A 228,604-nucleotide genomic window follows, 5' to 3' on the forward strand; every position below is an offset into this window, starting at 1 on the left:
CGCCGCGCCGCGCCGGCGGGGGGGGGGCGGGCCGGGGGGGGGGGGGGGGGGGGGGGGCCCGGGGGGGGGGGGGGGGGGGGGGGGGGGGGGGGCGGCGCCCCCCGGGCGCGCCCCCCCCCCCCCCCCCCCCCCCCCCCCCCCCCCCCGCCTCTTGAGCCGGACCTCGTGCGGCCGCCTACGAAACCACCGCAGGGTCGGCCGAGTTGGACACCCGCTCGGCACCGTCCTCGTCGCCCACGGCGATCCCGCGCCGCTTGGAGACGTAGACCGCCCCGACGATGACGAGCAGGGCGAGGATCGCGATGGCGATCCGTACCCCGAGGTTCTTGTCGTCGCCGTAACTGAACTTGATCACCGCGGGCGCGATGAGCAGCGACACCAGGTTCATCACCTTCAGCAGCGGGTTGATCGCGGGACCCGCGGTGTCCTTGAAGGGGTCGCCGACCGTGTCGCCGATCACCGTGGCGGCATGGGCCTCGCTGCCCTTGCCTCCGTGGTGGCCGTCCTCGACGAGCTTCTTGGCGTTGTCCCAGGCGCCACCGGAGTTGGCGAGGAACACCGCCATCAGCGTGCCCGTGCCGATCGCGCCGGCCAGGTACGCGCCGAGCGCGCCGACACCGAGCGTGAACCCGATGGCGATGGGTGCCATGACCGCCAGCAGACCCGGCGTCGTCAGCTCCCGCAGGGCGTCCTTGGTGCAGATGTCGACGACCTTGCCGTACTCCGGCTTCTCCGTGAAGTCCATGATCCCGGGCTTCTCACGGAACTGCCGGCGCACCTCGTAGACCACCGAGCCCGCCGACCGGGAGACCGCGTTGATCGCCAGCCCCGAGAAGAGGAAGACGACCGCCGCGCCCGCGATCAGGCCGACGAGGTTGTTGGGCTGCGAGATGTCCATCATCAGGCTCATCGGGGCGCCCGCTCCGGAGAGCTTCTCGCCGACGTCCTGCGCGCCGGTCGTGATCGCGTCACGGTACGACCCGAAGAGCGCCGAGGCCGCGAGGACCGCGGTGGCGATGGCGATGCCCTTGGTGATGGCCTTGGTGGTGTTGCCGACCGCGTCCAGGTTGGTGAGCACCTGTGCGCCCGCGCCCTCGACGTCGCCGGACATCTCGGCGATGCCCTGCGCGTTGTCGGAGACGGGCCCGAAGGTGTCCATCGCGACGATCACGCCGACGGTGGTGAGCAGGCCGGTGCCGGCCAGCGCCACCGCGAACAGCGCGAGCATGATCGACGTACCGCCGAGCAGGAACGCCCCGTACACGCCGAGGCCGATCAGCAGGGCGGTGTAGACGGCCGACTCGAGACCGACCGAGATACCGGCGAGGACGACGGTGGCCGGGCCGGTGAGCGAGGTCTTGCCGATGTCCATGACAGGACGGCGGTTGGTCTCGGTGAAGTAGCCGGTCAGCTGCTGGATGACAGCGGCCAGCAGAATGCCGATCGCCACCGCCACCACCGCGAGGATCCGCGGGTCGCCGTCCTTGGCCTTGATGGCGGCATCGGTGACGCCGTCGAGGTCCGCATAGGTGGACGGGAGGTAGATGAAGACGGCCGCCGCGACCAGCGCGAGCGAGATCACCGCGGAGATGAAGAAACCGCGGTTGATCGCGGACATGCCGCTGCGGTCCGCACGGCGCGGGGCCACGGCGAAGATGCCGATCATCGCCGTGATCACGCCGATCGCGGGCACGAGCAGGGGGAAGGCGAGTCCGGCGTCGCCGAAGGCCGCCTTGCCGAGGATCAGCGCGGCGACCAGGGTCACGGCGTACGACTCGAACAGGTCGGCCGCCATGCCCGCACAGTCGCCGACGTTGTCGCCCACGTTGTCGGCGATGGTCGCGGCATTGCGCGGGTCGTCCTCCGGAATGCCCTGCTCGACCTTGCCGACCAGGTCGGCGCCGACGTCGGCGGCCTTGGTGAAGATGCCGCCGCCGACACGCATGAACATGGCGATCAGGGCGGCCCCGAGGCCGAAGCCTTCGAGCACTTTCGGCGCGTCGGCCGCGTACACCAGCACCACGCAGGAGGCGCCCAGCAGACCGAGCCCCACCGTGAACATGCCGACGACGCCGCCCGTACGGAAAGCGATCTTCATGGCTTTGTGCGAGACGGCGGTGAGATCCTTTTCCGGCTCGCCTTCCGCCGGGGTCGCTTCCCGGGCCGCCGCGGCGACACGGACATTGCTGCGCACGGCGAGCCACATACCGATATAGCCGGTGGCTGCCGAGAACGCCGCGCCGATCAGAAAGAAGATCGATCGTCCGGCGCGCTGATTCCAGTCGTCCGCGGGCAGCAGCATGAGCAGGAAGAACACGACGACGGCGAATACGCCGAGCGTGCGCAGCTGCCGGGCCAGGTAGGCGTTCGCACCTTCCTGGACCGCTCCTGCGATCTGCTTCATGCTGTCGGTGCCCTCGCCCGCCGCGAGCACCTGGCGTACCAGGATGCCTGCGACCACGAGCGCGGCCAGCGCGACGGCCCCGATGACCGTCACGATGATCCGGTTGTCGTCCGTCAGTACTGCGGCTGCGAGGGTCGTGGGGTGGTCAAACTGATGAGGGGTAGAAAGCCCCGCCATTCGTCCTCCTTGACGCTTGGGCTGAGCTCAAGATGTGGACGGATTGTAGGTACCGGGACCTGATCAAAACAGTCCGCGGTAAACGGAATTGGCCTTCACATGCTCTTCAGCAAATGATCGACGTCAAGCCACAGAACCCGAAAGAGGTAATGCCTCAAAGGCATTGACGCCTGCATTGACGCTTGATCAAATTATCGGGTGATTGATCGTGAATTCCTTCACGAATTCCCGGGAACGGCCGGAAAAACACCAAGGGCCCTGCTCAGCAGGGCCCTTGGACGTCTTACGGGGGTGAGTCAGGCGAGCACCGCTGTGGGCGGCGGTGTGGTCGGCCAGGTCATGCGGATCAGCCCGCCGTGCGCGCCGGCGGACACCTCCACGTCGTCGACGAGTCCACTGATGACCGCGAGGCCCATTTCGTCCTCCTCGGTCTCCACGTCCTCACCCGCCGAGCCCGGCGCCCCGTCTCCGGGGGACGAGCGTGGTGCCTCGTCGCCCACCTCGATGGAGAACTGTTTCTCCTCCTCGACCAGCTGCACCTTCACCGGCGACGTGATCCCGGCGCTCTGGTGCAGCCCGACGGCACGGCTGCAGGCCTCGCCGACGGCGAGTCTGACCTCGTCGAGGACGGCCTCGTCCACTCCGGCCCTGCGCGCCACCGCTGCCGCCACCAGTCGGGCGGTCCTGACGTGCTCGGGCAGCGCGCTGAAGCGGAGTTCAACGGTGGCCATGCATCCCCCTCAGAACTACGGGCGTGCTGTCGGGGGGCCGGGCTGCCGAAAGCCCGGACCCCCTCATTGAACTTCTTCCGCCTTGGAACGGTCCTTTCCCGCTCCGTGGGGCGGTGGTCAGTCGGTGGCCGCCACCGCTTCCTCGACCGAGGTGTGGATCGGGAACACCTTGGTGAGGCCGGTGATGCGGAAGATCTTCAGAATGCGCTCCTGGTTGCAGACCAGGCGCAGCGAGCCCTCATGGGCACGCACCCGCTTCAGGCCGCCGACCAGCACGCCGAGCCCGGTGGAGTCGAGGAAGTCCACGCCCTCCATGTCTACGACGAGGTGGAAACTCCCGTCGTTCACCAGCTCGACCAGCTGCTCGCGCAGCTTGGGCGCGGTATATACGTCGATTTCTCCACCGACCTCGACGACCGTACGATCGCCGACGGTACGGGTCGACAGGGACAGGTCCACGGATCCTCCAGCACCTTGCTATCGAGCGGTCGCCCCTCGGGACACCTCGGCAGGAGCCCCCGGGACGGTTCGCCAGCCGCGATGGCATTCAATCACTTACCGGCAGGCGTGCACGACGCCTTGGTCCCATTGTCCGTCACGCCGGTGACACACTCGGTGCCGATGGCCAAGAATCACCGATCCGATCGATCCCCGACGGAACCCGTCTCCCGGCTCGCCCCGGGCACGGTCCTGGGCCGGCTCGCCTCCGGGCCGAGCCGGGCTTCGCGCATCACTCATACGGAGCACTTGCCCCCGCGCGAGGGTCGGCATGCCGTCTGGCCTGACCGGATTCGTCCGGAGGTCATCGCCGCGGTGCAGGCCTGCGGCATCGAGCACCCCTGGGCCCACCAGGCACGCGCCGCCGAGCACGCGCTGGACGGCGACTCGGTGGTCGTCGCCACGGGCACGGCGTCCGGCAAGTCCCTGGCGTACCTCGCCCCGGTGCTCTCGACGCTCCTGGACGGCTCCGAGGCCCCGAACGGCCGCGGGAGCACCGCCCTCTACCTGGCCCCCACCAAGGCTCTTGCGGCGGACCAGTGCCGATCCGTGAAGGAACTTTCACAACCGCTGGGAAATGCCGTACGTCCTGCGGTGTACGACGGGGACACGCCGTTCGAGGAACGCGAATGGGTCCGCCAGTACGCCAACTACGTCCTGACCAACCCGGACATGCTGCACCGCGGCATCCTGCCGTCCCACCCCCGCTGGTCCTCCTTCCTGAAGTCGCTGAAGTACGTGGTCATCGACGAGGTCCACACCTACCGGGGTGTCTTCGGCTCGCACGTGGCCCAGGTGCTGCGCCGTCTGCGCCGCCTGTGCGCCCGCTACGGCGCCTCCCCGGTCTTCCTGCTGGCCTCCGCGACCGCCGCGGAGCCCTCGGTCGCCGCCCGCCGCCTCACGGGCCTCCCGGTGGTCGAGGTGGCCGACGACGCCTCACCGCGCGGTGAACTGGTGTTCGCACTCTGGGAGCCCCCGCTCACCGAGATGCAGGGCGAGAAGGGGGCACCCGTCCGCCGTACCGCCACCGCCGAGACGGCCGACCTGCTGACCGACCTCACCGTGCAGGGGGTCCGCTCGGTCGCCTTCGTGCGGTCCCGGCGCGGCGCCGAGCTGATCTCGGTGATCGCCCAGGAACGTCTCGCCGAGGTCGACCGCTCCCTCGCCCGGCGTGTCGCGGCGTACCGCGGCGGCTATCTCCCCGAGGAGCGCCGCGCCCTGGAACAGGCCCTGCACTCCGGCGAGCTCCTCGGCCTGGCCGCGACCACCGCCCTGGAACTCGGCATCGACGTCTCCGGGCTGGACGCCGTGGTGATCGCCGGATATCCCGGCACCCGTGCGTCCCTGTGGCAGCAGGCGGGCCGCGCCGGACGCTCCGGGCAGGGCGCGCTGGCCGTCCTGGTCGCCCGCGACGACCCGCTGGACACCTTCCTCGTCCACCACCCCGAGGCCCTGTTCGACCAGCCCGTGGAGTCCACGGTCCTCGACCCCGACAACCCGTACGTCCTGGCCCCGCACCTGTGCGCGGCCGCCGCGGAACTGCCCTTGACCGACGAGGACTTCGAGCTCTTCGGCCCCGCCTGCGAAGGGCTGCTGCCGCAACTGGAGGCCGCGCAGCTGCTCCGTCGCCGTACGAAGGCCTGGCACTGGACGCGCCGGGAACGGGCCGCCGACCTCACCGACATCCGCGGCGAGGGCGGCCGGCCGGTCCGGATCGTCGAGTCCGGCACGGGCCGCCTGCTCGGCACGGTCGACGCGGGCGCCGCCCACACGACCGTCCACGAGGGCGCGGTCCACCTCCACCAGGGCCGTACGTATCTCGTGCGCTCCCTGGATCTGGAGGACTCGGTGGCCCTGGTCACGGAGGCGAGCCCGTCGTACTCGACGGTCGCCCGCGACACGACGTCCATCAGCGTCCTGGAGACGGACACCGAGATCCCCTGGGGCGACGGGCGCCTGTGCTACGGCTCCGTCGAGGTCACCAACCAAGTGGTCTCCTTCCTGCGCCGTCGGCTGATCACCGGTGAGGTCCTCGGCGAGACGAAACTCGACCTCCCTCCTCGTACGCTGCGCACACGCGCGGTGTGGTGGACGGTCACCGAGGACCAGCTGGACGAGGCCCGGATCCACCCGGAGATCCTCGGCGGCGCCCTGCACGCCGCCGAGCACGCGTCGATCGGCATGCTGCCCCTCTTCGCGACCTGCGACCGCTGGGACATCGGCGGGGTCTCCGTCCCGCTGCACCCCGACACCCTCCTCCCCACGGTCTTCGTCTACGACGGCCATCCGGGCGGCGCGGGATTCGCCGAGCGCGCCTTCCACACCGCCCGCGCCTGGCTCACCGCCACCCGCCAGGCCATCGCGTCCTGCGAGTGCGAGGCCGGCTGCCCGTCCTGCATCCAGTCCCCCAAGTGCGGCAACGGCAACGACCCGCTGCACAAGAGGGGGGCGGTGCGGCTGCTCACGGTGCTGTTGCGGGGGGCACCGCAGGAGAAGGCCGGGGCAGAGCCCGGTCCGGGGGCACCGTCGGCGTCGGCGGCCCCGCAGGTCCCGCCCGTGCCCTGACCTCCGCCGCGAACGGCCCCCGTCCCGAGGCCGCCGTCACGTCCGAGACCTCGCCGACGATCACGCACCGCACCAGCCGGATGCCCTGCGCCCGCGCCACACGGTCGGCCCGGGCGCAGGCCGCCGCGGTGCCGTCCGCCCAGTGGTCCGCCGCCGCGAGCGCCGCAAGGTCCGCACCGCCGGCTGCACGGTGCCGGACCACGACGGCCTGCCCCAGGGCGAGCACGACCCCGAACACCACGCACAGCACGGTGATCGCACCGAGGCTCCAGACGGTGGCGGAACCGCGGTCCCCGCCCCGGCCGACGGCCCACCGGCGGGTGAAGAAGCCGCCGTTCACGGCTCCACCGCCACGGTCTCCTCCGCCGCGGCCACGGCCTCCTCCCGTACCTCGAAGGGCAGACCGCGCAGCAGCGGCGGCCTGGCCACCACGACCACGCGGACCTGGTCCCCCTCCCGGTCGACCGTGACCCTCGCACCGCGCGGGGCCGCCTCACGGGCCATCCGGACGACCTTGTCGCCCGGGTCCTGGCGGGCCGCCGCACGCGCTCCGGTCCGGGCTGCGTCCACGCACTGGATCTGTGCGGCCACGACCAGCAGCGCCCCCACCAAGGCCATCGCGAACATCACCAGCACGGGCAGCACCATGGCCGACTCCGCCGTCACGAACCCCCTGTCCCCGCCCCGCTCACATCTGCGCATCGAGCGCCCGCTTCACGATGTCCTGCAGTTCCGTGCTGACCTGTCCGCTGGTCACCACCTTGTAGAGGACCACCGCGAACGCCACCGCCGCCACGATCCCCATCGCGTACTCCGAGGTGACCATCCCCGCGTCCCTGCGCGCCGCACGCGCCCCGCACACCAGGGCACGCAGCCGCGCCCGTACCGCCTTGCACATCTCAACCCCCGTGAGGCTCAGTTCCGTTGACCATTCCGTGCTCGATGCCGGCGTCGTGCGCCGTCAGCCCCGTTCCGTCATCCACCACCCCCTCCCAGCACGCCGCCCGCCAGCCCGATCACCACGGGCAGTACGCCGACCGTGATGAAGGCGGGCAGGAAGCACAGGCCCACCGGTGCGGTGACCATGACGGCCGCCCGCCGGGCGCGTGCCGTCGCGGTGCGGGACCGGTCGGCCCGGACGTCCGCCGCGAGCCGTGCGACCGGTGCGGCGGCGGGCAGTCCGGACACGTCGGCCCGTTCCAGCAGCCGGGCGAGGGCTCCGGCGCCCGGCAGAGCGGCCAGCCGCCGCCAGGCCTCGGCCGGTTCGCCGCCGAGCCGCACCTCGGCCGCACCCCGCGCCAACGCATCCCCGACAGGACCGCCCAGGGCCTCGCCCACGGCCTGCGCCGCCACCACGGGCCCGGCACCGGCGGCGATGCAGGCCGCCACCAGATCGGCCGAGAGCGGGAGTTGACGGGCCGCCTCCGCCGGGTCGTACGCCTCCGGGGCACTCCCGGCCGCCTGCCGGCCACGCCACCACCACAGCCCGCCCGCGACGACCAGCCCCACCGCGACGCCGGCGAGGCCGCCGACCAGGACCCATCCGGCGCCCACCACGCCCACCCCGGCCGGCCAACGCCGAGCCACATCCCGTGCCTCGAAGCGCGGCCGGTCCTGCACCGCCTCGGCGTCGGCCACCAGCCCGGCCAGCCGTCTGCGCACTCTCCGCTCGCGCCGTACGGTCTCCAGCCGGCGCAGCAGCCACCCGAGGACGAGCAACACCCCCGCGGCCGCCCCCAGCCTGTGGACAACTTCCGCGCTCACGCCGCCTCCGCCCGTCGCACGATCCGCATCGCCCAGCACATCCCGAGGCCTTCCAGCAGACCGCCGACCAACAGGCAGCCCAGCCCGGCCCCGGTGTGCAGCAGCACATGCAGGGGGTCGGCGCCGAGGGCGGTCCCCAGGGCGAGGCCCAGAGCGGGCAGCCCAGCGAGCATCACCGCCGTGGACTTCGCCCCTGCCAACTGGGCGCGCAGATCCGCGCGTTGGTCCCGCTCGGCGCGCAGCGCCCCTTCGAGCCGGTCGAGCCCGGCGGCGAGACCCGCGCCCTGGTCCACGGCCACCCGCCAGCACGCGGCGAGGCCCAGCAGTCCCTCGGCGCCCGGTTGCCGGGCCGCCGACGCGAGCGCGTCCGGGACGTCGCCGCCGAACCGCGCCGCCGCCAGCACCGCCGCCTGTGCGTCCCCGAGCCCGCCGGAGTCCCGCGCGGCCCGGGGCAGCGCATCCCCCGGCTGCCGCCCGGCGCGCACCTCCCCGGCGAGCGCCCCGCACAGCGCGATCACCGCGTCCCCGCGGCACTCCCGGGCCCGCCGGGCCTCCGCCGTCAGCCGCATGCGCCGCAGCAACGGCACCCCGGCCGCCCCCGCGACGACCGGCAGCACCGACGCACCCAGCACCGCGAGCACCACCCCCACGGCCGCCGCCCACCACTCGGGCCGCAGCCTCCCGCGGATCCGCCGCAGCTCTCCGGCGACCTCCCGCCAGGACGGCGGCCCGGTGCTCACCACCCCGCCGCCCGCGAGCAACAGCTGCGCCCGCCGCGCCCCGGAGTGCCACCCGCCCATCAGCAGGGCCGCCGCGCCGACGCACAGCACGGCCGCCCCCATCGCCGTCTCACCCATGACGTCCCCCTTCGAAGGTCTTGCCGGACCCGCTGTGCAGCAGCTCCCGCAGCCGCTCCCAGCCCCGCTCGTGCACGAACGCCTCCCCGCCCCACCGCAGCGCCGGCACCGTCCGCACCAGCCCCGACGGATCCCGCTCCAGTACGTGCACCTCGGCGATCCGCCGCCGTCCGGTCCGGTCCCGCGCCAGATGCAGGACCACCGACAGCGCCGCCGCCAACTGGCTGTGCAGCGCGGCCCGGTCGAGCCCGGCCGCCGTGCCGAGCGCCTCGAGCCGGGCCGGTACGCCGGCGGCGGCATTCGCGTGGACGGTGCCGCAGCCGCCCTCGTGGCCGGTGTTCAACGCGGCCAGCAGATGCACCACTTCGGGCCCGCGCACCTCGCCCACGACCAGCCGGTCCGGCCGCATCCGCAGTGCCTGCCGCACCAGGTCCTGGAGCGTGACGAGGCCCGCGCCCTCCTGGTTGGCGGGTCTGGTCTCCAGCCGTACGACGTGCGGATGGTCCGGCCGCAGCTCCGCGGAGTCCTCGGCGAGCACGATGCGCTCGCCGCGTCCGACCAGTCCCAGCAGCGCGCTCAGCAGAGTCGTCTTGCCGCTGCCCGTCCCGCCGCTGACGAGGAAGGACAGCCGTGCCTCGAGCAGTGCCCGCAGCACGCGGTCACCGCCCGGCGGTACCGTGCCCGCAGCGACCAGTTCGTCGAGCGTGAACGCCCGGGGCCGTACGACGCGCAGCGACAGACAGGTGCAGCCGACGGCCACCGGTGGCAGCACCGCATGCAGCCGCGTCCCGTCGGGCAGCCGGGCATCGGCCCATGGCCGTGCGTCGTCGAGCCGCCGCCCGGCCACCGCGGCCAGGCGCTGCGCAAGACGTCGTACGGCGGCCGCGTCCGGGAAGGAGACCGACGTCAGCTCCAGTCCGCCGCCCCGGTCGACCCAGACCCGGTCCGGTGCGGAGACCAGCACGTCGGTGACCGACGGATCGGCGAGCAGCGGTTCGAGCGGCCCGCTGCCGACGAGTTCGGAGCGCAACTGCTCGGCCGCGCCGAGTACTTCGGCGTCCCCCAGGACCCGCCCCTGCTCCCGCAGGGCCTGCGCCACGCGGGCGGGTGTCGGCTCGGCCCCGCTCTCGACGAGCCACTGCCGTACGCCGTCCAGGAGACCGGAGGGCATCTCCGGAGCCACGGCCGCGGACACCGAATCGCCGCCCGGCCGCCATTGCCCCGCCGAACCGGGCCCCGACACATCACCCAGCCGCCCAGCCGCCCCCTGCGACACGCGCGGCCCGGCCCACGACGGCACCCGCGCCCTGCCGTCCGGCCGCCACTGCTCGGTCACACCCGGCCCCGACACATCACCCAGCCGCCCAGCCGCCCCCTGCGACACGCGCGGCCCAGCCCACGACGGCACCCGCGCCCTGCCGCCCGGCCGCCACTGCTCGGTCACACCCGGCCCCGACACATCACCCAGCCGCCCAGCCGCCTCCGAAGACACCCGCGGCCCGGCCCACGACGGCACCCGCGCCCTGCCGCCCGGCTGCGGCACCACTCCCGCAGTCCCTCGCACCGGAGCAGCTCCGGATCCGCCCGTCCTTCCGCCTCCCGCGTAGGTGCTCATGCGCTCCCCGCCTCCGTCAGTGCCCGCTCCCAGAACTGCTTGCAGAAGCGCGCCAGGGGTCCGCGGCCGTCCGCGGCGGGCGGTGTCCTGCCCTCCCCCGGGCGCAGCAGCCCCGACTCCACGGGCAGTTCGCCGGCCAGGGGTAGTCCGAGCAGCCGGGCCACCTCGCGGTCGTCCAGTCCGGGCGCGTACGGCCCTCGTACCGCGACCCGCAGATCGCGCAGGACCATGCCGACGGCGGACGCCACCCGTCCGGCCGCAGCGACGGCGCGCAGTTCGCCGGGGGCGACCAGGAGGCCGAGATCGAGCTGGGCGAGCGCCTCGGCGACCCCGTCGTCGATGCGGCGCGGCAGATCGACGACGACGGTGCCGCCCCGCCGCCTGGCCGCGGCCAGCACCGCCCGTACGGCCTGGGCAGGGACGGCGATGCGGTCGCCGCGGTCCCAGCTGAGCACCCGAAGCGAGTGGAGCTGCGGCAGTGACTCCTCCAGGGCGCCGCCGCCGACCCGGCCGCGGGAGGCGGCGAAGGCGGGCCAGCGCAGTCCCTCGGCGCTCTCGCCGCCGAGCAGTACGTCGAGTCCGCCGCCCAGCGGATCGGCGTCCACGAGCAGGGTGCGCAGCCCCTCACGTGCGGAGGTGACGGCGAGGGCGCACGCGAGCGTGGACGCCCCGGCCCCGCCGCGGCCGCCGATGACGCCGACCGTGAGGGCGGGCCGGCCCACGCCCTCGGCCACATCGGCGATGCGGTCGACCAGCCACTGTTCACCGTCCGGCAGCACGAGCACGTGGTCGGCGCCGATCTCGACGGCCCGGCGCCAGACCCCGGAGTCGTCCTGGTCGCGGCCGACCAGCACCACTCCTCCTCTGCGGGCGGCTCCCCGCACCCGCCGGGCGGCGTCGTCGCCGACCAGGACGAGCGGTGCTGCCTCCCAGCCGCCCGCGCGCTCCGGCACCGAGTGGTGGACCTCCGGTGTCGCGCCTGCCGCTGCGCACAGGCGCAGCAGGTCGTCGAGGAGTTCCACGTCCTCCGTGACGATCAGTGGTCCTGCCTGCCGCCCCGAGGCGGCGGGCGGCGGTTCATGTGTGACGGCTCCGGCCACGGCTGAGTCCCCCTTCGCTGCATCTCTCGCGCAGCCCCTGCGGCCCCGCGATTCCCAAACGTGTGAAGAACCGGCAACCGGTCTCCATATGAGCGGCCGATACGAACCGGCCAAACCCGCCCGACAAACCGGAACCGGTCTTGAACCCGGCTCCAGCGGGACGCGTTTGAATCACGGTGCAGCGATCCCGGAAATCCTGCGGATCATGGTCGAAAACTGTGGACAAGTCGGGGGCTGTGAATAACGCCATCACCCATACCGGTGACCCCTGTGCCCACGCGTGCGCGACTTCCACAGCGCAGCCCCACGGACACACAGAGTGACGGATCATGGGCATGCGGAAGAGGCGGCCGCGGCCGCGTCATGACGGCCGTACAGCCGCGCCGGGAAGTGAGAGAGAGCGGAAAAACCCGCCCGGACATGCGACGACCCCCACCGGGGGGGAGAGTGGGGGTCGTCTCCACGGCCGACTCGGGGGGGAGGAGCCGGACCGGGTTAGCACGGTCGCGAACGATCCGTGACTTCCATGGTGTACCCGAGACCCTTCTCAGGCAAACCCACGCGCCCCACCTTACGCCGAATGGGCTGCGCCTATGCTCGGGGCGTGGAAAACCACTCCTTGCCCCGCACAGCGGCCTTCTTTGACCTGGACAAGACGGTCATTGCGAAGTCGAGCACGCTCACCTTCAGCAAGTCCTTCTACCAAGGCGGGCTGATCAACCGCAGGGCCGCCTTGCGTACCGCATATGCCCAGTTCGTCTTCCTCATCGGCGGCATGGACCACGACCAGATGGAGCGGACGCGCGAGTACCTGTCCTCGCTCGTCCGCGGCTGGAACGTCCAGCAGGTCAAGGAGATCGTTGCCGAGACCCTGCACGACCTGATCGACCCGATCATCTACGACGAGGCCGCCTCCCTCATCGAGGAGCACCACACCGCCGGCCGCGACGTCGTCATCGTGTCGACCTCGGGTGCGGAGGTGGTGGAGCCGATCGGCGAGCTGCTCGGCGCGGACCGCGTGGTGGCGACACGCATGGTCGTGGGCGAGGACGGCTGCTACACCGGCGAGGTGGAGTACTACGCGTACGGCCCGACGAAGGCCGAGGCGATCAAGGAACTGGCCCGGTCCGAGGGGTACGACCTCGATCGCTGCTACGCCTACAGCGACTCGGCGACCGACCTGCCGATGCTGCAGGAGGTCGGCCTTCCGCATGCCGTGAACCCGGATCGCGCGCTGCGCCGCGAGGCACTCGCGCGCGGGTGGCCGATTCTCGATTTCCACCGGCCGGTGCGGCTCAAGCAGCGGATCCCCGCATTCTCCGTACCGCCCCGTCCTGCCCTCGTCGCGGCCGCGGCAATAGGCGCCGCGGCCGCCACCGCGGGTCTTGTCTGGTACGCCAGTCGGCGGCGGGCGGCGATCGCCTGACCTGCCGATTCACCGGCACCAAACCCCCGTTCGACATCCCGGCGCCCGTTTACGCCCCATTTGAGACCAAAAGTAAAGAAGTACAGCCGGGGGTTCCACTTGCTTCGGACCTGGAGTACAAAGGGGTTAACGGCCCGCGAGACCAAGGACATCCGAAAGGATCACCTTAATAACGCATTTGGCCCCACGGACCGAGCATGAACACCGGGCACCCACGCGACGTCGACCCGTCGATTACGGGCCAGCCACACCAGGTGACGGGCAAAGTTCCCGACCTGATGGGCGACATATCGAGGACGCTTGGTAACCCGGTGAGCATGCCAGCGGCGGTACGAATCCTCGTACCGCCGCAACCCTTTTCCGGCCCCTGCCGGACTTCCTACGCCGCTCCGCGCTGCAGCGCCTCGCACACGGCCGTCGACTCGCGCGCACCCAGCTCGACCGCCCTGCCGCAGTGGGCGATCCAGGCGGCCATGCCGTCCGGCGTGCCGGAGAGATACCCCTCGAGCGCCGCCAGGTACGCCGCGCGGCCGAGTTCCGCGTGGCCGACCTCGGCCGGGCAGACCGACTTCGGGTCGAGGCCGCTGCCCACCAGGACGATGCGCTCGGCGGTGCGTGCGACCAGGCCGTTGTGGGACGCGAAGGGGCGCAGTGCGAGGAGTTCGCCGTGGACGACGGCGGCCGTCACCAGGGCGGGCGCGGAGCTGCCAGTGATGATCAGCTCCGCGAGGCCCTCCAGCCGGCCGTGCACCTCGTCGGCGCCCGGCAGCGGCAGCTCGATGAGCGGTTCGTCGACCGGCTCGCCCGCCAGCCGCGGCCGTCCGACCTCGTCCCCGTTGGTGGCCGCGGCCACCAGGTGCAGCCGGGCGAGCACCCGCAGGGGCGACTGCCGCCAGACGGACAGCAGTTGGCCCGCCTCCGCGGTGAGCCTGAGGGCTGCGCCCATCACGCGCGCGTCGTCGTCACCGCTGAAGTCGGTGCGTCGGCGCACCTCCTCCAGCGCCCAGTCGGCGCCGGACAGCGCGGCGGAACCGCGGGCACCGCGGAGCGCCGCCTCGGAGGTGATCTCGTTGCTGCGGCGCCGCATGACCCGGTGCCCGTAGACCCGGTCCACGGCCTTGCGCACGGATTCCACGGACTCGGCCACCCCGGGCAGCGAGCCCAGGGCGGCGAGCGGATCGGCGTTCGCGCCTGTCGTACTCATGAGTACGACACTAGCCACCCAGGCGGCGCGCCCCACGATTGAGTGGTCTTCCTCACGCCCGTCTGCCACATACAGCTATCAACCCACTACCCTTCGTGAACATGAAAATTGCTTTCGTCGGGAAGGGCGGCAGCGGCAAGACGACCCTGTCCTCCCTGTTCATCCGCCATCTCGCGGCCACCGGAGCACCCGTCCTCGCCGTGGACGCGGACATCAACCAGCACCTGGGGGCCGCGCTGGGCCTCGACGAGGCGGAGGCCGCCGCGCTGCCGGCGATGGGTGAGAGGCTGCCGCTGATCAAGGACCATCTGCGCGGCTGCAACCCTCGGATCACCTCTGCCGAGACGATGATCAAGACCACCCCGCCCGGCGAGGGCTCGCGGCTGCTGCGGGTGTGCGAGGACAACCCGGTCTACGAGGCCTGTGCCCGGCGGGTGGAACTCGACGGCGGCGCCGTCCGTTTGATGGTCACGGGCCCCTTCACCGACGCCGACCTGGGGGTCGCCTGCTACCACTCCAAGACGGGAGCGGTGGAGCTGTGCCTGAACCACCTGGTGGACGGGCAGGGCGAGTACGTCGTGGTGGACATGACGGCGGGCTCGGACTCCTTCGCCTCCGGCATGTTCACCCGCTTCGACATCACGTTCCTCGTGGCCGAGCCGACCCGGAAGGGGGTCTCCGTCTACCGCCAGTACAAGGAGTACGCCCGTGACTACGGCGTCGTCCTGAAGGTCGTCGGCAACAAGGTGCAGGGGCCGGACGACCTCGACTTCCTCCGCGCCGAGGTCGGGGACGACCTGCTGATGACGGTCGGGCACTCGGACTGGGTGCGCGCCATGGAGAAGGGCCGGCCGCTCCCGTTCGAGTTCCTGGAGGACGCCAACCGCCGTGCCCTGCGTGCCCTCCAGGTCGCCACGGACGCGACGTACGGGTTGCGCGACTGGGAGCGCTACACGCGGCAGATGGTGCACTTCCACCTGAAGAACGCGGCCTCGTGGGGCGATGCCCGCACCGGGGCCGACCTGACCGCGCAGATCGACCCCGGGTTCGTGCTCGGTGAGGGTGTCGCCGCCTCCGCCTGACGGCTACTGCTCGGCGGCCGGTGCCCCGGGGGCCCCCTTCGGGGCCGGGGCCGGGCGGCCCGACAGGAAGGCCGCCCAGCCCTGCTTGGGCGCCTGGCCGACCTTCAGGGTGCGCAGTTTGGCCAGGGTCTGCGGGTCCTGGGCGTCCAGCCAGTCGACCAGCTGATGGAAGGACACACAGCGCACGTCGGGCTTGTTGCAGACCGTCTCGACGACCTCGTCGACGGCCCGCATGTAGGTGCCGCCGTTCCAGGACTCGAAGTGGTTGCCGATGACCAGGGGCGCGCGATTGCCCTTGTAGGCGCGGCGGAAGCCCTTGAGCAGGCCGTCGCGCATCTGGTCGCCCCAGTAGTCGAACTTGTCGGGGTCGCCCTGGGTCTGCGTGCCGGACTGGTTGACCATGAAGTTGTAGTCCATGGTGAGCTGCTCGTAGGAGTGCCCCGGGAAGGGCACGAGCTGCATCGACAGGTCCCACAGCCCTTCCCTCTTCTTCGGCCAGACCTGTTCGTTGACCCCGCTGGTGTCGTAGCGGAAACCCAGCTTGCTCGCGGCCTTCATGAAGTTCTTCTGGCCCTCCAGACAGGGCGTGCGTGCGCCGATGAGCTCCTTGTCGTAGTCGAAGGGCAGTGGGGCCGCCTTCTCCATGCCGGAGTTGGTCTTCCAGGTCTTCACGAACTTCTTGGCCTGGGCGATCTCGCTCATCCACTGCGCGACCGACCACTCACCGACCCCGCCGTTCCTCCCGCAGAAGTGGCCGTTGAAGTGGGTGCCGATCTCGTTGCCCTCCAGCCACGCCAGACGCAGCTGCTTCACGGTGTCGGCGATGCCCTGCTCGTCGTTGAAGCCGATGTCCGAACTGCCCACCGAGTGCTCCGGGGGCTTGTAGAGGTCGCGTTTCTCCTCAGGCAGCATGTACACGCCGCTGAGGAAGTACGTCATGGTCGCGTGGTTGGCCTTGGAGAGCTTGCGGAAGTGGGAGAAGAGCTTCTGGCTGTCCTCGCCAGCGCCGTCCCAGGAGAAGACGACGAACTGCGGGGGCTTCTGGCCCGGCCGCAGACGCTCGGGTCTGGGCAGATGCGGCTGCGCCCCGGTGTACGCGGTGGAGCCGTCGCCGATCAGACGGACCGCGCTCCCGTGCACATGGACCGGACGGACCTTCTGCGGACCGAGAGCACCTGCCTTGGAACCGTTGGAGCCGATCGCACAGCCGGCGACCCACGCGGCACAGGACGCGGTGATCACGACGCCCACGGCGATCCTCTGGGTGGCGGTCATGTTCCGCTCACCTTCTTCCTTCTCTCAGGCCAACGCCGATGAGGGCGTTTTCTGGTGGTGTGCCGGGGCAACCCGACAGCGCCGCCAAGGTCGCACGGGACCGAGAAGGAATTAGTACGACAAGCCGATGAAATGACCGCTTCACTCATTGGAGTGAGTCATTACCCCATTTGCCAGGAAAGTCTATGCCTGGCCTTTACTCTGAATTACGATCCATTTACCGAGCGTTGATGCATCCCGCCGCTGCACGCCGTGACCCACGGCCGCGTCCCGACCCCCGCCCATCGGCGGGGACGACCTGATCCGCGACCGCGCCGCCCGGAGGAGACGGGAAACATGTCAGCCTGCGCCCCCATCCGCGCCACCGACCCGAGCCGGCCCCAGTCCGGCCACCAAGCCCACAGCCCACCGCCGGGCCCGCGCCGCAGCTTCCGCATCGCGGGCGCCGACGTGTCGGCCGCGGTAGCGGTCTTCCTGATCGCCCTCCCGCTGTCGCTGGGCATCGCCCTCGCCACCGGCGCCCCGCTCCAGGCCGGCCTGGTGGCCGCCGGGGTCGGCGGACTCGTCGCCGGCCGGATCGGCGGCTGTCCGCTGCAGGTCAGCGGCCCCGCCGCGGGACTCACCGTGGTCACTGCCGACCTCATCCACCGCTACGGCTGGCGTACCACCTGCGCCGTCACCGTCCTCGCCGGCCTCGCCCAACTGTTCCTCGGCTGCCTGGGCGTGGCCCGCACCGCGCTCGCCGTCAGCCCCGCCATCGTGCACGGCATGCTCGCCGGAATCGGCGTCACCATCGCCGTCGCCCAGCTGCACATCGTCCTCGGCGGCACCCCGCAGAGCTCCGTCCTCGCCAACCTCCGGGCCCTGCCCGCCCAGTTGGCGAACCTGCACCCCGCCGCCGTGACGGTCAGCGTGCTGACCCTGACCCTGCTGCTGCTCTGGCCGCGGATCCCCGGCCGGGCGGGGCGCCTGCTGCGCAGGATCCCGGCCGCGCTCGTCGCCGTGGCCGGCGCCACCGCGGCCGCCTCGCTCTCGGGGATCGGCGTGCCCAAGGTCGACCTGCCGTCCTGGAGCAGCCACGCCCTGGCCGGTCTGCCCGAGGGTCCTGCGCTCGGCCTGACCGCGGCCGTGCTGACCACCACCCTGGTGTGCAGCGTGCAGTCCCTGCTCGGCGCGGTCGCCGTGGACAAACTGGTGGCCGCAAGACCAGGACTGACCGCCCGCGTCAAACGCGCGGACCTCGACCGCGAACTGCTCGGGCAGGGCGCCGCCAACATCGTCTCCGGCACGCTCGGCGGACTGCCGGTCGCCGGTGTCGCCGTGCGAAGTTCGGCGAATGTGAACGCGGGCGCGGTGAGCCGGAACTCCACGATGCTGCACGGCGTTCTCGTAGTGATCGCCGCGCTGCTGATGGTCCCGCTCCTGGAGCTCATCCCGCTCGCCTCGCTCGCCGCCCTGGTGATGGCCGTCGGCATCCAGATGGTGTCCCTGCACCACATCCGCACGGTGACCCGCCACCGAGAAGTGCTGGTGTACGCCGTCACCACACTCGCCGTGGTGTTCCTCGGCGTCCTGGCGGGCGTGATGCTCGGGATCGCCGTGGCCGTCGCCGTCGCCATGCACCGCCTCGCCCGCACCCGCATCACGCACGAGGAGAAGGAAGGAGTCCATCACGTACAAGTCCGAGGACAGTTGACATTCCTCGCGGTGCCACGGCTCAGCCGGGCCCTGCATCTCGTACCCCAAGGCGCCCACGCCGTGGTGGAGTTGGACGGGTCGTTCATGGACCACGCGGCGTACGAGTCACTGCAGGACTGGCAGAACACGCACACCGCACAGGGCGGCTCGGCCGAGCTGACCGGCCGCCGGACCGGAACCCGGACCCTCACCGAACCCGCCCCGCTCCACGAGGAGCACGGCGAGTCCTCCGTCGGCTGCCGCTGCCGTCCCTGGACGCCGTGGCGCAACCACCAGTGCGAGCGCCCGCAGTCCGCGCCGGACACCGATCACCCCGGCGCGCCCGGGGCGACCGGACCGGGTGGGCCCCTTGGCCCCGGCGACCGGAGCGGACACCAACTGGCGCGTGGCATCAGCGCGTTCCAGCGCAACACCGCACCGCTCGTGCGCGGTGAGCTGGCCCGGCTTGCCCGGGAGGGGCAGCGGCCGTCCCAGCTCTTCCTCACCTGCGCCGACTCGCGGCTCGTCACCTCGATGATCACCTCCAGTGGTCCGGGCGATCTGTTCGTGGTGCGCAACGTGGGCAACCTCGTTCCCCTCCCCGGTGAGGAGAGCGGTGACGACTCGGTGGCGGCCGCGATCGAGTACGCGGTGGACGTGCTGCAGGTGCGGTCCATCACGGTGTGCGGGCACTCCGGGTGCGGGGCCATGCAGGCGCTGCTCGACGCAGAGCCCGGCGGCGCCCGGACGCCGCTGAAGCGGTGGCTGCGGCACGGGCTGCCGAGTCTGGAGCGCATGGCCGACAAGAGCCGGCCCTGGGCCCGGCTCGCGGGCCGGACACCGGCCGACGCGGTCGAGCAGCTCTGTCTCACCAATGTGGTCCAGCAGTTGGAGCATCTGCGCGCCCACGAGTCGGTGTCCCGTGCCCTGCGGGACGGCGCCTTGGAGCTGCACGGGATGTACTTCCACGTGGGCGAGGCACAGGCGTATCTGCTCACGGAGGCCGACGGGGGCAAGGTGTTCGATCATGTGGAGGCGGCAGACCGAGCCGTCTGACCGGCTCCGGTCCGCCACGGGTGTGCGGCCCCTCCTCGTTGCGGGTCGCGCACCCGTGGCACGTCCGGCACCGGGCCGTCCCGACACGCCCGGGCCAGGAAAGACGTGCCCGTCCCCGTGCGGCACGGGTGCTCTGGGACGTGAGAGTCGTGACAGGTGCTGAACTCCGCCCCCTCGGCCTCCGTGGGTACGGATGACTGCGGACGCCCCAGCACACCCACCCACAGGTCTAAACCAATTGCACGTCGGCCCTTGTCATCGACACCCCGGGTCTGATGAGCTGTGGCCTGGGACACAACGGACACCCTGGGAAAGGGAGATGTCGTGAGCAACGAAAGCCTGGCCAACCTCTTGAAGGAGGAGCGACGCTTCGCGCCGCCGGCTGACCTGGCCGCCAACGCCAACGTCACGGCAGAGGCGTACGAACAGGCCAAGGCTGACAGGCTCGGCTTCTGGGCCGAGCAGGCCCGGCGGCTGACCTGGGCCAAGGAACCGACCGAGACGCTGGACTGGTCGAACCCGCCGTTCGCCAAGTGGTTCAAGGACGGCGAGCTCAACGTCGCGTACAACTGCGTGGACCGGCATGTCGAGGCGGGACACGGCGACCGCGTCGCCATCCACTTCGAGGGCGAGCCCGGCGACAGCCGTGCCCTCACCTATGCCGAGCTCAAGGACGAGGTGAGCAAGGCCGCCAACGCGCTGCTGGAGCTGGGCGTTCAGGCGGGCGACCGGGTCGCCGTCTACATGCCGATGATCCCGGAGACGGCGATCGCGATGCTGGCCTGCGCGCGGATCGGTGCCGCGCACTCCGTCGTCTTCGGCGGCTTCTCGGCGGACGCGCTGGCCACCCGTATCCAGGACGCCGACGCCAAGGTCGTCATCACCTCCGACGGCGGCTACCGGCGCGGCAAGCCGTCCGCGCTCAAGCCGGCCGTCGACGAGGCGATCGGCAAGGTCGACAACGTGCAGCACGTGCTCGTCGTACGCCGTACCGGCCAGGAGGTGGCCTGGACCGAGGGCCGCGACGTGTGGTGGCACGAGATCGTCGAGCGGCAGTCGGCCGAGCACACGCCGGAGGCGTTCGGCGCCGAGCATCCGCTGTTCATCCTGTACACGTCCGGTACGACGGGTAAGCCGAAGGGCATCCTGCACACCTCCGGCGGCTACCTCACCCAGACCGCGTACACCCACCACGCCGTCTTCGACCTCAAGCCGGAGACGGACGTGTACTGGTGCACGGCCGACGTCGGCTGGGTCACCGGGCACTCGTACATCGTCTACGGCCCGCTCGCGAACGGCGCGACGCAGGTCATGTACGAGGGCACACCGGACACCCCGCACCAGGGCCGCTTCTGGGAGATCGTCCAGAAGTACGGGGTGACGATCCTGTACACGGCGCCGACGGCGATCCGTACGTTCATGAAGTGGGGCGACGACATCCCCGCGAAGTTCGACCTGTCCAGCCTGCGGGTACTCGGGTCGGTGGGTGAGCCGATCAACCCCGAGGCCTGGATCTGGTACCGGAAGAACATCGGCGCGGACCGGACGCCGATCGTGGACACCTGGTGGCAGACCGAGACCGGCGCGATGATGATCTCGCCGCTGCCGGGTGTCACCGCCACCAAGCCGGGCTCCGCGCAGACACCGCTGCCCGGTATCTCCGCGACCGTCGTGGACGACGAGGCGAACGAGGTCCCGAACGGCGGCGGTGGCTACCTGGTCCTCACCGAGCCATGGCCGTCGATGCTGCGCACCATCTGGGGCGACGACCAGCGCTTCCTCGACACCTACTGGTCCCGCTTCGAGGGCAAGTACTTCGCCGGTGACGGGGCGAAGAAGGACGACGACGGCGACATCTGGCTGCTGGGCCGCGTGGACGACGTCATGCTCGTCTCCGGGCACAACATCTCCACCACCGAGGTCGAGTCCGCCCTCGTCTCCCACCCGTCGGTCGCCGAGGCGGCCGTCGTCGGCGCGGCGGACGAGACCACGGGCCAGGCGATCGTCGCCTTCGTGATCCTGCGCGGCACGGCGAACGCCGAGGACGAGAGCCTCGTCGCCGAGCTGCGCAACCACGTCGGCGCCACCCTCGGCCCGATCGCCAAGCCGAAGCGGATCCTGCCGGTGGCGGAACTCCCGAAGACCCGCTCCGGCAAGATCATGCGCCGTCTGCTGCGGGACGTCGCGGAGAACCGCCAGCTCGGCGATGTGACGACGCTGACGGACTCGACGGTCATGGACCTCATCCAGGCCAAGCTCCCGGCGGCGCCCAGCGAGGACTGACGTTCCCCAGCTCCCCAGGGGCGCCCGGCGCGAGAGCGCGCCGGGCGCCCCTTTTAGGTAAACTAAGCAAAACTGCGTGACCCTCAAGGTGTGCCGGGAAGTCTGGTCGGCAAGCAGCACTCCCCTGCCCACCGACCGGAGGTCTGTCCGTGACCGCGCCCCGCACCACCGCCCCCCGCAAGGTCCTCGGGCGTCTGTCCCTGCCCGAGCGGACCTTCGTCGCGGACGCGCTGCGCACCGAGACCGTCGGCGGTGTGCTGCTGCTCATGGCCGCGATCACGGCTCTGATCTGGGCGAACATACCCGCACTGCACCACAGCTACGAGAGCGTCAGCCACTTCCACTTCGGCCCCGGGGCCCTCGGCCTGCATCTGTCGGTCGCGCACTGGGCCGCCGACGGGCTCCTCGCGGTGTTCTTCTTCGTCGCCGGCATCGAGCTCAAGCGCGAGCTGGTCGCCGGTGATCTCCGCGACCCCAGGGCGGCCGCGCTCCCGGTCGTCGCCGCCCTGTGCGGGATGGCCGTGCCGGCGCTCGTCTACACCCTCACCAATCTGAGCGGCGGCGGCTCGCTCCAGGGCTGGGCGGTGCCCACCGCCACCGACATCGCGTTCGCGCTGGCGGTGCTCGCCGTCATCGGTACGTCGCTGCCGAGCGCCCTGCGCGCCTTCCTGCTCACCCTGGCGGTCGTGGACGACCTCTTCGCGATCCTGATCATCGCGGTCTTCTTCACGAACACCATCGACTTCGCCGCGCTGGGCGGCGCCGTCGGGGGCCTCGTCGTCTTCTGGCTGCTGCTGAGGAAGGGCGTGCGCGGGTGGTACGTGTACGTCCCGCTCGCGCTCGTCATCTGGGCGCTGATGTACAACAGCGGCGTCCACGCGACGATCGCGGGCGTGGCGATGGGCCTGATGCTGCGCTGCCACCGACACGAGGGCGAGGAGCACTCCCCGGGCGAGCACATCGAGCATCTCGTACGGCCGCTGTCGGCGAGCCTCGCCGTGCCCCTCTTCGCGCTGTTCAGTGCCGGTGTCGCCCTCTCGGGCGGCGCGCTCGGCGACGTGTTCACCAAGCCGGAGACGCTGGGCGTCGTCCTCGGGCTCGTCGTCGGCAAGGCGCTCGGGATCTTCGGCGGTACCTGGCTGACGGCCCGATTCACCCGGGCCTCGCTCAGCGAGGACCTCGCCTGGGCCGATGTGTTCGCGGTGGCGACGCTGGCCGGTATCGGCTTCACCGTGTCGCTGCTGATCGGCGAACTCGCCTTCGACGGGGACGCCGTACTGACGGACGAGGTCAAGGCAGCCGTACTGACGGGCTCCCTCATCGCGGCAGGCCTGGCGACGGTGCTGCTGAAGATACGGAACGCGAAGTACCGCAGGCTGTGCGAGGCCGAGGAGCGCGACGAGGACCTCGACGGCATCCCGGACATCTACGAGGAGGACGACCCGGCGTACCACCTGCGGATGGCTGCGATCTACGAGAACAAGGCCGCAGAGCACCGCCGCACCGCCGAACGGAAGGCCGCCGAGCGACGCGCGCTTGCCGAAGTGCAGGGCAGGGCAGGCGACGATGACGGCCGTCCGGCATGATCTGACGAGACGGTACAAAAAGAGAGTGAGGGAGAACGCGATGAGCGCACCCGACGGCAGCCCGGTCGGCGCCGAACGCAGCATCGGCCAGCTGTTCGCCTCCGCGACGACCGAAATGTCGGCGCTGGTGCATGACGAGATCGCGCTGGCCAAGGCGCAGCTCAAGCAGGACGTCAAGCGAGGCGCGACAAGCGGCGGCGCATTCTCGGTGGCCGCCCTGGTGCTCGTGTTCTCCCTGCCGATGCTCAACTTCGCGCTGGCGTACGGCATCCGGACCTGGAGCGGCTGGAACCTCGCCGTCTGCTTCCTGCTGTCGTTCGCGGCGAACGTCCTGGTCGCCGGCCTCCTCGCGCTGATCGGCGTGGTCTTCGCGAAGAAGGCGAAGAAGAGCAAGGGCCCGCAGAAGGTCGCGGCGTCGATGAAGGAGACGGCGGGGGTCCTGCAGAAGGCCAAGCCGCACCCGCGGCCGGAGCAGCCGGAGACCCCGGCGCTCGAGGACCGGGCCCCCGCGGCCATCGAGGCTGTGGCACGCTCGTCCTCATGACGGGCTCCTCCCCCTCTGCGGGGCGATCACCTTCGGCGCAACCCACCTCGGTCGTACGGCCGGACGCCCTGCCCGACGGGACAAAGGTGACCCATCGGGACGTGGCCGCCAACGGCGCCCGCTTCCACATCGCCGAGGCCGGCGACGGGCCGCTGGTGCTGCTGCTGCACGGCTTCCCGCAGTTCTGGTGGACCTGGCGGCACCAGCTGACCGCGCTGGCCGACGCGGGCTTCCGGGCCGTCGCCATGGATCTGCGCGGTGTCGGCGGCAGCGACCGCACCCCGCGCGGCTACGACCCCGCCAACCTCGCCCTCGACATCACCGGCGTGATCCGCTCCCTGGGCGAGCCGGACGCCGCGCTGGTCGGCCACGACCTGGGCGGATATCTGGCGTGGACGGCGGCCGTGATGCGCCCCAAGCTGGTCCGGCGGCTCGCGGTCGCCTCGATGCCGCATCCCCGGCGCTGGCGCTCCGCGATGCTCTCGGACGTCAAGCAGACCCGCGCGGGCTCCTACATCTGGGGGTTCCAGCGCCCCTGGATCCCCGAGCGGCAGCTCACCGCGGACGACGGCGCGCTCGTCGCCGAGCTGATCCGGGAGTGGTCCGGGCCGAACCTTCCGGACGAGGAGGCGCTGGAGACGTACCGCCGCGCGATGTGCATCCCGTCGACTGCGCACTGCTCGGTCGAGCCGTACCGCTGGATGGTCCGCTCCATCGCCCGCCCGGACGGCATCCAGTTCAACCGCCGTATGAAGCGCCCCCTGCGGGTGCCGACCCTCCATCTGCACGGCTCACTCGACCCGGTGATGCGCACCCGCAGCGCGGCCGGATCCGGCGAGTACGTCGAAGCCCCGTACCGCTGGCGGCTGTTCGACGGCCTCGGGCACTTCCCTCACGAGGAGGACCCGGCCGCCTTCTCCACCGAGTTGGTCAACTGGCTCAAGGATCCCGAACCCGACCGGTGAAACACGGCTGCACCGAGGGCTGCTGGGGGTCCGGGGGTCGCCCACCGGGAAAGCACAGCCCGCACGAGGAGGACCCGGCCGCCTTCTCCACCGAGTTGGTCAACTGGCTCAGAGACCACGAACCCGACCGGTGAGACGCGCAGTTTCAGCACAGAACCGGTCAATTGACCGAAAGGGCCCGAGCCCGGTCGGTGACCGAGCCGATGCGCCCGGTATCCGGACCTGAACATGTGTCCTACGAACAGCCAATTGCCCGGCGCATAGGCCAATTGGGGGCTCAGGGGGCGGTTATCGACCTTGGGGCGGGGGCAGACGTCGGGGTATGGGCTGGACGCACGACTACAGTGACGCAGCACGCAACCGCCGCTCGGCCAGTGGCCTGAGCTCCCACCAGCGAGGCGGTGCACCGCAGATGGCGGGCACGGACCTCAGGGTGGGCATTCCGCGCATTCTGCGCCGCCGGGCCCGCTGGGTCTCGGTACGCCTGCGCCATCCCCGGGGCTGACCCGCCACACCTTCCCGCAACCGCGGCTCACAAGGCGCAGCTGTCGCTGTCCACCTGCTGGTTCGCGGTACGCCCCTTGGTGATGTCCTCCTGGATCTCGTCCGCGGTGAGGGCGTATCCCGTTTTGGCGTCGTCGAGGGACTTCGCGAACACCACGCCGTACACATGGCCTTTGGGCGTGAGCAGCGGCCCGCCGGAGTTGCCCTGGCGGACGGTGGTGTACAGCGAGTAGACGTCCCGGCGGACGGTGCCGCGGTGGTAGATGTCCGGACCGTTGGCCGGCAGGCGGCCACGCACGCGCGCGGCCCGGACGTCGTACGACCCGTTCTCCGGGAACCCAGCGATGATCGCGTCGTCGCCGCTGCGGGCGTCCGTGGTCGTGAACTTCAGGGCGGGCGCCTTGAGATCGGGTACGTCCAGTACGGCGATGTCGCGGTGCCAGTCGTAGAGGACGACCTTCGCGTCGTACTTCCTGCCCTCGCCGCCTATCTGGACGGTGGGCTCGTCGACGCCTCCGACCACGTGCGCGTTGGTCATGACGCGGCGGTCGCCGAAGACGAAGCCGCTGCCCTCCAGGACCTTGCCGCAGCTCTGCGCGGTGCCCATGACCTTGACGATGGAGCGCTTCGCGCGCGTGACCACGGGGCTGTTCGCGAGGGCCGGGTCGGGGGGACGGACATCGTTGATCGGCTCGTTCGAGAACGGGCTGAAGACCTGCGGGAAGCCGTTCTGCGCGAGGACCGAGGAGAAGTCCGCGAACCAGGTGTCGGCCTGGTCGGGCAGGGCCCGGGCGACACCGAGGAGCACCTTGGAGCCGCGGACCTCCTTGCCGAGGGTCGGCAGCGTCGTACCGGCCAGGGCCGAGCCGATCAGCCAGGCCACCAGGAGCATCGCCACGACGTTGACCAGGGCGCCGCCGGTCGCGTCCAGGGCGCGGGCCGGGGACCAGGTGATGTAGCGGCGCAGCTTGTTGCCGAGATGGGTGGTCAGGGCCTGGCCGACGGAGGCGCAGACGATGACGACGACCACCGCGACGACGGCGGCCGTCGTGCTCACCTCGGCGTTGTCGGTCAGTGCGTCCCAGATGACGGGCAGGACGTAGACGGCGACGAGACCACCGCCCAGGAAGCCGATCACCGACAGGATTCCGACGACGAACCCCTGGCGGTAACCCACGATCGCGAACCACACGGCGGCGACCAGCAACAGGATGTCCAGCACGTTCACCGGTTCGAGCCTCGCCTCATCACTCTGCGGTCACCTCAGGTCGGCCGGGGGCCGGCCAGCGGCGACCGATCACAGTGTCCCCCGGGAAGACACAGCACGGCAGACACCCTGTCATGACCGCCAGTCGAGCGGGACCTGCTTCTCCCGGTCCCAGGGCCGCTCCCAGCCCGCGTAGTGGAACAGACGGTCGATGATTCCGGCCGTGAAGCCCCATACCAGGGCCGATTCGACCAGAAATGCCGGACCTCGGTGGCCGCTGGGGTGGACGGTGGTGGCCCGGTTGGCCGGGTCCGTGAGATCCGCCACGGGGACGGTGAACACCCGGGCCGTCTCGTTCGGATCGACGACCCCGACCGGGCTCGGCTCGCGCCACCAGCCCATCACGGGAGTCACCACGAAGCCGCTGACCGGGATGTACAGCCTGGGCAGCACACCGAAGAGCTGCACGCCGGAGGGGTCGAGACCGGTCTCCTCCTCGGCCTCGCGGAGAGCGGCCCGCAGCGGCCCGTCGGCCTTCGGGTCGCCGTCCTCGGGGTCGAGGGCGCCGCCGGGGAAGGACGGCTGCCCGGCGTGCGACCTGAGCGAACTCGCCCGCTCCATCAGCAGCAGCTCGGGGCCGCGCTCGCCCTCGCCGAACAGGATCAGTACGGCGGACTGCCGCCCCGCCCCGTTCTCCGGCGGCAGGAAGCGGCTCAGCTGCAGCGGCTGCACCGTCTCCACGGCACGCACCACCGGGTCCAGCCACTCGGGCAGCCCCTCCTTGCTGAGGACCACCGGACCACCCTGCGTGTTACTCAGATCTGCCTCGCAAAGTCCGCGCCGGTCACGCTCGCCGGCCTGCCTTTCTGCAGGGGATCCGGGGGTCGCCCCCCGGGAAAATGCAGCGCTCGCATTGCTCGCGCGTGTCATCGCCACCCCCGTCCTGCCGAGTCCAACGCCCGGAAGGCCCGAGATCGTTCCTGGCTCCGGGGCTTTGCCGCGCCGGCCGTCATCCGGCCCCCAGCGGCGGCGCCGGCTTGCCGCCCGCGTCCAGGTACGACTGCGGGGGCTTGAGGCGCTGGCCGGGGAAGCCGCCCTTCTCGTACTTGAGCAGTTTCTTCGCCTTCTCCGGGTCCGTCTCGCCCTCGCCGTACGCCGGGCAGAGCGGGGCGATGGGGCAGGCGCCGCAGGCGGGCTTGCGGGCGTGGCAGATGCGCCGGCCGTGGAAGATCACGTGGTGCGAGAGCATCGTCCAGTCGCTCTTGGGGAAGAGCCCGCCGACGGCGGCCTCGATCTTGTCCGGGTCGGTCTCGTCCGTCCACTGCCAGCGCCGCACCAGCCGCTGGAAGTGCGTGTCCACGGTGATGCCGGGCCGCCCGAAGGCGTTCCCGAGCACGACGAAGGCGGTCTTGCGGCCCACCCCAGGCAGCTTGACCAGGTCTTCCAGACGGCCCGGGACCTCCCCGCCGAACTGCTCCACCAGCGCCTTCGACAGCCCCATGACCGACTTGGTCTTGGCCCGGAAGAAGCCGGTCGGGCGGAGGATCTCCTCGACCTCCTCGGGGTTCGCGGCGGCCAGGTCCTCCGGCGTCGGGTACTTGGCGAACAGCGCGGGTGTCGTCTGGTTGACCCGGAGGTCGGTGGTCTGGGCGGACAGGACCGTGGCGACCACCAGCTGGAAGGGGTTCTCGAAGTCCAGCTCCGGGTGGGCGTACGGATACACCTCGGCGAGTTCGCGGTCGATACGGCGAGCACGGCGGACGAGGGCGGTGCGCGACTCGTTCTTCGGCGGCCTGGCGACCGCCTTCGCGGGAGCAGCGCCCTCGACCGCGGCAGACGCCTTCTTGGGCGCCACGACAGCTTTCTTGACGGCCGCCGTCTTTTTCACGGCGGCCTTTTTCGCCAGGGCCTTCTTCACCGGAGCACTTTTCGTCACCTTTGCCGGTTTCTTTCCGCCACCGGAGTTCTGTTCGCCCACAGCGGAATCACGACGTACAACCACCCGCCCAGCCCCCTTGGCCTGTGCTCTCACCGGCGATTTGGACACCCGGCCAGCCTAAAGCCCGGCACTGACATCCGCCCCGGACCCGGGAGATCGGCCCCCAATTGGACCCCTGCCGCTTACCTCGGGACAGGTGTGCGGCATCCTTGTGACAGATCACACTGTTTGGACCGTCCGGCAAAATGGGGAACACGGTCCCCTGGTACCAAGGGGGAGCAAGATCCCCTGAGCAGGTCGACAAGGAGAGAACTCGTGGACGACGTTCTGCGGCGGAACCCGCTCTTCGCGGCGCTCGACGACGAGCAGGCCGCGGAGCTCCGCGCCTCCATGAGTGAGGTCACCCTCGCGCGCGGTGACTCGCTCTTCCACGAGGGCGACCCCGGTGACCGGCTTTACGTCGTCACCGAGGGCAAGGTGAAGCTCCACCGCACCTCCCCCGACGGCCGCGAGAACATGCTCGCCGTCGTCGGCCCCAGCGAGCTGATCGGCGAGCTGTCGCTCTTCGACCCCGGCCCGCGCACCGCCACGGCCACCGCCCTGACCGAGGTCAAGCTCCTCGGTCTCGGCCACGGCGATCTGCAGCCCTGGCTGAGCGCCCGCCCCGAGGTGGCCGGCGCCCTGCTGCGCGCCGTCGCCCGCCGACTGCGCAAGACCAACGACGCGATGTCCGACCTGGTCTTCTCCGACGTCCCCGGCCGTGTCGCCCGCGCCCTGCTGGACCTCTCGCGCCGCTTCGGCGTGCAGTCCGAGGAGGGCATCCACGTCGTCCACGACCTGACGCAGGAGGAGCTGGCCCAGCTGGTCGGCGCCTCGCGCGAGACGGTCAACAAGGCGCTGGCCGACTTCGCGCAGCGCGGGTGGCTGCGGCTGGAGGCACGGGCCGTGATCCTGCTCGACGTCGAGCGACTGGCGAAGCGGTCCCGCTGACGCCTGGTCCCGGCGGCGCTTCTGGGGGCTACCGCCCCCAGACCCCCGCTTCGGCCTGAACGGCCTAGTCCTCAAACGCCGGACAGGCTGATGTGGTGGCCCCATGGCCGAAAGAGTGCGGGTAGCTAGATGAGCCCGTGCTCCTCCAGATAGTCCAGCTGCGCCCGCACCGACAGTTCCGCCGCCGGCCACAGCGAGCGGTCCACGTCCGCGTACACGTGCGCGACGACCTCGTGCGGCGTGCGGTAGCCGTCCTCGACCGCCGTCTCGACCTGCGCGAGGCGGTGCGCGCGGTGGGCCAGGTAGAACTCGACGGCTCCCTGGGCGTCCTCCAGGACGGGGCCGTGGCCCGGCAGCACCGTGTGGACGCCGTCGTCGACCGTCAGCGACCTCAGCCGCCGCAGCGAGTCCAGATAGTCGCCCAGGCGGCCGTCGGGGTGCGCCACGACGGTCGTACCGCGGCCCAGGACGGTGTCGCCCGTCAGGACGGCCCGGTCGGCCGGGAGATGGAAGCAGAGGGAGTCCGAGGTGTGACCGGGGGTCGGCACCACCCTCAGTTCCAGGCCGCCGACCGTGACGACGTCCCCGGCGCCGAGCCCCTCGTCGCCCAGCCGCAACGCCGGGTCCAGGGCCCGCACCTTCGTGCCGGTCAGCCCGGCGAAGCGGGCGGCGCCCTCCGCGTGGTCCGGGTGGCCGTGGGTCAGCAGGGTCAGCGCGATGCGCTTGCCGGCCTTCTCGGCGGTGTCCACGACGTTGCGCAGGTGACCGTCGTCCAGGGGGCCGGGATCGACGACGACGGCCAGCTCGGAGTCGGGCTCGGAGACGATCCAGGTGTTCGTGCCGTCGAGGGTCATCGCCGAGGCGTTGGGCGCCAGGACGTTGACGGCCCGGGCGGTGGCGGGGCCGGTGAGAGCCCCGCCCCGCGGTTGGCCGGGAAGGGCTGCTGCGTCGGTCATGCGGTGTTCTCTTCCGTCGGCGTCGTCGGTCCGGCGAGTCGTCGTCCGGGGGCCGGCGCTGCGCTGGGCAGGGCCCGGCCCGGAAGGACTGCTGCGTACTTCATGCGGAGGCTCCACCGGCAGACAGGCCGGTAGGACGGTCGGCCGGGATGTGCTTGGTGAACTCGTCGTGGCCCGGCCAGGACAGCACGATCTCGCCGTCCTTCAGCCGGGCCTCGGCGAGCACGGGCGTCAGGTCGCGGTCGGGGGCCGCCGCGAGGGCGTCGGCGGCCGTGGCACAGGAGGCCAGCTGGCGCAGGGTCGCGATGGTGGGCGGCATCATCGTCAGCTCGCCCTTGTCGTACGAGGCTGCCGCCTCCCCGGGGCGGATCCACACCGTGCGGTCGGCCTCCGTGGAGGCGTTGCGGGTGCGCTGGCCGTGCGGGAGGGCGGCCACGAAGAACCAGGTGTCGTAGCGCCGGGATTCGAACTCCGGGGTGATCCAGCGGGTCCAGGCGCCGAGCAGGTCCGAGCGCAGGACCAGGCCGCGGCGGTCGAGGAACTCGGCGAAGGAGTACTCGCGGGCCGCCACGGCCGCACGGTCGGCCTCCCAGTCCTCCCCCGTGGTGTCACCGACCACGGAGTCCGCCGACGGCCCGGCGAGCAGGACGCCCGCCTCCTCGTACGTCTCGCGCACGGCCGCGCAGACGATCGCCTGGGCCTCCCGCTCGTCGACGCCGAGCCGCTCGGCCCACCACGCGCGCGTGGGGCCCGCCCAGCGGACGTGGTGCTCGTCGTCGCGGGGATCGACGCCGCCGCCCGGATACGCGTACGCGCCTCCGGCGAAGGCCATGGAGGCGCGTCTGCGCAGCATGTGCACGGCGGGTCCGCGGTCGGTGTCCTTCAGGAGCATGACGGTGGCCGCGCGCTTCGGGACGACCGGGGTGAGCGTGCCGTCCGCCAGCCCGCGGATGCGTTCCGGCCAGTCCTGCGGAAACCACTGCCCATTCGCCATGGGCGGAGGCTATCCCGTGGTGCGCGAATGTTCGAGAGGTCCCCGAGGTCAGAGCGCCGCTACGGGACGAGCTCGACCTGGATCTCGACCTCGACCGGTGCGTCCAGCGGCAGCACCGCCACACCGACCGCACTGCGCGCGTGCACGCCCTTGTCGCCGAGGACCTCGCCGAGCAGTTCGCTCGCGCCGTTGACCACACCGGGCTGACCGGTGAAGTCCGAGGCCGAGGCGACGAAGCCCACGACCTTCACCACACGCGCGATCCGGTCCAGGTCGCCGGTGACGGACTTCACGGCGGCCAGGGCGTTCAGCCCGCACACACGAGCGAGCTCCTTGGCCTCCTCCGGCGTGACCTCCGCGCCGACCTTGCCGGTGACGGGCAGCTTGCCCTCCACCATCGGGAGCTGTCCGGACGTGTACACGTAGGAGCCGGACTGCACGGCCGGCTGGTACGCGGCCAGCGGCGGTACGACCTCGGGCAGGGTCAGTCCGAGCTCGGCCAGCTTCGCCTCGACGGCGCTCATGCCTTCTCCCGCTTCAGGTAGGCCACCAGCTGCTCGGGGTTGTTCGGCCCGGGCACGACCTGGACGAGCTCCCAGCCGTCCTCGCCCCAGGTGTCCAGAATCTGCTTCGTTGCGTGGACGAGCAGTGGCACAGTCGCGTATTCCCACTTGGTCATGTGGCCGACTTTAGCCGCTGCCCGCCCACCGCCCGCTGTCGCGTTGTCCACAGGCTGTCGCGTGCTTGGCGCACGGACTGGTTAGGCTCGAAGACGTGAGCAGGCTCCAGGTCGTCAGCGGCAAGGGCGGGACCGGAAAGACCACGGTCGCCGCCGCTCTCGCGCTGGCCCTCGCGACCGAGGGGAAGCGGACGCTTCTCGTCGAGGTCGAGGGGCGCCAGGGCATCGCGCAGCTCTTCGAGACGGAAGCGCTGCCCTACGAGGAGCGGAAGATCGCCGTCGCTCCAGGGGGCGGGGAGGTGTACGCCCTCGCCATCGACCCCGAACTGGCCCTTCTGGACTACCTCCAGATGTTCTACAAGCTCGGGGGCGCGGGCAGAGCCCTGAAGAAGCTCGGCGCGATCGACTTCGCCACCACCATCGCGCCGGGCCTCAGGGACGTGCTCCTGACCGGCAAGGCGTGCGAGGCGGTGCGGCGCAAGGACAAGGCCGGGCGGTTCGCGTACGACTACGTCGTCATGGACGCGCCGCCCACCGGCCGCATCACCCGCTTCCTGAACGTGAACGACGAGGTGGCGGGCCTCGCCAAGATCGGCCCGATACACAATCAGGCGCAGGCCGTGATGCGGGTGCTGAAGTCGCCGGAGACGGCCGTGCACCTGGTGACGCTGCTGGAGGAGATGCCCGTCCAGGAGACCGCGGACGGGATCGCCGAACTGCGCGCCGCGAAGCTGCCGGTGGGCCGGATCATCGTGAACATGGTGCGGCCCGAGGTGTTGGACGCGGAGGATCTGGAACTCGTACGCAGCGTGCCGCGTTCTTCTGTTGCCAGGTCGCTGTCGGCGGCAGGACTCGGCGGTGCGCGCCGCGGCGGGAACGCGGAGAAGCTGGTGGACCCGCTGCTGCAGCAGGCCGACGAGTACGCCGAGCGGTATGCGCTGGAGCACGAGCAGCGGGCGGTGCTGGCCGAGCAGGGCCTGCCGCTGCACGAACTGCCGCTGCTCGCCGAGGGCATGGACCTGGCGGGGCTGTACGAACTGGCCCGCGAGCTGCGGGAGCAGGGCCTGTCATGAGCCGGGGCACGCGGAGCACGAGCCGTCAGCAGCTGAAGCAGAAGCAGGGGATGTCATGAGTCCGGAGCAGGCCCACACACAGGACACCGCCCGCCACCACCTGACCCCCGCCCGTGTGCTCGACGTCGACCCGCTGCTCGACGATCCCGAGACGCGGATCGTGGTGTGCTGCGGCTCGGGCGGGGTGGGAAAGACCACGACGGCGGCCGCCCTCGGTCTCAGGGCCGCCGAGCGCGGGCGCAAGGTGGTCGTGCTGACCATCGACCCGGCGCGCCGGCTCGCCCAGTCCATGGGCATCGACTCGCTGGACAACACCCCGCGCCGGGTGAAGGGCGTCGAAGGCGACGGTGAGCTGCACGCCATGATGCTCGACATGAAGCGCACCTTCGACGAGATCGTCGAGGCGCACGCGGACGGCGAGCGGGCCGCCGCCATCCTGAACAACCCCTTCTACCAGTCGCTCTCTGCGGGCTTCGCGGGCACGCAGGAGTACATGGCGATGGAGAAGCTCGGGCAGCTGCGCGCGCGGGACGAGTGGGACCTGATCGTCGTCGACACCCCGCCGTCCCGCTCGGCGCTGGACTTCCTGGACGCGCCCAAGCGGCTCGGCTCGTTCCTCGACGGCCGGCTGATCCGGCTGCTCACCGCCCCGGCCAAGCTCGGCGGGCGGGCCGGCATGAAGTTCCTGAACGTCGGGATGTCGATGATGACCGGCACCCTCGGCAAGCTCCTCGGCGGGCAACTCCTCAAGGACGTCCAGACGTTCGTCGCCGCGATGGACACGACCTTCGGCGGGTTCCGCACGCGCGCGGATGCGACATACCGGCTGCTGCAGGCGCCCGGGACGGCGTTCCTCGTGGTCGCGGCACCGGAGCGGGACGCGTTGCGGGAGGCCGCGTACTTCGTGGAGCGGCTGGCCGCCGAGGACATGCCGCTGGCCGGTCTGGTGCTCAACCGGGTGCACGGCAGCGGCGCCGCCCGGCTGTCGGCCGAGCGTGCGCTCGCCGCCGCGGAAAATCTTGTGGAGCCCCGCATTGTCGATCAGGACGGCGGGAAAGCTGGACTTCGTAACTCTCCCGACACGTACGGCAGTTCAGGCTCCCCCGCTTCCGAATCCCCTGCTGACGGGGCCGCCGAGCCTCCCGCGTCCGAGAACCACTCCCCCGGTCCGGATCAGGAGGACGAGGGCGCCCAGGGCGTCGAGCGGCTCACCGCAGGCCTGCTCCGGTTGCACGCCGAACGCATGCAGCTGCTCTCCCGCGAGCAGCGCACGCGTGACCGCTTCACGGCGCTCCACCCCGAGGTGGCGGTGGCCGAAGTGGCCGCGCTGCCCGGCGATGTGCACGACCTCGCAGGGCTCAGGGACATCGGGGACCGGCTCGCGGCCAACCGGCCGGAGCTGCCCGAGGCTGCCGTCGACTGAGCCGAGGGGTGCCCTCAGCTCACCGCCGCGTAGTTCTCGTACACCTCGTCGTCGTCGAGCGGCAGGATCCCCACGCCGCGTTCGTACTCCAGACGAGCCGTCTCAAGGAGCCGGCGCCAGGAGGTGACGGTGGGTCGCCTGCGCAGCAGTGCGCGGCGCTCCCGCTCCGTCATGCCTCCCCACACGCCGAACTCGACGCGATTGTCGAGCGCATCGGCCAGGCATTCCGTGCGTACCGGACATCCGGTGCACACCGCCTTGGCCCTGTTCTGCGCTGCTCCCTGAACGAACAGTTCATCCGGATCGGTAGTGCGGCAGGCGGCCTGCGCACTCCAGTCGGTTACCCAGCCCATACCGGCGCCGTCCTCTCCCGAATCGAGGCTCCCCCACGGCGGCAGCGGCATATTCACCGCCGCCAGTTGAGGACGTTACGGAAGGTGGGCACAGCGCAACACCCCCTTCGGGCCCAATCTTGAATGGCCCGAACGGACTATGCGTAAGCGGCAGATCACCCGGGGGAGTGAGCTGGTGACATACGTGACCTTCCCGGCAAAACGGGACGGTTCAGTTGAGTCACAACGGGCGCCAGGTGACACACAAGGCGGATTCGGACACGCCCCCAACAAAAAAGTTGGGGAACCTCCGGAACGATTCGGGGTCGCCGGACGTATTGATACGTGGCCCTACTGCTGTGACAGTTGAGAGCAGCTTAGGCCAAGGCATATACGCGTGTCCGGCGAATGAGAACGTAGGCTGCCCTCATGCCAAAGAAGCGCTCGGGCGGTGGCCTGTCCCCCACGCAGCAGGCCGCCAAGTTCCTCGGTGTCAGTGTGCTCGCGGGGGCTGTCATGGCCGGTATCGCGCTGCCGGCCGTCGGCGCGCTCGGACTTGCCGCCAAGGGTTCGGTGGAGAGTTTCGACGAGCTGCCCGCCACCCTCAAGACGCCACCCCTGAGCCAGCGCACCACGATCCTCGACGCCGACGGCGGTCAGATCGCCACGGTCTACTCGCGCGACCGCACGGTGGTCCCCCTCAAGGACATGTCGCCGTACATGCAGAAGGCGATCGTCGCGATCGAGGACTCGCGCTTCTACCAGCACGGCGCGGTCGACCTGAAGGGCATCCTGCGCGCGCTGAACAAGAACGTGCAGAGCAGCGGGGTGGCCCAGGGCGCCTCCACGCTCACCCAGCAGCTCGTGAAGAACGTCGCCATCGAGGAGGCCGGCGACGACCCGACGAAGGTCGCGCAGGCCACTCAGCAGACACTCGGCCGCAAGATAAGGGAGCTGAAGTACGCGATCCAGCTCGAGGAGGAGCTCGGCAAGAAGAAGATCCTCGAGAACTACCTGAACATCACGTTCTTCGGCGAGCAGGCCTACGGCGTCGAGGCCGCGTCCCAGCGCTACTTCTCCAAGCACGCCAAGGACCTGAACGTGCAGGAGGCCGCCCTGCTGGCCGGCATCGTCCAGTCGCCCAGCCGGTACGACCCGGTCAACGACTCGACGGAGGCCACCAGGCGCCGCAACGTCGTGCTGCAGCGCATGGCCGACATGGGCGACATCTCGCAGGCCGAGGCCGACAAGGCCAAGAAGACGCCGCTGGGCCTCAACCCGAGCCAGCCGAAGAACGGTTGCATCACCGCGGTCAAGGGCGCCGGCTTCTTCTGTGACTACGTGCGCGAGGTGTTCCTCACCGACCCGATGTTCGGCAAGACCAAGGAAGCCCGGGCGAAGGTCTGGAACCAGGGCGGTCTGACGATCCGTACGACGCTCGACCCGCAGGCCCAGACCTCGGTGCAGGCGTCCATCAAGGACCACGTCTACAAGACCGACGACGTGGCCACCGCGGCCACCCTCGTGGAGCCCGGCACCGGCAAGATCCTCGCCATGGGCCAGTCCCGCCCGTACGGCTTCGGCAAGCACGAGACGCAGATCGATCTGTCCGTGAACCAGGACATGGGCGGCGGCGCGGGCTACCAGCCCGGTTCGACGTTCAAGCCGATCGTGGCCGCGGCCGCCATAGAGGGCGGCACGCCGGCGACACAGTCGTACCCCTCGCCGTACGAGATGGACTATCCGAGCCCGGTCTCGATCTGCAACGGCCGACAGTGGCGTGACGATCCGAACAACCCGAGCAAGGTGGCGAACGAGAACAAGTCGGAGCACGGCCCCTACAGCATGAAGCAGGCGACCGCGAAGTCGGTCAACACCTACTACGTGCAGCTGATCAGCGACATCGGCATCTGCCCGGTCACCGAGATGGCCAAGAAGATGGGCGTGGAGCGCGCGGACGGCGGCAAGCTGCAGCAGGCCCCCTCCATCGCGCTCGGCACCCAGGAGATGTCGCCGCTGACGATGGCGAACGCGTACGCCACCTTCGCCTCGCGCGGCATGTACTGCACGCCGGTCGCCATCGAGTCCATCAGCCAGCGGATCGGCGACCGGACGAAGTCGCTCCCGGTGCCCAAGACGAACTGCACGCGCGCGATGTCGCAGAAGACCGCCGACACCGTGACGACGCTGCTGAAGGGCGTGGTCGAGGACGGTACGGGTCAGCAGGCGGGCCTCAGCGACCGCCCGAGCGCCGGTAAGACCGGTACGACGGACAACCGCTATGCGGCCTGGTTCGTCGGCTTCACCCCGAACCTGGCCGGCGCGGTCTGGGTCGGCGACCCGGCCCACAAGCGCCAGATGAAGCAGATCACCATCGGCGGCCGCTACCACGACCTCGTCTACGGCGCCGACACGCCGGGCCCGATCTGGAAGGACGCCATGACGGGCGCCCTGGACGGCAAGCCCGTCGAGGACTTCAACCTCGTCGACATCCCCGACGGCAACAAGGGCAAGGGCAACGACGACGGCCACAACGGTGACAACGGCGGCAACGCCAACGGCGGCCTCATCGGCGGCCTGACCACCGGTGGCAATGACGGAGGCGCGAACGGCGGCACCACCTTCCCGACGCCCACCTTCTCCTTCCCGGACAACCTGTTCCAGGGCACGAGCAACGGGAACGGCAACGGGAACGGGGGGCGGCGCGGCTGACGCCACGCTCCGGAAACGGCCGACGGCCCCTGTCCCACCGGCTCGCCGGGACAGGGGCCGTGCGGTTCAGCCGCAGTGGTCCCAGCTGCTGGAGTCGTAGGCGACGGTCCGGTCGTTGCAGATGATCGACCCCTCCCCTCGCACGCACTTCCCGGCGGCGACCTTCACCGGGCCCGCGCAGCAGCGAGGGCGGCGGCCCTCGGTGCGGTTCTGCTCGCCCTGCCGTTCCAGGGGGCTTCTCAGCCGGCCAGCAGCTTCTTCACCACCGCCGCGACCCGGCCGCCCTCGGCCAGGCCCGCGACCTTCGGGTTCACGATCTTCATGACGGCGCCCATGGCACGCGGGCCCTCGGCACCGGCGGCCCTGGCCTCGCCGACCGCCTGGGCGACGATGTCGTTCAGCTCCTCGTCGCTGAGCTGCTTGGGCAGGTATTCGGCGAGCACCTCGCCCTCCGCCTTCTCCCGCTCGGCGCTCTCGGCCCGACCACCCTGTGCGAAGGCATCCGCCGCCTCCCGGCGCTTCTTCGCCTCCTTGGTGATCACCTTCAGCACCTCGTCGTCGGAGAGCTCGCGCTTCTCCTTGCCCGCGACCTCCTCCTTGGTGATCGCGGCGAGCGTCAGCCGGAGCGTCGAGGAGCGGAGCTCGTTGCGCTCCTTGATCGCGGTGTTGAGGTCTTCCTGCAGCTTCGACTTGAGCGTGGTGGTCATGGATCCGATTGTCGCAGGTGCGGAACGTCCGACGCCCGTCCATTTAAGGGGCGGTGAGGCCCGGGCCGCCGAGGGCAGCGCGGCTCAAGAGGTCCTGCGGGTCTGACACGATGGATGTATGCGCGCTCGATACGGAGTACCTCTGGGGATCGCGGCGGCCGGTGCCGCCGGTGTGGTGTACGCGGCGGGATTCGAGGCCCGCTCCTTCCGGCTGCGACGGGTGACCGTTCCCGTCCTGCCCGCCGGGATGCGTCCCCTGAGAATCCTCCAGGTCTCCGACATCCACATGGTCGGCGGCCAGCGCAAGAAGCAGCGCTGGCTGCGGTCGCTGGCCGGCCTGCGCCCCGACCTCGTGATCAACACGGGCGACAACCTGTCCGACACGGAGGGCGTGCCCGAGGTCCTGGACGCCCTCGGCCCCCTGATGGACTTCCCGGGCGCGTACGTCTTCGGCTCCAACGACTACTACGGCCCCAGGCCCCGCAACCCCGCCCGCTACCTGCTGGAGAAGGTCCAGGGCCGGCACGGCCTGAACGGCAACCCTCCGGTGGTCGGCGCGGTCCACAACCCGTGGGAGGACCTGCGGGACGGCTTCGACGCGGCGGGCTGGCTGAATCTCACGAACACGCGCGGCACCCTGAAGATCGAGGGCGTCACCCTGGAGCTGACGGGCCTGGACGACCCGCACATCAAGCGCGACCGCTACCCGCAGGTCTCCGGCGGCCCGTCGGCCGGCGCGGACTTCTCGATGGGCGTCGTACACGCTCCGTACCTGCGGGTACTGGACGCCTTCACGGCGGACGACTACCCCCTGATCCTGGCCGGCCACACCCACGGCGGCCAGCTCTGCATCCCCTTCTACGGCGCCCTGGTCACCAACTGCGACCTGGACCCGGCGCGAGTGAAGGGCCTGTCCACGCATACGGCGGAAGGCCGTACGTCCTATCTGCACGTCTCGGCGGGCTGCGGCACCAACCGCTACACGCCGGTACGGTTCGCCTGCCCGCCGGAGGCGACTCTGCTGACGCTGGCGCCCAAGGAGTAACCCGGTCGCCCCACCCACATCGCGGCATATGCCCCCTTTGCCTAGCTTGGGGGCATGACCGCCCCCATACCCAGGGACATACCGGACCTCCCGGCACTGCCCGGCGGGTCCCTGTTTTCGCCCTCCTACGTTCCCGCCTCCGCGGTGCTGGCCCCCGTACACCGCCCCCTCGCCGCCGTGTACCGCCTGCTGGTCGCCCTGGCGGCAGCCGCGGCCGTGACGATCGAACTGCTCCTCGGCAGCCCGGTCCACGTCCTGAGCTACTTCGCGATCCAGAGCAACATCCTGCTGGCCCTGGTCTTCACGCTCGCAGCCCGCCGCGCCTGGACGGCCCGCCGCCCGCTCCCCTCCGCCCTGACGGGTGCGACGCTGCTGTACATCACCATCACGGGGCTGGTGTACCACCTGCTGCTGAAAGGGGCCTCGCCCCCGTTCTCCATGACGGGCGGCAGCACGCCCCCGGCCGGCCTGCAGTGGATCAGCAACCAGATCCTGCACACGGCCGTCCCTGCCGCCGCACTGCTGGACTGGCTGCTCCTGACGGCCCGCGGCCGCCTCCACCTCCGCCAGGCGCCGACGTGGCTGCTCTACCCCCTGGCCTACCTGGCGTTCTCCCTCGGCCGGGGCGAGCTGATCATTCCCGGCACACCGGGCCGCTATCTCTACCCGTTCCTGGACGTCGGCCTGCACGGCTACAAGAGCGTCCTCGGCAACGCCCTCCTCCTCGGCCTCGCCTTCTACGGCCTCGCCGTCGTCCTGGTCGTCCTCGACCACATCCGCCCGAACCCCGTCCGCCACCGCGCGAAAACCGGATTTCGTCTCCAGCCACCAGTGGGCTAAAGTAAACGACGTCGCCGCGACAAGCAGGACATGCGACGACATCGGGGTGTAGCGCAGCTTGGCAGCGCGCTTCGTTCGGGACGAAGAGGTCGTGGGTTCAAATCCCGCCACCCCGACAGCCGAAACACCAGGTCAGGGCCGGTTCTCCTTCACGGGAGACCGGCCCTGACTTGTTCCACGGGGTCCCTGGGGAGTGATTGGGGAGTGGATCAAGGAAATCCAATCCCCGACGTCACTCCCGATCCGCCCTCACCAGCGCATCGAGCGCACGCACCGGCGACCGCGGGTACATGGCAGACCGTGCCGCCAACGCCTCCTCCCACTGCTCGGTCAGTCCGTCCATCAGCCGGTTATGCATCAGCGCCGTGATGTGCGAGTAGCGGGCTTGCACCGAGCCGTCCTCGTGCCCCATGCGTTCATCCATGAGTTGGGGCGGAGTCCGTTGACGGGATTTCCGGGCCGCCGCCCGGTGTGCCGCCGGCGGGCTGGGGTCTCGGCGTTCGCCACGGGCACCGGCCAACCTCTGGTCGACGCCGCTGTGCGGGCCTCCGTAGCGGGCGTGGGTCCTGCACTGTTCCTCCCCGCAGGATCTGGAACACGCGGCCGTACTCGCGCGCCTCCTCGTGCAGCGGCGTCACTCGCTGGAATACAGCTTTTCGGCTGCCGGCAGTGGCTGGTCAGTGCCAGTTGGTGTCGTGGGTTAGTCGCTTGTCGTGGGTGTCGTACTGGTCGACTGCGGTGATGGTCTGTCCGTTGGGGATGGGTGCGGCCCAGGCGCGGTAGGTGGTGCCGGGGACGGTGACGGTGGTGGCTTTGATCTGGGTGCCGTCGGAGAGGGAGATCACGCCGTAGGCGACGTCGGCTTCGGGGTTGGAGACCATGAGCCGGCTGCCGCTGAGGCCCTTGTCGTGCAGGCTCCACAGGCCCATTTCGACTGAGGCGTGGGGGTCCTGTGTGCCGGTGACGGGCTGGCAGTCGCTCCAGAGGCCGCCTTGGTGGTCGATGCGGACGCCGCCGATGTACATGCGCTGGCACAGCAAGGATGTGGCCTGTGTTTTTGTTCCGTCGGGGAGTGTGGGCAGGGCGTAGCCCTTGGGCAGGGTCCGGTGGAACTCCAGCGCCACCGACCAGCGGTGCCCGTCTGTCGTCCCTTCGGCCACCCGGGCACGGACCGTGCCGGGAGTCGGGGTGCGGGGTGAGCTCGCGACGGGCGAGGGCCGGCGCGCGGGTGCGACTTCACCAGGCGGTGGCTTCAGGAACGCAGCCATCAGCCCGAGGCCCAGGACGCAGGCGGCACTCAGCACGGCAGCCGCGGCACGGCGGCGGTTTCTGCGGGCCCGCGCTGCCGTCAGGATCTGGCCGATGGGGGCCTGGGACGAGGGGTAGGCCTCGCGTGACCGGGCGAAGGCCGCGCGTGCCCAGTCTTCTTGGCCGTGGTCTGGAATCATCGTGCCTCTGCGGGGCGGCTGTGCGGGTAGTTGCAGGCGAGGGTCGACCGGCTGCGCAGCTTGGCCAGGGCTCGGGACGCCTGGCTCTTCACGGTGCCGACCGAGCAGCCGAGGACGTCTGCCACTTCCTCGACGGACAGATCCTCGCAGTAGCGCAGCACCACGACCGCTCGCTGCCGCTCGGGCAGGTCGGCGAGTTCGCGGGCCAGAGTGTCGTACACGTCCACGCCTTCGGCACCGGCCCCCTCGTCGTGGACGGGGCCGGTGTCGGGTAGCGATGGGAGAAGGAGGTGGGTGATCCTGCGGCGGCGGTGCCGGCTGCGGTTGGTGTTGACCAGTGCGCGGCGAACGTAGTGTTCGGCGCCCTCCGGTTCCAGCCGCTGCCAGTGCGGGTACACCTTCGCCAGCGTCGTCTGCACCAGGTCTTCGGCTTCGTGGAAGTCGCCGGTGAGCAGGTACGCGGTGTGGGTCAGGGCCCGCCAACGGGCGGTGACGAACCGGGTGAACTCCGAGTCCGGTCCGCTGTCCGCGGCCTTGCGGTCACTTGGCTGCACAGCAGGAGGTGCCCGTCCTTCGTCTGACTGGTCAGCGCCAGTTGGTGTCGTGGGTGAGTCGCTTGTCGTGGGTGTCGTACTGGTCGACTGCGGTGATGGTCTGTCCGTTGGGGATGGGTGCGGCCCAGGCGCGGTAGGTGGTGCCGGGGACGGTGACGGTGGTGGCTTTGACGTGGGTGCCGTCGGAAAGGGTGAGGACACCGTAGGCGACGTCGGCTTCGGGGTTGGAGACCATGAGCCGACTGCCGCTGAGGCCCTTGTCGTGCAGGCCCCACAGCCCCATCTCGCCTGAGGCGTGGGGGTCCTGCGTGCCCGTGACGGGCTGGCAGTCGCTCCAGGGGCCGCCTTGGTGGTCGATACGGACGCCGCCGATGTACATGCGCTGGCACAGCAAGGATGTGCCCTGTGCCGAGGATCCGTCGGGAAGTCTGGGCAGGGTGTAGCCCTTGGGCAGTGTCCGGTGGAACTCCAGCGCCACCGACCAACGGTGCCCGTCCACTCGCCCGCTGCCGATCACCTGCGTGACCACCTGCGGCACCTGCCGGTGAGCGGAAGCAGGCTGCTTGGCAACGACGGATGCGGGTGCTGACGCCGGGTGTACCGCCGGGCCCGACGCCGCCTCGCTCGCGGAGGCACCGAACGAGATCCCTCCGAGCGCGGCGACTGCGACGGTCGCCAGGGCTGCCTTCCTGGCAAAACTGAGAGCCACGGAGCATTTCTCCTTCAAAGCTGCCGCCCGGCGCCACGCCCGGCGGTCCTCGACGGCCGGCGCGCTGGGCCCGCGTGCCGACCTGCGGCAACCACCGGGAGCGGTGGCCGCAGCTTGGACGTCCACCCGTAGGTACTCCCAAACACTCACAGCGGGTTGCACGCCGCGCGACATCGCTTCGCGGCATCCCCGCTCGCCGGTGCCTGGGACCCATCGGGTGCCAGGGCCGGCCAGGGAAGCAGCCTTGCTGTCGCCTGCCGGGCAGTGGGGCATTTCATGGGGCGTCCGGCCCCGTGCCGCCGTATGGCCAGGCCATGCGCACTCTGCCGAGCGGTCCTGTAAATCTGCCGGGGACCGTGCAACGGGGCCGCACTTGGGCCGTGTGTCCGCGTGACGTACATCGACGACCCGAACGGCTACGTACCCCCCGAGGCAATCCGCGGCGCGTGGTTGGTGGACGGCAGCGGGAAGCTGACCGGTGAGTACCAGGAGAACCCCGTCACGGGGTGCCACAGGACGACGTCAGCAAGCTCACGGATCCTGATCACTGGCTGGGCTGGCTCGGCGATGATCCCGCGACCGCCGTCCGGCAGGGCATCGAAGAGTCCTTGCGCGCCCAGGTGGCAGACGCGGTGGTCGAGTGGGTCAAGATCCTTGAAACGCCCCTGTTCCTCACGGGCGGGCGTCGGCATTCCGAGGACCAACAGGTCATGTTGGTCACCCGCGCGGCACTCGCCGCGCCGTTCGCATTGTCCGTGCGCACCACGCAGCACGGCCGTTCCATCCTCCTGGGGGTGTTCTCGTGGGCGGCGGTGAACCTCTCACCGCCCGGAGTCCGCAAGGATCGGCACTGGTTCGACCTGGGCGTCGGGCTGGACTGGGCCGGTGAACAGCTTCAGGGGCGGATTTACGAGATTGACGGTGAGGACGACACCGCCGAGCGGTAGAGCAGCAAAGCCACGCCGCACCGTCCTGGGGAACGCGAGCAGCTCTGGAGACTGAGCTGCCGGGCAACCGGTAGACCGCCCACCTCGAACGGAACACATCTCACCGCCCGCTTCATATCGTCTGCACTCTCCGCGTTCCTCGACGGACTCGCCCACTGCGCACGGCACATCGAACTGGCCGGCGAGCCCGCCGCAGCACCTCCCGCCTTGTCTGGGGTTGGGTTGCGCCTCCCTGCCCGTCTCACTCTCGGCGCGCGCGGATCACGGGTGAGCTAACCTGCGCGCATGCGTGGACAGTTCACCGGCTGGCCCGAGCAGGCCATGGACGTGTTGTGGCAGCTCCAGGGCGAACCGACCCACGCAACCCGCGAGCGCTACCGCGCGGACCGCGAACGGCTGGTCCGACAGCCGATGATCGCCCTGCTCAACGAGGTCGCGGACGCCGACCCCCGGTACGAGGACTTCTCCGTCTGGCACTACCGCACCAACTCCTGGTGGTGGCAGCACCAGGGCGCCGTGATCCGGCTCGGCCGCAAGATCGAGATCGGTCTGCGGTTCTCCCTGGACGGCCTGCGGATCCAGGGCGCCTGGTGGTACCCCGATCCCGGCCAGGTCGACATGTTCCGCAAAGCCGTAGCCTCCGAGGGGAGCGGCCACGAGCTGTCCGTCATCGTCGAGGACGTACGGAGGAAGGGCTACGACATCTCCGGGGACGTGATGAAACGCCCCCCGCGCGGTTATCCGACGGACCACGCCCATGCCGATCTGCTGCGCCACCGTTCACTGATCGCCGCCCGTCCCCTCGGCTGCGACGAGTGGCTGCACACCCCCGAGGCGGTCGACCGGGTCCTGTCGGCCGCCGCCGACCTGGACCCCCTGCTGATGTGGCTGGTCCGCCACGTGAAGCGCACCGCCTGACCTCACGAGGGCGCCGCACGGCCCGGGAGGAACCACGCCCGTACCCCCGCCCCCGCGCTCAGAAGATGCGCACCTTCAGCGCCGACCGGCCCCGCAGCGAGCACCCTCGAGCGCACATCCGGCAGGGGCTTGGGAATTGCAGGCATGAACCGGGGTGACGCCCCCGAGCACCGCGATGTTGCGGTCGAACATCCGGCGGCAGAACGCCCCTCCCGCGGTTCCCGCTGTACGGCACCCCCGTACAGCCGACCCACCACCGTCCCGGGCGACAGCGGCCGGTCGGTGACGTTACGTTCACTCGACCTGCGCCTTCGTGCAGCCGCCGTCGGCTTCCTTGTACCGCTTGCCCTTCTCTGCGAGGGCGCACGGTCGGACGGGACGTCGTCAGCATGTCGACGCACTGCTGCAGATAACCCTCGGCGAGCTGAGCGAGCGCCGTGGTCTCGGCGTTCGCCGCCCTCGGAGCAGCCAAGTCGGCGGGCTGGGCGCGCGCGGGGCGAGGAAGGTTAAGTCCGACAGCGTCGCCGAGTGCACCCATGCCTGGCACCGGCGAGTGCGGAATCAGTCCGGTGGATTCGTGCTAAATCGCAGGGCGTTGAGCCGTAGACTTCGGCAGTCAACGCCGACGAGGTCCGGTCGTTGCGCGCGCCCGCGGGGAGGAAATCGCATGCAGGACCCTTCGGACTCGATAGACATCGGCGAGCCCGAGGAGGACGGCCGGAGCGATACCGCCGACTCAGCGATGGACGATTCGACGTCCAACTCGGACATCGACTCGACGACGGCGTCGACGGTCCTGGTGGAGGTGCTCCCAGGGGTGGCTCTCGTCGCTGGTGAGGTCCCGCCGGAGCTGAAGCCCGATCTGATCGACTTCGGGATCGTGCCGACGGCCGACCGCAAGCAGATCTCAGCGATCCTCGCCTCGATCGGGAACGCGGCGACCGTGATCGGCAATCTCGGAAACGCGTTCGCCAGTGTGCAGGGGCTCTACAGGATCGGCAACACGGCACAGGCCCTGCTGAACAGCGGCGCGACGCTCGCCGTCAAGGACGGCGGGAACCTCGGAACGGTGATGGTTCCTGGCCGCATCCTGCATCAGGCCCGCTTCTACTCCGTGAATACGGTGAGCAAGGCGCAGGCCGCGGCCTCGATCGGGCCGGCGCTGGCCATGGTCGGCCTTCAGATGATGCTGAGTGAGGTCTCGGGCCTCGTCAGAACCAACCTCGCGGTGACAAGCCAGGTCCTCACCACCATCCGCAAGGACCAGTGGGCCGAACTGACGGGGCTCGTCGCTGCCATCGAGCGCGCGGTCGACCAGGCGCGGGAGATCGAATCGGTCCCGAGGTCCTTGTGGGAGGACGTCGCGGGCAGTGGAGCGCTGCTGCAGAAGCAGCTTGAGCTCTATCAGGGGAACGTCCGCGACCACGTCAGGCAGATCGATCGGGCCGACACACGCAGCCGGCGTGAGTATCTGCAGACGAACGCCGAGGCGATCGCCTTCGACGCCTACGCCCTCCTGTCCTCCCTCAAGGCATGGACCGGGTATCACGCGCTGCGCGCCGCGAGGGCCAGAGCCGCTGGACGCGACGACGCCGCCGAGGCGCAGTACGCCGAGGTCATCGCGCGCGACACCCGCGCTGAGTTCGACTCCGTTCTGGCCGAGACGACGAACCTCGTCGACGCGCTGACGCGGGAGCTGCGGATCACGGCCGAGCTCCCCGGACCCGACGCATGGCCGCTGCTGGGGAAGCGGAAGGACGTGAAGGCAGCCCGCGAAATCTCCGCCCGCCTTCTGGAGGCGGTCGGGCCTCTTGCCGATGCTCTCCTTCCGCCAGCCCCTCCGCTCGAGGCCCCGGGCGTCGTCTGCGCACCCGAATCGCTGGGTCTCGAACCGTACCTGCGCATCCTGCGATGGCTCCTCGAGGACGGTGAGAACCTACGTGTCCTCGGTTTCCCCGAACAGTTCGATTCCGTCGATCCAATTTCTGCGATTCTCGGCGGAGCGAAGGAGATGTTGGCGGCAGCGATGGACAAGGCTGCGGTAAAGACAATGGTCGCTGTCACGGATCGCCGCATCATCATGGCCAAGACGAACGCATTCCTCGAACAAGGCGCGGTTCTTCAAGACATCCCGGTCGACCAAGTGCGATACATCCGAGCAGCGACCTCGCAGGACCGGAGCGCACGCTCGGCGGTCGACCTCATCACGCGCGACGAGAACATCCGGTGGCTCTTCCACGCTGACATCGACCACACTCAAGTGGACGCGCTCGCCGCCGTCCTTGCCGAGTCGATGACGATCCCGGACGCTGAACGCGAGGAGCTTCAACGGCGGCGCTACGCCCCCATCGAGGCCGGCGAGAACAGGCCAGCGGCGTTCAGCCGCTCCCGGTCCGATGGTTGAGCGCATGGTCGCCGTCGGTGGGAAGGTGCAGACACCCGAGATCGTGGACGGACCGGGCTGGAGCCGCCCGGGACTGGACGTCGCTGCAGGCCGTTATCCGCTCTCGGTAGAGCGGCATGTGATGCGCATGGTCGATCACCTGGTCCCCGGTGTGACCGCAGTGACTCCGCATGCGCGTTACTACGCACTGCACGGGCTGATCGCGGTGCAAGCCGAGGTGGAAGACCTGACGGTGCCGGCCGCCCAGACTCTGCTTCGCCGCGCGGAAGTGGCCCTGGCCGCCGTGTCGTTCGCCCACCATCCGCAGGCTCTGGAGTGGCTGCCACGTGCTCATGGCGTCGATGCCCTGGCCCGGCGGCTGCACGCTGGGGCGGTCGCCATGTCCGAGGCCGAGGTCCCGGGCAAGGACGGGTACGTACGCAACTCGTGGGGGTTCTGGGGACCGTACGCCGGATCCGAGGTCGCGCTCGGCATCCTCGGTGCGGGCCACGTGCCGGTTCCCGGACCGCGGCTCGAGACGGCGGCACTACGCGCTGGACTGGACGGGCTGCTCGAACTGGCCGCCGAGGACACGCTGAACGTGGATGATCTCGCCTCTTTTGGGGACCGGTTGTGCGTGTGCATGGGCGGTGAGCAGCCTGACGGGGCGTGGCTGGCGAACCTGATGTGCGAGGCCGGTGCACCGGCCGAAGCAGGCTCCCGGTCGGCAACGCGACGACAGACGATTCAGCTTCTGGCTCGTGTGGTCGCCACACATCCCGTCCGGTTCTTCACCCGCGACGTCGGCCATGTGCTCGCGTTCGGTGACTTCCTGAGCACCGATCCCGTGGCCAGCGGCATCGATGCGGCGAGCGCCTGGCGCGGAGTGGTGCTGCGGAACTACTCGGTCGGAGCGTGGCGCCGTCTGTGGTCCTGGCTGGTGGAGCAGGTCGATGGGCTGCTACCGATCGAGGAAGTGGCCGACCGCTTCGCCGCGGACTTGCCCGACATGACGGTGGACGCCTTCCTGTCCTCTCTTCCTGCGACGCAGAGCACGACCGGAGCGCCGTTGCCCGCTGAGCACGACCTGCGGTGGGCGGGTGACCCCTTGCCTCTCGCCGAGCTGCGGGTGCTCGCCGCCGGCGCCCGTCGGGTGGACGAACTCACCGGTCGGGTCCGGGACGCGTTCCTCGGACAGCGCGGTGTCGAACTCGGCCCGGAATGGGTCCAGCGGCGGCTTGACGAAGCCCGGCCCATGAAACTGCGCGATGTCGCCCGCCGACTCACCCACGACCTGGTGGCGCGGTCGCAGCGGATCGCGCTGGCCAAGGCCCGTCGACGTACTGACGGCACGTTGTGGTTACCGACCCGGCTGCACGAGCGGGGCGGGCTGTTGTACCGGACGAGCCAGGAGGGGCGCGGTGACGTCGGGCTACGGCTGGATCAGCTCGGAACCGTCCTGGCCACCTGCGGCGTACTGCAGTACCACGACCAGCACTGGTCGGTGACCAGTAGCGGGAGGGCTCTCGTTGACTGAGACCGCATCGGCACCGAGAGGGGTGGAGCCACCAACCACGTTCGCCTCTCCGCTGACCCTCATCCTCGACGAGGAGCGCACGGGCGGGCGGAGCCTGGAAGAAGCGCTCTTCCTCAGCTTCACCACCGATCTCGGCTTTTTCGAGGAGGTCGCCCTCGGCGTCACCCAAGCCACCGGGGCACGCGTCACGGTGGCGGGAGATGTCTCCATGGCGCGGAACGATCCCCGGTCCGTCCGGCGGGCCGGCCGCAGCTACCTCGCAGGGCTGGCATACGCACATGGTGCCGCGTTCCATCCCAAGCTGATGGTCCTCGCCGGACCGGAGCACGCCACCATCGCCCTCGGCTCCGGCAACACCACCCTGGCCGGCTGGCAGGCCAACGCCGAACTGTGGACGGTTCTGCGGGTGGACGGCGAGCAGAGTCCCGCCGCCGTTCCGGAGGTGTCGGCATGGCTGCGCGACCTCCCGGAAAAGGTGAGGTTCTCCGCCGGCGTGCCGCAGGCGCTGGATCGGGTCGCGGCACTGCTGGACCGGCTCCACCGCGGCAGGACGCCCACAGCACCGCAGGTCCGCGTCGTCAGCAGCCTGCGCTCGCCGATCATCGATCAGTTGCCGCGGGGGCCGGTCGACGAACTGGCCGTGTTCGCGCCCTTCTATGACCGGCGCTCAATGGCACTGCGGCGGCTGCTCGAACGCTTCCGTCCGAGCAGGTTCACCCTCGCCTACCAGCCCGGGCTCAGCGACCTCGACGGCCCGTCGGTCGCCGCCCTGGTGAAGGAGTACGACGGACGCGTCATCAGCGACAACGACCAACGGTACCGTCATGGAAAACTCGTCGAGTGGGTCTCCGAGGGACAGCGGTGGGCCCTGACCGGCAGCCCGAACCTCTCCGCCGCGGCCCTGCTGCTTTCCCAGGGCGACGGCGGCAACTGCGAACTGGGCATCCTCACTCCCATACCCGCCCCCCTCCTTCCGGACGGCACCGCCGAGCCCGCCGCCCGGCTTCACACGGCCCCACCCCTCCCTCGCCCCATCGCCGTCGGTGGGCCGCTGCTGCTCGGTGCACTACGCGTACCGGACGGCCTGGAGATCAGCGTGGCCCGGCCCCTCTCCGACACCGCTCACCTGGAGTTGTCCCAGGCGGCAGCCCCGCCGGAGAGATGGGAGCGCATCGCCGAAATCCCGCCCGGCCAGGCCATGCTGACGGTAACGGCTCCGGCGGATGCAGGCAGCCGTGTGCGTCTGGTCGTGGTCGACAGTGACGGCGTACCGAGCTTCGGCAACATCGTGTTCGTCGTCGATCCTGACCGCGCCCTGCGCCGAATGACCCCGGCTCAGTCCCAGGCTCCCATGACACGGCCACCCGACCTGTTCGCGGATCCCCGGCTCGCCGAACGCTTCCTGGGCGACCTGGAAACCCTCCGCACGGGACTTCCCCCCACCCCAGCGGGCGTATCCGCGAGCAGCAGCACTGGCGGTGCGGTCGCGACGGCCCCGCTGGACAGCGACGAGGACGGCTGGGAACGCTATCTGGACGAGTGTGCCGGGCGCGTCGGACACCCGCTCACGCGCTTCGCGCTGGGGCTTCCCCTGCCCACGGAGACCAGCGCGCCCTTTCAGGACCTTCTGCCCGTCTCCTGGGACGAGCGGTTCACCGACGACATCGAAGCAGCCCTCGACGAGGACGACGCGGAGGCCGTGGCAGCAGAGCACGACCCCGAGGCAGCCGGTGCCGAAGCGAGCAGCACCGCCAACCTGCCCGACCTCCGGCAGGCCGACCAGGAAGTCCGCCGTAGATACCGGCGCTGGGTGGAGCGCCTCGTCGCCCTCGCTCCCCACCTGGGTCCTCCCGAGCGCATGCTCGTCGTCCGGCTGACCCTGTGGACCGTCGCGGCAGGCGCCTGGCCGCCGGCGCACACCGACTGGGTGCCACTGCTCTCCCAGGCCGTCCGTGCACTGAACCGAAACGACCTCCCCGAGCGGATCGAGCCCCAGGTCGGCAGCCTCGCAGCAGTCGCCCTCGCCGTGCTCCGAAGCCACGCCCCACGCTACGAAATCACCCCTGAGACACTCGCCTTCAACGAAGCCTCCCAGGCAGTCGGCCACCTGCTTCCCGCCGTCGATTCCGCGTACATCACGGAATACTCGACGTTGCTCGACACAGCCTTCGGCCCGGCCGTCGACCAGGCCGCCGTGCTCGATGTCGCGTCGGACGTCGTCCAGGACGATCCCCTCACCGACGCTGTATGGTCCCTCACCGAGAAGGGCCGCGACGTACACCGCCACGGGCAGCTCCTGCTCCACGTGACCGGCCGCTTCAGCAACCCCGCGCTGGTGGCACTCGAAGCAGTCGGCGCCGCCGAACACGCGCGACTGGTCGGAGCCTGGGCCAGCGCGGGCTCGAACTCGGGCGAGGGAGCCTGGGCGCTGGTCGTCTGGCGTCGACCCGACCTCATCGTGGTCGATGCCCGCCGGCCGATTCCCCTCTGGCGGCATTACCGGCTTACCGGGCTGGTAGGCCCCCGAGCCCTGGCCGCACAGCGCGGCTTCGAATCCGCCGTCTCCGTACCCCACGGCCCCCGCAACCAGCCCTTCGACCTGGCACAGCAAATCCTGTCGGAGCTCAGCCTGGGCGGGCCCCGGCCACCACGCTGCGAGCCGTAGCGTGGTGGGCTATGACCCTTGAACCTGGCCCGGCGGCTCGCCGCATCCCCGTCGTCCCAGTGAAGGACCGCCGGGCTACGGCTGTGTCCTGCCGCGCCGGCGCCTGGCCACCGCGAAGCCCGCCAGGGCCAGTGCGGCGACGCCGCCGCCGGTGGCGGTGGCCAGCGTGGTGGTGTTCGTCGCGGACGATCCGGACGCCTGGGCGCAGTAGGAGCCGGCCCCGGCGACGGTGATGGTCGTATGCCTCTGCTCGGCGGTGAGTCCCTTGCCGGGGGCGGCGATGTCGACGGGGTAGCTGCCCGGCTCGATTCCGCAGCGGAGCGTGCCCTCGCCCTGGCCGTAGCTGTTCTTCTGCAGCGTCACCTTCACCGGGTGTCGGAATGCCGGGGAGGTCACCGTGAAGCTTCCGTTCTCGTCGGCGGCCAGGGACGTCAGGTCGACTCCTGAGGTCACCTCGACGGGCGCGCCCGGCCTCAGCGGCCCGTCGGGGGTGCTGTCACTGTCCGTCGGGGCGGGGCTGACGGCGAGGCCCGGGTCCTCGGCTGCGTGGGCGCCGGGTGCGGCTGCGAGACCGAGGGCGGCTGCGGTGCACAGGATGCCGGCCATGCGCAGGTGCATCCGGGGTACCTCGCCTTCCTGAAAGGTGATCAGGCGGCCTTCGGCGGGACGAGCATGTGCTCGCGGCCGAGGGTCGTCGTGGTGTCGGTGTAGAGGGTGGTCTCGCCGTCGGACCAGCGTACGAGCAGGTCGTCGGCGTCGCCGGGGGTGTAGGCGCCGGCGGTCATGACGGCGGCGTGGGTCCACAGTGTGTTGGACGACTTCAGCTCGACCTCCGTTCCCACGCCGGAGGCGGAGGAGTCGCGGTAGAGGCTCAGTCTGCCGTCGGACCAGCGCACGAGGACGTCCCAGTTGGCACCTCCGGTGAAGTTCCCGGCGGCGAGCAGGGTGGCGTGGCGCCAGGTGTCGTTGGGCGGCTGCAGCCGGTGTTCGTGGAGGAATCCGCGGCTGTCGACGTCGGTGTAGAGGGTGGTTTCGCCGTCGGTCCAGCGGACCATGACGTCGTCGGGCGCCGGGTTGGCGCTGTAGCGTCCGGCGGTGATCTGGACGGCGCCCTTCCAGACGCTGCTGGGCTTGGCCAGCTGGGTCTCCCCGGCGAAGCCGCCCTTGCCGTCCCCGGTGTACAGGGTCACTTCGCCGTCCGACCAGACCACCATCAGGTCGGAGGCGCCGTTGTCGTCGAAGTCCCCGCCGGCGATGGTCCTGGCGTGGGTCCAGGTCGAGGACTTCGCGATCCGGTGCTCACCGGAGAAGCCGCCGTTGCCGTCCCCTGTGTAGAGGGTGACTTCGCCGTCCGACCAGACGACGATCATGTCGGTCCTGCCGTCGCCGGTGTAGTCGCCGGAGGCGGTCTTCATGGCCTGCTGCCACCGGCCCCCGCCGGTCGGGTACATGCTGTAGCCGCGCGGGTACTGGGTCGGAGTGGTGTTGTTCTGCGCGGCCGCGTAGATCTCGAGGGCCCGCTGGTCGAAGGTCGTGGAGAACGAGATGCGGTCGCTGTTGTTCTCCAGGCCGCCGCCGTAGTAGCCGCCGAGGTTGCCGATGACGGTTCCGCTGCCGGTGCTCTTGTTCAGGCCGGTGATCCAGGGGCTTCCGGAGGTGCCGCCGTAGAAGCCGCCGCAGTCCATGCGCATCTGGTGGTAGCCGGCCAGCCGGCTGGTGGTGACGCCGGCGCACATGAAGGGCCGGTTCTTCGGGTTGTGGCTGCCGGGGTAGCCGATGACGGTGACGTTCTGCTTGTACTGGCCGTTCACCTGGCCGAGTCGGAGCGCCGCGCCGACGGCCTTCTGCGCGCTCTGCCCTCGACCGTTGGCGGCGACCAGGGCGAAGGCGTAGTCGAAGTCGGAGTAGGCGTCGCGGGTGGGGTGGCCTGCGGCCTGGTACCAGCGTGCGTCACGGACCCAGCTCTGCACCGCGAACCGGCCGTAGGGAGCGGGGTTGTTCGCGCTGCCGTCGTAGCGGGGCACGAACATGCCCTTGGAGCCGCCGGAGCAGTGCGCGGCGGTCAGGATGACGTTGCCCTGCGGGCTGTCCACGAGGCTCGCGGAGCAGAAACGCCCCGTCAGCTGGTCGGTCGCCGGGTCCCGCACGTAGTGGAAAAAGGTGCCGACGGTGGGGACACCGGCGAAGTAGACGCCGTTCTTCGGCGCGGCCGCACCCTTGACGAGGGATTCGGCTCCCCTCCCGGCCGGGGCCTCGCCGCGCGGGCTGTCCGGGGTGGCCCGGGCCATCCGCTCAGGTGTCCAGAACTTCTCGGCCTCCGCACTCGTCCATGCCTTTCCCCGGCCCGCGTCGTGCGCGGTCGACGCGGCCGGCACCGTCCTGATGGCGGTGTCGGGGCGCGCGGAGGCGGGTGACGCCGCCGCGAGGAGGAGAGCGGAGGCCGCTATCGCGGCACAGGTTCCGAACGTGTCACGAAAGGTGGGTATTCGCACGGTTTCCTTGTCTGTGAGGGCACGTGTGGCGAGAAGCGGCCGGTCTCAGCTCGTGAAGATGAAGTACTTCCACGTCCCGTAGGTCGTCGAGTTCACGTTGTCGCCCGAGGTCGTGTCGATGTAGGACGAGCGGATGCGGAAGCGGACGCCCGTCGGCGGGGTGCCGGTGAGTTCGAGGGTGTCCTGGCCGTCCGAGCCGAGGACGAGGTACTCGCTGTGCGTGGCGCGCCAGGCTCCCTGGGAGTAACCCTGCACCTCGACCCGGTACTTGCGGTTCGGGTACGGCGTCATCGTCGTGTCGAAGACGGGGTCCTTGGACTTGTGGAAGTAGCGGTACGTCTGGTTCCACGCGGTCTGGGACTTGTAGTAGCCGCTGAGCGCGGTCGAGACCCGGACCCGTGCGCCCACGGTGCTCGTGACCGTGGCGGGCGCGTAGCGGGTGTCGCCCGTGAACTTGGCGGTCAGCTTGGTGTCGCGGGTCAGGTAGAGGCTCACGGACAGGTTCCCGGAGGAGTCGACCGCGCCGGACCTGACCAGCTTGCCGGGCTTGTCGCCGCCGTACGGGTCGGCGTAGATCTCGACGGTCCGGTTCTTGTACGTCGTCCCCAGGTGCGCCGTGAACTTGACCTGGGTGTTGTACGAGTACACCTTGCCGTTGTTGTCCAGGGTCAGGGCGGTCGCCGTCTTCGAGACGTTCACCGTGGCGGTGGCGGTGGCGCTCGCGTGGTAGTCGTCGCCCGCGTAGCCGACCGTGTACGTGACCCGGCCGCCGGCCGGCGGGGTGTCGGCGAAGGAGTACGAGCCGTCGGCGCCGACCGTCGCCGTGCCGAGCGGCTTGCCGGACGGGGACTCGTCGTCGGTGCGGCGGACGGAGACCGTCGTGCCGGGCGGGAAGGACGCGTCCGAGGTCAGCTTGCCCGTGACCGTGAGCGTCTTGGCGCGGGGCGCGATGGCGGGGGCGGTGGCCGTCAGGGTGGCGGCGGCCTTCAGCGGGTCGTCGTAGATCCGCAGCGAGTAGGTGTTGTTGCTGTCGTACGACACCGCGAACAGCTTGCTCTCGTCCGGTGCCCAGGCCAGGCCGCTGCCGGCCAGCTCGTCCGAGGCGGTGCCGCCGGTGGAGCTGGGGAGGTCGTACTCCCGGGTGGGCGTCGAGGCGCCCGCCTTGAAGAGGTGGATGTCGGAGCCGTAGACGGAGTCGGTGCCCGCGGCCACATCGCCGTTCGGCGCGATGTCCACGGCGTCGGGGTAGTTGGTGGTCTCGTACTTGCCGTCCGCCGTCAGGTCGGAAAGCTTGTAGACGGCCTGGTAGTACGGCGACCCGCTGGCCGTGACGACGTCCTTGCCGTCCGGTGTGACCGCGAGGTCGCGCAGGTTGCCGCCGCCGGTGCTGCCCGGGTCGAAGGCGTACGCGGTACGGCTCACGGTGCCCGACGAGACGTCGTATACGGCGAGTTCGACCGGGCTCTGGCCGGGTGCGCCCGCCACCACAGTCCCCGGGGCGCCGGGCGAGGCGTCCAGGATCGGCGCCTGGTAGAAGGTGTTCCCGTCCTGGTTCAGGGCCACGACCGGGTCGGTGCCGCTCAGGTCGAGCGAGCCGATGTTGCCGTTGGCCGCGCCGCCGTAGCCGAACCAGAGCTTGCCGCCCGTGTAGGCCACGTACTCCGGGTCGGTGCCGTCACCCGTCGGGTAGGTGTGGGTCTCAGTGGCGGTGGCCGTGTCGATGGCCACGATGGCGTTCGCGCCGGCGACGGCCGCGTACAGGGTGCCGGAGTCGGCGGAGAGCTCCAGGCCGCGGACGCCGGGCAGCGATTCGACCGTGCCGACGACGGTGCCGCTGTAGTCGGTCGCGACGACCTTGCCGCTCTTCGGGTCGCTGATGAAGACCCGCTGGTGGACGCCGTCCACGACGACGTCACCGGTGGAGGCGACCGGCAGGACGGCGCTGGAGTCGGCCAGCGCGGGCGCGGCCGAGGTGAGAGCGAGCGCGGTCGAGCCGAAGAGGACCGCGAGTGCGGTCGCGGCCGTGAGAGTGCGGGTGCGCACGGTGGTTTCGAACCCCCCGGAACGAAAAAAAGAGCCCCTGTGGAACTGGGGACGTGAGCGGAGCGTAGGTCACGTCGGTGACGGCTGATGCAAGGGAGGGTCAACGGTGATCAAAAAAGTCTCCGATGGTGATCAACCTCGCAGTACCTCGACCACACAGTGATCAAAAGCACTCCGCGCCGTTCGGCTCCGGTCCCTCCCCTCGTGGGGACCGGTGTCGAACGGCGCGGATCTCGGAGGCCCGGGCGATGGAGCCGGCGCCGCCGTCCCGTGGCTTCCGCTGAAGCCTGGCCGAGAAGGTTCGGCGCCGTGCGCTGTCGTCCTGGGCGCTGAGCTGATGGCCTGCGCGGACGGTGCCCGACGGGTTCGCCCTTGCGTCGTGATCCTGCCATTTGTGGCTTCCCGTGAGGAGATTCCGGTGCCGGTCCGGAGGCTTTCGCCGCAGGTCAGCCGTATAAAGTGAGTTTTCCGGTCCGGATGACCAAGCGCGGGGGGAGTAAGGAGTGGAGGCCTTGGGTTCCGACTCAGGGGCACGTACTGCCTTCGCGGAGCGGCTCGCTCTGCTGTACAAGGAGGCGGGCAACCCTCCTCTCGCGCGGGTGGCCGAGGCGGTCGTACAGCTTCAGCGGGTGGACGAGCGGGGGCGGCCCGTACGGGTCTCCGCCCAGCGGATCAGCGACTGGCGACGGGCCAAGAACGTGCCGGCCCAGTTCGCCGCGCTCACCGCGGTGCTGCACGTCCTGATCCCGCAGGCCCGCCGGGCGCGGCCCACGCCGGTCTCCACCGGTCTGTACGACCTGGGGCACTGGCAGCGGCTGTGGGAGCGGGCCCTGGCCGACCCGGCCGGCGACCGTCCCGCGGCGGCCGCCGAAGTGGACGAGCGGCCTCCGGTCGAGGATCCGGTCGCCCCCAGCGTGTGTCCGTACCGCGGGCTGGCCTCCTACCGGCAGGAGGACGCCCGGTGGTTCTTCGGCCGGGAGCGCAGCACCAACGCCCTCGTCGACCAGTTGCAGGCGGCGGAGAAGACCGGCGGCCTGGTCATGCTCGTCGGTGCCTCAGGGGCGGGGAAGTCGTCCCTGCTCAACGCAGGGCTGGTGCCCGCCGCGCAGAACGGCGCACTGGGCGGCGACGACAGCCGCCCGAGGACGGTCGTACAGCTCGTGCCGGGAGCCGATCCCGTCGGGGAGCTGACCCGGTGCATCCCGGAACTCGCCCCCGTCATGTCCGGGGCGGACGGCTCCGCCGCACCGGAACCCGGCACTCCCGCCTTCGCGCACGCCGTCCGGGGAGCCGTCGCCGAGTGGGCACGGCGCGAGGCGCCCTCCGGTGAGCGGCCGCTCCTCATCGTGGACCAGTTCGAGGAGGCCTTCACCCTCTGCGCCGACGAGGCGGTCAGGCACGCGTTCGTCCAGATCCTGCACGCCGCGAGCTCGTCCGCCGGAGCGGACGACCCGGCCGTCCTGCTCGTGGTCCTCGGGATCCGCGCCGACTTCTACGATCAGTGCCTGCGCTATCCCGAACTGGCCGACGCGCTGCAGCACCGGCACATGGTGCTCGGACCGCTCAGCACGGCCGAGCTCCGCGAGGCGGTGACCGGGCCGGCCAAGGCCGTGGGCCTCGAGCTCGAACCGGGGCTCGCGGAGCTGATCGTCCGGGAGGTGAGCGCCGACGGGCCGCGCGGGGCGCACGACGCCGGGGTGCTGCCGCTGCTCTCGCATGCGCTGCTCGCCACCTGGCAGCGGCGGAAGGCGGGCCGGCTCACGCTGGCCGGTTACCGGGCCGCGGGCGGCATCCAGGGCGCGGTGGCCGCGACCGCCGAGCGGGCCTGGTCGAGCCTGGACCCGCCCGCCCGTACGGCCGCCCGGCTGCTGCTGCTGCGGCTGGTCCGGCTCGGCGAGGACACCCAGGCCACCCGCCGTCGGGGGACCCGGCGGCAGCTGGCGCAGGAGTCGACCGATCCCGGCAAGACGGAGGAGTCGCTGGAGGCGCTGGTCCGCGCCCGGCTGGTGACGCTCGACGCGGAGACCGTGGAGATCACCCACGAGGCGCTGCTGACCGCCTGGCCGCGGCTGCGCGACTGGATCGACGAAGGCCGCAACGACCATCTGCTGCGCCAGCGGCTGGAGGAGGACGGCCGGGCCTGGGAGGGCTCGGGCCGCGACTCCTCGCTGCTGTACCGGGGTTCGCGGCTGGCCCAGGCCCGCAACTGGGCGAAGTCCGCCGGCGACACCTTCCTGACCCGCAGCGCGGTGGAGTTCCTGGCCGCCTCGGTACGGCTGCGCAAGCGCACCCTCGTGATGCGGCGCGGGGCGGTGTCCGCGCTGGTCGTCCTGTCGGTCCTGGCGGTCGGTGCGGCGGTCATGGCCTGGCAGCAGCGCAATGACGCGGTGTTCGAGCAGGTGGTCGCGGAGGCCGACCGCGTCCAGTACACCGACCCCTCGCTCTCCGCCCAGCTGGACCTGGTCGCCCACGATCTGCGGCCGGACGACCCGGGCACCAACAACCGGCTGGTCTCGATCGTGAACGCGCCACTGGCCACGCCACTCCTCGGCCACACCGGCGCCGTCTACCTCACCTCCTTCAGCCCCGACGGGAAGCTGCTCGCCACCGCCAGCTACGACCGCACGGTCCGGCTGTGGGACGTCAGCGACCGCTCGCACCCGAAACCGCTGGGCAGGCCGCTCACCGGCCACACCAGCTGGGTGAGCACCGCGCTCTTCAGCCCGGACGGCCACACCCTGGCCAGCACCGGCGACGACGGCACCGTCCGGCTGTGGGACGTCCGGGACCCCGCCCACCCCAAGCCGCTCGGCACGCCCCTGAACGGCCGCACCGGCACGATCTATCTGCTGGCCTTCAGCCCCGACGGCCGCACGCTCGCCGCTGCCGGCGAGGACCACACCGTACGGCTGTGGGACATGACCGACCCTGGTCGGCCCGGGACGATCGGTGCTCTGACCGGGCACTCCGCCGCCGTGCGGTCCGTGGCCTTCAGCCCCGACGGCCGGCTGCTGGCAGCAGGCGGCGACGACGACATGATCACGCTCTGGGACATGACCGATCCGCACCGCCCGAAGCGGGTCGACAGGGTACTGAAGGGCCACACGGACACCGTGCACTCGGTGGCCTTCAGCCCCGACGGCCACACCCTCGCCAGCGGCAGCGCGGACGACACCGTCCGGCTCTGGGACGTCACCGACCCGCGCAATGCCACCGAGCTCGGCTCGCCGCTCGCCGGTCACACCGGTCCCGTGTGGTCGGTGGCCTTCAGCCCCAAGGGCGGCATGCTCGCGGCCGGCAGCGCGGACAGCACGGCGAGCCTGTGGAACGTCAGCGATCCTGCTTCGCCCTCCCAGATCGGCGAGCCGCTCGCGGGCAGCAGCGGCGAGATGTACGCCGTGGGCTTCAGCCCCGACGGCCGCACCCTTGCCACCGGCAGCGGCGACAGCAAGGTCCGCCTGTGGTCGGTGCCGACCTCGGACATGGTCGGCGCCTTCGGAGCGTTCCGCCCGGACGGGCGGGTGCTCGCGATGGCCGCGCGCGACGGGCGGATCCGGCTGTGGAACGTGAAGGTTCCCGGCCGGCCGGTGGCGATGGGCCGACCGTTCATGCCCGCGGACGGCGGCCAGCGCCAGCTGGCCTTCTCCCCCGACGGCCGCACGCTCGCCGTACTGAGCGGCCGCAAGCAGCTGTACCTGTGGAACGTCACCCACCCGTCCCGGCCGGTCCCCTACGGGGCGCCCCTCACCATGCGGACCCGCTTCACGGGCACCGACGCGCTGGCCTTCAGCCCGGACGGACGCATCCTGGCGAGCCCCTACGACGACCGCACCATCCAGCTGTGGAACGTCGCCGACCCGTCCCGTGCCGCCAAGTTCGGCCCGCCGCTCGCCGGTCACAAGGGCTTCATCAACAGCCTCGTCTTCAGCCCGGACGGCCACACCCTCGCCAGCGGCAGCGCGGACGCCACCATCCGCTTCTGGAACGTCACCGACCCCCGCCGTGTCACCTCCCTCGGCACACCGCTCACCGGGCACGGAGGACCGGTCAACGTCCTCGTCTACAGCCCGGACGGCTCCACGCTGGTCAGCGGCAGCGACGACGACACGGTCCGGCTGTGGAACGTCACCGACCCCCGCGAGGCGGCCGCGGTCGGCGCCCCCCTGACCGGTCACACCGAAGCGGTCGTGTCGCTCACCCTCAGCCAGGACGGCCGCACCCTGGCCAGCGGCGGCAACGACAACACCGTCCGCCTCTGGAACGTGGCCCACCCCTCGGAGGCCGCCCCCATCGGGCAGTCCATGAGCCCCAACGCCAAGACCGGCAACTTCCTCTCGTTCAGCCCCAGGAGCCATCTGCTGGGGGTGTCGAGCGGCGCCGACACCGTGCGGCTGTGGAACCTGGACACGGACGACGCGATCCGGCACATCTGCTCGGCCACCCAGGGCGTGCTGACACCGGAGAAATGGCACGAATATCTGCCACGGCTCTCGTACAAGCCTCCGTGCGGCCCCTAGTCCGATCCGGTGAACGCCCTGGTGGCGGCTGCTGGTCAATGGGGCCGACCCAGTGATACCGGCCACATCCCCATGACGCGGCGGAACAGTCGACTCCCCTCGGGCCCGCGGCCTTGTTACGCTTGGCCACAGCCCGATCGCTGGTGCATCCCCCGTCGCCAGCGGTCGGGCATTCTCATGCCCTCCCGGCGGTCAGCCACTGGGCGACCTTGCGCACCGTGGTCTCGTCGAGCCGCTCGACGAGCACCTGCACGGCTGCATGGTCGTCCGGTGCGAGGTCGTAGAGCCCTGCCTTGCTCAGCCCGGCCATGAGCACCTGCTGCCGCCGGCCGCTCATCCGCTCCGTGAGCGTCCTCGGCTCCTCGGGGCCGTCGGACGGCGGCTCCGGCGTCGTGGCGTTCGTGGTCGTGGTCGACACGTCGAAGCGTTGCCACGCACCGTCCTTCGGGCCCCACAGGCCGACCGCGAAGTCACCGCCGCGCGCCCGCACGGTGTGGGCCATCTCGCCGAGCGCGTACTCCACGGGAGCGCGGTGCGGAGCCTCGGCACACACCTCCCAGGAGGCCGAGGAGGGCCGGTAGAACTGCGCGACCCAGCGGGGAGCCCCGGTCGGCTGCGGACTGGCCGGACGTGTCGTGGTCTCCACTGCGCTCACCCCTTGTTTCACCCGTTTACCTCACCTGCTGTCAGGCTGCTCAGCAGGCGACGGTAACTGACGGCCCGTCAGATATCCAGAGGCGGATATCCAGAGGCGGATATCCAGAGTCAGACATCCAGAGTCGGCGGTCCCAGGGGCAGTTGTTCCGGGGTCAGTCGTTCCGAGGTCATTTGTTCCAGGACTCGTCGTACGGATCCTTCGGCGTCGGCACCGGTGTCGCCGCCGTGACCTGGAAGTACGGTATGGGGCCGTTGTTGACGGGGTCCTTGGTCTGCCGGGCGGTGTAGTTCCCGGTCACCTGGAGCCACTTGTCCGGCTGCAGGACCGGCGGGATCGTGCCGGTCAGGGCGATCTTCACCGGCTGGGCGTCTGCGGCACAGCAGTTGAGGGCCATGCGCACCAGGTAGGGGGCGCCGGTGCGGTCGAGAGCGACGAAGCCGGTGATCCGGATCGGGCGGCCCGCCATGTGCCGACCGCGGTCGTAGACGGCGCGGGTCGCGTAGTCGACCACGTTGAGGTCGAGCGGGCCGGAGGCCGGCAGCTTGTCGAAGCCGTACGGCTGCTGCAGGGCCGTACCCGTGCGCATGGCACTGTAGGAGCCGAGGGCGGGCGGGGCAACCAGGATCAGGGCGAGGAGGGGGAGGACGAGGAGCCAGGAAACACGGGGTTCGCGGTGCACGTGCCCCTCTCCATGGTCATGGGCCTCGCCGTGCTCGTGGGTTTCGCCGCTCCTGCGGCCGCGCCACTCGTACCAGACCGTCGCCAGCGCCGTCACGATCAGTACCGCACCCGAGGCCAGCAGCAGCGGTTGCAGTCCGGCCTTGACGTAGCGCAGGTAGAGGTCGGTGAAACCGGCGTGCAGCAGGGCCGCGCCGGTCAGGAACAAGATGGCCGCCTGGGCCTGCCGGTTCACAGGAGCACCGCCCCGGTCAGGACCGCGCCCGCGATGGCGAGGCAGAAGGTGGCGGGGGCGAAGCGCAGGGCGAAGCCGCGGCCGAAGGTGCCGGCCTGCATCGCGAACAGCTTGAGGTCGATCATCGGTCCCACCACCAGGAACGCCAGCTTGGCCGTCAGCGAGAACTGGGTCAGCGAGGCCGCCACGAACGCGTCCGCCTCCGAGCAGATCGACAGCAGGACCGCCAGGACGGCGAGCGCGAGGATCGCCACCAGCGGGTTCTCCGCGGCCGTGCGCAGCCAGCTCGCCGGGGCCACGGCCTTGAGCGTCGCGGCGGCCATCGCGCCCACCACCAGGAAGCCGCCCGCGTGCATCACGTCGTGCCGGACCGAGTTCCAGAAGGCGGCGCCTTTGCTCGGGCCCTCGTAGTGGGAGCGTTCCGGTGTGCGCAGCCAGTCCGTGCGGCCGAGGCGCTGCCACAGCCAGCCCATCACACACGACACGAGCAGACTGGCGACGAAACGGCCCACGACCATCTCGGGGTTGCGGGGGAAGGCCACCGCGGTCGCCGTCAGCACGATCGGGTTGATCGCCGGGGCGGACAGGAGGAAGGCGAGGGCCGCCGCGGGAGTCACGCCCCGGCGCACCAACGCTCCGGCCACCGGCACCGACGCGCACTCACAGCCCGGCAGCATCGCGCCCGCCATCCCGGCGACCGGCACCGCGAGGGCGGGCCGGCCGGGCAGGGCACGCGCGAAGAACGCCGGCGGCACGAACACCGCGATCGCCGCCGAGAGCAGCACGCCGAGCACCAGGAAGGGCAGTGCCTGCACGAGCACGGCCACGAACACCGTCATCCAGCTCTGCATGACGGGTGCGGAGAGCGCTCCGCGGATGGGGCCCTGGAGCAGCACCAGCAGGAGCAGCAGCATGGTGAGGACGAGGGGTGACTTCGAGTCCTGGCGGCTGTGGTCCTGCCCGGTCCCCGTCGGCTCTTCCGGCTCCGGGGCGCCGCGCACCGGCTCATGGCTGTCCGCCCCCAGAGGGGCTGGTTTGGTGATGGCCACGGGCGTGGTACCTCCGGTGGTGCGTGAGGGCGCTGGTTTCCCTCCCCATCCATACGGCGGGGAAGGGGCGTTCGTTCAGTGACCGTTCGGTGACTGCGCTCGGTCGCTGCTGGAACCACCTCTCCCGGTGAGGCACTCTTCTCACTCGTGGGGAGCGTTCCGAATCAAGGTGTGGCGAGTGGTGACGTGTCGGCGCACATGGTGGTGTGCGGTGACGACGGACTGGCGCAGCGGCTGGCCGCCGAGCTGCGGGGTGTGTACGGCGAACAGGTCACGCTCGTCGTGCCGCCCGCCGACCGCGGGGTGCGACCGCCGGTGGTCGGGCGCGCGCGGGCGACCACGGCGGCACTCTTCGACCGGATGGTGAACGCGGCCGTCAGCCGGGCGAACGGCGCCGCCGCCGAACCCGTCGCGAACGCCCAGATCGTGGAGGCCTCCGAGGCGACCGAGGAGGTGCTCGGCGCGGCGGGTGTGGAGCGGGCCGCCGCGCTGGCGCTGGTGTACGACGACGACGAGACCAACATCCGTGCCGCCCTCACCGCCCGCCGGCTGAACCCCCGGCTGCGGCTCGTCCTCAGGCTCTACAACCGTCGGCTCGGCCAGCACATCGAGGAACTCCTCGACCAGGCGGCCGCGTTGGCGACCGGCGACGCCGGCTCGGCCGGCAGCGACACCTCCACCACCGTGCTCTCCGACGCCGATACGGCCGCGCCCGCGCTGGCCGCCACCGCCGTCGCCGGCACCAGCAAGGTCGTACAGACCGACGGGCTGCTGCTGCGGGCGGTGGAACGGACGCCGCTCGTGGGGCAGTTGGCACGGCCGGGGCTGGCCACGCTGGCGCTGCTCTCCACGGACGGTGCCGACAACGGCGGCGAGCAGGGGCCGGAGCTGCTGCCCGACGCGGCGGCGGTCCGCGCCGCGACCGGCCGCGGGACCGTCGTACTGGAGCAGGTGTCGTACGCCGGGCCCCAACTGCCCCCGGCCCGCGGGGCCGTGGCGTTCTCCTCGCTGTTCTCGCGTCGGCTGCGGTGGTCGCTGGCGGGCATGGTGGGGTGCGTGGTCGCGCTCGCGGTGGCGTTGTGGCTGGTGACGCCGCGGATGCATCCGCTGAGCGCGTTCTATCTGACGCTGCTCGATCTCTTCGCCATCGACGACCCCGCCATCGGCCAGTCCGTCGGACGGCAGATCCTTCAACTCCTCTCCGGGCTCACCGGGTTGCTGCTGCTGCCGGTGCTGCTGGCCGCGGTGCTGGAGGCGCTGGGCACCTTCCGGACGGCGTCCGCGCTGCGGAAGCCGCCACGGGGGCTGGGTGGGCATGTGGTCCTCCTCGGGCTCGGCAAGATCGGTACGCGGGTGCTGACCAGGCTGCGGGAACTGAACATCCCCGTGGTGTGCGTCGAGTCCGACCCGGATGCCCGGGGGCTGGCCACGGCGCGGCGGCTGCGGGTTCCTGTGGTGCTCGGGGACGTCACCCAGGAGGGCGTGCTGGAGGCCGCCAAGATCCACCGTGCGCATGCGCTGCTGGCGGTGACCAGTGCGGACACGACGAATCTCGAGGCCGCGCTGTATGCGCGGTCCGTGCGGCCCGATCTGCGGGTCGTGCTGCGGCTGTACGACGACGACTTCGCGACCGCCGTGTACCGCACGCTGCGGGCAGCTCATCCGCGTGCCTCCACGCGGAGTCGCAGTGTGTCCCATCTGGCGGCGCCCGCTTTCGCCGGGGCGATGATGGGGCGGCAGATTCTGGGGGCGATTCCGGTGGAGCGGCGGGTGTTGCTGTTCGCCGCGATGGATGTGGCCGGGCATCCGCAGCTGGAGGGGAAGACGGTGGCGGAGGCGTTTCGGGCGGGGGCCTGGCGGGTGCTGGCGCTGGATACGAGGGTCTCGGACGGGCGGCGGGAAGGGCCGGCTGCCGAGGAGGCGTATGAGGATGTGCGGGCGGTTTCGGGGTCGGGGCTGGTGTGGGATCTGCCGGACGGGCGGGTGCTGAAGGGGTCGGACCGGGTGGTGCTGGCGGCTACTCGGCGGGGGTTGGCGGAGCTGTTGGGGCGGCGGCCGCGGGAGCGGGCCGGAGCCTGAGCGGCACCCCGGCCCAACCAGCCACACGTCACGCCAGCTCGAGTGGCCGCACGCCACCGCGGCCCGAGTGTCGTAGCTACCCCAAGTGGCGTTCCGCGAATTCCAGTTCCAGGCGGACCTGTTTGATTCTCTCGTCCACCACCAAGGAACCGTGGCCCGCGTCGTAGCGGTACACCTCGTGGGTGGCGCCGCGGGCTTCGAGGCGTTTGACGTAGTTCTCGATCTGGCGGATGGGGCAGCGGGGGTCGTTGACACCGGCCGAGATGTAGACCGGGGCTCTGACCTGGTCGACGTAGGTCAGCGGGGACGAGGCCTCGAAGCGTTCGGGGACCTCCTCGGGGGTGCCGCCGAGGAGGGTGCGGTCCATGGCCTTCAGGGCCTCCATCTCGTCGTGGTACGCCGTGACGTAGTCGGCGACCGGGACCGCCGCGATGCCGAGCGTCCAGGCGTGCGGCTGGACGCCGAGGCCGAGGAGGGTGAGGTAGCCGCCCCAGGAGCCGCCGGTGAGGATGAGGCGGTCGGGGTCCGCGAGGCCGGAGTCGACCGCCCAGGCGCGAACGGCCTCGATGTCCTCCAGTTCGATGAGGCCGACGCGGTGCTTGAGGGCGTCGGTCCAGGCGCGGCCGTAGCCGGTGGAGCCGCGGTAGTTGACGCGGATCACCGCGTACCCGTGGTCGACCCAGGCCGCCGGGCCCGCCGCGAACGCGTCGCTGTCGTGCCAGGTGGGGCCGCCGTGGATGTCGAAGACCGTGGGCAGGGGGCCCAGGGCGCCCTGCGGCTTCTGGACCAGGGCGTGGATACGGCCGCCGGGGCCGTCCACCCACACGTCCTCCACCGGCACCGAGCCCGGGGACTTCATGCCCGGCGGGTCGAGGACGACCGCGCCCGTGGTCGAGCGGACCGCCGACGGTTCGGCGGCCGAGGACCACAGGTACTCCACGCTGCCGTCGGGCCGGGCCGTCGCGCCGGAGACCGTGCCGGGCGGGGTGGGGATCTTCGCCAGGGCGCGGCTCGCCAGGTCGTAGCGGAACAGTTCGCTGCGGGCCTCGAAGCTGTGCACGATGAGCAGGCCGGTGCCGTCCGGGTACCACTCGGCGCTCACGTCTCCGGGCAGCTCCAGGGCCAGGTCGGTCTCCTCGCCCGTCGCCACGTCCCACACCAGGGGCTCCCAGCGGCCGCGGCGCTGGTGCCCGATGAGCAGCCGGGTGTCGCCCTCGACGGGGGCGAAGCCCAGGACCTCCAGGCCCAGCTCGGCCGTGCCCCCCTTGGTGTCGTCGAGCTCGGCGACCGCCGTGCCGTCGGGGCGCAGGACGCGCAGGGCGGAGTGCATGGCGTCGCCGTGCTCCGTGTGCTCGATGGCGATCAGCGAACCGTCGTGGGAGAGGTCGCCGACGCCCGCCGACTCGCGGTGGCGGTAGATCTCCACCGGGGTCTCGCCGGTGCGCGCGAGATGGATCGTCGTACCGTCCTCGTCCGTGGAGCGGCCGACGATCGCCGTGCGGCCGTCCCGGGCGAGGGCCAGGCCCGCGGGGTAGGAGGCCTCCAGACCGGGCGCCGCCGGCTCGTTCTCACCGCCGTCGAAGGGCTGTCTGCGCCAGACGCCGAACTCGTCGCCGTCCTTGTCGTCGAACCACCAGATCCATGCGCCGTCGGGGGAGAGCAGGCCCTCCGTCGTGCCGTTCGGACGGTCCGTGACCTGGCGTTGTCGGCCGGTGGCACGGTCCCAGGCGTACAGCTCGTACGTCCCCGTCGCGTTCGACACGAACAGGGAGCGGTCCGGTGCGTCCTCCGCCCAGTCGGGCAGCGACACCCGCGGCGCCCGGAAGCGCTTCTCCCAGTCCGGCATGTCCTCGTTCCGCTCCGGCGCGGCGGAGGCGTTGCTCTCAGTCATGGCCCCATAGTGCCTGCCCCCACGGACAATTCGCTGGCGAGGTCCCCAGCCTGTGGATAACTTCTACCGGGCATTTACCGAACACACGTCCAAGCAGGTCAGGATCCTCGGCTCATGTCTTCTCCCAGCGCTTCCCCCACCCCTGCCGACTGGCGCGAGGCCAACCGCGCCAACTGGGACGAGAGGGTCCCGCTGCACACCGCCGGCGACTACTACGACCTCGACGGCTTCCGGTCCGGCAAGGACCCCCTGCGCCCCTTCGAACTGGCCGAGGTCGGTGACGTGACCGGTAAGTCGCTGCTGCATCTGCAGTGCCACATCGGCACCGACACCCTGTCCTGGGCCCGGCACGGCGCCGCCCGCGTCGTCGGACTGGACTTCTCCGAACCGGCCGTCGCGGTCGCCCGGGATCTCGCCGCCGACCTGGGCCTCGGACCCGAGCGGGCGCAGTTCGTCGCGTCCGACGTGTACGACGCGGCCTCCGCGCTGGCTGCGATGCCCGAGTCCTCGTACGACATCGTCTACACCGGCACCGGTGCACTGTGCTGGCTGCCCGACATCCGGCGCTGGGCCGAGACGGCCGCCGGCCTGGTGGCGCCCGGCGGGTTCCTCTATCTCGCCGAGTTCCATCCGCTGACCGATGTCCTCGACGAGGAGACCGGCTCGCGGGTCGTGCGGGACTACTTCGACCGCGAGGCGCAGGTCTACGACTTCCCCGGCACGTACGCGGCGGAGAGCGCCGACACGGTCCACAACCGGACCGTGCAGTGGACGCACCCGCTCGGCGAGGTCGTCTCCGCGCTCGCCGCGGCGGGGCTGCGCATCGAGTTCCTCCACGAGCACGATGTCTCGGTGTTCAGGCAGTTCGAGGCCTTCGAGGAGCGGGACGGCTACTTCCGTCTTCCCGCGGACCGGCCCCGGTTTCCGCTGATGTACTCGCTGCGGGCGGCCAAGGCCTGATTGTCCGAACCCCGCGGCCGAGGCCGCCGCGGCCGCCCCGTACCGTTGACGGTGTGTACCGGTTTCTGCTGACGCCCCGTTGGTGGGGGATCAACGTCTTCGTGCTGCTCGCCATCCCCTTCTGCATCTTCATGGGGTCGTGGCAGCTGAGCCGGTTCGAGGATCGGGTGCAGGCCCACCGGGACGCGACCGAGCAGGTCACGACGGACCGGCACGAGGCGGCCCGGCCGCTGCGGGAGCTGTTGCCCGTGAACAAGGCGACCTCCGGGCGGCAGGCCACCGCGACCGGGCGGTACGGCAAGCAGCTGCTCGTGCCTGACCGGCAGCTCGACGGCAGGCGCGGCTTCTATGTGCTGACGCTGCTGCGCACCGACGGCGGCAAGGCGCTGCCGGTGGTGCGGGGCTGGCTGCCGGGTGCCGCCGACGCGGCGAAGGCGCCCGCCGCGCCGACCGGTGAGGTCACCGTCACCGGTGCGTTGCAGGCGTCCGAGACGCCGGGGGACAACGGGGTGAGCGCGCAGGGTGGGCTGCCGGCCGGGCAGACCGCGGCGATCAGCTCGGCGTCGCTGGTGAACCTGGTGCCGTACGACGTGTATGACGCGTGGGTCACGCTGGACAAGGCCGATGCCGGGATGACTGCCGTGCCGGCGACGGCGCCTGCGGACTCGGGGCTCGATCTGAAGGCGTTCCAGAACCTCGGCTACACCGGGGAGTGGTTTGTCTTCGCCGGGTTTGTGGTGTTCATGTGGTTCCGGTTGTTGCGGCGGGAAGCGGAGTTTGCGCGGGATGCCGCGATGGGGCTGGTGGCCGAGGAAGAGGGCGTTGCCGTCTGAGCCTGGTTTCGGCTGCACCGGCGCTGCGGTCTGGGGCGGTGTCACTTGCCCGCGTTGGCGGGGTGCCGCCTGCGCCCACCCGTGCCGCCCCAGGCGGCACGATTGCCCGCAGGCTGAGCAGAGTCCACACCCCGGCGCAAGCAGCACGATTACCCGCAGGCTGAGCAGAGTCCACACCCCGGCGCAAGCGGCATGATTGCCGCAGGCTGAGCGGAGTCCACGCCCCGGCGCAAGCAGCACGATTGCCCGCAGGCTGAGCGGGGTGCCCGCAGGCTACGCAGGGCGGCACGGGGCTCTACGCCCCCGGCAGCACCCCGGTGTAGATGACCGTCCCCGCGCACGCGTTGGACACCGTCGCCGAGACCGTCGGGGAGCCGGCTGCCGTTGTGTGGGACACGACCACGCTGCCGTCTGCGGTGCCGTCCGCCGTCATCATCTGGGTGGTGACACCGCTGTCCGTGCCCGTGGAGGTGGTACCGGAGGAGCTGCCCGCGTCGGGGGTCGGGGTCGGGCTGGGGGTGGAGCCGCCGTCGGTGGTGCCGCCGGTGGGCCCGCCCGTGGTGGGACAGGTCGCCGAGGGGATCCAGGCGAACTTCACCTCGTAGGCCGCGCCCGGCTGCAACTGCAGCCCGGTGATCTCGGTCGACGGTTCGGGCAGGCCGGCCGCGGCGTCCCCCAGCACATGCCGCGCCGTGGAGATCTTGGTGGCGTCCGCGGCGCCCTGCGCGAGCGCGCTCACGGTGCCCACGCCGCCGACGGTACAGGCGGAGGTGGAGATGTTGACGACGCGGAAGGTGCCGTAGACCGCGCCCTGGGCGTCCGGCGCGGCGACGGACTCGGTGGGCGAGCCGAACTGGTCGGCCCTGCAGACGGGGGCACTGGAGGCGCTGGTGGCCGAGGGGTCGGTGCCGGCGCCGCCCGTGCCCGTACCGGTGCCCTTGCTCTTGCCGTCGCCCTTCGAGTCGCCGTTGCCCTTGCCCGGGGCCTTGCCCGTGTTGCCGCCGGCAGTGCTCTCACTGCCGTCCGCGTTTTTTCCCTGGCTCGCCCCGCCCTGGGCCTGCGAGGCCTGGCCGGCCACGGACGGGTTGACGTCGGAGCCGGTGGAGTTGGAGACGTGCACCAGGGCCGGGACGGCGGTGCCGAGGAACAGCGCGGCGGCCGCCATGCCGACCATCGCCTGCCGCTTGCGGGCGCGCCGTGCGGGTACGGCCCGCCGCAGGTGGTCCAGCGTGCCGTCGCGCGGTTCGACCGTCTGCACCGCCTGGTGCAGCATCCTGCGCAGAGCCAGCTCGTCCGAGTCGAGCCCCTGCTCGGGGCTCTGGTCGTCGGGGCCGTGGTTCACAGTTCCGTTCCCAGCGTGCGATTGCCTGTGTTCTTGCTCTTGCGTTGCCGTCGGCTCGTGCCATGCGTAGGGCTCATGGCGGTCATGGGAATCACGTCCCTCGCCGTCCTTGTTCATGCCGGTGTCTCCATCGCGAGGCGGAGGGCCGCGATGCCGCGGGAGCCGTACGCCTTCACGGAGCCCAGCGATATCCCGAGCGTCTCGGCGACCTGCGCCTCGGTCATGTCCGCGAAGTAGCGCAGCACCAGGACCTCGCGCTGGCGGCGCTGCAGCCCCTTCATCGCCTTGATCAGGGAGTCGCGCTCCAGCTGGTCGTACGCACCCTCCTCGGCGCTCGCCATGTCCGGCATCGGCTTGGACAGGAGCTTGAGGCCCAGGATGCGGCGGCGCAGGGCGGAGCGGGACAGGTTGACGACCGTCTGCCGCAGATAGGCGAGCGTCTTCTCGGGGTCGCGGACCCGTTTGCGTGCCGAGTGCACGCGGATGAAGGCCTCCTGGACGACGTCCTCGCAGGAGGCGGTGTCGTCCAGCAGGAGGGCGGCGAGACCGAGCAGCGAACGGTAGTGCGCGCGGTAGGTCTCGGTGAGGTGGTCGACGGTCGTACCGGCCGCCGCTGTGTCCTCGGCGTAGTCGGCGCCGTCACGCTGATTCGGTATGCGGGCGGGCCGCGCTGCGGGCATGGGCGCGATCACCGGCATGCCGCCGGGCGCCCCGGGCATGCGGGGTCGGAGCGACGGGCGGGGCGGCCGTAGGGCCGTACCGCGGGTCGCCGCTTGGAAGTCGAGAACCTCTGCCACGCCAGTTGGACACGTTTCCCCCCGTCAGGGTTGTACGTGCCGGGCGTCACTTTTGCGTCATGTGCCGCAGCCGGCCGTCTGGTGTCAGGCAGCGCAACTGACCGTGCGTCAAACGCCCTCATGCCTACCCGCTCTTCCCCTATATCCCGAATGTTCGAGGCGTCCCCACGCCTCACCGCGCATCCCCGCGCCCCCGAAGGGCGTTCGCAAAGACGCTCCCCGCCCTTCGCGCGGTTGCGGAGAGCGGGGAGGGAAATCTTCGGACGCCTTGGTGGCCTGAGGCAAGTGGTACGGACCATTGGTCCGGCCACATGTCGCCCACAGATCCTACAAATCAAACAGGCCACGGCCAGGGCTTTTCCGGCAGAAACCCCTTACTTGTACATGTGTTGCAGGCAACACGGCATGTCATGGGAGCGCAACCACGGTCACAGCCCGTCACCGGAACTCGGTCGCCACCAGCTCCGCGATCTGTGCGGTGTTGAGGGCCGCGCCCTTGCGGAGGTTGTCACCGCAAACGAAGAGTTCGAGCGCGGTGGGGTCGTCGAGCGCCCGCCGCACCCGGCCCACCCAGGTCGGGTCGGTGCCCACGACGTCGGCGGGCGTGGGGAACTCGCCGGCCGCCGGGTCGTCGAAGAGGACGACCCCGGGGGCGGTCGCGAGGATCTCCCGGGCGCCGTCGACGGTGACCTCGCCCTGGAACCGGGCGTGGACCGTGAGGGAGTGTGTGGTGACCACCGGTACCCGTACGCAGGTCACGGCGACGGGCAGGTCGGGCAGGCCGAGGATCTTGCGGGACTCGTCCCGCACCTTCATCTCCTCCGAGGACCAGCCGTCCTCGCGCAGGGACCCGGCCCACGGCACGACGTTCAGTGCCACCGGCTCAGGGAAGGGCCCGGTGTTGTCGCCGACGGCCCGCCGCACATCGCCGGGGCTGGTCCCCAGCTCCGTACCGGCGACGAGGGACAGCTGCTGCCGCAGGGTCTCCACCCCGGCCCGCCCCGCCCCGCTGACCGCCTGGTACGAGGAGACCACCAGCTCGCGCAGCCCGAACTCGGCGTGCAGCGCACCCAGGGCCACGATCATGGACAGGGTCGTGCAGTTGGGGTTGGCGATGATCCCGCGGGGCCGGCGGCGGGCGCAGTGCGGATTGACCTCCGGGACCACCAGGGGCACCTCCGGATCCATCCGGAAGGCGCCCGAGTTGTCCACCACCACCGCGCCCTTGGCCGCCGCGATCGGCGCCCAGTGCGCGGACACCTCGTCGGGTACGTCGAACATGGCGACGTCGACCCCGTCGAAGGCCTCCTCGGCCAGGGCCACCACCTCGACCTCCTGACCGCGCACGGCCAGCTTGCGGCCGGCCGAGCGCGGTGAGGCGATCAGACGGATCTCGCCCCAGATGTCCGCATGCTGGGACAGGATCTGGAGCATGACCGTGCCGACGGCTCCGGTCGCTCCCACGACCGCGAGCGTCGGTCGGACAGTCGCCGACATCAGCGTCCGGTGCCTCCGTAGACGACCGCCTCGGCGGTGTCGGAGTCCAGGCCGAAGGCGGAGTGCACGGCGCGCACGGCCTCCGGCACGTCGTCGGCGCGGGTGACGACCGAGATACGGATCTCGGAGGTCGAGATCAGCTCGATGTTCACGCCCGCGTCGGACAGCGCCTCGAAGAAGGACGCCGTGACACCCGGGTTGGTCTTCATACCGGCGCCGACGAGGGAGATCTTGCCGATCTGGTCGTCGTAGCGCAGCGAGTCGAACCCGATGGCCGTCTTCGCGCGCTCCAGGGCGTCGATGGCCTTGCGGCCCTCGGTCTTGGGGAGGGTGAAGGAGATGTCCGTCAGCCCGGTGGAGGCGGCGGAGACGTTCTGCACGACCATGTCGATGTTGATCTCGGCATCGGCGATGGCGCGGAAGATCGAGGCGGCCTCGCCCGGCTTGTCCGGGACGCCGACGACCGTGACCTTGGCCTCCGAGGTGTCGTGCGCGACACCGGAGATGATGGCCTGCTCCACCTTCTTGTCCCCTTGCTCGATCGGCTCACTGCTGACCCACGTGCCCTGCAGCCCGCTGAAGCTGGAGCGGACGTGGATCGGGATGTTGTAGCGGCGGGCGTACTCCACGCAGCGGTGGAGCAGCACCTTGGAGCCGGAGGCGGCGAGCTCCAGCATGTCCTCGAAGGAGATCCAGTCGATCTTCTTCGCCTTCTTGACCACGCGCGGGTCGGCGGTGAACACGCCGTCGACGTCGGTGTAGATCTCGCACACCTCGGCGTCGAGTGCGGCGGCCAGCGCGACGGCCGTCGTGTCGGAACCACCGCGGCCGAGCGTGGTGATGTCCTTCTTGTCCTGGCTGACGCCCTGGAAGCCGGCGACGATGGCGATGTTGCCCTCGTCGAGGGCCGTGCGGATACGGCCGGGAGTGACGTCGATGATCCGGGCTTTGTTGTGGACGGAGTCGGTGATGACGCCCGCCTGGCTGCCGGTGAACGACTGGGCCTCGTGGCCCAGGTTTTTGATCGCCATGGCCAGCAGTGCCATGGAGATCCGCTCTCCCGCGGTCAGCAGCATGTCGAACTCACGCCCGGCAGGCATCGGAGATACCTGCTCGGCGAGATCGATCAGCTCGTCCGTCGTGTCGCCCATCGCGGAAACGACGACGACCACCTGGTGGCCGTTCTTCTTCGCTTCCACGATTCGCTTGGCGACGCGCTTGATGCCCTCGGCATCGGCTACGGAGGAGCCTCCGTACTTCTGCACGACAAGGCCCACGTGCGCTCCTCGCTCGTCCCGTATGTGTCGGCTCATTTTACCGAGCGCCCGGTTACGACCTTTGTGAAACCACATGGTGAGACCCGGCGCTCCAGCCCAGCCCCTGCCCACCTGGCACATGAACAGTCCGCAAAGTGGTTCAGGTCACCCGTTGACGCTCTGAGTAGCCGCCCGATAACTTCGCGTCGTCGTCGCCACACCAGGAGCACAAGGCTCCATCGGGACTAGCGACGCGAAGGATTCTCCTTCCTTGACGACTGCGACCGTTTCCGAGATCCAGCACGTCACACCGGCCGACCTCTTCCTGGTCCGCCCCTTCACCCCGCACTGCGAGGTCATCCGCACCGCCGCCGACCACGCCGTGATCGGCGTCTCCCCCGGCAACAGCTATTTCTCCGCACAGCGCATACACGACCTGGCCCGCTGGGGCCTGGCCCTCTTCGAGCGCGTGGACTTCGTCTACACCGATCTGCACGTGGCCGAGATGTACGAGGCCTCCGGCTATACGGCCGACGACGCGCGCCGCAAGGCGGTGAAGAACCTGCGGGGCGTACGCGCCAAGGTCCTCGCCGCCGTCGAGGCCGCCGACCCAGGCCGGACCCGCCTGAGGGCCCACGCCATGTCCGGGCTGCGCGACAACCCGGCGTACCGGGAGATCCACGAGGACCTGCGCACCCGCCTGTCCTCCGACGACGAGTTCCGCACGACCTGCGAGAAACTCGTCGACTCCTTCCTGTCGGCCAAGGCGCAGGAGGTGACCGCGCGGCAGCGGGACGTGTGCATGGAGTACGTCACCGCGGAGGCGCCCCTCTTCCTGGACACCCCCGCCATCCTGGGCGTGCCCTCCTCCCTCAACTGCTACCACCAGCTCCTGCCGATGGCCGAGCTGCTCTACGCGCCCGGTGCGGGGCTGCGTGCCTCACGCAACCAGGGCCACGCCATCGTCACGCCGGCCGAGGGGGACCCGACCGATGTCCGCTGACCTGCTCATCGACTTCCCGTTCTCCTGGCGGGGCGATCAACTCCCCTCCGAGGTAGAGGAGTTGCGCACCACGACCCCCGTACGCCGGGTGCGCACCATCGCGGGTGACGAGGCCTGGCTGGTGTCCTCGTACGAGCTGTGCAAGCAGGTCCTGGAGGACCCGCGGTTCAGCCTGAAGGACACCTCGGCCCCCGGCGTCCCCCGCCAGTACGCGCTGACGATCCCGCCCGAGGTCGTCAACAACATGGGCAACATCACCGGCGCCGGACTGCGCAAGGCCGTGCTCAAGGCCCTTAACCCGAAGAGCCCCGGGCTGGTGGAGTGGCTGCGGTCCTACGCCGACGAGCTCGTCGAGAACCTGGTGCGCGAGGGTGCTCCCGTGGACCTGCGGGGCGGTTTCGCCGACCCGTACTCGGCGGGCATGCACTGCCGCATCCTCGGCATCCCGCAGCAGGACGCGCCCGGGCTGATGCGGAGCCTGGACATCGCGTTCATGAACTCGGCCTGCCCCATAACGGGCGCCCGGCTCAACTGGGACCGCGACATCGCGTACATGACCGAGCGGCTGGACGACCCGGCGACCACGGGTCTGATGGCCGAGCTCGCCGCCCTGCGCACCGACCCCGACTACGCCCACCTCACCGACGAGATGCTCGCGACGGTCGGCGTGACCATGTTCGGCGCGGGCGTCATCTCGACGTCCGGCTTCCTGACCATGGCCCTGGTGTCGCTGATCCAGCACCCGGAGCTGCAGGAGGAGCTGGTCGCGGACCCCGGGAAGATCCCCGCGGCCGTCGACGAACTGCTGCGCATCAACCTCTCCATCGGCGACGGACTGCCGCGGCTCGCGACCGAGGACGTCCTGCTCGGGGACGTACAGGTGGCGGCGGGTGAGCTGGTCCTCGTCCTGGTCGAGGGCGCGAACTTCGATCCGTCCGCCTTCCCCGACCCGCACACCGTCGACCTGACCCGTGCCAACTCCACGGCCCATCTCTCCTTCGGCGGCGGCAGCCACTACTGCCCCGCCACCGCCCTCGGCCGCAAGCACGCCGAGATCGCACTGGAGCGGCTGCTCGAGCGGATGCCCCGGCTGCGTCTCGCGGTGCCGATCGAGCAGTTGGTGTGGCGGACCGGGTTCATGAAGCGGATCCCGGAGCGACTGCCCGCCATGTGGTGATCCCCCCGGACTCGGCGGCCGGTCGTCTTCAACTTTCAAGCATTAGGGTGCGCCTGTGCGCGTACTTCTGGTGGAAGACGATCAGCCGGTCGCCGAGTCCCTTCGCCGCGGGCTCGTCCGGTACGGCTTCGAGGTCGAGTGGGTCACCACGGGCGGCGCTGCACTGCGCCACCAGGGCCCGTACGACGTCGTCCTGCTCGACCTCGGTCTGCCGGACACCGACGGACTGGACGTGTGCAAGGCGCTGCGCGAACGCAGTGACGTACCGATCATCGTGATCAGTGCGCGCAGCGACGAGACGGACCGGGTGGTGGGCCTGGAACTCGGCGCGGACGACTATGTGTCCAAGCCGTTCGGGGTCCGGGAGGTCATCGCACGGATAAGGGCGGTGCTGCGACGCGTGCAGGCCCGTACGCCGGAGACCGCCGCGGGCGGCCCGGACCGGTACGGGCCCCGGCTGACGATCGACCGCAAGGCGGCCCGGGTGCATGTGGACGGCGCGGAGGTCGCCCTCACGCCCAAGGAGTACGACCTGCTGGCCTTCCTCACCGAGGAGCCGGGCGCGTTGATGTCCCGGGAGCAGATCATGGAAGCGGTCTGGGACGCGAACTGGTTCGGGCCCACCAAGACGCTCGACGTCCATGTGGCGGCGCTGCGGCGGAAGTTCACCGGGGTCATCGCCATCGAGGCGGTGCGCGGGGTCGGCTTCCGGCTGGAGATCGTCAAGGACGCCGGGGCGTCATGAACCGCCGGCTCATCCGCAGTTACATCCTGCTCGTCGCCGTCGCCATCCTGCTGTTCACCGTGCCGGTGGCCTTCACGCTCACCAAGCAGCTGCGGGACGACACCGAGCTGTCCGTCCTGCGCGAGGCCAGGACGATGGCACTGCTGCTCGGCGGCCATGACCGGATCTCGTGCGACGCCCTGGAGAAGGTGGCCAAGGCGTACAGCGACGAGACCCCCGGCGACGTCCAGGTGACCCCTACCGGCGGTTGCTCCCCGAACATCCCCAGGCCGACCGCGAACGCGGCGCTGACCCGGGCCGTGGAGCAGAACCGGTCCACGACCGACTGGGGCTCCGACTTCATCTGGGGCAAGCGGCTCGAGGTCACCGTGCCCGCCCAGGGGCGGGCGGCCGTGCGGGTCGTGTACTCGACCTCGCATCTCACCCACAGGCTGTGGACGATCTGGGGGTTCCGGGCCGGGCTCGCGGTGGCGGTGCTCGGCGTCGCGGCGCTGATCGGCGCGGTCGCCGCCCGCCGGATCACCGCCCCGCTGCGCGAACTCAACGACATGGCCAGCAAGTTCAGCGACGGCGACCTCACCGCCCGCTCCCCGGTGACGGGCCCGCCGGAGACCCAGACCCTCGCCCGGACCCTGAACCAGGGCGCGGAACGCCTGGACACGCTGGTCGCCTCGCAGCGGATCTTCGTGGCGGACGCCTCGCACCAACTCCGTACGCCGCTGACGGCCCTGCGCCTGTCGCTGGACAACATCGCGGACGGGGTGGACGACGAGTTCGTACGGGAGGACGTGGAGCAGGCGACCGCCGAGGTGGTCCGGATGAGCCGGCTGGTCAACGGGCTGCTGGTGCTGGCGAGGGCGGAGGCGAAGGTGACCGCGGCCGAACCCCTGCCCCTGACGGACATCGTGGAGGAACGTCTGTCGGTGTGGAGACCGGCCGCCGACGAGCGCGGAGTCACCATCGCGCTCAGGGGGAGTGGTGTCGGCGGCCGGCCGTCTGTGCTGGCCGGTCCCGGTCATCTGGACCAGGTGCTGGACAACGTGCTCTCGAATGCGCTGGAGGTCTCACCGGACGGCGCCACGATCACCGTCCGGATCGAGGAGAAGGGCGAGGAAGTGGTGCTGTCCGTCCTCGACCAGGGCCCCGGCATGACCGACGCGGAGAAGTCCCGCGCCTTCGACCGCTTCTGGCGCGGCCAGGGCCTGACCGGGCGCTCCGGTTCCGGTCTCGGCCTGGCCGTCGTCAAGCAGCTGGTGACCGACGACGGCGGGACCGTGGCCCTGCGGGACGCGCCCGGGGGCGGGCTGGAGGTCGGGATCAGCCTTCGGGCATCGCCGAGGAGTGGTGGTTGACGATCTTCCACGTGCCGTGGATCTTCTCGTAGGCGTACGTGTAGCGGGCCTCGACGACGCGCTTCTTCCCGGTGGCCTTGTCGGTCAGGGTGAACTCGTAGACACCGGTGTCGATCGCGGAGTTGCTGTCGAGGACGTCGACGATCGTCCTGACCTTCTTGCCGACCGGCTTGCTCTGCAGGAACTTGTCGAAGTAGTCGACGATCTCGGCGTGGTTGGTGCGGACCTTGTCGGAGACGGTGGGCAGCAGCACCGCGTCCTTCGCGTACAGGCTCGCGACCTTCTCCGAGTCACCGGTCTGCAGCGCCTTGTTCCAGGTGTCGAACAGCCCGGCGATCTGTGCCCTGGTGGGCCTGACCTCGTGCTGAGGGCCGGCGGTGGCAGCGACGGTGCCCACGGTGCCGAGGGCGACGACGGCGGTGGCGGTGACGACGGCTGCGCGCTCGGTCATGGAACGACGGGTCATCGCTGTCTCCGGTTTCGGTGCGGTTCTTGCCCTTCGACCTCCCTGCTGGGGAAGTGACTCCAGACTCGCTTTTCAACGGTCAGGGCCCGTACAGCCGTCGTACAGCGCGGATCCAAGGCCCTTCCAACTCACTTGGAGTGACGACTTGACCACGACGAACGTCCTGCTGGCGGGCATCGTTCTGCTCGGTTCCTGTGTGCAGTGGCTGACCGGCATGGGCTTCGCACTGGTCGCCGTACCCGCGCTCGTGCTGCTGCTCGGGCCCGCCGAGGGCGTCGTGCTCGCCAACTGCGCGGCGGGCGCCATCAGCGTCGTTGGCCTGGCCGGCGGCTGGCGGCGGGTGCGGCCGGGCGCGATGGTGCCGCTGTGCGCGGCGGCCGCGTGCACGGTGCCGGCCGGGGCCTGGTTGACCCGCCAACTCCCCGAGCCCGCGCTGTTGCTGGTGATGGGCGGGCTGGTGACGGCCGCGGTGCTGCTGGTGATGCGGGGTGCGCGGGTGCCTGCGTTGCGGGGCACGAGGGGGGCGGTCGCGGCGGGCGCGGTGGGCGGTTTCATGAACTCGGCGGCGGGCGTGGGCGGGCCACCGGTGTCCTTGTACGCCGTCAACGCGGGCTGGACGGTACGGGAGTTCGTACCGAACGCGCAGTTCTACGGCGTGATGGTGAACGCGTTCTCGGTGGCGGCGAACGGGGTGCCGCAGCTGAGCGGGGCCCGCTGGGGGTGGGTCGTCGCCGCCATGGCGGTGGGCGCGCTGATCGGCCGGGCACTCGCCGAGCGGATACCGGAGAAACGGGCCCGCCTGCTGGTGCTGTCGCTGGCTCTGACAGGCGGGGTCACCGCGGTCGGCAAGGGGGTGTGGGGGCTGTGACGGGTGAACGGCTCGCGGACGGGATGTGAGGCCGGGCCTCACCCGCCCGCCTGCCGCCTACTTGCCGGGCTACAGGCCCAGCGGCCCCCCGATCTCCTCCTGCATCACCTTGCCCGCCTCGAACTCCAGCGTCTCGTCACCCATCGGCGTCTGGTCCGTGTCCAGCCCGTCCAGCTCCTCCAGGGGCTGGTTCAGGCGCACATGTGCGACCACGGACTGCAGGGCGCGCAGGGTGGCCGAGGCCGTCGAGCCCCAGTTGGAGAAGTAGGAGAACTGCCACCACCACAGGGCCTCGGTGGTGCGGCCCGCGCGGTAGTGGGCCATGCCGTGGCGGAGGTCGGTGATGACGTCGGTCAGGTCGTCGGAGATACGGGCCGGGACCGGGGCCTTGCGGGGCTCGTAGGGGTCGAAGACCTCGGAGTAGACGTCGATCGGGTCCAGCAGGCGGGCGAAGTTCTCGCGGAGTTCGTCCACGTCGGCGTCCGGGCCGGTGTCCGGCTCGTAGCGCTCGTCGGGGACGATGTCCTCGTGTGCGCCGAGGCGGCCGCCGGCCAGCAGCAACTGGGACACCTCCAGGAGGAGGAAGGGCACGGCGGAGTCGGGCTCGTCACCCTTCGCCACCTCCGTCACCGCCACCAGGAAGCTCTCCACCTGGTCCGCGATCTGGACCGCGAAGTCGTCCGGGTCCTGCGTCGCGTCATGCAGCGTGGCGTCAGACATCTAGGAGTCGTCTCCCCTCGAAGGCGCGGCCGAGGGTCACCTCGTCCGCGTATTCCAGGTCTCCGCCCACCGGGAGGCCGCTGGCCAGGCGGGTGACCTTGAGGCCCATGGGCTTGATCATGCGGGCGAGGTACGTCGCTGTGGCCTCGCCCTCCAGGTTCGGGTCCGTGGCAAGGATCAGTTCCGTGACCGTCCCGTCGGCCAACCGCGCGAGAAGTTCCCGTATACGCAGGTCATCGGGGCCCACGCCCTCGATGGGGCTGATCGCCCCGCCCAGGACGTGGTAACGGCCGCGGAACTCGCGGGTCCGCTCGATCGCGACCACGTCCTTCGGCTCCTCCACCACACAGATGACGGAGGGGTCGCGGCGGCTGTCGCGGCAGATGTTGCACAGCTCTTCCTGTGCGACATTGCCGCAGGTCGCGCAGAAGCGGACCTTCGCCTTGACCTCCATCAGAGCCTGCGCGAGCCGCCGTACGTCCGTCGGTTCCGCCTGCAGGATGTGGAAGGCGATCCGCTGGGCGCTCTTGGGACCGACGCCGGGCAGCCGCCCCAGCTCGTCGATCAGGTCCTGCACCACGCCTTCGTACACGGACTGCCGTCCTTCCCGGGGTTCCTTGCAAGTACGTACGGTAGTTGGCGGACGCCTCTCTTAGAAAGGCAGGCCCGGGATACCGCTGCCGCCGCCCAGGCCCTGCGCCAGCGGGCCCAGCTTCTGCTGCTGGAGGTTCTGGGCGTTCTCGTTGGCCGCCTGGACCGCCGCGACGATCAGGTCCGCGAGGGTCTCGGTGTCCTCCGGGTCCACCGCCTTCGGGTCGATCTTCAGCGCGCGCAGCTCGCCGGAGCCGGTGACGGTGGCCTTCACCAGGCCGCCGCCCGCCTGCCCGTCGACCTCCGTCTGCGCCAGCTCCTCCTGCGCCCGCTGCAGGTCCTGCTGCATCTTCTGGGCCTGCTGGAGCAGCTGCTGCATATTGGGCTGGCCACCACCGGGAATCACGATCAGCTCCTGGTTTCGTACGGCTGTATGGGCGAGGTTTTCCCGCCTGGCACGAGCCTACGTGGTCCAGCCAGGCATCGCCCCAGCACTCTTTCGAGTGAGGTATTGCCGAGTCCTATACCTGATCAAGACCCACTTCCGAGCGGAATAGAGGTGAATTCGGGGGCTGAGCCACCCATTGGGCGGTAGGAAGGTCGGGCACATCAGGATCGGGTGTCACGCAACGTGTTCGGTCGTGGTCAGCCTCGTGATCAGCGTCGTGATCAGTAGGGAGTGCCGTGTGGGTCAGCCGGAGATGCAGCCCGAGGGGCCGGCTCAGGACGGGTGGGGCGAGGGTGCGGCCGGGCTGCGGCCGGGCGATCTGATCGGGCGCTCGTTCCCGCTCGGGGACTGGGGCGAACCGGCCGAGCGGCTGCACGAGCTGTATCTGTGGGTGGAGCGCGGGGCGCTGCAGACGGCGGCCTGGTATCTCGCGGACCGGGTGTGGAAGCGGCGGGGTGCGCGGGCGCTGCGCACGGGGGCCGCGCTGGGGGCGGTGACCGGGGCCGCGCTGCCGCTGCTGGATCTGACCGGGGTGATCGCCGGGATGGCCGCCTGGGGGTATCTGGCGCTGCTGTTCGCGGTGGCGTGCGTGGCCGTGGACCGGTTCTTCGGTGTGACCTCGGGCTGGATAAGGGATGTGGCGACCGCGCAGGCCGTGCAGCGGCGGCTGCAGGTGCTGCAGTTCGACTGGGCCTCGGAGAGTGTGCGGGAGGTGCTGGGCCCCGCGGAGGGCACGGCGAGCGAGGCCGTCGAGCGGTGCCTTGCGGTGCTGCGGCGCTTCTCGGAGGACGTGACGGAGCTGGTGCGCGCGGAGACGGCCGACTGGATGGTGGAGTTCCGGACCGGCGGCTCGGCGCCCATGGGGATCCAGTCCGCGCCGGCCGGGGCGGCGCGCCAGGAGACGGGCAGTGCGCAGGGGCGCTTCCCGCTGCCTCCGGGAGCGGGCTCGCGGCCGAACATGCCGCGCCAGCGGCCGCCCGAGCCGCGGTGATCCCGCACCGGGCCGTCGGTCACGACTGCGGGCTCGGGAAGGCCACCGGGCTCCTGTTGCCCGACCGGTTCACGGCCCGTACGCCGAAGAACACGTTGTCCTTCGAGAGGTCCACCTCGTACGTGGTGACGTCCCCGGCGGGAATCACATGCGTCCACTCCGGTGCCGTGGTCTCGCGCCAGACGATCTCGTAGCCCGCCAGGTCGGGTTCGGTGCCGCGCGTCCACACCAGCCGGGTGGAGTTGGTCAGGGCGGAGGTCACGATCTTCGCCCCGCGTGGCGTGCCCGGCGCCTGGGCGAGGGTCCACAGAGCGGCCGCGTTGACCCTGGCGACCCGCTCGACGAAGTCGAAGTCGCAGAACTCCGGCAGGTCGCCGTACTGCTTGCCGGTCTCGTCGACGCGGACGTCCTGGTGCTGGTGGGCGAAGTCCTCGGCCGGCTCCGTGAAGCGGGCGGCCGGGTAGGCGCGTTCGAGGAAGGGGATGTGGTCGCCGCCGCGCAGGTAGCGGTCGCGGCGGTAGACGACACGGACGTGCATGCCGGTGGCGTCGTTGTCGGCGACGTCCCGCACGAAGCGGGCGAGCTGGCGGGACGGGGAGTCGTTCTCGCCGCCCACCGACCTGCGGACCGCGGCCTGCTCCGGGGTCTCCGAGGTCGGGACGCCCTCCGCGAACAGCCGGATCGTGTACGGGTCCCGGGTGCCGTCGTCCGCCGTCGAGCTGCCGACGATGTCGTTGGTGAACATGCCCTGGACGTCCGTGCCGGCCGCCTTCAGCTGCTGGGCCAGATACGTCGACCCGTACAGCCCCTGCTCCTCCCCCGCCACCGCCGCGAACACGATCGTCGAGGCCGGGCGGCGGGTCGCCATCACCCGCGCCAGCTCCAGTACGACGGCCACGCCGGACGCGTCGTCGTCCGCGCCCGGCGCGTCGGCGATGGCGTTCATGACGTCCGTGACCCGGGAGTCGTAGTGCCCGGAGACGACGTACACGCGCTCCGGGGTGACCGAGCCGCGCAGGGTCGCGAGCACGTTCGTGATCTTCGTGGCGGTGGGGATGCGGGAGGCCGGTTCCTGGACGTACGACTGGAGTTCGGCCGTCATCCGGCCGCCGGAGGCGGCGGCGCAGCTCCGCAACTCGGCGAGGAGCCAGTCGCGGGCGGCACCGATGCCGCGGTCCGGGTCGTCCTGGGCGGAGAGGGTGTGGCGGGTGCCGAAGGAGACGAGCTTGCGGACGGTCGCTTCGATGCGGGCGGAGTCCAACTCACGCAACAGAGAACGGAGTTCGCGGCTCGGAGGCTGCGCGGTGGCCGGCGGGTGGTGCCCCCGCCTGGCGGCTTCGGCCGGGGCCGCCGCCGTCCCGAGTGCCGCCGCGCCGGCCGCCGTCGCGGTGAGGACCGTTCTCCTGGTGGGGCTGGGACGCATGTGTCCTCCCGGGGCTGCCGATGCCGACACTCCCCTCATCGTCATGGACACGCCACCACGGCACAAGGGCGCCCGCCGGCCCCTCACCCGGCTCACTGCCTGGTGTAGTCCAGCTTCTCCCCGTTGCTGGTGTTCTCCCGCTGCAGGCTGCCGTCCGGCAGCAGGCTGAGCTCGGTGGCGTCGCCCGGCTTGCAGTAGCCGGGGTCGCCGGACGTCACGGTGGACGGGCCGATCTCCAGGGGGCCGTCGCTGCCCGGTTCCGCGGTCAGATCGGCCTGGAACACACAGTGGTAGGTGCCGCTGCTGGTGGGGCCGTCGGCGACCAGGGACAGGACCGTGTCGCCCACCCCGCCCTGCTGGATGGTGAGTTGGCGGGTGTTCTCGCCGTCGGCGTTGGTGATGGTGGCCGTCCAGGTGCCCAGGTAACCGGACGGGATCGCACCGTCCGAGGGTGCGGAGGTGGTGGGCTGCGCGCTCGTCGGGGTCGTCGGGCTCGGCTCGGGATTCGAGGGTGCGCTGCTGGTCGGGGCCGGGCTCGGCTTGTTGTCGGCCTTGTCGCTGCCGCCGTTCATGAGGGCGTAGACCGAGCCGCCCGCGCCGAGCGCGACGACCAGGGCGACCGCGATCAGCGCCACCGTGGAACGGCCGCTCCGGCGGGGCGGTTCCTGTGGAACGTGCGGGACCGGGCCGGCGTAGGACGGGCCGTAGGGCGGGGTGGAGCCAAGGCCGCCGTAGGCGCCGGGCTGTTGCGGGTAACCGTAGGCGCCGGGCTGCTGCGGCGGGTAGCCGTAGGCGGGCTGCTGCTGGGGGTGCTGCTGCGGATAGCCGTAGGCCGGGGGTGTCTGCGCATGGGCGGGCGGGGGTGTCGGCGGGGCCTGGCCGGCGACCATCGTGGGGAGGTGGTTCAGCGGGGCGGCGCCGCCCGGCTGAACGGGCGGGGGCGGCCCGGCGGGCGTGCCCGCTTGCGGTGCGGAGTCGTCGGCGGCGGAGGCGTGCTCGGGCGGGGCCTCGGGGGCCGCCTTCCGCAGCGAGGGCCCGGCGGGCGCTGCCCCCTCCTCGTCGGGGTCTTCCGCGTCCAGCAACTGCACGGCATGGCGGCCGAGTTGGGCGACGAGCGCGCTCGGCAGCCAGGGGTCGCGCGAACGGCCGCCGAGCACGGTGTCCTCGGCGCCCGTGCGCTCCAGCACCTGGTCCAGCGTCGGCCGCGCGCCCGGCTCCTTCTTCAGACAGTCCCGTACGAGGTCGGCGATGCCCTCGGGCACGCCCTCCAGGTCGGGTTCCTCCTGGGCGATGCGGAACATCAGGGCGTGCACACCGCTGTTGGCGCTGCCGAAGGGGAGGTGGCCGGTGGCGGCGTAGGCCAGCACGGAGCCCAGGCAGAAGACGTCGCAGGCGGGCGTGATCCGGTCGCCGCGCACCTGCTCGGGGGCCATGAAGCCGGGCGAACCGACGAGCGCGCCAGTCCGCGTCAGACCGCCGTCCGTGACGGTCTCCAGCGCCCGCGCGATCCCGAAGTCGATGACCCGCGGCCCGTCGATGGTGACGAGCACATTGGACGGCTTCAGATCCCGGTGGATGATCCCGGCGGCGTGGATGTCCCGCAGCGCATGCGCGAGCCCGGCCGCGAGGATGTTCACCGAGCGCTCGGGCAGCGCCCCGTGGTCGTGCCCCACGACCTGCTGCAGGCTCGGCCCGGCGACGTACCCGGTGGCCACCCACGGCACCGCGGCCTCCGTGTCGGCGTCCAGGACGGGCGCCGTCCAGTGCCCGCCGACCTGCCGCGCGGACTGCACCTCCTGCCGGAACCGCGCCCGGAACTCCTCCTGCGCGGCCAGCTCCTCCCGCACCAGCTTCACGGCGACGGTACGGCCCCGGTCCGAGCGGGCGAGATACACGTGCCCCATGCCCCCGGCACCCAGCCGGGCCAGCAGCCGGTACGCCCCGATCCGCTGCGGGTCCCCCGCTCCGAGCTTCTCCATGGCCGCGCCGCCTTCCCCCCGTATGTGCAACAGACCGAGAATAGTGCGGTCGCGGGGGTAGTCGCCCGGAGCGGTGTCTACGGTTCCGTAACGCCGCGGACGGCACTTCGCCACGCCGTCCGGGCCCGACAACCTGTCGCGGAAACCCCCACATGCCAGGACAGGAAGCCGATACCGAGCGGGCACCGCGGGCTCCTACGCTCGCCGCCATGACCCCTCAGCCAGACCCCCGGGCCGGCGCCGCCGTGAAGGCCGCGGACCGCGCTCATGTGTTCCACTCCTGGTCCGCGCAGGAGCTCATCGACCCGCTCGCCGTCGCCGGTGCGGAGGGGTCGTACTTCTGGGACTACGACGGCAAGCGGTACCTGGACTTCACCAGCGGGCTCGTCTACACCAACATCGGCTACCAGCACCCGAAGGTCGTCGCCGCGATACAGGAGCAGGCCGCACACCTGACGACGTTCGCGCCCGCCTTCGCGATCGAGGCCCGCTCCGAGGCGGCCCGGCTGATCGCCGAGCGGACACCGGGCGACCTCGACAAGATCTTCTTCACCAACGGCGGTGCGGACGCCGTCGAGCACGCCGTACGCATGGCGCGGCTGCACACCGGGCGGCCCAAGGTCCTGTCCGCCTACCGCTCCTACCACGGCGGCACCCAGCAGGCGATCAACCTCACCGGGGACCCGCGCCGCTGGGCCTCCGACGGCGCGGCCGCCGGCGTCGTGCACTTCTGGGCGCCGTACCTCTACCGCTCCCGCTTCTACGCCGAGAACGAGGAGCAGGAGTGCGCCCGGGCGCTGGAGCACCTCGAGACCACGATCGCCTTCGAGGGGCCGGCCACCGTCGCCGCGATCATCCTGGAGACCGTTCCGGGCACCGCCGGGATCATGGTGCCGCCGCCCGGCTACCTCGCCGGGGTGCGGGAGATCTGCGACAAGTACGGCATCGTCTTCGTCCTGGACGAGGTCATGGCCGGGTTCGGGCGGACCGGTGAGTGGTTCGCGGCCGACCTGTTCGGTGTCGTACCCGACCTGATGACCTTCGCCAAGGGCGTGAACAGCGGATATGTGCCGCTCGGCGGTGTCGCCATCTCCGGCGCGATCGCCGAGACCTTCGCCAAGCGGGCCTACCCGGGCGGTCTGACGTACTCCGGGCACCCGCTGGCCTGCGCCGCCGCAGTCGCGACGATCAACGTCATGGCGGAGGAGGGCGTCGTCGAGAACGCTCGGCAGCTGGGCGAGACCGTCCTCGGTCCGGCGCTGCGCGAGCTCGCCGAGCGGCACCCGAGCGTCGGCGAGGTGCGCGGTGTCGGCATGTTCTGGGCGCTGGACCTGGTGAAGGACAAGGAGACGCGGGAGCCGCTGGTGCCGTACAACGCGGCCGGTGAGGCGAACGCGGCGATGGCCGCCTTCGGCGCCGCCGCGAAGAAGCACGGCATCTGGCCCTTCATCAACATGAACCGCACCCATGTCGTGCCGCCGTGCAACGTGAGCGAGGCCGAGCTGAAGGAGGGACTCGCGGCGCTGGACGCGGCGCTCTCCGTGGCGGACGAGTACACGCAGTAGCCGCCTGCGGCCGCTCAGGTGCCGCACCGGACGGCCGGAGCTACGCGGATAAACAGCCGGAGGGCGAACGCGTAAGGTGGCGTGCTCGTAGATAGATACGTGCACGCCATCCGACGCGACGAGGAGACGCCCGACACATGCCCGGCAGCAGCGGCAACGGCTCCGTGACCCGCAGCACCCTGCGGCAGCAGATCGCCGACGCGCTACGCGACGAGGCCCTCGCGGGGCGGCTCCAGCCGGGTCAGGAGTTCACGGTGAAGGAGATCGCCGAGCAGTACGGGGTCTCCGCGACGCCCGTGCGCGAGGCGCTCGTCGACCTGTCCGCGCAGGGGCTCCTCGACGCCGACCAGCACCGCGGCTTCCACGTCCACGAGTACTCGCTCGCCGACTACCGCGGCATCATCGAGGCCCGCAGCCTGGTCACCGACGGCATGTTCATCGCCCTGGACCGGGACCAGGACCGGTTCCCGCCGCACGACGAGTCCCGTGCCGTCGCCGCCCTCGCCGGGGTCCGGCGGCGCGGCGAGGAGGCGCAGCGGGCCTCGCTGGCCGGCGACCTCACCGTACTGATCGGCTACGACCTGCGCTTCTGGCACGAGCTCGGCAGCCTCTTCGGCAACCCCTATCTGGCCGACTTCCTGCACCGGCTGCGCGTCCAGTCCTGGGTGTGCGCGGTGCAGCACCTACGCCGGCTGTCCGATCTGCGCGGCGCCCTGTGGTCCGGCCACACCGATCTGGTCGACGCCCTGGCCAAGCGGGACACCAGGACGGCACGGGCGATCGTCGCCTCGTACAACGAGCACTCGCTGGCCCTCGTCGAGCGGCTGGCGGACGAGTGAGCAGGCCGGCCAGGGGCACGCCTGCCTGGGCCGTGGACCTCACCGTCGTCATCCCCGCCTTCAACGAGGAGCAGCGCCTCGGCCCCACCCTCGACGCCGTCACCCGCTATCTGCGCGAGAACGAGGGCCACTGGGGCGAGTGGGAGGTCGTCGTCGCCGACGACGGGTCGACGGACGGCACCCGGGACCTCGTCACGGGCCTGAAGGAGCCCCGCGTCCAGCTCGTCACCAGCCCGCACCACCGCGGCAAGGGCAACGCCCTGCGCCTGGGCGTCGCCGCCTCCCGCGGGCGGCGCGTGCTGGTCACGGACGCCGACCTCGCGGCCCCGATCGAGGAGCTGGAGCAGCTCGACAAGGCGCTCAGCGAGGGGAACGCGGCGGCGATCGGGTCCCGTTCCGTGCCCGGCGCGACGATCGGGGACCGTCAGCACCCGGTGCGCGAAGTGCTGGGCCGCGCCGGGAACTTACTCATACGCCGTACGACGGTGCCGGGCATACGGGACACCCAGTGCGGCTTCAAGCTGTTCGAGGGCGACAAGGCCCGCGAGGCCTTCGCCGCCTCCCGGATCAACGGCTGGGGCATCGACGTCGAGGTCCTGCGGCACTTCCACCGCGCCGACTGGCAGGTCGCCGAGGTCCCCGTCCACTGGTCCCACCGGCCCGGCTCGAAACTGCGCCACCTCGACTACGTCCGGGTCCTCGCCGAACTGGCCCGGCTGCGCGCCCGCACCCTGCGCCCCGCCGACCTCTTCGCCGTGCTCCTCTTCCTGCTCATGTCGATGGCCCTGTACTCGGGCCGCCTCTTCGACCCGGACCACCGCTATCTCCCCGACTCCCTCCAGGACCAGAACCAGTGGGAGTGGTTCTTCGACGTCACCGCCCACAACCTGGCCCACCTGCACAATCCCCTCTTCTCCGATCTGCAGGGCTTCCCCGACGGCGTGAACCTCATGGCCAACACGGTCATGCTCGGCCTCACCGTCCCCTTCGCCCCGCTCACCCTCCTGGCGGGCCCGGCGGTCTCCCTCAGCGTCGTGATGACCCTGGGCCTCGCCGCCACCGCGGCCGCCTGGTACCGGCTGATCGTGAAGCGGGTCGTACGACGGCGGTCCGCGGCCTTCGTGGGCGCCTCGCTGGCCGCCTTCGCACCGCCCATGGTCAGTCACGCCAACGCGCATCCCAACTTCGTGGTGCTGTTCATGATCCCGCTGATCATCGACAGGGCGCTACGGCTGTGTACGGGCGCCCGGGTGGTGCGGGACGGCGTGGTCCTGGGCCTGATGGCGGCCTACCAGGTCTTCCTCGGCGAGGAGCCCCTGCTGCTCGCGGCGATCGGCCTGGTACTGTTCGCCGGCGCCTACGGCGCGGTCCGCAGGGATGTGGCGCAGCAGGCCTGGCGACCGCTCCTCAAGGGGCTCGGGATCGCTGCCGCGGTCTGTCTTCCCCTCCTCGCGTACCCCCTGGTCTGGCAGTTCACCGGCCCGCAGAGCTACGCGCACATGCCGCACGGCGACAACTCGGCCAACAGCCCCCTCGCCCTGCTCTCCTTCGCCGAACGCTCCCTGGTCGCGGGCAACGCCCGGCGCGCCAACGCCCTCTCCCCCAACCCCACCGAGCAGAACGCCTTCTACGGCTGGCCGCTGGTCCTGCTCGCCTTCGCGATCGTCGTACGGCTGTGGGAGCAGGCCCTGGTCAGGGCGCTGGCGGTCACCGCGGTCGGCGCGGCGCTGCTCTCGCTCGGCCCCGAGTTCCGCATCCCGATGACGGACAAGGTCTACCCGGGCCCCTGGGCGCTCCTCGCCAGGCTGCCGCTGTTCGAGTCGGTCATCGAGGGCCGGGTCGCGATGATCTGCGCCCCCGCCCTCGGCATGCTGCTCGCCCTCGCCCTGGACCGGCTGACGGCGACCCGTAGCGCGGGCACCCAGTACCTCGGCCTGCTCGGCGTCTGCCTGGCCCTGCTCCCGCTGGTCCCGGCCCCGCTGAAGACCGTCGAACGGCCCGCGACGCCCGCGTTCTTCACCACCGGGGCGTGGCAGCCGTACGTCCGCAAGGGCGAGTCCCTCGTCACGGTGCCGCTGCCCGACGCCGGCGACGCGGAGGCGCTGCACTGGCAGCAGCAGGCCGGCCTCGACTTCAAGCTGCCCGGCGGCTACTTCAACGGCCCCTACGGCGCCGACCGCACCGGCATCTACGGCGCCTCCCCCCGCTACACCTCCGACCTGCTGAGCGACATCCGCGACACCGGCGTCGTCCCGAAGCTCGACGCGACCTGGCGGGCGCAGGCCCGGCGCGACTTCGCGTACTGGAGGGCGAGCGCCCTGGTGGTGGCCCCCGGACCGCACGAGGAGGCCCTGTGCAGGGCCGTCACGGAACTTGTGGGCCGGGACGGGAAGTGGGTGGCCGGGGTGTGGGTATGGGACCTGCACTAGGCGCTCCGCCGGCTGTACCGATGTGCGGCTCCGCCGCGGGGCCCTGCGCCCCGAAGGGGCGCGGGGAACTGCGCGACCGGCCACGACGAAGCCGCACGATTCTGTCGCCCCGCGCGGAGCGCTCCCGCAGCCGTACCGATTACCCTGCCTTGACCGACTTGCCGTGTGAGGAGCCTTCTTTGGCCTGTGACCTGTGGCTGGTACCGCTCGTCGACGTGTTGTGCCACACCCCCGACAATCCGTTCGCCGAAGAACTCGCGCAGTACAACAACGTGCTCGCCGCCGCCGGACTGCCGCCGGTGCCGGTGTACCAGTACATGCCGGGCCTGTCCGGCGAGGTGGCCCCGGTGGCCGGCTTCGACTACGACGCGCTGCACTTCCTGCGCCGGGTCTACCTGCTCCAGGTGTGCGGGCTGCCGGTGACACCGGTCGACGAACTGGGCGGCGACTACGAGCAGTTGCTGGAGATGTTCGAGGCGACGGCCCAGCAGTCGCACCTCGTCTGGCACTACGACCACGCGGGCGCCTACGTCCCCGTGGACTTCCCCCAGCCCCTGTCGAACGACGAACTCCTCGCCGGCGGCGGCCCGCTGGGCTCCGCCCAGGCCCTGCTGCGCGAACTGGAATACGTGGCCCCGTCGATCGGCATAGATCCGGCCAACCCTCCGGCGCCGCCCGAGCCACCACGCGCCCCCACGGAGCTGGAGGAGCCCGCCGTCCCCGCGCCGTACGACCCCAGCCCCTTCGCCCGCGAACGCCATGTGTGGCTGGGCCTGCACGCGGCGGCGACGCGGAGCCTGGCGCAGGGGTCGATGATCGTCTTCAGCTAGGGTGCACGCGGTCAGTGCACCTGGGAGAGGCCCTTCTCGACGTCTTCGAGGTTCATCAACGGGGTGTAGTCGATCCTGGCCCCCAGGTTGAGGAAGAACGGCTCGCTGATGACGGGTATCTGGGAGACGTCCTGGAGGTCGAAGACCAGGAAGGCGGTGCGTTCGCCCTCGTCGGCGGTGAAGTAGGCGGCTTCCGGCTTGATCTGCTCCACCGACGACTGGATCATCTTCCCGAGGGTGCCGTTGCGGATGGCCTCGTTCGACTTCTCCGTGTCGAAGTGCGCCCTGAGCAGTACACGCATAGCTCTCACCTTCTTCTGGTCGACGCACACGTGTACAGCTCCACCGTATGCCCGACTTGCACTCCATGCCCTGTTATGCACAGTTGGTGCTCTCCCGTACTCCCCGGGGAGCAGAACGGCTGCATCCCCGCGTGCGACGCGGCGTGCGGCCGGTGCGCGCAGGCTGGGCACGACGAGAGGGGACGGCGATGATCCTGGTGACCGGGGCGACGGGGCATGTGGGCGGCGAACTGGTACGACGGCTGGCGGCCGCCGGCCATCCGGTACGGGCGATGACCCGCCGCCCGCATGAGGCACGGCTCCCGGCCGGCGTCGAGGCGGTGTACGGCGACGCGGACGACCCGGCGAGCCTGGACGCGGCGTTCGCGGGGGCGAGAGGGGCCTTCCTGATGTCGGCGCAGGGCGTCGGCACGGCCCCCGGCCCGACCCATGACCTGGCCCTCGCCGAGGCGGCGGCGAGGGCGGGGATCCGACGCGCGGTGAAACTGTCCGTCCTGGACGGGGGCGCGGGCTCCGACGTGATCGCCCGCTGGCACGCCGAGGCGGAGGCCGCGGTGACGGACCCCTCCCGGGACTGGGCGTGGACCCTGCTCCGCCCCGGCCGCTTCATGTCGAACGCCCTGCAGTGGGCGGGCCGACTCCGCGCGGGCGACGAGGTGGCGGTCCCCTTCGCCGACCGCCCGGCGGCGAGCATCGACCCGGCGGACGTGGCGGACATCGCGGCTCTGGCCCTGACGGGCGACGGACACGCGGGCGCCGCCTACGAGTTGAGCGGCCCCGAGTCCCTCACCCCCGCGGACGAACTGGCCGTCCTGGGCGGGACGTTGGGCCGCGACCTGCACCTGCGCCCCCTCCCCGACGAGGCAGCCCGCGCAGGCATGTCCGCCTACGGCTTCCCACCGGAGGTCGTCGACGCCATCGTGCAGCGCACACGGCAGAGCGACCGGGGTGCGGAGGTCCTGCCGACGTTGGAGAAGCTGCTCGGCCGACCGGCACGGACGTTCGCGGAGTGGGCTCGGGCGCATGCGGCGGCGTTCTCGCGATGAGGCGCGCGAGGGGGCGCCCGGCGAACGGGCGCCCCCTCGGCCAGGGTGCGGGAAGACCTAGGAGAACACCGCCGTACCGTCCTGCGTCAGCCTCCAGTTGGTGACCGCGAAGTCCGCCGGGTTCAGTGTGCCCTTGGACGTCACGTAGTCGATCATCAACTGGCGGATCTCGTTGGTCGAGCTGTAGGCGATGTCGGCGGTGGCGATGTGCGGGTAGCCGGAGCCGCCGTTCGCGCGGTAGTTGTTGACCGCGACGACGAAGACCTGGTCGTCGGCGACCGCCTTGCCGTTGTACGTGAGGTTCTTGATCCGCGAACCCTCCGCCTGCGCGATGTCGATGTCGTACGAGACGCCGGCGGCCGTGTCGTACATGTAGTCCCAGAAGTTGTTGGCGTTGGTCAGCGTCGCGGTGTCGACCTTCGTGCCCGACGGGACCTGGTGGTAGTACTTCGCCGCGAACTCCAGGTAGTCCTTCAGCTGGGCGCCCGTGAGCTTCTTGCCGTAGAGCGTGTTGTCGTAGATGTAGAGCCCGGCGATGTCCTTGATGGTCACGCTCCCGGCCGGGATGTCGGCGGTGCGGCTGAACGGCGCGGCGACCGAGATCAGGGGCAGCGCGGCATCGCTCGCCGACAGGCCCGCCTTCACCGTCTGCATCTGGACCTCGTGGATGAAGTCCATGATGGGGACGTCCTTCCAGCAGGACTCCGCCGCCGAGAGGTCCTGGGTGCAGGTGCCCACGGCCGTGTTGACGTACTTCACCACGAGGTCGTGGTCGGCCTTGAGGAGCTTGGTGATCTCCGGGTCCTCCTCGACGCCCTTCGGGTCGAGGGTCTGGGCCGTCTTCTTCGTCACCTTCCACTGCCCGTGGTGCAGTTCGAGCTCGAAGTCGAAGACGGTGAGACGGTAGCCCCAGCAGTACGGCTCGGAGAGCAGGACGTCCTCGCCGGTCTCCTCGTTCTTGACGATGTACGAGGAGACCTCCTTGTGCGTGTGGCCGACCAGGATCGCGTCGATGCCGGGGACCTGCTCGGCGACGAGGTTGGAGGCGTTCTCGACGTACGGCAGGGAGTCGCCCCACGACGTGGAGCCGTCGAGGCCCGAGTGGTCCGTCAGGAAGACCACGTCACAGCCCAGCGCACGCAGCCGCGGCACGTACTTCTTCGCCTGCTCGACCAGCCCCGGGAAGACCATCTTCCCGTTGACGTTGTCCTTGTCCCAGAGCGCGATACCGGGGTTGGTCAGGCCGAGGATGCCGACCTTGATGTCGGGGGCGCCGGGGACGCAGATGCGCTTGACGGTGTACGGGTGGAAGGCCGGCCGCAGGGTCTTCGCGTCGAGGGCGTTCGCGCCGAGCAGCGGGAAGTGACACTGCTTCTCGAACTTGCGCAGGGTCTCGATGCCGTAGTTGAACTCGTGGTTGCCGAGGGCGGCGGCGTCGTAGCGCATGTGGTTCATGGCGACGGCCATGGGGTGCTTGGGCCCCTTCCTGCCGTCCTTGCCGGTGATCGGGTCGACCCGCGCGAAGTAGTACGCGAGCGAGGTGCCCTGGATGATGTCACCGGCGTCGACGAGCAGGACGTGCTCCTCGCCCTTGGCCTCGCGCTGCTGCTTGATGAGGGTGGCGACGCGGGCGACACCGACGGAGTTGCCGGCCTTGTCGCTGTAGGCGGCGTCCTTGTAGTAGTCCCAGTCGAAGACGTGGCTGTGCAGGTCGGTGGTGCCGAGGATGGAGAACGTCCACGTCTTGGGGGCCTTGGCCTTCTCGGGCGTGCGGTCGGCGGCCTGGGCGGGTGCGGCCGCGACCGTCCCCGCCGCGGCGACGGCCGCCCCGGTGACGGCCGACTTCTTGACGAACTCCCGGCGGTTCAGCGGGCTGACGGGCATACGGGGCTCCTGGTCATGGAGAGGAACTGGAGGAAAGCGCGGCGGGACTACCCGCGTAGATAGTTGCGCCCCTCTAGTTACATCCGGAACCAGGAACAAGCCATGGACCGGTCAAGGAAGTCCATGACCGGCCCAACAGCTGGCGGGCATACGGGATTTACAGGAACGAATTGATCTCGATCGTCTCGTCCCGGCCCGGGCCCACGCCGATCGCGGAGATCGGTGCGCCCGACATCTCCTCGAGCGCCTTGACGTAGTTCTGGGCGTTCTTCGGGAGGTCGGAGAACGACTTCGCCTTGGTGATGTCCTCGGACCAGCCGGGCAGGGTCTCGTAGACCGGCTTCGCGTGGTGGAAGTCCGACTGCGAGTACGGGAGTTCCTCGACGCGCTTGCCGTCGATCTCGTACGCCACGCAGACCGGGATCTCCTCCCAGCCGGTCAGGACGTCCAGCTTGGTGAGGAAGAAGTCGGTCAGGCCGTTCACGCGGGTCGCGTAGCGGGCGATGACCGCGTCGAACCAGCCGCAGCGGCGGTCACGGCCGGTCGTCACGCCCCGCTCGCCGCCGATGCGGCGCAGCGCCTCGCCGTCCTCGTCGAAGAGCTCGGTCGGGAAGGGGCCGGAGCCGACGCGGGTCGTGTAGGCCTTGAGGATGCCGATGACCCGGCTGATCTTCGTGGGGCCCACGCCCGCACCGGTGCAGGCGCCGCCCGCGGTGGGGTTCGAGGACGTCACGAACGGATACGTGCCGTGGTCGATGTCGAGCAGCGTGCCCTGGCCGCCCTCGAAGAGGACCACCTTGTCCTGCTCCAGCGCCTGGTTGAGGACGAGGACCGTGTCGGCGACGTACGGGGCGAGCTTGTCGGCGTAGCCCAGCAGCTCCTCGACCACCTGGTCGATGGCGATCGCGCGGCGGTTGTAGAGCTTGGTGAGGATCTGGTTCTTGACGTCGAGGGCCGCCTCCACCTTCTGGGTGAGGATGGACTCGTCGTAGAGATCCTGTACCCGGATGCCGACGCGGTTGATCTTGTCCGCGTAGGTCGGGCCGATGCCGCGTCCGGTGGTACCGATCTTGCGCTTTCCGAGGAAGCGCTCGGTCACCTTGTCCACCGTCACGTTGTACGGCGTGATGATGTGAGCGTTACCGCTGATCAGGAGCTTGGACGTGTCGACGCCGCGCTCGTTCAGCCCGTTCAGCTCGGAGAACAGGACCGACGGGTCGACGACGACACCGTTGCCGATGACCGGCGTGCAGCCGGGGGAGAGAATCCCGGAAGGGAGCAGGTGAAGGGCGTACTTCTGGTCGCCCACGACTACCGTGTGGCCGGCGTTGTTGCCGCCCTGGTAGCGCACCACGTAGTCGACGGATCCGCCTAGCAGGTCCGTCGCCTTTCCCTTGCCTTCGTCACCCCACTGAGCACCGAGCAGCACAAGTGCGGGCACGCGCGTACACCCCTTCCGGGCGGGGCATGTCCAAGGTCAGGGGCGTACGCGTAAGGTTCACCGCCGCGTGCACCGCGGCCGTCGTTGGCCGCAAACCGTCGGACCGGATGCCCCGGAATAGACGAAGCCCCTGGCGCAATAGCGCAAGGGGCTCTTGCACAAAGATGCTACCCGAGGAAGCGAGGCAGGACCGAGGTGGTGACTTCCGCGACTTCCGATCAGCTGTTGGTGGTCATCGACCCGGTCGCCCGGCGGACCGACGGGGAGTCGGTACGCATCGCAAAAGACGTGCTCAGCGCGGGTGCGCACGCCAAGGTGTGCCTGCCGGAGAGTCCGGAGGAGTTCGCCCGGGCCCTGGCCCGCCGGGGGTCGCGGCGGCCGGTGGTGGTGGGCGACGACCGCGCACTGGTCCGGGCGGTGTCCGTTTTGCACCGGCGGCGGGAGCTGGCCGGATGTGCGCTGTCGGTGGTGCCGGTGGGCAGCCTGCTGTCGGTGGCTCGTTCCCTGGGGGTCCCCACGGGGGCGGTGGCGGCGGCGCGGGCGGTCCTGGACGGGGCCGAGCGGCGCCTGGACCTGCTGGTGGACGACAGCGACGGGGTGGTCCTCGGCGCCCTGCACATCCCTCCGGTGACCGGGCACACCCCGTCGGTGGAGGCGGGCCGCCCCTGGCTGCGCACGGCCCAGTCCTTCGTACGCACCCTGGTCCCCGCCCGCGAGACGACGGTCCCGGCACCCCGGGCCGCCCGGCTGCGGGTGGAGGTCGACGGCGTCACCGTGCTGGACCTGGACCAGCCGGTGGAGGCGGTGTCGGTGACGCCGGGTGACTCGGGGGTGGCCGAGGTCGAGGTACGGCCCCTGTCGGTGGGCGCGGAGGCCACGCCGGTACGGGCCCAGGGACGCACCGTGAGCGTGTCGGGGGCGGACTTCCGCTACCGGGCGGACGCGGGCGTGTGGGGGCCGGTGCGGAGGCGGACGTGGACGGTGCGGGAGGGGGCGCTGGGGCTGGTGCTGCCTGGGGCATGAGCGGGGAACCGGGGTCAGGCCGAGGGCGGGGGCCGGGGCCTACGAGGGCCTGCTGGAGGTTCCCTCCGGTTTCGGGGCTTCGTCACCCGCTGGTGACGCTCGCGGAGAAGGCGGGGGTCACGGTGCGGTGGCCGGAGCGGAGCGAGGTGGAGGGGCGGGCGGAGGGGGTGCGGCAGCCGGTGTCCGGAGCTTCGGGGGTATGGCCGGCTGAGCACGTCAGGCCTCGGGCTGCCCGTCGACTTCCTCCTTGGGGGCCCGGAAACCAGTGGTGTCGAGGGCGCACCCGAACGGGTCCGGGATGTAGATCTTTTCGCCGAAGGGCTTGGTGAAGCGGGCCTCGTATCCTTTTGCCGACGGGGAGCTGTAGACGATGGCCAGCTCCGCCTGCATGTCGAGTACCAGGTAGACGGGGACACCTGCCTCGGCGTAGACCCCGACCTTGTCGGTCAGGTCGTCTTCCCGGGTGGATGGAGAGGTGAGCTCGGCGACGAAGGAGAGGGCTTCGCCGTCCAAGTGGTTGCTCGTGTGCCGACTGACGTTCCGGTGCGCAGCGTGGATGTCGGGGCCATAGGCACGCTCGGAGCCCGGGAACACAAAGAGGAACGGGGCGGCGCTGATCCGGTGCCCCTCGGGAAGGTGCGGTCGCAGCTGCTCGCACACCTCCTCCATGACGTCGTAGTAGTAGGCCTTCGACCACGGCGACACGACGATACTCCCCCTGATGATCTCGGCCTTGTAGCCGTCGGGCACGTGCAGTTCGTCGAGGAGGTCCAGAAGCTCCTCGAAAGCGCTGCGGGGCTCAGTGCCGCTTATCACCAGTTGCTCTGCCATGAGTGTCATGATGCGCCCTCCCCTTGATGCGGACCAGCCGCAACTCAGGGTAGCCGCTCGGTCACCATTGCCTGATCGGATTCGTCCTTCAGCCCCACCCCGGTGACCCCCAGCTCCCGCCCCCTCCCCATCAGCCCCGCCAGCTTCCCCGCCGCCCCCTCGTACGTCAGCCCCAGCGGCGGCCGGATGTTGCTCAGGCAGTTGCGGTCGGCGTCCGTCGTCACGCCCGGGACCGGCCGGTACGTCAGATACGCCCCCAGGGAGTCCGCCGCCGACATGCCCGGGCGCTCCCCGACCAGGACGACGACCATCGTCGCGCCCATCGCGGACGCGATGTCGTCACCCAGAGCAACCCGCGCCTGTTCCGCCAGCACCACCGGTGCGACGCTCCACCCCGGCAGCCGCGCCACCGTCTCCCGCACCACCGCCGCCGCATGCTCGTGCACCGCCCGGCTGGACAGCCCGTCCGCCACCACGAAGACCACGTCCCAGTCGCCGGCCGGGAGATGCGCCCGGTCCGTCGCGTCCAACCGCCGCCCCAGATCGGGCCGTTGCAGATACGTCAGCCGGTCGCGCGCCGCACTGCGCACCCGTACCGTCGGCATCCCGCCCAGCCCCGCCGCGACCGCCTCCGGCTCGAACGGCGAGTGCACCGCGTCCCGCGCCGCCGCGTGCGCGGTCTGGAGTTCGAGGCGGTGGCGGGTCGGCAGCGCCGAGCCCGCGCGGCCGAGCCCGATACGCGCCTGGGTGTGCCGGCGCATGGTGGCCCACAAGTCACCTGCCGGTACAGCAATCTGAGTCTCCGTCATGCCGCCAGCTCCCTTCCGATCGCGGTCAGCGGATGGGACGCCACCTCGCGGATCCCGCCCCGCTCGTCCAGCAGTCCGCTCGACTCCAGCCAGGCCTCGAACTCCGGTGCCGGGCGCAGCCCGAGGACCTCGCGGAGGTACAACGCGTCGTGGTACGAGGCCGACTGGTAATTGAGCATGATGTCGTCGCCGCCCGGCGTGCAGATCACGAAGGACGCGCCCGCGACGCCGAGCATCGTCAGCATGGTCGCGACGTCGTCGTCATCGGCGTCCGCGTGGTTCGTGTAGCAGATGTCCAGGCCCATGGGCAGGCCGAGCAGCTTGCCGCAGAAGTGGTCCTCCAGGGCCGCCCGGAGGATCTGGCGGCCGTCGTACAGGTACTCCGGGCCGATGAAGCCAACCACCGTGTTCACCAGCAGCGGGTCGTAGCGGCGGGCCACCGCGTAGGCCCGTGCCTCCACCGTCTGCTGGTCCACCCCGTGGTGCGCGTCCGCCGACAGCGCGCTGCCCTGGCCGGTCTCGAAGTACATGACGTTGCGGCCGACGGTCCCCCGGTCCAGGGCGAGCGCCGCCTCGTACGCCTCGTCGAGCAGGCCCAGCGTCACGCCGAAGGAGGCGTTCGCCGCCTGCGTGCCCGCGATGGACTGGAAGACCAGGTCCACCGGTGCACCCCGCTCCATCAGGTCCACGCTCGTCGTGACATGGCACAGGACGCATGACTGGGTGGGGATCGCGTACCGGTCGATCACTCCGTCCAGCAGCTCCAGCAGCTCCCTTACCGCCTTCGGGCTGTCGGTCGCCGGGTTGATGCCGATCACCGCGTCGCCGGAGCCCAGCAGCAAGCCGTCGAGCAACGCCGCCGCCACTCCCGCCGGGTCGTCGGTCGGGTGGTTCGGCTGCAACCGCGTCGCGAGCCGCCCCGGCAGCCCGATCGTCGAGCGGAAGGCGGTGACCACCCGTACCTTCCGGGCCACGGCCACCAGGTCCGCGTTCCCCATCAGCTTGGACACCGCCGCGACCATCTCCGGCGTGAGCCCGGGGGCCAGCGCCGTCAGCGCCTGGCCGTCCGCCGCCAGCAGCCACTCCCGCAGCTCTCCGACCGTCAGCCCGGCCACCGGCGCGAAGGCGGCCGCGTCATGCGTGTCGAGGATCAGCCGGGTCACGTCGTCGCTCTCGTACGGGATCACCGGCTCGGTCAGGAAGGTCGCCAGCGGCACCTCCGCAAGGGCCCAGCGCGCGGCCACCCGCTCCCGGGCGCTGCCGGCGGCGAGCCCGGCGAGACGGTCGCCGGAGCGCTCGGGGCTCGCGGCGGCGAGCAGGCGCGCGAGGGAGTCGAAGCGGTGGCGCTCGCCGCCGAGGGTGGCCGTGTAGGTGCTCATGCCGGCGACCGTACGAGGGGCGTGTTGCCGCCAGATTTCCTGACGTTTCTAAAGGTCTGGTTGACAAACATTTAACGCCCCGACACCCTTGACCGACTCATTCGGGCTACAGAGTTCCGGTCCAGTACAGCAACGGACCACCAGGAGAGGGGCCACCCGATGGCAGTGGATGAGGGCGTCGCCCCGGCGACGAAGACGGACGGCGACGGCACGGTTCACCGGCTCAAGCCCAACGCCGTGGGCCTGCTGGGGGTGGTCTTCATGGCCGTCGCCACCGCGGCCCCGATCACCGCGATGACGGGCAACGTTCCCTTCATGGTGTCGTCAGGCAACGGCATCGGGGCACCCGCGAGCTATCTCGTCGCAATGGTCGTCCTGGCAATCTTTTCCATCGGCTTCACCTCGATGGCGAAGCACATCACGTCTACGGGCGCCTTCTACGGCTTCATCTCCTACGGTCTCGGACGCACCGCGGGGCTCGCGTCGGGCCTCCTCGCGACCTTCGCGTACGCCGTGTTCGAGCCCGCATTGATCGGCATCTTCTCGACCTTCGCCACCGGAACCCTCAAGGACCAGACGGGCCTTGACATCCCGTGGTGGGCCTTCGCGCTGCTGATGCTCGCCGTCAACGCGACGGGCACCTGGTTCGGCGTCTCGGTCGCCGAGAAGCTCCTCGTGGTCCTGCTCGGCACCGAGGTGACGGTCCTCGCGGCGATGGCGATCTCGGTCGCCCTGCACGGCGGCGGCCCGCACGGCTTCACCTTCGGCCCGGTCAACCCGATCAACGCCTTCAAGGGCACGAGCGCCGGCCTCGGCCTGTTCTTCGCGTTCTGGTCCTGGGTCGGCTTCGAGTCGACGGCGATGTACGGCGAGGAGTCCCGCGACCCGAAGCGGATCATCCCCAAGGCCACGATGATCAGCGTCCTGGGCGTCGGCGTCTTCTACGTCTTCGTCTCCTGGATGGCCATCATCGGCAACGGCGAGACCGAGGCCGTCAAGGTCGCCTCGTCGGCGAACCCCCTCGCCCTGTTCTTCAACCCCACCGAGCACTACGTCGGCCACTGGGCGGTCGACCTCATGCAGTGGCTGATGATCACCGGCTCGCTCGCCTGCGGCATGGCCTTCCACAACTGCGCCGCCCGCTACATGTACGCGCTGGGCCGTGAGGGCGTCCTGCCGTCCCTGAAGAACACCATCGGCCGCACCCACCCCCGGCACGGCTCCCCGCACATCGCGGGCCTGGTGCAGACGGTGGTGAGCGCCGTACTGATCCTCGCGTTCTGGGCCACGAGCAAGGACCCGGCCAACGCCCTCTACGTCCTGCTCGCCATCCTCGGCACGATGGCGATCCTGATCGTGCAGGCGGTCTGCTCCTTCGCGGTCCTCGTCTACTTCCGCAAGAACCACCCCGAGAGCCGGCACTGGTTCAGGACGTTCACCGCCCCGCTCGTCGGCGGCATCGCGATGCTCGCAGTGGTGCTGCTCCTGGTGTCCAACATGAGCGTCGCGGCCGGCTCGGAATCCGGCTCGCTGCTGCTGAAGGCGACACCGTGGCTGGTGGCCCTGGTCGCGGCGGCGGGCATCGGCTATGCGCAGTACCTCAAGCGGCGGTCGCCGGAGCGGTACCAGCTGCTGGGCCGCACGGTCCTGGAGGAGACCAAGGAGCGGTAACTACCCGTCCCCGAACACCCGTTGGCGGTGCACCCGCCACCGCTCCATCATGGCCGCGACCTCGCCCTCGACGAACTCGAAGAAGGCGAGCGTCTCGGCCATGCGGCGTCCTGCGGGGGTGTCGGCGCCCAGGCTGCTGACACCCTCCCGCAGGGCCCCCTCCCACCGCTTGATGAGGGCCTCGCGGTTGGTGAGGGCCTCGTACCACTGGTCGCCGTGCACCCGGTAGCGCTCGCGGCGCGAGCCGGGCTCACGCTCCCGCGAGACCATGTGCGTCATGGTCAGATAGCGCACCGCCCCGGAGACCGCGGCGGGGCTGATCTGCAGCTGCTCCCCCAGCTCGGCGGAGGTCATCGAGCCCTCGTCGGAGGAGAGCAGGGCGGCGAAGACACGGGCGGGCATCCGCTGCATCCCGGCCTCGACCAGCTGCGCCGCGAAGCTCTCCACGAACTTGGAGACCGCCTCCGGGTCCCTTCCCGCCGCCTTCGACTCCGTCATGGTCACCACCCTAACCGGGCTTCATAGTCTTTATACCCTTCCTTAACTTCACAAATTTCTGAAGGAAGCGTACGTTCTGAAGCATGACGAAGGCAATCAGCGTCTCCGGCCTCCACAAGTCGTTCGGCCGCACCCGGGCCCTGGACGGCCTCGACCTGGAGGTGGAGTCCGGCGAGGTCCACGGCTTCCTCGGCCCGAACGGCGCCGGCAAGTCCACCACCATCCGCGTGCTGCTCGGCCTGCTGCGCGCCGACTCCGGTGCCGCGCAGGTGCTGGGCCGCGACCCGTGGCAGGACGCGGTGGAGGTGCACCGCAGGATCGCGTACGTCCCGGGGGACGTGACCCTGTGGCGGAACCTGTCCGGCGGCGAGGTCATCGACCTGTACGGCCGGCTGCGCGGCGGGCTGGATCCGTCCCGCCGGGCCGAGCTGATCGAGCGCTTCGAGCTGGACCCCACCAAGAAGGGCCGTACGTACTCGAAGGGCAACCGCCAGAAGGTCGCCCTGGTGGCCGCCTTCGCCTCCGACGTGGACCTGCTGATACTGGACGAGCCGACGTCGGGCCTGGACCCGCTGATGGAGGAGGTCTTCCAGCGCTGCGTGGAGGAGGAGCGGGAGCGCGGCCGTACGGTGCTGCTGTCCTCGCACATCCTCAGCGAGGTCGAGGAGCTCTGCGACCGCGTGAGCATCATCCGCAGGGGCCGGACGGTGGAGAGCGGTTCGCTGGCCGACCTGCGCCATCTGACGCGGACGAGCGTGACGGCCGAACTCGCCGGTCCGCCCGACGGGTTGGCGCAGCTGCCCGGCGTGCACGACCTCGACGTACGGGGAAGGCGGGTACGGCTGCAGGTCGACACTGACCAACTGGGCTCCGTGCTGAGGAAGTTGAGCGAGACGGGCGTACGGTCCCTGACCTCGACCCCGCCCACGCTGGAGGAGCTGTTCCTGCGCCACTACCAGGACGAGGAGGTGGCGGCGCGATGACGTCGTTCGCGGGCACGGGTGTGCTGCTGCGCTTCTCGCTCCGCCGCGACCGGCTGATCATCCCGGTCTGGGTCGGCGTGAACGCGCTGATGGCCCTCTCCATGCCGAACACCCTGAAGAACCTCTACGGCACCCCCGCCGAACGCGCCGACCTGACCCACCAGGTGGCGGCCAACGCCTCCTTCCGCGCACTGATCGGCCCCGTCTTCGACACCTCGATCGGTGCGCTGACGGCCTGGCGCGTCGGGGTGTACGCGGGTGCGCTGGCCGCCGCGACGAGCCTGATGGTCGTCGTACGGCACACTCGGGACGAGGAGGAGAGCGGGCGGCAGGAGCTGGTGGCGTCCGGGACGGTGGGCCGCAGGGCCTCCCTGACGGCGGCCCTGCTGGCGGCGGGAGTCGCAAATGCCGTACTGGCAGTGCTGGTTGCTGCCGGTCTGGCGGGCCAGGGGGCTGTGGGCGCGCTGTCCTTCGGGCTCGGGCTCGCGGCCGTCGGCATGGTCTTCGCGACGATGGCGGCGATCGTCGCCCAGCTGACGGAGAGCGCGCGACTGGCCCGCGGGCTGACCGCGGGCGTCCTGGGCGCGGCCTTCGTGCTGCGCGCGGCGGGCGACGCGGCGACGGACGACGGCTCCTCGGCCCTGACCTGGCTCTCCCCGCTCGGCTGGCTGGAGAACCTGCGGCCGTACGCCGGCGAACGCTGGTGGGTGCTGCTGCTGTTCGCGGCGGCGGTGGGACTACAGGCCTTCGTCGCCTACGAGTTGGCGGGCCGCCGGGACGTCGGCATGAGCTTCCTGCCGACGCGCCCGGGACCCGCGTCCGGCCGCCTGGACTCGGCGGGCGCGCTGGCCTGGCGGCTGCAACGGGGCGCTGTCACCGGCTGGTCGATCGCCTTCTTCGTCGTGGGCGTCGTCTACGGCGGCCTGACGGACGGGGTGACGGACCTGGTCGGCGACAACGAGAACGCACGGAAGATCTTCGAGCGGATGGGCGGGCAGAGCGGCCTGACGGACGCCTTCCTGGCATCGATGATCGGGATGATGGGTCTCGTCGCGTCCCTGTACGTCGTGTCGAGCGTGCTGAGGCTGTACGGCGAGGAGACCTCGGGGCGGGCGGAGCCGGTGCTGGCGAACGCGGTGGGACGACTGCGGTGGGCCTGCGGCCACTTGGCGGTCGCGTTCGGCGGGGCTGTGTTGATCATGCTCCTGACCGGCCTGGGCTTCGTCGTGGGCTACGGCAAGGAGGCGGGGCCGATCCTCGGGGCGTGCCTGGTGCAGGTGGCCGCGGTGTGGGTGATCGGCGGGGTGGCGGTCCTGATCTACGGCGTGTTCCCGCGGGCGGCGACCGCGGCGTGGGGCGTCGCGGGGGCGGTCCTGCTGATCGGCTGGGTGGGCCCGGCGCTGGATGCTCCGCGGGTGCTGCTGGACCTGTCGCCGTTCGGGCATCTGCCGAAGCTGCCGGGTGAGGGGATGGAGTGGGGGTCGGTGGCGCTGCTGACCGTGCTGGCGGTGGTGCTGGTGGGTGCGGGACTTACGGGGTTGCGGCGGCGGGACATGACGGCCTGACGCGAACCGCTCAGTCGACGTACTGCTTGATTTCCTCGGTGTCGAGCTTGATACCTACCGGATCGGGGAGGTTGACCTTTTCGCCGAGCCGGGACACGTGGATGTCGCGGTAGCCGACCTCCGGATGCGGATTGCTGTACACGAGAACCGAAAGGTTGTCACGGTCGATCAGCAAGTAGACGGGGATACCCGCCTCCGCATACGCCCGCGGCTTCTCCACGCGGTCGCGGTTGTGGGTGTCCGAGTCGTACGACGTGATCTCGACTGCCATCAGAACGCCGTGAGGTTCAGCCCAGTCGCCCTGCCCCACGAAGTGGTCGACTGGTGCCAGCACACCGTCGGGCCGCGCCCGTCCCTTGCGGTAGGCCTCCACCTTCAGGCCCTGCAACGGATTGAGATCGAGCTCGGGCCGAGCACGCATGCACTGACGGATCAGCCACATCGTGATCGTCCCGTGGTTGCCGTTCGTCACCTTCTTGAGTCCGATCCGTCCGTCGATGAATTCGAACCTGACGGTCTCGTCCTCCCGCTCGGCGAATTCGGCGATCCGCTCGAACATGTCGACCGACAACTGAGACGACGCGAGTTCTGCCATAACCGTCATGGTGCCTCCCTTCGCAGGCAGGCACCAGCTTGACGAGTCGTTCACGACCATCGCTCGGAGTTGGTCGTGATCAGCCAAACGGGTGATCACCTCACCGCGACACTCAGCCCCTCCAACCCCCGGATCACAAAGTTCGGCTTCCGCTCGGGTTCCGCCGCCAGGCTGAGCTTGGGGGCCTTCTCCAGCAGTGCCGTCATCGATGCCGCCAGCTCGATCCTCGCGAGGGGCGCCCCGATGCAGTAGTGGATGCCGGCGCTGAAGGAGATGTGCGGGTTGTCCGTGCGGGTCAGGTCGAGCTGCTCGGGGTCCCGGAAGACCTCCGGGTCGTGGTTGGCGGAGCCGAAGAGCATGGCGATCTCGGCGCCCCGCGGGATGACGGTCCCGTCGATCTCGATCTCGTCCAGCACCCAGCGCTCGAAGAGCTGGAGCGGGGTGTCGTAGCGCATGAGCTCTTCCACGGCGGTGGGGACGAGGGAGTGGTCCGCGCGCAGGGCGGCGAGCTGCTCCGGGTTCCGGAAGAGGGCGTACCAGCCGTTCACCGTGGCGTTGACGGTCGCCTCGTGGCCCGCGTTGAGGAGCAGGACGGCGGTGGAGATCATCTCCTGCTCGGTGAGGCGGTCGCCCTCGTCATGGGCGGCGATGAGCCCGGAGATGAGGTCGTCGCCGGGGGTCCGGCGCCGCTCGGCGATCAGCTCGCGGAGGTAGTCGGAGAACTCGACCGAGGCCTGTACGGCCTTGCGGGCCGTGTCCTCGGAGGGGTTCAGCTCGTACATCCCGCAGATGTCGGCCGACCACGGCCGGAGAGGGGCCCTGTCCGCTTCGGGGATGCCCAGCATCTCGGCGATGACGGCCACCGGCAGCGGCTCGGCGACATCGCTGAGCAGGTCCCCGCCGCCCTTCTCGACGAGCCGGTCCACGAGCTCCCCGGCGAGGTTGCTGACGTACGGCTTGAGCTGCTCGACCGTCCGTGGCGTGAACGCCTTCGACACCAGTCGCCGGATCCGGGTGTGGTCCGGGGGCTCCAGGTCCAGCATCCCGTGGTCGTTGAGGGTGTGGAACGGCTCGTGTTCGGCGGGCGGCGCGGTCCGCCCGAAGTCCTCGTGCGTGAACCGGTGCTGGTACGTCCGCCCGAGCCGCCGGTCGCGCAGCAGCGCGGAGACGTCCGCGTGGTGCGGGACGAGCCACTGGTTCGTGGGCTCGTAGTGGTGCACGCGGCCCTTGGCGCGCAGCTCTGCGTAGGCGGGGTAGGGATCGGCCAGGAACTCCGGGTCCCACGGGTCGAAGGCGGTCATGGACGGACGCTAACCCGGCATCCGCCCGCCTGACCAGGGATGTCTGTCCTCCGGCACGAGGTGGCGCCGGTACCAGGTGCCCGGCTCACCGCCGATGTGGGCCGGGTCGGCCGGGCCGACCGGGACGAAACCGGCCTTGGTCAGCACCTTCTGGGACGCCACGTTCCGGTGGGCGGTGGCCGCCCGCAGGGTGCGCAGCCCGTGCCGGTCCGCCGCCAGCCGGCACAGCTCCAGCACGGTCGCGGTCGCCACGCCCCGGCCTGCGACATGCTGCGCGACCCGGTAGCCGAGCTCTGCGCTGTGATCTTCGATGTCGACCAGATTGAACCGGCCGAGCACCGAACCGTCCTCCGCGACGAGCACGTGGAAGGCGCAGATGCCGGCCTCCTGCTCGGCCAGCAAGGCGTCGTACCGCTCGGTGAAGTGCTCGAAGTAGGCGTCGCCGCGGTCGGTGATCGAGGCGGCGAAGTAGGCGCGGTTCGCCAGCTCGAAGGCCAGGACCGCCGGGGCATGACCGGCCTGCAGCCGTTTCAGCTCGGGCATCTGCCCGACCCTACTCAGGCGGTGCGCCGGGGCCACCGTATTTTCCACCGGCGGCCCACGACGACACCATGCGCCGGCACCGACGGCCTCAGCCGACGGCGTACGCCCGGTACACCGTCTCCACCGAGCGGTCCCCGGCGGCGTCGGTGACCTCGGAGCGCAGGGCGACGGCCCCGGAGGCGGGGTTGTGGACGGACGCCTGCCAGATCGAGCCGACGTGCTTGACGGTCGCCGCCTGCCAGCTCCTGCCGCCGTCGGCGGACGACCAGACCCGGACGGACTTGGCGGTCACCTCGGTGAACCTCACGTCCGGCCCCTGGGAGCCGCGCCCGGCGCTCACGTCGACCGTGGTGGTGCTGTTCGCCGCGGCCTGGTTGCGGCTGTTCAGCCCGGTGGGCAGGAAGCGGGTCAGGAAGACGGGGGCGACGATCGCCTTGTTCGGGTCGGCCACCTTGAAGTGCCAGTCGAGGGTGGCGCGGGACGACAGCATGCCGGAGGGGAAGGTGATGCCCGGACGGTAGCGGTGGGCATCGACCGTCAGGCGGTACCAGCCGGCCGAGCGGATGCCGGCGGAGAACACCGGGTCGCCGCCCCAGTTGGTCAGCGTCTTCTTCTTGATGGTGGTGCTGCCCTTGGACAGGACCACCGTCTCCTTCGTCGGGTCGGCCCCGCTGGTGCCGACGTCCGGGTCGCCGATCAGGGCGTCGGCAACGAAGCAGACGGACTTGTGCTCGACGAATGGCAGGAAATGCATCGGACTCCACACGGCCCGCCCGAAGGACTGCGTGAAACTCTGCCCCGCCTTCAGCGTCCTGACCTTCGGGAAGCCGCCGCCTACGTCGTCGCCGTTGCTCGCGAAGATGTCGTCACGCGGCTGCCAGGTCCCGGGCGTCACATGGACGGTGGCGCTGTACGGGGCGTTGTCGTCGCGGACCGTGGCTATCAGGTCGGTGGTGCAGTCGTCGGTCTTCGGCTGCGCCTGGAGCGCGGTGTCGTGCTGACGGGCCATCTGTGTTCCGCTGCGTACCGAGAAGCGCATCGTCGCCAGCTTCGACCGCTTGAACGACCCGCCGGGCGCGGCCGGAATACCCGTGGTGTTCTTCACGGCGACATAGCTGTCGTTACCCGACCACTGCGCCAGATACCCGAACTGCAGCAGCCTGGACGAGTTCGGGATGGCGTAGAGGCCCCCCTCGTCGTTCCAGCCGCCCGCGCTGTCGGCGGAGGGCATGTTGCTGACGGCGGCGCACACCTGCGCGCTGATCCGCGGCGGGGCCGTCACGTCGGCGGGGGCGTCGAGCGACACCTTGACCGCCTTGCCCTTGCGCGCGTCGAGCGTCACGGACTTGCTGCCCGAGACCTGCACGACCTGCGCGCCGATGGTGTCGGTGCCCAGGCCCTCCGTGCCGTGCTCCCAGATGTCGGTCATCGCGATGTAGCGCCCTGCCGGCAGGCTGATCCGCTTGCCGGACTGCACGCTGTACGACTGCCCGGACGGCACGGCGACGACGGTGACCGTCGTCGAGACCTTGGCGCCGTGCCGCCCCAGCGTGGTGACGGCCAACGAGGCCGAGGCCGCCTCCGCGGAAGCGGCAGAAATACCGGAAGCGACCAGCGGCACCAGCGCGGCCACCCCGACGAACCCGAGCGATCTTCGTCGCACCATCATCCTCAAGTCCCCCTCCAGTCCCCGAAGTCGGCCAATCGTAGTTCAGTGAGGGGCGCTGTCCCGTGAGGGGTGGACCTTCAGGTGGTCGATGAGGGCGGTGAAGGCGGCGGGCGGGAAGGAGAGGGTGGCGCGGGCGGGGACCTTGGAGTCGCGGATGGCTATGCGGGTGGGGAGGATGGCTATATGAAGATCTACACGACACGCCTCGAAGCTACGGATGCCCGCCCGGCGCTCACCGTCACCTACGTCTACGACGCCCCTCCTCCCGAGCCCGGCCTGATCCGCATCGCGCTCGTGTCACCCGTACGCTTCGCCGGTGGCGGCTCCGAGTTCTGATCGCACGAACGGCCGCACACAGCCCGCGGCTCAGTCGCCCCGGAAGCTCAACAGGTCGCCGGGCTGGCACCCCAGTTCCCGGCAGATCGCGCCGAGCGTGGAGAAGCGGATGGCCTTGGCACGGTCGTTCTTCAGAACCGAGAGGTTGACCACCGTCACACCGACCCGCGCCGCCAGTTCGGACAGAGTCATGCCCCGCTCCGCGAGCAGCCGGTCGAGGTGGACCGCGATGCGGTGGTCGTCCTCCGGTGGCATCAGACGAGCCCCTCGGTGTCCTCACGCAGCCGCGTGCCCTGCCGGAAGACCTCGGCCAGCGCCGCGATCAGCAGGCCCAGGAACAGGGGCGCGGCGGAGACGGTGTAGGCGAAAGGTACCGCAGGGCTGACGGCCGTGCCGCTGATCAGGAGGTGGGTGGTGATCGCGTCCACCGCGGGACCGAGCACGCCCATGGCCACGATCGCCGCCGCGATGACCTGCAGCCGCCGGGCGTTCTCCGGTACGAAGACGTCGGCTTCGCGCAGCGTACGGGCCATGCGGAGCAGGAAGGCGAGGACCACGATCAGCAGCGCACCGTAGAAGACGTCGGGCAGAGCCAGCAGTATCCGCTGCTGGACATCGGGATGGGTCAGGGCGACCTCCGCCCGGTGAGTGCCGTGGAGCGTCACCGGTCCGCTCGTCACCGCGGCCGGCACCCGGGTGACGGCGTCGATCCGCACGTCACGTGTGTCCACGGGGTCGATGGGCCCTGTCACTCCGAGGAGCGGAAGGAGCACCCCGAAAAGCCCCGCCAGGGCCAGCGCCACCCCGAGGACTGCTTCCAGCAGACGCCCGCCGCGCCTCCCCTGCAATGAAGTCATGGCCATTGTTCCCCCCACCCGAGACGACCTATCGTTTTTCGATAATATCGATAAACGATAGGTCGAGCAATCCGGTCAGGGTCGGCTGCCGTTCCCTAACCCGGCGTCACCAACCGCGCCTCGTAAGCGAACACCGCTGCCTGGGTCCGGTCCCGTAGGCCCAGTTTCACCAGGATCCTGCTGACGTGGGTTTTGATCGTCGACTCGGCTACCACCAGTTGTTCGGCGATCTCCGCGTTGGACAGGCCCTGGGCGATCAGGACCAGGACCTCCGTCTCGCGTTCGGTGAGGTCGCCGTAGGCCGCCATCGCGGAGTGCATCGGGCGGGGGGCTTCCGACAGTTTCGAGAATTCTGTGATCAGACGCTTGGTGACGGAGGGGGCGAGCAGGGCCTCGCCGGAGGCCACCACCCGTACGCCGTCAGCGAGTTGGCGGGCCGATGCGTCCTTCAGGAGGAAGCCCGAGGCGCCTGCGCGCAGGGCCTGGTAGACGTACTCGTCGAGGTCGAAGGTCGTCAGGACCAGGACCTTTGCCGTGCTGTTCGCGGCGACGATCTCGCGGGTCGCCTCGATGCCGTTCAGTTCCGGCATGCGGATGTCCATCAGGACTACGTCGGGGGCGAGTTCGCGGACGCGGTCGACCGCCTCGCGGCCGTTCACCGCCTCGCCGACCACCTCGATGTCCGGCATCGCGTTGAGCAGGACCGAGAAGCCCTCGCGCACCATCATCTGGTCGTCCGCGATCAGGACACGGATGGTCATGCTGCACCTTCGCCTGCGTGGGCGACGACCGGCAGGAACACCGTCACCTCGTAGCCTCCGTCGTCCGTACGGGCCGCCGTCATCTCGCCGTTCAGCATGGTGACGCGCTCCCGCATGCCGGTGAGGCCGTGGCCGGCGCCCGGTGAGGGCTTGACCAGGGACGGGATCGGGGGCGGGTCGTTCACTATGCGCAGGCCCAGGCCGCCGAGAACGTACGACACCTCCACCTTGGCAGCCGCGCCCGGTGCATGGCGCAGGGTGTTGCTCAGCGCCTCCTGCACTATGCGGTACGCCGACAGCTCGACGCCCTGCGGGAGTTCCCGTACCGCTCCGGTCTGCGTCTTGTCGACGCTCAGGCCCGTCGTCTCCCGCACATTGGCGAGCAGCGCGTCCAGGTCGGCGAGGGTGGGCTGCGGGGCGTCCGGGGCCTCGTAGTCCTCGGCGCGGACCACGCCCAGCACACGGCGCAGTTCGGTGAGCGCCGCCACCGCGTTCTCCCGGATCGTGGCGAACGCCTTCTCCAGTTCCGGGGGCGGGTTCTCGACCCGGTAGGGAGCCGCCTCCGCCTGGATGGCCACCACCGACATGTGGTGGGCGACCACGTCGTGCAGCTCACGGGCGATCGTCGTGCGCTCCTCCAGCAGGGTGCGGCGAGAGCGCTCATGGGCCGTCACCGTCTGCTGGGCGGTCACCTCCTGGCGGGCCTGGCGGCGGATGTGCCGGAGGGAGACCGCGAGGAGGATCAGGGCCGAGAAGGACAGCAGCTGGGCGGTGTTCGAGTCGAGGGTGCCCTCGGGGGCGGCGGAGAAGATCTCCGCCGCGGCGCCGTACAGCCCCGTCAGGATCCACATCCAAGCCGCGGTGCGCGGCCTGGTGCGCAGGGCGACGATGGTGAGCACGAACAGGTGGCAGACGAAACTGCCGGGCAGCCACGGCCACGCGTCGCCCCAGCTGCTGCCGAACACCGCGGCCACCGGCGTCGCCGCCATCGACAGCCAGAACGCGCCGATCGGCCGCACCATGGTCAGCAGGACCGGGCCCAGGGCGAGCAGACTGAGGAAGAGGTTGACGCCCGCGCCGCGGTAGTCGCTGTGCGACGCGACGAGCATGGCGAAGAGGCCTGCCGCGGTGATCAGGGCGTGCGGCGTCCAGGTCGCGTACTCGCGCCACCGGCCGGAGAAGCGGCGGACGAACGGGGCCTCGACGCTCAGGCGCGGCAGCGGACGGTATGCGAAGGCGTGGTGGAACAGGTCCTGACGCATTCCGCGCAGGGCGTCCATGGCCGCCCGGAACTCCGGGCTGCTCGGCTTGTACGGCTCGAATGCGCGGTCCGGCGGTTCCAGGTGCCTGGTGGGGTCCGGCGGTATCGGCTGCGTGCGGGGCGTCTCGGTCACGATGAAAAGGTAGGCCGCGGCGCGGGTCGCGGTCGTCACCAGTGAGAAGGGTCCTTCGGCCTCCCTCTCAGGTACTACGAGTACGGGGAGTACGGGCCCCGGGACCGACGGTTCAGTAGCCGGACGGGCGCACCAGACCCGACTCGTACGCGAACACCGCCGCCTGCGTGCGGTCCCTGAGGCCCAGCTTCACCAGGATGCGGCCCACATGGGTCTTCACGGTCTGCTCGGCGACGACCAGGCGCTGGGCGATCTCCGCGTTCGACAGTCCCTGCGCGATCAGTGCGAGGACCTCCGTCTCGCGCTCGGTCAGGTCGCCGACGCGTTCCTTCAGCGGGGCGCGGGGCTTGCCGTCCAGGCGGGAGAACTGGGCGATCAGCCGTCGGGTGATGCCGGGCGCGAGCAGCGCGTCGCCGGCCGCCACCACCCGTACCGCCTCGGCGAGTTGGTCCACCGAGGCGTCCTTGAGGAGGAACCCGGACGCGCCCGCGCGCAGCGCCTCGTACACGTACTCGTCGAGGTCGAAGGTGGTGAGCACCAGCACCCTGATGTGCGGTGTCTCCGCGGTGATGCGGCGGGTGGCCTCGATGCCGCCGAGCTCGGGCATGCGGATGTCCATGAGGACGACGTCCGGGGCGAGTTCGGCGACCTTGGCGACGGCGTCCAGGCCGTCGACCGCCTGGCCGATCACCTCGATGTCCGGCTTGGTGTTGAGCAGCACGGTGAAGCCCTGCCGGACCATCTGCTGGTCGTCGGCGATCACTACCCGGATGGGGCTGTTGCTGCTGCTCGTCATGCGGTGTCGTCCTTCGGGTCGGTGGCGGGGTCGGGGGCATCGGGCAGGTCCGGGCCGTCGGTGCGCGGGTCGACCGGCAGGAAGGCGGAGACCTGGTAGCCGCCGTTCGGCCGGGGATGTGCGGACAGGTCGCCGCCGAGCATCGCCGCCCGTTCCCGCATGCCCAGCAGACCGTGCCCCGCGCCCGGTGACGCCGGAGCCTCGTGCAGCGGACGGGAGTTGACGACCTCCACGCGCAGCCCGAAGGGGACGTAGGCGACCTCGACGCTCGCGCTCGCGCCGGGCGCGTGGCGCAGCACGTTGCTGAGCGCCTCCTGCACGATCCGGTACGCCGACAGCTCCACGCCCGACGGCAGGGGGCGCCGCTCCCCCGTGGTCCGCGTGGTCACGGCCAGACCGGCGGCCCGGGTGTTCTCGACGAGCGCGTCGAGCCGGTCCAGCGTGGGCTGCGGGCTGTGCGGGTCGTTGCCGCCGTCGGCCGGTGCGTCCGTGCCGGGGTCCTCGGAGCGCAGGACGCCCAGCACCCGGCGCAGTTCGGTCAGCGCCTCCAGGGCGTTGTTCCGTATGCCCTCGAGGTTCTCCCTGAGCTCGTCGGGCGGGTTCTCGACGAGGTGCGGGGCGACCTGGGCCTGGATGGAGATGACGGACATGTGGTGGGCGACGACGTCGTGCAGTTCGCGCGCGATGCGGTTGCGCTCCTCCAGGAGGGTGCGCCGGGCCCGCTCCTCGGCGGTGAGCGTGGTCAGCCGTCCGACCTCAGCGCGGGCCTCGCGGCGGCTGCGCAGCGCGATGCCGAGCAACACGGCGACGGCGGACAGGGCGATCGCGAGCGGGCCCGTCGACTGCTGGGGGCCGTCGGACACCGGGTGCGGCGACTCCCACACACCCTGGAGGACCAGGGTGACGAGCACCGTCAGGGACAGTGCCTCCACGGACACGCGGGTCCGCACACGCAGGGCGAGCAGCAGCAGCACCAGCAGCTGGGCGATGATCCCGGCCGCGGTCCAGGGCCAGGTGAAGTCGTGCGCCGCGCCGCCGGTCAGGCTGAAGTGCACCGCGACGGCTCCCGCGACGGAGCCCGTCGTCGACAGCCACCAGGCCGGGATCGGCCGCCAGAGCGCCAGCGCCACCGCGCCGCCCTGCGCGAGTGAGACCAGGAAGGCAGAGACGAAGCCCAGACGGCCGTTGTCCGAGAGCTGCGCGGTGCCGCCCAGCGTGATCCCGAACGCGGCGATGCACAGCAGCCCGTGCGGCAGCCGGCGCAGCCATACGAAGGCGGGCAGCGGGTCCGCGCGTGCCGTCCACAGGTCGTCGCGGAGCACACGCAGCCAGCGCAGCACGCGGCCCCCGAACACCCGCTGGATCCCCGTTTCCATCACGCGGCCAACCCTAGGCACGATGGGCGGCCCTCGCTCCCGCCCCGTCCGGGCCGTCGTGGCGGCGGATCACCCGGGAGGGGCCGGTGCTTCTGCCGCGCACGCTCCCGCGTTCGTAGGAGTGGAAGGCCGTCCAGCAGACCGTGAGCGCGAGGGCGAACACCGGGAGCCAGGCCAGGCGGAACGCCACCCAGCCGAGGCCGTCGGGGACGGTGTGCAGGCCGGGCAGCCGGCCCGCCGGGAGGGCGGTGGCGGTCGTCGCCATCATGGCCGTCTGGTGCCAGAGGAAGATCGTCATCGCGGAGAGGTTCACGAAGGCCACCGCAGCCCAGGCCAGGGGCCGCCGCATCGTGCGGCGCAGCCGGTCGCGCAGGAGCAGGGCCAGGCCGCACTGGGCCAGGCCGAAGGTGACGGCGGCCAGGGTCGGCGGGTTGAGGTTCGAGATCGTCTGCCCCGGGACGCCGACCATCGAGGCCGGGTAGCCCGCGAAGGCGACCAGCAGGGCCGTCGCCACCGCACCGCCGGTGAGCAGGATCCAGCCCGCGCGGGCGCGTTCCAGTTCGCCGCGGGTCCAGGCCGCGCCCAGGGTGTACGGCACCAGCCAGCCCGCCGCCAGGTTCACCCAACCGAGGCTCTGCGGGGCGCCGAGGCCGAAACGGAGAAGGTCCACATGGAGGACGACGGCCAGCGGCCACAGGGGGTTGAGCCGGGTGAGGAGCGGGGTCGCCGCGGTCAGCGTCGCGAAGACCAGCAGGAACCAGAGGGGTGAGAGGGCGAGTTTGACCAGTGTGTGGATGGTGTCGGGTGCCGCGCCCGAGAGAAGCAGGGCGGTCGCGGCGACGGTCCAGAGGACGAGTACGGCGGCCACCGGTTTGAACAGCCGCGACAGGCGGGCGGTCAGCCACTGCCGGTACGGCGTGCCCCCGGCGCGAGCCGCCGTGTAGCTGCGGGTGGCCACATGGCCTCCCACCAGGAAGAACACGGCCAGAGTCTGGAAGGCCCAGGAGATCGGGGCCAGCCACGGCATGTGCTGGAGGGGGCTGGCGGCGTGCACGGAGCCGCTGTCCGCCACGAGGGCCGTGACCAGCCAGTGCCCGAGGACGACGCCGAGGATCGCGAAGGCGCGCAGGGCGTCCACGGCGCGGTCGCGGTCGGCGGGGGTGGCGGCGTCGATCCGGCCGGCGGCCCGCCGCAGGGCGCTCTGGCGTACGGAGGCCTCTCGCTCTCGTGGGCCGTTGTCTCGTGGGCCGTTGTCTCGTGGGCCGTTGTCTCGTGGGCCGTTGTCTCGTGGGCCGTTGTCTCCTACGCCGTTGTCTCGTACGCCGGCCTGTCCTGCGGCGCTCTGTCCTGCGGCGCCGTGTCGTATGCCGTCCCACGCGTGGCGCACGTTCGACTCACGCACGGGTCACCTCCTTTGTGTCGCCCAGGACGATGCGGGTGAGGTTGGCCAGGGAGACCGAGCCCGGCCTGAAGTAGTCGCTGTGGCCGCCGGGGCCCGCCGCGAAGACACGGGCGCCGAAGGCAGGGGACACGGGGTCCGTGCCGAAACCGACCGTCCAGCCGAAGAGGTCCGCCCTCACGTGCGGGACCTCCTCGACCCAGTCGTCGGCACCGCGGGCGGCCCAGATGCGGGCCCTTGTGTGCAGGGCCGCCGCCGTGGCCGCGCCGGTGCCGGGGCTGCCGACGAAGGCGATGTCCTGCACGTCCAGGCCGGCGGCGGCGCGGGCGCAGACGACCGTGCCGTAGGAGTGGCAGAGGAGGGAGATGTCGGCCTTCCGGCCTGCTGTGCGGCGTAGTTCGGCGATGAACTCGCGCAGGTGGGAGGCTGCTTGGTCGGCGCGGTCCGTGGTGAGGACGGTGGTGCTGACCGTGCCGGGGGTTCGGTAGCCGAGCCAGGCGATGACGGCGGTGCGGGTGCCCTTCGGGGACTGCCGGAGCAGGCGGTCGTGCAGGGCGACTGCCGTCGCGCGGAAGCGGTCGTAGGTGTCCAGGGAGGTGTCCGAGCCCGGGACGAGGACGGCGATGCGGGTGGCGGTGGCGAGGTCGCCGAAGACCTCGGTGGCCTGGCCCTCGCCTCGGCCGTCGTAGGCGAGGAGGTGGCGGGTGGGGACGGCCATCTCCCGGTCTGCCGCGGCACGTCTGTGGTCGCCGTGGGCTGCGGCCATGCGGGCGGCTCGGGCGGCGTTGGTGCGGTTGGCTTTGTAGGCGGCGTCGAGCGTGGTGGGCGTGAGGGGGGCGAGGGTTGCCGGGGGCGGGGCGGGGATCTGCGGTCGGGCGGCGCCCGAGAGGGGGGCGACGACGGCGGCGGTGATGAGGGCTGCGAGGGTGGCTCGGCGCCATCTGTGGGTGCGGCAGCGCTGGGGCTCGGGTCGAGGGGCTTCGCTTGCCGGCACTGGCCGGGTGCCGCCTGCGCCCACCCGTGCCGCCCCAGGCGGCACGAATGCCCGCAGGCTGCGGCGGCTGCCGGCTCCGTCGGCTGTCGCCCCCCGAACCCTCGTCCCGCGCCCCATGGTCGTCTCCCCTCCAGTCCGCCCGGCCATCGGGCTTGTCCGGAAGGGAAGTTACGGAGTGTCACCTGTCGTCCGCGTCACGCCAGGGAGCTGTCCTGGGACGTAGCTCTCAAGTACTACGGGTATGTAAGGGGCGGGTCACCAGGCCAGTTGGGCGATTTCCTCCGCGACCACCGCGCAGGCGTCCGCCGCCGGGTCGATGAGGGGGAAGTGGCCCACGTCCTCCAGGAGCGTGAGGCCCACGACCTCGCCGGCCTTCGCTGCAGCGTCGGCGTACGACTCGGCGACCGCCTGCGGGACGGTGACGTCCGTGCGGCCCTGGACCAGGGTGGTCGCGATGCCCGTCGGGAGCAGCAGCGACGGGTCCGCGTACGGGCGCCGCTCGGCGAACTTCTCCTCTCCGCCCAGCAGTTGACGCGAAGCGCCCCCGCACACGTCCAGTTTCTCGGCGACCTCGAAGTCGGCGATCGGGGCCAGGGCGACGACCCCGCGCAGCGGTGCGGGGCGGTCGATGCGCCAGGGAGCGTCGGCGGGCAGCAGATGGCGGGCCGCCCCCCACAGGGCGAGGTGCCCGCCGGCCGAGTGCCCGGTGATGACCATGCGGCGCGGGTCGGCCCCCGGAAGGGACTGCCGTACCAGGGCGGGCAGCGCGTCCAGCGCGGCCGCGACGTCGTCGAAGGTCTCCGGCCAGCGCCCCGCGACAGGGCTGCCGCCCTGGGCGGGGATCGCACTCCCCCGCCGGTACTCCACACTGGCCACCGCGAAACCCCGCCGGGCCAGGAAGTCCGCGAACGGCGAGATGTGCCGGCGGTCGTACGGAGCCCGCCACGCGCCGCCGTGCAGCACGACGACCAGCGGAGCGAGGGCGCCGGGCACCACGTCGGTGCGCGGGGCGTAGAAGTCGATCAGCTGGTCGGGGTGGTCTCCGTACGCGGCGGTGGAGTCGGGATCGACCGCCGGGTGCGAGAACGCCGACTCCTCTTCGGCGGCGGCCCGGGCAGCTGCGGAGTCGTCCGGCATGCTCCAACCTCTCAGCGACGTAACGTTATTGACGTGGCGGACCAGGGTGGGAAACCGGCCGTTGGCGGGGACGGTATCAGGCCGGTGACGTGGGCCGACACGGGGATGTCACGCTCGGTGAGGGGAAACGGTCCTGCAGCCCGCGGGCCGGGCGGTTCCGCGGCCGCCGAAGCCACCGCGGACCGCTCGGTACCAGCCCCTGCGGCTATCCCGCGAGATCGCCCAGCGTCTCCGCCAGCACCCGCGCCGCCCGCTCCACGTCCCCGAACCCGACGTACAGCGGTGTGAACCCGAACCGCAGGACGTCCGGGTGCCGGAAGTCCCCGACCACCCCCCGCTCGATCAGCCGTTTCATCACGTCCCCGGCGTCGTCGCAGCGCAGCGCCACCTGGCTGCCGCGCTCCCGGTGGGCGAGGGGGGTCAGCGACTCCACCCGCCCCTCGGGGACGTACGCCGAGACGCACTCCAGGAAGAAGTCCGTCAACGCCAGGGACTTGGTGCGCACCGCCTCGATCGAGACCCCGTCCCAGACCTCCAGTGCCGCCTCCAGGGCCAGCATGGACAGGATGTCCGGCGTGCCGACCCGGCCGCGCAGGGCCCCGGCCGCCGGTTCGTACCCGGGCCGCATCCCGAAGGGCTCCGCGTGGGAGTTCCAGCCGGGAAGCGGGGAGTCGAAGCGGTCCTGGAGGTCCCGGCGGACGTACAGGTACGCCGGGGAACCGGGGCCGCCGTTGAGGTACTTGTAGGTGCAGCCGACCGCCAGGTCGACGCCGTGCTCGTCCAGCCCGACCGGCAGCGCGCCCGCGCTGTGGCACAGGTCCCAGACGGCCACCGCACCCGCCGCGTGCACGGCGGCGGTCAGCGAGGGCAGGTCGTGCAGGCGGCCCGTGCGGTAGTCGACATGGTTCAGCAGTACGGCGGCGGTACGGCCGGACAGCGCGTCCGGCACCTCCGCCGGGGTCACCGCACGCAGCGCGCACCCGGTCATGCGGGCCGCCGACTCGGCGATGTAGCCGTCGGTGGGGAAGGTCGTCGCGTCCACGAGGATCTCGTCCCTGCCCGTGCCGGACACCAGCCGTACCGCTCCCACAAGTGCCTTGAAGACATTGACACTTGTCGAGTCGCCCACGACGATCTGCCCGGCCGCCGCCCCGACCAGCGGGGCGATCCGGTCGCCGATCCGCTCGGGCGCCGTCCACCAGCCGCTCTCGTCCCAGGAACGGATGCGGAGCGCACCCCACTGCCTGCGGACGACGTCGTCCACCCGCCCCGGGACCGCGGCCGGCAGGGCGCCGAGCGAGTTCCCGTCCAGGTAGACGACATCGTCGAGAACGAACTGCTTGCGTGTCCCGGCCAGTTCGTCGGCGGCGTCGAGTTCCTGCGCGCGTGCCGTCAGCTCAGACATGGGACCTCGCCGTCCACAGCTCGGGGAACACGTTCTTCTGCGCGCGCTTCTCCAGCCAGGCGACGCCCGCCGAGCCGCCCGTGCCCGGCTTGGAGCCCATGGCGCGGCGGGTGGCGACCAGGTGGTCGTTGCGCCATCGCCACACCAGCTCGGCGACGTCGGTCAGCGCCTCGCCCAGGCGGGCGAGCTCGGCGTTCTCGTCGCCCGCGTAGACGGCGGTCCAGGCGGCCTCGACGGCCTCCGACGGCTCGTACCGCCGTGAGACGTCGCGGCGCAGCACCGAAGCGGGGATCGCGCAGCCGCGCCGCGCCATCAGCCGCAGCACCTCGTCGTAGAGGCTCGGCTCGGCGAGGGCCTTCTCCAGTTCGGCGTGGACGCGGGGTGCGCCGCGGTGCGGGACCAGCATGGACGCGGACTTCTCGCCGAGCAGGAACTCCATCCGGCGGTACATCGCCGACTGGAAGCCGGAGCCCTCGCCGAGCGCACTCCGGTAGGAGTTGAACTGGGCCGGGGTCAGCTGGCCGAGGGGCTTCCAGGAGGCGTTCAGCGCCTCCAGCTCCCGTACCGAACGCTTCAGCGCGGCGACGGCGGTCGGCACGTCGTCGGAGCGCAGGGCGTGCGCCGCGGTCTCCCACTCGTGGACGATGACCGTGAACCACAGCTCCATCACCTGGGTGGTGACCAGGAAGACCATCTCTCCGGGGTCGTCGGAGAGGGTGTGCTGGAGGTGGGTGAGCACGTCCGCCTTGACGTAGTCCTCGTACGGCGTCGTGCCTGCGAAGTCGAGATGCGGGGTCTCGGGCTCCTGGGATGCGTGAGCCTCGTGGGACATCGCTGTCTCCTGTTGTACTCCGGGTAGCGGTCCGCCCCTGCCGTTACCGACACGGGGGCCCCGGTCCCCGCCGGGCATCTTCTTCGATGGTCCGCCCGGAACGCAAGGCCCGCCCGGTCACACCGGGCGGGCCGGTACGGGAGACGGCGCGCTGCCGTCCTCAGTCGGCCCCGGCCACCGCCCGGAGCAGGTCCGCCCGGTCGGTGCGCTCCCAGGTGAAGTCGGGCAGTTCCCGTCCGAAGTGGCCGTACGCGGCGGTCTGGGCGTAGATCGGGCGGAGCAGGTCGAGGTCGCGGATGATCGCGGCCGGACGGAGGTCGAAGACGCCGGTCACCGCGGACTGGATCCGCTCGACGGGCACGGTTTCGGTGCCGAACGTCTCGACGAACAGGCCGACCGGCTCGGCCTTCCCGATCGCGTACGCCACCTGCACCTCGGCGCGGCGGGCCAGACCGGCCGCCACGATGGTCTTCGCCACCCAGCGCATCGCGTACGCGGCGCTGCGGTCGACCTTGGACGGGTCCTTGCCGGAGAAGGCACCGCCCCCGTGACGGGCCATGCCGCCGTACGTGTCGATGATGATCTTCCGGCCGGTCAGTCCGGCGTCGCCCATCGGGCCCCCGGTCTCGAAGCGTCCGGTCGGGTTGACCAGCAGCCGGTAGCCCTCGGTGTCGATGCCGAGCGAGGCCAGCTCGGGCTCCACGACGCATTCGTGGATGTCCGGCACCAGGGTCGAGTCGGTGTCGGTGTCGGCTGCGTGCTGCGCGGACACGACGACGGTGTCCAGGCGGACCGGCCGGTCGCCGTCGTACTCGACGGTGACCTGGGTCTTGCCGTCGGGCCGCAGGTAGGGAAGCGTCCCGTCCCTGCGCACCTCGGCGAGCCGGCGGGCCAGCCGGTGGGCCAGCATGATCGGCAGCGGCATGAGTTCGGGCGTCTCGTCACAGGCGTAGCCGAACATCAGCCCCTGATCGCCGGCGCCCTGCCGGTCCAGCTCGTCCGTCTCGCCGTCGCCCGCGGCCGTGCGGGACTCGTAGGCGCTGTCCACACCGCGGGCGATGTCCGGTGACTGCGCGCCGATGGACACGGACACACCGCAGGTGGTGCCGTCGAAGCCCTTGAGCGAGCTGTCGTAGCCGATCTGGAGGATCTTGCTGCGCACCAGTGCGGCGATCGGGGCGTATGCCGTGGTCGTGACCTCGCCCGCGACGTGCACCAGCCCCGTGGTGACGAGGGTCTCCACGGCGACCCGGGACGACGGGTCCTCCTTGAGCAGGGCGTCGAGAACGGTGTCGCTGATCTGGTCGGCGATCTTGTCGGGATGGCCTTCGGTCACGGACTCCGAAGTGAACAGGCGGCGGGACATGGATCTCCTCGGTGCGGGTGGGGCGACGGGTGGAAGGCCTCTGCCGGGAGCGCCGCTATGCGTCTGCCGTCCAGACGTCCCCGCGGACCAGCAGCTCGCCCGGTGTCGCCCGGCGCACGGCCAGATAGACCTCGGCGGCCGGTACGCCCAGCAGGGTGCTCAGCTCGTCGCGCAGGAGCAGCAGCAGGCGCCCCACGGTCTCCCGGGAATAGCTCGCCTTGCAGGTGACGAACCCGATGGGGGCGTACGGGCCCGACGGGCGCCGCCACTCCTGGCGGTGCGCCGCCTCGGCGTCGAGCCGCTGCCAGATCACCCAGCAGTGTTCCGGCTGGATGCCGAGGAGTCCGGTGACCGCCTTGGCGAGCCGGTCCAGAGCGGCGCGACCGGGGCTGGGGTCGGGCGACATGAGGGTGATGACGGGCATGGGGCGGTGCCTTCCTGGAGGACGGTTTCCGGCCGGCGCGGGCGAGCGGTTCAGTCCGGGAGCAGCGTCAGCAGCCCGGCGCGGTCGACCTTGCCGTTGTCGGTGACCGGGAGCCGGTCCACGCGGTGGACGACGTCGGGCACGGCGTGGGCGGGCAGCAGCCGGCCGAGGGAGCGGCGCAGCTCGGAGGGAGGCTCGGCGGCGAGGTCGGAGGAGGTGTAGAACAGCGCGAGCCGGTCGTAGTTGCCCAGCCGGCCTGGGACGGGCACGGCCGCGCAGTGGGTGACGCCGGGCAGCCGGGCCGCGTGCGCCTCGATCTCCTCGGGCTCGATGCGGTAGCCGCGGATCTTGACCTGACGGTCGGTGCGTCCGGTGAAGTGGAGGACGCCGTCGGGGTCGCGGAACCCGCGGTCGCCGGTCCGGTACAGGCGCACGGGGACGCCCTCGGGGTGGCCCTCGGGGAAGCGGGCGGCGGTCAGGGCCGGATCGCCGAGGTACCCGCGGGCCAGTCCGGCGCCGCTGACGCACAGGTCGCCGACCTCGCCGGGCGGGCATGGCCTGCCGTCGTCGTCCAGGACGTGCACCGTCGTGCCGGGGACCTCGCGGCCGACGGGGACGCCGTACGGCCCGTCGCAGTCCCCGGCCCCGATGGCGTGGACGGTGACGAACACACAGCTCTCCACGGGGCCGTACCCGTTGAACAGCCGGATCCCGGGGTGCTGGGCGAGGAAGTCGCGGACGTGAACCGTCGAGAGCCGCTCACCCCCGATGTAGAGGCGGTCCAGGCCCTTGAAGCAGTCCGGGTCGATCTCGGTGAAGAGGTTGAAGAGGGAGGCGGTCAGCCAGGCGGTGTTGACCGAGCAGGTGTCGATCGCCTGGCGCAGGGTGTCCGGGAGGAGGTAGTCCTCCCGGGCCGTGACACAGGTGCCACCGGTGGTGAGCATCCCCCACAGTTCGAGGGAGAAGGCGTCCCAGGCCGCGGGGGCCGCCTGCAGCATGACGGTGCCCGGACCGAAGGCGAGCGGCCCGTCCGGTGCGAACAGGCGGGTGGTGGCCGCGTGCGGTGACACGACGCCCTTGGGGGTGCCGCTGGTGCCGGAGGTGAAGAAGACCGCCGCGGGTGCGTCGGCCGGCCCGTCATAGGGGGTGAACTCCCCCTCGTCCGGACCGGGTCGGGGCACGGACAGGTCCGTCGGAGGCCGCCACACCGGATGCGAGACGGCGTCCTCCTCCCGGTCCGTGATCAGCACGGGCGCGTCCAACTGCCGTAGCACGCCGTCGATCCGCTCCCGCGGCCAGCGGGGGTCCAGGGCCGCGTAGCCGGCGCCGCACTTGAGCACCGCGAGCAGGGCGACGTACAGACGGGCGGAGCGCGGCAGCAGTACGGGGACCAGGGTGCCCGGGCCGACGCCCGTCGCCGCCAGGTGCCGGGCCCACGCATCCGCCGCCGCGTCCAGTGACGCGTAGTCGAGGCGCAGGCCGCCGTCCACCACGGCGAGGGCCCGGGGTGCCGACCGTGCCCGGTGTGCGACGGCCTGGTGTATGAGCTCGACTCCCATGAAAAGCCCTCCGGTTGGGCCGGCGGAATGCGGACCGAACGGGCCACCGGATCGCGGTGGCCCTCAGCGGATACTCCAGCGGATACCCCAGCAGATATACGTCCCCTTCTTATGGGGTGTCACGTACCCGATTCCGGGGACAGCGGCCGCCGTTGACGTCATGGCCGACCGGTCGTGAATCTTGTGGAGCCGGGCCGTAATTTCTCGAAGGGGTTTGTCGATGAGGGCCTTCCCACCGGAAGCACGCGTTCTTACCGGACCACTTCTGGCCGGCGGCGCTGTCGAACTGCTGGATTACGACGCGGTCCCGGGGCTCCCCGAGGCCGGCGGTGCACCCGGCAGCATGCTCCTGCTGCACGGATTCGGCGGCGACAAGGGACAGCTGCGGCCCATCGGCGACGCGCTGTGCCCGCCCGGCGAGAGCGCCGTCTACCCCTCGCTGCGCGCCCACGGCGCCAGCCACCGGCCCGACTGGGGCTACTCGGTGCTGGACTTCGCCGCCGACGTGCACCGGTTCGGCGACATCCTGCCGGACGAGCTGCACCTGGTCGGCTACTCGTACGGCGGTCTGGTGGCGGCCGTCTCCGCGGTCACCTGGGCCGCCTCCCGGGTGCGCAGTGTGGTGGTCGTCGACCAGTCCTTCGACGCCCACCCGGATCTGCACGTCGCGGACGAGTGGGCCGAGGGGAGCCTGCTGCGCTGGACCTACGACTTCGGGCACCTTCCGGACCTGCTCCAGCGGCTGGGAATTCCCCTTCTGGTGCTGGCCGCCGCCGACAGCACGAACATTCTGCCGGACGAAAGAGAACGCCTTTCGCAGCGGGACAGCGCCTTGTTCCGGCTGGAATTCATCGAGGGCTCGCACGCCGACTGCCATCGCAATACGGGTGAGATCACCTCGGCGCTGCGCGCTTTCTACGAGGACCACTTCCCCGCCGCCCACAAGGAGGCCGAACCGTCATGAAAGTCCCTTTCATCGAGGACGGCCCCGCGCGCACCCTGGTGCTGGGGCAGCTCGCCAACTCCCTCGGAAACGGCGTCTTCCTGACGTGCTCGGCGCTCTACTTCGTGCGGATCGCGGGCTTCTCACCGGCCCAGCTGGGCCTCGGTCTCAGCATCGCCGGAATCGCGGGCCTGCTCGCCGGGGTCCCCTTCGGCCACCTCGCGGACCGCAGGGGCCCGCGGGGCACCTCGGCGGCGCTGCTGGCGCTGGCCGGCCTCGCCACCGCCGCCTACCTCACGACCGACTCGTACCCCCTGTTCGTCGTCATCGCCTTCCTGTACGCGCTGTTCGAGCGCGGTGCGCACGCGGCACGGCAGGCGCTGATCGCCGCGGTGCTGAGCGGCGAGAACCTCGTGCGGGTCCGCGCCAAGGTCCGCGTGGTCACCAACGTCGGTGTGTCGGCGGGAGCGGCGCTGGGCGGTCTGGCCCTGCTGTGGGACACCAAGGCGGCCTACCAGATCGTGTTCGCCGGGAACGCCTTGAGCTTCGTCGTGTGCGGTCTGCTGTTCCTGCGGCTGCCCGCCGTGCCGCCGTCGCCCGAGCGCCCGCCGGGTGAGCCGCGGCTCGCGGTGCTGCGCGACACCCCGTACGCGGTCCTCGCCCTGATCAACATGGTGATGCTGCTGCACATCCCGATCCTGGAGGTGATCCTCCCGCTCTGGATCGCCCTGCACACCCACGCACCGCACTCGCTCACCGCCGCCCTGCTGCTGTTCAACACCCTCGCCGTCGTCGCCCTCCAGGTCCCCGTCACCAAGAAGATCGATGCCCTGGAGCCGGCCGTGCGCGCCTTCCGGGTGGCGGGAGTGGTCCTGCTCGCCTGCTGTGCGGCCTTCGCCCTGTCGGCCGGGCGTGGTGCCGTGGCCGCGACGGCGGCGCTGGTGGTCGCCGCGGCGCTGCATGTCCACGGCGAGATGGTGCAGTCGGCGGCCTCCTGGCTGATCGGCTACGAACTGGCTCCCGCCGACAAACAGGGCCAGTACCAGGGCCTGTTCAACACCGGAATCGCCGCCGTCCAGATGTTCGGCCCGCTCTCGCTGACCCTGCTGGTCATCGACTGGGGAACACCCGGCTGGCTGCTGCTCGGCGCGGTGTTCCTGGTGGGCGGGCTGTCGATGGCACCGGCCGTGCGCTGGGCACAGCGCCGTCAGGGCAGCGCGGGAGCGGCCGACCCCGCTCCGGTCACCGCCGCCTGAGAGCGGTCCGCAAGGCCCGTACAACACCACCTGATGGGGGAAAAGATGGCCAACCGGGAATCCACCCTGCCGTCGAGCGGCGTCGGCCGCGACGGTGTGGAACTCCAACTGTGCGACGTGTGGCGCAGGTTGCTGGGCCGCGACGACGTCGGCATCCACGACGACTTCTTCTCGCTGGGCGGTCACTCACTGCTCGCCATCAAGCTCACCGTGGAGGTGCGCAGGCTCTTCCAGGTCGATCTCACCGCCGCCGACCTGCTGTCCGCGGCCACCGTCGCGGAACTCGCCGAGATCGTCCGCCGCGGAACGGCCGACCGGCCGGGCCAGTTGGTGCGGATCCAGGCCGGTTCGGGCGGCAGCCCCGTCTACGCGCTGCCTCCGGTGTCCGGGACCGTGCTGCTGTACCCGCCCATCGCCCGCGCGATGGGCCTCGACCAGCCGTTCTGGGCCGTGCAGTCGATCGGACTGCTGCCGGGTGAGGAGCCCCTCACCTCGCTGGAGGAGATCTCCGAGGCCTTCATCGAGCAGCTGCGCACGGTCCACCCCGAGGGCGCCGAGTGGAATCTGATCGGCTACTCCATGGGCGGCCTCCTGGCCTACGAGACCGCCCGCCGGCTCAGGGAACGCGGCGAGCGCGTCGGCCTCGTCGGCCTGCTCGACACCCGGATCACCGTCGACCCCGGCGGGGACCCGGACTTCGCCCTGCGGGCCCTGCTGTGGCGCGGCCTCAAGCTGGAGCTGGACATCGACTGGCTGCGGAGCCTCGACCCCGAGACCCGGGCGGCGGAACTGGTGCAGCGCGCCGTGGCCGCGGGCACGATGCCCGCCGACTTCGACGCCGACCGGCTGCGCCGCATGATCGACATGTACCAGTTCAACCTCGACGCCCTCGCGGCGTACCGGGTGGGCTCGTACGACGGCACGGTCACCGTCTTCCGGGTGACGGACCGGTCCATGGAGGGCGGCACCCTGCCCGACGACCTGGGCTGGGGCGAGTACGCCGCCCGGGCCGTGGTCTGCGACGTGCCGGGCGACCACTTCACGATGGTCGAACCGGGCCAGGTCGAGGTCCTGGGCCGGCGGCTGCGGGAGCAGCTCGCACTCGTGCCCGGCGCGGCCGCATGAGCGCGGGCGACGCGACCGCGCCCGCCTACGGCTTCCGGCCGATCGGTGTCGTCCGCTCGCCCCGCACCGTCCCCCGGCACGACCACTGGGGCTCGGTCACCTCGGTCATCGAGCTGGACCCCGCCGTCCTCGAGCCCGGGGCCGTGACCGGTCTGGAGCAGTTCTCGCACCTCGAAGTGGTCTTCCACTTCCATCTCGTCCCCGAGTCCGACGTGGTCACCGGCGCGGTCCACCCCAGGGACCGCACCGACCTGCCACGCCTCGGCATCCTCGCCCAGCGGCTCAAGGAGCGCCCCAACCGGCTCGGCGTCTCCCGCTGCGAACTGATCCGCGTCGACGGCCTCGACCTTCATGTGCGGTCCCTCGACGCACTGGAGGGCACACCGGTCCTCGACGTCAAGCCGTACCAGCGGCTCTTCCAGCCGGACCCGGAGACCGTGCGCGAACCCGCGTGGCTCCACGAGGCGATGTCCGCCTACTACCTCTGACGCTTCTGACCCCCGCCCCGCCGTCCGGCCACAAGCCGGCCCGGGGCACCGTCCACAGCCAAGGAGACCCACCATGTCCGTCCTCACCAACGGCAGCGGCACCCCGGTCGACCTCGAGCTCAACCTCGGCCGCCTCCTCGACCGCAACCCCCAGCTGCAGATCCCCCGCGACGAGTACAACATCAACGTCACCTCGAACGAGGGCGACCGGCTCACGAGCGACGAACTCGCCGCCGAGTACGCCGCGTTCCCGGGCGCGGGCCACCCGGCGCACCTGTACTTCCACCTCCCGCTGTGCAACTACATCTGTCATTTCTGCAACTACGTGAAACGGCTGGTGCCGCGCGGGAAGGAGGACGGCGCGCTGCGCCTGTGGTCCGACCTGCTGATCGAGGAGTCCCGCCGGTACCTGGACCGCTTCGACTGGATACCCCGGGCCCGCATCGAGTCCTTCTACATAGGCGGCGGCACCGCGGCCCTGCTGCTCAACAGCCCCGACTTCATCGAGCCGCTGGTGCGGCACGTGCGGGAGAACTACGCGCTGTCGGAGAACATCGAGTTCAACATCGAGGGCAACCCCGAGAACTTCCAGCGCCACCACCTGGAAACCGCGCGGGAGCTGGGCTTCAACCGGTTCAGCCTCGGTGTGCAGTCACTGCAGGACGAGGTCAACGACTTCACCAAGCGCCGCCACTCCTCCGCCCAGTCCATCGAGGCGGTCGAGAACCTGCTGGCGACGGGCTGCCCGTTCAACGTCGACATGATGTTCGGCCTGCCGTACCAGACCCCCGAGTCGGTCCGCCGCGACATGCAGATCCTCACCGGCCTCGGGGTCCCGACCATCACCATCTACCGGCTGCGCAACGCGGACCGCGAGGAGATGGGCATCGGCAACCGGGCGGTCTGGAACAACCCCGCCGTCCGTGAACGCCTCATCGCCGAGGGCCGCTTCCCGGACCTGGACTCGACGTACGCGATGCGGCAGGAGGCCGTCGAGGTCCTGCTGGAGCAGGGGTACCACCCGAGCCCCTGCGGCTGGTGGAGCCGCCCGGACACCTACGAGGGCGGGAACATCCCGCAGACGTCGAAGAACAAGTGGGAGCACTACAACACGATGATCGCGTACGGTCCCGGCGCCTACGGCTGGCTGACCGGCGACCAGGAGGAGTTCCTCCAGACGCACAACATCACCGACATCAGCAAGTACGTCTCCTTCATGCAGAACGACGAGGGCCTGCCGCTCAACTTCGGCCGGCGCCTGTCCGGACACAAGGCCATCGGCACCGCGCTCGGCTTCAACTTCAAGGCGAACCAGCCGATCGTCCTCGACCGCTACAAGCAGCGGTTCGGCGCCGACCTGCTCACGATGGAGCCCTTCGCCTCCGCGTTCGCGGAGCTGCTGGAGCGCGGACTGGTCGAGATGGTGAACGACTCCAGCGCGATCAAGCCGACCCTGGACGGCGAGGCGCTGCACGAGGAGATCATCTTCCACTACTTCCACCAGCGCATCGGCCTCTCCGACGCGCCCGTGTGCCGGCGGTGACCGTGCGACCGACACCCACCACCGCCCGCACGTCCCCGGCCCGCCGGGTCGAGGACGCCTTCGCCGCCCTGCACGGCGCCGACGGCGCGCTGCTGGTGCCGGGCGTGGTGGCCGCCACGACGGCCACGCTGCTCGCACTGACCAATCCGGGCGGCCACATCATCGCCTCCGACCAGACCAGCGACCCGCTGCGCGGCGTCCTCACCCAGGAGCTCTCCGGCCTCGGCCGCACGGTGACCTTCGTCGACTGCACCGACGCCGACGCGGTCCTCGCCGCCGTGGAGCCCGCCACCCAGGTCGTCCACACCCCGTCCCTCAGCGACCCGCTGATGAAGCCGGCCCCGCTCAACGAGATCGCCATCCACGCCCAGATGAACGACCTGCTGCTGGTGGTGGACAACACGGCGCTCTCGCCCGCCGAGCTGCGGCCGCTGGAGACCGGCGCCGTCGTCGTCATCGAGGACACGGCGCCCTATCTCGACGGCTGGTCGGACGTGGGCGCCGCCCTGGTCACCGGCCTGGACCGGTGTCTGCCGAGGATCGCCGAGCAGTGCGCGCGGCTCGGCGGCGAGGTCGACGCGTGGGCCGCCCATCTGCTGGAACGTTCCCTGTCCACACTGCAGCTGCGGCTGACCGCCCAGCGGGACGGTGCGGAGCGGGTCGCCGGAGCGCTGCGCACGCATCCCGCCGTACGGCAGGTGCACCGGCCGTCGTTCGACGAGTCGCCGTGGGCCCTGGAGACCCATCGGGGCTTCGGCGGACTGCTGTCCTTCGAGGTCGTGGAGGGAATCCGGGACCTGTCCGGGGTCCTGGCCGCGTGCGGCCCGGAGGGCGACGGCACACGGCTCGCCACCGCGGCCCGGCTCCCGGCCCACACCACCCACGCCCATCTGAGCGAGCGGGTCCGCCGGGAGGCGGGCGTCTCCCGCCGGCTGGTCCGGCTGGCGGTGGGCCTCGACGACACCGACGCGCTGATACGACGACTGCGGCGGGCCCTGGATGCGGCCCTGCGGCAGAGCGAGGGAGGCGAGTGATGCTGAACGGCGTCAATCTGCGCGCCAGACGGACCCTGGCCGAGCAGATCCGCGAGGACTCGTGGGAGGCACAGCTGAGCATCGGCGTGGCGGCACAGCCCGCGGCGGCCGACCGCTGCCGGGTGCGCACCGAGCCGATGCGGCTCGGGTCCACCCGGGTCGCCCGTGCCTTCGGCATCGACCAGCGCTGCGGATCCGGCGCAGGCGACTGCCTCGACCCGGTCGGCTCACTGCTGGTGGCACTGGGCGCGTCCGTCGCGGACAGCGTGGTCACCGGGCTCACCGGCGAGGGATGCAGCCCGGCGCTGCTGGAGGTGCTGCCCCGCGTCGAGTTCGCGGCGGGCGGTGCGGCACGGCTCTCGTACGAGATACGGCTCGACGGCGACGTGTCGCCCGCGCAGGCGCTGCGCGCGCTCGCCGCGGCCCGTGAGCGGGGCAGTGCCCACCGCACCCTCGAGGAGCCGAACGACATCAGGGCCGTGGTGCAGACCGCCCAGGACGTCCACCTCACCAGCCGTCCCGTACCGGCCGGCACCGAGCCCTTCGTGCCCGTACGGCGGCGCGCGGCACGGGTGATGTGGGAGGTGGGCACCCATGTCCTCGCCGAGGTCGACGGTGTGCGGGCCGAGTCCGACCAGCCCAAGCAGCTGTTCGGCGGCGACCTCGCGCCGAGCGCCCAGGAGTACTTCCTGGCCGCACTTGCCGCGGAGGCGCTCGGCTTCGCCGCCCCGGAGGGAGCCTCGACCGCCCCGGACGCGCCTGCCGCCTCGGTCCACGCGTCCGGCCGTATCGACCTGCGCGGGCCGTACTCCGCGCAGGACGCCCCCGCCGGTCTGTGCAACATCCTCGTTCAGCTGCTGCCCGCCGACCCGTCCGCGGGCGGCGGCACCGACCCCGTGGGAGCCGTGCGCCGCTGGCTCGGCGAGGGGGACGCGCTGCGGCTGGTCAGGGACGCCCACCCCATCGACGTCACCCTGGTGCTCGACGGCACCCCGGTCCCCGTACCGCACACCGGAACCACCACGTGAAGGAGCTGCACCGTGCCCCGTGAATGGGACGCCAAGACATACGACTCGCTGCCCCTGCCGCACCAGCAGTGGGGCAAGCGCACCCTCGGCCGGCTGAACCTCAAGGGCGGTGAGACCGTCCTGGACGCCGGCTGCGGCACGGGGCGCGACACGGCCGCGCTGCTCGACCTGGTGCCGGACGGCCGGGTGATCGGGATCGACGGGTCCAGCCGGATGCTGGAGCAGCTGCGGGTGAAGCTGGCCGACCGCCTCGACCGGGTGGAGGTCGTGAACGCCGACCTCACCAAGCCGCTGCCGATCACCGGCCAGGTCGACGCGATCACCAGCGTGGCCACGTTCCACTGGATCACCGACCATGCCGCCCTCTTCGACAACCTGGCCCAGTACCTGCGGCCGGGCGGCCAGTTCGTCGCCGAGTGCGGCGGCCAGGGCAATGTCGCGCTGATCAACGCCGCCGTGGAGGAGGTGCTGGGCGCCACCGACGAGAAGAAGAAGGTCTGGTACTTCGCCGGTGTCGAGGAGACCACCGAGCGGCTGCGGAACGCCGGCTTCACCGACATCGAGGTCAGCCTGCTGCCCGACCCGGCGCGGCTCGAGCCCGGTGAGCAGTTGTGGAGCTACCTCGCCACCGTGGTGCTCGGCTCCCACCTGGACCGCCTCCCCGAGGCGGACCACGAGGACTTCGTCCGCTCGGTCGCGGCCCGTCTGCCCGAGCCGGTCGTCGACTACGTCCGACTGAACATCACGGCCCGCAGGGCCTGACCGCCATGACCGCCCTCCCCGTCCTCCTGGTCGTCCACGACCAGGGCTCCGCCGGCCCTCTGCGCATCCTGTCCTCGGCCAGGGGGCTGTGCCGGGTCGTCTTCCTCTGCGAGGCCCGAGAGCCTTCGGTGGCAGCCGAGTTGGGGCAGATCGCCGGGCATGCCGAGGTCGTGGACATCGGCGGGCTCGGCGAAGAGGAGGTGTGCCGGATCGCCGCGGGGCTGGGCGCCGAGGGTGTGGTGACGTTCAGCGAGCACCGGCTGCGCCTCACCGCCGCCGTGGCCGCCCGCTGCGGGCTGCGGTTCCACACGCCCGAGCTGGTGGACGTCCTCACCGACAAGTTCCGTCAGCGGCAGGCGCTTTCCAGCGTCCAGGACACGGGGTGCGTGCTGGTGCGGCACCCCGACGACTGCGCCGAGGCGCTCGCCCGAGTGGGCACGCCCGCGGTGCTCAAGCCCCGGCACGGCGCGGGCAGCGTGGACACCTGTCTGGTCGGCTCGGTCGCCGAATGCCGGGACAGGCTGGCGGAGTTCGGCGATCGGGCGCGACGGGACTTCGTGCTGGAGGAGTACCTGCGGGGCGACCCGGCGCTCGCGGACTCGGGATGGGGCGACTACGTCTCCGTCGAGTCCCTGGTGCTCGACGGCGAGCCCCACACCGTCGCCGTCACCGGGAAGCCGCCGCTGACCCCGCCGTTCCGGGAGACGGGACACGTCCTGCCCGCGCCCCTGGCGGCGGACCTGGCGGCGGACGTCGTGGAGCTCGAACAACGGGCCCTGCGGGCCCTGGGCATCCGCCACGGCGTCACCCACACCGAGGTCAAACTCACCGCCGACGGGCCGCGGATCATCGAGGTCAACGGGCGGCTCGGCGGATTCATCGCCGAGATCGTGCAACGCCGCACCGACCACGACATGGTGGCCTCCGCGCTGCGCCTGGCCCTCGGCCTGCCCGTGACACCCCCGCAGCCGCTGCTGCCGGGCGGGGAGGCGGGGCGGGTGGCCTTCCAGTACCTGCTGTTCCCGCCCTCCGGCCCGGTCTCCCCGGGACCGCCCTCGCTCCTCGACTCCCTGGCGGACCTGCCCGGCGTCGACCTGGTCGACGTCTCCGTACCGGACGACCTTCACGACGACTGGCGCACGGGTACGCTCGGCGCGCTCGGCGTGATCTACGGAACCACCGGGGACCACGCCCAACTCGCCGGGCTCCTGAGGAAGTTGCAGACACGCATGGAGATCCATTGGTACGGCTCCCCGGCCGCGCCCGCAGTACGCTCGGGCGCCGCGTGACACAAGAAACCCTGATGAAAGGCACGGAAGATGGCTGAGAAGAACCCCTCGGGCGAGGTGGTCTCCGTTCCGGTGGGCCGGGTGGTGGGCGGCCGCGAGGAGGTCAAGGACGACGACTGGGGCACGGTCGAGGCCGTCATCCGCCTGGACGGCGACCAGTTCGACGCGGACGCGCTGGCGGGCCTGGACGCCTTCTCCCACCTGGAGATCGTCTACCACTTCGACCGGGTGCCCGTGGCGAAGATCGAGACCGGTGCCCGGCATCCGCGCGGCAACACCGACTGGCCGATGGTCGGCATCTTCGCCCAGCGCGGCAAGAACCGCCCCAACCGCCTCGGCGTCTCCCGCTGCCGCCTGCTGCGCACCGACGGGCTCGACCTGCACGTCCAGGGCCTCGACGCCGTCGACGGCACCCCCGTCCTCGACATCAAGCCCTACATGAGCGAGTTCGGCCCCCAGGGCACCACCACCCAGCCCGACTGGGCGACCGACATCATGCGCCACTACTACTGACACGCCCGACGCCCAAGGAGCCCCGTGTCCCGCCGCCCGCTCACCTCGGAGTCCGTGCCGGAGAACCCACGCCGGGTCCTCCTGCTGTGTCCGGACGCCCGCGTACGTGAGGCGGCGGCCGGCACGGGGTTCGACGCCTGGTCGGTGGAGGGCCCCGGGGACGTCCTGCAGGCCGGCGGGCGCACGGTGTCCGTGGATCTGGACGACGCGGACGCGCTGCACTCCGCCCTGGTGCGGACCGCTCGCGCACACGGCATCCGGCACATCCTGTACCTGGGCGAGGCGGAGGTGCTCCACCGGGCCGCCGAGCGGGCCCTGCACGCGGTGGCGCCGGAGCGGGCGGAGCCGCTGCGCAGGCTGGGTGATCCGGTGCTCATGCGGCGGATGCTCAACCAGAGCAGGGTCTCCGTGGTCAGGGCCGAGCCGGCCGCGACCGCTCAGGCGGTCCGCGCGCTGGTCGAGGACTTCCCGCTGCCCGTGGCCGTCAAGTCGGGCCCCGCCTCGCGGACCACGGTCATCCGCAGCCTGGACGACCTCGACCGCTGGCTGGCCGAGGCCCCTGCCGGACCCCATCTCGTCGAGGAGCTGCTGACCGGGCAGCGGGTCAGTGTGGACACCCTCACCTGCGAGGGCATGCACGAGGTGACCGGCATGACCGCCCGGCGGCACGCCGGCGCGGTCCTGCTGCATCCGGCGGCCCTGTCCGAGGCGGACCGGGCCGAGATCCGCGCCGCGGTGCGGGCCCTGCTCGATCTGGCGGGGCTCCAGTGCGGGCCCGCCCACACCGAGGTGGTCGTCACCGAGAACGGGCCGCGGATCGCCGCCGCGAAGGCGCGGCTCGGCGCACAGCCGATACGGCGCCTGCTGCGGGCGTCGACCGGCCGCACCCCGGAGGAGGACGTCCTGTCGGCGCTCGCCGGATCACCGCGGCGCCGGCCGGCCCCCGGGCGCCCCGCGGCCCTGGCCCGGCTGCCGCTGTGCCGCCCCGGAGGGGACCTGGCGGCGTTCCTGACCGGCATCGGCGGGATGCGGCACGTCGACGACGTCCGGGTGGTGGCGGCCGGCGCCGACAGCCCCGAGCACGTCCAGGTCATCGTCCACGGCGCAACGCACCAGGAACTGGAAGACCGGCTAGCCGCCGTACGCCGCCACTGGGCAGACGGCCCCCGGGCCGACGCAGGCACCGGACCGGGACGACACCAACCCGGCTGACCGCCGTACGCCAGCACTGGGCGGACAGGGCCCGCGCCGACGCGGCACCGGGGCTGGACGGCACCAAACCGGCTGCCGGACGACAGCACTCGGCAGACAGGCCCCGGGCCGGCGCAGGCACCGGACCGCCACGACACCAACCCGGCTGACCGCCGTACGGCGGCAGTGGGCAGACAGGGCCCGCGCCGACGCGGCACCGGGGCTGGACGGCACCAAACCGGCTGCCGTACGGCGGCGCTGGGCAGACGGGCCCCGGACCGACGCAGGCACGGCTGACCGCCGTACGCCAGCACTGGGCGGACGGGCCCCGGGCCGACCCGAGCACCGGACCCGGACGGCACCAACCCGGCCGCCGTAGGCCAGCACCGGGCAGACAGGCCCCGGGTCGGCGCAGGCACCGGGCCGGGGTCGCGGTAACGAGACGGGACCGGCACGGGAAGGGCCGCGCCGAGCATGGCGACCACACGACAGACAGCACCGGTCACGAAGGAGAACCATGCGCAGCATGCTGGCCACCCTCATCGGCGTCCTCTCGGCGACGGCCCTGGTCCTCGGCGTGGGTGCGGCGGTCGGCTCGTCCGCCGGCGCCGCGCACAGCGCCCACAGCGCCCACCACCTCGTCGCGGACAACCAGGGGCCGACGGTCCTCACGCACTGAGGCGGTCGTCGACCAGCGGGACGGGACAGCCCATGGCGTCGAACAGTTCCCTCGCCGCGGCCCGGTGCTCCAGAGCCAGGGCGGTGTCGCCGAGCGCCTCGGCCGCGTCGGCCATCCCGTTCAGCGCCCGCGCCTGCTCCGCGCGGTATCCGATGGCGGTGGCGAGCTCATGGGCGTGGGTGTGCAGGGACAGTGCCTTGTCGTGCTCGCTGCGGCGCCGGCAGAACTCACCGATGAGGTTCTCGACCTTCGCCTGCCGCGTCGGACTGCCGCTCACCCGCGCGAGCTCCAGCGCCCGGCGGGCGAAGCCGGCCGCGGGCGCCGGCCGGCCCATACACTCGGCGACCCACGCGGACAGGGCCAGCGCCAACGCGACGTCTCCCGGCGGACTGGAGGAGTCGCACAGGGCGCGCGCCTGCTCCAGGCGCTGGTGGGCGTCGTCGTACTGGCCGAGCCCGATGTGGGCGAAGGCCAGATCCGTCAGCGCCATCACATGGTTGTCGCGGTAGTCGAAGCCCCGGTGGAGCTCCAGGGCCTGCCGGGCCGCCGCGGCGGCCTCCTCGCACTTGCCCCACTGGGCGTACAGGGTGCTGAGGTTGGTGAGGGTCTCGGCCTCGGCGCGCGGGATGTCCAGCTCCCGTTCCAGGGTGATCGCGCGCTCCAGGTGCACCAGCGCCTCCGGGTGCCGCCCGAGCACCGTCAGCAGCAGGCCGATGGTGGACTCGCCGTGTGCCTCGGTGTGCCGGTCGCGCAGGCGGACGGCGACGTCCCGCGCCTCCGTGGCCACCGCGAGGCCCTCGTCGAAGTGCCCCAGCTTCCAGCATGCGACACCGAGGTTGGACAGGCTGACGCCCAGCAGGGCCACGTCCCCCAGCCGTCGCGCGGCCTCCACGGCGATCCGGCCGACGTCCCTGAACTCCTTGAACTGCCCCCGGGCGTTGAGCCGGAAGACGATGTTGCGGGTCAGGCACACCGTGTGGCGGTCGAGGCCGCGGCGGTGGGCGAGGGAGATGGCGGCGACCAGGTTCGCGTGCTCACGGTCGAACCAGTCGGCGGCGTCCGCCGCGTCCCGGAACAGGGGCTGGTCACCGCGATAGGCGGGGATCCCCGTGGAGCGGCGGCGACGACCGCTGAAGAGCAGCTCGCACGCCGTCTCGGTGGTCGTGAGGTAGTAGTCCAGGAGGCGCCGCACGGCCTCGACGTCGTCCTGCGCGCTGTCCGGACCGCACTGGCTCTGCGCGAAGTTGTGCACCAGGTCGTGGAAGCGGTACAGGCCGATGGCGGGCTGCTGCAGCAGGTGCACGTCCAGCAGCCGTTCCAGGACCAGCTCCGCCACGCGCCGGTCCGTGCCGAGGAGGGCGGCAGCGGCGTACACGTCGATGTCGCCACCCGGGCGCAGGCCCAGGATGCGGAAGGCGACGCGGTGTTCCTCGTCCATGATCTGGTACGACAGCCGCAGGGACGCCGCGACGCTGCGTTCCCCCGCGCTCAGCTCCTCCAGCCGGCGGGTCTCGTCCCGCAGCCGGTCGACCAGGTACTCCACCGTCCACCGGGGACGGTTGCGCAGCCGCGCGGCGACGATGCGCAGGGCCAGCGGGAGGCTGCCGCACAGGCGGACCAGTTCGGCCGTCGCCTCCGGCTCCGCCGTCACGCGCCCGGAGCCGAGGACCTCCTCGATCAGCAGCATGCTGTCCTCGTGGGACATCGGGCCGATGGAGAACCACTCGGCTCCGTCCAGGTCGACGAGCCGCGCCCGGCTCGTGACCAGGACCAGACAGCCGTGCGAGGCGGGCAGCAGGGGCAGGACCTGGCCGACGTCCAGGGCGTTGTCGACGAGCAGCAGCAACTGCCGCTGGGCAAGGGTTGAACGCCACAGCGCGGTACGGCCCTGGAGGTCGTCCGGTATGCGGTCGCCCGGTGTGCCGACCGCCCTGAGCAGGGCGTCCAGTGCGGTGGCCGGGGGGAGCGGGGACTCGCCGGGGGTGAAGCCCCGCAGATCCAGGTGGAGTTGGCCGTCGGGGAAGTCCGCGGCGACCTGGTGGGCCGCGCGGACGGCGAGCGTGGTCTTGCCGCTGCCGCCCATTCCGTCGATCGCGACGATACGGCTGGTGCGCCGGGCCGGTCCCCCGCCGCCCCTGATGCAGTCGACCAGGGCTTCCAGCTCCTGCTTGCGGCCGGTGAAGTCGGACAGGTCGTACGGCAGGGAGCAGGGCGGCTCGGCCCTGCCGGGTGCGGGCGCCGCGGAAGCGGTCGGTGGCTGCAACGGGGGCCCGGGAGCGGCGAGTTCGGGGCTCTCGCGCAGGATCGCGGCGTGCAGCTCGGCGAGCCGCGGCCCGGGGTCGATGCCGAGCTCCTCCAGGAGCAGCTCCCGTACCTTCCGGTACTCCTCCAGGGCCTCCGCCTGCCGGCCCGTGCGGTACAGGGCCAGCATCAGGTGGCCGCGCAGGGTCTCGCGCAGGGGTTTCTGGGCGATGAGATCGCGCAGGTCACCGATGAGCCCGGCGGCCTCGCCGAGCCCGAGGCGCAGTTCGAAGAGCTGCTCGGCGGCAGCCAGCCGGCGCTCGTCGAGCGTGGTTCCGGCGGCCTGGATCAGGGCGCTTCCCGTGTCCGCCATGACGGGCCCGCGCCACAGCACGAGCGCCCGGCTCAGTGCCTCCACCGCCTCGCGGGGGCTGCCCTCGAAGACCGCCCGGCCGGCGTCCCGGAGGTGTCCCGCGAACTCGCTCAGGTCCAGTTCCCCGTCGGCCACCACGGCCCGGTAGCCCGGTCCGTCGGTGACGATCACCCGGCCGCCCTGCGGAACACGCCGGCGGAGATCGGCGACGGCCTTGCGTATCTGATGCGGGGCGGTGGCCGGTGGATCGTCGTCCCACGCGGCCTGCACCAGGCGTGCCACCGGCACCACTCTGCCCGGTTCGAGCAGCAGGGTCGTCAGAACCCGTTCCTGTATCGCTCCGCCCAGGCGCAGCCTGGTGGTCCCGGACCATGCTTCGAGCGGTCCGAGGATGTTGAACCGCAGTGTTGCAGCTACCCGTTCGGAATCTCCCCGTTCGGACATGGATGCTCTGCCCCCCGTCATCCAGAAGGCCCAGGTAGGGGCCTTTCAGCAGACCCGGATAGGGCCTCGCCCCGGGATCATAAGAGGTTTGGGTGGCAGAGGGTACGGCCAAATTCACAGTTCCCGGCCGCAAGTAAACGTTCGTTCAAAGGGGCGCCAAACCGAGGGCGATACGGGTGAGTTCGGCCTTGTTTCCCACGCTGAACTTCGATCGCACCCGCTTCACGTAGGTGTCGACGGTGTGGTGGCTGATCCCGATGCGCCGCGCCACCTGACCGTGGGTCATCCCCAGCGCGATGAAGCGCAGCACTTCCTGTTCCCGTGGGGACAACGTGGCGGACCCCGCGCGTTCACCCGCGGCCTCGGACACCGCCCGCAGCACCTCCTCCGCGGTCGCGTCCGCCCGTACGACCACCACTTCGGCCCCCGGTGTCCCCGGTATCCCGTCCGCCAGGCTCTCCCCGACGACCAGCACGTCGAACGCGCTCCGGTCCCCGGCCGCGGGCAGCCCCTCGGTCGAGGTGAACACCACCTCGCAGGACGTCTGGGTGCTCAGGAGCTGCACCAACCCCATGAGCACCAACGGCCGCCGCTCACATATCGCAGTTCGCATGGGGCAACGGTCCCTGCGCGCCTTCCCGAATCGATACCGCTGCGCTCCCGGCCCCGTCATGTCCCCGGAAACGGTGTCCCCGGATCCTGCGGCATGCCCCGGCGGGCGGCCACAACGACCATGGAAGCCATGGTCGTTGATGTTTGCGAGGTCTCCCGGCTGTACCTTCGCCGCACCGGTATGGAACACGACTGGGTCGGTTCTCCCTTCGCGGCGTCCGGCGTCCCGGAAGACCTGGTGCGGCGAATTGCGCTGCGTTTCCACGAGCAACCCAGCCGCCCCACCGATCCCGACGCCCGCGGCCAGTACCTGCAGATGGCACGCGAAGCCCGGACCCAGCTCGCCTGTATGACCGACATGGGGCTGAAGGTGCGCTTCTTCCGGGGTTCCGGGCAGCCCTACACCGCGTCCCGGGAGCTGTGCCGCGCCCTGGACGCCGGCGAGGACCTCCAGGTGTTCCCCACCGCGCACGGGCACGGCCCGGAGGGCTACGAGGACCCGGACAACCCGCTCCTCGCCCCGTCCGGCACCGAGATCGACGGAACGCCGGCCCTCCACAACGACGTCCTGCGCGCCACGCACGACTACTTCGGGCACTACCTGATGCGCGCCCCGTTCGATCTGCGCGGTGAACTCTCCGTGGCCTACGCGCATCTGAGGATGTTCTCGCCCGGCATCCACCGGGCGGTGCTGAACGAGTTCGTCGGGCAGATCGCCTGGTTCTACCACGGCCCGCACATCACCAGACCCGACGGCTCGGTTCCACGCCGCGGCGACGCCGACTGGATCCCTCCCGAACAACGCCCTTTCGCCGACCAGAAGATCAATCTGATGCCGGCCGAATGGGTCGAGGAATTCCTCGCCTGGGGCAGCGCCGGAAGAACACAGCGATTCAGGGAGACGGTATGAGCCCACTCCCCAGGATCCTCGACGGCGGCACGGCCACCGGCCTGCAGGCGGCCGGGATCCCCATGCTCGAGCCGTGGCTCACCAGCGCGCCCCTGCGCACCGCCGCCGGGATGGACGCGCTGGTCGAGGTGCACGCCCGGTTCCTGCGCAGCGGCAGCGACGTCGTCACCGCCAACACCTTCCGCACCAACGCCCGGGCCCTGTCCCGCATGGGCGTGGCCGAGGCGGAACAGCACGAGTACGTGCACCGGGCCGTGGCCTGTGCGGTACGGGCCCGGGAGGCCGCCGGCACCCCGCACGCCCTGGTGGCCGCCTCGGTCGCCCCCGTCGAGGACTGCTACACCCCGGCGCTGACCCCGGACGACGACTCCCTGCGCCGCGAGCACCGCTGGCTGGCCGGGGTGCTCGCCGGGACGCGGGCCGACCTCGTCCTCGTGGAGACGCAGTGCACCCGCCGGGAGGCCGTGATCGCGGTCGAGGCCGCGGTGCGGCACGGGCTGACGGCCTGGGTGAGCTTCGTGGTCACGGACGGGATCACGCTCCCCGACGGTGACGCGCTCGACGAGGCGGCGCGAGCCTGCGTCGACGCCGGAGCGGCTGCCGTGGCCGCCAACTGCCTGCCCCCCGCCGCCGTCCCCCGCGCCCTGGAGCGGCTGTCCGGCCTCGGCGTACCGGTCGGCGTCTACCCCAACCTGGAGGACCGCACCGCGCTCGGCCCGTGGGAGCACAGCGCCCACACGCTGCCGCCGGCCCTGTCGCCGGAGGTCTTCGCCGACCTGGCACGCGGCTGGGCCGCCGGGTCCGCGCCCGCCTTCGTCGGGGGCTGTTGCGGAACGACCCCCGCGCACATCGGCGCCCTGTCGGGCAAGTGGAAGGAACGGTCGGCGGCATGACGGCGCTTCAGGTACGAGCCACGTTCGGATCCGGCCTCCTGCACATCGGCAGCCGGGACACCGGCCCTGTCCTGCGGGCGCGCCGCCGACAGGTCCGGGCGGCGGCCGAGCGCGCCGGATCCGAGGCCGCCGGGGCGGCGCGCGCCTTCGGTGTGCTGGCGGTTCTCGCACCGGTGATCACCGACGAGGAGAACGACGTCGCCTATCCCGGCGACCCCATGGCCCTCTACTCGGCGCTGAGTTACCCCATGGTCCGGGCGACTGCCTCGTTCACCGACCCCTTCGGGCCCACCGACGTCTACAACGACCTGTGTCCGCTCTGGCCCGCCCTCCCCGGCAAGAAGGAGCGCCCCGACGTCTCCCGCCGCCTGGAGACCGAGGTGCGGACCACCGACGACACCGTCTTCGACCCCCGGACATGGACCCCGCGGACGCGCGCCGACCTCGTCGGCCTGCTGCGCCGGCGCACCCCCTCCGTCGTCCTGATCAGCGCCGTCTCCCCGGCGCACCGCTACGCCCTGGAGATCGCCGCCCTGGTGAAGGCGGAATGCCCCACCGCCCTGGTGGTGATGGGCGGCCGGCACGCGGATGAGACGGTGCGCCGCGAGCAGCCGGCGCAGGTGCACCTCGCGCCCAGCGCCACCGGCACCGCCTGCCCGGTCGACGTCCTCGTCAGCGGCGACGGCGGCCCCCTGCTCGACCTCACCCTGCGGGCCGTCGCCCGCGCCATGGACCCGGCCACCCGCGTGGCCGGTGCCGGCCCGGTCGCCGCCGAGCTGGAGCGGATGGCGGGCGAGGGCGGGCAGGAGTACGGGCGTGGCAGCATCCTCGTCCGCGGCACCGCCGGCTGGATCGCGTTCGCGGTGGACGGCCCGCCCGTACCGGCGGAGCGGAACCCGTCGCCGTACGCCCCGTTCCTGATCCGTTCCCGCTTCCCCATCTTCACCAGGGACGACGGCACGGTCGCCCGGTGCGCCCATGTCCTGGTCTCCGGCACCTGTCCGATGCGGTGCACCTTCTGCTCGGAGTCCGCCCTGCTGGGCCAGGTGCGGCGCCCGGTGCCCGGCGACACCGGGATGACGGTGGAGCGGCTGCGGGAGTACGTCGAGTACGGCGCCGAGGCCGCCTTCTTCGACGACTCGATCTTCTGGTCCGGCTCCTGGCCCCGCATCGGGCGGTTCTGCGCCGAGCTGGCCGAGGCGCGGCAGATCGACCGCGGTCTCGCCGACCTGCAGTGGGGTGCCCAGCTCACCGTCGACGTGCTCACCGGCCCCAGGCCCGAGATCGTACGCGCGGGTCTGACCGCGATGCGCCGGGCCGGCTGCAGCTATGTGTACGTGGGCATCGAGAGCATGTCCGAGCAGGTCATGCAGCACGTCCACAAGAACGTCCGGCGCAGCACGCCGTGGAAGGAGCGGGTGCGCCGGGCACTGGGGCTGCTGCGCGACCACGGGATCCGGGTGGGCAGTTCGGTCCTCTTCGGGCTCGACGGCGAGACCGAGGACAGCATCGGCGAGACCATCGAGGAGGTGGGCCGGCTCATCGACGACGGCTACCTGATGCTCGCCAGCCCCAACATCCTGACGTACCACCCGGGCACGGAGATCACCCACCGGCACGGCATGGAGGATCAACTCGACTACGGTTCTCAGGGAGTTGAGGTACCCCCGCCGTACTCCTTCTTCGAGGAGGCGTATCCGGGTGTCGTCTCCCGGCTGCTGACGGAGGACCACATCTGGCGCATCCACCGGGAGTCGAGGGTGCGCTGGGGGCTGGTGCGCAACGGAGTGGAAGCGGTGGCGATGTGACGGTCACGGAATACGCGACGGCGGACGGTCTGCCCGGCGCGTACTGGAGTGCCGACCCGGCGGACCCCAGGTCCTCACGGGCCTGGCTCACCGCCAACCGCTGGCCCGAGGACGGAGTGCGGTTTCTGGAGATACCCGGCGCGGGCGCCGCCTGCGCGGTGCGCACCCAGGACCACCACTCCGGCTTCCCCCGGATGAACTGCACCGACGTGGCCGCCGGCACGGGCCGCGACGTGGAGCAGTCCGAAGCGGACCTCGCGCGGGCCAGGACCGAAGGGCTGCACCAGCTGAACGTCTGCGCCCTCGGGTACGGGCAGTCCGTGTTTCCCGCGCGCGGTGCGAGGTTCGACGCGGACGCGCTGCTGACCGCCCTCGAGGAGTACGCGCACAGGCAGGGGCGGCTGCTCACCTTCCTGCACCTCGACGCGGACGACCCCGTCCTTCCGTCCCTGCGGCGGCGCGGCTGGAGCGTGGGCGTCACCGACCACTACTACCGGATCGCGGACGTCGGGCCGGACGAGGCCGCCTATCTGGCGGGCTTCTCGGCGCACCGCCGGAGCCGACTACGGCGAGAGCTGGCGTCCCTGGCACAGGCCGGTGCGAGCGCCGAGATCCACCGGGGCGCCGAGGTGACCGACCGGATCCAGCAGGAGGTCGCGCACCTTGAGGCGTGCTCGGACGAGAAGCACGGCATCCCGGGCGACCCGGCCCGGCTGCTGCGCGTCAACGAGGGCCTGCGGCACGCCTTCGGCTCCCGCTACTGCGTGGCACTCGTACGGGACCGGCACGGGAACGCCGTGGCCAGTTCGACGGCCCTCCTCGGCACCCGGGACGTGCTGCCGCGCATGGTGGGACTCGGCCCCGGAAGCAAGGAGATCGGCGCGTACTTCCACGTCGCCTACCACCTGATGGCGCGCCTGGCCCGGGACAGCGCGGCCCGCGGTGTGCTGCTCAGCACGGGCACCGCGACGGCCAAGCTGCACCGGGGCGCCACGGCGAGTCCGCTGCTGAGCGCCGTACCGCCCGCCGCCCGGGCCCACGCCGCCCTGTTGCGCCGCACGGACGCGGCGTTCGCCTCCCGAGAAGCCCGCTGAACCACCTGTGCCGGCTGAACCGCCTGCGAAGGAGCAGAGTGCCTTGAACGCACACCCCACCGTCCTGATCATCGGCATCGGCCCCCTGCGGGAACGCTTCTTCGCGGCGGCGGAGCGCAGAGGGGTCGACACGATCCTCGTGGACGAGACCGCCTACTCCCGCTACGACCGGCTGGCCACCGAGAACCACGCCTGGCGCCTGACGGACCATCAGGATCCGGGACCGGACCTCGACCGTCTGAAGTCGTTCGCAGGCAGGGTCGACGGCGTCCTCGCCTTCAACGACTGGGGCACCCGCATCGCAGCCCGCCTCGCCAAGGAGTGGGGACTGCCCGGAGCCGGAGCGGCCGTGGCCGACGAACTCGCCCACAAGGCCGACGTACGGAGCCGGCTCGCCGGTACCGGTGCCGGACTGCCCTTCGTGCTCACCGCGGACCCCGCCGAGGCCGAGGCGCTGCTGCGTTCCGCTCCGTCCGGCGAGGTCATCGTCAAGCCCGTCGACGGTGCGGCGAGCCTCGGCATCCGACGCGTGGCCGACCCCGCCGAACTGCCTGCCGCCCTCATGGCCGTGATGTCCACGACCGGTCAGCCCCGCGCGCTGGTCGAGCACTTCGTGCCGGGTCCGGAGCTCTCCCTGGAGGCCGTGGTGTCGGCCGGGCGCACCCTGTTCGTGGGGGTCACCGAGAAGACCTGCACCGCGCCGCCGTCCTTCGTCGAGACCCGGCATGTGATCGACCCCGCCGTACAGCGCGAACTGGTCCCGTCCGCCACCCGCTTCGTCGACGGCGTGGCGAAGGCGCTGGACATCGACAGCGCCGTGCTCCACCTGGAGGCCAAGCGCGACGGCGACCGCTGGCACCTCATCGAGGTCGCCTTCCGCCCCGCCGGCGGCCTGATCAGCGACGTGCTGCTGCGCGCCAGCGGAGTCGACCTGTACGACGCCGCCCTGTCGCTCGCGCTCGGCGAGGAGAACCCCGTGCGCACCCGGCCCGGTGCCGCCCCCCAGGTGGCGGCGGTGGAGTTCGTGGCGGGTACGGGAACCGTCGCGGACGCCCCCACGATGGCCGGGGTCCGCGAGGGTCTGCCGCTCGTCACCCACGCGGAGCGACTGCTGCCGCCCGGGTCGGCCCTGGCGAGCGTGGACGCCAACTGGTGGCGGGCCGGCTATGTCCTGGGCAGCGGCCCCGACCGCGGCGAGACCCTGGCGCAGCTGGCCGAGGCGAACTCCCGGCTGCTCGGCCTCCTCGGGCTGACCAAGGTGCCCGACGCGTGAGTCGGACGCCGACCCGGTCGGTGGACCGGGAGGACGGGCCGCTGCCCCGGCTGTTCATGTCGGCGATGATCGTCGACGCGGTCGGCTCGGGGATGTTCATGCCCTTCGCGCTGCTGTACTTCGTGCGTGTGCAGGACCTCGACGTCACGTCCGTCGGCAGCACGCTCACCGTGGTGAACCTGGCGCTCATCGTGTCGGGCGCTGCCCTGGGACGGCTTGTGCAGTCGGTGGGTCATCTGCGCTCGCTCATCCTGGTCAACGCCGTGCGCGCCCCCTTGTTCGTCCTGTACACGGTGACCCTGCCCGCGCCCGCGGCCGTGGGCGCGCTGGCCCTGTCGGCCGTACTCGACAAGGCGGCGTGGGTCTCGCTCGGCGCCACGATCGCCCGGCTCGCCCGAGGGCCCGCCTCGCGCCGTGCTTTCGGCACGGTGGGCTGGGCCCGCAACGTCGGCCTGTGCCTGGGGTCCCTCGCCGGCGGCCTGCTGGCCTCGGCGCACAGCTCGGCCGGACTTCGGGTGATCGCGCTGGTCGACGCGGCGAGCTTCGCCGTCACCGCCGTCGTACTGCTGCGGCTGCGGGGGCAGGCGGCCGCACCGGCCGCTGCCGGCTCCTCCGGCCCTGGGCCCGACGCCCCCAGGACCGGCACCCTTGAGGTGCTGCGCCTGCCGGGCTTCGCGCTGCTGACCGGCGCCAAGACCTGCTTCACGGTGTGCGCCACGCTGGTCTCGACGTTCACCGGTCTCTATCTGGTCGACGGCGCTCGACTGGGCGGCTGGGTGGCCGGCACCGTACTGGCCCTGAACGGTGCCCTCGTCGTGCTGTTCCAGCAGTCGCTGGTGAAACGGACGGCGGACCGCGGCGCACCACGCATGATGGCCGTGGGCGGCGCCCTGTACGCGGCCGCCGGGCTGGGGTTCGCGCTGGTCCCCCCGCTGCGGGACACGGCCGTGCCGGCGGCCGCCGTCGCCCTGGCGCTCGCCTCGATGGCGGTGTACACCTTCGGCGAGATCGTGATCGCCCCCACCAGCGACGGACAGGCGGCCGAGCTCGCGCCGCCCGGGATGGAAGCCCCTTGCATGGCGGTGTACCAGGCCTCCTGGTCCATCGCCTCCGTGGCCGTCCCGGCAGCGGGAGCCCTGCTGCTGCTCGCCTCCCCTGCCGCCCTGTGGACCGTGTTCGCGGCAGTGGCTCTCCTGGGCACGCTGCTCAGCGCGGCGCTCGGCCGCGCAGCGCAAGGCCCGCCCGGTCACACCGGACGGGCCCGAGAGGCGACAGCAGTGGACGGCTAGCCCAGGGTCTGGGCCGCCGTCGGCGAGGAGTCCTTCAGGAACTGGGTGCAGCGCTCGTACTCCTCCTGCTCGCCGATGGCTCCGGCGGCGCGGGCGAGGGCGTGCAGGGCGCGCAGGAAGCCGCGGTTCGGCTCGTGCTCCCAGGGCACCGGGCCGTGGCCCTTCCAGCCACTGCGGCGCAGGGCGTCCAGGCCCCGGTGGTAGCCCGTGCGGGCGTAGGCGTACGACTCCACGACGCTGCCCCGCTCGAACGCCTCGTCGGCCAGCTGGGCCCAGGCCAGCGAGGACGTGGGGTACTTGGCGGCGACGTCCGCGGGCGCGGTGCCGTTCGCGAGGAGTTCGCGGGGCGCGGGGTCGTCGGGGAGGTGGGTCGGGGGCGGGCCCCCGAGAAGGTTCTCGTGAATCGACATGTGAACCAGTGTCGCCCCTGCTGGGGGCTGCCGCCCCCAGACCCCCGCTTCGGCCTGAACGGCCTCGTCCGCAAACGCCGGACGGGCTGTCATGCGATCCGTTTCCTCGCCCGCTCCCCCTCCAGCGGCGGCGCCGTGACCGAGCCGTGCGTACGGCACTCCGGGCGGCGGCAGCCGGGCGGCAGCGGGCGTACCGTCGCGAAGGCGACGACCGCGCCGAGCGCCAGGACGCCCGCGCACAGCAGCATCGCCCGGTGGAAGGCGTCGTCGAAGGCGCTCGGGGAGAGGTACGCGTCCGGGCCCATCCCGGCGAGCAGCGGCAGTGCGGCCACCGCGATCAGGCCGGCGGCGCGGGCCGCCGCGTTGTTGATGCCGCTGGCCAGGCCCGCACGCGCGGTGTCCACGGAGGCGAGGACGGTGGCCGTCAGCGGTGCCACCAGGGTGACCATGCCGGCGCCGAGGACCAGGACCGCGGGCAGGACGTCGAGCACGTACGAGGCGCCCGGCCCGACCCGCAGCATCAGCAGCATGCCCGCCGCGCACAGCAGCGGGCCGACGGTGAGCGGGATGCGCGGCCCGATGCGGTCGGCGAGGGCACCCGATCGGGCGGAGAACAGCAGCATCAGGACGGTCGTCGGCAGCAGGGCCGTACCGGCGGCGAGGGGCGACCAGCCCACGGCGACCTGCAGCTGGACGGCGGTGAGGAAGAAGAAGCCGCCGAAGGCCGCGTAGACGCACAACGTGACCAGGTTGACGGCCGTGAACTCGCGGGACTTGAAGATGTCCAGCGGCATCATCGGGTCCGGGCGCCGCTTCTCGACGTACACGAAGGCCACGCCCGCGGCCAGCCCGGCCACCGCGGTGACGGCGACCACGAGGGAGCCCTGCCGGGCCTCGATCAGGGCGTACGTCACCAGGGCGAGTGCCAGCGCGCCCAGGACCGCGCCGAGCACGTCGAAGCGGCCGTGGCTGCGACCGTCCGCGGACTCGGGGACGTGGCGTACGGCGATGGGGGCGCACAGCAGCGCCAGCGGGACGTTGAGCAGGAAGACCCAGCGCCAGCCGGGCCCGTCCACCAGCCAGCCGCCCAGGAACGGGCCGACCGCCGCGCCGATCCCGCCGAAGCCGGACCACAGGCCCACCGCCCTGCCCCGGTCGTCGGGGTGGAAGGACGCCTGGATCAGGGCGAGGGAACCCGGCGTGAGGAGCGCCCCGCCGACCCCCTGCAGCGCGCGGGCCGCGACGAGCACGCCCGCGTTCGGCGCGAGGCCGCACAGCAGCGACGCCGACGCGAACCACACCACGCCGATCACGAAGACCTTGCGGCGGCCGTAGTGGTCACCGAGGGAGCCGCCGAGCAGGATCAGCCCGGCCAGGGTGAGCATGTACGCGTTGACCGTCCACTGGAGGGCGGCGAGGTTCGCGTCCAGATCGCGGCCGATGCGCGGCAGGGCGACATTGACGACGGTCGAGTCCAGCATGGCCATGCTGGAGCCGAGCACGGTGGTCAGCAGGATCCACTTGCCCTGCGGGGAGGCGATCCGGACGTCGGGCATGACCCAGGTATACGCGAGCCCGGCGTCGTGGCACAGACGCCGGGCTCGTGAGTTCCCGAGAGGTTCCCCGGAGTTACTTGATCTTCGTACCGGCCGAGCGCAGGTTCTGCGTGGCCTCGACGACGCGGGCGGCCATGCTCGCCTCGGCCAGCTTGCCCCAGGTGCGCGGGTCGTAGGTCTTCTTGGAGCCGACCTCGCCGTCGACCTTCAGGACGCCGTCGTAGTTGCGGAACATGTGGTCGGCGACGGGACGCGTGAAGGCGTACTGCGTGTCCGTGTCGATGTTCATCTTGACCACGCCGTTCTCCAGCGCGGTGCGGATCTCCTCCTCCGTGGAGCCGGAGCCGCCGTGGAAGACGAAGTCGAACGGGGACGCCTTGCCGAACTTGGCGGCCACGCCGTCGTTCAGCTCCTTCAGCAGGTCGGGACGGAGGACCACGTTGCCCGGCTTGTACACGCCGTGCACATTGCCGAAGGACGCGGCCAGCAGGTAGCGGCCCTTCTCGCCCAGGCCCAGCGCCTCGGCCGTACGGATGGCGTCGTCGACCGTCGTGTACAGGGAGTCGTTGATCTCGTGCGAGACGCCGTCCTCCTCGCCGCCGGTCGGGGTGATCTCGACCTCGAGGATGATCTTCGCGGCGCGGGCGCGCTCCAGGAGCTCCTGGGCGATGGCCAGGTTGTCGGCGAGGGTCTCCGCGGAGCCGTCCCACATGTGCGACTGGAAGAGCGGGTTGCCGCCCGCCTTCACGCGCTCCTCGGAGACCGCGAGCAGCGGACGTACGTACCCGTCGAGCTTGTCCTTGGGGCAGTGGTCCGTGTGCAGGGCGACCGTGACCGGGTACTTCTCGGCGACGATGTGCGCGAACTCGGCGAGGGCGACCGCGCCGGTCACCATCTCCTTGCTGTACTGACCGCCCAGGAACTCGGCGCCACCCGTCGAGATCTGGATGATGCCGTCGCTCTCCGCCTCCGCGAAACCGCGCAGGGCCGCGTGCAGGGTCTGGGTCGAGGTCACGTTGATCGCCGGGTAGGCGAACTTGCCTGCCTTCGCCCGGTCCAGCATCTCGTTGTAGACCTCGGGAGTTGCGATGGGCATCTGTCCGCTCCTTGGTATGTGCGGGTTGGCGTGCTGCGTACTACGGCCCTGACCTAGACCTTGGGTGGTGACGTCATCGTCGGGCCCATCTTTCCAGACTTGGCCTGATGCTTTGCCCGCCGTGTCCGGCTTGTGGACAACACGGCCGGGGTACCCGCGAGTAGCTCAGTCGAGTCCGAGTTCGTCCTTGGAGTAGGCGTAGAGGTACGGCACTCCCGCGCCCTCCTGGATCTTCTCGGCGGCACCGGTCGCGCGGTCGACGATCGTGGCGACGGCGACGACCTCCGCGCCCGCCTCACGCACCGCCTCGACGGCGGTCAGCGGGGAGCCGCCGGTGGTGGAGGTGTCCTCGACGACCAGCACCCGGCGGCCCTTGATCTCCGGGCCCTCGACGCGGCGCTGCAGCCCGTGCGCCTTGGCCGCCTTGCGCACGACGAAGGCGTCGACGCGCTTGCCGCGGGCGGCGGCCGCGTGCAGGACGGCCGCCGCGACCGGGTCGGCGCCCATGGTCAGACCGCCCACCGCGTCGAAGTCGAGGTCGGCGGTCAGGTCCAGGAGCACCTGACCGACCAGCGGGGCGGCCTCACCGTCAAGGGTGATGCGGCGCAGGTCGACGTAGTAGTCGGCCTCCAGACCCGAGGAGAGGGTCACCTTGCCGTGCACCACGGCCTTGTCCTTGATCTGCTGCAGCAGCTCGCCACGTACGTCCGTCATGCCGCCCAGCTTAAAGGCGGTGCCAGGTCCAGGTGGTCGAGGCCTCGAGCGGCTCCAGCGGGGTGACCAGGCGAGGGAGGGTGTTCAGGCCGTTGGGCGGGCCGGTCTGGGGTTCCACGCAGACGGCCTCCCGCTGCTCGTCGTAGACGACGACCCACTCCTCGCGGCTGGTGACCTTGAGCTCCAGCTGACCCGGCCAGGTGAGGGTGACGTCGACGCCGCCGGGCATGCCGAAGCAGTCGTCCCAGGGGCCGGGGCGCGGGTCGACGCGGTTGCCGGTCGGCAGATGGTCCTCGCCGCGCTCCTCCTGCCACGCGGGAGTGAAGTCGAGCTGTACGTCCTTGCCTCCCAGGTTCCGGTTGAACCAGGGGTGCCAGCCGATCTGGGCCGGGAAGGAGGAGTCGATCGTCTCGACGGACATCGTCAGGGTCAGGGCGTCGGGCGTGAGCGCGAACTGCTGGGTGACGCGGCCGGCGTAGGGCCAGGGCTCGACCAGGTCGTACGTGAGGACGGCCTCGTCGTCGTTCACACGCGCGGTGTGCCAGGCGCCGTCGCGGACCGTGCCGTGGATGGCGTGCGGCGGGGAGTTGAGCGGCATCTGGTGGACGGTGGCGCCGTCCCGGAAGCGGCCGTCGCGGATCCGCCCGCACCAGGGGACCATCGGGAAGCAGCCGAAGCGTTCGCCCTGGCGGAGCAGCTCCGTGCCGCCGACGCGCAGTCCTCCGACCCGGCCGCCGTTGCCCGGCTGCACGGTCACCTCCGCGTCGCCCGCGGTCAGCGTGATGTCTTCGTTACTCACGGGACGACCCTACTGGGGCGATCAAGACCGCCGTCAGTGCCGCCTGCGCAGCAGCCGGCCCACCACGATCGCGGACGCGACCACGAGGGCCGCCGCCGGGGCCGCCCAGCGCAGGGAGGAGCCGGGGGAGACCGTCTGCGGGGCGGGGACGGGGGCGTAGCGGCCGCGGGGCGGGGCGTGGTCGACCTCCTCCGCGCTGCGGCCGATCATCGTGCGGCGGGCGTGGGCCGCTTCGGCGGGGGGCGCGCCCTCGGTGACGTCGTCCGTGTCCTCCGTGTCCTCCGTGTCTTCGGCGAGCGGGTCGAGGGACGGCGGGGGGACCTCGGTGTCGTGGACCGAGGTGTGCTCGGCGGCGGGGGCGGGGGCGTCGTCGGCGTCCGGGGTCGTCTCGAAGTCGCTGGTCGCCTTGGGCTCGAACTCCTGGGTGACGAGGGGCTCGGTCTCCTCGGGTTCGCGGGGCGTCTCGGGCTGCTCCTGAGTGCCCTCGTCCTCCGCGCCCGCCGCCAGGCTCTCCGCGAAACGGTTCAGCAGGCGGATCGCGGCCGACGCGACCTGCTCGGCCGGCAGTTCGGTGAGGCGGCCGTCCGCGGAGGCCGTGCCCTCGAAGGTCAGCCGGGAGCCGCCGTCCGCCTCCGCCACGCGGAGGGTGAGGGCGAGCTTGACCGAGCCGGTGCCGCGGGTCTCGGTGGCGTCGCCCTCGGCGGCGTACGAACCGTCGTCCTGCCGGGTGATGCGGACGGTGCCGCGGTAGGTGACGGAGTGGCTGCCGACGCGCATTTTCAGCCGCCCGGTGACGGGCTCGGCGCCCGCGTCCTGCTGGAGCCCGGGAACCGCCCGGGCCACCTGCGCGGGGTCGGCGAGGGTTTCTTTCAGCCGTGCGGCCGGAACCGGAACGAACACCTCATGCTCCATGTCGGCCGAGCCTACCCAGCTGGCCGGGTCATGCACCCGTGTCGGCCGAAAGTGACCGCGCGTCGGTGTCGCCGTCGCTAGGCCGTACCCCCTGGTGTCACCAGCCCTGTCTCGTACGCGACCACCACCACCTGCGCCCGGCTCGCCAGCCCCAGCTTCGTCATCGTCCGGTTCAGATGGGTCTTGACCGTGGCCTCGCTGATGAAGAGGCGGTCGGCCGCCTCCGCGTTGGTCAGGCCGCGGGCGACCAGCTTGAGGACCTCGACCTCACGGCTGGTCAGGGCGTCCAGGCCGGGCGGCGCTCCGGAGGGGTCGGCCACGCGTGTGAACGCCTCCACCAGGCGGCGGGTGACGGCCGGGGCGAACAGGGAGTCGCCGCCGTGCACGGCGGTCACCGCGGCGAGGAGGCGTTCGGGTCCCGCGTCCTTGAGGAGGAAGCCGGAGGCGCCGGCGCGCAGGGCGCCGTAGACGTACTCGTCGAGGTCGAAGGTGGTCAGGACGAGGATGCGCGGGGGCGGGTCGGCGGCCTCGGCGAGGATGCGGCGGGTGGCCTCGATGCCGGTGGTGCCGGGCATGCGGATGTCCATGAGGACGACGTCGGGGCGGCTCTTCGCGGCCAGGGCGACCGCCTCGGCGCCGTCGGCGGCCTCGCCCACGACCTCCATGCCGGGGGCGGCGCGCAGCAGCGCGACCAGTCCGCTGCGGACGAGGAACTGGTCGTCCACGACGAGCACTCTGATCACACGGTCGGCGGTGGCGGCCGTGGCGTCGTGGCTGCCGGTCATTCCGCGTCGGCGTCTCCCCGGCGTGCGGCCCGTACCGACGTCGGCAGGGTGAGATGCACGCCAAATCCACCCTCGCTGCGCGGGCCGACGACAATCGTCCCGCCGTAGAGCTTGGCCCGCTCCCGCATTCCGATCAAGCCATGTCCGCCGCGTCCGCGCTTTCTGTCCGGATCCACCCCCTTCCCGTCGTCGGTGACGGACACCGTCATCTCGCCCGCGCGGTAGGCGAGTTCCACGGCAGCGTTCGCGCCGGGGGCGTGTTTGAGCACGTTGGTCAGGGCTTCCTGGACGACGCGGTAGAGGCAGAGCTGGACGCCCGGGGGCAGCGGGCGCGGTTCGCCCGTGACGCGGAGGTCCACGGGGACGCCGCCCGCGCGTACCCGGTCCACCATTTCGGCCAGTTGACCGAGGCCGGGGGCGGGGGCGCCGTCCGCTCCGGAGACGCCCTCGGCCCGCAACAGGCCCAGCATGCGCCGCAGTTCCTCCAGCGCCTCGCCGCTGGCGCCCGCGATGGTGTCGAGCGCCTCGCGTGCGGTGGGCGCGTCGGTGGTGAAGACGAAACGGGCCAGTCCCGCCTGGACGTTGATGACCGCCATGTGGTGGGCGACCACGTCGTGCAGTTCGCGGGCGATGCGCACGCGTTCCTCGGCGACCTCGCGGCGGGCCCGTTCGGCCTGTTCGGCGCGGAGTTGGCGGGTCAGCTCGGCCGTTCTGCGGGCGATGTGGCCGAACCACCAGAACACCAGCGGGTAGGCGACCGCCTGGGCGAGCACCGACGCCATCGAACTCCCGTCGGTGACCAGCCCGGCGTAGACCCAGACGCCGCTCATCACCGCGGCGCAGACCGCCGTGGTGCGGGCCGGGCGCACGGACGCCACGGTGTAGACGGCGAGCATGGGCCCGAAGGTGATGACCACCGGCCAGTAGCCGAGGCTGATGTAGAGCACGCCGACCGCGTGGACGAAGGCGAAGACGGTCACCGGGGCCTTGGTGCGCAGGGCGAGCGGCAGAGTGGCCAGGAGCACCAGGATCCAGGCGAGCGGGTCGAGTGCGGACCACCCCTGCGCGACGGCCTCCCTGCCGAGCAGGACGGCCACGGTCGTCAGCGCCGTGGCGATGAGACCGTCGGCGGCGAGTGGGTGGATCCGCATCGCCGCAGCGTAACGCCGGTGCGCGGGCCCGGGCGTCAACCTGCGGCAGTACCACGGAAGTTGCAGGAACCGCCCGGTTACCTCAGCGGTTGGGGCGCGGATCCATCCGCTGCGGGATTCGGGGCGGCGCGGGACACCCGTACATTCTCGGTGCTGAGGGGGGACGCGTACGGCGGTTCGTCCCGAGCTCGGGGGACGGGACGGGCCGCCGTCCGTGGCCGCCTTCAGTACCGGGGGTGGACCAGCGTCGACGCGGGCAGGCCCGTGATGCGGGTGGCCGCCGCGGCCCTGCCGTCCGCGGTCAGGGCCCGCTGGGTGAGGGTGCGCGGGTGCGGCTCGTGCGGGTCCAGGCGGAGGCGGGGGCGGGCGTCCGCGCAGGCCAGGACGAACCCCCAGTCGCGCGCCGCGCGGGAGCCGTCGGCCGTGCGGTCGGGGCCCGCGGCGAAGCCGGAGTCGCGGCCGCCCACCCGGTAGGGGGCGGTGTGCAGACCGGCTGCGCGCAGGGTCGCGACGACCGTCCAGAACACCCGCGGGCGGGTGGCGAACGGCCCGGCGTGCACCACCAGGCGGCCACCGGGTGCGAGGGCGCGCCGGGCGAGGCCGTAGAACTCCTGGGAGTACAGCTTGGTGCTGGCCGTGATGCCCGGGTCGGGGAGGTCGGAGATCACCACGTCGTACGTCGAGGTGGGCGCCGTGCGCAGCCAGCGGAAGGCGTCGGCGGTCGTCACGCGCACACGTGGGTCGTCGTAGACGTGGCGGTTCAGCTTCGACAGGGCGGGGTCGCGGCGGGCCAGCCGGACGACTCCCGCGTCGAGCTCGACGACGTCCACCCGCCGCACGCCCGTGTGGCGCAGTACTTCGCGGGCGGCCAGGCCGTCGCCGCCGCCGAGGATCAGCACGCGCGCGTGCGGGCCGTTCATCGCAGGGTGCACCAGGGCTTCGTGGTACCGGAGTTCGTCGCCGCCGACCCTCAGGCGGCCGTCGAGGAAGAGGGCGAGGGGGCGGCCGTCGGTGCCGCCGGTGAGGACGATCTCCTGGGTGCCGGTCTGCAGGGCCACGCGCACGTCGTGGCCGTACACCGCGTGCCTGGCCGCCTGTTCGAAGTCGTCGACCAGGACGGCGGCGGCCGCGAGGAGGCCGAGCACCGTGAGGTTGGCGATCAGCAGCAGCCAGCGGGTACGGCGGGTGAGGTCGCGGCGGAACAGGCCGAGGACGAGGGTGCCGCCCGCGACCGCGTTGACCGCACCGGTGATCAGCGCACCGGTCAACTGGCCCAGCAGGGGCAGCAGCAGGAACGGGAAGGCGAGACCGCCGACCAGTGCGCCGACGTAGTCCGCGGCGAACAGGTCGGCCACCGCGCCGCCCGCGTCCTGCCGCCGGATGCGCTGGATCAGCTCCATGAGGAGAGGGACCTCGGCGCCGATCAGCAGACCGATGGTGAGGGAGAAGGCGACCAGCAGCCAGCGCGGCCCGCTCGCCCACAGGCCGCCCCAGTCGCCGGTCCACGCGAACACCGCGTACAGGGCCATCGCGCTGCAGCCGCCGACGAGCGCGAGCGTCGCCTCGATCGCGCCGAAGGCGGCCGCGGCACGCCAGCGCAGCCGCTTCGCGGCGAGCGAGCCGATGCCCATCGCGAACACCATGACCGACAGGACGACCGAGGCCTGGGTGACCGAGTCGCCGATCAAGTACGAGGCCAGAGCGACGAGTTCGAGCTCGTACACGAGTCCGCAGGCCGCGCAGACGAAGACGCATGCGAGCACCAGGAACCGTCCGGTGCTCGGCTGGACGGGCAGCCGCGCCGGGCCCGCCCAGGGGGGCGGGGGGCCGGGTGGTGCCGGCGCGTGCGGTTCGATCACGACTGCGACGTTACGTCACTGCAACTTCACGCCTCGTCACCCACACGTGTGGAACTGGCGGACAGTTCGTTCCCGCGTGTTTGAGGCCGCGTGTTCGGGTCAGGCGTCCGGCGGACCGACCTGCGGCGCCGGAACGCGGGCTCCCACCCGGGTCCGTGTCGCCACCAGCTGCCCGTCCTGCGGGTACGCGTGCCAGGTCCGCCAGTGGACCTGGCCCTGGTGCCACTGGGCCAGCAGCGCGGTGAAGGCGTGCGGGCTGCCGGGGAAGACGCCCGCAAGGCCGTGCGGATGGTCGGAGACCAGCGCGAGCAACTCCTGCGCGCGCCCCGCGAACGACCCCGGTGGCAGGACCTCCACCCGGGCCGCGAACTCGTACTCCCAGTCGCCCATCCGTTTGGCGACGCCCAGCGGCAGCGGTGTGCTGCTGCCCTGCATGCACGCCACCGTCTCCGAACAAGTGCCCCGCTGTTCCTCCAGGAGCACCTGGTGGGACGCGCCGAGGAGTCTCAACTGGAGCTTGGCCCCGGCCAGTTCGAGGTCGAGCGTGGCCAGGGCGGGAAGCGGCTCACGCCCAAGAGCCCAGGCGAGGTCCGCCGCGCGTGTGTCGGTGTATGAGGTGTTCAGGGTCGTGAGCATGGGTCGGCTCTCCGCTGGCACACAAAGAAAGGTAAGGAGGAAGGCGTGGGGGGTCCGGCACACCGGGCGACTCCGGGGGATCGGCCCGGACGGCCCGGTCGGCCCAGTCGGGAGATCAGGGAGGTCAGGAAGGTCTCAGCAGGACGTCCGAGGACCGCACCGGCGTTTTAGAGGGAATCATGAACGGTGGCGCCGTCACAGCGTTTTTACCCAACTTCGTGGGGTTTCCATCCCTCAGAGGGCTCCACTGCTCAACTGTTCAACCACGGCGTACGCCACGGCGGCCGTGGCGTACGCCGGAGCACAGGAGCACCCGCCGGGGCGTGCGCTCCGGCGGGTGCTCGACGGGTGTGCCGGGAGAGTATGCGGTCCCCCCCATGGGGCTCGGCCGCCCCCTGTCAGCTGCCTCCGCCGCATCCACCGCCGCCACCGCAGGACGACCCTCCCCCGCAGGAGGAGTGACCGCCACAGGAGGAGTGACCGCCCCCGCAGGAGTGGTGCCCCCCGGAGTGATGACCACCGGAGTGGTGCCCCGAAGAGCCGCCGTCTCCCCCGCCGGCCCACCAGCTGCCGCTGTCCCCGCTGTACGAGCCGCTCCGGCTCCCCCCACCGAACGACTTCCCCCCACCCTTGCCCGCTGCCTTCGCGACGACCGCCACGAACGCGATCACGACCGCCACCACGATGAAGCCGGTGATCATGGCGCCACCGTCCTTTCGAAATCCCCCGAAGCAGCCCCCCGTGGGTGCCTCGCTTCTTGCGTGAACGGGGGATGCCCGGCGGTCTCGGCGGCCAAAGCAGAGTTGAGGAACTTCAGAGGGTGCGCGTACAAGCCGCTTCCCGGGGCAGCAGGACCACAGAGCCCAGTCCCCGCCCTTTCTCGCCCAGTGGAGAGCCACTCATGGCCTTCTTTGCGGTCTCCCGATCGCGGCCCCTGAAGTTCCTGTCCGCCACCGATCTGGCCGTGGAGTACGAGCGTCTCGAAGCGGAGTGTGCCCAGCTGGAGCAGGCGGTCAGCTCGCACGCGATCGTCGACCAGGCCATCGGTGCCGTCGTCGTCTTCGGACGGATGGCGCCCGAGGAGGCCTGGCGGGTCCTGCGTGACGTGTCGCAGCGCACCAACACCAAGCTGCGGGTGGTCGCCGAGCACGTCATGGCGTTCACGCAGGGTGCCGAGCTGCCGGAGGCCGAGCGGATCGAACTGCGGAAGGCGATCGCCCGGTACCAGTCGTGGAAGCGGTGAGTTGAGGAACTCCGCAGCCTGGGCGCAGGATGACCGGCATGACCTCCAGCACCCGCCCCCTCCTCAACCGCCGACTCGCCGAGTTCGGGACGACGATCTTCGCCGAGATGTCCGCCCTGGCGGTGCAGACCGGCTCCATCAACCTGGGCCAGGGCTTCCCCGACACGGACGGCCCCGAGGAGGTTCGTGAGGCCGCCGTAAGGGCCCTGCGCGACGGGCGCGGCAACCAGTACCCGCCGGGCCCCGGCGTTCCCGAGCTGCGCACCGCGATCTCCGCACACCAGGAGCGGCGGTACGGGCTGGCGTACGACCCCGACACCGAGGTCCTGGTCACCGCCGGCGCCACCGAGGCCATCGCCGCCACCCTCCTCGCCCTGCTGGAGCCCGGCGACGAGGTGATCGCCCTCGAGCCGTACTACGACTCGTACGCGGCCTGCATCGCCATGGCGGGCGGGACCAGGGTGCCGGTCACTCTGCGTCCGCATGAAGATTCCTTCCGCCTGGATCTCGACGAGCTGCGCGCCGCCGTCACCGACCGCACCCGCCTGCTGCTCGTCAACACCCCGCACAACCCCACCGGCACGGTGCTCACCCGTGAGGAGCTCACCGCGATCGCCGAGCTGGCCGCCGAGCGCGATCTGCTCGTCGTCACGGACGAGGTCTACGAGCACCTGGTCTTCGAGGAGGCCGAGCACCTGCCGCTCGCGACCTTCCCGGGCATGCGCGACCGGACGGTCACCATCGGCTCGGCGGGCAAGACGTTCTCCTTCACCGGCTGGAAGGTGGGCTGGGTGACGGCGGCCCCGGGGCTGGTCTCGGCGGTCCGCTCCGCGAAGCAGTTCCTGACGTACGTCTCCTCCGGCCCCTTCCAGTACGCCGTCGCCGAGGCGCTGGCGCTCCCCGACAGCTACTTCACCGCGTTCCGCGAGGACATGCTGGCCAAGCGGAACCTGCTGGCGGCGGGCCTCGCGGACGCGGGCTTCAAGGTCTTCCAGCCGGCCGGCACCTACTTCATCACCACCGACATCCAGCCCCTCGGCGAAAGCGATGGCCTCTCCTTCTGCCGCGCCCTCCCGGAGCGCGCCGGAGTCGTCGCCATCCCCAACGCCGTCTTCTACGACCACCGCGAGGCGGGCGCACCATACGTCCGGTTCGCGTTCTGCAAACGCGTCGAGGTACTGGCGGACGCGGCGGAACGGCTCCGCAAGGCATTCGCCCACTGACCGCTGCCGAGGGGGTCGGTCGTCCTTGGCACGGTCATCCTCAGACTCCGGCCGGTCCGCCACCAGCACCGCAAGACCCCATGGCGGCCCGCGCCCCGGTTCGCTCCGCCTTCTGCACGGGCAAAGCGCCGCAGGCTATTCGGTGTCCTTCGGGTGCCGCGGGGAGGCGTACACCAGGATCACAGTCGAGGTCTCCAGGCTGACCAGATAGCGGACCCGGCCGCCACTGGTGATCTCGTACTCCCACTGCTCCAGCTCAGAGCCCTTCCATTCTCTGGTCGCGTGCCTGCCGCGGAGCTGGTGCTGGCGGTTCCAGTTGGCCCGCGACAGCGGGTCTGTGCGAAGCGCTTCCAGGCAGCGATGGGCGTTCGGCAACGCCACCCGACACAGCTCCTCCCAACCGGTCGCGGCCTCCGTCGTCCCGTGGATGACATTCCAGCCGCTCAGAGGAGGGACGCTGACCCGATCGCCTTTCTTCGGGCTCACTCGTGCACCTCGACCGGACCGAGGTCGACGCCACCAAGCGGATGGAGCGCTTCCCTGAGCTGTTCAGGGTCGGCGTTGATGCGGGCGGTGGCCCGCCACGAGACGATCGCTCGGTGCACAGCCTCCCTGGCGCCCAGTTCAGCGGCGTCGGACAGCGCCTCCAGAAGCTCGACAGTGAATTCCCGGACTTCCTCGGCGTCCAGGTGGCGCACCCACGGGAACACCTCGGGCAGGGCGAGCAAAAGCGACTTGGCACCGTCGTCCTGCTTCAACAGTGCAAGGAACAGCCGGGACGCCGTGGTCAGGTTCTCCTCGGCGCGCTCCGCGTATATAGCCGTGGTCAACACCATGTCGGGCGCGTCTCGGTGCGTGACACGCAGGCATCCCAGGGCGGCGGCCCTGGCCGCGACAGCCTTCGGGTTCCGCGACAGATCGGTGAACGAGACAGACTCAGATTCGGATGCCAAGGGTGCGATGCTCATACTCAGACTGTACTCTGATTGCGTTCTGATTTCTATCGCGAGGCGGGTAGCGGCTGAAGGTCCCGCTCCCGCTACAGGACCTGCCCCCACCGAAGCTGCTGCGCTGGCAACGAGTTCACGGGGATCCGTTTCACCTTCCGCAAGAAGGAAGAAGTCCCCCAAACCGCTGGCGGGCTGCGCCCTCTCCTGGCGGGGGCCGCTCGGACTCGGGCTCGGCCTGGCAGTCGTCACCGGGAAGCTTGCCGAGTCCAGCTACCTGATCACCGGCGGCGGCAGCATCCGCTGGCACGTCGCCGGAATCCCCCTGCTGCTCCTGGCGGCGGCAGGAGCGGTGGGGGCAGCGGCAGCGGGCTCACTGCCACTGGTCGGCCGCCGGATCGATCCGGAGCTGATCCGCCGGGACTGACGGGAGAGCCAGCGGCCTAGCAGTTCCTGACGTACGTCTCCTCCGGCCCCTTCCAGTACGCCGTCGCCGAGGCGCTGGCGCTCCCCGACAGCTACTTCACCGCGTTCCGCGAGGACATGCTGGCCAAGCGGAACCTGCTGGCGGCGGGCCTCGCGGACGCGGGCTTCAAGGTCTTCCAGCCGGCCGGCACCTACTTCATCACCACCGACATCCAGCCCCTCGGCGAAAGCGATGGCCTCTCCTTCTGCCGCGCCCTCCCGGAGCGCGCCGGGGTCGTCGCCATCCCCAACGCCGTCTTCTACGACCACCGCGAGGCGGGCGCCCCGTTCGTACGGTTCGCGTTCTGCAAGCAGACGGCTGTCCTGGTGGAGGCCGCGAAGCGGCTCAAGGCGCTGGCGGGCTGATCCTGGCCTGTCACGCCGCCACGCCGAGCGCCGCAAGACCGTACCCGGCCGGACGCCCAGCGCTCGCGCACGCCCGGATCACCCTGCACTGTGCCCGTGTGACCCACGCCAGCACCCTCACTCGTTCCGCCGTCGCGGAGCCTGCCGCCCAGGGGCGTGTCCAAGCGACCCGGGTGGCGGCCATGGCCACCGCGCTCGGTCTGTTCCTCGCCGTCCGGCTGCTCGGTGTCGCCACGCTGGCCCTGGTGGCCCGGGCGACGACCGGCCGGGACGCCCTCGGGCTGCTCGGGCGGTCCTGGGACTCCGTGTGGTACCTGGGGATCGCCGCCCACGGGTACGGCCGCATCCAGCATCCCCGCACGGGGGTCATGTTCAGCGACATGGCGTTCTTCCCGCTCTACCCGGCGCTGGTGCGGGCCCTGCGCGCCGTGAGCCCGCTGGGCGGGGGCGCGTCCGGGCTGGTGCTGTCCTGGACCGCGGCCGCCGTCGCCGCCTGCGGGATCTACGCCATCGGCGCCCGGCTGCACGGCCGTGCCGTGGCGTTCGCGCTGGTGCTGCTGTGGGCGCTGCTGCCGCACTCCGTGGTGCTGTCCATGGCGTACACCGAGCCCTTGCTGACCGCGTTCGCCGCCTGGTCGCTGTACGCGGTGCTGGCCGGTCGCTGGCTGTGGGCGGGTGCGCTGGCGGCGCTCGCGGGGCTGGCCCGGCCCAACGGGTTCGCGGTCGCCGCGGCGGTGCTCGCGGCGGCGGTCTGCGAGGTGTGGCGGTGCCTTCGTGAGCGCCGCAGGGTTTCCCACAGGCTGTGGACGGGCGCCGCGCTCGCCCCGGCCGGATGGACTGCGTACATCCTGTGGGTCGGGCACCACGAGGGCGATCTCCTCGGCGGCTACTTCGCGGTGCAGCGGCACTGGGGCTCCCGGTTCGACTTCGGGCGCGGCTCGCTCCAGTTCGTGAAGCACCTGCTGCTGCACGGGGACCGGTTCGTCTTCCCGATGACGATGGTGATCGTGGCGGCGGGTGTCGTGCTGTACGCCCTCCTGCTCGCCGACCGCGCCCCGCTCCCGCTCCTCGTCCACAGCGGCGTGCTGCTGCTGATCGCGCTCGGCGGCTCCGGCTTCTTCGAGTCGAAGCCCCGTTTCCTGCTCCCCGCCTTCCCGCTCCTGCTGCCCCTCGCCCAGGCCCTCGTCCGTACGGCGAGAGCCCGGCCGTGGCACGCGACCGTGGTGGTCGCCGCCCTGGCCGGGCTCTCGTTCGTGTACGGGGCGTATCTGGTCGTGATCGCCCAGATGCCCCTTTAGGGGGACTACTCCTCGTCGTCCCCGGGCTTCTCGTCTGCCTCGTTGATCTCCTCTTCGAGGCCCAGCTGCTCGACGAGCCACTTGTCGAACTCGATGGCGGCCCGTACCCAGCTGACCGTGGAGGAGACGAAGTGCTCCAGGCTGACGCCGGTGCCGATCAGCATCTGCGCCTCACCGATCAGACGGACGGTGCCGTCGTCGTGGGTGTGGCTGTAGACCTTGGGCCACAGGGTCCGCCGGTTCCAGTCGTCGACGGACTCCAGCAGCTGGGGCTTCTCGTCGATCTGGTGGGGGCGGTCGTAGAACGTCCGCACCGAGAAGACCTGCTGCTCGTCCTCGCCGCGGAACATGAAGTACGTACGGAACTGCTCCCACGGCGCCGCGAGGTCACCCTCGTCGTCGACGACGTACTTGAGCTCCATCTGGTCGAGGAGCTGCTTCACGAGGTCCTGATCCGGGACGACGGGGCCCGCCGGTCCTTGGGGCTGCGGCTCGGGCTGGCCCCCGAAGTTCGGAATCGAGGACGGGTCGATGCTCACCGTGTTTTTCCCTTCGTACGGATGCCGCCATCCTCCCCCATGCGGGGAGGGGGGTGGCAACCCTGGGCGGTCCTGTCAGCCCGTGGCTGACACGATCGTGTTCGCCCTCCGGTTCTTCGTCACCGGGTACCTCGCCCTGACCGGCGTATGACATGGGGCGGGCCCGCCACCGTGAGGTGACGGGCCCGTACGGCACGTGACGGTCACAGGGTCTTGCCCGTTGCGGGACCCACGATCAGCCCGTCCCCGAACGCGTCCACCCGGACCGTGTCGCCGTCCTTGATCTCGCCGGAGAGGATCTCCTTGGCGAGGCGGTCGCCGATGGCGGTCTGGACCAGGCGGCGCAGGGGGCGGGCGCCGTAGGCCGGGTCCAGGCCCTCCGTGGCGAGCCAGTCCAGCGCCTCGTCGGTGATCTCCAGGGTGAGACGCCGCTCCGCCAGGCGCTTGGCCAGGCGGTCGATCTGGAGCTTGGCGATGCGCTTCAGCTCGGGCTTGGTCAGCGCCGAGAAGACCACCAGGTCGTCGAGGCGGTTGAGGAACTCCGGCTTGAAGGACGTCCGGACCACCTCCAGGACCTGCTCCTTCTTCTCCGCCTCGCTGGTCAACGGGTCGACCAGGAACTGGCTGCCCAGGTTGGAGGTGAGGACCAGGATCGTGTTGCGGAAGTCGACCGTACGGCCCTGGCCGTCCGTCAGGCGGCCGTCGTCCAGCACCTGGAGGAGGACGTCGAAGACCTCCGGGTGGGCCTTCTCGACCTCGTCCAGCAGGACCACGCTGTACGGGCGCCTGCGCACCGCCTCGGTCAGCTGGCCGCCCTCCTCGTAGCCGACGTAGCCGGGCGGGGCGCCGACCAGGCGGGCCACGCTGTGCTTCTCGCCGTACTCCGACATGTCGATGCGGACCATGGCCCGCTCGTCGTCGAAGAGGAAGTCGGCGAGGGCCTTGGCGAGTTCGGTCTTGCCGACGCCCGTCGGGCCCAGGAAGAGGAAGGAACCGGTCGGGCGGTCGGGGTCGGCGATGCCTGCGCGGGTGCGGCGGACGGCGTCGGAGACGGCCTGCACGGCCTCCTGCTGGCCGATCAGGCGCTTGCCCAGCTCCTCCTCCATGCGCAGGAGCTTCTGCGTCTCGCCCTCCAGGAGGCGGCCGGCGGGGATGCCGGTCCAGGCGGCGACGACGTCCGCGATGTCGTCGGAGCCGACCTCGTCCTTGACCATGGTGTCCCTGGACGCCTCCTCCTCGGCTTCGGAGGCGGCCTCCAGGTCCCTTTCCAGGGTGGGGATCTCGCCGTAGAGGAGCTTGGAGGCGGTGTCGAAGTCGCCGTCGCGCTGGGCCCGTTCGGCCTGGCCGCGCAGCTCGTCGAGCTTCTCCTTCAGTTCACCGACGCGGTTGAGGGACTGCTTCTCCTTCTCCCAGCGGGCGGTCAGGCCCCGCAGCTCCTCCTCCTTGTCGGCGAGGTCGCGGCGCAGCCGCTCCAGGCGCTCCCGGGAGGCCGGGTCGGTCTCCTTCTCCAGCGCCAGCTCCTCCATCTTCAACCGGTCGACGGCGCGCTGGAGTTCGTCGATCTCGACGGGGGACGAGTCGATCTCCATGCGCAGGCGGGAGGCCGCCTCGTCGACGAGGTCGATGGCCTTGTCGGGCAGGAAGCGGGAGGTGATGTAGCGGTCGGAGAGGGTGGCGGAGGCGACCAGCGCGCTGTCGGCGATCTGGACCTTGTGGTGGGCCTCGTAGCGGCCCTTGAGTCCGCGCAGGATCGCGATGGTGTCCTCGACCGTGGGCTCGGCGACCAGGACCTGCTGGAAGCGGCGCTCCAGGGCCGGGTCCTTCTCGATGCGCTCGCGGTACTCGTCGAGGGTCGTGGCGCCGACCATGCGCAGCTCGCCGCGTGCCAGCATCGGCTTCAGCATGTTGCCGGCGTCCATCGCGGAGTCGCCGCCGGCGCCCGCGCCCACGACGGTGTGCAGCTCGTCGATGAAGGTGATGATCTGGCCGTCGGAGTCCTTGATCTCCGCGAGGACGGTCTTCAGCCGCTCCTCGAACTCGCCGCGGTACTTCGCGCCCGCGACCATCGCGCCGAGGTCCAGCGCGACGAGGCGCTTGTCCTTGAGGGACTCCGGTACGTCGCCCTTGACGATCCGCTGGGCGAGTCCCTCGACGACGGCGGTCTTGCCGACGCCGGGCTCGCCGATGAGGACCGGGTTGTTCTTCGTACGGCGCGAGAGCACCTGCACGACGCGGCGGATCTCCTGGTCTCGGCCGATGACCGGGTCGAGCCGGCCCTCGCGCGCCGCGGCCGTGAAGTCCGTGCCGAACTTCTCCAGGGCCTTGTACTGGCCCTCCGGGTCGGCTGTGGTCACCCGGCGTCCTCCCCTCGCCTGCTGGAAGGCCTCCTGCAGCTTCTTCGCACCGGCCCCCTGCCCGGACAGTACGTCACCGGCGGCGCCGCCCTTCGCGGCGATGCCGATGAGCAGGTGCTCGGTGGAGAGGTACTCGTCGCCGAGGTCCCGGGCCCGCTCGGCGGCGTCCGCGATCACGGCGAGCAGCTCGCGGTTGGCCTGCGGGGGCGCGACGGTCGAGCCGGTCACGCTGGGCAGCCCGGCGAGGATCTTCTCCGCGCCGGCCCGTACGGCCGCCTGGTCGGCGTCGACGGCGGCCAGCAGGTCGGTGATGTTCTCGTTTTCTTGATGGCCTCGACCCTGCAGCAGGGCCAGCAGCAGATGCGCCGGGGTGAGGTCGGCGTGCCCGTCGGTCAGGGCCCGCTGCTCGGCCGCCCTGAGGGCGTCCCGGCTCCGGTTGGTCAGCTCGGCGTCCACTGTCGCGTTCTCCTCCTGGTGTCAGCCGTCGGCCACGTCTCCCAGTACTGACTCAGTCAGCGTACACAAAGTTGAGTCTATTCCACTCAAGGAGGCGCCCGGGAGGGTCCGGGGGCTAAGTTCCGGAGCCATGGCGACCTATTCGCAGGACCCGGGTGCCCCCGACGCCGCGTATCTCGACTTCTGGCGGGAACGGCACCTTTGCACGCTGACGACCCCACGTGCGGACGGCAGCCCGCACGTGGTGCCCGTCGGGGTCACCTACGATCCCGGCGCGGGCCTTGCTCGGGTGATCACGAACAGGACGAGCACCAAGGTGCTGAACGTGCTGGCCGCCGGCGACGGGGGCGCCCGGGTCGCGGTGTGCCAGGTGGACGGCCGGCGCTGGGCGACGCTGGAGGGGCTGGCGGTCGTACGGACCGAGCCGGAGCGGGTCGCGGAGGCGGTGCGGCGGTACGCCGAGCGCTACCGGCGCACACCCGGCCCGAACCCGTCACGTGTGGTGATCGAGATCGGGCTGACGCGGGCGATGGGCCTCGTATGACGGCTGGGGCGGTCGTGGCGCCGCAGACCGTTTTCAGCCAGTACTCGAAGGCGGCCGAATACGCCGATACCCCGAAATGTCCCGCAAAGCTGCAGCGGCGTCACCGTGTTCAGGTCACGGTGACGCCGCTGCGGGGGGAAGCACCTGAGCGAACTGTTACGACGGGGGATTCGCGTCAGGCACTGCGGGGGGTGGCTGAGATGGTCCGAACATCGGGGGTTTCCGGTTCCACCAGCCGGTGGTCTCGTTGGTCGAGATTCACAAAGATCATTCCGTACCGAATGGCACATCGCACAGGCTGCGGCGCCCCCCGAGGCCGCCGCAGACACCGGTACGCCCGTACGTCCTCGTCCTCGTCCCGCGTGACGACGACCGGCTCACCGAAGACGGTCACCATCAGCGAGTCACCGGAGTGGGGGATCGCGGTGACAAGGTCGATGAAGTGCCAGCCGGAGCGGTAGGCCGTGGCCATTTCGCGGCGGAAGGAGCGGTCGTCGGGTGGGGTGCTCACGATCAGCTCCACACACTGTCGTCCGGGTGGACAGGAGCGCCGCCCGCAGCCGCGGTGGCGGGTGTGAGCGACCAGACGCTGTCCGCCCGCACGTCACCCTTCGCGCCAGAGAGGCCACTCAGCGTCCCGAAGGCCACAACGGCGGAGAAGGCGGCGACAAGCACCGAGCGAAGCATTCTCTTACGCATAGTCGGCTTCGTCCTCACTTGAAGGTCCCCTCTTCCCCCGTCCTGAGTAAGACGATGGCTCATTCGGGCACGTCATGGCCACACGATCGGTGCATCATGTTCCTGCATGTTCAGGACCCTGGGGGGTGGAGATTTGGAAGCAAATCGGACTAAAGCGACGCATCCCCACGCCGTGACGGAGCTGTGTGAGGAAGGGAGCCGTCTCTACGCGAACGCGCTGCGCACGGGACGTATCGCCCGCGCGGACGTGGAGCCCGCCCCTTGTCTGATGGAGTTCGCCCTGCTCCACCCTGATCCCGACGACGCGAACTGGCTGCGCCCCGTTCCTCCGGCGATCGCCCTGGCCCAGCGGCTCAATCCCATAGAACGCGAAATCACGGAACGCCGGCAGTTGTCGATCCAGGTGGCCGACGCGTTCGAGCCGTTCATGGCTCTCAGTGCCCAGGTCACGGCGTCGACTCACTCGATCAGCGTATTGGAGGGCCTCGACCGCATCAACGCGGCGCTCGACCTGGCGATCTCGCAGTGCCGGAACGAGATGCTCACCGTCCAGCCGAGCCAACGCCACCCGGAGCGCAGGCTCATGGAAGCCCTGGAGCGCGACAAGCCGCTGATCGAACGAGGGGTGCGGATCCGGACCCTCTACCAGCACACGGCCCGCTACAGCCCGGAGCGGCTCGCCTGGGTGGACCACTTCGCCGACGGGAAGGCGGAGTACCGCACCATCGACGAACTGGTGGAGCGCCTCATCATCTGCGACGAGACCGTCGCGTTCATCCCCACGCGCGACGACCGGCAGGTCGCCCTCGAACTCCGTCATCCCGGTCTCGTCCGGTACCTGATCAAGGTGTTCGAGTTCATGTGGAGCCGTGCCGTCCCGCTGAGCGCCGGCGCCCCCTACGAAACCGCTCCCGACGGCATCACGGACATCCAGCACTCCATCGCCAAACTCCTCGTGGAGGGTCACGTCGACGAGGCGATAGCCCGCCGCCTCGGCATGAACGTACGCACCTGCCGAGCCCACATAGCCAAGCTGGCGACCGCCCTCGGCAGTGGCAGCCGTGCCCAACTCGGCTTTCTCATAGCTCAGTCGGGGATCCTCAACTCGGACCAGTCGATACCGGAGGGAGAGGATCACCCGTGACCGGGGCGCATGCGCATGGCGTGGAGGACCTGTGTGCCGCCGGGACACAGCTGTACGAGCGGGCGGTGAAGGAAGGCAGGGTCCGCGCCGAGGACGCCGCACCGACCCCCTGCCTGCTGGACTTCGGGCTGTTGCACCCCATGGTCGAGGACCTCGACTGGCTGGAACCCGTCTCTCCCGCTCTCGCCCTGCGCCGGCTGCTGCGCACCTCCGAGGACCGGATCGCAGACGAGCGGCGGCGCGGCGAACGACTGACGGAAACCTTCGAACCACTCCTGCGGATCGACGCCCGCGCCAGGGAAACCACAGCCACCCCGACACTCACGGTTCTCAGCGGTATCGAGCGCATCAACGCGGCTCTCAACCAGGCCCTGGCCGAAGCCTCCCGCGAGCTCCTCGCCATCCAGCCGCACACCACCCACACCCATATGACTGCCGACCGCCTCGCTGCGGCGCTCGCCCGCGACCAGCTGCTGCTCGACCGCGGCGGCCGTATCCGCACCCTTTACCAGCACACGCTCCGCCACGCGCCCTCGGTCCTGGCCCGCTACGAACAGCTGGCCGGCGACGTCGAGGCGCGCACGCTCGACGAAGTGACGGATCGGCTGCTCGTCGTCGACCGGGCCGTCGCCTTCGTGCCCGCGAACGCCGACCGCTCGCTCGCGCTGGAAGTGCGCAATCCCGCCCTCATCGCCTTCTTCGTCACGACCTTCGACCGGCTCTGGCAGCTCGCCACCCCCATGTATCCCGAGGTCGTCCACCGCCCTTCTCTGAACGGCGTCACCCCCCGCCAACGCGCCATCGCCGCCCTCCTGATCGAGGGCCACACCGACGCCGTCATCGCCGGCCGCCTCGGCATGAACATCCGCACCGCCCGCGTCCACATCGCCAAACTGGCGGCCACGCTGGGCAGTCAGAGCCGGGCGCAGCTCGGCTATCTCATCGGGCAGTCGGGGATTCTCGACCGGGAAGGGTGACCGTGCTGCGCCGGTGGCCGCGGGTGGTTGTGGCGCCGCCTTTGGGGGCAAACGCCACGCCCCGCCTCAGCCGACCCTCGGGGTTTCCTGGCCGGGAAGGGTGACCGAGGGGGCGACGTCCGCCGGACGGCGGGGCCCGTCGAGGCCCACCTGGGCGATCCGGACGCCGAGTTGGGTGCGGCTGGCCGCGCCCAGCGTCTCCGACAACCGTGCGATGTGCGCCCGGCACGTCCGCACGCTTATGCCGAGCCGTTCCGCGATCACCGCGTCCTGGTGGCCCTCGGCGAGGAGCGCCGCGATGGACTGCTCCCGGTGCGAGATGCCCTCGATGCCGGTGTCGGGCAGCGGCGCGGTCAGTGGGATCGCCAGCCGCCACAGCCGGTCGAAGACCGTGACCAGGTACTCGACCAGCGCCGGGTGGCGCAGCTCCAGCGCCAGGGTGCGGTCGGCGTTCGCCGGGATGAACGCCACCGTGCGGTCGAAGAGGATCAGCCGGTCGATGACCTCGTCGAGGGTGCGGGCCTCGACCGAACCGCCCATGAGTTCGAGGTAGTTGAGCAGTCCCTGCCCGTGCCGGGCGACATGCGTGTACAGGTCGCGCATCCTGACGCCCCGCCCGCGCAGCGCCAGCGCCCGGTGCAGCCCCTCGGTCAGCTCGTGCTCGGGGCGGATACCGCCGGGCTGGACGGTGAGGACCTCGGTGGTGCAGGCCTCCGTCGCCTGGTCCATGGCGGCCTGGATGCGGGAGAGCCCGTCGAGGACGCGGATCGCGGCGCCCTCCCCGACGCCCGGGCCCGCCTGCGTGGCGGGGCCGAGGCCCGCGTACCGCTCGACGGCGGCCACCGCCGCGCCCACCCGTCGCTGGCTCGCGCTGACCTCGTCGTACACCCCGCGCAGCAGTCTGGTCATGACCTCCTGCGGGGCGGTCGGGACCAGCCAGTCCATGTCGTCGGGGTCCGGGTGCAGCAGGGCGAGCTCCAGCAGGCACGGCACCGGTTCGGCGTCCCGGCGCGCCACCCGGCCCCGCCGTACGGCCCGGGAGTACACGCGGTCCCCGGCGTCGCACAGTCGGTCGGCACCGTGTGGATGCTCATCCGTCCCGTGCCCGGTCATCGCCCATCCCACCCCCGGTTCCACCGTCTGTCGCAGCGCAACTATGCGCGGCCCGGACCAGCTCCGCAACACGGCTCGGCCCGAACCGAGCGCCTGAAAACACCCATTCGTACAGGTATTCTCCGCGCTCCGCGGGGGGAGGAGGACGGCGCGGGCAACCGCGACGGCGCCGCGGAAAATTGACGACGCATCCGGGCGCAGCTCGCGAAGTCTTGCGGAAATGAGTCAGTGATCACCCCGTTACACCCCGCCTCTAACGTCCCCTCATGGCGGACATATTTGACGCATACGCGTTGGCCGACGCGTGGGACGAGATGTTTGAGCGGCCGGGTGAGGTCAGGACCGCCTACGAGCCGGTACTGGCGGCACTACAGCCCATCGAGCCGAGCGAACTGAGATTCCGGGCCGACCAGATGGCCAGAGCCTTCACGGACCGCGGCGTGACCTACGCCTTCGCGGGCGAGGAGCGGCCCTGGCCGCTGGACCTGGTGCCGCGCATCCTCGACTCCCTCGAATGGGATCTCATACAACGCGGGGTGAGCCAGCGGGTCAGGGCCCTGGAGGCCTATCTCGCCGACGCCTACGGGCACTGCCGTGCCTTCGAGGACGGGGTGGTGCCCTGGCGGCTGCTGCTCAACTCCCCGCACTTTCACCGGGCGGCACAGGGCGTCGAACCTCCGGGAGGCGTCCGTATCCATGTGGCCGGCATCGACCTCGTGCGCGACGAGGCCGGGGACTTCCGGGTGCTGGAGGACAATGTGCGGGTCCCCAGCGGGGTCTCGTACGTCATCGAGAACCGCCGGGCCATGACCCGGATCTTCCCCTCCCTGTTCGCGGAGCAGCACGTGGTGCCCGTCGACGGGTATGCGCAGAAGCTGCTCGCCGCGCTGCGGGCCGCCGCCCCCGGCGGGGTGCAGGACCCGCGGGTCGTGGTCCTCACGCCGGGCCCCAGCAACGCCGCCTACTTCGAACACGCGCTGCTGGCCCGGCTGATGGGCGTACAGCTGGTCGAGGGGCACGACCTGGTCTGCCGGAACAACCGGGTGTGGATGCGCACCACACGCGGCGAGGTGCCCGTCCATGTCGTATACCGGCGCCTGGACGACGACTTCCTCGACCCGCTCCACTTCCGCCCCGACTCGGTGATCGGCTGCCCCGGCATCATGGGGGCCGCCATGGCGGGCAACGTCACACTCGCGAACGCCGTGGGCAACGGGATCGCCGACGACAAGCTGCTCTACACGTATGTCCCGGATCTCATCCGCTACTACCTCTCCGAAGAACCGATTCTCCCCAATGTCGAGTCCTACCGTCCCGACGAGCCCGGTCAGTTGGAGGCGGTCCTCGACCAGATCGACCAGCTGGTCATCAAGCCCGTCGACGGCGCAGGAGGGCAGGGCATCGTGATCGGCCCCAAGGCCGACAAGGACACCCTGGAACGCACTCGCAAAGCCGTCTCCGCGGACCCGCGCGGCTTCATCGCCCAGCGGCCCGTCGCCCTGTCCACCTCCCCCACCCTCGCGGGCGAGCGCATGGCGCCCCGCCACATCGACCTCAGGCCGTTCGCCGTGAACGACGGCAACGATGTCTGGGTGCTGCCCGGCGGGCTGACCCGCGTCGCCCTCCAGGAGGGCAACCTGATCGTCAACTCGAGCCAGGGCGGCGGCTCCAAGGACACCTGGGTGCTCGCGGAGGGCCCCGCCGAGCAGCCGGCGCCCGAACCGGCCGCCGTGCTGCCCTCCGTCGCCCCGCGCCGGCTCGGACCCGACGGCACCCACGCCGTCGTACAGGAAGGGGCCCAGCAGCAGTGAACGACGTGATCCTGTCCCGGATAGCCGAGGCCCTGACCTGGACCGGCCGCTATGTCGAGCGCGCCGACGCCACGGGCCGCATCCTCGACGCGTATCTGCACCGGCTGCTGGAGGACCCCTGGCGCGACGAGGACGCGGCCTGCCGGTCGCTGTACGCGATCCTCGGCATGGACGCGGGAGAAGGGCCCTGCGACATGCAGCAGGTGCTGGAACAGCTGGCCTTCGACGCCCGCTCGACGGGCTCCATCGAGGGCGCGCTGGGCGCCGCCCGGCTGAACGCGCGCAGCGCCCGTGAGGCCATCTCCTCCGAGATGTGGGAGTGCCTCAACTCCACCTGGCACGCGCTGGCCGACCAGCGGCTGGCGGCCCGCCGCACCGGCCCCTACGCCTATCTGGAGCTGGTGCGGCGCCGGGCCGCGCTCTTCTTCGGGCTCGCCGACTCGACCATGAGCCGGGACGACAGCTGGCGGTTCGTGGTGCTGGGGCGCAGCCTGGAACGGGTGGACATGACCGTACGGCTGCTGTCGGTGCGCGTGCTGGACGCCGTGCACGCGCCCGACTGGCCGACACTGCTGAGCGCTTCGGGGGCCGATGAGGCGTACGCCCGGGTGTACGGCGGTTTCGGCGACACCCCCCGGGTGGCCGAATTCCTGCTCCTGGACCGGGACTTCCCGCGCTCGGCCCTGCATGCGCTCACGACCGCGGAGGAGTGCCTGACCGCGCTCGGCCGCCCCCGCCATGACCCCGCGCGCCGGCCCATCGGCAGGCTGCGCACCCGTCTCGAGTATCTGGACACGCACGCTCTGGAGAGCCAGCTGCCCGCGCTCCTCGGCGACCTGCAGCAGGCCTGCATGGCGTCGGCGGACGCGGTGGCCGAGCGGTTCTTCCCGTACCAGGGGCCCATCGAGTGGGCCCAGGAAGGAGCGTGAGATGACCGCCGAACGCGTACGCCGCCTCCGTATCGAGCACACCACCCGGGTCTCCTACGCCCAGCCCGCGGCCTCCTCGCACAACGAGGTCCGCATGACCCCGCTGACGCTCCCGGGCCAGACCACCCTGGACGCGCGGGTCACCGTCAACCCCACGACCTCCACCTGGTCGTACTGGGACTACTGGGGCACCCAGGTCACCGGCTTCGACCTGATGGACCCGCACGGCGACCTCACCATCACCGCCTCCAGCCTGGTCGAGACGTCCCCGCCGGGGGCGCTGCCGCCTGCGCCCACCTGGGCCGAGGTGGCCGAACGCATCGCGAACTCGCGTCTGTTGGAGTTCGCGAGCCCCACCGGCCGTACGACGGTCCCGGCGAAGCTGGTGAAGAAGGCCCGGAAGGCGGCGGCCGGCCTCGACCCGCACGAGACGGCGGTCGCGGTCTCCGCCCTGGTCGCCGACCGGGTGTCGTACCTGCCCGGCGCCACCAGCGTGAACACCTCCCCGGCGGAGGCCTGGGAGCAGGGCGCCGGCGTCTGCCAGGACATCACCCATCTCACCGTCGCGCTGCTGCGGGGCGTGGGCCTGCCGGCCCGTTACGTCTCCGGCTATCTCCACCCGGAGCGCGAGGCCGAGCTCCACCGGCCGGTCGCCGGGCAGAGCCACGCCTGGATCGAGTACTGGGCGGGCGACTGGTGCGGCTACGACCCCACCAACCGCACCCGTGCCGACGAGTCCCACGTCGTGGTGGCCCGCGGCCGCGACTACGACGACGTCACCCCGCACAAGGGCATCTACCGGGGTGTGGCGGGCGGCCCGCCGGACGTGTCGGTGGTGTTCACGCGGGTGGGGTGACCAAACGCTTCGCTGGATGTCCGTTCCATCAGCCGCGGGTCCGTTGTGGCTGGTCGCGCGGTTCCCCGCGCCCCTTCGGGGCGCGGGGAACCGTCACTTCAGGCCGATCGCCGAGCACTCCGACGCGAACTTCGACGTGCAGATCTGGGAGACCTTGTAGATGCCGTCCGCGACGACCGTCGACTTGATGTTCTTCCTCGTCAGCGCGGTCACGGTGACCAGCTGCGCGGGGATGCCCTTGTCGGTGGGGCTGTCGACGGTGTCCTGGGTGAGGGCGTCGAACTCGATCTCCTTGCCCTGCACCTTGGCCACCGCCATCTGCGCGGCGGCCGCGGCCTCCTGCGGGTACGACTTGTACACGCTCATGTACTGCTCGCCCGACACGATCCGCTGCACGGCCGCGAGTTCCGCGTCCTGGCCGGTGAGCGGCGGCAGCTTGGTGACGCCGGCGTCCTCCAGGGCCTTGACGATGCCGCCGGCCATGCCGTCGTTGGCGGAGTAGACGCCGGCGATGTTGCCCTTGCCGATCGCCTCGATGGCCGCCTTCATGTTGGCCTGGGCGTTCTTCGGGTCCCAGTCCGTGGTGTCGTACGACTTGGCGATCGTCACCTTGCCGTTGAGCTCGGACAGGGCGCCCGCCTTGAACTGCTTGGCGTTCGGGTCGGTGGGCGAGCCGTTCATCATGACGATCTTGTCGGAGGTGTCGACCCCGCTGCCCAGCGCCTCCAGCAGGGTGCGGCCCTGGACCTCGCCGACGAGCTCGTTGTCGAAGGAGATGTACGCGTCGATCGGGCCCTCGGCCAGCCGGTCGTAGGCGATGACCGGGATACCGGCGTCCTTCGCCTTCTTCACCTCACCGGCGATGGCGTGCGAGTCCACGGCGTCCAGCAGGATGATGTCGACCTTGTCGTCGATCATCTTCTGCATCTGGGTCGCCTGCTTGGCCGCGTTCTGCCCGGCGTTCTGGTAGTCGACCTTGCCCTGCTGCTTGGTGAGCGCGGCGACCTGCTTCTTGATGATGGGGTAGTCGAAGTCCTCGTACCGGGTGTTGGCCGTCTCCGGCAGCAGCAGCCCCACGGTGACGTCGTTGCCCTTCGTCGGGCTTGCCGAGCTGCTGTCCCCCGACACGTTCAGCACGCCGCAGGAGGAGAGCGACAGAGTCATCGTGGACGCTGCCACGGCGATGGCGGTACGACGCGTGGAACGCATGGAGGAGCTCACTTCTGGTGTCTTCCGGACGCGGGCGCAACTTGCGACCCAGGTGACTGAAAAGCCAACGCGGAGCGGCCCCCGGGCGTCAAGCGCAACTACTTAACGAGTGCGCAACGCAACACTCCGCCGACCATGTAAAGGCATGACGGAAACGCCTCCAAAGGTTCTTTACGGACTCTCCATGCAACCGCAGGCAATCGGCAGGCAAAGATCCGTACAACCGACCCCATTCCTCACGAGTCGTGATCACGGCGGCTTCCGTCAGCCGTTCCCGTCCCGACCAGATGACCGAATGAACCCAGCCAGACGCACGACCGCCGCGGCCACGACCGGCCGTGACCGGCCGTCGTGCCCGGCATGCGGAAGGGGCCCGGAGGTTCTGCCTCCGGGCCCCTGTCACACACGTACGTCAGTCCTGGCGCCCCTTCGGCCGCCACACCACCAGCGCGCTGGTCTGCTGCACCTCCTGGTACGGGACCAGATCGCGGCGGTACGACGCGTGCACCGCCGCCTCGCGCTGCTGCATCGCCGCCGCCGCGCCCTCGACCGCCGACTGGAGCTCGGCGACACGCTGCTGGAGCGCGGCGACCTGGTTCTCCAGTTCGATGATCCGCTTGATGCCGGCCAGGTTGATGCCCTCGTCCTGCGACAACTGCTGCACGGTGCGCAGCAGTTCGATGTCGCGGGCCGAGTAGCGGCGGCCACGGCCGGGGGTGCGGTCGGGCGAGACCAGGCCGAGGCGGTCGTACTGGCGCAGGGTCTGCGGGTGCAGGCCGGAGAGCTGGGCCGCCACCGAGATGACGTAGACCGGGGTTTCCTCGGTCAGCTCGTACGGGTTGCGTCGACGGCCGTCCATCTGGTCATGCTCCCTTCGCGGCCTTGAACAGCTCCGCCCGCGGGTCCTCGCCCGCGGTCGCCTCGCGATACGCCTCAAGTGCGTCACGAGCCTTCCCCGTCAGATCCGCCGGGACACTCACCTCGACGGTGACCAGGAGGTCGCCGCGGGTGCCGTCCTTGCGGACCGCGCCCTTGCCGCGGGCGCGCATGGTGCGGCCGTTGGGCGTGCCCGGCGGCAGCTTCAGGGTGACGGGCGGGCCGCCCAGGGTGGGAACCCTGACCTCGCCGCCGAGTGCCGCCTCCGCGAACGTCACGGGGACGGTGACGGTGAGGTTGTCGCCCTTGCGGCCGAACACGGGGTGCGCGTCCACATGCACCGTGACGTACAGGTCGCCCGCCGGGCCGCCCCGCTCGCCCGGTGCGCCCTTGCCCCGCAGCCGGATGCGCTGGCCGTCCGACACCCCGGCCGGGATGCGGACCTGCATGGTGCGCGAGGACTTGGCGCGTCCCGAGCCCTTGCAGACCTCGCAGGGGTTCTCCGCGATCAGACCGCGGCCCTTGCAGTCCGGGCAGGGGTCGGTGAGCGAGAAGCCGCCGCCGGAACCCCGCGCGACCTGGCCGGTGCCGACGCACGTCGGGCACACCCGCGGGTTGCCGTTCGCGTCGCCGGTGCCCGAGCAGGCCTTGCAGGGCGCCTGCGAGGACATGCGCAGCGGGACCGTCGCCCCCTCGATCGCCTCGGTGAAACTGAGGCTGACCTCGGTGTCGATGTCCTGGCCGCGCCTGGGCTGCACCCGGGTCGTACCGGAGCTGCCCCGGTTGAACAGGCCCCCGAAGACGTCACCGATTCCGCCGCCGAAGCCCCCGGAACCCGCCTGGCCTCCGAAGAGGTCGCCCAGGTCGAAGTTGAAGGAGCCGCCTGCGCCGCCCGGCCCGGGGCGGAAGCCGCCGTTGCCGAAGAGGGCGCGTGCCTCGTCGTACTCCTTGCGCTTCTTGGGGTCGCCGAGTATGTCGTTCGCCTCGGAGATCTCCTTGAAGCGCTCCTCGGCCTTGGCGTTGCCCTTGTTGGCGTCCGGGTGGTTCTCGCGGGCCAGCTTCCGGTAGGCCTTCTTGATCTCGGCCTCGGTGGCGTCCTTGGGGACGCCGAGGACCTTGTAGTAGTCCTTCTCGATGAAGTCCTTGGTGCTCATCCCCGACGCCCCTCCTTCCTCGTTGGTTCAAGCTCAGCCCTCGTCCGGGCCACCGCTCTCCTTGTCGTCGGCCGCCTCGGTCGCTTCTTCGGCCTTGACGGTCTGGGCGCCGGGCTGCGGCTCGGCGACGGCCACCCGCGCGGGGCGGATGGTGCGCTCGCCGAAGCGATACCCGGGCTGCAGAATCGCCACGCAGGTCGTCTCCGTGACGTCCGGCGCGTACGAGTGCATCAGGGCCTCGTGGATCGTCGGGTCGAAGGGCTCGCCCTCCTTGCCGAACTGCTGCAGTCCCATCTTCGCCGCGACGGTCTCCAGCGACTCCGCGACGGACTTGAATCCGCCGACGAGTTCGCCGTGGTCCCGGGCGCGGCCGATGTCGTCGAGCACGGGCAGGAGCTCGGTCAGGAGGTTCGCGATGGCGATCTCCTTGACCGTGATCCGGTCCCGCTCCACTCGGCGGCGGTAGTTCTGGTACTCGGCCTGGAGCCGCTGGAGGTCCGCCGTGCGCTCACCGAGCGCCGTGCGCACCTGGTCCAGCTGGGCCGTCAGACCGGCGATCTGTGCTGCGTCCCCGGCCGGGGCCGCCCCCTCCCCCGCGGAGGGGGAGGCGGCCTGCGGCTCGGCGTCGTCGGGGGTGGCGCCGGAGGGGACGTCGGGCTTCTCGTCGAAGCCCGGGGTCTCCTCCGTCACGCGGCACCGTCCTTGCGCTCGTCGTCCACGATCTCGGCGTCCACCACGTCGTCGTCGGCCTTCGGGGCCTCGGCGCCCGCGGCACCGCCTGCGGCGGCCTGCGAGGCCTGGGCGTCGGCGTACATGGCCTGGCCCAGCTTCTGCGAGACGGCCGCGACCTTCTCGGTGGCGGTGCGGATCTCGGCGGTGTCCTCGCCCTTGAGCGCGGTCTTCAGCTCCTCGACGGAGGCCTCGACCTCGGTCTTGATCTCGCCGGGGACCTTGTCCTCGTTGTCCTTGAGGAACTTCTCCGTCTGGTAGACGAGCTGCTCGCCCTGGTTGCGGGTCTCGGCGGCCTCGCGGCGGGCGTGGTCCTCCTCCGCGTACTTCTCGGCCTCCTGGCGCATCCGGTCGACCTCGTCCTTCGGCAGCGAGGAGCCGCCGGTGACGGTCATCTTCTGCTCCTTGCCCGTGCCCAGGTCCTTCGCGGTCACGTGCATGATGCCGTTGGCGTCGATGTCGAAGGCGACCTCGATCTGCGGGACACCGCGCGGGGCCGGCGGCAGACCGGTCAGCTCGAACATCCCGAGCTTCTTGTTGTACGCCGCGATCTCGCGCTCGCCCTGGTAGACCTGGATCTGCACGGAGGGCTGGTTGTCCTCGGCGGTGGTGAAGATCTCGGACCGCTTGGTCGGGATCGTCGTGTTCCGCTCGATGAGCTTGGTCATGATGCCGCCCTTGGTCTCGATGCCGAGGGACAGCGGGGTCACGTCGAGGAGCAGGACGTCCTTGACCTCACCCTTGAGGACACCGGCCTGCAGGGCGGCGCCGATGGCGACGACCTCGTCCGGGTTGACGCCCTTGTTGGCGTCCTTGCCGCCGGTCAGCTCGCGGACGAGCTCGGCGACGGCGGGCATACGGGTCGAACCGCCGACGAGGACGACGTGGTCGATCTCGTTGATGGAGATGCCGGCGTCCTTGATGACGTTGTGGAACGGCGTCTTGCAGCGCTCCAGCAGGTCGGCCGTCAGCTGCTGGAACTGGGCCCGGGTGAGCTTCTCGTCCAGGTGCAGCGGGCCCTCGGCGGACGCCGTGATGTAGGGCAGGTTGATCGAGGTCTCGGTGGACGAGGACAGCTCGATCTTGGCCTTCTCGGCAGCCTCACGCAGACGCTGCAGGGCCATCTTGTCCTTGCCGAGGTCCACGCCGTGACCGCCGGCGAACTGCTTGACCAGGTAGTCGACGATGCGCTGGTCCCAGTCGTCACCACCGAGGTGGTTGTCACCGTTGGTGGCCTTCACCTCGACGACGCCGTCACCGATCTCCAGGAGGGACACGTCGAAGGTGCCGCCACCGAGGTCGAAGACGAGGATCGTCTGGTCGTCCTTGTCGAGGCCGTAGGCGAGCGCGGCCGCAGTCGGCTCGTTGACGATACGAAGGACGTTCAGACCGGCGATCTCGCCGGCCTCCTTCGTCGCCTGGCGCTCGGAGTCGTTGAAGTAGGCCGGGACGGTGATGACCGCGTCGGTCACCTTCTCGCCCAGGTAGGCCTCGGCGTCCCGCTTCAGCTTCTGCAGGATGAACGCGGAGATCTGCTGCGGGTTGAAGGGCTTCCCGTCGAGCTCGATCTTCCAGTCCGTGCCCATGTGGCGCTTCACGGAACGGATGGTCCGGTCCACGTTCGTGACCGCCTGGCGCTTGGCGACCTCGCCGACAAGCACCTCACCGTTCTTCGCGAAGGCGACGACGGACGGCGTGGTCCTGGCACCCTCGGCGTTGGTGATGACGGTGGGCTCGCCGCCCTCCAGAACGCTGACGACGGAGTTAGTCGTGCCCAGGTCGATGCCGACCGCACGTGCCATGGTGAATTCCTCCAGCTGACTTGAGTGGAACGGACTCAAGTGTGCACGACGCCCGGCGATGGGTCAACAGACCTGAGTCCAACCGACTCAACTCTTATCCGTTCCTTACACGCAATGGGCCGCTGACCTGCGTCGATTGCGTGGGCACGGACCGCCGGAGACCGTACACAGGCACCCGAAGGAGCATGAGTACGACGACGAGTGCCACCGCCCCCACCCAGTACACGGCGGACAGCGCGGTCCACCCGATGTGCATCAGCACCCCGACGAACACCCCGGCGAAGGCCCCGATTCCGGGCAGCACGGTCGCCCCCTGCGGAGTCAGCCCCAACCGCCGCAGCCGGTGGGCGACATGGTCGGGCCCGCCGCGCAGCAACGGCCGCCCGGCCAGCCGCCGCGACAGGACCACGAGGAGCACGTCGGCGCTCGCCAGGGCGGTGAGCGAGAACAGCACTCCCGCACTCGGCGCGAGTGCATAGCCCGCCCGGGTGAACACGGCCGACGCCGCGAGCAGGAACCCCGTGAACAGCGACCCGCAGGCGCCGAGCCCCACGCGCGCGGGCGGCCAGTTGTGCATGAGGAACCCGGTCAGTGCGGCGGCCAGCACGCTCAGCAGCACCGCGAGCCCGTCCATCAGCTCGGCCGCCGCGCAGGCCCCCACCCCGAAGGCGGTGAGCACCGAGACGGTCCCCGCGAGCGCGTCCGCGTGATCGAGCGCCTTGAACCCGATGGCGACGAAGACGATCCAGCCGACGGCGAGCAGCCCGGCCGGCACCCCGGTCTCCTGGTACGGCACGACACTGGCCGCGGCCACGGCCGTACCGGCGACGAGGACCCGCGCCTTGACCCGCCCGATGTCCGCGACGAGCCCGAGCAGGGCGACCGCACCGCCCGCGACCAGCAGTCGCCCCACCCCCGCACCGAGGGGCGCGACGCCGGTCCGGTCCATGGCCACGGCCACCGCACAGGTGGCGAGCACCACGGCCAGACCGCCGAGCAGCGGCACGGGCCGCTGCCGCTGCCGTCTCCGCTCGACGATGCCGAGGCGCAGTGCGGGCACCCGCAGCAGTGCGGTGAGCACGGCGGCGAGCAGCAGGGCGGTGGTGGCGGCGGCGATCCCGTATAGCACGGGTCTAAGTTAGGCGCAAATGTACCAATTTGGCATGAATAACACGATCGCATCGTCGCAAGCCCGGCGGCAGGCCTGGTCGCGCCCCCTTAAGGCAACCCTCAGCGACGCAGATCACCGCACGCCCGGCTACAGTGCGACAGAGGATGGGGGTAGTCTCAATCGGACTACATAAGTTACCGCTTAGTAATGACCCTCGCAGTCCCGAGGAGCCCCCAAATGCAACTCGCCGCGATCATCGTGTCGCTGGTCCTGACCGTGATCGGCGTTGCGCTGCTCGCACGCGCCATCGGTCAGTTCGTCCGGTACTTCAAACTGGGCCAGCCGGTGCCCGCCGGCACCCGGACCGACAACCCGTACGCGCGAAGCGTGACTCTTGTCAGGGAGTTCCTCGGCCACACGCGGATGAACCGCTGGGGCATCGTGGGCTTCGCCCACTGGTTCGTGGCGGTCGGCTTCCTGACGCTGCCGCCGACCCTGGCGCAGGCCTTCGGCCAGCTCTTCCAGGCCGACTGGACGCTGCCCGTCGTCGGCGACTGGCTGCCGCTGGAGATGTACACCGAATTCATCGGTGTGATGACGGTCCTCGGCATCCTCGTGCTCATCGCGATCCGGCTGTCGAACCTGCCCTCCCGCCCCGGCCGCAAGTCCCGCTTCGCGGGCTCCAAGTCGGGCCAGGCGTACTTCGTCGAGTACGTCATCCTCACCATCGGCCTCGCGATCTACGTGCTGCGCGGCCTGGAGGGCGCGATCCACCACGTGGACGGCTACGACGCCTCGTACTTCGCGTCGTACCCGGTGGTCCTGGCCTTCAAGGGGCTGAGCGTCAGCACGCTGCAGAACCTGGTCTACCTGGTCGCGATGATCAAGATCAGCACCTCGTTCATCTGGATGATCGTGGTCTCGCTGAACACCAACATGGGTGTGGCCTGGCACCGCTTCCTGGCCTTCCCGAACATCTGGTTCAAGCGCAACGCCGACGGCTCGACGGCCCTGGGCGCCCTGCAGCCGATGACCTCGGGCGGCAAGCCGATCGACTTCACCGACCCCGGTGACGACGACGTCTTCGGCGTCTCCCAGGTCGAGCAGTTCTCCTGGAAGGGCCTGCTCGACTTCTCCACCTGCACCGAGTGCGGCCGCTGCCAGTCGCAGTGCCCCGCCTGGAACACCGGCAAGCCCCTCTCCCCCAAGCTCCTGATCATGTCCCTGCGCGACCACGCGCACGCCAAGGCGCCCTACCTGCTCGCGGGTGGCGGCAAGACCATGGAGGGCGAGGAGAAGGCCTCCGAGGAGCAGCTGAAGGACGTTCCGGCCGCGGCTCTCGCGGAGGCCGAGCGCCCGCTGATCGGCACCGCCGAGGAGAACGGCGTCATCGACCCGGACGTCCTGTGGTCCTGCACCACCTGTGGCGCCTGTGTCGAGCAGTGCCCGGTGGACATCGAGCACATCGACCACATCGTCGACATGCGCCGCTACCAGGTGATGATCGAGTCCGCGTTCCCGTCCGAGGCGGGCACGATGCTCAAGAACCTGGAGAAGAAGGGCAACCCCTGGGGCCTGGCCAAGAAGCAGCGCCTGGAGTGGCTCAAGGAGGTCGAGTTCGAGGTCCCGGTCGTCGGCCAGGACATCGAGGACCTCACCGAGGTCGAGTACCTGTACTGGGTCGGCTGCGCGGGCTCCCTGGAGGACCGGGCCAAGAAGACCACCAAGGCCTTCGCCGAACTCCTCCACATCGCGGGCGTCAAGTTCGCGATCATGGGCGGCGACGAGAAGTGCACCGGTGACTCCGCCCGCCGCCTGGGCAACGAGCCCCTGTTCCAGGAGCTCGGCATGGAGAACGTCATGGCACTGAACATGGCGTTCGGCGAGGAGCTCGACGACGACGGCAAGGTCGTGCCCGAGTCCGCCAAGCCGAAGTCGGCGAAGAAGATCGTCGCCACCTGCCCGCACTGCCTCAACACGATCGGCAACGAGTACCCGCAGCTCGGCGGCGACTACGAGGTCATCCACCACACCCAGCTGCTGCAGCACCTGGTCGACGAGGGCAAGCTGGTCCCGGTCACCCCGGTCGAGGGCATCATCACGTACCACGACCCCTGCTACCTGGGCCGCCACAACAAGATCTACACGCCTCCGCGCGAGATCATCGCCAACGTCCCGGGCCTGCGCAACGAGGAGATGCACCGCCACAAGGAGCGCGGCTTCTGCTGTGGCGCCGGTGGCGCCCGGATGTGGATGGAGGAGCGGATCGGCAAGCGCATCAACAACGAGCGCGTCGACGAGGCTCTCTCCCTCAACCCGGACATCGTCTCGACGGCCTGCCCGTTCTGCCTGGTCATGCTCACGGACTCCGTGAACGGCAAGAAGAACGACGGCAAGGCCAAGGAGTCCATCCAGGTGGTGGACGTCGCCCAGCTGCTCCTCGAGTCCGTCAAGACCCCGGTCGACCCGGCCGGCGAGGAGGAGACGGAGACCGCTCCGGAGCCGGAGCCGGTGAAGTAGCCCGCAAGGCGGTACCACGGCGCCCCCTGTCCTTCGCCGGACAGGGGGCGCCGTGGTGTTTCCCGACGGGAACGCCTACGCGCCCTTGGGCCCCGCCGACTGCACCACGTCGAACGCCCACAGGGTCGAGCCGGAGGCCGCCGGCCTGGGGCGCTCGGCGCCCTCGCCGCCGCCCTGGTGGGCGGACTTCATCGGCCCCTCCATCCAGGCCTGGAAGGCCGCCTCGTCACGCCACCGCGTGTACACGAGGTACTGGTCGGTCCCCTCGACCGGCCGCAGCAGCTCGAACCACTCGAACCCGTCGGACCCCTCCACGGCATGGGCCCGCGAGGCGAACCGCTTCTCCAGCACCTCGCGCTGCTCGGCGGGGACGGTCAGTACGTTGATCTTGACGACGCTCATACCCGTATCCTGCCGCAAGGGTGATCAGGAGGGCGTGAGGGCCGCTCTCAGTCCTTGGGCTGGTGGTGTGTGACCTGTTCGCGGGCGGTGCGCCAGCGCATACGTGCTTGCTCGAGGATGCTGTCCCACTGGCGGCGGATCTCGTGATCCGACGGTCGGCTCCCCGCGCGGATCCGGGTGAGTTCGTCGTGCATCTCCCGTCCCAGCGCTGCGGAGGCCACGATCACCAGCATGGCCGCGAACAGTGCTGAGATCATCGCGAAGACGGCGCCGAGTGCTCCGTACCGGGCGGCGTAGGAGTTGAACAGTCTCGGCAGGTACACGTTCGCGCCCACCGAGTAGGCCGCCGTCAGTACCGCCGCGATGATCCCGAAGGGGAGCAGTGTCGACGGGGCGATCCGTTTGGCGGACAGGATGCGGCCACTCCACGTGAGGAAGACCGCCGTCACCGGCATCTCGGACAACGCCGCCGCCAGGCCGATCCGGCCCCCGCCGAGCATCGCCTGGATCCAGCCCAGGAGTGCGGCGTAGGCGCCGAGGCCCCCGATCCACAGCAGGTCGTTGCGTGTGTTGCGCACGCTGAGGGGCTTGAGTTCCCAGGCTTGTTCGAACAGGCGCTGAACGGCCCGGGCGAAGCTCAGCGTCGAGATCGTCAGGAAGACCACGCCGAGCAGGCCCACGCTCGCGCCGGTGCCCTCCGGCGGGTCAAGGAGCATGTGCACGGCTTCGGCGCCGCTTCCGGTGAGGTGGTAACGGTTGATGATGCGCTCTGCCGCGTCGTAGTGCACGAAGTCGCTCAGGACGGCGCCGGTGAGGATGGCGAGGGGAACGAGTGCGGTCAGTGCGCCCGAGGCGAGCGCGATGGAGCGGTCGAAGCCCACGATCTTCTGGAAGCGGTTGACGACCCGCAGGGCGAAAGCCGGACGGAGCCAGAACGTCAGTGTTCTGACAAGGCGCTCGCGCGTGATGGCGCGTCCGGCGACGCACGGCATGCCGTGCCTAGTAGCGCAGAGCCCTGGCGACTTCGGCGCGGACGGGACCGGACAGCTTGCGGTTGCTGCGAGCCGTGGCCTTGCCGTCCTTCCCCGCCCCGACCTCGCTGAGCGTCACCACCGTGGTGTCCAGGAGATTGCCTCCCTGGTCACGGAAGTCGACCTGGACCAGGAACGACTTCGCCGAGCCCGCGCTGTTGTGCGCGCTCACGGCCACGGTGCTCCGCCCCTCGGCATCCTGGGCCGGGGCGCCCAGCTGTACGTCGTCCTTCGCCTCGACCGCGTTCTTCACCTCGTCCAGGCGCCGTTTGGCCTCAGCCGAGGCCGAAGCCAGCGCGGAGGCACCCTGCGAGGCCAGGGACGGCACGGCGGAGGCGACCGCCGAGGCCACCGAGGAGGCGGCCGAGGCCGCCTTGCTGTGGCTGCTCGACGGCGTCCCCGAAGTGTCGGAGCAGCCGGTCGTGCCGGCCCCGGCGCAGGCCGCCAGCAGCACAACCGCACCACACCGGGTCGTCCTCTTCGCCAGAGGGCCTGCCATGTCTTCTCCCCTGTGGGGCCGACGGATACCGACTCCCAGTCAAGGACGCCCGGCCGGTGCCCGCACCCCGCACAGCGCTGTGCGGGCACACTTCACCCGTATGGCGCGGCACCGCCCGCCGTCCCGGAGCGAACGGCCGCCCGGCCCCGCGGCTGCAACGCCACCTCGAACACGTGCATCATTACCCAGGCGTTGTCGACGGTGCTGACGAGGTGGACGGTGCGCGTGCGAAGAAACTGGGCTGCGGTTACGGCATCGGTGAGCGGCTGTCTCCTTCTGCTCGCCGCCTGCGGCCCCGGCGGGGACGGCGGAGCCGCCCGCCCCACGCCCGTCCGGATCGCGGACGCCCCGGCCAAGCTGCCGATCCCTCGCGGCAAGGGCAGCAAGACCCCCGACGACTTCAATGGCGACGCGGGCACCGCGACCTCGTCCTCGACACGCTCGTGAAGGCCCAGAGCCACGCCGACGACGCGGGCATCGGCGTCGTCTACGGCAGCGCGCGCGGACTCACCCCGGGGGCACGGCAGTTGCTCGGCTCCGCCAGGTACGCGGCCCGCACCAAGGGCCGGCTCCCCCACGTCTTCGACGCGGAGGCGAGCTGCGACCTCGACAGGGACGGCTTCACCGACCTGATCGTCTCGACCGACCCGCCCTACGACGGCCAGGGCCGCCCCCCGGTCCCCCTCCAGGTCCTCTTCGGCTCCCCCGGCGGACTGACCCACGCCGTCACACTCACCGTCCCCGCCGTCGCCCGCTTCGGCAACGACTGGCCCGACCGGCCGGTGTGCGGTGACTTCGACGGCGACGGCGCCCAGGACCTGGTCCTGCACGCGTCCGGGGAGCAACTGAGCTATCTGCGCGGCCCGTTCAGCCGCAGGGGCACCCCGCACGAGGCCGGTGCCCCCGTCCCGGCACCGGGCGAGGTCCCCACGGGCCCCGCGGCCGACGTCAACCGCGACGGCTACGACGACCTGGTGGTCCGTGCGGCGGAGGGCCAGAGCAAGGCGACCGTCGTCCTCGGCGGTCCCGCCGGCCCCACCCGCACCGGCACCGTCCTGCCCGAGGGCCTCGACGTCGCCCTCGGCCGCTTCGGCAGGGGCGCCGCCCTCGACGCGGCGGTCGGCACCCCGGACGAAACGTTGCTGCGCTACGACCTCCCGACCGCCGCCCGCGCCACCCTCCGCTCCCCCGGCTCCCTGCTCGACGCCGCCGACCTCGACGGCGACGGCCTGAGCGAACTCGTCTCCAGCGGCCCGGGACTTCGGGTGTTCCGAGGCCGTACGACGGGCCTGTCCACGGCGGGCACGGTGACCGTGGAGCCATCGGCCCGGGGGACCACCCAGGTGCTGGCGGTCGGCGACTGGGACGGGGACGGCCGGGCGGACCTGGCCGTGCGGACATACCGGGGCGAGACGAAGGACACGGTCGCCGTCTATCCCGGCAGGAAGAAAGAGCTCCTGACGGCGAAGCCGACGGTCACCTTCTCGACGTCGGAGTTCCTGGCAGCGGCCAACTGACCTCACATCGGCCCCAGAAGGAGGCCTCGTTCATCCGGTGTCCGTGTCGAGCCGCTTCGCGTGGTCGAGCAGGTACGGGGGCACCTTCGAACGAGCCGCCAGCACCTCCACCCCGATCAGCCGGCCGTCCTCGTCGAAGTCGAGGTTGATCATGCCGCCCACCTCGACGGGATCGCAGGGATACATGCGCGCGACCGCAGGCTCCGATCCCGGTTCGGCGAAGGAGATGTACGCCGCGTCCGCCTGCCCGTCGTAGGTCACCCTGACGTCCGCCATGGTCACTTCGCTTCCCGGAGACGGTTGATGTAGGCCTGATCGACGTTGGTCATGACCGTGTTGACGTTGCCGTCGACGGTCTTGGCGACGAATATCTTCGAATCCGGGTCATAGTAGCCAATCTTGTACTGGTCATCATGTTTGTAGGAGAAGGGTGTTCTCTCCAGCACGGCCTGGGCGTCCTCCTCGGAGACGCCGCGTTGCTGCAGACGCTGCACGGCATGGCGCGTGAAACCGCCGGCACCGACGGTCTCGTCGGGAACCTCTCCCCGGGCCACCGCGTCCCAGGCCGCCTCGCTCTCCGAGGCGACCGCCTCGCCGGCGGCCTCGCCGCGGGGCACGGCCGGCTCTCCCCAGTTGCAGTAGCACTCGTCCGCGTGCTCGGAGATGCCGCAGGAGTTGTGCACCAGCACCGGGGTTCCGTCGGCCATCACGTAGTACGTGTGAAGCTCCTGGACGGTGAGGTTGTACATCTCCGCGGCCCCGGGGCGGACGGTGACCGCGTCGATGCGCAGGTGGCCACCGGTGGGGGTGACGAGGGCATGCCCCGGCTTGATTCGGCCGGCCGGGATCCAGGCGTGGAGGGTGGCGTCCCAGAACGGGTGGCGTGAGGTGGTGTGGAGGGTCGTCCGGTGGCCGTCGGTGCCGCGGATCGTGACGTCGACCAGGTCGTCGTCGCGGTGGACCAGCCGAGCGGTCACCTTGCGGGAGCCACGGTGCTTCCCGGTGGCCGGGTCCGCGCTCTCCACCCGGTCACCGGGTTTGATCCTGCCGATCGGTTTCGTCTTGCGGTCGGCCATCAGGACCGGTGTCTTCGGATCGAAACTGCAGAAGGGAACGCCCTCCACCGCTGCCTGCATGGCGATTCCGGCAGCCAGGTCACCGAGTGACTGGCACAGGCTCACGGCCTCGCAGGGATTGCTCGGGACGTTCTTGATGTCCGTCCAGTTGTGGTAGAAGTGCTGGAATCCCTGGCAGGAACTGGTCCACAGCGAATCCTCAGCGGTGCAGCGCTCCCGGAAGTAGAGTTCGACGTTCCGCACCGGGGAGAGGTCCGCACGGTAGGTCCCATAGTTGACCATCATGTTGACGGTGGGCACGGGATGGGCCGAGTTCCACGACTTCAGAAGCTTCATCGGCGGCAGATAGCCTTCGTCTCCCGGTGCGTCATAGCTGGTCCCGTCGTAATCCTTCGACGCAGGGTCGTTGTGCGACTTGTACGGTCCGTATTCGCCGTTGCTGCCGGAGCAGAAGTGCGGGTAGCACGACTCCAGGCCGGTCGGGTCGGCGGAGGCGACGGGGTTGTCGGCAGCGTAGGTGTAGCCGCCCAGTTCCTGCGGGTTGGTGGCCTCCAGCACCGGGTCGACGCTGATGAAACTGCCCAGTGCCGGGTCGTACTTACGGGCTCCGACGTCGGTGTAGCCGGTGCTCTTGTCCTGGGGTTTGCCGAGGTAGGAGTGGGTGGGGTCGGGCCAGGCAGTGGTGTTGGCGCCGGTGCGCGGCTGGCCGTAGGGGGTGTACTCCTCTCGGGCGACCTGCTGAGTGGTGGCGTCCATCGCCAGGGTGGCCGTGCCGTGCGGGTCGCTGAACAGGTACTTCAGCCCACCGCCCGGGAGGCTGGAGCGTACGGCCACGGGCACGCCGGTGCCGCCGTGGCTGTAGGTGCGGACGGCGCCCAGCAGGACGTTCGGAGTGGCAGTGGTGTCGACGACGATCTGGGTGTCGCCCGCGAAGAGGGTGGTCTGGCCGGGGTCTCGGCGGATGAGCTGGTTGCCGTCCGCGTCGTAGAGGTACTTGGTGGTCGTGGGACTCGCGCCCGTGGTGTCCACCTGGGCGAGATGACTCTCGTCGTCCCAGGTCAGGGTCTGGCCGGGGCCGGTGGTGGGGGTACGGGTGTGCAGGTTGCCGTCTTCGTCGTAGGTGAAGCCGGTCGGGTTGGTGCCGCCGGTGGTGGCGGTGAGGGTGTGGGGCTGCGCGCCGGTGCGGTTGCAGCCCGCGGTGCAGCCGTCGGTGTAGGTGGTGGTGGCCGTTGTGCCGGAGCCGCCGGTGGCGTGGTCGACGCTCTGGTGGCGGTTGCCGATGGCGTCGTAGCTGAAGGACTGCCAGTAGGAACCGGCCGTCTTGGCGAGGCTGGTGGAGGTCGGCGGGTTTGCGGCGCAGTTGTCGTTGGCGGTCCAGGCGTCGGTCAGCCGGTCCAGCGCGTCGTAGCCGTAGCACTGCTGGTCGGTGACGGTGTTGCCGGTCTCCGACTGCTGGTCGGTGGTGGAGGTCGGGTTGCCGGAGGCGTCGTAGGTGTACTTGGTGTCGTCGACCGTCGGTCCCGGCGCCTGGGTCCGCGAGATCAGACGGTCGGTCAGGCGGCGCGTCTGGTCGTCGTAACTGAAGGTGGCCCAAGCCGGGTTGGTCGAGGCGCCGAGGGTGACCTGGGACTGTTCGCCGTAGTTCGTGTAGACCGTCCCGGCGACGTAGATGTTGGCGCTGCTACTCGTCTTGATCGGGTTGCCCAGCGTGTCACGGCCGTAGGTGATGACCTCGCTGTTCAGCCCCTGGGTACGCGGGTCGGTCTGCGTCGCCGGCAGCTGGTCCCTGATGGTGTAGGTGAGGGTCGTGGTGTACGTCGAGGGCAGCGGTGCCTCCGACGCGGGCAGGGTGATCCTGGTGCCGGTCGGTTTGCCGAGGCTGGTGTAGCCGGTGGTGGCGACGGTGTAGCCGCCGGTCACGCCCTGGACGTAGCGGGTGGAGGAGGTCGGCAGGCCGATGCGCAGGGTGTCGTAGGTCCAGGAGGCGAACTGGAAGTCGGACTTCGCGTGGTCGGTGGCGGTGAGCTTGCGGCCCAGGAGGTCGTAGGTGTAGTCGAGTTCGACCTGCTTGGCGTCGGTGGCGGAGATCAGGTTGCCGGCGTCGTCGTACCCGTAGCTGCTGCTGCCCGCGTCCGGGTCGGTCTGGGACTTCTTGCGGCCGAGCAGATCGAAGCCGAACTTCCACACCGTCTTGTCGGGACCGGTGATCTGGGTCTGCTGTCCGGCGGCGTTGTAGCCGTAGGTGGTGGCCGAGGTGGTGCCGCCGGTGGCGGTGAAGCCGGTCGCCGCGGTCCCGGTCAGACCGGGCGGGGCGGTGTACTGGTCGAGTTCGGTGGTCTGGCCGCGGGCGTTGACGACCGTGGTGGTGGCCACGCCGCCCTTGGGCGGCACGACGGTGGTCCGGTCTCCGGTGGTGGCGGTGGCGGTGGACCGGGTCCTGGCTCCGTCGTGCTCCTCGGTGACCAGGTCCGCGCGGCCCTGTCCGTCGTAGTCGGTGACGGTGGTGTCGGGGATGGAGACCTGGGAGACCGAGACCAGCTTGCTGCCGGGGCTGCCGCCCACGTTGTAGGCGTTGTTGGTGACGACCTTCCAGCCGTGCGAGTCGTACTGGGTGTCCGAGACCGTGGTGCTGGAGTTCTCCGCCGTCGCCTGTGTCTGCAGCGGGCGCAGCATCGCGTCGTACAGCGCCTCACTGGTCTTGTAACTGCCGTCGTCCAGAAGCGTGTTGGAGGCGACGACCGAGGGTGCCGACTGGGACAGGGTGTAGCTGTAGGTCATGTTCGCCGGCGCGCTGTTGGCCTTGATCTCGTTGGGCAGCCACACTGCGGTCTGCCGGCCGAGGGCGTCGTAGGTGAGAGAGGTGAGCAGGCCGGCCGGGTCCGTCTTGGAGACGGGCACGGCCCGTGCCGGGTCCAGGGTGTTGCCGGCCACCTGGCAGTCCTTGGACGAGGTGGTGACGGCGGAGCAGTCCACACCGGGCGTGACCTGGGTGATCGTGGTGGAGCCGGTGGGAAGCGCGCCGGTGGCGGGCGTGTAGGAGGTGAAGACGGTCTGCGCGAGACTCTTGCCGTCCGGCGAGGTGGACTTGGGGGTCCGGGTGACCTTGGTGACGCGGCCGTAGGAGTCGTACCTGGTGGCGGCCTCGTCGACGAAGGCGGTCGCCGCTGCGCCGCTCGCGGCCGACGCCTGCTGGACGAGGGTGACGTCACCGGTCTTGGGCAGGGCGGGGTTCTGCTGCCCGTCGCCGTCGTAGGCGAAGGGGTTGGTGTCGTACGACGTCCTGGAGTCGGAGATCAGGGTGCCGCCGGGGTTCGCGCCGGCGACGGAACAGTCCTGGGCGGTGGTGATGGTCTCGGCGGGCAGCACCAGGGTGGCCGGAGTGCCGGTGAGGTAGCGGGTGTAGGTGCACTTCGCGACGTTGTCGCTGTCGGCACTCTCGCCCCGGTCGTCGACCTGCACCGGCATACCGGTCGTCGACTTGCCCAGGGTCGTGTTGTAGAAGGTGTCGGTCTCTGTCCTGCGCCAGCCGTACGAGACCGCCTGCCGCGTCAGCGTCTTGGCGGGGCGGACCATCAACGCCGTCAGGTCGGGCAGTCCGCTGCGGCTGCGGCTGGCCGTGGGGCCGATGATCGTGGGCACGCTGACGACGGCCTTGTCCAGGCTGCCCGTGGCACTCGTGTAGGTGTCCGTCTCGAAGGTCTGGCCCGCCAGGGCGTTGTCGTCGGCGACCGAGGTGGCGCCGTCCTGGCTGGTCAGGTCGGGCACCGAGCGGGTCTTGCCGCCGGGCAGGGTGTCGCCGTTCATGCCCAGGAAGTAGTACGTCTTGGTCAGCGTCCTCTGGTCGTGGACCTTGACGCCGTCGGTGAGGTGGAAGACGTTCGGGTCACCGGTGGTGACGTCCACCTCCGGATAGCCGCGGAACTGGCCCCAGGTGCGGTTCTTGGCCTTGACGAGCTCGTTGTCGTCGTAGCGCCATCCGGGATTGCCCTTGTAGACGTAGTCCGTCTCCAGCTCGGGCTGGGTGCCGTCCTGGTAGGAGTTGTTCGGGTCGATGGTGACGACCGAACCCACCTTGTACTTGTAGAACCAGTCCATCCACGGCGCCGGCTGACCGTCCGGTGTCCAGTACACCGGGAAGCAGGACAGGGTGTTGGTGGAGGCGAAGGTCTTGGCCGCCGCGTCGTTGGGGTCGTTCGGGTCGCTCGCCGGCGCGCTGGAGCAGTCCGGGCGGTCGTAGCTGACGGTCGTCTGGGCGCCGGTCTCCGTGGTGACCGTCTGGATCCGGTCGTGGTACATCAGCGGCATCTGCGGGATCGTCCCGACCCGGTTGGGCAGCTGCAGCGGCGGGTCGAAGCTCACCGCCGGGGTCGAGGTGCTTCCCGAGGCGCCGCCCAGGGTGTCCAGTCCGGTGTGCTGGACGGAGTCCAGCCACAGGGTGGGGGCGTGGTCGCCACCGTCGGGGAAGGACTGGACGAAGCTGTACTTGTCGACCTGCTTGGTCGCACCGCCCACCTGGACCTGGGTGGTGATGGAGGTCAGGCGCTTGCGCGTCCAGAAGCTCGGGCCGTGGTTGGTGCAGTTCGTCGAGCCCGAGGTGCAGTTGAGGTCCACGGGGACGTCCGGCCAGTAGGCCGCGTTGGCCACGGTGAACTGGCTGTCCGCGCAGGTGTTGCCGGACGGGGTGCCGGGGATGCAGCGCTCGGCGGTGGCGAAGAGGACCTGCTCCGGGGCGGTGCCCGAGTAGATCGTCGAGGACGTCATGCCGTAGTCGATCCGGGACAGGGTGCCGCCGCGGACGTACGACACCGCGGTGTCCTTCATGTCCGCGCCGTAGTAGCCCGTTTCGGGCGAGTAGTACCAGGCGGTGGCGTTGCCGTGGGTGTCGACGACGTAGTCCAGGTTGAACCGGTAGCCGAGCGTGCAGGCGGTGGCGGCGAAGTCGGTGCTGTCCGGGCAGTCGGAGACACCGCTGTGCGCGTGGTAGACCGGCTCGGTCCACACGGACCTGGTCTCGTCCTTGCCGCTGGTCCATCCCGGCAGGCGGTTGCGGCCGAAGAAGTACTGCACTCCGCCCTCGGTGACCTTGAAGTACTCGCCGTTCGCCGTGCCGTTCGTGGCGTCGGTCAGGTCCTCGATCCTGGTGCCGGCGTCGTCCTCGGCGGGGCGGAAGGTCTTGGTCGTGGCGTCGTAGACGATGTCGGTGGACTTGCCGTTCAGTGACAGGGTGAGGATCTGCCCCGCCCAGCACTGGTCGCCGTCGTTCTTCGGTGCCCCGGACGCCGAGTCGTCCTTGCAGGACTTGTAGGTGCGCTCGACGTAGTTCTCGGTCGAGGCCCAGCCGTCGCCCAGCCAGGAGGACTGGTTGTTGGTCCCCTCGGTGCGCGCGTCCTGCGTGGAGGAGCTGTAGGAGAGGTCGACGTTGGGGACCGCGCCGCCGATCGCAGGTGGCACCGAGATCGGATAGCTGTAGGTGAACGCGCCCGTGTTCCCCGAGGTCGACCAGGAGCCGCCCGGCGACAGGCTGGTCGCCGAGTAGTCACCCGAGGAGCCGGAGGTGCCCGAGGTCGCAGCCATCACCACCGTCGCGCCGGACGCGGCGGTCGCCGAGCTCGACAAGCCGGCGGCATCCGCCATCAGCGGCGCCGGGCCCCCCACGGTGACCTGCGCGGACAGCGGTGTGCCGGGGGTGGTGCGCACGGGGGTCTGCGCCTGGCACCTGGCCAGCTTCGGCGTGGTCAGTGCGCAGGCGGGAAGCCGGACCAGGTGCAGGCGGGAGGCGAAGTCGCCGCCGAAGGCGTAGCGGAACGACGAGTCGTCCACCCGCAGCGCGATCCTGCCGCCGCCGGGAGAGGTGCGGTGCAGGGTGAAAAGGAGGCCGTGCACACCGGCGGCGCGCGCGGTCTTCTGGTCCAGCACCGACACCCGCACCTGCTGCGAGCCGATGACGCCGGCCGAGTGCGGCTGGGCGTCGGCGGCGCCGAGCAGGACGGGGGTGGATCCGGCCCGCACCTGCGGCGCCCTGACGCCCGCGGGGGCAGCCAGGGCCGGCAGGGTCACCACGGCGTCGGCCGCCGCGGGAAGCTTCGCGTGCCCGGTGGGATCGAAGTGCTTGAACCGCTTGGGGGCGGAGTGCCGCTCGGGTGTGGCATGGGTGAAAGGGATCCGCTTGTCGCGCGGCACGGCGGGAGCCGTCACCTGCGGCCCCGCGGCAGGAGTCGCCGTGGCCACTCCTGCGGGCAGCAGGCCCACCACCAGGACACCGGCCGTCGCCACTGCCGTGCGACGGACCCCCCGGGCGCCCCAGGCAGCCCAGCCGCGTCTCCATCTCGATGTCCGCGCCACGATGCTTCCCCTCCCCCTGCTCAAATCGCCCAACGTCCAGCACATGTGGCGATTCGAGTGCATGACAGAGCGGAGGCGCAGCTCATTCCGGCCCCCCGCGGATCATCACGCTAGGTCCTGAGTTCGACACGGCATGCAAAGGATCTCCATAAGAAGAACAAAGGAATCACCCGAGCGGGAACGCAAGTTGATGCACATGCGTCAAAAGCGGACCTCGAACACCCCTTGGACCATCCGTTGTTGATGGACCCGGCTCACATCGGCCCACAGAATGCACTGCGGCGCGGGCCCACGGGGGGACCGCCTGAGACCCGCGAAGGATCCCAACCTCCATGCCCGCCTTCCGCACACGCATGCGCATGTCCCGACGCCCCAGGTCCAGACCCGTGGCCGTCACCGTCGTCGCGGCCCTGGCCGCCGGATCGCTGGGTGCGGCGGTGCCCGCCCACGCGGCGCCCGCCGCGCCCACCCGCCCGTCCCACCCGAGCACCCACCGGCCCGCCGCGCGGCGCCTGAACGCCACCGAGTCGGCGTCCGCCCGGGCCAAGGCCACCGGCAGGCCGGTCACGGTCGAGCAACTCACCGACACCGGCACGGTGGTGGTGGCCAATCCCAACGGCACCTTCACCCGCACCGACTCCTCGATGCCGCAGCGCACCCGGCAGCACGGGAAATGGGTGCCGATCGACACCACGCTGGTGCGGCAGGCGGACGGGACCTGGGCGCCCCGGGCCGCCGTCACCGGGGTGACGTTCTCCGGCGGCGGTTCCGGCGCGCTGGTCACGATGAGGAGCGGCACGGACCGGCTGGGGTTCTCGTGGCCCGGCACCCTGCCCGCACCGGTCATCTCCGGTGACACGGCCACGTACCCCGAGGTGCTGCCCCAGGTGGACCTGCAACTGACCGCGGACGCCTCCGGCTACTCCTCGATGCTCGTGGTCAAGTCCCGCAAGGCGGCGGCCGATCCCCGTCTGCAGAGCCTCGCGCTCGGCACCACGTCGGCCAACCTCGAACTGACCGCCACCCGCGACGGCGGCGCGCAGGCCAAGGACAGGCGCACGGGCGAGACGGTGTTCCACAGCGACACCGCGCTGATGTGGGACAGCGCCGGCCGCAGGACCGGCCCCTCCTCCCTGGCCCGCACGACCACCGACACCGCCGCACGGGCCGAGCACAAAGCGGCCGCCGAGGTCGGCAGGCATCGCGCCCAGGTCCGGGTGACCCTTCGGCACGGCAGGCAACTGCTCGGCCTGGACCGGAAGTTGCTCACCGACAGAAGCACCGCCTACCCGGTCTACGTGGACCCGGAGTGGAGCGGCAGGCCCTCCCAGCTGGACTGGGCACGGATCTCCGACAACGGATGGAACGTCTACAACTCGACGTCCACCTCGGGGTCGACCAACGCCCGTGAGGGGTGGGACAACTCCACCCCCGGCAACGGCGAGCGGGCCCGCACGTACTACCAGATGAACACCAGCGGCATCAAAGGCGCCGTGGTCACGCACGCCTCGCTGTATGTGAAGCAACTCTCCGCCGCCTCCTGCTCGGACACCCCGGCCGCCGTCTACGGCACCGACCGCCCCGCCGGCTGGAGTTCCTCCTCGCTGTACTGGGGCCACGAGCCCGGTGGGCGCACCGGCTCGCTGGGCACCAACCCCAAGAGCCACGAAGCCGGCACCTGCCCGGTCACCGACGGCGCCAACTCCTGGGTCAGCCCGCCGTCACTGGAGTTCGACGTGACCTCCCGGGCGCAGAGCGCGGCGGCCGGTGGCTGGAAGAGCATGACGCTGATGGTCCAGTCGCCCGACATGAACGACGCCACGCAGTGGAAGCAGCTCGCCTACGGCGGCGGCGCCACCATGTCGGTCACCTACAGCTACCGCCCCAAGCTCAAGAACGGCACCGGCACGCCCGCCGTCAAGCCGTCCACCGTGAGCATGGGCAAGACGATGACCACCACGCACACCCCGACGCTCTCCGCGCGTGCGGTCGACCCCGACCTGGCCGGCGGCAGCGAACTGGTGCGCATCGACTACAACGTCTTCAACTCCTCGGGCACCCTGATCCACCAGGGCTTCGGGCCCAGTACGGACTCCAAGAAGCGGGCCCGCTACAACACCAACGGCAGCGACTGGACCACCCCGAGCCTGCCGGACGGCACCTACACCTGGAAGGCCACCGCGCAGAACGCGGCCGGTTACTGGGTCGGCCCCGGCTCCGGTGTCTGGACCAAGACGCAGACCTTCACGGTGGACACCAGCGCACCCCCAGCCCCGACCGTGACCTCCAGTCAGTTCCCGGCCAAGCAGATCGGCGCCGCCTTCGGCGACAAGGGCACCTTCACGCTCGGCAACAACCACACCAACAACATCACCGGCTATCTGTTCGACCTGGACGGCACGCTCGGCAACACGGTCTACAGCAGCAGCGTCACGCACTGGACCACCGGTACGAAGATCACGCCGGGCAAGGTCTACTACGTCACCTCCGACAACGGCCCCGGCACCGGCACCTCGGTCGTCAACGGCAGCGCCTCCCCCGCCTTCGCCCCCGGCACGGCGGGCCCGCACACGCTGTACGCCAAGGCCGTCGACCAGGCCGGCTCGACGTCCGTCACCCAGACGAGCTACGCCTTCTACGCCGGCACGAGCACCCCGACGTACGCCTACGGCGACAAGATGATCAGCGGCTGGACGGCGACCAACACCGACGGCACGACCACCGTCGTACCCAAGGCGACCACCACGTCCAAGGGCGGCCAGCTGATCAGCCAACCCGCCTACAGCGGCTACGAGTTCGCCGACGGCTACCAGGCCATGCTCGCCAACAAGAGCACCACCTCGAAGGTGGCCGCCGGTGACAGCGCCACCTTCTCCTTCGACATCCCCAAGGACGGCCCCTGGAGCTTCGGGGTCAATCTGACCAAGGGCAAGGACTACGGCATCTACGGCCTGGTCCTGGACGCGGGCAAGCCCACCCAGGCCACGCTGATCAGCGGCCTCGACGCCTACAACTCGTACACCACCACCCGCTTCGTCAACCTCGGCATCCCCAAGGACGCGAACGGTCAGCTCCTCACCCTCAAACAGGGCATTCACACACTGACCCTCACCCTGACCGGCAAGAACCCCTCCTCGACGGGCTACCAGGCCGGCATCGACGTGCTGCGCCTCGCTCCCGCACTGAGCTGCGCGATCAACAGCACCGGCAGCTGCCTGAACAACACCGCCACCAGCACCTTCACCACCACGACCAGCACCGCCGACGCCGACGGCTCAGGCAACAGCATCAACTCCGGTGATCTCACCGGCACATCCGGCTGGCAGAGCGGCAAGTCGGTGACCGTCGACGGGGCGAGCATCGCGCTGCCGAAGTTCGGCACGGGCACCTACGACAACATGCTGGCCTCCGGGCAGACGGTCACCGTGCCGGGCAGCGGCGCGGTGAACAGCGGCGGCTCCGTGGTCTTCCTCGTCTTCGCCACCGGCGGTGCGGCCAAGGGAGCCACCGGCTCCATCACCTACGCCAAGAACAACTGCATCGACCCGGCCAATCCGGCCGACCAGTCGTACACGCTGGACACCGTGCCCGACTGGATCAGCGGCCCCGCCTCCGCGGCCTCGCTGACCCTGGTCCACGAGAACCACAGCAACAACACCCAGACCAGCCCGGCTTCCGGCCCGAAGATCTACGCGGTGAGCGTCCCGCTGCAGTGCCCCGGCTCGGTCGTCAGCAGCATCTCCCTGCCGCTGTTCACCAACGGCGTCCAGGCCGGCCAGCCCACGCTGCACGTCCTGGGCCTGGGCTTGCGTCCGGTGACCGTCACCGGCAGCGGAACCAGCGCCCAGCACTGGGTCGGCACCTGGTCCTCCGTCCAGGACACCGCCAAGGTGCAGTTGTCCAGTGGCAGCACAGCCTCCGTCAGCGGGCAGACGCTGCGTGTCCCGGCACACGTCAGCATCGGCACCGACGCCGGCAACGGCGTGCGCATCCACCTGTCCAACGCCCTCGGCGCCGGCCCGGTGACTTTCGACGCGGCCTCCGTCGCCCTGCAGGACGGCACGGCGGGCGGCGCCACGGCGGCCGCGGCCCCAGTGCCGCTGACCTTCGGCTCCCCCACCACCACCGCCATCACCATTCCGGCGGGCGGCGACGTCACCAGCGACCCGGTGACGCTGACGGTGCCGCAGCAGGCGACCGTCCTGGTCAGCCTTCAGGTCCACGGCTCCGTCTCCGCCATGCCGGGCCACGCCGCGGCCCGGACCCCCGTGTGGGTCAGCGACGCGGCCAACCGCACCGGTGACACCGCGGCCGCCAGGTTCACGCAGACGACGTACACCGGTCTGCCGTACATGGCCGGAATCGACGTCACCACTCCGGTCTCCGCCCCCACCGGCTCACTGGTCCTCTACGGCGACCAGAGCGTCAACGCCGACACCGCGAGCGGCGACGGGCGGCACCACCTGAGCGACGCCATCACCAACGCCATCGTCAGCGACCCCAACGGGGACGACACCGTCGACTACGGCATCCTCAACGCCGGCACCAACAGCACCAGCCTGAACAACAACCTGCTGCCGCAGGGCACCTACAGCGACACCCCGACCAACGCCCTCAACCCGGTGGACCGCAATGTGCTGGCCCAGGGCAACGTGCGCACCGTACTCGTCTCCACCGGCGCCGCCGACCTGCTCAACTGCACCGGCACGGCCGACACCTGCGCCACCGGCGTCGAGAAGGGACTGGCCGCGCTCAACAGCGAGTTGAGCGCGTACTACACCGACGACGGACAGACCTTCGTCAACGGGCAGCCGGTCACCCAGAACTCCAACATCACCGTCTACCTCACCACCATCCCGCCGTTCACCGCCGCCCACGCGGGCACCGCGACGCAGGAGGCCGCACGTGAGCAGGTGAACGGCTATCTGCTCGACAACTTCCCGAGCCAGGTCATCGACTTCGCCGCGGCGGTCTCCACCGACGGCACGGCCACCTCGTCGACCGTGAAGGCGGCGGACCTCTCCACCGGCAACCCGTCGAACGCGTACTACGACGACCTCGCCGCCCGCTACCTCAACGACACCAACACCCAGGTCGTCGGCATCGCGCCGAACATGATCGTCCCCGAGGCCACCGGCAGCGACACCCCCGACAACGAGTGGGAGGTGGCCACCGACGGCACGGACGCACGCGGCGACAACCCGTTCACCGCGGTCGGCGGCGCGACCTTCGGTTCGACCGGAGCCGACGCGGTCAACGCCCCGGTCACCGCCACGCACTTCGACGGCAGCACCGGATTCCTGGAGAGCGACCACACCGCCGTCAACACCCTCACCGACTACACCGTCTCCGCGTGGGTGAAGCTCGACTCGGCGGACAACCCGGCCACCGCCATCTGTGAGGGCACCAGCCAGCACCAGGCGTTCTACATCGGATACGACCGGGGCAACAAGGGCTGGATGTTCCAGACCACGACCACCAACGACGACAACGCCGACTTCCCCACCGCGGAAGGAGACGCGGGCACCGGCGTCCTCGGCACCTGGACCCATCTCCTGGTCACCTACACCGCCCCCGTCGACGGAGACGACGGCACGGGCACGATGTCGATCTACCAGAACGGCACCCTGATGGGGACCGCCACCAACCCCACCCCGCAGTACGACTCCTCCATGCCGCTGACCGTCGGCGGCTGCGTCAACAGCCCCGACGCGACCTCGCCGTACAACGCCTTCCCCGGCTCGGTGTCCGATGTGCGGGTCTACCCGTACGCGATGACCGCGAGCGACGCGGGCGCGAACAGCGTGATCGTCCCGGCCGGCTGGGACAAGGGCATGCCCGAGGACGAGTGGAAGCTGGCCGGGGACGGGACCGACAGCGCCTCCCTCAACCCGTTCACCGCCACCGGCAGCGCCACCTACGGCACGGACGCGCCGAGCGGGCTGTCCGGCAGCGTCGCCTTCGACGGCAGCACCGGCTTCCTCAAGAGCAAGCAGAGCGCGGTGAACACCCTCGGCGACTACACCGTCTCCGCCTGGGTGAAGATCAACTCAGCGCTGGGAACCGCCGCCCTCTGCCAGGGAACCACCACCCACCAGGCGTTCTACCTCGCCTACGACAAGAGCAACCAGGGCTGGATGTTCCAGACCACCACCAGCAACGATCCGAGCTCCGACTTCCCCACCGCGGAAGGAGACACGGGCACCGGCAAGATCGGCACCTGGACCCATCTGGTCGCCACCTACAGGGCACCGGTCGCCGGGGACCCCAGCACCGGAGTGATGGCCCTCTACCAGAACGGCAGCCTGATGGGCACGGCCACCAACCTCAGCCCCCAGTACGACTCCTCCCTGCCCCTGACCATCGGCGGCTGCGTCAACAGCGCGGCGGCCACGACCCCGTACCTGGCCTTCCCCGGCTCGGTCGCCGATGTCCACGTCTACCCGCGGACCCTGACGGCGACGGAGGTCGGCGCACTGCACTGACCCCGCGGCAACCCCGGTGCCCCGCCCCTCCCACCAGGAGCGGCGGGGCACCCTCGCATCCACCGTGGCGCCAAGGGCGCCAGGCTCCGGCCGCGCCAGTCACAGCAGCCACAACGGCCACAACGGCCACAACGCTTTTCCGAACTCACGTACAACCCTTACGGCCCGATGCGGGTCTCCTGATCGCCGACCGACCCATGAACCCGAGGACAACTCCCGGCGAACCCGGGTCGGCTCGCACCCCACCGACTGCGGATGCCCGCCAGGCATCCCCCGCATGCCGCAGGAGAAAACCCGCATGCACAAGCCTCTGCGACTCGCCCTCGCGTCGGCCACCGCCGTCGCTCTGACGGGCGGTCTGCTCACGTTCTCGGCCGTGAACGCCACGGCCGCGGACTCCACCCACGTCCCACAGGCCGACTTCAACGGCGACGGGATCGGCGACGTGGCCTTCTCGGCCTCCGGCGCCTATGTGAACGGCCTGAAGAACGCCGGCCAACTGGTCGTCCTCTACGGCACCTCCACCGGCCTCTCCTCCGCCAAGCGCACCACGCTCAGCCAGAACAGCGCCGGAGTCCCCGGCGCCTCCGAGGCCGGCGACGCCTTCGCCTCGGACACCGCGTACGCCGACTTCAACGGCGACGGCTACGACGACCTGGCGGTCAGCTCCCCGCACGAGAAGGTCGGCACCGACGCCGACGGCGGCACCCTCGCGATCCTCTGGGGTTCCAGCGCCGGCCTCACCGGCAAGGGCGTCACCGTGTCCGACCCGGCCCCCTCCAGCCACGACCTCTGGGGCAAGAACCTCGCGGCCGGCGACTTCGACGGCGACGGCAAGGCCGACCTGGCCGTCGGCAGCTCCGCCTCCACCATCTACGTCTTCAAGGGCGGCTTCAGCTCCACGGGCACGCCCGGCGGCCGCTACACGATCAAGCCCGCCATCCAGAGCGGCGGCGGCGCCCAGGGGCCCCTCAACCTGACCGCCGGCGACATCAACGGGGACAAGCGCACCGACCTGGTCGTCGACGGCTTCGAGACACAGACCGCCTACGGCTGGAACCGCAACTACTACGTTCCCGGCACCGCGAGCGGCCTGAGCGTCGCCTCCGCCAAGGCCCTGAAGCCCGGCGTGATCACCGCCATCGGCGACATCAACGGCGACGGCTACGGCGACATCGTCAGCGGCGCCAACTGGGACGCCACCACCTCCGACGGCACGACCATCCCCGACTCCGCCAAGGGCGGCAAGGTCTGGGTCACCTACGGCACCGCCTCCGGCCCCGGCACCTCCACCGGCATCACCCAGGACACCGGCAACGTCCCCGGCTCCTCCGAGTCCAGGGACATGTTCGGCTACGAGCTCGACCTGGGCGACATCAACGGCGACGGCTTCCTCGACCTGGCGATCGGCGTCGCCGGCGAGGACCTCGGCAGCAACGCCGACACCGGTGCGGTCACCGTCCTCTACGGCACCTCGAGCGGCCTGGACACCACGTCCGGAGCCCAGTCCTTCGCCCAGTCCACCCCGGGCGTGCCGGGCGACGACGAGGACGGCGACATGTTCGGCCTCGACCTCAAGCTCGACGACGTCACCGGCGACGGCAAAGCCGACCTGACCGTCGGCTCCGCCGAGAACAGCGGCGACGGCGCGGTGACCTACCTGCCCTCCGACGGCACGAGGATCACCGCCACCGGCTCCCGCGCGATCACCCCGAACACCTCGGGCGTCTCGACGACCGGCACCCCGTACTTCGGCGCCAACTTCGCGGACTGACCCGCCCCCTACGGGAGCCGGGCCCTCACCCTCGGGCCCGGCTCCTCCTTCTCCCTAAGGGATCCCCTTACCGTCCCCTTAAGGGATGTCACAGCTCGGCAGCAAACCCGGGCCCGAACCACCGGGCCCTGCACCTCGATCTCCGGGACCAGGTACGTTCGAAGACGTGGCTGGATTCAGGATCGGACGCGGCGCCCGTAACAACGGGGCTCCGCAAACGCGACCGCAACAACCCCCGTACGGACAGCAGGGCCCGTCGTACGGCCGACCCGCGGCACCGCAGTACGGGAACGCCGGCGGCCAGTGGCCGCAGGGCAACGGCGGCGGGTACGGCGAGCCGGAGTACTTCGGTGACGGCGGCGCCTACGCACCGCAGGGCGGCCCGGACCCGTACGCGGCCAACAACCCGGGCCACACCCAGGCGTTCACGGTCGGCGAGGACCCGTACAACCAGGGCGGCACCTACCGCGCGGGCTCGGCCCCGGCGGCCCCCGCAGGCCCCCGCCTGCACTGGAAGGACCTCCTGAGGGGCATCGTCCTCTCGCCCGCCCAGACCTTCCTGCAGATGCGGGACTACACGATGTGGGGCCCGGCCCTCATCGTGACCTTCCTCTACGGCCTGCTCGCCGTCTTCGGCTTCGACGGCGCACGCTCGGACGCGATCAACGCCACCCTGGCGAACGCGGTGCCCATCGTCCTGACGACGGCCGTCGCGCTGGTCCTCTCGTCCTTCATCCTGGGCGTGGTCACCCACACCCTGGCCCGCCAGCTCGGCGGCGACGGCGCCTGGCAGCCCACGGTCGGCCTCTCCATGCTGATCATGTCCCTGACCGATGCGCCCCGTCTCGTCTTCGCCATGTTCTTCGGCGGCAACGCGACCTTCGTCCAGGCCCTGGGCTGGGCGACCTGGGTCGCGGCGGGCGCGCTGCTGACGATGATGGTCAGCCGCTCCCACGACCTGCCCTGGCCGAAGGCCCTGGGCGCCTCGGCGATCCAGCTGATCGCCCTGCTGTCGATCGTGAAGCTGGGCACGTTCTGACACACGCGTACGACACAAAGGGCTCCCGGCGCACTGCCGGGAGCCCTTTCCGTCGGGCGGCTAGTCAGCCGCGCCGGGCCAGGTCGGGCCCTGGTCGGTCCAGATGGCGCCCTTGTTGCGGCACAGGCAGAAGGGGTGGCCGAACGGATCGGTGTAGACCTGCCAGCCGTAGCCGTCGGGGCCGATGAAGTCCTGCCTCAGCGTCGCGCCGAGGTCGAGGACGCGGCGCTGCTCGGCCTCGATCTCGTCCACTTCGAAGTCGAGGTGGAACTGCTTGGGGTGCTCACCGTCGGGCCACTGCGGAGCGCGGTAGTCGTCCACCCGGATGAATGCCAGCTCGATCGCGCCGAACTGGATGCCGGCCCAGTCCTCGGAGCTGCCTTCCTTGATCGGACGGCCCGTCACCTCGGAGTAGAAGGCCGCCAGCTTCATCGTGTCCGGGCAGTCGATGATGAAATCGGTGAGTCGCAGCATCCCGCGATCTTGGCACAAGCTCGCACCCGCCTTCGGGACAGGCGCTGAGCAGCTCCGCTGAGGTCTTTGCAGAGCAGCAGGTCAGAGTGCTTCCTTCGACGGGGTGACCGGCTCCCCCGACTTGCGCACCACGGGCAGGACACTCCACGGGAAGTTGATCCAGTCGTCGGTACGCTTCCACACGTACTCGCACTTCACCAGCGACTGCGACTTCTCGTAGACGACGGCGGAGCGGACCTCGGCGACGGTGTCGAGACAGAAGTCGCGCACCAGCTTCAGCGTCTTGCCCGTGTCGGCGACGTCGTCGGTGATGAGCACCTTCTTGTCGGAGAAGTCGATCACGTTGGGAACGGGCGCGAGCATGACGGGCATCTCGAGGGTGGTGCCCACGCCCGTGTAGAACTCCACGTTCACCAGGTGGATGTTCTTGCAGTCGAGGGCGTAGGCCAGCCCACCTGCGACGAACACGCCGCCGCGCGCGATGCTGAGCACGATGTCCGGCTCGTACCCGTCGTCGGCGATGGCCTGCGCGAGCTCGCGCACGGCCTGCCCGAAGGCCTCGTAGGTCAGGTTCTCCCGCGCACTCCCCATTTCACTCACACCTGGGTCCGGTGGAAGTTGAGGTAGGACCGGGACGCGGTGGGACCGCGCTGCCCCTGGTACCGGGAGCCGTACCGCTCGCTCCCGTACGGGAACTCGGCCGGCGAGCTCAGCCGGAACATGCACAGCTGGCCGATCTTCATGCCCGGCCACAGCTTGATGGGCAGGGTGGCGAGGTTGGAGAGCTCCAGCGTCACATGCCCGGAGAAGCCGGGATCGATGAACCCGGCGGTGGAGTGGGTGACCAGGCCCAGCCGCCCGAGCGAGCTCTTCCCCTCGAGCCGCGAGGCAAGATCGTCGGGAAGCGTGATGACCTCGTACGTGCTGGCGAGGACGAACTCCCCGGGGTGCAGGATGAACGGCTCGTCACCCTCGGGCTCCACGAGCCGCGTCAGATCGGCCTGCTCGACGGAGGGGTCGATGTGCGGGTAGCGGTGGTTCTCGAACACCCGGAAGAACCGGTCCAGCCGCACGTCGACACTCGACGGCTGCACCATGGATTTGTCATAGGGATCGATCACCACCCGCCCGGCGTCGATCTCGGCCCGGATGTCCTTGTCTGAGAGAAGCACGCCCTGAGGATACGCAAGGCGCGCGGACCGGCCACAATCCAGCCACCCGCGCGCCCGCTACTGCTCCGCCTAGTACTTCTGCCTCTCAAGGCTGACCGGCACCACACTGCGGAGCCGGGCACACCGTGGGCACCGGAGGAGCCGACCGGGGCCGAGCCGCTCGGCCTGCCGCATCGGGAACGAAGCGGTGCTGAACACGTGCCCATCGGCACAACGGACGACGGTGCGCTCCATCAAGTCCAAGAGTCCCTTCCCCAAGAGCCGCGTCCGGCTACTGATCACCTGACGACAAATGCCACATTACGGGATCAAAGGAACGACTCTCCAGGGGGCTCTCCGACCTCCCCGGACCCTCACCCACCCCTCCACGGTACGCCCCAACTCCGGCCCCCCGCAGCCTCATCGCCCCCCGAAACGCACACGGGCCCCACGGCTTCAGCGCCGGGGGCCGGGGATGAGGTAAGGTGACGATGCGTTCGGACACCGACTCCGGTCGGCGTCTTACGCGGGTGTAGTTTAATGGTAGAACATCAGCTTCCCAAGCTGAGAGCGCGAGTTCGATTCTCGTCACCCGCTCCATAATGAAACCCCAGGTCAGCGGCCTGGGGTTTGTTTGTTGTCTAGTCCAATTCGGGGGCTGCGTGCCCTCCACGTGCCCTAAGTCGAGGTCGAGCGGCCATTACAGGGGTGCTCGGGCGCCACTTTGAGCGACTCCACCCTTGGACGTCTCAAATGGCGAGACGCATTTCGTGTGACCTGCACCACTATTGCATGGGACTCCTGTGAAGTCGCTTACGCAAAGCGGCAGTTCACGGCAGCTACGTGCAGACCACCGCGAGCGATGCCCCACCCGGAGCCGAGGCGGCCGTCCCCGACTCACCCGGTGAGCCCAGCCGCCTCTTCGGGAGCCCCGTTGTCAGCGGTGCTCATTAGGCTTCTTGATGTCACCGACGACAGGAGGCCGCGCATGGCCGGGTTCGAGATCAACAAGCGGGCCATCGAGAACATGCAGCGAGAGATCGCGAAGGAATTCGAGCGCGCGGCCCGCAAGCATCCCATCCGCGTTCCGGTCCAGGTGGATGCTCCAGAGATCCCGTCGGCTTCACCCGTGAACGCAGGCATCGAGAAGGACCCGCATCTCTCGCGTCTACTCGTGTGGCTTGACGATCTGGCTGCCCTCCAGCCAGGAGTGGCCGCTGACGTCTCTTCGTATGTCGACTCGGAAGGACTCCCCTCAGTCGAGGCCAAGACCATGGCGTTGCAGCTGGAGCAGCATGGGCTCGTCGAGATCTCCCGGGACCTCTCCGGCACTGACTCCCAGGTCTTCCTCACCGACGAGGGGACGCTGGCAGCTCAACGGCTGAGGACGCTGCAGACCGACTCGGTCGCACGCTTCGTCCACGCATGCGACGCCTTGCTGTACTGGCTGTTCCAGACCGGTCGCGGTCGAGAACTCGTAGAGGTCATGGCGTTCGTCGAGGCGCCGGGCTCGTACTTCGCGGGCGACTCTCTGTCCGTGGACGAGATCCTCGGCGCGCTGGAGCACCTGACCCGGCGGGGGCTTGTCCACCGGGCAAACGAGGACCCGAGTCCCACGAGTTCGATCAAGGCCGCAGTCTCTGACTCAGGCACTGACTGCGTACTGTCCGGAGGAACAGTGAGCGACTATCTGAGCCGCCAGCAGCGCACCGGCGACACATACAACATCAACAATTCCTCCGGCATCGTCGCCGGGTCCCAACAGAGCGTGGTGCAGAACAACGACTTCGGCTTCGACGCCTCCGCTCTCGCCGAGTTCGCAGCCCTGGCACGGCAGTTGGCCCCGACGCTAGGAGCCTCGTCGGACCAGCACGAAGCTCTGATTCAGGACGTCGAAGTGCTGGAGGAGGCTACCTCGGCCGAGCAGCCGGAGCCCGGGCGGATCAGGGCTGCGTACCTGCGCGTGCATGAGGCTCTGGGCGCGGTCACGACCACGACAGCCGGCCTCACGCTATTGGTGCAGCAGGGGCAGGCGGCGTACCAAGCAGTGTTCGGCGGCTAACGAGCGGCGGAGGGGCTCCCGCGATCAATCGGCTCGGAGCCCCGCCTGCTACGCGTGCACCACATCTGGCAGTGCTTGCCGCAGCGCACTGCCCACGGCGGGCCCAGCCTCTGATACCTGACGAAGTTCAGCACTCTTCAGGTAGCGATAGCTCTGCGGAGGGTGGAAGGTCCCCGCAGCACGCAGCGCGCTGAGCGTCACGGGCTCGTCGAAGGACACGGGGTCCTCCAAGGTGAGACCGCTCGCTTGGGTCGCGCCGTCCATGTAGGCGTCGTACTCGCGTCGAGTGATCCCCGTCTGGGCGCGATGCGCCGACCAGACCTCCTTGGGGGAGGCCACGTGTACCGAGGCGATGCGCGCCATACCCACCAGGGCCATGGTGGGTGCGGTCGCGTAGAGCAGGACGGGCGTTCCGGGAGGCGCGGCGACGCGTTGCCGGCGGACCTCCACCGTCTTGCTGCCGGCCAGGATCGCGGTGGCGAAGCGCGGGTGGACGGACAGCAGCATCGCGCGTTCCGGATCGTTCACGTCTTTCGGTGCCCCTCTTGGTAGACCGCCTGGAACAGCTCGTTGCTGATCTTCGACAGCGAGATCAGCGAGTTCGACGACCAAGGTAGCCCCAGCTCCCTGGCCAGCGAGGCCAATCGCCTCAGCGTCACCGACCTGGGAAAGATCTCGGTGTCCGAGAACCTCAGGGCCATGGCGTGACCTGAGGCGTCAGCGGCTTCTTGAACCTCAGCTCGACCATATACGCTCAGGTGTTCGAATTTCGAGAAGAGGGCATCGGGTGTGTCGATAAGCACCTCGTCCAGCCTCGAACTGCCCACGACCATCTGGCTTTCCACGCCGGCAGGGCCCTCGCTGACGTACCAAAGGAGGCGAGCGGGAACGCTCTCGCCGCGACGCCCCGAGGAACGGTAGTAGACGTGCTCCCTGCTGATGCCGAGAACTTGGCTACGCGGCAGGAGCATCGCCGGGACATTGAACAGTTCGGTGGACCAACGCGGTTTGATCGGCACCAGGAAGGACGGCAGCCCGGAGTCGATGACCTTCGCAGGCCACCAGGCACGTTCCACCACGGCGGCCACCACGGCGGGCATGCCCTTATGCAGTGCGGCCGCCTCCACGGTCAACTCGCGAGCGAGCCCACCAGCCACTGCCTCCACCTCGGCCGCCGTACCGCACACGTTCACCAGGAGGGCCACCAGCCTGCCGTCGTGCTCGAAGAAACCGTCGTTCCCGGCGGCGGCCTTGGCGACCGCGGAGGGGTGCGGATCGGTGATGCGAATGATCTCCGCGCCAGAGTCCCGCCCAAGACGCTTGAGCAGGAAGAGGAGTTGCCTGGCCAGGGTCTCTTCGAGCGCGTGGTCTGCGGTGCGGAGCACCGGGACGATCAGCGTTCGCCCGTCCAGCGCCCATGCGTAGAGAGCGACCGGGCGACCTTCGCCATCCCGCAGGAGCTGCCGGCGCCATACAACCGTGTCCGTATCCAGGGACCGCAAGCGCTCGGCGAAGGCCGAACCGTCGTCCCCACCAGACTGATTGAAGAACGCGACCAGTTCGTCCTCCGGTGGCCGTCCGGTGTGCCGCGAGGAAGGCGTTGAGTCCGCCGGCGTCGCAGAAGGTGGCCGCCGTGAGATCGACGTCGACGTAGCGGACGCCGTCGAGCACGCATGCCGCCACTGCGGTGCGTACGAGCGGGGCGGTGGCCGTGTCGATCTCTCCTGCGAGGGTGATCAGGGTGCGGTGGCTGCGGTCGTGCCGGTGGACTTTCAGCTGGGGTAGGGGCATGGCTCCTCGGTTCGGGGTGCCCGTCGCGGCGTACCGCCGATGCGGGGATGTACGTGGTGAGGAGTGAACGGCCGGTCCGGCAGCCCGAGTCGGGGAGGGCGGTGGTGGATCGGCCGTTCGGAGATGTGCCTGGCGATCGGACGGAAGGTCCGCACCCGGCGGGCATCGTGTCCTGAAGGGTTACCGTCCGGGGCGCGGACGGCGCTGTCGGAAGCCTGGTCGGCTCGGAGGGAAGCAGGACACGGAAAGACCCCGGCCTGTCAGGAGCGGTGCGGCGGCCGGGGTCCCGGGCTGCGGGCTGTGCGCATCAGTTGGTTCGGTTCGCCCGTTCGGTGACGGGCGGGGAGTGCCTGCCGGAGACGGGCTCACCCGGCTCCGTCACGGGTGCGGCGCCGGGGCCGGAGCCGCCCGCGTCCGCCGTCGCGATGGTCGCGGCGGCGGCCGGCGCTGCTCGTCCCCACCCCGCCGCGGGCCTTCCGCGGAGCCGACGCGGCCGGTCCCGCGACAGGCGTTCCGGAGCGGCCGTAGTGGAATGCGGCGATGCGGTCGCCGTGCTGTGCGCCGAGCAGATGGATGAGGAACACCCCGAGAGCGATCATCGCGAGGATCACGAGCACCGTCACGAACGTCTCCACGACCCTCACCTTCCCATCGGCTGATGCGGCAGCGCCTCGGTCACGGCCGGGATCCGTGGACGTGCGACCGGATCGCGGGCCGCATGTCCTCCTTCGGAGACCCAGACCGCCTCGACGGCCCGGTCGGTCTCGGACACCGTCCGCAGGCGCGCCGCCTCCTCCATCAGCCGGCTCGCGGTCGACGTGCCCAGTGGGTCGCTCGCGGCGGACATCAACCAGGCGGCCGAGACGGGAGTCGTCTGCGGCGGGACCACGAGGAGGTTCCAGCGGCCCGTGCGGTAGGAGAGCAACAGCAGTTCATGCGGGTCCTGCTCGGCCAGGAACCAGCCCACCTTCACCACATGCCCGGCGACGGGCACCTTGCGCGGGACGACCGGCCAATGGGTGGGATTCACCGTGACCCGGGTGATCCGCCCCCACAGCGGATCCAGCACGTCGGTCAGGGAGGGGAGTTCCGCCACCAGATCGCGGGAGCGGGGCCACCAGGCGCCGTCCAGCAGAGCCGGTGCGGAACCGACGGGAGCCAGGGACAGACGGACGGAGGACGAGGAGGAACGGTCTTCCGCTTCGGCTGTCGGCGGGAGGGAAATGGTCGCAGTCATGACGCGAACCCTGCCCCGGGCCGGCCGTAACCGGCCCGGCATATTCGATCGCCGAAAACGTCACAAGCATGGAAGCCGGTGCGCGAAATATCCTCGGTGATTTCAGCGTACTCCTCGGACAGGCTCAACGGACCGTTCGGTCGGCGGAGGAACGACCCGGTGCGCAGCTGGGCCTCGGACGCCGTAGTGCCCGCAGAAGCATCCAATGACGGCAGGGTTTTTGGGTCATACGATGACATGTGGGTCAGCCGAGGCCGTCGTACCACCGGCGGAGCGCGCAGACAGGGAGCAGGGCATGATCCGTGCGGCCGACATCCGTGAGTGGCGCGACCATGCCGTGGTCGACCCGAAACAGCGCAGGATCGGCGTACTCGAAGCGGTCTATGTGGACACGGCCACCGACGAACCGGCCATGGCCACCGTCCGGACCGGACTGCCCACCCGTCACCGACTGGTCTTCGTCCCCGTCCACGACGCCGTCCTCGGACCCGGCTATGTGAAGGTCTCCTACGACAGGGGGCAGGTACGGAAGGCTCCGTCGATCGGAACGGACGACGTGCTGCCTGCCGAGCAGGAGGAAGAGATCTTCCGGCACTACGACATGACGTACCGGCCGGGAGCAGGGGGCGAACGTCAGCTCGCGCGCCGCTGACCCCGCAGGCGCGGCCCGGAGGAGGTGATCGGATTGATGGCGCTGTTCCTTGTCCTCGTCCTCGTGGCCGTCGTGCTGGGAATCATCGGTGCGGCAGCGAACGGCCTGGGCTATCTCCTGGCCATCGGCATCGTGCTCTTCGTCGCCGACATGGTCTTCTTCGCGGTGCGGCTGTCCCGGCGCGCCAGACGGCGTCCTGTCCGCTGACGGCCGCCATGACAGGAGGGCGGCACGGTGGAGGGTGCGGGAGGTGAAGGGGCGATCGAGCAGGGTTTCTGGCGGCAGGTCGTCGAGCAGCTGAGCACCGCCCTGATGGTGGTGGATCCGGCCGGACGGATCCTGGCCGTCAACCCTGCCGCCGAACGGCTGCTGGGCCGGACCGCCCGGGCGATGCGCGGGATGGACGCGCACGAGCTGCTACACCGGGATGCGGACGGCAGCACCCTCCTGAGGGAGCTGTGCCCGCTGCTCCAGGCGCTGGCCGAGAGGGTCGGTCGTGGGCCACGATCTGACCACGGCGGCCGGGATGGCCCAACTGCACGGCATCCTGCGGTCCCTGGCCTGGCCCGACGCCACCCTGCCCCTGCCGCCACCCTCCTCCTCTACACCGACGGGCTGATCGAGATCCCCGGCAGCGACCTCGACACCGGCCTGGGCCGGCTGCGCCGCCACGCCCTCGCGCTCGCCACCGCACCGTTGGACACGCTGTGCGACGAACTGCTGGCCCGGATGCCGCCCGGCAGCACCGACGACGTGGCCCTCCTCGCCCTGCGTCTGCCTGATTCCTGATCGCGGAAAGACACGAGTGAACCGCTCCGCGGAGGTGTGCGCTCGGCCGGGCAGGGGACTTGGTGTACAAGGCGGGTTTCAGCAGCGTTCCCCTGGGGACTGGCCCCGCCCAGGCTTCTCCGGTTCAGCCAACGTGCTGGGGGAGCCGAACGGCCGGGGTGACGAGAGGGTGCGGAAAACCGGGCCCGGCCGCCGCCCCGCCGCGCGTGTGCGCGGCAGTACGCTGGGTGCACGGCCGCCCGTGCCCCCGGCCCTCTCCGTGCAGCACCGTTCCGCGCAACAGAGGCCCTGCGCAAGGCGAAAGCCACTCCACCGACAGAGGAGATGGGCGCGAATGAGCCCGTATCCCGATCTGTTCGACGAGTGCCATGTGGTCCGGGCCGGCGGTGAGCTGGACGTGACGACCGCGCCGGCCTTCGCGCACGACCTGGAGGCCGCCCGGTGCGACGGCGGGCCACCCTTCCTCATAGTCGACCTGCGCGGCGTGACCTTCATGGACGGCAGCGTCCTGGATCCGCTGTGCGCGGCGTGGCACGACTGCCGCCGGCGGGGCGGATGGGTGCGCGTCGTCCACGTCCGGCCGGGCACGACCCTCCTGTTCCGGGCCTGCGGCCTGCTGGCCCGTTTCCCCCGGTACGCCAGCCCCCGGGACGCCTGGCGGGGCATACCCGCCGGCCGCACGGCACCGGACCGGCCCACATGAGGTGCGACGGCGGCCGCGCGGTGCCCCGCGGCACGGAGCCCCGCCCGTGGCAGAATCGGGCACCGTGATCAGCGACGGCATGGCCGAGGTGCTGCGCCGACTGCACCTGGACGCGCCCGGTGATCCGGCGGCGGCCTGGGCGCGGGTCCTCGGCGCCGAGGGCGTCGCGCTGACCCTGCTCGTCGGCGCCGAGCGGACGCCGGAGCCACTGTGGTGTCACCCCGAGCTGAGCGCGCGGTTCGAGGAGCTCCAGTTCACGCTGGGCGAGGGCCCGGCACCGGACGCGGTCCGCACCGGCTCGCCCGTCCTGGAGCCGGACCTGGACCGCGTTCGCCCCGAGCGCTGGCCCGCGCTGCTGTCCGCCGCGGAGGAGCTGGGGGTCCACGGTGTCTGTTGTTTCCCGCTCGGCATCGGCGCCATCCGGGTCGGCGTACTGACCGTGCTGTGCGACGGGGACCGGCGGATGGGCGAGCAGCAGTACGCGGACGCCGGCGCCCTGGCGGCGGCGCTGACCGGCGCGTTCCTGGGCGGGGACCTGCGCCGGGGCGGGGACGGTTCGCCGCTCGGAATTCCGGAGCCACCGTCGGTGCTGCACCGCCCGGCCGTGCACCAGGCCACGGGAATGATCAGCGTCCAGCTCGATGTGTCCATGCAGGAAGCGCTCCTGCGCCTGCGGGCCCACGCCTACGGCAGCGAACGCCCCCTCGGGGAGGTGGCCGAGGACGTGGTCGCCCGCAGGCTCCGTTTCCGCAACGACCCCACCGACGACTTCACCGACGATTTCGACGACGATGGAAGCGGGCCGAATTCGCCCGACGGAGGAAAGGGATGATCGGCATGGCCCGCGAACGACGTCTGGCCGAGATCTTCGTGGAGGTCGCCGACTCCCTCGTCGACGACTTCGACGTCATCGACCTGCTGCAACGGCTGTCCACACGCTGCGTCGAGCTGCTCGACGTGTCGGCCGCCGGCATCCTGCTCGCCGACGCGCACGGCGAACTGCAGATCATCGCCGCCTCGGACGAACACACCCGGCTGCTGGAGCTGTTCGCGCTCCAGCAGGACCAGGGCCCGTGCGTGGAGTGCTACCGCACCGGCAACGCCCGCACCAACATCGACCTGACGCGCCCGGAGACGACCGTGCCCTGGCCGCGCTTCGCGGCCCGCGCCCGCGAGACCGGGTACGTGGCCACCCACGCCATACCGCTGCGCCTGCGCAGCAGGATCGTCGGCGCGCTCAACCTCTTCCAGACCACACCGCAACGCCTCGGCGACGACGACATCGCGCTCGCCCGCGCCCTCGCCGACGTGGCCACCATCGCGATCCTGCAGCAGCGCACACTGGAGCAGTCGCACGTCGAGAACAGCCAGCTGGAGACCGCGCTGAGCAGCCGCATCCTGATCGAACAGGTCAAGGGCGTGCTGGCGGAACGCTGGAACACCTCCGTCGACGACGCCTTCGCCGCGTTCCGGTCGTACGCCCGCGCCCGTCACCTGCGTCTGTCGGAGTTCGCCACGCAGATCATCTCGGGCGGCTTCGACACCGCGGACATCCCGCCACCGGCACCGGACCGTTCCGTGGACCGCGGCGGCTGACCTCTCTCACGTCCCGGTGTCGATGAGGATCTGTGCGGCCTGGGTGACGTTGTCGGCGCGTACCGCTTCGGCCATCGCGGCGCGTGCCGCCTCGGGCGTCGCGTGCGGCGGGACCACGAGGAGGGAGAAGTGGTCCTGATCGCCCCGGGTGACCAGGACGGTGTCGTCGCCGACCGGGAAGGAGTCGATGCGGACCACACGGTCGCCGACGACCAGCCGCGTCGGCAGCGCGTCCCACGCGGTGGCGTCCAGGCCGACCCGTGTGACGGGACCCAGGAGCTCGGTCAACGCCGTGACCAGGGCGGGGAGTTCGGCCGCGATGTCACGGGAGCGCGGCCACCACGCCCCGTCGAGAACGCCCCGCCGGTCATCCGTCGTCTCCAGCCGCACGACGGCCGTACCGGGCTTCACGGCCCGGTGGACGGCGTCCGGCGGGAGCGGGGTCACCCGCGGGGAACCGGGTCCGGTACCCATGGCGAACCTCCCTCGATGTCGGCCACCGCGGCCGCCATGAGCGGTTCCGCGGCCTCTGCGGTCGTGTCCGGGGGCACGACCAGCAGGTCCCAGCGCCCCCGGCCGGGGGCAAGCAGGACGACGGTGGGCGGGGCGGACGCGGCCAGGGTCCTGTGCAGTCGTACGACCTGGTTGGACACGAACATCCGGCCGGCCGTCACGGGCCAGGCCGCCCCGTTGACGGTGACGCTGGCGACATGACCCCACTCCCGTGGCAACCCGGCGAGCAGGCGCGGGAGTTCGACGAGGAGGTCGTAGGAGCGCGGCCACCACGCCCCGTCGATGGCCCGGGGCAGATCGCTGTGGGGTGCCAGGCGCAGGCGCAGGACAGGGTGGGAGGGAAGCGGGGGTTGCAGTGCGGTGGTCATGGGCCGGGCTCCTGTCGACTGGCCGTGCGCGAGTGGGTGGTTGACGTCAGGCGCGACGGGCCGCGACCCGCTCCGGCGTCGGCCAGCGCACGTCGTGCACCCAGCCGAGGCGTTCGAGGAGGCGGATGACGGCGGCGGACGGGTCGAGCTGACCGCGGTCGACGCCGTGCCGGGCGCTGGTGGGGTCGGCGTGGTGGAGGTTGTGCCAGCTCTCGCCGAAGGAGAGCAGGGCGAGCGGCCACAGGTTGGTGGCCCGGTCGTGGCGCCTGGTGCGGAAGGGACGCTCACCGATCAGGTGGCAGAGGGAGTTGACGCTCCAGGTGACGTGGTGGAGCAGGGCGATGCGGACCAGTCCCGCCCACAGCAGGGCGGTCACGCCGTACAGCCGGCTGCCGCCGATCGCCCAGCCCAGCCCGAACGGCAGCGCGAGCGTGAGGACACACAGCAGCGGGAAGGCGCGGGAGACGGCCCGGATGTCGCGGTCGGCCAGCAGGTCGGGGGCGTAACGCTCCGGAGGCGTACGGTCGTTGCGGAACAGCCAGCCGACATGGGCATGCAGCAGCCCGCGCAACTGGCCGCGCAGATGCGTGCCGTAGCGGTACGGCGAGTGCGGGTCGCCGGGCCGGTCGGTGAAGGCGTGGTGGCGGCGGTGGGTGGCGACCCAGCCGATGACGTCGCCCTGGAAGCTCATCGAACCGGCCACCGCGAGCGCGATGCGCACGGGACGGGCGGCACGGTAGCCGCCGTGGGTGAGTCCGCGGTGGAAGCCGACCGTGACGCCGAGGCCCGTGATCGTGTAGAGGACGGCGGCGAGCACGATGTCGGCCGGGTGGATCAGGCTGCCCCACAGCAGCCGGCCGGCCAGGCCGAGGGCCACGAACGGCAGGACGACGATCACCGCGGTCACAGCCACGTACAGCCGCTCCCCGCCGTCGCGCGCGGGCAACGGGCCGTCCGAGGGGAAGGGGGAGGTGCCGTCGTAGGTCTGCGGCGGCGGGACGGTGTCCGGCGGGGGTGCCGGGACAGACGTGACAGGCGTGGTGGGACTGAGTGACATGGGACGGGGCTCCTGCCCTCGATGAGGCCGCTCTGACGGAAGTGCGGCCGGGGTCACGGGCTGCCCATGGGGCGGGTGGTGTGCTGGAGACGACCTGTCGGATCGGCACGACACACCCTCGTTCTGCCCACCGTACTCCTCGTGCGGGGGAACGCCCGGACACCGCTGGTCAGCACCCTCCGGCAGGTACCTCCGGGCCGGCGGCGCCTTGACGCCCACCAACCGTCGCCGAACGGTGACCGGCAGCACGACGCCGGACGACTGCACACGCGCAGGGTCCGCCGGCGCAGACGCCTTCCGACGGCCGCCGTCGGGCGTCCGATCCCCGACGACGGCCGCCCTGGGCTCCCCGCGCGGCCGATTCCCCCCGGTCTCGGTGCGCTTTCGGGAGCCGTGTGCCCCACATCGGACCGTGCCACGGCGAGCGGAAGATCACCGTGCCGGTCACGCGACGAGGGGAAGCAGGGCGAGGCGAGCAAAGGAGCCGACCGGGCGGGCAACGAGAGCCGACTGCTCTGTGGGAGCTGCGAATCGGTCCTTGCCCGGGTTCTCGGGGCACTGGCAGCCGAGGGGCTGCCGAACGTCGTGCGTTCCGAACGAAATCCTGTGCGCGGCGGAATCGTGCAAGCCTATGCGGACTCTCCCCGGGTGGGAACCCATGACGACCCTTGAGAATCCGTCGGTCGGCCCGCCTGTCGACGCACCGGGGCGGAGTAGCGTGGAGCGAACCGGGAGTTTCCCGTGCGCCGGCCCCCGTCGGCGTCGTTCTCGGCGCACCACGACACCGGCCCGTCGCCCGGCGGCCCGGAGACAGGGACCGCGACATGAACGCGCCCACCGGTCGACGCGCCTCGCCCGACCGCAAGCGCTCCTCCCGGAAGCGCCCCTCCTCACTTCGTCCCACCCGGCTCACCCTGCGCCCGCCGACCTTTCCGCCCGGCCCCGTGAGCGGCGCCTGGTGGCCCCGTTCCGACGACCTTCCCGCCGAACTGCCCGCTCTCATCGAGGCGTTCGACACATCGTGGGGGCGTGTGACGCGCATGGCCGCGCACCGCAGTGCCTGGCCGCAGGCGCCGTGCGAGCTGCCCGTCGCCGGTCACACGGTGCGGGCCACGTGGTACACGTCCGGGTTCGACCCGCACGCCATCCGGCTCTTCTCCTACGGCGTCGGACGCCGGGACCTGCTGATCGTCCCGCCCGGGACCGGGGCGGCCACGGCCGGGCGACTGATGACGGCCGCGGCCGATCCCGCGCTTCACCTCACGGCGAGCGCGCTCCTGGAGGATGCGGGAGGAAGTCCTCTCCGGCAGAAGACACGTGACGATCGCGCTGCAGCGCCGCCGCGCCGCGACCGGTGAGTCGCTCGCCCGCTTCCGGTTGGCGATCAGCCCCGCGGGGCATCAGGAGGGGACAGGCCCGGCCGGGCAGGACATGCCGCGGCCCGGCGAGTGGCCACGGCCATGGCGGTCGGTGGCCCAGGAGGGGAAGTGATCCGCCATGCGTGCGCATCGGCGTACCCATCGGCGTTCCGTACGAGTCGAGTACCTCCTGCCCGGCGAGGCCGAATCGGCGGGCAGGGCACGGAAGTTGACCTCGCAGTTCCTCGCCCGGCCCGACCGCCGGGCGGCAGGGCTCGACGCCGAGCACATCGGCGACGCGACCCTCATCGTCTCCGAACTGGTCACCAACGCCACGCGACACGGCGGCACCTGCCGCCTGCGCCTGCACGCGTTCGACACGCAGGTGACCGTCGAGGTCTACGACGACAGCCCCGGCCGGCCCCGTGTGCGACCGCTGACGACCTGGGGCGAGAGCGGGCGCGGCCTCGCCATGGTGCGGTGCGTGGCACAGCGCCTCGACATCGATCCGGTCAGCGGGGGCGGCAACAGAGTGCGCGCGGTCCTGGCCCTGTGACGGCCCGGGCGTCGCTCCCAGGCCAGGCGTAGCCTGAACGTACCCCGAGTTTCCGGCGCTGCTTCGTCTTCAGGGCCCTGCGTGAGCGGAAACGCGCCTACCTGTGGCGGCTTTGTGTGAGACCGCCCTCACCGGATACCCGGGCGGCGTGAGGTTCGGCAGTGTGCCTCACGAGTGGGCCGTCTGCCCCGGATGTCTTCATGAGTGCCCGGCAGGCGGTGCGCTCGTTCCGTGGACCCGTCCGCTGCTGCGGGTCGAGGTGGCCGGCGGCGTACGGTGGAGATACCGAGGGCATCACGCACTCCGGCCGTCCTGCCGGGTCGTCCTCGGCGAGAGACCAACCCCGGGTCGTCCGAGCGGCGGTGCGGAGACAGGTCGGCGTCATGGCCGCCGCGATCACAGCAACTCCGTACCTTCCCTTGGTCGTTGTGCTTCCCTGCCGAAGGGCGGGGTGATGGACGTGCAGCGCCTGGACATCCACCGGCGTGACCGGGGGGAGCGGGCCCTCGTCACCCTTGTCGGCGACATCTGGCCGGCCACGGCGCCCCTGCTGCGGGCCGCGCTGGAGCAGTGCCTGCGCGACGGCATGACCGCCATCGACGTGGATCTGACCACGGTCGGCTCGTGTGACGCCAAGGGGTTGGACGTCTTCCTGACGGCGTCACGGCATGCCGGCCGCGTACACGCCTGTCTGCACCTGCACCATCCGTGCGCGCAGATCACCAAGCTCCTCGCCGCCACCGGTTCCGCGCCCCTGCTCCTACCGTCCCCGGCACATCCTGTGCCGCCGGCCCTGCTCCGCGGTCTGCCGGACACGATCGCGGCGGTTCCGCCGGCGCCCGGGAGACTGCCCCCCGGTGACTGCGCCCATGCGTCGGTCGTCGCGGGCGCGATCCGCCTGCGCAGACTTACCCGTCGGCAGGCGGAAGACATGCGAGAGGACATGGCCGACCTGTCCGTGGCGTCTGTGGCGGGCTCCTCCGGAAAGGCGTACCGGGCACGGAGCGACTTCCTGCGGCGGCTTGCCGTCAGCGCCCGACGGCCTGGCTTCGCGCTGCTCCTCGCCGAGACGACGGTGCTGGTGGGATGCGTCTTCGGATTCCCGGTGAGCCCCGTGGGCCCGTCCGAGCGGGGGTTGCAGGAAAGCATCCAACGGCTCACCGGCTGTGCCCGGTTCCTGCTCCTCACCCAGGTCGTGACGCACCGGCACCCGCAGCACCGCGACATCGGCCGCCGTCTGCAACAGCGTCTGCTGGCCGATGAGCGCACCGAGCTCGGAGTGGCCCTGCTGAGTCCGGCCGACCGGGCCGGGCAAGCCGCCTACGACTCGTGGGGCTGGCGGAACCTCGGGGAGATGGTCGGGCTGCCCGGTCGGGGTGCTCCTTGCGTGTTGACCCTGTTCCGGGGAAGCGGACCGTCGCTTCCGGCGCCTCGGGCCGCCCGTCCGGGCCGGGCGTAGCCTTGGTGGCACCGAGAGCATGTCGGGCGCACGATCACGACAGCGCCGTTCCCGGCGAGTGACGGAACGAGGGTGGCTGCCAGCCGCCCGGACGGGATCGCACGATGGACTCCCTCACACCGCCGGCCGGAGGCGCGCCACCGCGTGACGCCCACACGTACACGATGCCGCTGGCGCGGCTGAGGCTCACGCCGGAGGCCAGCCACGGCCCGCTGGACGGAGCGTGGTGGCCGCGTTGCGACGCCCTGGAACTGGAGCTGCCCGCGCTCGTGGGCTCGCTCGACCCCGGCCGTGGCACGGTCACCCGCGTCACGGTGGGCGCTGCGGCCTGGCCCGACGCGCCGCTGACCGTGTCGGCGCCCGACCACGTGATCGAGGTCGCCCTGAGCGACGCCACCGCCGAGGAGCATGCCATCACCCTGGACTGCGGCACCGTGGGGCGCTGGGAGCTGCTGGTCGTCCCGCCCGACGAGCCGGCCAGAACCGCCGAGCGCCTGCTGACCGCCGCCGCCGATCCGCGGAACCCGCTGTCGGCTCAGCGCACACTGGCACGTGTCGAGGACGGCTTCGGCCAGGAGGGCGCCGGGGAACCGCACGCCCCATGATGAAGCGATGAGACGTGCAGCTCTTTCACCGACCCGACCCCGCCGCCCGCGTCCATGTGGATCACGGCGGGTGAGCGGATGACGGCCGCACCGGGCACGGACCGCTCCGAGAGCTTCGGGGAAGCCCTCCTGGGGGCGGTTCTCGACCGGGCGCACGAGCTCCCGCCCCACCTCATCGGCCCGCTGGTCGCCGACGTGGTGGAGCGGCTGGGGGGCCGCCGTCCGCAGGTGCTGCTCCAGGACTACGGCCAGTTGCTGCTCGTACCTCTGCGCGGTGAGGGCCTCGCGGGCGGGGATGCACAGGACATCGATGCCTCCGCCGCGGGCCGGTGCTTTCTCGATGGCCGGCCCGTCGAGGTGCCCGAGGACGACGGTGTACGGATCCACCTGCCGCTGTTGGACGGCGGAGACCAGGTGGGCGTCATGTCCGTGACGCTGGACCGGGTCGATGACGACGACCGAAGGCTGCTGGCCAGGCTCTCCGGCCTGGTCGCCGACCTGCTGGTGACCAAGCACGGCTACTCCGACCTGTTCTTCTCAACCCGCCGTGGAGAACCGATGAGCGTCGCCGCCGAGATCCAGTGGTCCCTGCTGCCGCCTCTGGCCATGATCATGCCGCGGGTCGCCGTGGCCGGAATACTGGAGCCCGCCTACGACGTGGCGGGAGACAGCTTCGACTACGCCCTCAACGGCGACGTCCTCCACGTGGCCATGATCGACGCGATGGGGCACGGCCTGGGTGCGGCCACCATGGCCACCGTGGCCATCGGCGCCTACCGTCACGCCCGCCGCCTCGGCACCGGCCTGTCGGAGATCTACGCCGCCATGGACGCAGCCGTGGCACACCAGTTCGGCCCGGACCACTTCGTCACCGCCCAGATGCTGCGGCTGGACACGACCACGGGGCGGGTGCACTTGGTCAATGCGGGCCACCCGCCACCGATACTCGTACGCGATCACCGCGTCGTGCGTCGGCTGCTCGCCCCCACGACCCTTCCGGTCGGCCTGGGCGGACCGGCGCCGGAGGTGACCGAGCTGGGATTGGAGCGCGGAGACCGCGTCCTCTGCTTCACCGACGGGCTGATCGAGGAGCACACGGCTGGTGAGGAACAGTTCGGGGAGGACCAGCTGATCGACTGGGTGAACCGGCTGGAGAGAACGGGCCGCGGGGTGCGGGCGGTGGCGCGCTCCCTGTCGCACACCCTCAAGCGGGCGCGGGGCGGACAGACGACGGACGACGCGACGCTGCTCCTGGTGGAGTGGCGCGGCTGACCGCACCAGCGGCCACGACGAAGGTCAGCCGGACGGCCTCTCACCGCTTCCCGTGTCGATGAGGATCTGCCCCGCCTCGCTGACGTTGCCGGCCAGGGCAGCCTGTGCCATCGCCGCGCGGGCGGCCTCGGGAGGCGTGTCCGGTGGGACCACCAGCAGCGAGAAGAGGTCACCCTCGCCCCGGGTGATCAGGACCGTGTCGTCACTCACCGGGAAGGAGTCCACGTGTACCACGTGGTCACCGACGACGATCCGTGTCGGGAGCCCCTCCCAGGCCGTGGCATCCAGCCCGACGCGGATCACAGGCCCCAGGTGCTCGGTGAGGGCGCTCAGCAGCGTGGGCAGCTCGGCACCGATGTCACGCGACCGTGGCCACCACGCCCCGTCGAGGATGCCTTCGCGCGATGCCGTCGTCTCCAGCCGGAGCAGTGCACTCCCTGGCCGCACGGCATGGTGCACACCACTCGGCAGCTCCCCGGAACCAGGGGATGCGTCGGAGTCGGCCATCGTGGACCACCCGTTCGGGATCCGATGCGAGCAGAATTCACCTCGCCCCGACCACGCTACTCCGGGTACGGCGTGAGACCCGCGGCGTGTGCGCTCAGGCGGTCGACCGGCCGATTTGCCGGACGGCCCCGGGGGGCCGGCTTTGCGCCGCAGTTTGGGGGTGCCGTTCCGAGGGGTGTCCATCAGGATCACATCCCAGATCGCGGGGTCTCCGGCCCCGCTTGCCGGTGCCGGTACGGAATTGCCGGGCAAGGTTGATGTTCCGGCTCTGGCAGGGTTCCTCCAACGCCATGTCCCCCAGGGCGAACTGCGCGCGGGCGACCTGCGCGATCAGTTGACACCGAAGCCCCCACGGGTCGCCGCAAGCGCCCTCCACGACTGTCTCCGCGGGGGCTCTCAGGTGTCACTCGACGGTTGGACGTAGCGGGAGTACGCCGAAGAACGGCGCTCGGAACCATTGCCTGGACTTGGCTGGGCCGGGCAGTCGGCTGTGGGCGACGTAGGCCATCGACTTCGCCGATATGAATGCGGCGAAGGCTTTGATACGGACGCGGTAATACGCTGGGCTGCGTACCGTGAGTTGCCCGGGCCGTGGATCCGGTCGTGAGGGGCGGCTCGGACGGTGGACAGGAAACGAGGCGAGATTCGGAGCGTTCCGTCAGCGGGCATGACACGGCTGCCATCAGCCGAACCCTTCAAACGGTGGCCTCTTCGGGTGTGTCTGTACCCCGGCATCTGCTCGCCGTGCGTCCCGGGAGGCGACGGAACGGATCTTTGTGATGTCTGCCGTGCCCCACGATGTTCTGCTGGCCCGGGCCGTGCTCGATCTGGGCTCGCGCACGGACGGTTTCGATGTCCTGGAAATGCTGCACGATCTGACGGCGTATGCGATGAGGTTCGCGGGCGTGTACGCGGCCGGTGTCACCGTCCTCGACGGGACCGGCCGGGTCGACTACCTGACCGCTTCCGACGAGGCGTGCGGGCGTCTGGAGGAGGCTCAGCTCGACCTGGGTGAGGGCCCCTGCGTGGACAGCGCGCGCACCGGAAGCATGCTCGAACCGGTCTCGCTGCACCCGGGCGGCCCCGGATCGCAGCGCTGGCCCGGCTTCACCCCTTGGGCGGCGGCCGCGGGTTTCACCAGTGTCGCCGCCGTACCACTGCGCGTCGCCCAGCACACACCGGGTGCCCTGAACCTGCTGCATGGCGGGCCACGCCCGATCACACCTGACGGTCTGCAGCGGGCGCAGGTGCTGGCCGATGCCGCCGGGGCCTGTCTGCACCACCGCCAGGGCCTGATCTCCAGGGACGAGACCATCGCCCAGCTGGAGACCGCCTTGCAGTCGCGCATCGTGATCGAGCAGGCGAAGGGCGTGCTGGCCGCCCGGCTCGGGATCGACGTGCACGACGCCTTCGGACGGCTGCGCGGGCACGCCCGCTGCCGACGGCAGAAACTCACCGACCTGGCCCACCAGGTCGTGCGGGGGGACATCCCGGCCGAACTCACTATCATCCAGTGACGTGCCTCGCGACACGGAGGACACCGGATCCCGGAGTGTCCCGCGACCCGACGACGCCCTGACCGATCTACTGGCCCGTGCGCGCGCCGCGGTCCGCGCCGGAGAGGGACCGTCGCGAGCACTGCCGTCTGGCAGCGCTCGCCTGTTCGGGCTGCACGCCTTCACCCTGAACGCCGTCACCCGGGACGGCCGGCCCGAACTGCTGTGGGCAGACCCGCCGCAGGGTCTGGGTATCGATCTCGACACCCTGCAGTACACCCTCGGCGACGGCCCCACCCTCCAGGCCGCCCGGGAGGGCCGGACGGTGACCGAACCGGATCTGCACGCTGCGCACCCGGCCCGCTGGCCGCTGTTCCTGCCGGCCGCCGCCCGCACCCCGGCCCGCACGATCGTGGCGCTGCCCCTGCAGATCGGGGCCACCACCGCAGGGGTCCTCACCGGCCACCGCACCACCCCCGGCCCGCTCACCCCGGCCTGCCTCGACGCCCTGCACGGGCTGGCACAGATCCTGCTGCTTGTACTGGTCACCCAATTCTGCGATCCGACCGGCGGCACCGCACCGGGCGCCGACCTGCGGCTCTACCGTGCCGAAGTCCACCAGGCCACCGGCTACCTCGCCGCCGCACTCGACATCCCGATCGACCAGGCCCTGCTGCGGCTGCGCGCACACGCCGCCGCCCACGGCCAGTTGCTGCACGACCTGGCCCGCTCCTTCCTCACCCGCCGCCTGTCCCCCGACGCTCTGCACCGGTGAGGAGCTGCCGAGGTCGTGTCCATCCTCCTCGGCCGGGTCCCCCTTCCCAACGGCAGCCCGGCTCGGTGACCAAAACCGGCGACCGCGAGCCGCACTCCCCGGCACCAACGAAGCGGAGCTCCACACTCTGGACCGCACCCAGGTAGAGGACGACGGCCGTGGTGGCGACGCCCAGGTCGGGGCTGCCCAGGCCGATGGCCGCCGAGCAGAGCCGCCGCTCGTGGCCCATCCGGTGGTCTGAGGAAATCCCAAGTGCCGGACGTACCTGTTCCCCGATGATCTCGACGTGGATTTCGCTGAACTCGCCCACATCATCCCGGCCTCCCCCGTCGGCCCGCGCGCAGTACCTCTGTCGGAGGTCTCCGCCGAGGCCCGCGCGCATCACCGAAATCTGATCTTGCTGTGCGCCAACTGCCACACGACGATCGACAAAGCTCCGGACCCCTACCCCGCCGACATTCTGTACGGCTGGAAGCAGGAGCGAGTCAACGAAATCCAGGTCGCGGTCGCCACACCGGTATGTGAGACCCGTGCCGAAGCGCGGGCCCGGATCCAACGCCCGTTGGATGACAACGCCCTGATCCATGCCAGGTACGGGCCGGTAGGCGACCCGTACCAGCAGGGAGACCCGGTCCTCTGGCTCCGGCATGCGCGGCCGTCGGCCTTGCAGCGTCATGGGCCTCCTCGTCAGGGGCTTCCTCCAGGCTCGTCAGGGGCTTCCTCCAGGCTCTGTGCACGCGCAAAGGCGTTCCCGACTGGACGTCTGGCCGGGCCCAACTCAACACCGTGCCCGTCCGAGCAGGCACTCTTCCCACGGTCTGCGCACCCCGTGCCCATAGCGTGCCCGTAAGAGCGGACAGCCACGGTCAACAGCGGTGTGATCCGACCCGCAGGACCGTCCAGGCGAAAGCCATCTGCGCACGTCAGAGCCATACAGCCGCCCAAGGCGCCGTCGCTTCCCAAGCTGAGAGCGCGAGTTCGATTCTCGTCACCCGCTCCATGATTAAGGCCCAGGTCAGAGACCCGGGCCTTTTTGCTGTCCGCTGTGATCAGTGGTCGCGTGCCAGATTCGTGCCAGATGCTTGATCGTCGGAGTCGGGGATCTGCGGTTCTGGCACGGCAGCAGCTTCCTGGCGTGCCTTGCGTACGGTCGCGTCGAGACCGGCTGCAACTTCCTGCTGTCGGTCGTCATCGGAGTGCTGATAGATCAGCGCCGCTTTCTCGGAGGACTGGCCGGCGCGGACCATCGTGTCCTTGAGAGTCGCGCCCGAGCGGGTCGAGAGCGTGTGTCCGGTGTGGCGAAGGTCGTAGAAGCGGAAGAAGCCCTGCGGCATGCCGACGGCCATGCGGGCCTTGCGCCACTTCCGGCCGAACGTGCTCCGGCGGAATGGAGCGCCCTTCTCGCCGAGGAACACGAGACCATCGGGGCCCTTGCCCGCGTACAGCTCCAGGACTGTTTCGCAATGCGAGACTCCGGACACGTCGCCGGCACGTCCCCGAGCTCCCCTTCCGAGGCGAAGCCGGACCGCCCTGGACGGTCCGCGGCCGTCCACCTCCTCGAGGACACGTCGGCGAGCGTCCCGGCGGCGAGCCGGGAGAGGGTGGTTTGCATGGGCGGACCATAAGGGCCCCGCCGCTACCGGCGAACCCGCCGACCGTGTCGAGGCGGGCGCCTCCGAACTGACCGACCAGGCCGTGGCTCAACCGTCCTGACCAGGCCCGCCACGTATCACCACACAAGAACGCGTATCAACGGCGCTACGTAGCAAGGAGAACGACCCCATGGCCATCACCCGAGACCTGTACATCGCCGGCAAAGACGTGCCCGCCGCCTCCGGCCGGACCACCGACGACATCAACCCCTTCACCGGGGAGGTGTACGCCACCGTCGCCGCCGCCGGCCCCGAGGACGTCGTACGTGCCGTGGACGCGGCCGACGCAGCCTTCGAGGCGTGGGCCGCGCTGGCCCCCTTCGCCCGTCGGGCGATCTTCCTCAAGGCAGCCGACCTGCTGGACGGGCGCGGCGCACAGGTCGCCGACCTCATGGCGCAGGAGGCGGGCGGCACACGTCCATGGGCGTTCTTCAACGTGGGGCTGGCGGCGAACATCCTGCGTGAGGCGGCAGCCGGGGTCACCGCTCCGCGCGGTGAGGTGCTCAGCGCACAGGAGCAGGGCGCGCTGGGCCTGGCGGTACGCGAACCACTGGGCGTGGTCGCGGCGTTCGCGCCCTGGAACGCGCCGGTCGTCCTGGGCGTGCGCGCCGTGGCGGCGCCGCTGGCCGCGGGCAACACGGTCGTCGTCAAGGCGAGCGAGGACGCGCCGATCGCCTGTGGGCTGCTGGTCGCCGACGTGCTGCGGGAGGCCGGGCTGCCGGACGGCGTGCTCAACGTCATCACCAACGCCCGTGAGGACGCTGCCGAGATCGCCGAGACGCTGGTCGCCGACGAGCGGGTGCGGGCGGTGAACTTCACCGGCTCCACCGCTGTCGGGCGGATCGTCGGTGAGCTGGCGGCCCGTCACCTCAAGCCCGCCGTACTGGAGTTGGGCGGCAAGAACGCGGTGCTCGTCCTCGACGACGCGGACGTGGACTACGCCGTGGACGCCGTGACGTTCAGCGTGTTCATGAACGCCGGGCAGATCTGCATGTCCGGCGACCGGATCCTCGTCCACGAGTCCCTGGCGGAGGAGTTCACCCGGAAGTTCACCGCGAAGGCGGGTTCGCTGCCGGCCGGCGACCCCGGGGAGCCGTACACGGTCGTGGGCCCGTTGGTGAGTGCGCGAGCCGCCCGGCGGGTGGCCGACCTGGTCGCGGACGCCGTGGCCAAGGGCGCGAAGGTCCTGGTCGGCGGCGGTGAAGCGGACGGCGCGGTCCATCCGGCGACCGTCCTCACCGATGTCCCGAGGGACGCGGACCTCTACCACGCGGAGGCGTTCGGCCCGCTCTGCGTGATCGAGACCTTCACCGACGACGACACCGCGGTGGCCCTCGCCAACGACACCGACAACGGCCTGACCTGCGGCATCATCACGGAGAACGCCACGCACGGACTGACGGTGGCGCGCCGGATCCGTACGGGCATCGTGCACATCAACGACCAGTCGGTGGCCGACGAGCCGCAAGCCCCGTTCGGTGGAGCGAAGGCATCCGGGTATGGGCGCTTCGGCGGCCGGTGGGGGATCGAAGCGTTCTCCAACACCCGCTGGGTGACCATCGCCACGCAGCAAGCGCACTACCCCTTCTGAACCGGATCGAGCGCCGGGGCCCACTGGGCGATCAAGGGGTGATCGGCGAAGCCCGGACCACCGGACGGCCTGTCGGGCACGTCGCGACAGGGCTGGGAACACGCTGCCCACGCGCCTTGGGAGCATCGGCAAGTGAATCCGCTGCGTGACGGTTCTGCCGACTCGGGTGCACAGGGAGCATGCAGACAGTGACGCCGCATGCGCCCGATCAAGGCCGCGCCGGGAGTCGCTGTCGCGGATGCCCCACACCGTGATGCCCGTGCAGCGCGGGACGTTGAGGCAGTCCTGGACGGCGCTGATGTACGCGGTGGCGGACGCTTCGGCGCAGTGAGCCTTGGTCCGGCCCCGGTTACCCGTCAGTTGCCGCCGCGCGCACAAAAAGGTTGCCGTGATCAGGGAGGAAAACTCCCGTCAAGAAGTTCTCGGCTCGCGGCAACCCTTTGCGGCTCCTGCGACCACAAGGGAGTGGATCCGGCCAGCCCGGTGGCCGGCTCCCCCCTCGTGCACAGTCCGCAAGGAGAGCCTTTACCCATGAGCAACCCCACGAACGGCAGGCGCCGCGGGCGTCACCGCCGTCGCTGGACCGCCACCGCTGTGCTGGTCGGCGCGCCCGCCATCGTCGTGCCGTATCTCCTGTTCATGCAGGAGGACTCGCAGGCTGCGACGGTCGACGCCGGCGCCTACTACCGGCTGGTCTCCGTGCGCAGCGGCAAGGTGCTGGACGTCAACGGCTTCTCCACGGCCGACGGCACCCGTATCCAGCAGTGGACCGATCAGAACACCGCCAACCAGCAGTGGAAGCTGAAGTCCACCGGGGACGGCTACTACGAGCTGGTGAACCGCAACAGCGGCAAGGTGCTGGGCATAGCGGGCGGTTCGACCGCCCAGGCGGCCGCCGCCGAGCAGCAGACCGACGGCTCCGCCACCTCGCAGGAGTGGCGGATCAGCGATGTGAGCGGTTCCGACGCCGTCACCTTCACCTCCCGTAGGAGCGGCCAGGTCCTGGACGTTTCCGGAGGCTCCACGGCCGACGGCGCGGCAGTCATCCAGTATCCGGGCACGGGCGGCACCAACCAGCAGTGGAAGCTGGTGAAAATAGCCGAGACCCAGGCGTCCGGGACCGGCAGCGCGCAGACCACGGCCGCGGCCGGACCGTATGTGTGGAAGAACGCCCCGGTGGCGGGCGGCGGGTACGTCACCGGCCTGGTCTTCAACCAGAAGGAGAAGGGCCTGCTGTACGCGCGCACCGACATGGGTGGCGCGTACCGTTGGGACACCGGGGCCGAGCAGTGGATCCCGCTGACCGACCAGTTCGGCGAGAAGGACTGGAACCTGCTGGGCATCGAGTCGCTGGCCACCGACCCGGTCGACCCGGACCGGCTCTACCTCGCGGCCGGCACCTACACCAACGAGTGGGCCGGCAACGGGGCGCTCCTGCGCTCCACCGACCGCGGCCGCACCTTCCAGCGCACCGACCTGCCGTTCAAGCTGGGCGGCAACGAGGACGCCCGCGGGGCGGGCGAGCGCCTGGTGATCGACCCCGCGAACCACGACCACCTGCTGCTGGGCACCCGCAAGAACGGCCTGTGGCGCAGCACCGACACCGGTGAGACCTGGAGCCAGGTCTCCTCGTTCCCGGTCAAGGACGGCGCGAGCTTCGGCACCGGCATCTCCTTCGTGACGTACGGCCCGGCCGGCAGCAACACGATCTACGTCGGCGTCGCCGACAGGTCCACCAGCCTGTACCGGTCCACCGACGGCGGCAACTCCTGGCAGGCGGTCCCCGGGCAGCCCACCGGCCAGGTGCCGCAGCACGGCGTGCTCTCCGGTGACGGCTCGCTGTACGTGTCGTACTCCAACAACACCGGCCCGAACAACGTGTCGGGCGGTTCGGTGTGGAAGTACGCCGGCGGGGCGTGGAAGAACATCTCGCCGTCACAGGGCAACTACGGCTTCGGCGGTCTGGCCGTCGACCCGCAGAAGCCGTCCACGGTGATGGTCACCACGCTGGACCGCTGGTGGCCGCAGGACGAGGTCTACCGCAGCACCGACGGCGGTGCGACCTGGAAGACCCAGTCCGACAAGTCCGTGCGGAACGCCTCCATCGCCCCGTACCTCGGCACCGGCATCGGACACTGGATGACCGCGCTGAGCATCGACCCGTTCGACTCCGGGCACGTGCTGTACGGCACCGGCAACGGCATCTGGGCCAGCAACGACGCCAACGCGACCGACAACGGCGGCACCAGCCACTGGTTCATCGGAGCCCGTGGGCTGGAGGAGACGGCGTACTACGACGCGGTCTCCCCGCCCGGCGCCGCCGCCCTCATCACCTCGCTGGGCGACCAGGGCGGCTTCGTCTACGACGACCTGACGAAGGAGCCCACCGGGCGGCTGACCAACC

The 228,604-nt window shown here is 70.8% G+C and carries 196 protein-coding genes, 2 tRNA genes and 6 pseudogenes (1 of these 204 running past the window's edge); 92 read left to right on the forward strand and 112 right to left on the reverse strand.

Going from position 1 to position 228,604, the window contains the following annotated elements; all coding sequences use genetic code 11:
* Window positions 1-175: 175 nt before the first annotated feature.
* The 3 genes from ACFY1E_RS05935 to bldG all read right to left on the reverse strand — a co-directional run bounded on the left by ACFY1E_RS05935 (window position 176) and on the right by bldG (window position 3,771).
* Window positions 176-2,581: a sodium-translocating pyrophosphatase gene (locus tag ACFY1E_RS05935; protein ID WP_389071945.1), complete on the reverse strand. Its 2,406-nt coding sequence runs from the start codon at window positions 2,579-2,581 to the stop codon at window positions 176-178.
* Between the two features lie 296 nt (window positions 2,582-2,877).
* Entirely contained in the window at window positions 2,878-3,312 is a 435-nt protein-coding gene (locus tag ACFY1E_RS05940) for an ATP-binding protein (RefSeq protein WP_389071948.1), read from the reverse strand.
* Between the two features lie 117 nt (window positions 3,313-3,429).
* Window positions 3,430-3,771, reverse strand: a complete 342-nt coding sequence (gene bldG / locus ACFY1E_RS05945) for an anti-sigma factor antagonist BldG (protein ID WP_003975386.1) — start codon at window positions 3,769-3,771, stop codon at window positions 3,430-3,432.
* Window positions 3,772-3,852: 81 nt separating this feature from the next.
* On the opposite strand from bldG, the gene ACFY1E_RS05950 reads away from it, so the two are divergent.
* Window positions 3,853-6,375, forward strand: a complete 2,523-nt coding sequence (locus ACFY1E_RS05950) for a DEAD/DEAH box helicase (protein ID WP_389071950.1) — start codon at window positions 3,853-3,855, stop codon at window positions 6,373-6,375.
* On the opposite strand, the gene ACFY1E_RS05955 is transcribed toward ACFY1E_RS05950, so the two are convergent.
* The 7 genes from ACFY1E_RS05955 to ssd all read right to left on the reverse strand — a co-directional run bounded on the left by ACFY1E_RS05955 (window position 6,272) and on the right by ssd (window position 11,711).
* Window positions 6,272-6,715 carry an Rv3654c family TadE-like protein gene (locus tag ACFY1E_RS05955; RefSeq protein ID WP_389071952.1) on the reverse strand — a complete coding sequence of 148 codons (444 nt, stop codon included), beginning with the start codon at window positions 6,713-6,715 and terminating at the stop codon, window positions 6,272-6,274. The genes ACFY1E_RS05950 and ACFY1E_RS05955 overlap by 104 nt on opposite strands.
* The gene (locus tag ACFY1E_RS05960; protein ID WP_389071954.1) at window positions 6,712-7,077 is read right to left on the reverse strand and encodes a TadE family type IV pilus minor pilin; all 366 of its coding nucleotides are present in this window, start codon (window positions 7,075-7,077) and stop codon (window positions 6,712-6,714) included. The genes ACFY1E_RS05955 and ACFY1E_RS05960 overlap by 4 nt, the downstream gene beginning before the upstream one ends.
* On the reverse strand, window positions 7,064-7,273 hold the full coding sequence (locus tag ACFY1E_RS05965; protein ID WP_389071957.1) for a DUF4244 domain-containing protein: 210 nt from the start codon (window positions 7,271-7,273) through the stop codon (window positions 7,064-7,066). The genes ACFY1E_RS05960 and ACFY1E_RS05965 overlap by 14 nt, the downstream gene beginning before the upstream one ends.
* A gap of 77 nt (window positions 7,274-7,350) precedes the next feature.
* Window positions 7,351-8,139 carry a type II secretion system F family protein gene (locus ACFY1E_RS05970; protein WP_389071959.1) on the reverse strand — a complete coding sequence of 263 codons (789 nt, stop codon included), beginning with the start codon at window positions 8,137-8,139 and terminating at the stop codon, window positions 7,351-7,353.
* Entirely contained in the window at window positions 8,136-8,996 is an 861-nt protein-coding gene (locus tag ACFY1E_RS05975; protein WP_389071961.1) for a type II secretion system F family protein, read from the reverse strand. Before ACFY1E_RS05975 ends, ACFY1E_RS05970 begins: the two co-directional genes overlap by 4 nt.
* Entirely contained in the window at window positions 8,989-10,167 is a 1,179-nt protein-coding gene (locus ACFY1E_RS05980; RefSeq protein ID WP_389073330.1) for a TadA family conjugal transfer-associated ATPase, read from the reverse strand. The genes ACFY1E_RS05975 and ACFY1E_RS05980 overlap by 8 nt, the downstream gene beginning before the upstream one ends.
* A gap of 440 nt (window positions 10,168-10,607) precedes the next feature.
* Window positions 10,608-11,711 (reverse strand): septum site-determining protein Ssd, encoded by a 1,104-nt coding sequence (gene ssd / locus ACFY1E_RS05985; RefSeq protein WP_389071963.1) that lies wholly within the window; start codon window positions 11,709-11,711, stop codon window positions 10,608-10,610.
* 580 nt (window positions 11,712-12,291) lie between these two features.
* On the opposite strand from ssd, the gene ACFY1E_RS05990 reads away from it, so the two are divergent.
* Window positions 12,292-13,137 (forward strand): HAD family hydrolase, encoded by an 846-nt coding sequence (locus tag ACFY1E_RS05990; protein WP_389071966.1) that lies wholly within the window; start codon window positions 12,292-12,294, stop codon window positions 13,135-13,137.
* Window positions 13,138-13,516: 379 nt separating this feature from the next.
* Here ACFY1E_RS05990 and ACFY1E_RS05995 read toward each other — a convergent pair whose 3' ends face one another.
* Complete coding sequence (locus ACFY1E_RS05995) at window positions 13,517-14,341, reverse strand: oxidoreductase (RefSeq protein ID WP_389071968.1); 825 nt, start codon at window positions 14,339-14,341, stop codon at window positions 13,517-13,519.
* A gap of 101 nt (window positions 14,342-14,442) precedes the next feature.
* On the opposite strand from ACFY1E_RS05995, the gene ACFY1E_RS06000 reads away from it, so the two are divergent.
* The gene (locus ACFY1E_RS06000; RefSeq protein ID WP_389071971.1) at window positions 14,443-15,423 is read left to right on the forward strand and encodes an ATP-binding protein; all 981 of its coding nucleotides are present in this window, start codon (window positions 14,443-14,445) and stop codon (window positions 15,421-15,423) included.
* A gap of 3 nt (window positions 15,424-15,426) precedes the next feature.
* Here the strand turns inward: ACFY1E_RS06000 and ACFY1E_RS06005 are convergent, their stop codons facing one another.
* Complete coding sequence (locus ACFY1E_RS06005; protein WP_389071974.1) at window positions 15,427-16,698, reverse strand: hypothetical protein; 1,272 nt, start codon at window positions 16,696-16,698, stop codon at window positions 15,427-15,429.
* A 336-nt stretch (window positions 16,699-17,034) separates the two neighbouring features.
* Here ACFY1E_RS06005 and ACFY1E_RS06010 point away from each other — a divergent pair, with 336 nt between their 5' ends.
* From ACFY1E_RS06010 to ACFY1E_RS06035, 6 genes are all read left to right on the forward strand, one after another.
* A complete protein-coding gene (locus ACFY1E_RS06010) occupies window positions 17,035-19,431 on the forward strand; it encodes a SulP family inorganic anion transporter (protein ID WP_389071976.1) in 2,397 nt (798 codons plus the stop codon).
* A 324-nt stretch (window positions 19,432-19,755) separates the two neighbouring features.
* Complete coding sequence (acs, locus tag ACFY1E_RS06015; RefSeq protein ID WP_389071979.1) at window positions 19,756-21,714, forward strand: acetate--CoA ligase; 1,959 nt, start codon at window positions 19,756-19,758, stop codon at window positions 21,712-21,714.
* Between the two features lie 149 nt (window positions 21,715-21,863).
* Window positions 21,864-23,300 (forward strand): Na+/H+ antiporter NhaA, encoded by a 1,437-nt coding sequence (gene nhaA, locus ACFY1E_RS06020; protein WP_389071982.1) that lies wholly within the window; start codon window positions 21,864-21,866, stop codon window positions 23,298-23,300.
* A 40-nt stretch (window positions 23,301-23,340) separates the two neighbouring features.
* Window positions 23,341-23,844 (forward strand): phage holin family protein, encoded by a 504-nt coding sequence (locus ACFY1E_RS06025; RefSeq protein WP_389071985.1) that lies wholly within the window; start codon window positions 23,341-23,343, stop codon window positions 23,842-23,844.
* A complete protein-coding gene (locus tag ACFY1E_RS06030; protein ID WP_389071987.1) occupies window positions 23,841-24,809 on the forward strand; it encodes an alpha/beta fold hydrolase in 969 nt (322 codons plus the stop codon). Before ACFY1E_RS06025 ends, ACFY1E_RS06030 begins: the two co-directional genes overlap by 4 nt.
* A 322-nt stretch (window positions 24,810-25,131) precedes the next feature.
* Window positions 25,132-25,314 carry a hypothetical protein gene (locus ACFY1E_RS06035; RefSeq protein WP_078912721.1) on the forward strand — a complete coding sequence of 61 codons (183 nt, stop codon included), beginning with the start codon at window positions 25,132-25,134 and terminating at the stop codon, window positions 25,312-25,314.
* A 27-nt stretch (window positions 25,315-25,341) separates the two neighbouring features.
* Here ACFY1E_RS06035 and ACFY1E_RS06040 read toward each other — a convergent pair whose 3' ends face one another.
* From ACFY1E_RS06040 to nth, 3 genes are all read right to left on the reverse strand, one after another.
* Window positions 25,342-26,541 carry a MarP family serine protease gene (locus tag ACFY1E_RS06040; protein WP_389071990.1) on the reverse strand — a complete coding sequence of 400 codons (1,200 nt, stop codon included), beginning with the start codon at window positions 26,539-26,541 and terminating at the stop codon, window positions 25,342-25,344.
* A gap of 111 nt (window positions 26,542-26,652) precedes the next feature.
* Window positions 26,653-27,315: an NUDIX hydrolase gene (locus ACFY1E_RS06045; RefSeq protein WP_389071992.1), complete on the reverse strand. Its 663-nt coding sequence runs from the start codon at window positions 27,313-27,315 to the stop codon at window positions 26,653-26,655.
* Window positions 27,316-27,529: 214 nt separating this feature from the next.
* On the reverse strand, window positions 27,530-28,498 hold the full coding sequence (nth, locus tag ACFY1E_RS06050) for an endonuclease III (protein WP_389071995.1): 969 nt from the start codon (window positions 28,496-28,498) through the stop codon (window positions 27,530-27,532).
* A 276-nt stretch (window positions 28,499-28,774) separates the two neighbouring features.
* On the opposite strand from nth, the gene ACFY1E_RS06055 reads away from it, so the two are divergent.
* A complete protein-coding gene (locus ACFY1E_RS06055; RefSeq protein WP_115906767.1) occupies window positions 28,775-29,449 on the forward strand; it encodes a Crp/Fnr family transcriptional regulator in 675 nt (224 codons plus the stop codon).
* 125 nt (window positions 29,450-29,574) lie between these two features.
* On the opposite strand, the gene ACFY1E_RS06060 is transcribed toward ACFY1E_RS06055, so the two are convergent.
* From ACFY1E_RS06060 to ACFY1E_RS06075, 4 genes are all read right to left on the reverse strand, one after another.
* Window positions 29,575-30,405: an MBL fold metallo-hydrolase gene (locus ACFY1E_RS06060; protein ID WP_389071998.1), complete on the reverse strand. Its 831-nt coding sequence runs from the start codon at window positions 30,403-30,405 to the stop codon at window positions 29,575-29,577.
* 100 nt (window positions 30,406-30,505) lie between these two features.
* The gene (locus ACFY1E_RS06065; protein ID WP_389072000.1) at window positions 30,506-31,399 is read right to left on the reverse strand and encodes an NUDIX hydrolase; all 894 of its coding nucleotides are present in this window, start codon (window positions 31,397-31,399) and stop codon (window positions 30,506-30,508) included.
* Window positions 31,400-31,458: 59 nt separating this feature from the next.
* On the reverse strand, window positions 31,459-31,923 hold the full coding sequence (locus ACFY1E_RS06070; RefSeq protein ID WP_389072003.1) for a RidA family protein: 465 nt from the start codon (window positions 31,921-31,923) through the stop codon (window positions 31,459-31,461).
* On the reverse strand, window positions 31,920-32,078 hold the full coding sequence (locus ACFY1E_RS06075) for a DUF4177 domain-containing protein (protein WP_003967454.1): 159 nt from the start codon (window positions 32,076-32,078) through the stop codon (window positions 31,920-31,922). Before ACFY1E_RS06075 ends, ACFY1E_RS06070 begins: the two co-directional genes overlap by 4 nt.
* A gap of 95 nt (window positions 32,079-32,173) precedes the next feature.
* On the opposite strand from ACFY1E_RS06075, the gene ACFY1E_RS06080 reads away from it, so the two are divergent.
* Window positions 32,174-33,151 carry an ArsA-related P-loop ATPase gene (locus ACFY1E_RS06080; RefSeq protein WP_115906771.1) on the forward strand — a complete coding sequence of 326 codons (978 nt, stop codon included), beginning with the start codon at window positions 32,174-32,176 and terminating at the stop codon, window positions 33,149-33,151.
* 55 nt (window positions 33,152-33,206) lie between these two features.
* The gene (locus ACFY1E_RS06085; protein ID WP_389072005.1) at window positions 33,207-34,574 is read left to right on the forward strand and encodes an ArsA family ATPase; all 1,368 of its coding nucleotides are present in this window, start codon (window positions 33,207-33,209) and stop codon (window positions 34,572-34,574) included.
* Window positions 34,575-34,588: 14 nt separating this feature from the next.
* On the opposite strand, the gene wblA is transcribed toward ACFY1E_RS06085, so the two are convergent.
* Window positions 34,589-34,927: a transcriptional regulator WblA gene (wblA, locus tag ACFY1E_RS06090; RefSeq protein WP_185124443.1), complete on the reverse strand. Its 339-nt coding sequence runs from the start codon at window positions 34,925-34,927 to the stop codon at window positions 34,589-34,591.
* A 408-nt stretch (window positions 34,928-35,335) separates the two neighbouring features.
* Here wblA and ACFY1E_RS06095 point away from each other — a divergent pair, with 408 nt between their 5' ends.
* Window positions 35,336-37,618, forward strand: a complete 2,283-nt coding sequence (locus tag ACFY1E_RS06095; protein WP_389072008.1) for a transglycosylase domain-containing protein — start codon at window positions 35,336-35,338, stop codon at window positions 37,616-37,618.
* Between the two features lie 239 nt (window positions 37,619-37,857).
* On the opposite strand, the gene ACFY1E_RS06100 is transcribed toward ACFY1E_RS06095, so the two are convergent.
* Window positions 37,858-38,325 carry a GatB/YqeY domain-containing protein gene (locus ACFY1E_RS06100; protein WP_389072011.1) on the reverse strand — a complete coding sequence of 156 codons (468 nt, stop codon included), beginning with the start codon at window positions 38,323-38,325 and terminating at the stop codon, window positions 37,858-37,860.
* A 118-nt stretch (window positions 38,326-38,443) separates the two neighbouring features.
* Between ACFY1E_RS06100 and ACFY1E_RS06105 the strand changes: the two genes are divergently transcribed.
* From ACFY1E_RS06105 to ACFY1E_RS06115, 3 genes are all read left to right on the forward strand, one after another.
* On the forward strand, window positions 38,444-39,370 hold the full coding sequence (locus ACFY1E_RS06105) for a metallophosphoesterase (protein ID WP_389072013.1): 927 nt from the start codon (window positions 38,444-38,446) through the stop codon (window positions 39,368-39,370).
* A gap of 54 nt (window positions 39,371-39,424) precedes the next feature.
* Window positions 39,425-40,210, forward strand: a complete 786-nt coding sequence (locus ACFY1E_RS06110) for a Pr6Pr family membrane protein (protein WP_389072015.1) — start codon at window positions 39,425-39,427, stop codon at window positions 40,208-40,210.
* Between the two features lie 42 nt (window positions 40,211-40,252).
* A tRNA-Pro gene (locus ACFY1E_RS06115) sits at window positions 40,253-40,326 on the forward strand.
* Between the two features lie 116 nt (window positions 40,327-40,442).
* Here ACFY1E_RS06115 and ACFY1E_RS06120 read toward each other — a convergent pair.
* From ACFY1E_RS06120 to ACFY1E_RS06135, 4 genes are all read right to left on the reverse strand, one after another.
* Window positions 40,443-40,622 (reverse strand): hypothetical protein, encoded by a 180-nt coding sequence (locus ACFY1E_RS06120; RefSeq protein WP_389072017.1) that lies wholly within the window; start codon window positions 40,620-40,622, stop codon window positions 40,443-40,445.
* A gap of 265 nt (window positions 40,623-40,887) precedes the next feature.
* On the reverse strand, window positions 40,888-41,658 hold the full coding sequence (locus tag ACFY1E_RS06125; protein WP_389072019.1) for a hypothetical protein: 771 nt from the start codon (window positions 41,656-41,658) through the stop codon (window positions 40,888-40,890).
* Complete coding sequence (locus tag ACFY1E_RS06130; protein WP_389072022.1) at window positions 41,655-42,212, reverse strand: SigE family RNA polymerase sigma factor; 558 nt, start codon at window positions 42,210-42,212, stop codon at window positions 41,655-41,657. The genes ACFY1E_RS06125 and ACFY1E_RS06130 overlap by 4 nt, the downstream gene beginning before the upstream one ends.
* Window positions 42,213-42,243: 31 nt before the next feature.
* On the reverse strand, window positions 42,244-42,921 hold the full coding sequence (locus ACFY1E_RS06135; protein ID WP_389072025.1) for a hypothetical protein: 678 nt from the start codon (window positions 42,919-42,921) through the stop codon (window positions 42,244-42,246).
* 506 nt (window positions 42,922-43,427) lie between these two features.
* Here ACFY1E_RS06135 and ACFY1E_RS06140 point away from each other — a divergent pair.
* From ACFY1E_RS06140 to ACFY1E_RS06160, 5 genes are all read left to right on the forward strand, one after another.
* Window positions 43,428-43,868 carry a hypothetical protein gene (locus ACFY1E_RS06140; protein ID WP_389072027.1) on the forward strand — a complete coding sequence of 147 codons (441 nt, stop codon included), beginning with the start codon at window positions 43,428-43,430 and terminating at the stop codon, window positions 43,866-43,868.
* A gap of 285 nt (window positions 43,869-44,153) precedes the next feature.
* Entirely contained in the window at window positions 44,154-44,786 is a 633-nt protein-coding gene (locus ACFY1E_RS06145; protein ID WP_389072030.1) for a DUF2461 family protein, read from the forward strand.
* Window positions 44,787-45,453: 667 nt separating this feature from the next.
* A complete protein-coding gene (locus ACFY1E_RS06150; protein WP_389072032.1) occupies window positions 45,454-47,190 on the forward strand; it encodes a hypothetical protein in 1,737 nt (578 codons plus the stop codon).
* 4 nt (window positions 47,191-47,194) lie between these two features.
* Entirely contained in the window at window positions 47,195-48,706 is a 1,512-nt protein-coding gene (locus ACFY1E_RS06155; protein WP_389072034.1) for a hypothetical protein, read from the forward strand.
* Window positions 48,699-51,371 carry a hypothetical protein gene (locus ACFY1E_RS06160; RefSeq protein ID WP_389072036.1) on the forward strand — a complete coding sequence of 891 codons (2,673 nt, stop codon included), beginning with the start codon at window positions 48,699-48,701 and terminating at the stop codon, window positions 51,369-51,371. Before ACFY1E_RS06155 ends, ACFY1E_RS06160 begins: the two co-directional genes overlap by 8 nt.
* A gap of 75 nt (window positions 51,372-51,446) precedes the next feature.
* Here ACFY1E_RS06160 and ACFY1E_RS06165 read toward each other — a convergent pair whose 3' ends face one another.
* The 3 genes from ACFY1E_RS06165 to ACFY1E_RS06175 are packed head-to-tail and all read right to left on the reverse strand — an operon-like array spanning window position 51,447 to window position 55,906.
* Window positions 51,447-51,989 (reverse strand): hypothetical protein, encoded by a 543-nt coding sequence (locus tag ACFY1E_RS06165; RefSeq protein ID WP_389072038.1) that lies wholly within the window; start codon window positions 51,987-51,989, stop codon window positions 51,447-51,449.
* Between the two features lie 29 nt (window positions 51,990-52,018).
* On the reverse strand, window positions 52,019-53,863 hold the full coding sequence (locus ACFY1E_RS06170; protein WP_389072040.1) for a trypsin-like serine peptidase: 1,845 nt from the start codon (window positions 53,861-53,863) through the stop codon (window positions 52,019-52,021).
* Between the two features lie 45 nt (window positions 53,864-53,908).
* Window positions 53,909-55,906, reverse strand: coding sequence for a YncE family protein (locus tag ACFY1E_RS06175; protein ID WP_389072042.1), 1,998 nt, complete (start codon window positions 55,904-55,906; stop codon window positions 53,909-53,911).
* 503 nt (window positions 55,907-56,409) lie between these two features.
* Between ACFY1E_RS06175 and ACFY1E_RS06180 the strand changes: the two genes are divergently transcribed.
* On the forward strand, window positions 56,410-60,423 hold the full coding sequence (locus ACFY1E_RS06180; protein WP_389072045.1) for an AAA family ATPase: 4,014 nt from the start codon (window positions 56,410-56,412) through the stop codon (window positions 60,421-60,423).
* 175 nt (window positions 60,424-60,598) lie between these two features.
* Here the strand turns inward: ACFY1E_RS06180 and ACFY1E_RS06185 are convergent, their stop codons facing one another.
* The 3 genes from ACFY1E_RS06185 to ACFY1E_RS06195 all read right to left on the reverse strand — a co-directional run bounded on the left by ACFY1E_RS06185 (window position 60,599) and on the right by ACFY1E_RS06195 (window position 63,043).
* Window positions 60,599-61,069 (reverse strand): hypothetical protein, encoded by a 471-nt coding sequence (locus ACFY1E_RS06185; RefSeq protein WP_389072047.1) that lies wholly within the window; start codon window positions 61,067-61,069, stop codon window positions 60,599-60,601.
* A 178-nt stretch (window positions 61,070-61,247) separates the two neighbouring features.
* Window positions 61,248-61,994, reverse strand: coding sequence for a TIGR03943 family putative permease subunit (locus ACFY1E_RS06190; RefSeq protein WP_389072050.1), 747 nt, complete (start codon window positions 61,992-61,994; stop codon window positions 61,248-61,250).
* Window positions 61,991-63,043, reverse strand: a complete 1,053-nt coding sequence (locus ACFY1E_RS06195) for a permease (RefSeq protein WP_389072052.1) — start codon at window positions 63,041-63,043, stop codon at window positions 61,991-61,993. Before ACFY1E_RS06195 ends, ACFY1E_RS06190 begins: the two co-directional genes overlap by 4 nt.
* A 198-nt stretch (window positions 63,044-63,241) precedes the next feature.
* Here ACFY1E_RS06195 and ACFY1E_RS06200 point away from each other — a divergent pair, with 198 nt between their 5' ends.
* Window positions 63,242-65,122, forward strand: a complete 1,881-nt coding sequence (locus ACFY1E_RS06200; RefSeq protein WP_389073333.1) for an NAD-binding protein — start codon at window positions 63,242-63,244, stop codon at window positions 65,120-65,122.
* Between the two features lie 76 nt (window positions 65,123-65,198).
* Here the strand turns inward: ACFY1E_RS06200 and ACFY1E_RS06205 are convergent, their stop codons facing one another.
* Window positions 65,199-67,013 (reverse strand): prolyl oligopeptidase family serine peptidase, encoded by a 1,815-nt coding sequence (locus tag ACFY1E_RS06205; RefSeq protein WP_389072054.1) that lies wholly within the window; start codon window positions 67,011-67,013, stop codon window positions 65,199-65,201.
* A gap of 114 nt (window positions 67,014-67,127) precedes the next feature.
* On the opposite strand from ACFY1E_RS06205, the gene ACFY1E_RS06210 reads away from it, so the two are divergent.
* Window positions 67,128-67,973 carry a class I SAM-dependent methyltransferase gene (locus tag ACFY1E_RS06210; RefSeq protein ID WP_389072057.1) on the forward strand — a complete coding sequence of 282 codons (846 nt, stop codon included), beginning with the start codon at window positions 67,128-67,130 and terminating at the stop codon, window positions 67,971-67,973.
* A gap of 53 nt (window positions 67,974-68,026) precedes the next feature.
* Window positions 68,027-68,806: an SURF1 family protein gene (locus ACFY1E_RS06215; RefSeq protein ID WP_389072059.1), complete on the forward strand. Its 780-nt coding sequence runs from the start codon at window positions 68,027-68,029 to the stop codon at window positions 68,804-68,806.
* Between the two features lie 295 nt (window positions 68,807-69,101).
* On the opposite strand, the gene ACFY1E_RS06220 is transcribed toward ACFY1E_RS06215, so the two are convergent.
* The 4 genes from ACFY1E_RS06220 to ACFY1E_RS06235 form a co-directional block, all read right to left on the reverse strand.
* Entirely contained in the window at window positions 69,102-70,148 is a 1,047-nt protein-coding gene (locus tag ACFY1E_RS06220) for a hypothetical protein (protein WP_389072061.1), read from the reverse strand.
* 113 nt (window positions 70,149-70,261) lie between these two features.
* Complete coding sequence (locus ACFY1E_RS06225; protein ID WP_389073336.1) at window positions 70,262-70,867, reverse strand: SigE family RNA polymerase sigma factor; 606 nt, start codon at window positions 70,865-70,867, stop codon at window positions 70,262-70,264.
* A 516-nt stretch (window positions 70,868-71,383) separates the two neighbouring features.
* Window positions 71,384-72,442 (reverse strand): aspartate-semialdehyde dehydrogenase, encoded by a 1,059-nt coding sequence (locus ACFY1E_RS06230; protein WP_389072064.1) that lies wholly within the window; start codon window positions 72,440-72,442, stop codon window positions 71,384-71,386.
* A complete protein-coding gene (locus ACFY1E_RS06235; protein WP_389072066.1) occupies window positions 72,442-73,719 on the reverse strand; it encodes an aspartate kinase in 1,278 nt (425 codons plus the stop codon). Before ACFY1E_RS06235 ends, ACFY1E_RS06230 begins: the two co-directional genes overlap by 1 nt.
* Before the next feature lie 250 nt (window positions 73,720-73,969).
* Here ACFY1E_RS06235 and ACFY1E_RS06240 point away from each other — a divergent pair, with 250 nt between their 5' ends.
* From ACFY1E_RS06240 to ACFY1E_RS06255, 4 genes are read left to right on the forward strand one after another with little or no spacing between them, the layout of a single operon-like run.
* Window positions 73,970-74,701 carry a tRNA-dependent cyclodipeptide synthase gene (locus ACFY1E_RS06240; RefSeq protein WP_389072069.1) on the forward strand — a complete coding sequence of 244 codons (732 nt, stop codon included), beginning with the start codon at window positions 73,970-73,972 and terminating at the stop codon, window positions 74,699-74,701.
* A complete protein-coding gene (locus ACFY1E_RS06245; RefSeq protein WP_389072071.1) occupies window positions 74,691-75,878 on the forward strand; it encodes a cytochrome P450 in 1,188 nt (395 codons plus the stop codon). Before ACFY1E_RS06240 ends, ACFY1E_RS06245 begins: the two co-directional genes overlap by 11 nt.
* 55 nt (window positions 75,879-75,933) lie before the next feature.
* A complete protein-coding gene (locus tag ACFY1E_RS06250; protein WP_389072074.1) occupies window positions 75,934-76,623 on the forward strand; it encodes a response regulator transcription factor in 690 nt (229 codons plus the stop codon).
* Window positions 76,620-77,975, forward strand: a complete 1,356-nt coding sequence (locus ACFY1E_RS06255) for a sensor histidine kinase (protein ID WP_389072076.1) — start codon at window positions 76,620-76,622, stop codon at window positions 77,973-77,975. Before ACFY1E_RS06250 ends, ACFY1E_RS06255 begins: the two co-directional genes overlap by 4 nt.
* On the opposite strand, the gene ACFY1E_RS06260 is transcribed toward ACFY1E_RS06255, so the two are convergent.
* Window positions 77,941-78,441, reverse strand: coding sequence for an SgcJ/EcaC family oxidoreductase (locus ACFY1E_RS06260; protein ID WP_389072079.1), 501 nt, complete (start codon window positions 78,439-78,441; stop codon window positions 77,941-77,943). The genes ACFY1E_RS06255 and ACFY1E_RS06260 overlap by 35 nt on opposite strands.
* A 145-nt stretch (window positions 78,442-78,586) precedes the next feature.
* Here ACFY1E_RS06260 and ACFY1E_RS06265 point away from each other — a divergent pair, with 145 nt between their 5' ends.
* Window positions 78,587-79,309, forward strand: a complete 723-nt coding sequence (locus ACFY1E_RS06265) for a sulfite exporter TauE/SafE family protein (protein ID WP_389072083.1) — start codon at window positions 78,587-78,589, stop codon at window positions 79,307-79,309.
* A 69-nt stretch (window positions 79,310-79,378) separates the two neighbouring features.
* On the opposite strand, the gene ACFY1E_RS06270 is transcribed toward ACFY1E_RS06265, so the two are convergent.
* Genes ACFY1E_RS06270 through ACFY1E_RS06280 form a run of 3 tightly spaced genes read right to left on the reverse strand, consistent with a single transcriptional unit; the run spans window position 79,379 to window position 81,026 of the window.
* On the reverse strand, window positions 79,379-80,029 hold the full coding sequence (locus ACFY1E_RS06270; RefSeq protein ID WP_389072085.1) for a DUF5063 domain-containing protein: 651 nt from the start codon (window positions 80,027-80,029) through the stop codon (window positions 79,379-79,381).
* Window positions 80,022-80,621: a recombination mediator RecR gene (recR, locus tag ACFY1E_RS06275; protein ID WP_099930378.1), complete on the reverse strand. Its 600-nt coding sequence runs from the start codon at window positions 80,619-80,621 to the stop codon at window positions 80,022-80,024. Before recR ends, ACFY1E_RS06270 begins: the two co-directional genes overlap by 8 nt.
* Window positions 80,622-80,681: 60 nt before the next feature.
* Entirely contained in the window at window positions 80,682-81,026 is a 345-nt protein-coding gene (locus ACFY1E_RS06280; RefSeq protein WP_030942250.1) for a YbaB/EbfC family nucleoid-associated protein, read from the reverse strand.
* Window positions 81,027-81,306: 280 nt separating this feature from the next.
* Here ACFY1E_RS06280 and ACFY1E_RS06285 point away from each other — a divergent pair, with 280 nt between their 5' ends.
* Window positions 81,307-82,059 carry an SLATT domain-containing protein gene (locus ACFY1E_RS06285; protein ID WP_389072088.1) on the forward strand — a complete coding sequence of 251 codons (753 nt, stop codon included), beginning with the start codon at window positions 81,307-81,309 and terminating at the stop codon, window positions 82,057-82,059.
* A 19-nt stretch (window positions 82,060-82,078) separates the two neighbouring features.
* On the opposite strand, the gene ACFY1E_RS06290 is transcribed toward ACFY1E_RS06285, so the two are convergent.
* A complete protein-coding gene (locus tag ACFY1E_RS06290; RefSeq protein WP_389072091.1) occupies window positions 82,079-83,482 on the reverse strand; it encodes a M20/M25/M40 family metallo-hydrolase in 1,404 nt (467 codons plus the stop codon).
* Window positions 83,483-83,574: 92 nt separating this feature from the next.
* Window positions 83,575-85,461 carry a protein kinase gene (locus ACFY1E_RS06295; protein ID WP_389072093.1) on the reverse strand — a complete coding sequence of 629 codons (1,887 nt, stop codon included), beginning with the start codon at window positions 85,459-85,461 and terminating at the stop codon, window positions 83,575-83,577.
* Between the two features lie 209 nt (window positions 85,462-85,670).
* Here ACFY1E_RS06295 and ACFY1E_RS06300 point away from each other — a divergent pair, with 209 nt between their 5' ends.
* The 4 genes from ACFY1E_RS06300 (at window position 85,671) to ACFY1E_RS06315 (ending at window position 91,124) form a co-directional block, all read left to right on the forward strand.
* Entirely contained in the window at window positions 85,671-87,026 is a 1,356-nt protein-coding gene (locus ACFY1E_RS06300; RefSeq protein WP_389072096.1) for an aspartate aminotransferase family protein, read from the forward strand.
* 137 nt (window positions 87,027-87,163) lie between these two features.
* Window positions 87,164-87,865, forward strand: a complete 702-nt coding sequence (locus ACFY1E_RS06305) for a GntR family transcriptional regulator (protein WP_389072098.1) — start codon at window positions 87,164-87,166, stop codon at window positions 87,863-87,865.
* A complete protein-coding gene (locus tag ACFY1E_RS06310) occupies window positions 87,862-90,294 on the forward strand; it encodes a dolichyl-phosphate beta-glucosyltransferase (protein WP_389072101.1) in 2,433 nt (810 codons plus the stop codon). Before ACFY1E_RS06305 ends, ACFY1E_RS06310 begins: the two co-directional genes overlap by 4 nt.
* Before the next feature lie 179 nt (window positions 90,295-90,473).
* A complete protein-coding gene (locus ACFY1E_RS06315; RefSeq protein WP_115906817.1) occupies window positions 90,474-91,124 on the forward strand; it encodes a hypothetical protein in 651 nt (216 codons plus the stop codon).
* Window positions 91,125-91,135: 11 nt separating this feature from the next.
* Here the strand turns inward: ACFY1E_RS06315 and ACFY1E_RS06320 are convergent, their stop codons facing one another.
* The gene (locus ACFY1E_RS06320; protein ID WP_389072104.1) at window positions 91,136-91,426 is read right to left on the reverse strand and encodes a hypothetical protein; all 291 of its coding nucleotides are present in this window, start codon (window positions 91,424-91,426) and stop codon (window positions 91,136-91,138) included.
* 188 nt (window positions 91,427-91,614) lie between these two features.
* On the opposite strand from ACFY1E_RS06320, the gene ACFY1E_RS06325 reads away from it, so the two are divergent.
* Window positions 91,615-92,472 carry an NAD(P)H-binding protein gene (locus ACFY1E_RS06325; protein ID WP_389072106.1) on the forward strand — a complete coding sequence of 286 codons (858 nt, stop codon included), beginning with the start codon at window positions 91,615-91,617 and terminating at the stop codon, window positions 92,470-92,472.
* Window positions 92,473-92,529: 57 nt separating this feature from the next.
* Here the strand turns inward: ACFY1E_RS06325 and ACFY1E_RS06330 are convergent, their stop codons facing one another.
* Together ACFY1E_RS06330 and ACFY1E_RS06335 are read right to left on the reverse strand one after the other, a co-directional pair.
* Window positions 92,530-94,356 carry a bifunctional metallophosphatase/5'-nucleotidase gene (locus ACFY1E_RS06330; RefSeq protein WP_389072108.1) on the reverse strand — a complete coding sequence of 609 codons (1,827 nt, stop codon included), beginning with the start codon at window positions 94,354-94,356 and terminating at the stop codon, window positions 92,530-92,532.
* A 157-nt stretch (window positions 94,357-94,513) separates the two neighbouring features.
* Window positions 94,514-95,797 carry an adenylosuccinate synthase gene (locus ACFY1E_RS06335; RefSeq protein ID WP_389072110.1) on the reverse strand — a complete coding sequence of 428 codons (1,284 nt, stop codon included), beginning with the start codon at window positions 95,795-95,797 and terminating at the stop codon, window positions 94,514-94,516.
* Between the two features lie 195 nt (window positions 95,798-95,992).
* Here ACFY1E_RS06335 and ACFY1E_RS06340 point away from each other — a divergent pair, with 195 nt between their 5' ends.
* Window positions 95,993-96,820: a diacylglycerol kinase family protein gene (locus tag ACFY1E_RS06340; RefSeq protein ID WP_389072113.1), complete on the forward strand. Its 828-nt coding sequence runs from the start codon at window positions 95,993-95,995 to the stop codon at window positions 96,818-96,820.
* Between the two features lie 216 nt (window positions 96,821-97,036).
* Here the strand turns inward: ACFY1E_RS06340 and ACFY1E_RS06345 are convergent, their stop codons facing one another.
* The 3 genes from ACFY1E_RS06345 to ACFY1E_RS06355 are packed head-to-tail and all read right to left on the reverse strand — an operon-like array spanning window position 97,037 to window position 99,839.
* Window positions 97,037-97,660: a Uma2 family endonuclease gene (locus ACFY1E_RS06345; protein ID WP_389072115.1), complete on the reverse strand. Its 624-nt coding sequence runs from the start codon at window positions 97,658-97,660 to the stop codon at window positions 97,037-97,039.
* 35 nt (window positions 97,661-97,695) lie between these two features.
* Window positions 97,696-98,460, reverse strand: coding sequence for an ethanolamine ammonia-lyase subunit EutC (eutC, locus tag ACFY1E_RS06350; protein ID WP_389072117.1), 765 nt, complete (start codon window positions 98,458-98,460; stop codon window positions 97,696-97,698).
* Window positions 98,457-99,839 carry an ethanolamine ammonia-lyase subunit EutB gene (locus ACFY1E_RS06355; RefSeq protein WP_389072119.1) on the reverse strand — a complete coding sequence of 461 codons (1,383 nt, stop codon included), beginning with the start codon at window positions 99,837-99,839 and terminating at the stop codon, window positions 98,457-98,459. Before ACFY1E_RS06355 ends, eutC begins: the two co-directional genes overlap by 4 nt.
* 159 nt (window positions 99,840-99,998) lie before the next feature.
* Here ACFY1E_RS06355 and ACFY1E_RS06360 point away from each other — a divergent pair, with 159 nt between their 5' ends.
* On the forward strand, window positions 99,999-101,510 hold the full coding sequence (locus ACFY1E_RS06360) for an APC family permease (RefSeq protein ID WP_389072121.1): 1,512 nt from the start codon (window positions 99,999-100,001) through the stop codon (window positions 101,508-101,510).
* Here ACFY1E_RS06360 and ACFY1E_RS06365 read toward each other — a convergent pair whose 3' ends face one another.
* On the reverse strand, window positions 101,511-102,008 hold the full coding sequence (locus ACFY1E_RS06365) for a GbsR/MarR family transcriptional regulator (RefSeq protein ID WP_389072124.1): 498 nt from the start codon (window positions 102,006-102,008) through the stop codon (window positions 101,511-101,513).
* Between the two features lie 83 nt (window positions 102,009-102,091).
* On the opposite strand from ACFY1E_RS06365, the gene ACFY1E_RS06370 reads away from it, so the two are divergent.
* Both ACFY1E_RS06370 and ACFY1E_RS06375 read left to right on the forward strand, forming a co-directional pair.
* A complete protein-coding gene (locus ACFY1E_RS06370) occupies window positions 102,092-102,991 on the forward strand; it encodes an ATP-binding cassette domain-containing protein (protein ID WP_389072126.1) in 900 nt (299 codons plus the stop codon).
* Window positions 102,988-104,556, forward strand: a complete 1,569-nt coding sequence (locus ACFY1E_RS06375; protein ID WP_389072128.1) for an ABC transporter permease — start codon at window positions 102,988-102,990, stop codon at window positions 104,554-104,556. Before ACFY1E_RS06370 ends, ACFY1E_RS06375 begins: the two co-directional genes overlap by 4 nt.
* 10 nt (window positions 104,557-104,566) lie before the next feature.
* Here the strand turns inward: ACFY1E_RS06375 and ACFY1E_RS06380 are convergent, their stop codons facing one another.
* From ACFY1E_RS06380 to ACFY1E_RS06400, 5 genes are all read right to left on the reverse strand, one after another.
* Window positions 104,567-105,160, reverse strand: a complete 594-nt coding sequence (locus tag ACFY1E_RS06380) for a Uma2 family endonuclease (RefSeq protein ID WP_389073338.1) — start codon at window positions 105,158-105,160, stop codon at window positions 104,567-104,569.
* An 86-nt stretch (window positions 105,161-105,246) separates the two neighbouring features.
* Window positions 105,247-106,452 carry a cytochrome P450 gene (locus ACFY1E_RS06385; protein ID WP_389072130.1) on the reverse strand — a complete coding sequence of 402 codons (1,206 nt, stop codon included), beginning with the start codon at window positions 106,450-106,452 and terminating at the stop codon, window positions 105,247-105,249.
* A 9-nt stretch (window positions 106,453-106,461) separates the two neighbouring features.
* Window positions 106,462-106,995: a GNAT family N-acetyltransferase gene (locus tag ACFY1E_RS06390; RefSeq protein ID WP_389072133.1), complete on the reverse strand. Its 534-nt coding sequence runs from the start codon at window positions 106,993-106,995 to the stop codon at window positions 106,462-106,464.
* Window positions 106,996-107,083: 88 nt separating this feature from the next.
* On the reverse strand, window positions 107,084-108,661 hold the full coding sequence (locus tag ACFY1E_RS06395) for a hypothetical protein (protein ID WP_389072135.1): 1,578 nt from the start codon (window positions 108,659-108,661) through the stop codon (window positions 107,084-107,086).
* A 45-nt stretch (window positions 108,662-108,706) separates the two neighbouring features.
* Window positions 108,707-108,883 (reverse strand): DUF397 domain-containing protein, encoded by a 177-nt coding sequence (locus tag ACFY1E_RS06400; RefSeq protein ID WP_389073341.1) that lies wholly within the window; start codon window positions 108,881-108,883, stop codon window positions 108,707-108,709.
* Here ACFY1E_RS06400 and ACFY1E_RS06405 point away from each other — a divergent pair.
* A complete protein-coding gene (locus ACFY1E_RS06405; RefSeq protein WP_389072138.1) occupies window positions 108,848-109,000 on the forward strand; it encodes a hypothetical protein in 153 nt (50 codons plus the stop codon). The two genes, ACFY1E_RS06400 and ACFY1E_RS06405, sit on opposite strands and share 36 nt — an antisense overlap.
* A gap of 30 nt (window positions 109,001-109,030) precedes the next feature.
* Here ACFY1E_RS06405 and ACFY1E_RS06410 read toward each other — a convergent pair whose 3' ends face one another.
* The 14 genes from ACFY1E_RS06410 to ACFY1E_RS06475 form a co-directional block, all read right to left on the reverse strand.
* Window positions 109,031-109,255, reverse strand: a complete 225-nt coding sequence (locus ACFY1E_RS06410; RefSeq protein ID WP_389072140.1) for a helix-turn-helix domain-containing protein — start codon at window positions 109,253-109,255, stop codon at window positions 109,031-109,033.
* Complete coding sequence (locus ACFY1E_RS06415; RefSeq protein WP_389072142.1) at window positions 109,255-109,857, reverse strand: DUF2975 domain-containing protein; 603 nt, start codon at window positions 109,855-109,857, stop codon at window positions 109,255-109,257. The genes ACFY1E_RS06410 and ACFY1E_RS06415 overlap by 1 nt, the downstream gene beginning before the upstream one ends.
* Window positions 109,858-109,952: 95 nt before the next feature.
* Window positions 109,953-110,618: a response regulator gene (locus ACFY1E_RS06420; RefSeq protein ID WP_389072145.1), complete on the reverse strand. Its 666-nt coding sequence runs from the start codon at window positions 110,616-110,618 to the stop codon at window positions 109,953-109,955.
* On the reverse strand, window positions 110,615-112,012 hold the full coding sequence (locus ACFY1E_RS06425) for a sensor histidine kinase (protein ID WP_389072147.1): 1,398 nt from the start codon (window positions 112,010-112,012) through the stop codon (window positions 110,615-110,617). The genes ACFY1E_RS06420 and ACFY1E_RS06425 overlap by 4 nt, the downstream gene beginning before the upstream one ends.
* A gap of 112 nt (window positions 112,013-112,124) precedes the next feature.
* Window positions 112,125-112,808 (reverse strand): response regulator transcription factor, encoded by a 684-nt coding sequence (locus tag ACFY1E_RS06430; protein WP_344406013.1) that lies wholly within the window; start codon window positions 112,806-112,808, stop codon window positions 112,125-112,127.
* A complete protein-coding gene (locus ACFY1E_RS06435) occupies window positions 112,805-114,184 on the reverse strand; it encodes a sensor histidine kinase (protein WP_389073343.1) in 1,380 nt (459 codons plus the stop codon). Before ACFY1E_RS06435 ends, ACFY1E_RS06430 begins: the two co-directional genes overlap by 4 nt.
* Window positions 114,185-114,197: 13 nt before the next feature.
* Window positions 114,198-115,379, reverse strand: coding sequence for an acyltransferase (locus tag ACFY1E_RS06440; protein ID WP_389073346.1), 1,182 nt, complete (start codon window positions 115,377-115,379; stop codon window positions 114,198-114,200).
* Between the two features lie 199 nt (window positions 115,380-115,578).
* On the reverse strand, window positions 115,579-116,577 hold the full coding sequence (locus tag ACFY1E_RS06445) for an alpha/beta hydrolase (protein ID WP_389072150.1): 999 nt from the start codon (window positions 116,575-116,577) through the stop codon (window positions 115,579-115,581).
* Between the two features lie 255 nt (window positions 116,578-116,832).
* Window positions 116,833-117,714: an alpha/beta hydrolase gene (locus ACFY1E_RS06450; RefSeq protein ID WP_389072153.1), complete on the reverse strand. Its 882-nt coding sequence runs from the start codon at window positions 117,712-117,714 to the stop codon at window positions 116,833-116,835.
* A 205-nt stretch (window positions 117,715-117,919) separates the two neighbouring features.
* Entirely contained in the window at window positions 117,920-119,119 is a 1,200-nt protein-coding gene (gene kynU / locus ACFY1E_RS06455; RefSeq protein WP_389072155.1) for a kynureninase, read from the reverse strand.
* Window positions 119,112-119,951: a tryptophan 2,3-dioxygenase family protein gene (locus ACFY1E_RS06460; protein WP_389072157.1), complete on the reverse strand. Its 840-nt coding sequence runs from the start codon at window positions 119,949-119,951 to the stop codon at window positions 119,112-119,114. The genes kynU and ACFY1E_RS06460 overlap by 8 nt, the downstream gene beginning before the upstream one ends.
* A 160-nt stretch (window positions 119,952-120,111) precedes the next feature.
* A complete protein-coding gene (gene metK, locus ACFY1E_RS06465; protein WP_389072159.1) occupies window positions 120,112-121,317 on the reverse strand; it encodes a methionine adenosyltransferase in 1,206 nt (401 codons plus the stop codon).
* Between the two features lie 55 nt (window positions 121,318-121,372).
* A complete protein-coding gene (locus ACFY1E_RS06470) occupies window positions 121,373-121,741 on the reverse strand; it encodes a hypothetical protein (RefSeq protein WP_389072162.1) in 369 nt (122 codons plus the stop codon).
* Window positions 121,742-121,791: 50 nt separating this feature from the next.
* Window positions 121,792-123,300 carry an amino acid adenylation domain-containing protein gene (locus ACFY1E_RS06475; protein WP_389072164.1) on the reverse strand — a complete coding sequence of 503 codons (1,509 nt, stop codon included), beginning with the start codon at window positions 123,298-123,300 and terminating at the stop codon, window positions 121,792-121,794.
* 220 nt (window positions 123,301-123,520) lie between these two features.
* On the opposite strand from ACFY1E_RS06475, the gene ACFY1E_RS06480 reads away from it, so the two are divergent.
* From ACFY1E_RS06480 to ACFY1E_RS06535, 12 genes are all read left to right on the forward strand, one after another.
* Window positions 123,521-124,264 carry an alpha/beta fold hydrolase gene (locus ACFY1E_RS06480; RefSeq protein ID WP_389072167.1) on the forward strand — a complete coding sequence of 248 codons (744 nt, stop codon included), beginning with the start codon at window positions 123,521-123,523 and terminating at the stop codon, window positions 124,262-124,264.
* Window positions 124,261-125,499, forward strand: coding sequence for an MFS transporter (locus ACFY1E_RS06485; protein ID WP_389072169.1), 1,239 nt, complete (start codon window positions 124,261-124,263; stop codon window positions 125,497-125,499). The genes ACFY1E_RS06480 and ACFY1E_RS06485 overlap by 4 nt, the downstream gene beginning before the upstream one ends.
* A gap of 33 nt (window positions 125,500-125,532) precedes the next feature.
* Complete coding sequence (locus tag ACFY1E_RS06490; protein WP_389072172.1) at window positions 125,533-126,624, forward strand: thioesterase domain-containing protein; 1,092 nt, start codon at window positions 125,533-125,535, stop codon at window positions 126,622-126,624.
* Complete coding sequence (locus ACFY1E_RS06495) at window positions 126,621-127,112, forward strand: SAM-dependent methyltransferase (protein ID WP_389072174.1); 492 nt, start codon at window positions 126,621-126,623, stop codon at window positions 127,110-127,112. Before ACFY1E_RS06490 ends, ACFY1E_RS06495 begins: the two co-directional genes overlap by 4 nt.
* Window positions 127,113-127,185: 73 nt before the next feature.
* Window positions 127,186-128,655, forward strand: a complete 1,470-nt coding sequence (locus tag ACFY1E_RS06500; protein WP_389072177.1) for a radical SAM protein — start codon at window positions 127,186-127,188, stop codon at window positions 128,653-128,655.
* A 2-nt stretch (window positions 128,656-128,657) separates the two neighbouring features.
* A complete protein-coding gene (locus ACFY1E_RS06505) occupies window positions 128,658-129,689 on the forward strand; it encodes a PLP-dependent transferase (protein ID WP_389072179.1) in 1,032 nt (343 codons plus the stop codon).
* Window positions 129,689-130,717 carry a hypothetical protein gene (locus ACFY1E_RS06510; protein ID WP_389072182.1) on the forward strand — a complete coding sequence of 343 codons (1,029 nt, stop codon included), beginning with the start codon at window positions 129,689-129,691 and terminating at the stop codon, window positions 130,715-130,717. The genes ACFY1E_RS06505 and ACFY1E_RS06510 overlap by 1 nt, the downstream gene beginning before the upstream one ends.
* A gap of 12 nt (window positions 130,718-130,729) precedes the next feature.
* Window positions 130,730-131,479: a class I SAM-dependent methyltransferase gene (locus ACFY1E_RS06515; protein WP_389072184.1), complete on the forward strand. Its 750-nt coding sequence runs from the start codon at window positions 130,730-130,732 to the stop codon at window positions 131,477-131,479.
* Window positions 131,480-131,484: 5 nt separating this feature from the next.
* Window positions 131,485-132,768: an acetyl-CoA carboxylase biotin carboxylase subunit family protein gene (locus ACFY1E_RS06520; protein WP_389072187.1), complete on the forward strand. Its 1,284-nt coding sequence runs from the start codon at window positions 131,485-131,487 to the stop codon at window positions 132,766-132,768.
* Window positions 132,769-132,798: 30 nt separating this feature from the next.
* Window positions 132,799-133,281, forward strand: coding sequence for an SAM-dependent methyltransferase (locus ACFY1E_RS06525; RefSeq protein WP_389072189.1), 483 nt, complete (start codon window positions 132,799-132,801; stop codon window positions 133,279-133,281).
* Between the two features lie 24 nt (window positions 133,282-133,305).
* Window positions 133,306-134,493 (forward strand): acetyl-CoA carboxylase biotin carboxylase subunit family protein, encoded by a 1,188-nt coding sequence (locus ACFY1E_RS06530; protein ID WP_389072192.1) that lies wholly within the window; start codon window positions 133,306-133,308, stop codon window positions 134,491-134,493.
* Window positions 134,494-134,989: 496 nt separating this feature from the next.
* Window positions 134,990-135,151, forward strand: coding sequence for a hypothetical protein (locus ACFY1E_RS06535; RefSeq protein ID WP_389072194.1), 162 nt, complete (start codon window positions 134,990-134,992; stop codon window positions 135,149-135,151).
* Here ACFY1E_RS06535 and ACFY1E_RS06540 read toward each other — a convergent pair.
* Together ACFY1E_RS06540 and ACFY1E_RS06545 are read right to left on the reverse strand one after the other, a co-directional pair.
* Entirely contained in the window at window positions 135,141-138,209 is a 3,069-nt protein-coding gene (locus ACFY1E_RS06540; RefSeq protein ID WP_389072196.1) for a BTAD domain-containing putative transcriptional regulator, read from the reverse strand. The two genes, ACFY1E_RS06535 and ACFY1E_RS06540, sit on opposite strands and share 11 nt — an antisense overlap.
* A 145-nt stretch (window positions 138,210-138,354) precedes the next feature.
* The gene (locus tag ACFY1E_RS06545; protein WP_389072199.1) at window positions 138,355-138,822 is read right to left on the reverse strand and encodes a response regulator transcription factor; all 468 of its coding nucleotides are present in this window, start codon (window positions 138,820-138,822) and stop codon (window positions 138,355-138,357) included.
* 129 nt (window positions 138,823-138,951) lie between these two features.
* On the opposite strand from ACFY1E_RS06545, the gene ACFY1E_RS06550 reads away from it, so the two are divergent.
* From ACFY1E_RS06550 to ACFY1E_RS06575, 6 genes are read left to right on the forward strand one after another with little or no spacing between them, the layout of a single operon-like run.
* A complete protein-coding gene (locus ACFY1E_RS06550) occupies window positions 138,952-139,731 on the forward strand; it encodes a hypothetical protein (protein ID WP_389072201.1) in 780 nt (259 codons plus the stop codon).
* Window positions 139,728-140,624 (forward strand): homocysteine S-methyltransferase family protein, encoded by an 897-nt coding sequence (locus tag ACFY1E_RS06555; protein WP_389072204.1) that lies wholly within the window; start codon window positions 139,728-139,730, stop codon window positions 140,622-140,624. The genes ACFY1E_RS06550 and ACFY1E_RS06555 overlap by 4 nt, the downstream gene beginning before the upstream one ends.
* Window positions 140,621-142,432 carry a B12-binding domain-containing radical SAM protein gene (locus ACFY1E_RS06560; protein WP_389072207.1) on the forward strand — a complete coding sequence of 604 codons (1,812 nt, stop codon included), beginning with the start codon at window positions 140,621-140,623 and terminating at the stop codon, window positions 142,430-142,432. The genes ACFY1E_RS06555 and ACFY1E_RS06560 overlap by 4 nt, the downstream gene beginning before the upstream one ends.
* Window positions 142,429-143,526 (forward strand): hypothetical protein, encoded by a 1,098-nt coding sequence (locus ACFY1E_RS06565; protein WP_389072209.1) that lies wholly within the window; start codon window positions 142,429-142,431, stop codon window positions 143,524-143,526. The genes ACFY1E_RS06560 and ACFY1E_RS06565 overlap by 4 nt, the downstream gene beginning before the upstream one ends.
* A 43-nt stretch (window positions 143,527-143,569) precedes the next feature.
* On the forward strand, window positions 143,570-144,799 hold the full coding sequence (locus ACFY1E_RS06570) for an ATP-grasp domain-containing protein (RefSeq protein ID WP_389072211.1): 1,230 nt from the start codon (window positions 143,570-143,572) through the stop codon (window positions 144,797-144,799).
* Window positions 144,796-146,088, forward strand: a complete 1,293-nt coding sequence (locus tag ACFY1E_RS06575) for an MFS transporter (RefSeq protein WP_389072213.1) — start codon at window positions 144,796-144,798, stop codon at window positions 146,086-146,088. The genes ACFY1E_RS06570 and ACFY1E_RS06575 overlap by 4 nt, the downstream gene beginning before the upstream one ends.
* On the opposite strand, the gene ACFY1E_RS06580 is transcribed toward ACFY1E_RS06575, so the two are convergent.
* The 10 genes from ACFY1E_RS06580 to ACFY1E_RS06625 form a co-directional block, all read right to left on the reverse strand.
* Entirely contained in the window at window positions 146,085-146,498 is a 414-nt protein-coding gene (locus ACFY1E_RS06580) for a DUF3151 domain-containing protein (RefSeq protein WP_389072216.1), read from the reverse strand. The two genes, ACFY1E_RS06575 and ACFY1E_RS06580, sit on opposite strands and share 4 nt — an antisense overlap.
* Window positions 146,499-146,587: 89 nt before the next feature.
* Window positions 146,588-148,054: an MFS transporter gene (locus tag ACFY1E_RS06585; protein WP_389072218.1), complete on the reverse strand. Its 1,467-nt coding sequence runs from the start codon at window positions 148,052-148,054 to the stop codon at window positions 146,588-146,590.
* A gap of 73 nt (window positions 148,055-148,127) precedes the next feature.
* Window positions 148,128-149,150 carry a class II fructose-bisphosphate aldolase gene (gene fbaA, locus ACFY1E_RS06590; RefSeq protein ID WP_389072221.1) on the reverse strand — a complete coding sequence of 341 codons (1,023 nt, stop codon included), beginning with the start codon at window positions 149,148-149,150 and terminating at the stop codon, window positions 148,128-148,130.
* Between the two features lie 165 nt (window positions 149,151-149,315).
* Window positions 149,316-149,864: an orotate phosphoribosyltransferase gene (gene pyrE, locus ACFY1E_RS06595; RefSeq protein ID WP_351472563.1), complete on the reverse strand. Its 549-nt coding sequence runs from the start codon at window positions 149,862-149,864 to the stop codon at window positions 149,316-149,318.
* Between the two features lie 10 nt (window positions 149,865-149,874).
* Window positions 149,875-150,663, reverse strand: a complete 789-nt coding sequence (locus tag ACFY1E_RS06600) for an aldose 1-epimerase (RefSeq protein WP_389072225.1) — start codon at window positions 150,661-150,663, stop codon at window positions 149,875-149,877.
* A 33-nt stretch (window positions 150,664-150,696) separates the two neighbouring features.
* The gene (locus tag ACFY1E_RS06605; RefSeq protein ID WP_389072227.1) at window positions 150,697-151,575 is read right to left on the reverse strand and encodes an SRPBCC domain-containing protein; all 879 of its coding nucleotides are present in this window, start codon (window positions 151,573-151,575) and stop codon (window positions 150,697-150,699) included.
* Window positions 151,576-151,652: 77 nt separating this feature from the next.
* A complete protein-coding gene (locus ACFY1E_RS06610; protein ID WP_389072229.1) occupies window positions 151,653-152,360 on the reverse strand; it encodes a response regulator in 708 nt (235 codons plus the stop codon).
* Window positions 152,357-153,511, reverse strand: a complete 1,155-nt coding sequence (locus ACFY1E_RS06615; RefSeq protein ID WP_389072232.1) for a sensor histidine kinase — start codon at window positions 153,509-153,511, stop codon at window positions 152,357-152,359. The genes ACFY1E_RS06610 and ACFY1E_RS06615 overlap by 4 nt, the downstream gene beginning before the upstream one ends.
* 224 nt (window positions 153,512-153,735) lie before the next feature.
* Window positions 153,736-155,370 (reverse strand): polyamine aminopropyltransferase, encoded by a 1,635-nt coding sequence (locus ACFY1E_RS06620; protein WP_389072234.1) that lies wholly within the window; start codon window positions 155,368-155,370, stop codon window positions 153,736-153,738.
* A gap of 99 nt (window positions 155,371-155,469) precedes the next feature.
* Window positions 155,470-156,006 (reverse strand): DUF2617 family protein, encoded by a 537-nt coding sequence (locus ACFY1E_RS06625; RefSeq protein ID WP_389072237.1) that lies wholly within the window; start codon window positions 156,004-156,006, stop codon window positions 155,470-155,472.
* Between the two features lie 901 nt (window positions 156,007-156,907).
* Here ACFY1E_RS06625 and ACFY1E_RS06630 point away from each other — a divergent pair.
* Window positions 156,908-157,249: an ANTAR domain-containing protein gene (locus tag ACFY1E_RS06630; protein WP_389072239.1), complete on the forward strand. Its 342-nt coding sequence runs from the start codon at window positions 156,908-156,910 to the stop codon at window positions 157,247-157,249.
* 29 nt (window positions 157,250-157,278) lie between these two features.
* A complete protein-coding gene (locus tag ACFY1E_RS06635) occupies window positions 157,279-158,472 on the forward strand; it encodes a pyridoxal phosphate-dependent aminotransferase (RefSeq protein ID WP_389072242.1) in 1,194 nt (397 codons plus the stop codon).
* Window positions 158,473-158,607: 135 nt separating this feature from the next.
* Here the strand turns inward: ACFY1E_RS06635 and ACFY1E_RS06640 are convergent, their stop codons facing one another.
* Together ACFY1E_RS06640 and ACFY1E_RS06645 are read right to left on the reverse strand one after the other, a co-directional pair.
* Window positions 158,608-158,853, reverse strand: coding sequence for a hypothetical protein (locus ACFY1E_RS06640; protein ID WP_389072244.1), 246 nt, complete (start codon window positions 158,851-158,853; stop codon window positions 158,608-158,610).
* Window positions 158,854-158,954: 101 nt separating this feature from the next.
* Window positions 158,955-159,440: a prevent-host-death family protein gene (locus ACFY1E_RS06645; RefSeq protein ID WP_389072246.1), complete on the reverse strand. Its 486-nt coding sequence runs from the start codon at window positions 159,438-159,440 to the stop codon at window positions 158,955-158,957.
* A gap of 426 nt (window positions 159,441-159,866) precedes the next feature.
* Between ACFY1E_RS06645 and ACFY1E_RS06650 the strand changes: the two are divergent.
* Window positions 159,867-160,250: pseudogene (locus ACFY1E_RS06650) on the forward strand (aminotransferase class I/II-fold pyridoxal phosphate-dependent enzyme); the annotation flags it as partial.
* Window positions 160,251-160,348: 98 nt separating this feature from the next.
* Entirely contained in the window at window positions 160,349-161,548 is a 1,200-nt protein-coding gene (locus tag ACFY1E_RS06655) for a mannosyltransferase family protein (RefSeq protein ID WP_389072249.1), read from the forward strand.
* Window positions 161,549-161,553: 5 nt separating this feature from the next.
* On the opposite strand, the gene ACFY1E_RS06660 is transcribed toward ACFY1E_RS06655, so the two are convergent.
* Together ACFY1E_RS06660 and clpB are read right to left on the reverse strand one after the other, a co-directional pair.
* Window positions 161,554-162,087 carry a YbjN domain-containing protein gene (locus ACFY1E_RS06660; RefSeq protein ID WP_389072251.1) on the reverse strand — a complete coding sequence of 178 codons (534 nt, stop codon included), beginning with the start codon at window positions 162,085-162,087 and terminating at the stop codon, window positions 161,554-161,556.
* A 203-nt stretch (window positions 162,088-162,290) separates the two neighbouring features.
* Window positions 162,291-164,897, reverse strand: coding sequence for an ATP-dependent chaperone ClpB (clpB, locus tag ACFY1E_RS06665; protein WP_389072254.1), 2,607 nt, complete (start codon window positions 164,895-164,897; stop codon window positions 162,291-162,293).
* 130 nt (window positions 164,898-165,027) lie between these two features.
* Here clpB and ACFY1E_RS06670 point away from each other — a divergent pair, with 130 nt between their 5' ends.
* The gene (locus tag ACFY1E_RS06670; protein WP_389072256.1) at window positions 165,028-165,441 is read left to right on the forward strand and encodes a pyridoxamine 5'-phosphate oxidase family protein; all 414 of its coding nucleotides are present in this window, start codon (window positions 165,028-165,030) and stop codon (window positions 165,439-165,441) included.
* 175 nt (window positions 165,442-165,616) lie between these two features.
* Here ACFY1E_RS06670 and ACFY1E_RS06675 read toward each other — a convergent pair whose 3' ends face one another.
* Entirely contained in the window at window positions 165,617-165,913 is a 297-nt protein-coding gene (locus ACFY1E_RS06675) for a (2Fe-2S)-binding protein (RefSeq protein ID WP_351472880.1), read from the reverse strand.
* Between the two features lie 333 nt (window positions 165,914-166,246).
* On the opposite strand from ACFY1E_RS06675, the gene ACFY1E_RS06680 reads away from it, so the two are divergent.
* The gene (locus ACFY1E_RS06680) at window positions 166,247-167,284 is read left to right on the forward strand and encodes a helix-turn-helix transcriptional regulator (RefSeq protein WP_389072258.1); all 1,038 of its coding nucleotides are present in this window, start codon (window positions 166,247-166,249) and stop codon (window positions 167,282-167,284) included.
* A complete protein-coding gene (locus ACFY1E_RS06685; protein WP_389072260.1) occupies window positions 167,281-168,261 on the forward strand; it encodes a helix-turn-helix transcriptional regulator in 981 nt (326 codons plus the stop codon). The genes ACFY1E_RS06680 and ACFY1E_RS06685 overlap by 4 nt, the downstream gene beginning before the upstream one ends.
* Before the next feature lie 66 nt (window positions 168,262-168,327).
* On the opposite strand, the gene ACFY1E_RS06690 is transcribed toward ACFY1E_RS06685, so the two are convergent.
* Window positions 168,328-169,374, reverse strand: a complete 1,047-nt coding sequence (locus ACFY1E_RS06690; RefSeq protein ID WP_389072263.1) for a LuxR C-terminal-related transcriptional regulator — start codon at window positions 169,372-169,374, stop codon at window positions 168,328-168,330.
* A gap of 266 nt (window positions 169,375-169,640) precedes the next feature.
* Between ACFY1E_RS06690 and ACFY1E_RS06695 the strand changes: the two genes are divergently transcribed.
* The 3 genes from ACFY1E_RS06695 to ACFY1E_RS06705 are packed head-to-tail and all read left to right on the forward strand — an operon-like array spanning window position 169,641 to window position 172,970.
* Window positions 169,641-171,185: a circularly permuted type 2 ATP-grasp protein gene (locus ACFY1E_RS06695; protein ID WP_389072265.1), complete on the forward strand. Its 1,545-nt coding sequence runs from the start codon at window positions 169,641-169,643 to the stop codon at window positions 171,183-171,185.
* The gene (locus tag ACFY1E_RS06700) at window positions 171,182-172,114 is read left to right on the forward strand and encodes an alpha-E domain-containing protein (protein ID WP_389072266.1); all 933 of its coding nucleotides are present in this window, start codon (window positions 171,182-171,184) and stop codon (window positions 172,112-172,114) included. Before ACFY1E_RS06695 ends, ACFY1E_RS06700 begins: the two co-directional genes overlap by 4 nt.
* Before the next feature lies 1 nt (window position 172,115).
* Window positions 172,116-172,970 (forward strand): transglutaminase domain-containing protein, encoded by an 855-nt coding sequence (locus tag ACFY1E_RS06705; protein WP_389072268.1) that lies wholly within the window; start codon window positions 172,116-172,118, stop codon window positions 172,968-172,970.
* Between the two features lie 93 nt (window positions 172,971-173,063).
* Here the strand turns inward: ACFY1E_RS06705 and ACFY1E_RS06710 are convergent, their stop codons facing one another.
* From ACFY1E_RS06710 to ACFY1E_RS06735, 6 genes are all read right to left on the reverse strand, one after another.
* The gene (locus ACFY1E_RS06710) at window positions 173,064-174,179 is read right to left on the reverse strand and encodes a sugar ABC transporter substrate-binding protein (protein WP_389072271.1); all 1,116 of its coding nucleotides are present in this window, start codon (window positions 174,177-174,179) and stop codon (window positions 173,064-173,066) included.
* Between the two features lie 412 nt (window positions 174,180-174,591).
* Entirely contained in the window at window positions 174,592-175,038 is a 447-nt protein-coding gene (locus tag ACFY1E_RS06715) for a heat shock protein transcriptional repressor HspR (protein ID WP_389072273.1), read from the reverse strand.
* 4 nt (window positions 175,039-175,042) lie between these two features.
* Complete coding sequence (dnaJ, locus tag ACFY1E_RS06720; RefSeq protein WP_389072275.1) at window positions 175,043-176,209, reverse strand: molecular chaperone DnaJ; 1,167 nt, start codon at window positions 176,207-176,209, stop codon at window positions 175,043-175,045.
* 33 nt (window positions 176,210-176,242) lie between these two features.
* Window positions 176,243-176,899, reverse strand: a complete 657-nt coding sequence (gene grpE / locus ACFY1E_RS06725; RefSeq protein WP_389072277.1) for a nucleotide exchange factor GrpE — start codon at window positions 176,897-176,899, stop codon at window positions 176,243-176,245.
* On the reverse strand, window positions 176,896-178,740 hold the full coding sequence (dnaK, locus tag ACFY1E_RS06730) for a molecular chaperone DnaK (RefSeq protein ID WP_266957944.1): 1,845 nt from the start codon (window positions 178,738-178,740) through the stop codon (window positions 176,896-176,898). Before dnaK ends, grpE begins: the two co-directional genes overlap by 4 nt.
* A 94-nt stretch (window positions 178,741-178,834) precedes the next feature.
* A complete protein-coding gene (locus ACFY1E_RS06735; protein ID WP_389072280.1) occupies window positions 178,835-179,869 on the reverse strand; it encodes an MraY family glycosyltransferase in 1,035 nt (344 codons plus the stop codon).
* A 219-nt stretch (window positions 179,870-180,088) separates the two neighbouring features.
* On the opposite strand from ACFY1E_RS06735, the gene ACFY1E_RS06740 reads away from it, so the two are divergent.
* Window positions 180,089-182,371: a (Fe-S)-binding protein gene (locus tag ACFY1E_RS06740; RefSeq protein ID WP_389072282.1), complete on the forward strand. Its 2,283-nt coding sequence runs from the start codon at window positions 180,089-180,091 to the stop codon at window positions 182,369-182,371.
* Between the two features lie 75 nt (window positions 182,372-182,446).
* Here ACFY1E_RS06740 and ACFY1E_RS06745 read toward each other — a convergent pair whose 3' ends face one another.
* Genes ACFY1E_RS06745 through ACFY1E_RS06755 form a run of 3 tightly spaced genes read right to left on the reverse strand, consistent with a single transcriptional unit; the run spans window position 182,447 to window position 184,303 of the window.
* On the reverse strand, window positions 182,447-182,773 hold the full coding sequence (locus ACFY1E_RS06745; protein ID WP_389072285.1) for an antibiotic biosynthesis monooxygenase family protein: 327 nt from the start codon (window positions 182,771-182,773) through the stop codon (window positions 182,447-182,449).
* A 47-nt stretch (window positions 182,774-182,820) separates the two neighbouring features.
* Window positions 182,821-183,765 carry a YhjD/YihY/BrkB family envelope integrity protein gene (locus tag ACFY1E_RS06750; RefSeq protein WP_389072287.1) on the reverse strand — a complete coding sequence of 315 codons (945 nt, stop codon included), beginning with the start codon at window positions 183,763-183,765 and terminating at the stop codon, window positions 182,821-182,823.
* A 7-nt stretch (window positions 183,766-183,772) separates the two neighbouring features.
* Window positions 183,773-184,303 (reverse strand): hypothetical protein, encoded by a 531-nt coding sequence (locus ACFY1E_RS06755; protein WP_389072289.1) that lies wholly within the window; start codon window positions 184,301-184,303, stop codon window positions 183,773-183,775.
* A 219-nt stretch (window positions 184,304-184,522) separates the two neighbouring features.
* Between ACFY1E_RS06755 and ACFY1E_RS06760 the strand changes: the two are divergent.
* Window positions 184,523-185,820: pseudogene (locus tag ACFY1E_RS06760) on the forward strand (FG-GAP repeat domain-containing protein).
* Between the two features lie 30 nt (window positions 185,821-185,850).
* On the opposite strand, the gene ACFY1E_RS06765 reads toward ACFY1E_RS06760, so the two are convergent.
* Both ACFY1E_RS06765 and ACFY1E_RS06770 read right to left on the reverse strand, forming a co-directional pair.
* Complete coding sequence (locus ACFY1E_RS06765; protein ID WP_389072291.1) at window positions 185,851-186,096, reverse strand: DUF2283 domain-containing protein; 246 nt, start codon at window positions 186,094-186,096, stop codon at window positions 185,851-185,853.
* Between the two features lie 2 nt (window positions 186,097-186,098).
* Window positions 186,099-193,169, reverse strand: coding sequence for a polymorphic toxin-type HINT domain-containing protein (locus ACFY1E_RS06770; RefSeq protein WP_389072294.1), 7,071 nt, complete (start codon window positions 193,167-193,169; stop codon window positions 186,099-186,101).
* Between the two features lie 455 nt (window positions 193,170-193,624).
* On the opposite strand from ACFY1E_RS06770, the gene ACFY1E_RS06775 reads away from it, so the two are divergent.
* The 3 genes from ACFY1E_RS06775 (at window position 193,625) to ACFY1E_RS06785 (ending at window position 202,536) form a co-directional block, all read left to right on the forward strand.
* On the forward strand, window positions 193,625-199,723 hold the full coding sequence (locus tag ACFY1E_RS06775; protein ID WP_389072296.1) for a LamG-like jellyroll fold domain-containing protein: 6,099 nt from the start codon (window positions 193,625-193,627) through the stop codon (window positions 199,721-199,723).
* 298 nt (window positions 199,724-200,021) lie between these two features.
* Window positions 200,022-201,497: a VCBS repeat-containing protein gene (locus ACFY1E_RS06780; protein ID WP_389072299.1), complete on the forward strand. Its 1,476-nt coding sequence runs from the start codon at window positions 200,022-200,024 to the stop codon at window positions 201,495-201,497.
* A gap of 85 nt (window positions 201,498-201,582) precedes the next feature.
* Window positions 201,583-202,536 carry a Yip1 family protein gene (locus ACFY1E_RS06785; RefSeq protein ID WP_389072301.1) on the forward strand — a complete coding sequence of 318 codons (954 nt, stop codon included), beginning with the start codon at window positions 201,583-201,585 and terminating at the stop codon, window positions 202,534-202,536.
* A gap of 60 nt (window positions 202,537-202,596) precedes the next feature.
* On the opposite strand, the gene ACFY1E_RS06790 is transcribed toward ACFY1E_RS06785, so the two are convergent.
* The 3 genes from ACFY1E_RS06790 to dcd all read right to left on the reverse strand — a co-directional run bounded on the left by ACFY1E_RS06790 (window position 202,597) and on the right by dcd (window position 204,182).
* Window positions 202,597-203,010 (reverse strand): VOC family protein, encoded by a 414-nt coding sequence (locus ACFY1E_RS06790; protein WP_389072303.1) that lies wholly within the window; start codon window positions 203,008-203,010, stop codon window positions 202,597-202,599.
* 81 nt (window positions 203,011-203,091) lie between these two features.
* Window positions 203,092-203,601 (reverse strand): phosphoribosyltransferase, encoded by a 510-nt coding sequence (locus tag ACFY1E_RS06795; RefSeq protein ID WP_389072305.1) that lies wholly within the window; start codon window positions 203,599-203,601, stop codon window positions 203,092-203,094.
* A 5-nt stretch (window positions 203,602-203,606) separates the two neighbouring features.
* Window positions 203,607-204,182 carry a dCTP deaminase gene (dcd, locus tag ACFY1E_RS06800; protein WP_123966424.1) on the reverse strand — a complete coding sequence of 192 codons (576 nt, stop codon included), beginning with the start codon at window positions 204,180-204,182 and terminating at the stop codon, window positions 203,607-203,609.
* Between the two features lie 505 nt (window positions 204,183-204,687).
* Here dcd and ACFY1E_RS06805 point away from each other — a divergent pair.
* Both ACFY1E_RS06805 and ACFY1E_RS06810 read left to right on the forward strand, forming a co-directional pair.
* Window positions 204,688-204,761 (forward strand) — tRNA-Gly (locus ACFY1E_RS06805).
* A 388-nt stretch (window positions 204,762-205,149) separates the two neighbouring features.
* On the forward strand, window positions 205,150-206,223 hold the full coding sequence (locus tag ACFY1E_RS06810; RefSeq protein ID WP_389072308.1) for a hypothetical protein: 1,074 nt from the start codon (window positions 205,150-205,152) through the stop codon (window positions 206,221-206,223).
* 48 nt (window positions 206,224-206,271) lie between these two features.
* Here the strand turns inward: ACFY1E_RS06810 and ACFY1E_RS06815 are convergent, their stop codons facing one another.
* From ACFY1E_RS06815 to ACFY1E_RS06835, 5 genes and pseudogenes are all read right to left on the reverse strand, one after another.
* Window positions 206,272-206,751, reverse strand: coding sequence for an ASCH domain-containing protein (locus tag ACFY1E_RS06815; protein ID WP_389072310.1), 480 nt, complete (start codon window positions 206,749-206,751; stop codon window positions 206,272-206,274).
* Window positions 206,748-207,608: a hypothetical protein gene (locus tag ACFY1E_RS06820; RefSeq protein ID WP_389073384.1), complete on the reverse strand. Its 861-nt coding sequence runs from the start codon at window positions 207,606-207,608 to the stop codon at window positions 206,748-206,750. Before ACFY1E_RS06820 ends, ACFY1E_RS06815 begins: the two co-directional genes overlap by 4 nt.
* 250 nt (window positions 207,609-207,858) lie before the next feature.
* Window positions 207,859-208,014, reverse strand: a pseudogene (locus ACFY1E_RS06825) (anti-sigma factor antagonist); the annotation flags it as partial.
* A 365-nt stretch (window positions 208,015-208,379) separates the two neighbouring features.
* Complete coding sequence (locus ACFY1E_RS06830) at window positions 208,380-208,649, reverse strand: hypothetical protein (protein WP_358597924.1); 270 nt, start codon at window positions 208,647-208,649, stop codon at window positions 208,380-208,382.
* 5 nt (window positions 208,650-208,654) lie between these two features.
* The gene (locus tag ACFY1E_RS06835) at window positions 208,655-209,251 is read right to left on the reverse strand and encodes a DUF5994 family protein (protein WP_389072313.1); all 597 of its coding nucleotides are present in this window, start codon (window positions 209,249-209,251) and stop codon (window positions 208,655-208,657) included.
* A gap of 295 nt (window positions 209,252-209,546) precedes the next feature.
* Between ACFY1E_RS06835 and ACFY1E_RS06840 the strand changes: the two genes are divergently transcribed.
* From ACFY1E_RS06840 to ACFY1E_RS06865, 6 genes are all read left to right on the forward strand, one after another.
* Complete coding sequence (locus tag ACFY1E_RS06840) at window positions 209,547-209,903, forward strand: PRC-barrel domain-containing protein (protein ID WP_389072315.1); 357 nt, start codon at window positions 209,547-209,549, stop codon at window positions 209,901-209,903.
* A gap of 36 nt (window positions 209,904-209,939) precedes the next feature.
* Window positions 209,940-210,110, forward strand: a complete 171-nt coding sequence (locus ACFY1E_RS06845) for a hypothetical protein (RefSeq protein WP_389072318.1) — start codon at window positions 209,940-209,942, stop codon at window positions 210,108-210,110.
* 27 nt (window positions 210,111-210,137) lie between these two features.
* A complete protein-coding gene (locus ACFY1E_RS06850) occupies window positions 210,138-210,692 on the forward strand; it encodes a SpoIIE family protein phosphatase (protein WP_389072320.1) in 555 nt (184 codons plus the stop codon).
* A gap of 334 nt (window positions 210,693-211,026) precedes the next feature.
* Window positions 211,027-211,395 (forward strand): STAS domain-containing protein, encoded by a 369-nt coding sequence (locus tag ACFY1E_RS06855; RefSeq protein WP_351472800.1) that lies wholly within the window; start codon window positions 211,027-211,029, stop codon window positions 211,393-211,395.
* A gap of 46 nt (window positions 211,396-211,441) precedes the next feature.
* Window positions 211,442-212,227: a GAF and ANTAR domain-containing protein gene (locus ACFY1E_RS06860; protein WP_389072323.1), complete on the forward strand. Its 786-nt coding sequence runs from the start codon at window positions 211,442-211,444 to the stop codon at window positions 212,225-212,227.
* Complete coding sequence (locus ACFY1E_RS06865; RefSeq protein ID WP_389072325.1) at window positions 212,224-212,991, forward strand: GAF domain-containing protein; 768 nt, start codon at window positions 212,224-212,226, stop codon at window positions 212,989-212,991. The genes ACFY1E_RS06860 and ACFY1E_RS06865 overlap by 4 nt, the downstream gene beginning before the upstream one ends.
* Window positions 212,992-212,997: 6 nt before the next feature.
* Here the strand turns inward: ACFY1E_RS06865 and ACFY1E_RS06870 are convergent, their stop codons facing one another.
* From ACFY1E_RS06870 to ACFY1E_RS06880, 3 genes are read right to left on the reverse strand one after another with little or no spacing between them, the layout of a single operon-like run.
* The gene (locus tag ACFY1E_RS06870; protein ID WP_389072327.1) at window positions 212,998-213,465 is read right to left on the reverse strand and encodes a DUF5994 family protein; all 468 of its coding nucleotides are present in this window, start codon (window positions 213,463-213,465) and stop codon (window positions 212,998-213,000) included.
* Window positions 213,435-213,872, reverse strand: a complete 438-nt coding sequence (locus tag ACFY1E_RS06875; RefSeq protein WP_389072330.1) for a DUF5994 family protein — start codon at window positions 213,870-213,872, stop codon at window positions 213,435-213,437. The genes ACFY1E_RS06870 and ACFY1E_RS06875 overlap by 31 nt, the downstream gene beginning before the upstream one ends.
* A gap of 46 nt (window positions 213,873-213,918) precedes the next feature.
* The gene (locus ACFY1E_RS06880; RefSeq protein ID WP_389072332.1) at window positions 213,919-214,929 is read right to left on the reverse strand and encodes an acyl-CoA desaturase; all 1,011 of its coding nucleotides are present in this window, start codon (window positions 214,927-214,929) and stop codon (window positions 213,919-213,921) included.
* Between the two features lie 824 nt (window positions 214,930-215,753).
* Here ACFY1E_RS06880 and ACFY1E_RS06885 point away from each other — a divergent pair.
* The 5 genes from ACFY1E_RS06885 (at window position 215,754) to ACFY1E_RS06905 (ending at window position 220,179) form a co-directional block, all read left to right on the forward strand.
* Window positions 215,754-216,287, forward strand: coding sequence for a DUF5994 family protein (locus ACFY1E_RS06885; RefSeq protein ID WP_389072335.1), 534 nt, complete (start codon window positions 215,754-215,756; stop codon window positions 216,285-216,287).
* A 139-nt stretch (window positions 216,288-216,426) separates the two neighbouring features.
* Complete coding sequence (locus tag ACFY1E_RS06890; protein ID WP_389072337.1) at window positions 216,427-216,843, forward strand: ATP-binding protein; 417 nt, start codon at window positions 216,427-216,429, stop codon at window positions 216,841-216,843.
* Between the two features lie 454 nt (window positions 216,844-217,297).
* Window positions 217,298-218,302 carry an STAS domain-containing protein gene (locus tag ACFY1E_RS06895; protein ID WP_389072340.1) on the forward strand — a complete coding sequence of 335 codons (1,005 nt, stop codon included), beginning with the start codon at window positions 217,298-217,300 and terminating at the stop codon, window positions 218,300-218,302.
* Between the two features lie 104 nt (window positions 218,303-218,406).
* On the forward strand, window positions 218,407-218,907 hold the full coding sequence (locus tag ACFY1E_RS06900) for a DUF5994 family protein (protein ID WP_389072342.1): 501 nt from the start codon (window positions 218,407-218,409) through the stop codon (window positions 218,905-218,907).
* A 78-nt stretch (window positions 218,908-218,985) separates the two neighbouring features.
* Complete coding sequence (locus ACFY1E_RS06905; RefSeq protein ID WP_389072345.1) at window positions 218,986-220,179, forward strand: PP2C family protein-serine/threonine phosphatase; 1,194 nt, start codon at window positions 218,986-218,988, stop codon at window positions 220,177-220,179.
* 24 nt (window positions 220,180-220,203) lie between these two features.
* On the opposite strand, the gene ACFY1E_RS06910 is transcribed toward ACFY1E_RS06905, so the two are convergent.
* Complete coding sequence (locus ACFY1E_RS06910; protein WP_389072347.1) at window positions 220,204-220,686, reverse strand: DUF5994 family protein; 483 nt, start codon at window positions 220,684-220,686, stop codon at window positions 220,204-220,206.
* Window positions 220,687-221,465: 779 nt separating this feature from the next.
* Between ACFY1E_RS06910 and ACFY1E_RS06915 the strand changes: the two genes are divergently transcribed.
* On the forward strand, window positions 221,466-222,203 hold the full coding sequence (locus ACFY1E_RS06915; protein ID WP_389072350.1) for a GAF and ANTAR domain-containing protein: 738 nt from the start codon (window positions 221,466-221,468) through the stop codon (window positions 222,201-222,203).
* A 1-nt stretch (window position 222,204) separates the two neighbouring features.
* A complete protein-coding gene (locus tag ACFY1E_RS06920) occupies window positions 222,205-222,957 on the forward strand; it encodes a GAF and ANTAR domain-containing protein (RefSeq protein WP_389072352.1) in 753 nt (250 codons plus the stop codon).
* A gap of 142 nt (window positions 222,958-223,099) precedes the next feature.
* Here the strand turns inward: ACFY1E_RS06920 and ACFY1E_RS06925 are convergent.
* Window positions 223,100-223,186, reverse strand: a pseudogene (locus ACFY1E_RS06925) (YdcF family protein); the annotation flags it as partial.
* A gap of 57 nt (window positions 223,187-223,243) precedes the next feature.
* On the opposite strand from ACFY1E_RS06925, the gene ACFY1E_RS06930 reads away from it, so the two are divergent.
* Window positions 223,244-223,807, forward strand: coding sequence for an HNH endonuclease (locus ACFY1E_RS06930; RefSeq protein WP_389072355.1), 564 nt, complete (start codon window positions 223,244-223,246; stop codon window positions 223,805-223,807).
* A 199-nt stretch (window positions 223,808-224,006) separates the two neighbouring features.
* Here the strand turns inward: ACFY1E_RS06930 and ACFY1E_RS06935 are convergent.
* Window positions 224,007-224,408: pseudogene (locus ACFY1E_RS06935) on the reverse strand (site-specific integrase); the annotation flags it as partial.
* Between the two features lie 331 nt (window positions 224,409-224,739).
* Here ACFY1E_RS06935 and ACFY1E_RS06940 point away from each other — a divergent pair.
* Window positions 224,740-226,200 carry an aldehyde dehydrogenase family protein gene (locus tag ACFY1E_RS06940; RefSeq protein WP_389072357.1) on the forward strand — a complete coding sequence of 487 codons (1,461 nt, stop codon included), beginning with the start codon at window positions 224,740-224,742 and terminating at the stop codon, window positions 226,198-226,200.
* A gap of 216 nt (window positions 226,201-226,416) precedes the next feature.
* Here ACFY1E_RS06940 and ACFY1E_RS06945 read toward each other — a convergent pair.
* Window positions 226,417-226,524, reverse strand: a pseudogene (locus tag ACFY1E_RS06945) (endo-1,4-beta-xylanase); the annotation flags it as partial.
* A gap of 207 nt (window positions 226,525-226,731) precedes the next feature.
* Here ACFY1E_RS06945 and ACFY1E_RS06950 point away from each other — a divergent pair.
* A protein-coding gene (locus ACFY1E_RS06950) for an RICIN domain-containing protein (RefSeq protein WP_389072359.1) crosses the window boundary here: on the forward strand, window positions 226,732-228,604 show its 5' portion. 773 nt of this gene lie beyond the right edge of the window; 1,873 of the gene's 2,646 nt are visible here — the first part of the coding sequence; the start codon lies at window positions 226,732-226,734; the stop codon falls past the right edge of the window.

Origin of the sequence: Streptomyces sp. NPDC001604, assembly GCF_042893475.1 — a bacterium.
Classification (GTDB): Bacteria; Actinomycetota; Actinomycetes; order Streptomycetales; family Streptomycetaceae; genus Streptomyces.

Excerpts from the sequence above, each read along its gene's own strand:
- ACFY1E_RS06855 (WP_351472800.1), top strand. The coding sequence starts at position 211,027 with ATGAGCCCGTATCCCGATCTGTTCGACGAGTGCCATGTGGTCCGGGCC.
- ACFY1E_RS06390 (WP_389072133.1), bottom strand. The coding sequence starts at position 106,995 with ATGCCCGAGCTGAAACGGCTGCAGGCCGGTCATGCCCCGGCGGTCCTG.
- ACFY1E_RS06205 (WP_389072054.1), bottom strand. The coding sequence starts at position 67,013 with ATGACTGAGAGCAACGCCTCCGCCGCGCCGGAGCGGAACGAGGACATG.
- ACFY1E_RS06680 (WP_389072258.1), top strand. The coding sequence starts at position 166,247 with ATGTTCAGGACCCTGGGGGGTGGAGATTTGGAAGCAAATCGGACTAAA.
- ACFY1E_RS06675 (WP_351472880.1), bottom strand. The coding sequence starts at position 165,913 with ATGGCCACGGCCTACCGCTCCGGCTGGCACTTCATCGACCTTGTCACC.
- ACFY1E_RS06355 (WP_389072119.1), bottom strand. The coding sequence starts at position 99,839 with ATGAGCACCTACACGGCCACCCTCGGCGGCGAGCGCCACCGCTTCGAC.
- ACFY1E_RS06615 (WP_389072232.1), bottom strand. The coding sequence starts at position 153,511 with ATGCGGATCCACCCACTCGCCGCCGACGGTCTCATCGCCACGGCGCTG.
- ACFY1E_RS06495 (WP_389072174.1), top strand. The coding sequence starts at position 126,621 with ATGAGCGCGGGCGACGCGACCGCGCCCGCCTACGGCTTCCGGCCGATC.
- ACFY1E_RS06370 (WP_389072126.1), top strand. The coding sequence starts at position 102,092 with ATGACGAAGGCAATCAGCGTCTCCGGCCTCCACAAGTCGTTCGGCCGC.
- ACFY1E_RS06360 (WP_389072121.1), top strand. The coding sequence starts at position 99,999 with ATGGCAGTGGATGAGGGCGTCGCCCCGGCGACGAAGACGGACGGCGAC.
- ACFY1E_RS06740 (WP_389072282.1), top strand. The coding sequence starts at position 180,089 with ATGCAACTCGCCGCGATCATCGTGTCGCTGGTCCTGACCGTGATCGGC.
- ACFY1E_RS06905 (WP_389072345.1), top strand. The coding sequence starts at position 218,986 with ATGACGGCCGCACCGGGCACGGACCGCTCCGAGAGCTTCGGGGAAGCC.
- ACFY1E_RS06345 (WP_389072115.1), bottom strand. The coding sequence starts at position 97,660 with ATGACACTCATGGCAGAGCAACTGGTGATAAGCGGCACTGAGCCCCGC.
- ACFY1E_RS06365 (WP_389072124.1), bottom strand. The coding sequence starts at position 102,008 with ATGACGGAGTCGAAGGCGGCGGGAAGGGACCCGGAGGCGGTCTCCAAG.
- ACFY1E_RS06025 (WP_389071985.1), top strand. The coding sequence starts at position 23,341 with ATGAGCGCACCCGACGGCAGCCCGGTCGGCGCCGAACGCAGCATCGGC.
- ACFY1E_RS06230 (WP_389072064.1), bottom strand. The coding sequence starts at position 72,442 with ATGTCGGCGACTGTCCGACCGACGCTCGCGGTCGTGGGAGCGACCGGA.
- ACFY1E_RS06690 (WP_389072263.1), bottom strand. The coding sequence starts at position 169,374 with ATGACCGGGCACGGGACGGATGAGCATCCACACGGTGCCGACCGACTG.
- ACFY1E_RS06150 (WP_389072032.1), top strand. The coding sequence starts at position 45,454 with ATGCAGGACCCTTCGGACTCGATAGACATCGGCGAGCCCGAGGAGGAC.
- ACFY1E_RS06790 (WP_389072303.1), bottom strand. The coding sequence starts at position 203,010 with ATGCTGCGACTCACCGATTTCATCATCGACTGCCCGGACACGATGAAG.
- ACFY1E_RS06605 (WP_389072227.1), bottom strand. The coding sequence starts at position 151,575 with ATGGAGCATGAGGTGTTCGTTCCGGTTCCGGCCGCACGGCTGAAAGAA.
- ACFY1E_RS06870 (WP_389072327.1), bottom strand. The coding sequence starts at position 213,465 with ATGGGTACCGGACCCGGTTCCCCGCGGGTGACCCCGCTCCCGCCGGAC.
- ACFY1E_RS06410 (WP_389072140.1), bottom strand. The coding sequence starts at position 109,255 with ATGCCACCGGAGGACGACCACCGCATCGCGGTCCACCTCGACCGGCTG.
- eutC (WP_389072117.1), bottom strand. The coding sequence starts at position 98,460 with ATGACGGAGACTCAGATTGCTGTACCGGCAGGTGACTTGTGGGCCACC.
- ACFY1E_RS06070 (WP_389072003.1), bottom strand. The coding sequence starts at position 31,923 with ATGAGCGCCGTCGAGGCGAAGCTGGCCGAGCTCGGACTGACCCTGCCC.
- ACFY1E_RS06890 (WP_389072337.1), top strand. The coding sequence starts at position 216,427 with ATGCGTGCGCATCGGCGTACCCATCGGCGTTCCGTACGAGTCGAGTAC.
- ACFY1E_RS06670 (WP_389072256.1), top strand. The coding sequence starts at position 165,028 with ATGGCGACCTATTCGCAGGACCCGGGTGCCCCCGACGCCGCGTATCTC.
- ACFY1E_RS06635 (WP_389072242.1), top strand. The coding sequence starts at position 157,279 with ATGACCGGCATGACCTCCAGCACCCGCCCCCTCCTCAACCGCCGACTC.
- ACFY1E_RS06245 (WP_389072071.1), top strand. The coding sequence starts at position 74,691 with ATGTCCGCTGACCTGCTCATCGACTTCCCGTTCTCCTGGCGGGGCGAT.
- ACFY1E_RS06305 (WP_389072098.1), top strand. The coding sequence starts at position 87,164 with ATGCCCGGCAGCAGCGGCAACGGCTCCGTGACCCGCAGCACCCTGCGG.
- ACFY1E_RS06005 (WP_389071974.1), bottom strand. The coding sequence starts at position 16,698 with ATGACCGCCACCCAGAGGATCGCCGTGGGCGTCGTGATCACCGCGTCC.
- ACFY1E_RS06500 (WP_389072177.1), top strand. The coding sequence starts at position 127,186 with ATGTCCGTCCTCACCAACGGCAGCGGCACCCCGGTCGACCTCGAGCTC.
- ACFY1E_RS06260 (WP_389072079.1), bottom strand. The coding sequence starts at position 78,441 with ATGACCCGTCGTTCCATGACCGAGCGCGCAGCCGTCGTCACCGCCACC.
- ACFY1E_RS06540 (WP_389072196.1), bottom strand. The coding sequence starts at position 138,209 with ATGTCCGAACGGGGAGATTCCGAACGGGTAGCTGCAACACTGCGGTTC.
- ACFY1E_RS06415 (WP_389072142.1), bottom strand. The coding sequence starts at position 109,857 with ATGACTTCATTGCAGGGGAGGCGCGGCGGGCGTCTGCTGGAAGCAGTC.
- wblA (WP_185124443.1), bottom strand. The coding sequence starts at position 34,927 with ATGGGCTGGGTAACCGACTGGAGTGCGCAGGCCGCCTGCCGCACTACC.
- ACFY1E_RS06560 (WP_389072207.1), top strand. The coding sequence starts at position 140,621 with ATGACGGCGCTTCAGGTACGAGCCACGTTCGGATCCGGCCTCCTGCAC.
- ACFY1E_RS06875 (WP_389072330.1), bottom strand. The coding sequence starts at position 213,872 with ATGACCACCGCACTGCAACCCCCGCTTCCCTCCCACCCTGTCCTGCGC.
- ACFY1E_RS06330 (WP_389072108.1), bottom strand. The coding sequence starts at position 94,356 with ATGCCCGTCAGCCCGCTGAACCGCCGGGAGTTCGTCAAGAAGTCGGCC.
- ACFY1E_RS05965 (WP_389071957.1), bottom strand. The coding sequence starts at position 7,273 with ATGTGCAAGGCGGTACGGGCGCGGCTGCGTGCCCTGGTGTGCGGGGCG.
- ACFY1E_RS06885 (WP_389072335.1), top strand. The coding sequence starts at position 215,754 with ATGAACGCGCCCACCGGTCGACGCGCCTCGCCCGACCGCAAGCGCTCC.
- ACFY1E_RS05995 (WP_389071968.1), bottom strand. The coding sequence starts at position 14,341 with ATGAGTACGACAGGCGCGAACGCCGATCCGCTCGCCGCCCTGGGCTCG.
- ACFY1E_RS06865 (WP_389072325.1), top strand. The coding sequence starts at position 212,224 with ATGATCGGCATGGCCCGCGAACGACGTCTGGCCGAGATCTTCGTGGAG.
- ACFY1E_RS06405 (WP_389072138.1), top strand. The coding sequence starts at position 108,848 with ATGAAGATCTACACGACACGCCTCGAAGCTACGGATGCCCGCCCGGCG.
- ACFY1E_RS06475 (WP_389072164.1), bottom strand. The coding sequence starts at position 123,300 with ATGGGAGTCGAGCTCATACACCAGGCCGTCGCACACCGGGCACGGTCG.
- ACFY1E_RS06520 (WP_389072187.1), top strand. The coding sequence starts at position 131,485 with ATGACCGCCCTCCCCGTCCTCCTGGTCGTCCACGACCAGGGCTCCGCC.
- ACFY1E_RS06430 (WP_344406013.1), bottom strand. The coding sequence starts at position 112,808 with ATGACGAGCAGCAGCAACAGCCCCATCCGGGTAGTGATCGCCGACGAC.
- ACFY1E_RS06000 (WP_389071971.1), top strand. The coding sequence starts at position 14,443 with ATGAAAATTGCTTTCGTCGGGAAGGGCGGCAGCGGCAAGACGACCCTG.
- ACFY1E_RS06895 (WP_389072340.1), top strand. The coding sequence starts at position 217,298 with ATGGACGTGCAGCGCCTGGACATCCACCGGCGTGACCGGGGGGAGCGG.
- ACFY1E_RS06125 (WP_389072019.1), bottom strand. The coding sequence starts at position 41,658 with ATGATTCCAGACCACGGCCAAGAAGACTGGGCACGCGCGGCCTTCGCC.
- ACFY1E_RS06165 (WP_389072038.1), bottom strand. The coding sequence starts at position 51,989 with ATGCACCTGCGCATGGCCGGCATCCTGTGCACCGCAGCCGCCCTCGGT.
- ACFY1E_RS06460 (WP_389072157.1), bottom strand. The coding sequence starts at position 119,951 with ATGTCCCACGAGGCTCACGCATCCCAGGAGCCCGAGACCCCGCATCTC.
- ACFY1E_RS06755 (WP_389072289.1), bottom strand. The coding sequence starts at position 184,303 with ATGGCAGGCCCTCTGGCGAAGAGGACGACCCGGTGTGGTGCGGTTGTG.
- ACFY1E_RS06840 (WP_389072315.1), top strand. The coding sequence starts at position 209,547 with ATGATCCGTGCGGCCGACATCCGTGAGTGGCGCGACCATGCCGTGGTC.
- ACFY1E_RS06555 (WP_389072204.1), top strand. The coding sequence starts at position 139,728 with ATGAGCCCACTCCCCAGGATCCTCGACGGCGGCACGGCCACCGGCCTG.
- ACFY1E_RS06610 (WP_389072229.1), bottom strand. The coding sequence starts at position 152,360 with ATGACCGGCAGCCACGACGCCACGGCCGCCACCGCCGACCGTGTGATC.
- ACFY1E_RS06630 (WP_389072239.1), top strand. The coding sequence starts at position 156,908 with ATGGCCTTCTTTGCGGTCTCCCGATCGCGGCCCCTGAAGTTCCTGTCC.
- ACFY1E_RS06105 (WP_389072013.1), top strand. The coding sequence starts at position 38,444 with ATGCGCGCTCGATACGGAGTACCTCTGGGGATCGCGGCGGCCGGTGCC.
- ACFY1E_RS06715 (WP_389072273.1), bottom strand. The coding sequence starts at position 175,038 with ATGGACGGCCGTCGACGCAACCCGTACGAGCTGACCGAGGAAACCCCG.
- ACFY1E_RS06420 (WP_389072145.1), bottom strand. The coding sequence starts at position 110,618 with ATGACCATCCGTGTCCTGATCGCGGACGACCAGATGATGGTGCGCGAG.
- ACFY1E_RS06010 (WP_389071976.1), top strand. The coding sequence starts at position 17,035 with ATGTCAGCCTGCGCCCCCATCCGCGCCACCGACCCGAGCCGGCCCCAG.
- ACFY1E_RS06110 (WP_389072015.1), top strand. The coding sequence starts at position 39,425 with ATGACCGCCCCCATACCCAGGGACATACCGGACCTCCCGGCACTGCCC.
- ACFY1E_RS06480 (WP_389072167.1), top strand. The coding sequence starts at position 123,521 with ATGAGGGCCTTCCCACCGGAAGCACGCGTTCTTACCGGACCACTTCTG.
- ACFY1E_RS06910 (WP_389072347.1), bottom strand. The coding sequence starts at position 220,686 with ATGGCCGACTCCGACGCATCCCCTGGTTCCGGGGAGCTGCCGAGTGGT.
- ACFY1E_RS06075 (WP_003967454.1), bottom strand. The coding sequence starts at position 32,078 with ATGACCAAGTGGGAATACGCGACTGTGCCACTGCTCGTCCACGCAACG.
- ACFY1E_RS06915 (WP_389072350.1), top strand. The coding sequence starts at position 221,466 with ATGTCTGCCGTGCCCCACGATGTTCTGCTGGCCCGGGCCGTGCTCGAT.
- ACFY1E_RS05975 (WP_389071961.1), bottom strand. The coding sequence starts at position 8,996 with ATGGGTGAGACGGCGATGGGGGCGGCCGTGCTGTGCGTCGGCGCGGCG.
- ACFY1E_RS06750 (WP_389072287.1), bottom strand. The coding sequence starts at position 183,765 with ATGCCGTGCGTCGCCGGACGCGCCATCACGCGCGAGCGCCTTGTCAGA.
- ACFY1E_RS06485 (WP_389072169.1), top strand. The coding sequence starts at position 124,261 with ATGAAAGTCCCTTTCATCGAGGACGGCCCCGCGCGCACCCTGGTGCTG.
- ACFY1E_RS06030 (WP_389071987.1), top strand. The coding sequence starts at position 23,841 with ATGACGGGCTCCTCCCCCTCTGCGGGGCGATCACCTTCGGCGCAACCC.
- ACFY1E_RS06705 (WP_389072268.1), top strand. The coding sequence starts at position 172,116 with ATGACCGCCGAACGCGTACGCCGCCTCCGTATCGAGCACACCACCCGG.
- ACFY1E_RS06900 (WP_389072342.1), top strand. The coding sequence starts at position 218,407 with ATGGACTCCCTCACACCGCCGGCCGGAGGCGCGCCACCGCGTGACGCC.
- ACFY1E_RS06100 (WP_389072011.1), bottom strand. The coding sequence starts at position 38,325 with ATGACCACCACGCTCAAGTCGAAGCTGCAGGAAGACCTCAACACCGCG.
- ACFY1E_RS06525 (WP_389072189.1), top strand. The coding sequence starts at position 132,799 with ATGGCTGAGAAGAACCCCTCGGGCGAGGTGGTCTCCGTTCCGGTGGGC.
- ACFY1E_RS06810 (WP_389072308.1), top strand. The coding sequence starts at position 205,150 with ATGGCCGGGTTCGAGATCAACAAGCGGGCCATCGAGAACATGCAGCGA.
- ACFY1E_RS06120 (WP_389072017.1), bottom strand. The coding sequence starts at position 40,622 with ATGGGGCACGAGGACGGCTCGGTGCAAGCCCGCTACTCGCACATCACG.
- ACFY1E_RS06380 (WP_389073338.1), bottom strand. The coding sequence starts at position 105,160 with ATGACGGTTATGGCAGAACTCGCGTCGTCTCAGTTGTCGGTCGACATG.
- ACFY1E_RS05950 (WP_389071950.1), top strand. The coding sequence starts at position 3,853 with ATGGCATTCAATCACTTACCGGCAGGCGTGCACGACGCCTTGGTCCCA.
- ACFY1E_RS06155 (WP_389072034.1), top strand. The coding sequence starts at position 47,195 with ATGGTCGCCGTCGGTGGGAAGGTGCAGACACCCGAGATCGTGGACGGA.
- ACFY1E_RS06550 (WP_389072201.1), top strand. The coding sequence starts at position 138,952 with ATGGTCGTTGATGTTTGCGAGGTCTCCCGGCTGTACCTTCGCCGCACC.
- ACFY1E_RS06295 (WP_389072093.1), bottom strand. The coding sequence starts at position 85,461 with ATGGAGAAGCTCGGAGCGGGGGACCCGCAGCGGATCGGGGCGTACCGG.
- ACFY1E_RS06940 (WP_389072357.1), top strand. The coding sequence starts at position 224,740 with ATGGCCATCACCCGAGACCTGTACATCGCCGGCAAAGACGTGCCCGCC.
- ACFY1E_RS05960 (WP_389071954.1), bottom strand. The coding sequence starts at position 7,077 with ATGCGCAGATGTGAGCGGGGCGGGGACAGGGGGTTCGTGACGGCGGAG.
- ACFY1E_RS06095 (WP_389072008.1), top strand. The coding sequence starts at position 35,336 with ATGCCAAAGAAGCGCTCGGGCGGTGGCCTGTCCCCCACGCAGCAGGCC.
- ACFY1E_RS06325 (WP_389072106.1), top strand. The coding sequence starts at position 91,615 with ATGATCCTGGTGACCGGGGCGACGGGGCATGTGGGCGGCGAACTGGTA.
- ACFY1E_RS06845 (WP_389072318.1), top strand. The coding sequence starts at position 209,940 with ATGGCGCTGTTCCTTGTCCTCGTCCTCGTGGCCGTCGTGCTGGGAATC.
- ACFY1E_RS06835 (WP_389072313.1), bottom strand. The coding sequence starts at position 209,251 with ATGACTGCGACCATTTCCCTCCCGCCGACAGCCGAAGCGGAAGACCGT.
- ACFY1E_RS06300 (WP_389072096.1), top strand. The coding sequence starts at position 85,671 with ATGACCCCTCAGCCAGACCCCCGGGCCGGCGCCGCCGTGAAGGCCGCG.
- ACFY1E_RS05940 (WP_389071948.1), bottom strand. The coding sequence starts at position 3,312 with ATGGCCACCGTTGAACTCCGCTTCAGCGCGCTGCCCGAGCACGTCAGG.
- ACFY1E_RS06585 (WP_389072218.1), bottom strand. The coding sequence starts at position 148,054 with ATGCCCGACGTCCGGATCGCCTCCCCGCAGGGCAAGTGGATCCTGCTG.
- ACFY1E_RS06710 (WP_389072271.1), bottom strand. The coding sequence starts at position 174,179 with ATGCGTTCCACGCGTCGTACCGCCATCGCCGTGGCAGCGTCCACGATG.
- ACFY1E_RS06450 (WP_389072153.1), bottom strand. The coding sequence starts at position 117,714 with ATGCCGGACGACTCCGCAGCTGCCCGGGCCGCCGCCGAAGAGGAGTCG.
- metK (WP_389072159.1), bottom strand. The coding sequence starts at position 121,317 with ATGTCCCGCCGCCTGTTCACTTCGGAGTCCGTGACCGAAGGCCATCCC.
- ACFY1E_RS06795 (WP_389072305.1), bottom strand. The coding sequence starts at position 203,601 with ATGGGGAGTGCGCGGGAGAACCTGACCTACGAGGCCTTCGGGCAGGCC.
- ACFY1E_RS06085 (WP_389072005.1), top strand. The coding sequence starts at position 33,207 with ATGAGTCCGGAGCAGGCCCACACACAGGACACCGCCCGCCACCACCTG.
- ACFY1E_RS06695 (WP_389072265.1), top strand. The coding sequence starts at position 169,641 with ATGGCGGACATATTTGACGCATACGCGTTGGCCGACGCGTGGGACGAG.
- ACFY1E_RS06035 (WP_078912721.1), top strand. The coding sequence starts at position 25,132 with ATGGGCTGGACGCACGACTACAGTGACGCAGCACGCAACCGCCGCTCG.
- ACFY1E_RS06200 (WP_389073333.1), top strand. The coding sequence starts at position 63,242 with ATGGTGGTGTGCGGTGACGACGGACTGGCGCAGCGGCTGGCCGCCGAG.
- ACFY1E_RS06765 (WP_389072291.1), bottom strand. The coding sequence starts at position 186,096 with ATGGCGGACGTCAGGGTGACCTACGACGGGCAGGCGGACGCGGCGTAC.
- ACFY1E_RS06320 (WP_389072104.1), bottom strand. The coding sequence starts at position 91,426 with ATGCGTGTACTGCTCAGGGCGCACTTCGACACGGAGAAGTCGAACGAG.
- ACFY1E_RS06645 (WP_389072246.1), bottom strand. The coding sequence starts at position 159,440 with ATGAGCATCGCACCCTTGGCATCCGAATCTGAGTCTGTCTCGTTCACC.
- ACFY1E_RS06745 (WP_389072285.1), bottom strand. The coding sequence starts at position 182,773 with ATGAGCGTCGTCAAGATCAACGTACTGACCGTCCCCGCCGAGCAGCGC.
- ACFY1E_RS06625 (WP_389072237.1), bottom strand. The coding sequence starts at position 156,006 with ATGCTCACGACCCTGAACACCTCATACACCGACACACGCGCGGCGGAC.
- ACFY1E_RS06395 (WP_389072135.1), bottom strand. The coding sequence starts at position 108,661 with ATGGTGCGACGAAGATCGCTCGGGTTCGTCGGGGTGGCCGCGCTGGTG.
- fbaA (WP_389072221.1), bottom strand. The coding sequence starts at position 149,150 with ATGCCCATCGCAACTCCCGAGGTCTACAACGAGATGCTGGACCGGGCG.
- ACFY1E_RS06225 (WP_389073336.1), bottom strand. The coding sequence starts at position 70,867 with ATGCCCGGGGCGCCCGGCGGCATGCCGGTGATCGCGCCCATGCCCGCA.
- ACFY1E_RS05935 (WP_389071945.1), bottom strand. The coding sequence starts at position 2,581 with ATGGCGGGGCTTTCTACCCCTCATCAGTTTGACCACCCCACGACCCTC.
- ACFY1E_RS06435 (WP_389073343.1), bottom strand. The coding sequence starts at position 114,184 with ATGGAAACGGGGATCCAGCGGGTGTTCGGGGGCCGCGTGCTGCGCTGG.
- ACFY1E_RS06210 (WP_389072057.1), top strand. The coding sequence starts at position 67,128 with ATGTCTTCTCCCAGCGCTTCCCCCACCCCTGCCGACTGGCGCGAGGCC.
- ACFY1E_RS06470 (WP_389072162.1), bottom strand. The coding sequence starts at position 121,741 with ATGCCCGTCATCACCCTCATGTCGCCCGACCCCAGCCCCGGTCGCGCC.
- ACFY1E_RS06545 (WP_389072199.1), bottom strand. The coding sequence starts at position 138,822 with ATGCGAACTGCGATATGTGAGCGGCGGCCGTTGGTGCTCATGGGGTTG.
- ACFY1E_RS05990 (WP_389071966.1), top strand. The coding sequence starts at position 12,292 with ATGGGCTGCGCCTATGCTCGGGGCGTGGAAAACCACTCCTTGCCCCGC.
- ACFY1E_RS06255 (WP_389072076.1), top strand. The coding sequence starts at position 76,620 with ATGAACCGCCGGCTCATCCGCAGTTACATCCTGCTCGTCGCCGTCGCC.
- ACFY1E_RS06580 (WP_389072216.1), bottom strand. The coding sequence starts at position 146,498 with ATGTCGATTCACGAGAACCTTCTCGGGGGCCCGCCCCCGACCCACCTC.
- ACFY1E_RS06490 (WP_389072172.1), top strand. The coding sequence starts at position 125,533 with ATGGGGGAAAAGATGGCCAACCGGGAATCCACCCTGCCGTCGAGCGGC.
- ACFY1E_RS06060 (WP_389071998.1), bottom strand. The coding sequence starts at position 30,405 with ATGACCGACGCAGCAGCCCTTCCCGGCCAACCGCGGGGCGGGGCTCTC.
- ACFY1E_RS06065 (WP_389072000.1), bottom strand. The coding sequence starts at position 31,399 with ATGGCGAATGGGCAGTGGTTTCCGCAGGACTGGCCGGAACGCATCCGC.
- pyrE (WP_351472563.1), bottom strand. The coding sequence starts at position 149,864 with ATGACGGACGTACGTGGCGAGCTGCTGCAGCAGATCAAGGACAAGGCC.
- ACFY1E_RS06535 (WP_389072194.1), top strand. The coding sequence starts at position 134,990 with ATGCGCAGCATGCTGGCCACCCTCATCGGCGTCCTCTCGGCGACGGCC.
- ACFY1E_RS06785 (WP_389072301.1), top strand. The coding sequence starts at position 201,583 with ATGTCACAGCTCGGCAGCAAACCCGGGCCCGAACCACCGGGCCCTGCA.
- ACFY1E_RS06375 (WP_389072128.1), top strand. The coding sequence starts at position 102,988 with ATGACGTCGTTCGCGGGCACGGGTGTGCTGCTGCGCTTCTCGCTCCGC.
- dnaJ (WP_389072275.1), bottom strand. The coding sequence starts at position 176,209 with ATGAGCACCAAGGACTTCATCGAGAAGGACTACTACAAGGTCCTCGGC.
- dnaK (WP_266957944.1), bottom strand. The coding sequence starts at position 178,740 with ATGGCACGTGCGGTCGGCATCGACCTGGGCACGACTAACTCCGTCGTC.
- ACFY1E_RS06780 (WP_389072299.1), top strand. The coding sequence starts at position 200,022 with ATGCACAAGCCTCTGCGACTCGCCCTCGCGTCGGCCACCGCCGTCGCT.
- ACFY1E_RS06385 (WP_389072130.1), bottom strand. The coding sequence starts at position 106,452 with ATGACCGCCTTCGACCCGTGGGACCCGGAGTTCCTGGCCGATCCCTAC.
- ACFY1E_RS05980 (WP_389073330.1), bottom strand. The coding sequence starts at position 10,167 with ATGCCCTCCGGTCTCCTGGACGGCGTACGGCAGTGGCTCGTCGAGAGC.
- ACFY1E_RS06145 (WP_389072030.1), top strand. The coding sequence starts at position 44,154 with ATGCGTGGACAGTTCACCGGCTGGCCCGAGCAGGCCATGGACGTGTTG.
- ACFY1E_RS06880 (WP_389072332.1), bottom strand. The coding sequence starts at position 214,929 with ATGTCACTCAGTCCCACCACGCCTGTCACGTCTGTCCCGGCACCCCCG.
- ACFY1E_RS06290 (WP_389072091.1), bottom strand. The coding sequence starts at position 83,482 with ATGCGTCCCAGCCCCACCAGGAGAACGGTCCTCACCGCGACGGCGGCC.
- ACFY1E_RS06270 (WP_389072085.1), bottom strand. The coding sequence starts at position 80,029 with ATGTCTGACGCCACGCTGCATGACGCGACGCAGGACCCGGACGACTTC.
- kynU (WP_389072155.1), bottom strand. The coding sequence starts at position 119,119 with ATGTCTGAGCTGACGGCACGCGCGCAGGAACTCGACGCCGCCGACGAA.
- ACFY1E_RS06510 (WP_389072182.1), top strand. The coding sequence starts at position 129,689 with ATGCTGAACGGCGTCAATCTGCGCGCCAGACGGACCCTGGCCGAGCAG.